The organism is Aliivibrio sp. S2TY2, assembly GCF_028765525.1.
In the GTDB taxonomy this organism is placed as follows: Bacteria; Pseudomonadota; Gammaproteobacteria; order Enterobacterales; family Vibrionaceae; genus Aliivibrio; species Aliivibrio finisterrensis_A.
In genome coordinates, this window is the sequence record NZ_JARACS010000002.1 from 1 (window position 1) to 230,686 (window position 230,686).

Genomic DNA, 230,686 nt, shown 5'->3' on the forward strand with positions numbered 1-230,686 from the left:
TGCATAACACGTTTGCTACGATACAGACTTACCTGAATTTTACTGCCTTAATCACTGAAACTAAAGGCAAACCGACAACGCCGAGTGTAGCAAATCGTGTTGATGCATTTGTTATGCGCCGCTTACCGCATTTGCTATTAACGAACTTGTAACGCCTAAAACAACAGCCCACAAAGATGACAAAATCAATGATGCTATTGGATATTGCTTAATGAGATCTGCAATCACATAAAAACGATTCTTTGTGATTTTTGTCAATTCACTCTTAACTGCTTCCAAGGTTTCAGATGAAATTTTCTCATTACGCATACGCTCACAACATTCTTCACAAACGATCGGTTTATGACATGAAGACGTAATATCATCTTTCACGCCATTCATATCATAAATACAACCACGAGTATCATCATGAGTAAAATTAGATAATTCATATGCCATTGGCATTTTTTTATTATTACGTAAATAAACCAATGAGTATGAATAAAACAATCGTTTTATTACATTTTCGAGTGGAATATTATCAAGCTTCAAGTAATTACTTATTTCATAAAATGTAAAAACAACTACATTATCTTGTAAGCGACGGCTGTAGTAATTCTCTTCAAGTGGTATTGACGTTAAGACTATCAAAATATCGCTATCATCACTTGATGGTATCTGAGTACTAAGAATTTCATCACTATAAGCCCATTCATAAAGATCTGATTCAACCCTTAAATTGTAGGAATGAATCTCAGGGACAATATCAAATACCTTAGATTTGATTTTTACCAATATATCTTTATCAAACTCTCTAGGTAAAGCCCCCAAAGAACACACTTTAATTTTAACTTTTTTCATCTTACCTTTTCCAACTGCGCATAACGCCTGCATAACACGTTTGCTACCATGCAGACCTAGCTGAATTTTAACGCCTTAATCACTGAAACTAAAGGCAAACTGATAACGCCGAGTGTAGCAAATCGTGTTGATGCATTTGTTATATGTTTAATCCTTCAATCCACTTAGTGAAGTTTTTACGTGTTTGGAACACGCAACTGTCAAAAGAATTAGCCTGAACCTCCGTGAAATCTGGCGGAAAACCTGTCTGATAAGGGGAAGATCCTCCCATTCTAAGAACCTCTTCCCACGTTCTGATACTACGAATTCCAGCTTGAAAACCACTTGTTGCTTGCACCAATTCTATTGGTTTTTGCTGAAGCCAAGTACTTAAACTTGGAAATGCACTAAACACAGATTTAGGAACCACAAGTAAATCCGGCTCCCCTTGCATAGGATGACCTGACTTAAGCCCCCACGCTCTTTCCAAAAAAGCTTCTATCGGGAACAAATCATCGCTGGTCGTAACTTCCGAGTAAAATAGACCACTGTAATGATCAGTAATCATATAATGGACAACATGTGTTTTTGTGTAACTTAATGGCTTATCAATAACAGCTTTAAACGGAGCAGATTGGCGTTTAAATTTACCTTCCTTCGTTACATAGAAATGCTTAGAGACTGTAACAACCAGTTGATGAACATGATTTGAATAGTCCGAACGATATCTTACTTGCACAATGACTCCTAATTTCGCTGATAAACATATAACGCCTGCATAACACGTTTGCTACCATGCAGATTAAGCCTAAATTTACCACTAAACACGGTAAACCCAAAGAAATCTAGAATGCCGAATGTAGCAAATCGTGTTGATGCATTTGTTATACGCAATAATCATAATTTCTTAATTAGTTCCCCAATTATTGGTCTATATTTATTAGATATTGATGCATATGTTCCCCATTCATTAAGCATTATAAATGGCTTCTTATCTTCACCCCATTCAACAGCACCATAGAACATAATGAATTTTCCAAGGCAAGTTTCGTTAAAACCTTTTCGCTCATCCCATTCTTTATTTGTATACAAATATAAACTCTTGCCATTATTACATTCAATTTTTGTTCTATTACTCAAGGCTTGTCTATGAAAAGATAACATCTTGCCATAAAATAATTTTGGGTTATTACTAATGTTTCTTTTAATTAATTTTGTATAATACAAAAGATCTTTTAATGGTAAAGTTACAGACATATTGGGGAATGTGAAACCAACATTTAACAACTTATCTATATTCCAACATATAAATTGCACAGTTTCGATATTGGAACCTTTTTGAACTTTGTTACCCATATAACGAGGTAAAGGAACCTCACTTATATCCCCTTCTGGGTCATGATTTACGCCATCATAAGTAATTTGTTTGTTGCTATCCATTAACTTTTCTGGCGGAACTTCAGCCCATGATTTTACTGTTTTAAATTGTAGATCTTCTTCAGTTTCACTAGTCAATTCATCATTAAGGTAATTTAAGCCTTATTTTTTGATTGTATGATAGGGACACGGTATATGTTTGAAACTTGGTAAGTGTTTGTAATGTGCTTTTTGATTTTTTTTATTTATATTTTTTTTGCTTGGTGATCTCGATAAAGGAGTAAAGCACTTAGGGCAATAAATAGATCCTTGCATAAACTGTTTATAATCTTCAGGAGTCACATCAGATGAGCCAACTTTTAATAAAATTTCATTCGTACCATACCTCCACTGACTATTAAAAATTGCATACGTAATACTTGATTTTCCGCCCATATTATCCTCATATATACAGACCAATTCTTTGATTAAATTACCACTTAAAAGTATAGCAAACTGTAGCCTAGATCAATTAATGATAACCTGAATATAAAATTGCGTATAACGCCTGCATAACACGTTTGCTATCATGCAGATTAAGCTTAAATTTACCACTTAACACGGTGAACTCAAAGAAATCTAGAATGCCGAATGTAGCAAATCGTGTTGATGCATTTGTTATGCATCTTCTTTCTTGGCAGTAGCTTTTGAACCAGCTACACCTATACCTGCACACGCAACAGCCACGCCAAGAATTTTATACCATGTTGGTTTTTCTGATAAAAATGTTGTCGCAAGCCCGCCAACAATTCCTGCGGCCATCCCAACTTTTACTTGCTCAGAAGTAAGCCCCAAGCCAGATACAAAATTAACGAAATGTTGGCAATTTCTATCCGTTACTGAATATTTCCAAACCCCTATTTGTTCCCTAGCATTTAAAATAATTTCTTCAACGGAAATGTTTGGGATTATATTTGCTTTATAAGTATTTCCACCTTGAGTAACTATTTCAACAGATTCCTCTTGAACAGTTTTTGTTCTCTCTGAAGCAGAGATAAGCATATAGTAACCATTTGAACATTTTTTATCTGAAACTAACGACCAATGCTGATATGGAAACGGGCCAAAATTGAAATCTGTGACTAAAAAGTCACCTGGAAGAATCGAGTTAAAATCCATTAATAAATTCCTTCTAATATTATGTATATTAGACATATGGAGACTAATTAACCAAATTTCAATAGCATAGATGCATAACGCCTGCATAACACGTTTGCTACGATACAGGCTTAGTTGAATTTTACCGCCTTAATCACTGAAACTAAAGGCAAACTGACAACGCCGAGTGTAGTAAATCGTGTTGATGCATTTGTTATGCGGTGGCCTTATTATTTCACTAATTTGGATACGTAAGGTACGTTTCTCAATTTGTCTTTCCATGGCAAACCATAACCCACAAGTAAGTCATCATTTTCCATTTCATAAGCAAAATATTGAGGTACAGGAATATTCACACGACTAGGCTTAACAAATAATGTAGCTATAGATAGTGAATTGGTTTTGTAATTATTTGAAAGATGCTCAATTAAACGTTTCATAGTACCACCTGACTCAATCGCATCGTCAATAACAATAACATCTTTACCTTCAATATTAATGTTCTGATGGTAGACAATGTCAGAATTATTATTGCTGTCACCTGGTGTGTGAGGGCACGAAATATAATCCATACAAATGTCAAAAGTTAGCTCTCGAACCAAATCTGCTGTAAATAACATTCCACCAGGAACAACGCTGACAATCACTGCATCTTGAAATTTATCATTCAATTTTTTGGCAACAATACGAACTCCATCTCGGATTTGTTGCTGACTTAAAACCAATTCACCAATATTCTTACTTTTCATTAGGTTTCCTTAATTTCGATTAACCGCATAACGCCGCAATAACACGTGCGAAAGACCGACTTACAAAACCAATTATACTCTAAACCGCGAATGCCGAGTGTAAATAGCATCGTGTTGATTGCTTTGTTATACGAGCCTTGCTTTCGCTCCGATAAACTTGGTAAAGAACTGATTTACCAAGATTTACTGTAAACTAAGTTTAATTAGACTGACTCAATTAAGCGAGCAAAATATCCAATCAACAGCAATAACTGTGAAACGAAACAATCCCTTTTTCTTACACCATTTGTACGAATTGCTTTCAACAAGTTTGGAACTGATAAACAAAATATCCTAACCACAATTGGGATTGAAAATGCTGAGAGGAAAACACTGATGCAAGTTAAAATGAGGCATAACCAAAGAACAATTGAAGCGTAAATTAGCCGCTGAAACGCCTGAATTTGGGGTAATAATAGTTCAATGCCGAACCTGATGAAACGAACACCAAAAGGCAACAAAGAAAAAGGAAAACCACCCTACTTTCACACCTAAAAAGCTAATGGTTCAATCGCTAAACTGAACCAAAAAACTGCATTCTCAGAGTTCGTATAACGCCGCAATAACACGTGCGAAAGACTGACTTACAAAACCAATTATACTCTAAACCGCGAATGCCGAGTGTAAATAGCATCGTGTTGATTGCTTTGTTATACGAGCCTTGCTTTCGCTCCGATAAACTTGGTAAAGAACTGATTTACCGAGATTTGCTGTAGATTGAGTTTAATTAGACTGGCTCAATTAAGCGAGCAAAATATCCAATCACCGCCAATAACTGTGAAATGAAACAATCCCTTTTTCTTACACTATTTGTACGACTTGGTTTCAGCAAGTTTTGAGCTAATAAACCAAATATCCTAACCACAATTGGGATTGAAATACTGAGAATAAAACACTGATGTAGACTAAAATGAGGCATAACCAAAGAACAATTGAAGCGTAAATTAGCTGCTGAAACGCCTGAATTTGGGGCAATAATAGTTCAATGCCGAACCTGATGAAACGAACACCAAAAGGCAGCAAAGAAAAAGGAAAACCACCCTACTTTCACACCTAAAAAGCTAATGGTTCAATCGCTGAACTGAACCAAAAAACTGCATTCTCGGAGTTCGTATAACGCCTGCATAACACGTTTGCTACCATGCAGATTAAGCCTAAATTTACCACTTAATACGGTAAACCAAAAGAAACCTAGAATGCCGAATGTAGCAAATCGTGTTGATGCATTTGTTAGGCGCACCTTAAGTTAGAGTTGAATGTTCAAGAAAATCATTAAGAGATATACCTAATCTTTTCAGTATAAATTTAACCTTTAGTGGTGATAGCATAAAGTCTTTTTTATGATGCCCAATAGTATAAATAGGACTATTTTTTAACTGTATTTTTATTTCACTACCCTTTCCATTAGAAAAGTTACAATTATAATTATTCTGCATGTACTTTTTGAAATTAGAATATTTTATCTTAGATAATAATCTAAGATTTTTTTTAATATCTTCATTGTTTACATCTAACTCAGATAACTCCTCAGATATACAGAAAAGATAATCTGGTTCAACATTTTTATAAGCTATATCATTTTTATCTTGAGAAAAATCTATATTAAAACTCATGAATATAGATAACAAATAATCATGACATTTTTTCAATAAAAAATCCGCTTGAATATTTGAAAATAAAAACTGATTAAAACCAAAACTCATAGTATGGGTGCACGGTTCAATTTTAATGTAATCAAAACAGCTATACTCAGTTAAGTTCAAATATTCTGGATAAATTGATAGTTGTGGGATTGATGTTGCTAAATCTATTTCCATAACAAAACCATCTAAATCAATTCTATGTTTATTATAGTTCCAACCCTTGAATAAATATTCTCTCATAACAAAAATATCATCAATCATATTTATTCTTTCATTGTCATCAAGAAAACTTGGTTTTTCAGATAAATAATCAAATACTTTACAACTACCATTAATAACTTGCTGTATATCAAAAACATCTATAATATCATAGACTTCAATAGCTTCTCTTTTACCTTTCTTATTTTCATCAAGTGACGACAATACAAACTTTATATAGGCATCTCTAAACATATTTCGTTGACAGGTGTCAGTATTATCATTAATAGCATTAATTAGCGGATATGTAATGGTCATATAGAAGTCACATATCGCTTGGTTAACATTAGTATTTCTAACCTTTTTCCTTGCTAATTTATCTAGTTTTGGTAATAACTTACTAAAAGAATCTAATAAATGATAATACTCAACAGTGTGATCTATTTCCCAAGAGCACAAACCAACTGTACTATACCCATCAGAAATCATATTATTGTGAAGTATTTTTGCTTTTTTTATAACTGTTTCTAATTGTAATGAAATATCTCCAAGATAATGACGTTGTTTTGTAGAAAACCTAAATTCTGGGTTTATTTCCTCTAAATAAATTCCTCGGTCTGGTAAAGTTATCCCACTTTTCTTCAATACTTCTTCATTTTTCTCGACAACTTTAGTTCTCAGATGTTCATTAATCACATCAATCATAAATCCTCCAATAATTTAATTACTATCAAAAACAATAAAGCGCCTAACGCCTGCATAACACGTTTGCTACGATACAGACCTAACTGAATTTTAACGCCTTAATCACTGAAACTAAAGGCAAACTGACAACGCCGAGTGTAGCAAATCGTGTTGATGCATTTGTTATACGGCTACCCAAAGCGTGAGGCTAACTTCTTGTAAACTGCATCTTTATCTCGTTTTCCAATAGCTAAAACATAGACAACAATTTCGTCATCAATAACCTCATAAGCTAAACGATAGCCTGCTGTGCGTAATTTAATTTTATAGACAGAATCATAACCACGTAACTTTGATGCCGGCACATGAGGATTTTCAAGACGCTCAATTAGCTTCTTTTTAAACTGGCTTTTGATCGGTGGAGCTAATTTACTCCACTCTTTTTGTGCTGCTGGTAGGAATTTTAATTTATAAGTCATCGATATTTACTTCCACAGCGTCTGATAAATCAAGTCTGCGGCTTTCAACAAGCTTAGAAAGCTCGTAATCATCTAACATATCCATTAGAAATTCGTAAGTTTCAGCAGGTACTAGGTAAGCCGCTGGTTTATTGTGATTTAAAATAGCTATAGCAGAGCCATCAGCTTCGTTCAAAAGAGCTGTAGGATTTTTCTTTAACTCTGAAATACTTGCTGAACAATCAGCTAGAACTTGTCTCATAACGCCACCAAAATAGTATTAAATTAAGTGCTAATTTTAGATCTTTTTAATGTGAACTGCTACTTTTTTCTTTTTGCCGTATAACGCCTGCATAACACGTTTGCTACGATACAGACTTAGCTAAATTTTACTGCCTTAATCACTGAAACTAAAGGCAAACCGACAACGCCGAGTGTAGCAAATCGTGTTGATGCAATTGTTAGGCACTTTTCGACCCTAGTACTCCCAAGAAACGTTATAATGCAAATTATTATCTAAGTGGTCACTATTGTAAAATGGCAGTTCATTTGGGTCATCAGAATTGTCAACGGAAAAATATCCACACTCGACTCCATATTTATTTTTGACCAATCGAGCTAGTTTCCGGGTCATTTCTTCTCTTTGTTCAAGACTACGAGAATCACTAAACTCAAAAAGATTCACCAGATATTTTCCAGACTCTGTGACTATAATGCGATGTTCTTCAATTAACGCTCTAACCAACAGTGAAGTGTTATCAAGCACCCATAACCAACAACCACCATACGTACCATCCTCAGGTGGAGAGCTTTCACTTTCAACTTGCATAACCAAAGTAGAAAACTCTTCAACTAATAAATGTAACTCATTTTTGTTATGAGAGAAGAATGGAGTCAAATCAATTAGTGAAGCGCTTATTGCATTTTGTGTATCTTCCGGATAAACAAACCTTTCACCATTTGGCAACTCATCGGAAATAAGAATAAAACCAAAAGTATTTTTAGCTATATCCCCCCTATCAACCAGAACTAAAATATCATGCGCAATCCTCTTTCCCTGTTCTTCATTACGAACAACTACACCAATATCACTTATGCGCTCTTGATAAAAATCCAAACCAGGTATATCCATTATCTCTTCGATTAATCCATACTCTTTAATTTCTTCTTCCACCATGCTGTAATCAGCACGGTATGGCCATCGCCACTCTCTCTCATGGCTCCAGTCAATTGGTACTCTCGCCGTTGGATTATAAGTAACATACCTATATTGTTCCCTTTCAGGTAATACATTGGAATCAATAATTCTTGCTCTTCCTCCTTGCCCAGAAGGGAGCCAATAATTTTTGTCATCTAATCCGTATATGACAGGGTTAGCTCCCGCAATAAACATATCATTTTTAGGGAAGATAAGGGCAAAGGGACTCATTGCCTCTCCTCGTTGGTGACGAGCTTCACCAGATTCAATAAATGCAGCTATTGGCATTTCGGTAAAACAAACAGCAGGATCTGGCCCATATATTGTCCTAGCGCCATTCCTATAAGACCACGTAGCCCATAATCGTCCAGACCTAATAGCGCACCGAAGCATGAATAGTGCAGAGTAATGCGTATCTTCCGTTACATTTCCCCATCCCATATGTTCGACATATGGGACTGAATTATCACTTTCAAAATCAATATCCCGAAAAAAGTGTATTAACCAATTAGATAAGTCAAACCGTATAGAATTAATTGTCATATTTTTATCTCCGAACTTGTGCCTAACGCCGCAATAACACGTGCGAACGACTGACTTTCCAAACCAATTATACTTCAAACCACAAACGCCGATTGTAACTAGCATCGTGTTGATTGCTTTGTTACACGATCTTTGTCAACGCTTCGCTTTAATTGGTAAAGAACTGATTTACCAATAATATTTAGAACCAATTCTAAATTACAAAAGCTAATTTAGCGAACAAAAGAACTGTTCAACCACAAAAACTGCGAAACGAAGCAATCCTTTTCTAGCACCATTTGTACGATTTGGCTTCAACAATTTTTTAGCTTATAAACCAAATATCCTAACCACAATTAGGATTGATAATGTTGCGAGGAAAACACGGATGCAAGATAAAATGAGGCATAACCAAAGAACAATTGAAGCGTAAAAATGTCTCTGAAACGCATGAACTTAGACCGACAATAGTTAATTGCCGAACCTGATGAAATAAAAACTAAAAGGCAACAAAGAAGAAGAGAAACCACCCGACTTTCACATCTAAAAATCGAATGGTTCTATCGCCGAACTGAGCCAAAAAACTGCTATCTTTAGTTCGTGTAACGCCTGCATAACACGTTTACTACTAAGCAATTATACTCAAAATTGATGCCTTAAAACGAGAAACACCCGACAACCTGAGATGCCGAGTGTAGTAAATCGTGTTGATGCAATTGTTATGTGCGCTCTCTCTTGGCAAATTCTTTTTCGTAAAAGATTTCTGCAACAATCCAAATAATGTGATTAATGACTAAACCAAAAACAAGGAAAGCTACCGCTGCAATACTAAAATCAATTGAAAACTCGCTCCAATTACGGATCTTATCAAACAGCATAAAACCTAAAAAAGAACCGAGCAATACCGCTCCAGCAGCTATTAACGTATGCTTAACCACATAATGTAAGCGACCTTTTCTTCGAGTGATTGCCCACCGATTATATTGTTTATTTATCCAACTATTCATATTCTCCAATCCTTAGTAAGAAATGACAATTTGAATTAACTACATTAATTATTGTACATAAATCAATAAGGTAATATGAGAACTGTATCTTAATTTCAAATATCGATAAGCACATAACGCCGCAATAACACGTGCGAAAGACCGACTAACAAAACCAATTATACTCTAAACCGCGAATGCCGAGTGTAAATAGCATCGTGTTGATTGCTTTGTTATACGAGCCTTTCTTTCGCTCCAATTAACTTGGTAAAGAACTGATTTACCAAGATTTGCTGTAAACTGAGTTTAATTAGACTGGCTCAATTAAGCGAGCAAAATATCCAACCAACGACAATAACTGTGAAACGAAACAATCCCTTTTTCTTACACCATTTGCACGACTTGGTTTCAGCAACTTCTGAGCTAATAAACCAAATATCCTAACCACAATTGGGATTGAAAATGCTGAGAGGAAAACACTGATGCTGGCTAAAATGAGGCATAACCAAAGAACAATTGAAGCGTAAATTAGTTTCTGAAACGCCTGAATTTGGGGCAATAATAGTTCAATGCCGAACCTGATGAAATGAAAGCTAAAAGACAACAAAGAAAAAGATAAACCATCCTACTTTCACACCTAAAAAACTAATGGTTCAATCGCTGAACTGAACCAAAAAACTGCATTCTCAGAGTTCGTATAACGCCTGCATAACACGTTTGCTACTATGCAATTATACTTAATATTGACGCCTTAAAACGAGAAACACCCGACAACCTGAGATGCCGAGTGTAGTAAATCGTGTTGATGCGATTGTTAGAGCGCTACTAATTCTGCGAGTTTAGCTGCAACATTATCTAATGCATCCTCAGCGGTATCTAAACCACTTCGAGAACCAAGTAATGGGCTTACATCACGGAGATCTTCATATGTGGTATCATGAACAATTGGTACCAATAGGTCGGTAGACAGAAGCGCTGAAAGCTCTTTATCTGCAACACCCTCTCCTTCAATACGTTTCAAAAACGATGGCGTTACCATAACGATACCAATTCTTGATTTTGCCAACCCTTTATCAATTTCCCGCATTAAATTCGAGCCAAGTAAGACATCTTTTTCACTAAACCAAACTGAAACACCTTTACCTTCAAGTAAATCATGAAGATCCTTAGCTACCCCTTTACGATCATCCCAAGCATGGCACAGGAAAACATCACGAAGATCTGGTTTAGAAGCTCGTCTCTCTACATTTTTTCGAACTGGTGTAAGAGTTCTTATTTCTGCTGAAGTGTAAACAACAGAAGATCCTGCGCTCGACCAACTTGGTCTAGGACTACTCGAACGTGAGCTACTTGAACTACTGCTACTTCCTCCATAAGAAGAGTATGAAGACGGATACGATGAATAAGAACTGTAACCACCGCGACTGCTGCACGCTGGGCAGTTAGCTCTAGCACTTGCAGAACGATGACCATTTACTGGTGCAGTGCATCTTGCCATATAATATTTCTCCGATTGTAAATTTAACCTTGCATATAGTAAGTGATTTAATGAAATATGGAACAAGAACAATATGATATTTCAAACGAAGTCACAAAGTAAATTATACCGATGAGCTCTAACGCCTGCATAACACGTTTGCTACGATACAGATCTAACTGAATTTTAACGCCTTAATCACCAAAACTAAAGGCAAACTGACAACGCCGAGTGTAGCAAATCGTGTTGATGCATTTGTTATGTGCGTACCTTTTCACACTTGATAAATATAAAATTTGGGTTATTTTTAAGGTAATTATATGTCGTTTCGGACAGTTCTTTTGCCCTTTCATCAACGCAGCCTTCGCTGATCCTTGAGATCATTAAACCTGACGAAGTAATTGCATCTGTAATTTCAGTTAATGAACGACGATAGAAGTTTACTTTAACTGGAACACCAATCGTATCCCACTCTTCTTCAACGCGCTCCCTATTAAAATAGTTACCTGACTGAGAGCACTCAAAATCGGCAAATGGATGATGAGTAGAAAAAACCATATAGCCACCAGTTTTCAACACCCGATGTACAGACTTAAATACTGTCGTTAAATCTTCAATATAATGCAGCACCAATGGACAAACTATAATGTCTGCACTGTCATTTTTCTCCAAAGGTAATCCGGCAGCTATGTCCTGAACATATGCTCGAACTTTTGAACCATATTTACCTTTAACCAAAGAAACCATTTCATCGGATAGATCTGTACAGGTTAATTGGTTTACTGATTGCTGTATAAACCACTCAGCGTAAGCCCCTGGGCCACACCCCATATCAATAACGTCTTTACCCTCAACATCATCCAGCAAAGCTATCGTTGAAGGGCGCTCAAATAAGGCATTGTATATATTATCTTTCACGACTTCCGCATACTTAATTGCATGTTTTGTATACATTTCTGACATATTACTCACCTAATAACTCACAGAATAAAATCTAAGCACATAACGCCTGCATAACACGTTTACTACTATGCAATTATACTTAATATTGACGCCTTAAAACGAGAAACACCCGACAACCTGAGATGCCGAGTGTAGTAAATCGTGTTGATGCATTTGTTAGGCGAATTATACCTGCACGGCATCAGGAACATCATAAATAGTGTCAGTAATTTCACTAATTAGTCGATGATCTAATAAAACTTGTAGAATGATTTTTACAGTCTTATCACAAGGTATTATTTTATGTTGCTCAAAATTCAAACCCCACTTTCTAATTGTATTTACCTTTTGGAGGTTGGGAATAAAATTAGGCTTCTTATAAATACCTTTTTCTTCTATTACAGCCATTCTTCGTAATTGAATAGAATTTTGTCCAACATAGGTAACTATCGGGTCTAAATCAGAAAATAAGCTGCTAAAACCGGGATTACTTTGTAAAGTATCAAAAGCTTTAACAAATTCTTCTTTGTATTTCATTGCTGACTCAAAGCCTTTTTTATTTGCAATAAAGGCCGTATCATTCATGACATAAAAGTCAAAGTTTTTCTCTATGGAGAATGAGTTATTCTCAACTCCTGTTAATTCACCGTTTTTAAAAATAGCATTAACAAATTTCTTTGGGTAGGAAGTTTTCCATGTGGTTGTTGATCGTTTAACCGCATACACTATTTTATCGTCTTTTATGAACTTAACTACATAACCTTTAGCACCTATTAAATCTTCAATACCTTTTATCGCATGCTCAGATTCTGGCTCATCAATAAATTGCTTTAATAAAGAAAAATCAGTTTTATTAAACTCAATAGTTAAACAACTATTCTCATTCGTTTGAGAAATATAAGTATAAGCTGAATGTTCTGTTATTCTCACAGTTTCTCTTTTAACAAAAGATAGCAATTCACCATTTAATGAGTCATCTGTTTGTACATACTTCGCCCTGAATTTTTTAGGACTTGTGCTGTCCTTAAAAATCCACAAATACGGTTTTGCATTTGAGAAATCAAATGCTTTAAGCTCTTTAAAATCAACTGTCATCATGCACTTGTCCAATATAGAATTCCTGAATTTTTTGAACATTATAACTACCAGGAGATAAATCACCCTTCATTAAAATTCTTATATCTCTTGGTTGCCCATTAAAATCAATACTTGCTTCGTATAGCTTCCACCCAAACATGAGTAAAAGTGGATTCATGATTATCTGTCCTGATTTATACGTTATAGCAAACATCCAAATTAAAAAAACTGAAAAACCTAATAGTTTTTCTGGAGAATCGTAACTTATACCCATGAATGAAACTACATATGGAAATACATAATTTATAATGTCATTTGGTATTCCTTTTGATGACTTAACCGTCACCGTAAAAGGGTACGAAATTTTATCTAATGATGCATTAGATAACCATACTGATAACAATGTTATAGTAATAAATGTGACAGAGAGCAATGCGTTATTGAACGGATTAAACTTACAATCTGTTGTTATATTTTCTAATGAACAGAATGATTGACCCCACCATGAAAATGGAATGTCTTGTATAGCCAATATCAACGCTAAAGGTAAATATGAGCCTATAAATATAGCAAAAGCAGAAACTAACCTAAATTGCATGTCCTTCCCCCCTTAATTCGCCTAACGCCTGCATAACACGTTTGCTACGATACAGACTTAACTGAATTTTACTGCCTTAATCACTAAAACTAAAGGCAAACTGACAACGCCGAGTGTAGCAAATCGTGTTGATGCATTTGTTATGTACGCACTTAAGTTAATAAATGAAAAGGCTTCATGCGGTTTAGATTAGCTAAAGTAAGTTCAATTTCTTCGACTAATGCTGAATGCTTCGACCATGACACTTTTAGCCCTTCCAGAATACGTATAGTTACCGACTTATATTCACGGTAATTCCTAAGCTCAAAAATTATTGCTTTTTGAGAATCCATACCAATACCATCAGAACCCGCCCTTACTAATTTATGAATCAGGTCATGATAATTTTCAAAACGTTGCTGTGCTTGCTCACTTCGCTTCACATTTACATAGCGAAATGATGAAAACGCAAATGCAAACAATGGGACAAGTAAACTCCCAAATGCAATTATTTCTGACGTAGTAAACCCGTTTGAGCCCAAAATACTATCCATTATCTAAAAATCCTTAATTTACGCCAAGTACATAACGCCTGCATAACACGTTTGCTACCATACAGAGCTAGCTGAATTTTACCGCCTTAATCACTGAAACTAAAGGCAAACTGACAACGCCGAGTGTAGCAAATCGTGTTGATGCATTTGTTACACGATCTTTGTCAACGCTTCACTTTAATTGGTAAAGAATTGATTTACCAAGATTTGCTGTAAACGGAGTTTAATTAGGCTGGCTCAATTAAGCGAGCAAAAAATCACTTCAACGGCAATAACTGTGAAACGAAACAATCCCTTTTTCTTACACCATTTGTACAAATTGGTTTCAGCAATTTCTGAGCTGATAAACCAAATATCCTCGCCACAATTGGGATTGATAATGCTGAGAAGAAAACACTAATGCAGGATAAAATGAGGCAAAACCACGAACAATTGAAGCGTGAATTAGTTTCTGAAACCCATGAACTTTTGACAATAATGTTCAATTGCCGAACCTGATGAAATGAAAGCTAAAAGGCAACAAAGAAAAAGGAAATCCACCCTACTTTCACGCCTAAAAAACTAACGGCTCAATCGCTGAACTGAGCCAAAAAACTGCGATCTTAGAGTTCGTGTAACGCCTGCATAACACGTTTGCTACTATGCAGACTTAGCTGAATTTTACTGTCTTAATCACTGAAACTAAAGGCAAACTGACAACGCCGAGTGTAGCAAATCGTGTTGATGCATTTGTTACACGATCTTTGTCAACGCTTCGATTTAATTGGTAAAGAATTGATTTACCAAGATTTACTGTAAACTGAGTTTAATTAGACTGGCTCAATTAAGCGAGCAAAATATCATTTCAACGGCAAAAACTGCGAGATGAAACAATCCCTTTTTCTTGCACCATTTGTACGATTTGGTTTCAGCCAGTTTTGAGCTAATAAACCAAATATACTCGCCACAATTGGGATTGAAAATGCTACGAGCAAAACACTGATGCAAACTGAAATGAGGCAAAACCATGAACAATTGAAGCGTGAATTGGTTTCTGAAATCCATGAACTTTTGGCAATAATGGTCAATTGCCGAACCTGATGAAATGAAAACTAAAAGGCAACAAAGAAAAAGGAAATCCACCCTACTTTCTCGCCTAAAAAACTAACGGCTCAATCGCTGAACTGAGCCAAAAAACTGCGATCTTAGAGTTCGTGTAACGCCTGCATAACACGTTTGCTACGATGCAGACCTAGCTGAATTTTAACGCCTTAATCACTGAAACTAAAGACAAACTGACAACGCCGAGTGTAGCAAATCGTGTTGATGCATTTGTTATAATTTTATATATCAGCCATAGTCAGCAATTGACTACAGTTACGAACCGTTAAAATATTTATGCTTAACGTTACGCTATAAATAATGCGGTAATTACCAAAAATGATTTCACGATAATTGGCTTTATTCAGCTCAGGGACAAGACGGCCCAACTCTGGAAATGAACCTAAATTCTCAGCTTTATCGAATACGTCGTTAACCCATTTTTCTGCCGCCGATGGATTATCTAATGCAATGTATTCAGCTGTCTGCCCTATTTTGTCTAAAGCAAGCGGTGACCAAATAACATTCATGAACGTAAGCGCCCTAAGATTTTAGAACGAGCATCATCATTTGATAAACCTAAACCACTAGCGATTTGTGCTTCAGCTTGTTGCACCTCTTCCAGTAACTCTATTTTTTCTTGCATTGCTTCATATTCAGCAACGTCTAAAACAACAGCGACACCTTTACCACGTTGAGTGATAACTAAAGGTCTGCGAGTTTCGTTAATTTGACGAATAAACGACGCTACGCCAGCTCTAAATTCTGAAAGTGGTTGAATATCTTGGTCTAATCTTAGTCGAGTCATAAATAGCACCTTAATTGTACTTAATTTTGTACCAATTATAGTGCAAGTATAAATATTCAGCAATACTAAGAAAAATTATAACGCCTGCATAACACGTTTGCTACCATACAGGCTTAGCTGAATTTTAACGCCTTAATCACTGAAATTAAAGACAAACTGACGACGCCGAGTGTAGCAAATCGTGTTGATGCATTTGTTACACGATCTTTGTCAACGCTTCTATTAACTTGGTAAAGAATTGATTTACCGAGATTTACTTAAAACTGAGTTTAATTAGACTGGCTCAATTTAGCGAGCAAAATATCATTTCAACGGCAATAACTGTGAAACGAAACAATCCCTTTTTCTTACGCCATTTGTACGATCTGGTTTCAGCAAGTTTGGAGTTGATAAACCAAATATCCTCGCCACAATTGGGATTGAAAATGCTGCGAGCAAAACACTGATACAAGATAAAATGAGGCAAGGCCATGAACAATTGAAGCCTGAATTGGTTTCTGAAATCCATGAACTTTTGGCAATAATGGTCAATTGCCGAACCTGATAAAACGAATATTAAAAGGCAACAAAGAAAAAGGAAATCCACCTTACTTTCACGACTAAAAAACGAATGGTTCAATCGCTGAACTGAGCCAAAAAACTGCGATCTTAGAGTTCGTGTAACGCCTGCATAACACGTTTGCTACGATACAGACTTATCGAATTTTAACGCCTTAATCACTGAAACTAAAGGCAAACTGACAATGCCGAGTGTAGCAAATCGTGTTGATGCATTTGTTATAACCGTTTTTCCATGCGTGACAAATCCCAACTCTCACCATCAAATGATAGGCTATTAGTTATCTGCTCAAATTCTACAAAACCCAATTTTTCGTAACATGAAATTGCTGATTTATTATGGCTGAAAACACCTAATGTAAGTAAATTAGCTTTGTAATTAACCTGAGCTTTTTCAATAAGTAGCTGTAGCATGGTTTGAGCTAGATTCTGGCCTCGATATTCAGGCGAAATAAATACACGGCAGATACGAAATTCATTAACTGAAACTTGATAAAGCTCCACAAAACCAACAGGATTATTCTCGGCAGTAAACAGAAATGGAAACACCTGCGACTGCTTACAATGAATTTCAATTTGGTCGTGAGTAAGTGGATATTTATAAGCTGGCCCGCCCCACAAATAACACAGTTTTTCACTATCTATCCAAGCAGTAAGCTGATCATAATCCTTATGTTCAAAAGTCTCTAATTCCATGATTTCCTCTTGAGGTTATAACGCCGCAATAACACGTGCGAACGACCGACTTTCAAAACCAATTACACTCCAAACCACAAACGCCGAGTGTAATTAGCATCGTGTTGATTGCTTTGTTACACGATCTTTGTCAACGCTTCGCTTTAATTGGTAACGAACTGATTTACCAATAATATTTAGAAACCAATTCTAAATTACAAAAGCTAATTTAGCGAACAAAAGAAACGTTCAACTACAAAAACTGCGAAACAAAGCAATCCTTTTTCTAGCACCATTTGTACGATTTGGTTTCAGCCAATTTGGAGCTGATAAACCAAATATCCTCGCCACAATTGGGATTGAAAATACTGAGAGCAAAGCACTGATGCAGAATAAAATGAGGCAAAACCATGAACAATTGAAGCGTGAATTAGCTTCTGAAATCCATGAACTTTTGACAATAATGGTCAATTGCCGAACCTGATGAAATGGAAACTAAAAGGAAACAAAGAAAAAGGAAATCCACCCTACTTTCACACCTAAAAAACTAATGGCTCAATCGCTGAACTGAGCCAAAAAACTGCGATCTTAGAGTTCGTGTAACGCCTGCATAACACGTTTACTACTATGCAATTATACTTAAAATTGACGCCTTAAAACGAGAAACACCCGACAACCTGAGATGCCGAGTGTAGTAAATCGTGTTGATGCATTTGTTAAATGACGAGACTCACCAATTTTTATCATATGGTTTAAGATTTGTTCGATCTAAATCAATTTTATCCTCCAACTCGCAAATCACTATGTCTAAATTCAAAATTTGAATACCAAAATTAGCATCCTCTTTATTCAAAGAAACGCACAGGGTTGTCGTATTATAATTTTCCTTAATTTCTAATTTATAATTATTCCTACGACAATAAGCATCCAATGATTCAAACGTTTTTTTTCTAATATTACCCCATTCAGGATCAACGCAAAAAAGCAATAAAAATAGTTTAGGAGGCATATCAAAATATTTATGTATCGGGTTTGAATACCGATATATTATTTGGTCTATCCCCTTCGAAAGAGAAGATTCGATATTATTACTTTTATTTTTATTTTTATTTAAAAGTTTACACTCAATAATTGACACAGTAACTCTGTTGATTTCTATTTCAATATCCGTAAAACCAGCACCATTAATTGCTTCTTGATTAACAGAAACAAAATTATTATCAAACTTTATTTCCAGCATAGTTTTCAATATTGCTGATAGATTTTCTTCCGAGAAAATTGACCCTTTACTTCTCCCTCTATATAAAAATCTATTTTTTTTAATGACATTAAGCGAGTCGTGAAGGTTGCTATTTATTTTATGATAATTAGAATAAAGTTCACTTAACGAACCTAAATTATCAGTCAAATATTCAGCTTCATCCACTAACGTTCTAAATTCATAGAATTCTTTTAAATCATGAATTAAACTTTGGTTGTTTGCTGTTATTGCTTTAATTTCATATTTAAATTTACTTTTATTACGTTCATACCTTCCATATGAAAATTTATCTTGAAAATATGAAATTCGCTCGATGATTTTTCTTGTCTTTTCTTTTAATCTAATAGAAAAAACATCATCCGTAGGATAGTTTTTAGTTAATAGATCTAAGATTTTGATATATGTTCTTCTATGATTATCTTTAATACACAGTTTGTGATAAATATCAAAATCATCATTATTAACAAATGAAATAACATTATGAACATTAGGAAGTGATATTAACTCATTAACATTATAACTATCTTTTTTATATAAAATGTAAGTAGATTTCCCTTTCAAATCCTGAGTAACATCACCGTCACCACAAACATATATATAGTTAACATACCTATCAACTAGAATCAAACCATAATCTCTAACTTGAGCATAAGGACTATATGCTGCAACTATATCATTAACTTTGAAATTCCAATTCACTGCTTTTGAGATAAAGTCACTTATAGCGTTATTCACATTGCTTTTATATAAACCTACATAAGGTATATTTAGCTTATACTTTAACTCCTTTACAAATTCATATAATTTTCTTATATGCTCTTTCATTTCTGTTGGAAAATCATCATAATCAAAATGCAACTTAGAGTGATATTTCAACAATTTTTCCAACTCTTTTTTTGCAAATCCATCTTGATCAAATGAATCGATACATTCATTTAATCTATCGATATATATATATATCGAATATACTCTTAATCCATTACAACCTTTCTTTTTATAGAGTCTAATATCTATTTCTTTTTCTAGGTCTTCATTTCTATTGAAAATATTCATTCATATAACTCTTAGTCATTTAACGCCTGCATAACACGTTTACTACCAAACAATTATACTTAATATTGACGCCTTAAAACGAGAAACACCCGGCAAACTGAGATTGCCGAGTGTAGTAAATCGTGTTGATGCGATTGTTAGGTTTTTATCTACGTTTGCGCTCTGTTCGTTTTGCAATTTCCGGTACGCTTTCTGCCGGACTAGCTACAGTTGAAATAGAAACTCCTTTCTCCTCCCCTAGAACTTCCCTGAAACAATGTGCTAAAGTTTTTCCAGTAGTTCTTGCCATTGCCATAGCTTCGTTTATTTTCTCACTTGAAATTCCACCTTCAGGTCCAGTAATTATAGATTGCATATGAACAGAACCTTCATCTGGATTTGATGTTGAGATAGCATTAGAGATAAATTTATCTGGGTCTTCCGCCATTCGATCCATATGCTCTTGCATTCCTTCACCACCGGGGCCAAAAGAATGTATAAAACCGGAGTCTTCGTCACTTTCAAGAGCAATTTTCAATTGATCATCTTTCGAAAAACGTATGTGAAAATCGTTAAAATTAATAAATTGATTACCACCAACCCTCATTTGAAAATGCCAATGAGGGAAATCGGTTTTACTACCTTCATGTCCCGCTAGATCGTTTTTAGAACAATCTAAAGTCCATTCAATATCTTTCCATTTTATGGTAACTTCAAAAACCTTTCGCTCACTACTTTCTTCTTTGAGATTATTTATATTTCTTGAACCCGCTTCAGCATTAGCAACCCAACGTAAATAGGATGAAATGTTATAAAAATCAAAATGTTCTGTGATTTTAGGGAAATCTTTCTTTTTGAATTTACATTCACGCAACAACCAATGCAGACATGGTTTAGAAGTGCTAATTGTTTTCAAGGGCTTCCCACATAAATAACAACTTTTTTTCTCATAATGTGTAAGAAATTGAGAATATTCTTTTTCATATTGCTCTTTCTGTTGTTCAAAGTGAGCCAGTGAATCTCCTTGAGATAGCCCTTTGGTTCGCTCTTTAAATAATTGAGCTACTCTTTCTATATCTTCTTTCATCTACATAATACCTTTAAAAAGACCTAACGCCGCAATAACACGTGCGAAAGACCGACTTACAAAACCAATTACACTTCAAACCGCGAATGCCGAATGTAAATAGCATCGTGTTGATTGCTTTGTTATACGAGCCTTGCTTTCGCTCCAATTAACTTGATAAAGAACTGATTTACCAAGATTTGCTGTAAAACGATTTTAATTAGACTAACTCAATTAAGCGAGCAAAATATCCAATCAACGACAATAACTGTGAAACGAAACAATCCCTTTTTCTTACACCATTTGTACGATTTGGTTTCAGCCAGTTTTGAGCTGATAAACCAAATATCCCAACAACAATTGGGATTGAAAATGCTGAGAGCAAAACACTGATGCAGACTAAAATGAGGCATAACCAAAGAACAATTGAAGCGTAAATTAGCCACTGAAACACCTGAATTTGGGGCAATAATAGTTCAATGCCGAACCTGATGAAACGAACAACAAAAGGCAACAAAGAAAAGGAAAACCACCCTACTTTCACACCTAAAAAACTAATGGTTCAATCGTTGAACTGAACCAAAAAACTGCATTCTCAGAGTTCGTATAACGCTTGCATAACACGTGCTGACGACCAACTTTCCAAACCAATTACACTTCAAACCAAAAATGCCGAATGTAATAAGCATCGTGTTGATGCGATTGTTGTGCGTGCTTGCTTTCGGCTTGGCCAACTTGGTAAAGAACTGCCCTGCCAAGATTTTCTAATCCCTGATTCTAATTTACCAATAGTAATTAAGCGAACAAAATGTTCTTAAATTGCGAGATAAAGTGAATGGAAAACAGATACATTTCTTACGCCATTTGAACGGCTTGGTTTCAGCAGATTTGGAACTGATAAACCAAATATCCTTTCCACAATTGGGATTGAAAATGCTGTGAGAAAAACACTGATGCAAACAAAAATGAGGCATGACCAAAGAACAATTGAAGCGTAAAATAGCTTCTGAAACGCCTGAACTTAGGGAAATAAAGGCTAATTTGCCGAACCTGATAATACGGAAATCAAAAGGCAACAAAGAAGAAATTCACGCTTACTAAGCCGAAACTACGAAAGCCGCGATCCTATTGATGAACCGTACAAAAAATTTCGGACTCAGTACGCACAACGCTGGCATAACACGTTTATTACTATGCAAACCAACCTGAATTAACCGCCTTAATCACAAAACTAAAGGCAAACCCAGAACGCCGAATGTAATAAATCGTGTTGATGCGATTGTTGTGCGTGCTTACTTTCGGCTTGGCCAACTTGGTAAAGAACTGCGCTGCCAAGATTTTTTGATGCCCTGATTTTAATTTACCAATGCCAATTAAGCGAACAAAATGTTCTTATAATTGCGAGATAAAGTAAATGGAAAACAGATATATTTCTACGCCATTTGAACTGCTTGGCTTCAGCAGATTTGGAACTGATAAACTAAATACACTCGCCACAACTGGAATTGAAAATGCTACGAGCAAAACACTGATGCAGACTAAAATGAGGCATAACCAAAGAACCATTGAAGCGTAAAATAGCTTCTGAAACGCCTGAACTTGGGGAAATAAGGGTTAATTTTCCGAGCCTGATGAAATGAAAGAAAAAAGGCAACAAAGAAGAAAGGAACGCTTACTAAGCCGAAACTACAAAAGCCGCGATCCTTTTGATGAACCGTGCAAAAAATTTCGGACTCAGTACGCACAACGCCTGCATAACACGTTTACTACTATGCAATTATACTTAATATTGACGCCTTAAAACGAGAAACACCCGGCAAACTGAGATTGCCGAGTGTAGTAAATCGTGTTGATGCATTTGTTATGTGAATTGCCTAATTTATCCCATGAGCCTTTTTAAAACGTCTTACTTTTGTTCTCATATTTTTCATTGGTGACGATGTATTAAATTGGATCATTCGTCCTAACGTCCATTGCTCATACCACAGGATTTCATATAAAGCATAATTATCAAGGCTATTAATTAGATCTAAAATTTCTTTAGTTGTCGATTTAAACTCAAGCTGTAAATCAACGAAATCCCAGTCTTTATAATGAGCCTGGAAGCTTTGAGCTAATTCACCTAGTTGATTCCATTTATAACCGGTTTCAGGGAAATCTACAGGCTTTCCATCTGATTTTAGCTGATACCATTTAAGAACAAGCTTACCCCAACCTATTAAATATGAAAGAGTATCGCAAACACTAACTTTTGTATTTTTTACGTTTCCTTCAATTTCCAAATCACGAGATAACTCCGATGGAATAGATTGATAATCAACTAATAATTTAGATGAAATAGAGCTAATCGCATCAACTAACTCATCTTTATTTTTTGGGACTGAGGACATTTTAGACTCCATTCACATAACGCCTGCATAACACGTTTACTACTATGTAATTATACTTAATATTGACGCCTTAAAACGATAAACACCCGGCAAACTGAGATTGCCGAGTGTAGTAAATCGTGTTGATGAAATTGTTAGCTGCGATTTAAATTTTTAACCTTGCTAATTGATGTTGGCTTGTAACTTTAATACCGTGATTTTCAAGTAAAGTGCAAGTTACGCCCTTTCCTGAGACCTTAACACCTTCAAACTTACCATTATAAACACTGGAGCTGCCACAAGATGGACTTGATTCAGTTAAAACTGCATATTCAACGTCATTATCTAGACACATTTTAAGAGTTAGTTCAGCACCGTTTAAAAAGGCCTTTGTTACATCGCTACCATCTTTGCCAAGAATTTTAGCTGACCCATCAAGGACGTCATTTCCTGTACCACCGCATATTTCTGCGGGAATGCGTGGTATTGGCAAGCCGCCAGCAACTTCAGGGCAAAAGGATATAATGTCATTTGATTCAATAAACTCATCAAACTCGCTCGTATTTACTTCAAGATTATTCCCGTCATAGCGGACTTTGCAGCCCAATAAACAAGAACTCACTAATACTTTTGCCATTTTAATTATCCATAAAATTAAAAACTAGACCAATTGCTTGCATTGTATACCATGAAATCGAGGGCTAATTAAAACATATATGAAAATCACATAAAACTAACACGACAAAGAAGCAGCTAACGCCGCAATAACACGTGCGAAAGACCGACTTACAAAACCAATTATACTCCAAACCGCGAATGCCGAGTGTAATAGCATCGTGTTGATTGCTTTGTTATACGAGCCTTGCTTTCGCTCCAATTAACTTGGTAAAGAACTGATTTACCAAGATTTGCTGTAAACTGAGTTTAATTAGACTAGCTCAATTAAGCGAGCAAAATATCCAACCAACGACAATAACTGTGAAACGAAACAATCCCTTTTTCTTACACCATTTGTACAAATTGGCTGCAGCTAGCTTGGAACTGATAAACCAAATATCATTACCACAATTGGGATTGAAAATACTGAGAGGAAAAGACTGATGCAGACTAAAATGAGGCATAACCAAAGAACAATTGAAGCGTGAATTGGTTTCTAAAACGCCTGAATTTGGGGCAATAATAGTTCAATGCCGAACCTGATAAAACGAACACCAAAAGGCAATAAAGAAAAAGATAAACCACCCTACTTTCACACCTAAAAAGCTAATGGTTCAATCGCTGAACTGAACCAAAAACTGCATTCTCAGAGTTCGTATAACGCCGCAATAACACGTGCGAACGACTGACTTACAAAACCAATTATACTCTAAACCGCGAATGCCGAGTGTAAATAGCATCGTGTTGATTGCTTTGTTAGCTGTATTAATAGTACCACTTTGATCTATTAGTAACTTGATTATCTATTAACTTGATAGCTGCTCTTATATCGACGGTTCTTGTCATTATAATGATAGCAATTGCACCAAGTATTAAAGCGACTAACAATAGGAAAAGCATCCAAACAATATTGAACGTAATAAAATGCACTTCAAACAATTCGTTTACTTTAAAGTAATCAAAAACGCCTAAAATTAAGGTCAATGACGACACTGACGTTATTATATACAACGCTAAACTTTTAATTTGATACGAATACCTTTCTACTTTTTGTTTTCTTTTTGACCGATACTTCTCTTTAAGATCAAACCTTCCTGAACTAATTTCGAGATATTTTTTGCCATCCTTGAACAACTCAATCGACTCTGATGGATTCAACTGAGTAAGAAGCACCTCTATTATATCAAATTTCACTTTAACCTTAAAAATTGAATAAAATAGATGTTCAACAACGAGGCGGTTAGCTATGTTAGCTGGACTCGCCATACATGAATGCAGTAACTCAATATTACGAATTTTAAAATATCGTCCGGAATAAAGCCGCTCACTGATATATTGTAATATCGGTAATATACTAACCAAAAATGCTATTAATGCGACATAGTCAAAATGCTGCTTGAAACTTTCGAACATGATTAACCTCCCTTAATACAGCTAACGCCTGCATAACACGTTTGCTACGATACAGACTAAACTGAATTTTACTGCCTTAATCACTGAAACTAAAGGCAAACCGACAACGCCGAATGTAGCAAATCGTGTTGATGCATTTGTTATGTGCGTTCTATTTTTAACCCCAAAAACAACTATACTCATCAGCAGCAACTGTTTCAGTAAAAGAAGACAATTCCTTTACTGATGGGACTGGTTCATAGCTATGCCATTTAAAATCAGATTTCATCCAGTAAATTTTCCACTCATTTTTAGATTTAACGTAAGTTGCTTTTGCAATTGAGCATTCAGTGATTTTGGTAGGATCATTCCAGACAGGTCTAAGTTCAAATATTTCGATACTTTGCCCGTCAATACGATAAGAGATATCAACCTGCGCTCTCAATTCGACAGGTGGACGATGAACTACTAAAAAATCCTCGATTACCTTTCCATATCTTTTTAATTCAAATTCTGAGAATGCCATTTTAACCTCAACAATAGTAATTTTGACTGAGTTTACTCTGTTAGCTAATTGATTTCCAAAACGATACTCAGTTTTGACCACAAAAGCACATAACGCCGCAATAACACGTGCGAACGCCTTACTTTCCAAACCAATTACTCTCCAAACCGCGAATGCCGAGTGTAATAAGCATCGTGTTGATTGCTTTGTTATACCGTTTCTAACAGCATACCCAGTACCTTGCTGATGGATCCGGAAAGACCTTACCCATTATGATATTTTCAAATTTACCACCGTTACTTTCTATTATTTTTCGTGAAGCTACATTGTCTTCGTCAGCAATTAATAGTACTCGATTGAGCCCAAGTTCTTTGGCTTTAGTTAAAGCCAATTTGAGAATCGATGTTCCATAACCATTTCGGCGAAATGATGGTGCAATATCATAACCAATATGACCCGCTTCCAGTGCTAGAAACTCATTATTTATATTGTGACGAATACGAACCACGCCCAAAATAGACTGATTAACATTAATTAGCCAAAAGTGGCTGCATGGGACATAACCTTCACGTAAGTTAATTCCGTTACTTTCATCAGTTAAACTTTGAATATACGAAGAAAAATCCTCTTTTCCCAATAAGTACGATTCAATATTACCAATGTCGTTGGCTGCATAATCCTCGAAGAAATCAAAGAATGCTGACTTCAATTCCAGTGATGGTACAACTAATTCCATGTCAATTTCTCCTTTTAACGGTATAACGCCTGCATAACACGTTTGCTACGATACAGACTTAGCTGAATTTTACTGCCTTAATCACTGAAACTAAAGACAAACTGACAACGCCGAGTGTAGCAAATCGTGTTGATGCATTTGTTATGTTTATATTTTGCTAGCTAATGCTTGCATAGCTTTATGTGCACTTTCGAGTTTCGCTGCTTTTTCTTTAGCTTCAATTCTTTCATCTAGAATAAGTTCTATACCCAATTTAACAATCGGGAAAGCATTTAAACACTCATCTTCACTAAGTTCATGGATACCTTTACTCAAAATACCATAAATATTTTTATTTTTAACCAAAAAATCCGGTAGTTCGTTTGCCAATATCTCAATCTTCTCTTGCATGCGAGATTGAACATATACTGTTTCATTCCAACCTACTGAACCCTTTAATTTTTGATGTGCATCTTCAATTAAAGCCTCAAAAATTCGGCGCAAATAAACAAAGAATCCAACACCAACGCCATGAGTAGCAAGGCCAACTGCTTTTGTAAATTCTTGGAAATACTGTTTTTCAAGCACTTTGCTATATTTCTTTACATCATAAAGATGCAACGAAGCTAAAGATGGTAACTGACCAATTTTCTGAATAGTTTTACCATTAGCAATGAACATAAAAACTAAACGATGTGTTTTAACTCGGCTACATTCAGCATAAATCTCAAACATTCCACGATTCACCCAAACATTCGGCTTATCAAGAACTCGTACATTAATACTTGAGTAACCACGAAAAATGCTGTGCTCGCCACATTCAGGGCAGAAACAGTCAAATGATTGATTAAACTGAAAAAGTTCTGCGCCTTTAGAAAGCTCATTATCGCTGTATTCACAAACCTCATATAAAGGTTTATTTACTATAAAATCCAGTGCTTCGACTGCCATATATTCCTCTTAAAAGTACCCAAGTTGGGCTATAAACATAACGCCTGCATAACACGTTTGCTACGATACAGACCTAGCTAAATTTTACTGCCTTAATCACTGAAACTAAAGACAAACTGACAACGCCGAGTGTAGCAAATCGTGTTGATGCATTTGTTATATGCTACAGACTTAGTTAGCTTGATTTAACTGCAATAAGTCCCATTTTGTACCGTATAAGTCTTTAAATACAACAACTGTACCGTATTCTTCAACACGTGGCTCTTCAGTAAATTCGACACCTTGAGCTTTCATAAACTTATAGTCACGCCAGAAATCATTAGTTTGAAGAAATAAGAAAACACGACCGCCAGCTTGATTGCCAACTGATTTTAATTGGTCATCATTACTTGCTTGAGCCAATAGTAAATTTGTACCCGTGGAATTAGGTGGAGATATTTGAACCCAACGCTTACCACCGCCTAAATCCGTATCTTCGATAAGCTCAAATTGAAGTTTCTTAGTATAAAATTCAATTGCATCATCATAATTTTCAACAACTAAGGCGATGTTACCAATTCTTTGCTCGACGGGCTTATTCATTTGTGGCTCACTACAGTTCAAAAATAGAATTCTACCCTATTTAGCTCATAAACTCATTTTTGCATATAACGCTTGCATAACACGTGCTGACGACCAACTTTCCAAACCAATTACACTTCAAACCAAAAACGCCGAATGTAATAAGCATCGTGTTGATGCGATTGTTGTGCGTGCTTACTTTCGGCTTGGCTAGCTTGATAACGAACTGCCCTGCCAAGATTTTCTAAGCCCTGATTCTAATTTACGGATAGTAATTAAGCGAACAAAATGTTCTTAAATTGCGAGATAAAGTGAATGGGAAATAGATACATTTTCAACGACATTTGAACGGCTTGGTTTCAACTAGTTTGGAACTGATAAACCAAATATCCTAACCACAATTGGGATTGGAAATGCTGCGAGCAAAACACTGATGCAAACTAAAATGAGGCATAACCAAAGAACAATTGAAGCGTAAAATAGCCGCTGAAACGCCTGAACTTATGGAAATAATGGCTAATTTGCCGAACTTAATGATACGAAAACCAAAAGGCAACAAAGAAGAAATTCACGCTTACTAAGCCGAAACTACGAAAGCCGCGATCCTTTTGATGAACCGTGCAAAAAATTTCGGACTCAGTACGCACAACATTTAATTATACCCATCACATTCGTAATCTCTACCGAATATATTCCACCACCACAATAACACTACATTCTACTTTAAAACCAACGGCCTAACAGCCAAAACACCATGAAAATCACAAAGAATATACGATAATGGTTCGTATATCCCACTTTTCAACCTTACTCCATGTAATTGATTAAAAGAACAATTCCAGCAAAACTCTATATGCCTTACAAATATGCGAACCCACATTGCAGGCCAAATTTCAGGAACTACAATTCAATCATCATCTATTCACCAATAAAGTTACAATCATGGACATCCCACTAGATCTTAAACCCGATTCACAACGATTTACCGATCAAATACGAATATTCATTCGTACACGATCAATGGCCTACAATACCGAAAAGCAATACATCTATTGGATAAGCTGTTTTATTCGACACAACAATTACGCATCAAAAGATGAGATTGATGCTTTTGATATTCCTGAATACCTTAATCATCTCGTTGTAAAACAAAATGTATCCCCCAATACACAAAAAACAGCATTAAATGCCCTGATATTTTTATGTCGTGAATTTTTACAGCAATCAGTCGATAACTTGGATTTCAAGCGTTCCAAAAAAGCAACCAAACTACCTACCGTTTTCACTCATAGTGAAGCAATAGCTGTTATAAATGAACTCAAACATCCAACCAAGCTTATTGCACAACTTATGTATGGCAGTGGTTTACGAATTAATGAAGCTCTACGCTTAAGGGTTGATGACATTGACTTAATACATAAAACACTCACAGTACGAAGTGGAAAAGGCAATAAAGACAGAACAACTGTACTACCAGAAAGCATAATTAAAGAGCTTAAAACACAGTTAGCCTTTGTAAAACAGCAACACCAAATGGATGCGATTAATGGAGATGATGAAGTCTACCTTCCTTTTGCTATCGCCGAAAAGTACCCTCATCGAGCTAAAAGTTATGGTTGGCAATATGTATTTCCATCTAAACAAATCAGCAAAGATCCCCGTACAGGTAAACGACGACGTCACCATATATTAGATAGAAGCGTACAAAAACAAGTGACAATAGCAATCAGAACAGTAGAAATAGACAAAAAAGCAAGTTGCCACACATTTAGACACAGCTTTGCTACAAGAATTTTAGAGCGCGGAGGAGACTTAAGAACAATACAAGAATTATTGGGTCATTCTGATATCAAAACGACCCAAATTTATACGCATGTCATTGGTTTGCACTTTTCAGGAACAAAGAGTCCACTCGATTTTGAGTAAATAGTTCCTAAAAGCTACATTTCATATTGGCGATGCTTTAGTGAGTAAAAAATAGCTTTTACTGCTTTCGCCAAAAAAATAACTGCGATAATAACCAAAACTTTACTGATAATAAAGTCAGGGGCTAAATATGAAATAATGGCAAAAAAAGTACCAATCAGTGCCGATAACATCCACTCTTTTTGCATGCTTACATTACCAATCTAGCCATTTCAATGCCTGAACCTTTCACTGCATCGACTTTTTCAGTAATAGAACCATCGACAGAAAGGATATCCGCTTCAATTTGCTCAGAAAGCCAAACCGATTTTGCATCCATAGTAACAAGCTCATCCCAATGGCGATTGATTGCATTGGCTAAACGTACTGTTGCAGCTAAAGGTGAATAAATATTATCGATTTTTGGTTCATATTGCTCAGAAATAGCAAACACCAACTCGTCAGAAAAAGACCAACTCTCAGCCAACTTTGAACCAAGAATAGCACTATCCGTACCAATGGTTGAGCGTTGTGCTGACACTTTAGAACTGCCCGTTTCCATTTTTTCAAAAATAGCCGGAACTTGATCTGCCATCACCGTATAAATCATTAAGTCGCCGATGTTATGCAGCATACCTGCAGTAAAGGCAGCATTAGGGTTTACATCACAACTTTGAGCAATGGCCTTACTTAATATAGCGACTTCAAATGTCTCTTGCCAAAACTCTTCTAAATCTATCACTTCAACATAAGGAAATGCGCTGACTAATGACGATGCAATAATTAATGTTTTTAATGGCTCAAGTCCAAGGCGAACAACCGCTTGGTCAACTGATGACACACTTTTACCACGAGAAAAATGTGCAGAGTTCGCTAAACGAATAACACGAGCACTAACCACTTGTTCCATTGAAATTGTACGAGCTAATTCTTGAAGCTCTACTTCAGGGTCATTCACAAGTTCCATCATCTCACGGATCACTTTAGGGATCTTTGGTAGCTCATGAGCATGACTTAAAATTTCATTTTGTTCCATTTTCTTCTCCACAACAGCCGCTACTTTTTCTTTTTCATCACAGCAACCGTAAAGCGGCTGGTGCAAACTAAGCGTTCTCGTTGATCTTTAATTTCAATTAGCCAAACTTGAGTGGTTGCACCTAAATGCACCGGTTTTGCTTTAGCGTAAACAGTGCCTTCTCGGACTGCTCGAATATGATTGGCATTAATATCCAACCCTACACAATATTTTGTTTCGTCGACACACCAGTTAGCAGCAATAGATGCAACAGACTCAGCTAACGCAACAGAAGCTCCCCCATGTAGCATTCCTAACGGTTGATGCACCACGGGATTTACAGGCATTGATGCTGTAATAGAATCTGCATCGTAATGGCAATATTCGATATTTAATGCTTCCATTAATGTATTACGAGATGTGGCGTTTAATATAGCCAAATCCATCGGACGCTTCCAAATACTCATAACTTAGCCTCTAGTGCATGTGCTTATTGTGTCTTGTGCCATTTTACACTCAACAATCCAGATCAAAAACACATTTTCACTTGTTGTCAGCTTTTAGTAGCTGATAAACTTCACAAAATTTTCTTCTTCTATCTACATAGGCTTGATATGTTAAATAAAAGCATGATAACGAACTTGATGTCACTACTCTTGTTAGTTATTGGTTACTGCATGCAACAAAATACATTGTACTATATTGGCTTATTTGCCTTCTCTGGTGCGCTTACTAACTGGCTTGCTATTCATATGTTGTTTGAGAAGGTTCCAGGATTATACGGCTCTGGTGTTATTCCTGCGCGATTCGAAGAATTTAAAGCCAGTATTAAACGTTTAATGATGGAGCAATTTTTCACTAAAACTAACGTAGATAAGTTTTTATCAAAAGAAATGGCATCGGCGACTAATATTAATCTAGAGCCTGTGATTGAAAAAATTGACTTATCGCTGGCGTTTGATTCTCTGGTCGAAGTCATTATGAACTCTCAATTTGGCGGCATGCTAGCAATGATGGGTGGCAGCGAAGCAATTCAACCGATGCGTGAACCTTTCATCGAGAAAATGAAGCTTTCAATTACAGAAATAAGTCAGCAAGATCAATTTAAGCAGGCTTTAAAAGAAGAACTAGAAAGCCCAGCCATGATGGATGACATCCAAATTACGATTGAAGAGATCATTGATCAAAGATTAAATGAACTGACACCAAAATTAGTGAAAGAAATGGTGCAGGATATGATTAAGAAGCACCTAGGTTGGCTTGTTGTTTGGGGCGGCATCTTTGGTGGCGTGATTGGTTTGCTCTCAACGCTTATCTAATCTTCCTTTCATCGAATACAAAAATGCCAGCACGAATGCTGGCATTTTATTAGGTATTGTATAAAAACAGAGTACTTCTGTTAATTAGTGAAGCGGAGCTTGTGTTTCGTTAAACTTGCCAAAATGCGCTTCTAACGCTTCAGGAGTTAGTTCTCCTGCTTCCTCAAGACGCTTTAGCTCTGCAACAATCGCTTTTTGCTCTTCGATTGAAGGCAATGCCACTTCAGGTTTATCCGATTCTTGCTGAATCATATCTTGCAGTTCTTTTTCAAAATCACTCATGATTATTTTCTCAATTCATATAAAACAATTGACGTTATTCTACAAGAAATCGCATAAAAAGGTAAACCTAAGCGAGCGCTTATACTTTAAATGCACCAACTAATTGATCTAATCGTTGTGAAAGTGCATTTAATTGCTGACTTGAATCGGCAAGTTCTTGAGCTGTTGCCGTGGTTAACTCATTAATACCATTAATCTCTTCGATATTTTGATTAATCGTATACACCACGGTTGATTGCTCTTCTGTTGCAGTGGCAACTTGCGTATTCATATCTGAAATATCGGTAATACTTAACGCAATTCCTGCTAGAACCTCCGTTGCAGTATCAGCTGATTGAACACCACGCGCTGTTACTGCATGGCTTGCTTCCATTGCTGTTACGGCATTTTGAGCTTCAGCTTGCAACTGATCAATCATCTTTTGAATTTCATCGGTAGATTCTGAAGTGCGGCTTGCTAGTTGACGGACTTCATCAGCAACCACGGCAAATCCACGTCCATGTTCACCAGCGCGTGCGGCTTCAATGGCTGCATTTAATGCCAATAAATTAGTTTGGTCAGAAATACCACGAATAACATCAAGAATAGAGCCAATGTCTTGTGTAGTTCCTGCAAGTTGTTCCACCACATGACTCACTTGAACCAAATCACCTTCAAGCTGGGTAATCGCATCACGAGATTCAATGACCGTTTGACGACCATCTTGGGTACTTGCTTCCGCTTTACTTGCTGACTGTGCAGCACTCGCGGCATTAGAAGCAATTTCGTTAATCGTGCTTCCCATTTGATTAATTGCTGTCACAACTTGCAAGGTTTGATCGCGCTGCATTTCACTATTATCACGAGTTGACGTTGCTTTTAGTGCAACATTTTCAGCCGTTGTGTGTAATACATGCCCGGTTTCAACCACATCTGTCACTGTTGAATGGATCTTTTCGACAAAACTATTGAACCCTTTTGATAGCTCTGCTATTTCATCATTGCCTTTTACTTCGATACGGTGGGTTAAATCGCCCTCACCTTCACCCAATTCACGGAAACGGTGTGCTAGCTCTTTAATCTTATTAGTAATTGAGCCTGCGCCCCAAATTGCCAACGTTATAAATACCGCAATGATGCCCACAATCCACATAAGAATGTCTTGAGTTGACGCATGAAGGCTTTCAAACACTTCATCAACGGGGACTTCTGCAACAATAAACCACTCCATTGATGGGATATAATGAGAGGCGATAAAGATCTCTTTTCCATTTTTGTTGATACGGCTTAAATTGAAGTTCTGTTTGGTAAGTAAAACTGAGGCTTCTTGAGAACCAACCACATCACTAATCGATTGTTTCCCCATAATGCTATTACTTTTATGGATCTTAATGTCACCATTACCATCCATTAAATAAACAAACCCGGTTTTTTCTATTGTGAACCCATTAAGCAGCGCTACCATGTCATCGAGTGATTTTGAAAAACCAGCCATAGAGACGCCATTCAATTGTTGAAAGTTAACAAAGAGTTTAACCTCACCATTCTGCTCTGTGAATACATTCAGCATTCGCTCTGGTCCACCTTGAGTGAAGCCAAAGAACCACCCATCTTGCTGTTGTGTAAGCTGGCGTAAAAAACCATCTTGGTTCCAATAATACGCATTATTACGGTTAGCGACCGAAGCGTCATTCAATTGATATTGTTGCTTTAATTGATTTAATTGCTTAATAAGAATGGTTTGGTTTTCAGGAGAAGTTGTTGGATCAGAAATGGCATCAATAATGAAACTGTTATTGGCCATTTGCTCTGCCGCAGAAGAGATCACCGCGACTTCTTTATCCACTTCACCACCAATTTGTTCAAGAATGGTTGGCAGTTCAAGAGTAGTTAAACGCTCATCTAGTGTATCGAACGCTTTTTTTTGAGCGACAATGCCCACAAGAGAAGTCGAAGCAATGATAGCGATAATAATACCGGCGACGAGTTTCTGTTTTATTGTTAGATTAATCATAATTTTTCCACAGCTAAAATAGACCTTTTATATAACGACTACCAACCACATTTCTTTAATAAATAGTTACAATTTAATTCATTCGCTAAATAGTTGAATAATCATAATTAAACCTCATATTATTAGGAACTAATGTGATTTTCATCGGTCACAAAGAAATAATTACTACGTAATCCAGAAAATGGGTGATATATGCCAGCGTTAAAAATTCAACAATTACAAACTTATCTTGAATCTCAAGTCATTGGTCAGCCTGCATTAGTGAAGCAGTTATTAATAGCCCTTCTTGCTGACGGCCATATTTTAGTTGAAGGTCCTCCTGGCCTTGCTAAGACGCGTGCCGTGAAAATTTTGGCCGATTCTATTGAAGGGGATTTCCACCGTATTCAATTTACACCAGATCTCTTGCCTTCAGATTTAACGGGGACGGATATTTATCGCCAAGAGACCGGAGAGTTTACCTTCCAACCGGGTCCTATCTTTAATTCATTGGTGTTAGCCGATGAGATCAACCGTGCCCCTGCTAAAGTGCAAGCGGCAATGTTAGAAGCAATGGCAGAGAAACAAATCACTGCAGGTCGAAACACATATCAATTACCAGAGCTTTTCTTGGTGATGGCGACACAAAACCCGATTGAACAAGAAGGGACATACCCTCTTCCAGAAGCGCAACTTGACCGTTTTTTAATGCATTTGGATGTTGATTATCCTGGTGCTGAAGACGAATTGGCTATTCTGCGTTTGAACCGTGGTGAAGCCCTAGGTGAACAAGCTGAGAAACCACAGCCTTTAGCGCAAAGTGAAATATTTAAAGCGCGTAAAGAAGTGCTGTCGATTTACATGGCGCCTGAGATCGAACAATACATTATTCGTATTACTATGGCGACGCGTAAGCCTGAACAATACTGCCAAGACTTAGCGAAACAGCTAGAAATGGGCGTGAGTCCTCGTGCGACGTTAGCGCTTGACCGCTGTGCTCGTGCACATGCATGGTTAGCCGGTCGTGATTTTGTTAGCCCTGAAGATGTGCAAGCGATGGCTTACCCTGTATTACGCCACCGTCTATTGTTAAGCTTCCAAGCACAAGCGGAAGGCACCACTGCAAATAAAGTGGTTGAACGATTATTACAAATGGTTGCGGCGTCTTAGTCGTAAAATAAAGTTATGAATAAGACTACTCTATCGCTGCCACCACACAGTAATGGCGTTACCTTGTCACTTAATGAATTGGTTCACTATAAGAATCATTCATTACAGTGGCTGCCGCCAGCGCAATCTGTCTGGTCAAAAATGAATGGCAGTCACCAAAGTCGACAAAAAGGCCGTGGTATGGATTTCTCAGAAGTACGTCAATATCAACCGGGCGATGATATTCGCTCGATTGATTGGCGTGTGACTGCGCGTACCGGTAAACCTCACACCAAACTCTACAGTGAAGAGCGTGAGCAACCAACCATGCTGTTTATTGATGTCAGTGACACCATGCGTTTTGGCTCTCAATTGCTGTTTAAATCAGTGCAAGCTGCGCATTTTGCCAGTTTATTAAGCTGGATAACGCTCGCAGCAAAAGATCGCGTTGGTGGGATCATCTTTGATGGATTATCGACCTTAGATTGCAAGCCCTCTTCTCGTCAGAAAAGTGTGCTGCAATTTATGCAATCCATCATTGAACAGCATAATACCAACAGTGACTCAGAGCCTCAGGATACCGCGCAACAAGCCAGTTCCTTTGCCAACGGGTTAAGTCAGTTACAGCGTTTATGTCCTAAAGGCAGTGAGATTGTGATCATCAGTGATTTTTATGCACTGACCGATGAATGTCAGGCTATCTTCAGTCAATTAAGCAAACACAACCGTTTACAGTTTGTGATGATTAGCGATCCGCTTGAGCAAGGCTCCACTCGCTTTAATGGCACAGAATATGTCTCTGATAACAAACGTTCTGCATGGTTAGATTTTTCGTCATCATCGACCAAAAAAGCATTAGAACAGCAGGCTAATCTTCACAAAGCGTATGTAGAAAACATGGCGATGCAATTAGGTATTCAGTTGCACTGTTTGTCATCAGGCTTGCCGTTATTATCGCAACTAACGTCGTCACAAGATCCATCACAACAAGATAAAGGAGCCATGTAATGTCTTTATCTTCAACCCAACAAGCACCAGCAAGTAATGTATTACCATTAGCGGATATTCATTTACCACAAGCACCATCGTGGGGGCTATCTCTCATGGGGTATGGGCTTATCGTCTGTGTGTTATTACTGGTTATTGCCATCGTTTGGTTTATACGTAGTCAACGTCAAAAAAGCGTATTAAAACGTATAGCATTACAGCAGTTATCACAATTAACACCACAGCAAACCAGTGACATTGCGCGTTTATTAAAACAAGCTGCGTTAAGTCACTTTCCTCGTGAGCGCATTGCCTCACTTCATGGGTTAGCGTGGTGGCATTTTGTTGAACAACAATTACCAGTAAAAAAACAGGCCAATGTTCATTTCTCATCTCGTGCAGAAATGTTAGAACTAGCTTTATACGGACAACAAGCATTATCAGAAACCAATCAACAACGTTTCTATGATGATGTGCGTTATTGGCTATCTCACGCTTTACCGGTAAAAAAAGTAGTAGTAACAACATCAACAAAAGGACATCAACATGCTTGAATTCGTTTGGTGGTGGGCATGGTTTTTATTACCTATTCCCTTCCTGTTTTACTTTTTTGTGCCTGAAAAAGATGTAGGTACCGCGATTCATCTCCCTCGACTTCCAGAGCAAGGAGAATATAAGCAACCCAATAAACGCATCAACATTGGCTTATTGTCTGTGGCTTGGCTGTTATTGATTGCGGCCTTAGCGCGTCCGGTATGGTATGGCGATCCGGTTGATATTCAGCCTGAGCACCGTGACATGATGTTGGTGGTCGATTTATCTGGCTCAATGGCTGAAGAAGACATGAAAACAGAGAGTGGTGATTTTGTGGATCGCTTAACGGCGGTTAAAAAAGTCGTGTCTGATTTTATTGATGAGCGTAAAGGCGACCGTCTTGGGTTAGTACTGTTTGGCGATCACGCTTATCTACAAACCCCACTTACCTTTGATAGAAAAACGGTAGAACAACAACTGGGCCGTACCGTTCTTGGTTTAGTGGGACAAATGACCGCCATGGGTGAAGGCTTAGGACTTGCAACTAAAACCTTTATCGAAAGTAATGCCCCGCAACGAACCATTATTTTATTAAGTGATGGTGGCAATACAGCCGGAGTACTCGAGCCATTAGAAGCAGCGCAATTAGCCAAAGACAACAATGCCAAGATTTATACGGTCGGTATTGGTGCGGGTGAAATGCAGGTTCGTGGTTTCTTTGGCAAACAAACCGTCAATACTGCGCGTGATTTGGATGAGAAAACACTGACTGAAATAGCAACAATGACGGGTGGACAATATTTCCGTGCACGTAATGCCGATGAGTTAGCGCAGATTTACCAAACCATCGACCAACTAGAGCCCATTACTCAAGCAACACAAACCTGGCGACCGCATGAAGAGTGGTTCCGCTATCCGTTAATGGGGTATCTGTTTTTCTTCTTTATTATTGTGGGAGTAAGAAAGCGTCATGGCTAATTTTACTTTTCTTTATCCACTGTGGTTTTTAGCTCTTATCCCTCTTGGGTTATTGGTGCTTATTCAACGTAAAAACAAAAACACCACAGGGTTGATTGCACCACACATTGCCAAACAATTGGGGATGACTCAAAAGACACAAGGCAATGGCTTTACGCTTGGACTGGTTTTAGCATGGTTATGTGTGACTACCGCCCTCGCCGGTCCAAGCTTTGGTTATAAAGACTCGCCAAGTTTTCAGCTCTCTGGGGCGCGAGTACTTGTAATGGATATGTCTCGCTCTGTGTATGCGACCGACGTAAAACCGAATCGCCTAACCCAAGAGAAATACAAAGCGAAAGACTTACTGCCTTATTGGAAAGAAGGCATGACAGGTTTAGTTGCTTATGGTGCGGACAGTTACTTAGTGAGCCCGTTAACTGAAGATAGCCAAACGCTCAATAACTTAATTACTAACCTATCGCCAGAGATCATGCCTTATAAAGGGAAAGGCAGTAACTTATTAGCAGCGGTTGATCAAAGTATTGAGATGATGACCAAATCAGGCCATCAACAAGGTGATATTGTTGTACTGACAGATGGAATATCAAATCAACAGCTTGATAAAGTGATGAGCCGCGTTAAAGGCACCAAATGGCGCATCAGTTTATTAGGTATAGGAACCAAAAATGGCGCACCAATTGAATTGCCTTCTGGTCAGTTACTCATCGATGCTTCAGGTAAAACGGTTGTCGCGACTTTGGATTCCGATCCACTAGTGACACTGGCACAAGCTACCAATGGCGTTGCTCAACTGATCCAATCGGATAATAGCGATATTGAAACCATTGCACGCTTAACTAAAACGCCAGTAGAGCAAGTAACACAAAACAGTGATACCCAGGTGAACAGTCGCGCTAATCATGGTTATTGGCTGCTTTTCCCATTGGTACTGTTCTCACTGCTTTGTTTTAGAAAAGGGATGTTCTTAGCGTTATTGTTGGTGCTATTGCCTGTCGATAAATCCATGGCAAGTACTGATATATCAAGCCGCTTACTTTCTGATGATTACAGCGCGTATCAACAATTTGAGCAAAAAGACTATCAAGCAGCAAGCGAGCAGTTCAAATCCAAACAATGGAAAGGAGCCGCTCAATATAAGGCTGGAGATTATAAAGGCGCGATTGAGAGCCTAACGGGTCTTGAAGATACTCAATCTCAATACAATCTTGCGAATGCCTTGGCGCAAAATGGGCAATTGGAAGAGGCAAAAGACAAGTATGAGTCTTTACTAAAAACCAATCCTGATATGAAAGATGCAAAAACTAACTTAGATATCGTCAATAAAGCGCTAGAGCAAAAACAGCAACAGCAGCAGCAAGACGATAAGAATCAACAATCGGATAAAAATAAAGACGACAAGCAAGATAAAAAACAGGACAAACAAAACCAAGAGAATAAAGACAGCAAAGATGGCTCTGAGCAATCTTCAGATTCAAAAGACTCACCATCTCAAGATCCACAGCAGGATCAGCAGAAAAATGAATCTCAATCTGATGATAAATCACAGTCTGATAAACAAGATAAGTCAGAGGATTCTTCTCAAGAGCAGCAACAAAAAGAGCAAGCTAAAAAGGAACAAGAGAAGAAAGACAAAGAGCAAGCTGCACAAGCTCGTGATGAGAAAGAGAAACAACCTAAATCAGACGAAGAAAAAGAGCGACAAGCTCAAATGCAATCACAACAAGCAAAAGCCGACAGTGACGCCATTAAAACCGATCCTCGTCTACAAAAATTAGAGCAATCTGGCGCAAAAGAAGATGAACTGCTGCGCGCTCTATTGTATCTCCAAGCTCAACAACAAGAAGCACCACAAGCTTCTGAAAATGAATGGTAATAAAAATGAGTATAAGACAAACCAGTCCCTACTCTACTGTAAAGAGTTCGACAATGAAGGCTTCTATGAAAAAGACAGCGCTAATCAAAAAAGTAATCTTATTTGCAGCGTTATGCGTTAGTGGCATCTCTGCAAGTTACGCTCAGGCCATTGCAACGGTGAGTAAAAACCAAATCACTGAAAACGAAGTGATTCAATTAATGGTGTCTGTCGATAAAAGCGCAGATCAAAGTAAATTTGACCCTAGCCAACTTGCACCTGATTTTCGCAGTGGCCAAGTCAGCTTTGGTAGCTCACGCTCACTAGTGAATGGCGACTATAGCGTACAAAGCCAGTGGACGGTTTCTATTGCCCCAACAAAAATGGGCACGTTAACCATTCCGAGCATGAATGTCGCTGGTGAGCAAACTAACCCAATAACGATTCGTGTGACTAAAGATGCTACCGCTCCAAAAAGCAGTGACGTTATTAAAGTAAGCGGCTCGCTAACTAAAGATGAATTGTATGAAGGTGAGACCGCTCAATTTGATGCCAAGATTGCTATCTTTGCGGATATCCGTCGTTTAAAAGATCCAAACATCATCACACCACAAGGAGCTGGTATTGAGTTCTCTCCTATTGGTAAAAGCAAACAATATCAAACCGTGATTGATGGCCTGCAAGCAACCGTGGTTGAACAAGCGTTTAGTGTCAGTGCAAATCAAGCTGGTCAATTAAGCTTTGATGGCTTAGCTTTTACGGGCGGATTAGTTCAAACCGATCGTTATGGTCGTAGCACCAAATTAATCCCACTAAACATTACCCCTAAACAGTATCAATTAACCGTATTAGCAAAACCCGCAGATTTCACAGGGACTTGGTTACCGACTACGGATTTAAAACTAGGGCAGCAATGGCTAGTTGATGGGAAGCCATTAACAAGTACCACAGTAGAAGCAGGTACTGCCATTACTCGTCAAATAACCCTAATGATGGCTGATGTACCGCCAGAGAAATTACCAAAGCTTGATATTGATTATCCTAAGTCAGTTCGTATGTACGATGAGAAACCTGTAATAGATAAAGATAGCCAAGGCAATAGTGTGATGACCATTAAGCAAGTAATCATCCCTCATACAGGTGGCACGGTTAAATTACCTGCAGTTTCGATTCAGTGGTGGAACAGCACTACACGAAAATCTGAGACAGCAACACTCGATTCACTGACGTTAACAGTAACACCAAGCACTCAAGTTAATGAGCAAAAGATCGATAACCAAACAAATGCTCAACCAGAAACCACAATAAAGCGTGAAGTTGATCATGGTTTTTGGCCATATACTACACTCGCTTTTGCTCTTTTATGGATATTAACGGCAATTGGTTGGGCAATAAGCCGAACAAAAGTAAAGGCAACAAACACAACTGCCAATCAAAAAACTATAGTGATAGGTAATGGCAGTAAAGCACTTATCTCTGCTTTAAAACAAAATAATACAATTCTTGCTCATCAGATCCTTTCAGACCACAATGAACAGTGGGCTAATCAAGGCATTAACGTTACTGTTATTAAAGAACTCATCACACAATTAAGCCAACAACAATATGCAAGAAATACGAGCAATAGCTCTACAAAACAAATAATTAGCGATATCGAAAAGAAATTATCATCGACAAGTCAGTCATCAAACCCAATATCTGAACTTGAAAGATTATAACGAATTTTAATTTCATTATTTTTAATTCATTTAAGGCGGAACAGCATTAAATTGTCCGCCTTTTTTTCACCTTCGATTCTGAAGCTTTATATACCCTTAATCTTTCTGCACCCCTTATCTGCTCTCACTTCTTTATTTATAGTGCAAATTAATCTATTACCAGAGGCTTTGCTTCTTTGCGCAAACGATCTCCCTCAAATATTCACATAAAAATCTATGTATTCTCACACTATCTTTCATTTGCCATTGACATCTGAGTCAGAAAACACAATTATCAACCTATCAAATGTTCACTACCATCGCATTTGCTCATAGAGATTACCGTGATGGCAGCGAGACGGACTTTCAAAGAAGATGCTAAATAGCATGTGATCAGTAAGGGCAAGTAGTATGACAACTAAATTAGAACAACTTCGTAAACTAACAACAGTAGTAGCAGATACAGGTGATATTGAAGCAATCGCAAAATACACGCCTGAAGATGCAACCACTAACCCTTCTCTAATTCTTAAAGCTGCTCAAATCGCAGAATACGCACCACTAATTGACGCATCAATCGCTTACGCAAAAGAGCAAAGCAACGACAAAGCACAACAAATACAAGATACGTGTGACATGCTTGCTGTTAGCATCGGTAAAGAAATCCTTAAAGTCGTACCTGGTCGTATCTCTACTGAAGTAGACGCTTGCCTTTCTTACGACACAGAAGGCAGTGTGGCAAAAGCACGCCAACTGATCAAAATGTACAACGATGCTGGCATCACTAACGATCGCATTCTTATTAAACTGGCTTCAACGTGGGAAGGCATCCGTGCTGCTGAGATCCTAGAAAAAGAAGGCATCAACTGTAACCTAACGCTTCTATTCTCTTTCGCTCAAGCACGCGCATGTGCTGAAGCTGGCGTGTTCTTAATCTCTCCTTTTGTTGGTCGCATCATGGACTGGTACAAAGCAAAAGAAGGTCGTGATTTTGAAGCATCTGAAGATCCAGGTGTTATCTCTGTTGCTGGTATCTACAACTACTACAAAGAACACGGCTACAATACAGTAGTAATGGGCGCAAGCTTCCGTAACATTGGTGAAATCCTTGAGCTTGCGGGTTGTGACCGTCTAACTATCAGCCCTGACTTACTTCAACAGCTTGAAGAAGCAACTGGCGAAGTGGTTGAGAAACTGATTGATACTAACGGCAATAAAGAGCGTCCAGCTGCAATGACTCACGCTGAGTTCTTATGGGATCACAACCAAGACCCAATGGCGGTTGAGAAACTGGCTGAAGGCATCCGTAACTTTGCGGTTGACCAAGGTAAGCTAGAAGACATGATCGCAGCTAAGCTATAATTTCTAGGTTTCAGATCGGTCGGCAAGCTCCCTTGCAGAATTCAGGGGAGTTTGTGTTTATACCAATGCAAGTAATTAGATGACCTATTTATTACGTAGGAAAATCACTTAAGAGTAAGGCGAAAATTCTTATAAGTAGTTATTCTACAATACTAATTTTTAACGCAACTATTAAGTAATTTAACCAGTAATAATGATCAGATAATTAATGTAATTGGTATTAGTTCAGAAGCCACCACAAATACCTCTGAACCCTTTAAGCGAAGCGATCTGAACCCTGCTCTATTCTTTTTAAATATTCGAGTTAATCATTATGAACCTACCTTCTTTAACAAATAAGCATCTAGCTAATGCAATTCGTGCTCTAAGCATGGACGGCGTACAACAAGCAAACTCTGGTCACCCTGGCGCACCAATGGGCATGGCTGACATCGCTGAAGTTCTTTGGCGTTCACATCTAAACCATAACCCTGCTAACCCTGAGTGGGCTGATCGCGACCGTTTTATTCTTTCTAACGGCCACGGCTCTATGTTGATTTATTCTCTGCTTCACCTAGCAGGTTATGAGTTACCAATTGAAGAGCTTAAAAACTTCCGTCAACTGCATTCTAAAACACCAGGTCACCCTGAGTACGGTTATGCACCGGGTATTGAAACAACAACAGGCCCTCTAGGTCAAGGCATTACCAATGCGGTTGGTATGGCAATGGCTGAAAAAGCATTAGCGGCTCAGTTCAATAAAGAAGGCCACGACATCGTTGACCACTACACTTATGCATTCATGGGTGATGGCTGTTTGATGGAAGGTATCTCTCACGAAGCATGTTCTCTAGCTGGTACCTTAGGTCTTGGTAAGCTGGTTGCTTTCTGGGATGACAACGGTATCTCTATTGATGGTGAAGTGGAAGGTTGGTTCTCTGATGACACACCTAAGCGTTTTGAAGCATACGGCTGGCACGTAATTCCTGCTGTCGATGGTCACGATGCTGACGCAATCAATGCAGCAATTATCGCAGCTAAAGCAGATCCTCGCCCTACTCTGATTTGTACTAAAACTATCATCGGTTTTGGTTCTCCAAACAAGCAAGGTACACACGACTGTCACGGTGCTCCACTAGGCGCTGAAGAAATTAAAGCAGCGAAAGCACAATTAGGTTGGGAGCACGGCGCATTTGAAATTCCGCAAGAAGTTTACGCAGAATGGGACGCGAAAGAAGCAGGCGCAGCTAAGGAAGCGTCGTGGAACGAGAAATTTGCAGCTTATGAAGCAGCATACCCAGAGCTTGCAGCCGAGTTTACTCGCCGCGTAAACGGTGATTTACCAAAAGAATGGGAAGAGAAAGCTTCTGCAATCATTGCTGATCTTCAAGCTAATCCTGCAAACATCGCATCACGTAAAGCATCTCAAAATGCACTTGAAGCGTTTGGTGCTATGTTACCTGAATTCATGGGTGGCTCTGCTGACCTTGCACCATCTAACCTAACTATGTGGTCTGGTTCTAAGTCGCTTGAAGCAACAGACTTCTCTGGTAATTACATTCACTACGGTGTTCGTGAATTCGGTATGACGGCTATCATGAACGGTATTGCTCTGCACGGTGGTTTCGTACCATACGGCGCAACATTCCTAATGTTCATGGAGTACGCTCGTAACGCTATGCGCATGGCTGCTCTGATGAAAGTGCAAAACATCCAAGTTTACACGCACGATTCTATTGGTCTTGGCGAAGATGGTCCAACTCACCAACCAGTTGAGCAAATTGCTTCTCTACGTCTAACACCAAACATGAGCACATGGCGTCCATGTGACCAAGTTGAATCTGCAGTGGCTTGGAAGCTAGCGATTGAACGTCGCGATGGCCCATCAGCACTTATCTTCTCTCGTCAAAACCTTGCACAACAAGATCGTGATGCAGAGCAAGTAGCTAACATCGCTAAAGGTGGCTACATTCTTAAAGATTGTGAAGGCCAACCTGAGTTAATCTTTATCGCTACAGGCTCTGAAGTTCAGCTTGCGGTTGAAGCAGCAGCTCAACTAACTGCTGAAGGCAAAGCAGTACGTGTTGTATCAATGCCTGCAACTGATGCATTTGATAAGCAAAATGAAGCTTACCGTGAATCAGTACTTCCATCAGCAGTAACAAAACGTGTTGCTATTGAAGCGGGTATTGCTGACTTCTGGTACAAGTACGTTGGTTTAAACGGCAAGATCATCGGCATGACAACGTTTGGTGAATCAGCACCTGCTGAACAATTATTTGAAATGTTTGGTTTCACTACTGAAAATGCAGTGAAAACAGCAAAAGAGTTGTTAGCTTAACCCAATAAAAAGGATTTAATCATATTAAAGGATTAAGCCCTTAAGAATAAAAGCCCCATTATCTTATATGGATAATGGGGCTTTTTATATGAACTCTTTTATTAATTATTTATCTTTTTAACCTTCATTAAATAGTGATATTCATCGAATATTTTTAACTATTTTTCACTGCTATCATTTATAGTTTCATACAATTCTTTTAATAGTCCAGAATCTATATTAACTAGCCCATTAGAAAGATAAATATAATTACCTTCTGTTACACTTAGTAATATATTTCTTCTTATCATTTCACTGTCTTTTGATTCTTTATTTTGAAAATGAAAGTGTTGTATTTTTTCGTAAACCATTTCAGATATTTGATCTATTTGCTCTTGTGTTAAGCAAACACGCGACATTCCAACTTCAGGCCTTGATTCTTTTGATAACACTTCTAATCTTAATTTTTCAGTGAACAGTTTATCAAGCTTAGAGCCTTCAAAAAAGGTGTAATATGGGGGCGTAAGAAAGGCTGGCTCCCCGTCAGAACGAAGCTCTACCAATCCCATAATCTCTAATGATCTTAAATATATATAAACACTTTGCTCTGTTAAACCATTTTCTTTCGCAACATCATCAACCGGACGTCCTTTAACATGAATTTCATAAAAAAAGTCGTAAATATATGGGTGATTAAAGAACACTTCATCTAAGACTTCGGTTCTCGTCCCTTCTTCTCGATTATGGATATCTCGAGCTATTTGAGATAACTCTTCAATATTAGTATTTAATACGGTTGCATATTCCATCAATTTATCAATACCAATAGAGTTACTATGAAAATGACGCTTTAATGTTGAAATCGGGACATTAACCTTTAATGACAGTTCATTATAAGTAAGATCATTTTCTTTTAACTTAACCCGTAATGCATTAAGTAATAAGCTTGCACAAAACCCCATAACTACTTCCTTGATGTTATTTAACTATTAAAATTAACGTTACTTTATATTGTTTAAAAATACCAGTTCAGTTTCAGTTTTTGACCTCTCTAAACTCAAAAATTAAACCATATACCTTATAAAACTATTAATTATTGCCGACCCACTCATTTAAAGGTTACAAATATGTTACACCGTCAAGTTTATGACGGGATTATTATAAAACGTCAGTTCTTGCTTATATAAGCACTTTTTATACACGGAAGTCATTTATGCAGACAAATAGTACAAGGATGTCAATGCTATCTCGCTTCATTGGTTGTACTCTTATACTAGCTCAGCCAGTATTTGCAGAAGAAACAGAAGACCCTATAGCAAAAGCATCAGAAGAAAAAACAACAGGCAACTCAACAAACGCATGGGGGGGATCTCTGTCTCTAGGTTATGACAGTAATTTCTTTCAAGCCTCGGATTACCGCTCAAGCAGAGCACTGTCATTTCACGGCTCGTTACATTTTCGCTTTTGGGAGAGCTACTCACTTTATGCAAACAGTGGCGGCTATCAAACCCTGCAAGGCGCAGAAGGTTTTTACTCAACAGATACTGTTGTAGGCTTATCAAAATCATCATTATTAACATTTGGAGAAAGCGGTAATGTATCTATTAGCGGCCAGCTCTCGATCCCAACCTCTCAATCTTCACAAGATAACTTTTTAAATACGGCTTTTCGAGTTCAAACGCCGATTTCATTCAAACTTGCTGATATCGGTATAACCGTAGCGCCAAGAATACGGAAAAATTTTCATCAATATACAACGTCACCCAATGGAAATGTCAATATTTCATGGGCTTTAGGTCTATTGCTTGCCGCAAATTATACCTATGGAGATGCTTTCTTCTCTGCATCTGCACTGGGTGGTACCTCAATTAATTATAACGGACGTTGGGCTGATGGCTACAGTTACGGGGGCAGCCTAACTACAGGTTATAACTTACGTGATGATTTATCTCTGTCTCTCACACTCGCCTCTTCTGGTGTATATACCGACGCCGCACAAGGAACACTAGGCAGCTTTGATATTTTTGATGAAGCCAAAGCAACCTACTCTTTAGGACTGACTTACTCCTTTTAAGGAAGAAAAAAAATAACAACAGGATGTGAACATTATGATATTTAGAAAACTTTCATTAGCCGCGGCCGTTACCGCAACTCTGACTGGTTGTGCACCAGAAGAGCAAGAATATGATGCATTAGAAAAAGATGTAACCGAAGTTCAGGTTCAAGATCTTCGTCTTGATGGACGCTGGTTTTATGCGCCAACTACGGGTGCTGCACCTCGCTTTGCCGTAACTCAATTTCCTTTCTTACAAGGTATGGGCCGTTATGTTGAACTTTGTTTTTCTGACGAAGGTTTAGAAGTTCGTGGGTACGACAATAACAACCCAGATCTTTTATTACCTAAAGATAAGAATGGCTACTGTTTGCCACAAGATCAAAATAACATTGGTTCAGATGACCAAGTTAACTTCCCTCACGTTATGACTATACCTGGTAGCTATGCAAAGTATCAATGTCGAGAAGACAGCTACGGTGATTGTACTAACACGGAAGAGAAAGATTCAGATCCAAACCTTGGCAACACCACCTTTAGAAACAATACCCACTTTACGCCAAGCCCCGAATCAACACTAGTTAGTGACTTAAACTGGGATGAGTTATATGGAACCAAAGACGGCTTAACACCTCAAGGTTCACCAGAAGTGATCTCATGGGAGTTTGATCCAAAGAAAGGGGTATTAAACTTCGAGCTTGAGCAAACATTTAAGATCAATTTTGACAAACTATCTCGCTATATGGATTGGTCAGCAATGGAAGAAGAGATGGCAAAAGGCTCATTCAAATCTCGCTTCTATTACTCATTGGTTCATGAAAGTCACTTAGCCTCTGAAGATTACACCCCTATTGTTTACCCTGGTGGAGATGATGATGACTTTGGTTTCTTTACAACAACGACATTAAAACTTGATCCTATTACGAATAAATACAACGATATAACCTATCTAAATCGCTTTAATCCCTCAAAAGGCAGCATCGACTATTATCTTTCTGACAATTTCTTTGAAGATAAAAACAAGATCTACCTTGATGCTACCATTGAAACTATCAATAAAATGAACTTAACACTGAATGTACTTGAGCCTAACAGTGGAAAGCCACATATTAAGATCGTTAATAAAACAGAAGGCATGGGTATTCATGCGGGAGATTTGCGTTATAACGTAATCAATCTTGTTGATGAGCCTCTTGATAATGGCTTATTAGGTTATGGTCCGTCGATTGCTAACCCAAGAACTGGTGAGATTATTAAAGCACATGTAAACCAATACTCGGGCGTAGCTCGTACTGGATCATCATACTACTGGAATAATTTAGTCCGTTTATACAATAGCAAACAGTTAGCGAATGTGAATTATTTTGTGCCTGAAGAAAAACCCGTCGTTCCTGATGAAACACCTGCAGAAGCAGCAGCCGTTGAAAATCAGCAAGTTCAACAAGCAATGAATAATCAAGTTGTTAGACAACTTGAAGCAGATCGAATTGTAGATGAAGATCCTTATGGTTCTCAGCTAGCTCAATACATTGAACCAATTCAGGACAATTATTCTCTTCCACCTATTCAACTTAGTCACCTTAATCCAGTTCATGATCACTCTAGTTTTGAAGACGTAGCTAAAGCGGACATGCAACGACTTCAACTTTGGTCAGAAAATAGCGTATACCCTATTGAAGCAATGTGGATTTCAGCTACACAAAAAACCATGCTTGAAAACCTGAATTTATCAGACGCTTATTTCACAGAAATTTATGATGGTGATCATCTACAAGCTAAAGTATTGAAAAAATGGAAGCAACTGCCTCCTGAGCTACAAAGAAAAGCGGCAGATATGCTTACTATCACCACTTACACTAATACCTTAGTGCATGAAATAGGGCATAACGTTGGGTTGCGTCATAACTTCAAAGGATCTAACGATTCGAATAACTATTTATCACCAGCTCAAGCTGAAGCATTAGGTATCAATGGTATTCCGGCATATAGCTCAACAATGGATTACGCACCAAGCATGTTTGATGAGATCCCTACGTGGGGACTTTATGATGTCGCTGCATTTAAATTTGCTTACGGCCGTAAAGTAGATGTAATCGACTTTTCACCATCACCGCAAGTAGATAAACCAGAAGATCTTATTGAGCAAGCACCTGAGTTCATCGCTCCTGATGATCGTGAATTAACAGAAGAAGAACAAGCACAATTAAGTGCATGGGAAAAGACTCAAGAAATCCTTGCTCAATACGAAACATGGGACAATTATTTAGCAATTCACAATGCACAAACATCACAATATAGAAGCTATCAAAACTTTGCCTCTAGTGGCGTTGCATCTCATTTAAATGTCAATAACCCTTATATAACATGTACAGAAGTTAAACAGCTTGGAGATATCAATAGTGATGGCTCTGATATGTCTAAGTATACTTGTGATTTGAGTAAATTTGATCAACTGGCATTACAAGAACATCAAGCGGATGCGGTTAAATATGGTGTCATGCATTATTTTAAGCAAGTTGAAGATCAAAATGCTAATAGCAAATTTGAACGTGTTGATTTTGACTTCTGTACCGATGGAAATGTAAGCCTAAATAGTGACTGTAACCGTTTTGACGAAGGTACCAACTTAGAAGAAATCGTTCTTTATAAATGGCAGCGTTACCTTGATAACTATGAAAATACGAATGCAGGGATCTTAAGTGACTCTGGATTAACAACTGGTAATTATATTCGCTACATTCAAAGTCGTTTTTCATTCATGAACGAAATTCGAGAAGTCATCGAAGATACTGAACTTCAAGATAACTTTTTTTCTAAATTAGGATATACAAGGCCAACAGATAAACCCCTTGATTTTTTTGGTTTCATTACTGAATCAGATTGTCGAATTGGTAAGAAAAACGACTTATGGTATTGTGAATACGGAAATGCAGCAAAACAAGCCGCAAGCTTCTTTTTAAGTGTATTAAAAACACCAGAGCATCAATGCATTATCGAAACAAAAGAAAGCACAGATCCTGAAGCCGCTATCATCGAGAGTCAACTTGTTTCCTTTGGTGATTATTTATCATTAAAATTAAGACGCTACATCCCTGAAGATTATGATATTTCTTCAGCCTCTTGTTTTGATGATGTCATTCAAGAAGCAATCGCAACAGTAAATAATGATCGCGACACAGGAAACTTCACGCAAGCAACACTGGAGACCAAAGGTGGCAAATTTTTGAACTCGGTAAGTAGCTTTTCTCCAGATAATAACTACTCTAACTCAGTATCAACATTAGGTATCTGGCCAGATAAAGCTTTATCTTCATACTTCTTAGCCCGTCGTTATACTTTACGCTACACTGATGAGCCAAGCTTTGCTGCACTAATGGATTGGCCAGGAGTTAAGCAAGAGTTTGATAATATAATGGAGCACTTGGTTGCAGGTACCCCACTTGCCTCACCAGTTGAAATGATTAATAGTAAGGGTGAAACGATCATTCCTGAGATACCAGTAAGTCTTCACTTTACTGATAAGTTGGAAGCTTTACCTCCTATGCCATGTGGCATTAACGAGTTTTTAAACATATCGTGTACTGCTCGTGCAGACATACCTACGATGCTGATCGCAATGGCAGCAAAAAATATTCAATCTTCCGATTACGATGTCCAGGAGCGTTCAATTAACCAATTTAACAGTTGGGTAAAAGAGACAGACAATTATTATCTACCAGATGAGAATATAACCTTCGTATTAAGCAATAAAAAATACGCTGCGACTGAAGAAAATACCCTTGCTTGGAAATACGCTCATCAATTAGACGCACTTTCACCAAGTGAGTTAACGACAACTTTTGCTGCATACACAAGAGCTGAGTTACAAACGGTTCTTAATTCATGGGATAAATTCCTAAATATGACACCAGTATACCAAACTGTTATTGCGTTCAAAAATCATGAGTTAATTCGTTCAATGTCAAACGAAGTAAAACCTGTTGTAGATCAATTGCATGCTTGGGGTTTCGAAACATTAACAAATGACGCGCTAAACTATGGTATTAATACCGTACTTGGTAAATTAATCGAGAATGGCGTTCTAACTCAGTTAGATAATGGGGATTTCAAAGAAGAAGCAACAGGCAAGGAATATCCTATTAATGACCTTATTAATATAACTGTTTACCTTCAACTTATTTACCATAGAGATCTTGATAATTTTGATTTAATTCAAACTGTTGCCCAAGATTATCAAGAGCAAATAGAGTCAGCGGTAGAACCTCGAGAAATAACTTTATGGGAGCAAGATCCTTTATTAATAAAAGCCTACTTAGATAATGATTTTCGCGTAATTGACAGTAATTATCAAAAAATCAAACAGACTCTAAATAGACTTCCTACCGTAGTGATACGCCACTAGGAACTTTTCACACAAACAAAAGCCAGCATAATCGCTGGCTTTCTTCATCTCAAATAATAGAAATATACCTAAAAGTTAATCCGCCATTGTTACTCTATTCCTGCCATTTTCTTTAGATAAATATAACGCTGAATCTGCAAGCTTATACGCTTCAGAAAATGAAATATCAGACTCAGCAACAGCACCTATAGATATGGTAACAGGCAGCTTTTTAATAAGCTCAGAATCGATAGCAACTCTTATTTGTTCCGCTTTCGCTTCTAATTGCTGATAACTGTACGACTTGAATGTAATCAGAAATTCTTCACCACCCCATCGTACTGCTACGTCTTTTCGTCGGATAGTATGTAAAATACGTTCCGCAACTTCTTGAATAACCTCATCGCCTTTTTTATGTCCGTAAGTATCATTAATACGCTTAAAGTGATCAATATCGATAATCAACAAAGCATGAGTTCTCATTCTTTTTAAACGTTTTTCATAAAAATCACGACGATAAAACCCTGTCATACGGTCACATTGCAATAAATGCTTACGTCGGATGTAATTCACCCGTAAAAAGAAAATACTCAGTGAAAATAACAACGATGGAAGTAACAACTTATACACCATATCACTAATTGAAAAGCCTAATGTAATGTTATCTTCCTGAGAGCAAGGCAAATATATGGATTTTTGATAGCTATTGTTACTCTGCCAATTGATTACTGTAGTGAACTCTTTATTAAACTCAGTCACTTTGTCATATAACAAATCCGCTTTAATATCGATAATAAGCAATGAATCTAGATGCTTTTTGTTGTAAATGGGATAATACATCGAACGAATCAGTGCATTCGTTGACTCTTCAAAATACTTCTCTGTTAACTTTAAATTACAGCCATAAAAGGATTGATAGGTTTTCTTTAGGTCTTCTTTTGCAACAATTCGCTCTATCGCTTGATCATTATCCAACCCTTTATAAAAAGAATCGTAACTTTTTCTCAAAGGGTCAAAATGAACATAAGTAGAAGGATTCTGAAAAACGGCAATAGTCCATAAGCTATCACCGATAAGTTTCTCTAATTCTGCGCGAAGCTTTTTAATACCAATAGAAAGAACTTTGACATTGGTATCGCTATTTACCACTATATCGACACCATTACGGTTATAGCGTCCCTTGTCAAGAGGTACTGAATCAACATTATTATAGTAAGAAGAAAAACGACGACTTACCGAATAAATATTTTTATAGTCATTAATGACTGAACGTTCAAGTCGAACTAAAGCTACCGTGTTATACATGAAATAACAAACAAAAAAGACACATAAAACCACCGCCCAGACTTTTATAAAAACAAGCGCTTCACTATTAATTTTATTGCTCTGTTTTTTGTTTTGCATATGATTTCACGTCAAATAAAAGGGCCAAATATATACTAAGAGGTCATCTTATCAATGATAGAAGTTTATAAAGTGAGATCTTATCTCAATTTAAAGAATTAAACCCAATATAAGCAACAATATAATTCAATAAGCAAATACATCCAGCCATCACAATGATTACATGAATGAGTTTCTATTAAAACAAGTAACACTTTAAATCATTGATAAATAATTAATTATTTATTAATCGTTATTTTTATGAGAGATAAGTTTACCTTCTGTTAAAGAAACGTGTTATGATTTAGGAGAATGAAGTTGAAAGGAGAAGGATTACCATGAAACCTGAATTTATATATAAAGTACCCGCTGAGCTAGGAACAAAAGGCCAAGCAACTGCAGAAAGAGAAGCAGAAACACTTTACTCTGAACTATTAGGTAAAGGTGCGCGAAACATGACCGAAATTAAGGTGGAGCTAAGAGACTCTAACGTTGTTTCAAGCTGGGTAATTGATGGTGAAAGATACTATAACAATTGATTTTTCTATACCTATTTAAAATAAAAAGGGCCACTTATTTGTGGCCCTTTTTATTTATAGATTATTCAGCAACCGTAGCTGATGCTAATATATTCAGTGCATTTGATACTTTATCAAGAGCAATATCACACCCTTCAATATCATGACGTTCTTTTAAATATTTAGGGTTATTATAAGATAACCACACTTTTTGATTTTCATCTTGAGTAACAAGTACTTTCTGTGGCAGATCAATGGCAACCTCTTGCTCACATTGCATCAAAAGAGTCCCTACTCTCGGATTGCCAAAAATAATAACTTCTGTTGGCCTTAAATCCATATTTACACTTTTTGCATTTTTCTGGTGATCTACTCTTAAAAATAAAGTAAAGCCCTTACTTTTTGCAATAGACTCAAATCTATCTGCTGTTTCTTTTACAGAATATGTACTTTCATATTTGATAAGACTTTCTTCTGCACTTACTGAAAAAGAAGTAATAAAAACAGCTACAACAAACAAAATATATTTAATCATTACTATTCCTTTAAATTTTTATTTTTCTATTTAATGATCTTCAGTGTTTTTAAAGCACTATTTTATAACACCACACACTAAACGAGCGCCCCCTCCGCCTAAAATATGCGGGTGATCAGAATGGTTATCTCCACCAGCATGAATCATTACAGATCTACCCGATAAATTAGCCAAAGTAATTCTAGGAGATAATACTGGTTGTTGTGCCTTACCATTCATATCAACATAAATTGGAGGCAAATCTCCTAAGTGATTATCGTTAGACCACGGAAAACCATGTTTTTCTGTTTTCATTGGATCATAATGACCGCCAGCAGCACCTCCTAAAATAGTTTTATCACCTTTAGTTAAAGTGTCGCATGAAGCATTTTCATGAATATGAAAACCATGTAAACCCTGTGGTAATCCTAATAAAGATGGAGTAAATACAACGCCATAATCATTTTGTACTGCTGATATATAACCTACTGTATTTCCAGACTCTAAATCTTTCATTTCAATAGATAGATCCGCTGAATTAGCTCCTGATGACACTGCCAATAGTGTAGTAAGTAACAGTTTATTAAACATGAAATTATCCTTAATTTATAAATTTCAGCCAATTTATAACACGGTAAAACAATTACAAATAACGATTATTTTATCACTTATCAATCGATTTTTTCGATTAACCTATTACCTATACTTTCGTCCCACCAAACTACAAAAGAGCTAATTTTAGCATCCTTTGGTATTCCATCTAGATTAACTCGCTTACTCTTCTCATCCCACCAATGACTAAAAAGATGTTGTTTATTAATACCAATAATTAATGATTCTTTACTATCTAGCGTAACAACAATTGCTTCGATATCAGGTGAAACGTTAATATCTGGATAATGTACTTGAATCTCACCATAGGAAGACCCTAATCCTATATGAGATATGCTTACTACTTACAATAAGAACCCTCTCAATCTTACTATCTAGATTGTTGTTAACCTTAGGTGTCATTGTCAAAATATGTTCACCTGAACAATCATATATTTCATAAAACATCCTTCTTAAAAAATACGCTTCATTTTACTCATTGATAATAATCTGTATCGCCACTTACCAATTTTAAACCAAAAAAAAGGTCGCTCAATGCGACCTTTAATTATTCGTTATTTCCGAAGTATCGAGCTATTACTCTTTACCGAAAACGTTGTTCTCTTGCTCTTGTACTCGGATGAAAGTAGTACGCTTAGTTAGCTCTTTAAGCTGCGCCGCGCCTACGTATGTACACGTTGAACGTACACCACCAAGGATGTCAGAAATCGTATTATGAACAGTACCACGGTATGGTAATAGTACGGTTTTTCCTTCAGCTGCACGGTACTTAGCAACACCACCTGAGTGCTTGTCCATAGCGCTTTGTGAAGACATTCCATAGAATTTCATGAACTGCTTACCGTCTTGCTCGATAACTTCACCGCCTGACTCTTCGTGACCAGCTAGCATACCGCCTAGCATTACGAAATCAGCACCGCCACCGAACGCTTTAGACACGTCACCAGCACATGAACAGCCGCCGTCACCAATGATACGACCACCAAGGCCGTGCGCTGCGTCAGCACATTCAATGATTGCAGAAAGTTGTGGGTAACCAACACCTGTTTTAACGCGTGTAGTACATACAGAACCTGGGCCAATACCTACTTTAACGATATCAGCACCAGCTAGGATTAGTTCTTCAACCATATCACCTGTAACAACATTACCAGCAGAAATCACTTTGTCTGGGAATTCAGCACGTACTTTCTCTACATATTGAACTAAATGCTCAGAGTAACCGTTTGCGATATCGATACAAATAAAGATTAAGTCATCTGTTAATGCCATGATATCTTTTGTCTTTTGGAAATCTGCTTCAGATGTACCCGTAGAAACCATTGAATTTTTAAGAACAGATGCATCGTTCTCTTTTACAAAACCAGCCCAATCTTCAACAGTGTAGTGTTTATGTATCGCCGTCATTACACCGTGCTCAGAAAGCGCTTTAGCCATAGCGAAACTACCAACAGAATCCATATTAGCTGCAATTACTGGTGTACCAGACCATTGACGTCCACTGTGTTTGAATGTAAACTCGCGGGTTAATTCGACTTGAGAGCGACTTTTCAGTGTTGAACGCTTAGGACGAAACAGTACATCTTTGAAGCCTAACTTTAATTCTTGTTCGATACGCATGATAAATTCCTCGTATTATCGATAGTGGCTCTACTATCTCTTGTTGCCTTTGGCAGAAGGCAGTTAACAATCCAAGATAGCAGGCACAAAAAAACCGGGGCGCTGGCAGGCGCTCCGGTTTTCAGTATTATAGGGCCGGAAACTTATTCTGCAAGCCTGATAATTCAATTTTTTTTATGATACTATTGATAAATCTGCAAACAAAAGCTAACAAACAGAACACTTCACGCAAAATGACAGAATAAACAAAATATAATTCTAACAATCCACACTTAAACAGCAGAATATATAAACCATCATTCTGATAAGATTTTAAGCTATTTTTATAAAGTAAACGTTTGCGGTAATCGATTAAAAATCACGAGTGATCTATATCTCATTTTTTTAATCGATTGATGAACGTTAATGAAAAAACTTGTGATATAATCTTGGAAAATTCACTTATTAACTGATCTTTAATTCATGAAGTTTCCTGGCCAACGTAAGTCTAAACACTATTTTCCTGTTCACACTCGCGATCCATTAGTGAATCAAATCAAACAAACGCCTAAACTTGAACGCACCCACCTTATTGGTGTTGGTCAAACCATCGTCGATATTGAAGCTAAAGTCGATGATGATTTCTTAGCGCGTCACCAGTTAAGTAAAGGTCATTCACTGGTTCTTGAAGAATCAAAAGCAGAAGCTTTATATAAAGAACTGTTTGAAAGAAACTTGATCAGTCATGAGTATCCTGGTGATACCATTGGTAATACCCTACATAACTACTCAGTGTTAGCAGACAGCAAATCTATCCTGCTTGGCGTTATGAGTGAAAACATCAAAATCGGCTCTTACGCTTATCGTTACTTATGTAATACAACAAGCCGTATGGACTTAGATCACCTACAACCAGTTCAAGGCCCTATCGGTCGTTGTTACACCTTGATTTCTGAAGATGGCGAACGCACATTTGCAATCAATGAAGGTGACATGAACCAACTGTGCCCTGCTCACGTTCCTGAGCATATCTTTGAAAAAGCCTCTGCTTTAGTGATTTCTTCTTATCTAGTTCGTGGTAAAGAAGGCGATCCTATGATGGATGCAGTTCAAAAAGCGATTGATTGTGCAAAATCTCATAACGTTCCTGTAGTTCTAACTCTAGGCACTAAGTACGTTATCGAAGGCAAAGCAGAATGGTGGCAAGCTTTCTTAAAAGAAAATGTAACGGTTGTTGCAATGAACGAAGAAGAAGCTGAAGCCCTTACTGGTGAGAAAGATCCCCTACTAGCAGCAGATAAAGCATTAGAGTGGGTTGACTTAGTACTTTGTACTGCGGGTCCTGTTGGTTTATACATGGCTGGCTTTACAGAAGAAAGCATTAAACGCGAAACGGACAAGCCACTTCTTCCAGGTAACATCCCTGAATTCAACCGTTTTGAATACAGCCGCCCAATGATGAAAGCACAATGTACCAAACCAATTAAAGTGTCTTCTCACATTGCCCCTTACATGGGTGGCCCAATGGAGATTAAAAACACTAATGGTGCAGGCGATGCAGCATTATCTGCTTTACTTCATGACATGGCTGCAAATTACTACCATAAAGAGAATGTGCCAAACTCAAGTAAGCACGATGCAGAATATTTAACTTACTCTTCTTTCTCTCAAATTTGTAAGTATTCAAACCGTGCAAGCTACGAAGTATTAACTCAACACTCACCACGTTTATCTAAATCAATGCCTGAACGTGAAGATTGTTTAGAAGAAGCATACTGGGAGCGTTAAGCTAAAACCTTATTGTTCCTTCATAAAAAAATCCGACGCCAAACGTCGGATTTTTTGTATCTGTAATACGACTTTTAACTGGCTATTTAAGTACGGTAAAGCACCTTCACTACATGCCAACCAAATTTAGTTTTTACTAGGTGCGGGACAAGAGTTTCACCACTAAAGCACACTTTATCAAACTGCGGTACCATTTGGCCTTTCTTAAATTCACCTAAATCACCGCCTTTTTTTCCAGAAGGGCAGCTCGAGTATTTCTTTGCTAATACGTGAAATTTAGCGCCTTTTTTAAGCTGCTGAATAATGTCTTCTGCTTGTTCTTTATGTTTAACAAGAATGTGTAGCGCAGCTGCAGTGCTAGCCATGAATACCTCAAAATGATTCTAGATAAATTAGTGTTAATTATATCGTTTATTCGCTATCAATTGATAGTCTCACCTTTAAAAACTGTCTCAAAAAAACTACAATTAGATTCATAAAAATAATCATTTTCAGAAGGCTATTACTTATGAAAAGCAAAGCGAATCAATCGCAAGGTATGCTGCTTTTTAAACTCACGCTAACTCAACGTTTTGCTATTGGTACGTTGAAAGTTCGTGAGATCGTACCTTTTCAAGCGTTGACTTCCATTCCCTACTCGCACCACCACGTATTAGGGACCGCAACCATTCGTGATATGGCAATTCCAATCATTGATATGTCTGCTGCAGTTGGCTTTAGAGCACTTCATCAAGACGAATTTAAAGATTGCTATATTATCATCACCGACTGTATGCGCACTGTCGTTGGCTTTGCAGTAAGAGCAATAGATAAAATTATTGAGTGTGACTGGAAAGCAATTGAATCCTCACCAAAAACGGCGGGGTCTAATGTATTTGTAACAGGCATAACTCGTGTTGAAGATAACATAGTACAGCTGCTTGATGTTGAGCTTCTATTATCAAAAATCTACCCAGAAGATACCTCAAATTTATACCCAATTTTATCTGATGTAGAAAGAGAAAAGCTAAAGCCATTAAATATCTTATTAGTTGATGACTCTTTTGTTGCTCGTAAACAACTGTCAACAGCATTAGATAGCATTAATATCCCTTACCAAGTCGCAATAAACGGATTAGATGCTTATGAAATGCTAAAGAAAGCTTCTGATGAAGGGAATCCATATAATATCGTGGTAAGCGATATTGAAATGCCGGGATTAGATGGCTATGAATTAGCATTTGAAATCCAAAATGACGCTAGATTAAAAGACGCTTATGTGATCCTTCATACTTCCCTATCAAGTGAGATCTGTGTTGAGCAAGCACATCAAGTTGGGGCTCATGAAGCGTTAACGAAATTTGAAGCTACGGAATTAGTTCAAGCCATGCTACGCGGTGCAAATCATAACAATCGACAAGTTGCCTAGTAATACCAATGCCAGTAGTGAACAAGAATTACAGATACAAAAAAACGCGTTACCTTAGCTAGGTTAACGCGTTTTTATTTTCTACTATAAGCAGTTTTTAAAACAAGCTAATCGAAAAACTTAAAAGTATAAACGTATTACAGATACAGCAACACAACCTGGACGGCGACATTTTTCGATTTCGACTTTCACTTCAGTTTCAATTTCTAAGCCACGCTTGATCGGCGTTACCGACATTAGCGTACTTCTTGCTCGAATTCGCTTACCCGCTTTTACAGGATATGGAAAACGTACCTTGTTTAAACCGTAGTTTACGGTCATTTTAGCCGTAGGGAACAGTAAATTATCACTACCTACGTTATCCGTTAGTTTTGACAACATAGACAAAGTTAAAAATCCATGTGCAATCGGTGTTTTAAATGGTGATTCTGCTGATGCTCTTTCTGGATCAGTATGGATCCATTGCATATCCTCAGTGACTGCACCAAAACTATTAATGCGTTCTTGATCCATCATTGACCAATCGCCAATATGGATTTCTTCGCCCAAACGAGCGGTTAACTCTTCAAATACAGCTTGAGTATCTAAGTTCATTTCAATTGGCTCAGGTTGAACAGCCGCGCTTTGCTGCTCATTAACAGCGCGCTTATGCTCTTTAACCCACGAAATAATGTGAATGTTGTTGGCTTTATTTAAAAATTCAATCCAGTAATCTTTAATGGTTGGTGACATCCAATCTTTTAATTCAAAGGGATGTTTCGCCAGATATTCACGCTTATGCTTTAGAAAATCGACAACCTTCATAGAGAAACCTTATTTGATATCTAATCGTAAAAACAATGTTTAAGTGCCATGTATATAATTGTGTTACAGGTCACGTTTTTTTGCAAACATTTTCCGAGCATACAAGCGTTCGCTGAGTTGCGATAAAGATTTGAAATTCATATAGATAGACCAATATGCACAGTGTACAATTAATTTCAAAAATCAGACCTATCTTCTACTTTATAAAGAGAAATCCGTACTTGCACTTTTTTCACAGACAAAAAAAAGAGCATAGCTATATACTCTTTTTGCTCTATTCATTCATTTCTATTAGCGTGATTAGGAGCCTCTAGCTCTAATAAACTAACCTCTATAGTAGCGTTGCGGTACAAACGGCATTTTCTCTACCGTCATTGCTAATTTTTTACCACGAACCTCTGCGAACACTTCTGTACCAATAATGGCTAGATCTGCTCTTACATACCCCATAGAAACTGGCTTTCCTGCTGTTGGACCTGCGGTACCTGAGGTCACAATGCCAATCTCATTATCAGCCGCATCAAATAACTTACAACCTTCACGTACTGGCGCTTTACTCTGTCCCACTAAACCAACACGTTTACGATTAACATCTTTCGTTTCAATCTGCTTTAAAATGATATCCGCACCAGGGAACCCACCTGCACGCTCGCCGTTTGAACGACGATTTTTGCTGATACCCCACAGCAAACTTGCTTCTACTGGCGTCGTTGTTGTATCTAAATCATGACCATATAAGCATAAGCCACATTCAAGACGCAGCGAATCTCGCGCTCCAAGTCCGATCCACTCCACTTCTTCAAAAGAAGTTAACGCAGTCGCAAGCATTTCGGCTTTATCATTTGGTACTGAGATTTCGTAGCCATCTTCACCTGTGTAACCAGAGCGACTGATGTAACACTCAATGCCATTAATCTCAATAACTGCTGTATCCATAAACAACATAGAAGCAACTGACGGTTGAAGTCGAGATAATACATCAGCCGCTTGTGGGCCTTGTAATGCCAATAAAGCACGATCGTCAATCACTTCAAGCTCAACACCTTCAGGAAGATTTGCTTGTAGATGCGCAATGTCTTGTTCTTTGCACGCGGCATTCACGACCACGAACAGATAATCGCCAAAATTAGCCACCATCAAGTCATCCATAATACCGCCCACATCATTAGTGAAAAATGCATAGCGTTGTTTTTGAGGAGGAAGATCAATAATATCAACAGGTACTAGTGCTTCTAGTGCAGCAGCAGCCCCTTCACCTTTTAAGCGAAGCTGCCCCATATGCGATACATCAAAAAGGCCAACGGCATCACGAGTATGAAGATGTTCTTTTTTTACGCCTAGGGGATACTGAACAGGCATTTCATATCCTGCAAAAGGGACCATTTTTGCGCCAGCAGCGACGTGCATATCAAAAAGTGCCGTTTTATTTAGTTGTTCTGACATTCTTCTTTCTCCATTTGCCTGATATTGGCTAAGTGTGTCGGTTATTCTTGGGATCTAGGTTTCTAATAAATAGTGGATTGTGATTCATCGATTGCAGGTTACTTAGCGGTAACCCAGAGGATATGAGCGTCTTTCTCACTGATGGATACCAATACGTGTCCCATACTGGCATCGTAATAAACACTGTCCCCTACCGCTAAATTGACTGGCTCGTAAAATTCACTGTAAAAACAAACCTCACCTTCTAGAACCAATAAAAATTCTTCTCCGTCATGGCGGACCCATTCGGCATAAGCATCAAAGTCTCTTGCACGAATACGACTTTTAAATGGCATCATCCTTTTATTGGATAATTGTGTTGCCAATAATTCATGCTCATAGGTCGCCGTTGGGTGAGGCTTACCTTGCTGCGAAAGCGTTATATCTCGACGCCCTACCGCCCCTTTTTGTTTCGGCGGCTCAAATATTTGAGGAATATCGATATCCAAGCCGCTCGCCAATTTTTGCAGGGCCTGAAATGTCGGTGAAATCTGTTCGTTTTCAATTTTTGATAACGTAGAGCGAGCAAGTCCAGTTCGTTTACTCGCCTCTTCTAATGTTAATCCAAGTTGAATTCGGATGTCTTTTAATCGCTTACCAAGATCAAGCGGTGCAATCGATTGCTCTTCGTTATTTTTCTCAACTTTAACGATTTTTGCTTCTGCCATAACATTCTGAGGATTACTCAAACGGCGCTCCTTGCTCATTAAGTATTCAATCTACCTTTGTAATACTCATCTTATCAGGAGAAAATTGCGAGATAAAAAGCAACAAGAATGCTGAAAAAGTGCGCTAGGTAGCAAAATGGGAAACAAAGTTTCTTATTGGAAACTTGACGGTTGAATGTTGCATTTCACACTTGTATGTTTACCAGATGTAATCTAATGGTCGTTATTAATACAGATAACACCTTGTTGAGTTCCACTTAATATAATTCGCTTAAGACAATTCACACTGGAGAAGTATCATGGAAAAAGATCTTAAATTTACAGCAAGCCACGAATGGGTTCGTGATAATGGTGATGGTACAGTAACCGTTGGTATCTCAAACCACGCTCAAGGACTACTTGGTGATGTTGTATTTGTTGACCTACCTGATGTAGATGACGAAGTAACGGCAGAAGAAAACTTCTCTTTAGTTGAATCAGTAAAAGCAGCGTCTGATATCTATGCACCTGTTTCTGGTGTGATTGTTGAAATCAATGAAGAGCTAGAAGACAGTCCAGAACTTGTTAATGAAGAACCGTATGAAGGTGGTTGGATTGCTAAAATTAAACTGTCTGATGAAGGTCAATTAGAAAGCCTAATTCCGGGCGATCAATACCTTGAAAGCATCGAAGAAGAATAAAAATAATTTAAAGGATTAAGATCATGAGTCAGCTTCTTCAACAATTAGGCACGGATAACGAGTTTATTCGCCGCCACAATGGTCCCGCTTCTTCACAGCATCAACATATGCTCAATACGGTTGGCGCTGAAACACTAGAAAAATTAATCGAAGAAACCGTACCAAGCTCAATTCGTTTACCTCAGCCAATGCAGTTACCTCACGGCCTTTCTGAAAATGCCATGCTTGCTGAGTTAAAACAGATCGCTCAACAAAACACGCTCAATACAAGTTACATCGGCCAAGGCTATTACAACACGCACACACCGAATGTGATTTTGCGTAATGTATTAGAAAACCCAGGTTGGTATACCGCGTATACACCTTACCAACCAGAGATATCTCAAGGTCGTTTAGAAGCGCTATTAAATTACCAACAAATGGTGATGGATTTAACCGGCCTTGATATTGCCAATGCCTCTTTACTTGATGAAGCAACGGCGGCTGCAGAAGCAATGACGCTATGTAAACGCGGTGGAAAGAGCAAGAGTAATACCTTCTTTGTGGCAGATGATGTTCACCCACAAACACTAGCGGTGATTAAAACTCGTGCCGAATTCATTGGTTTTGACGTTGTTGTTGATACTGACTCAAACTTAGATTCACATGATGTGTTTGGTGCCCTACTTCAATACCCTGGCACAACGGGTGAAGTAAAAGACTTATCAACACTGATTGAACAAGCTCAAGCGAAAAAAACCTTAGTTATTGTAGCTACTGACCTTCTTGCTTCTGTGCTTCTTAAACCAGTGGGTGAAATGGGTGCAGATATTGCGATTGGTAGTGCACAGCGCTTTGGCGTACCAATGGGATACGGCGGCCCACACGCAGCATTCATGGCTACGCGCGAAAAACTAAAACGCTCAATGCCGGGGCGTATCATTGGTGTATCAGTTGATTCAAAAGGCAACCAAGCACTGCGTATGGCAATGCAAACTCGTGAGCAACACATTCGTCGTGAGAAAGCGACATCAAACATTTGTACGGCTCAAGCGCTGCTTGCAAACATGGCTTCTTTCTACGCGGTTTACCACGGTCCTGAAGGTTTAAAAACCATTGCTCGTCGTGTACACCATTTCACGGCTATTGTTGCAAAAGCACTTCAATCAGCAGGGTTTGAGCTAGCGCATCAAAGCTTCTTTGATACGTTAACCGTTAAAACTGAGCAACAAACAGACATCCTTTACACTAAAGCATTAGCAGCAAGCATCAATTTACGTAAGTTTGATACTCAGCTTGGTATTAGCTTTGATGAAACCACCACGGTTTCTGATTTAGTTGCACTACTAACAGTATTTGGTGTTGATAATGCAGAGTGTGATACGCTTTCTAATGAAGTCGGTGCAGATGAGTTTGCTGCTATCCCTGAAGCGTGTCGTCGTACTTCTTCATTCTTAACCCACCCAGTGTTCAACACGCACCACAGCGAAACACAAATGTTGCGTTACTTGAAAAAACTGGAAAACAAAGATTTCTCATTAACTCACGGTATGATCCCGCTTGGATCTTGTACCATGAAGTTAAACGCTGTGGCTGAAATGCTTCCGGTAACATGGCCTGAATTTGGTGGTATTCACCCATTCGCACCATTAAACCAAGCCGCAGGCTACACAACGTTAGCAACATCATTAAAATCAATGCTGTGTGAAATTACAGGCTACGATGAATTTTCTCTACAGCCTAACTCTGGTGCTTCTGGTGAATACGCAGGTCTAATTGCCATTCAGCGTTATCATCAAAGCCGTGGTGAAGCTCATCGAAATGTTTGCTTAATCCCAAGCTCTGCACACGGAACTAACCCAGCAACGGCGTCAATGGTGTCAATGAAAGTGGTTGTGGTGAAATGTGATGACAACGGTAACATCGACATGATCGATTTAGCTGAAAAAATCGCTAAACACCAAGAAAACTTATCAAGTATCATGATCACCTATCCTTCTACACATGGTGTATACGAAGAGCAAGTACGCGAAGTATGCGATATGGTTCATGAAGCTGGCGGTCAAGTGTATCTTGATGGTGCCAACATGAATGCACAGGTTGGTTTAACAAGTCCGGGCTTTATTGGCTCTGATGTCTCTCATCTAAACTTGCACAAAACCTTCTGTATTCCACATGGTGGCGGTGGTCCGGGTATGGGGCCTATTGGTGTTAAATCTCACCTAGCACCTTTCCTACCGGGTCACTCTGAAAACGGCGTTCAAGGGTCAGATTACGCGGTTTCTGCAGCGGATCTAGGCAGTGCCTCTATTCTTCCTATCTCATGGGCATACATTGCTATGATGGGTGAAGTCGGCCTAACTGAAGCGACTAAAGTGGCGATATTAAATGCCAACTACGTAATGGAGCGTTTACGTCCGCACTACCCTGTTCTGTACCGTGGTACCAATGGCCGCATTGCTCATGAATGTATTATTGATATCCGTCCGCTTAAAGAAGCAACAGGTATTAGTGAAGAAGACATTGCAAAACGTTTGATGGACTTTGGTTTCCATGCGCCAACCATGTCATTCCCAGTGGCGGGCACGTTAATGATTGAGCCAACAGAATCTGAAGACTTAGCAGAGCTTGATCGCTTCTGTGAGGCAATGATTGCGATTCGTGAAGAGATGAATAAAGTTGAGCAAGGCGAATGGCCGCTAGACAATAACCCACTTGTTAATGCACCACACACACAAGTCGATTTGATGTCTGATAGCTGGGAGCATCCATATACTCGTGAAGTGGCGTGTTTTCCATCAAGTCAAGCAAAAGCCTCTAAATACTGGCCAACAGTTAACCGTGTAGACAATGTGTATGGTGATCGAAACTTGATTTGTTCTTGTCCAAGTATTGATAATTATGCAGAATAATATTCTGTAGTTATAAGAAAAACCAGTACAAACAAACGGCGGGCCACTTGGTTCGCCTTTTTTTATATCTAAAAAAGTTATTAATCAAATGGTTAGAATGAAAAATAGATTAAAATATTTATTAAAAAAATGACTAAGAGCACAAACAAAAGCTAGTAACCTGATAATCTCTGTGTAAGAATTTGCCGCTTTTAAAAAAGCACATATAATTAAAATTAAGCGTTTCTCTCTTTTATTGGCTACTGATGGCACAGCATGACTCACCGACTAAATTCGAGCTTGTAAAACCATCACCTATGGGAATAGTTTCATTTGAAAACAAACCTGAACTCAAAACTGTTTAGTTCCGCATTCTTAGCGTTTATCAGATCATCACATCAAAAATTTAAAGCTAGCCACTTAGCTTCTCATTCTTATATTTATGATCTTTCTGCTATTGCACTATTATTACTTCCCTTAACACTCTCTAATGCAATCGCCGTACTTTTGGGCCACACTTTTAATCAGCTCGACTATGCTGCCGCTTCAAATTTATTTTTTCATTTGTCTAACCTATTGATCAATATTTATCCACTCTCATTTTGTGTTATTGCAGGGTATTATTTATCTCATAAGACAACCTTTAGTAGCGCATCATTTATTATTTATTCCGTTACTCTTTTTTATCTACTCTCAATAGAAAGTGGTAGCTTATCGGCGTCTTTTAACTTTCCGAATAATCCATTACTGGCATTACTAAGCGCCTCGATTACCTATTTATATTGCTATCGTTTCAATTTACAGCAGCTTGAACCACAATCTCTCGATTTTTCATCCCGTTTATTCAAGCATGTTTTCCATTTCTTTCTCTTTACTAGTTCAGCCTTATTTTTGTCTAAAATAATGGCTAAATTAGTCACTTATTTTACTGCATTGATTGGCAGTATGAATGCCGATCCTTTAACTTTCTCTGGCGGGATCGTATATCAAACGATACTCGGACTACTGGGGGCAATTGGTATTAATGGTCATAATATGCTGTTTACGATTAAACAGACTATCTATGCCGATACACAACAAAACATGGCGGAATGGGCTGCAGGTGAAGCTTCCCTTAATATTATTAACCAGGGCTTTTACGATGCTTTTTTATCGATGGGAGGATCAGGTAATACGATAAGCTTACTATTATGTATCTTGCTATTTTCTAAAGAGAAAAACCATATCATGCTTGCCCTAACCGCCTTGCCTTTGGTTATGTTCAATATCAATGAAGTTCTTTTATTTGGCTTACCTATTATCTTTAATCCATTGCTAATTGTGCCATTCGTCGCTCTGCCTATAATCAGTTTTTTAATGACTTATTTAGCGATCTTCTCAGGTATCATCTCACCTGTCACCAATATCGTTGACTGGATGACACCTCCATTATTTAGTGGCTATATTGCTATGGGAGATAATATTGAAGGCACCCTACTACAGCTTGTCATTATTATTACTGGTATATTTGTTTACCGCCCATTCTACCTTGCGTTTGCCGGTAAATATGCGCTGCATAATAAATCTTCGATTACAAATGCCTCAGTAGAGAAATCAATATTTCAGCACTTATTAACCAATGTAAGAACGTCTGCAGCAAGCAGCTTAGTGCACTCATCTGCTCAAAAACGTTTATCTCAAATGCTTCATAAAGATGGCTTTGTAATGTACTACCAGTTATTACAACCGATTGTGAAAAAAGACGCCATTTCATTTGAAGCCTTATTACGCTATCAAGACAGTGCTGGAAATATCTGTCCTCCAACCTTTATTAGTGATTTTCAACTGCTAAAAATGATGCCTACACTAGACAAGTTAGTTATTGATAAAGTCTTGGCAGATATGCAAAAAATGCCCCTTTCTCAAAATCAACGTATTGCCATCAATATTTCTGTTGCTTCAATAGAAGAAGAGGGATTTGCAGAGCATTTGATCAGCAGATTAGAGTACTTTTCTATCCCGCCACAATGGTTAGAAGTTGAAATTACCGAAGAAGCTATTTTAAATAACAGTGATAATCTACTGAGTACCTTAGAAATTTTAAGATCGTACGGAATAAAGATTGCTATGGATGACTTTGGAACGGGTTACGCCTCGTTTCCTCATCTATTAAAATACCCATTTGATAAGATCAAATTAGATCGCTCTTTATTACTAGACGCAACTACGCCAAAAGGAAAGCAGCTTTATCAATTAATTACCAAGATGGGACATATTGCTGAGTGTGACGTTGTTGCTGAAGGCATTGAAACAGAAGAAGAGTTTAAGTTTGTTGCCGACTGTGGAGTTGATAAAATCCAGGGCTTCCTTATCTCAAGGCCTATGCCCCTATCTGATGTTCAGAAATTATTAAAACTACAAGACCGAATTCAGTCATAGAGCTGATAAAGGGGATAAGGACAGTCCCCTTTACCACATCACCAACACTGCCGCGATAGCAATTAAAAGCAACGCCAGCATATCTTTACGCTTAATCCCCTCTTTTAACCAAAAGAAAGAAATCAACATAGTAAAGAATACTTCCACTTGGCCTAGTGTTTTAACTAAAGGAACGGTTTGCAGTGACATAGCGCTAAACCAGCCAAGGGAGCCAATAAAGCTTGCTATGCTAGTCATTACCACCAATTTAGGTTTGGTAAACATCGTTATTAATGTCTTACGATCTTTAGCTAACATGTAACCCACAAGTAATATTGTTTGTAAACAAATCACCAGCAACAACACCCAAGCTGCGCGATGTGGAAACGGTAAGTCGATGGTAAGGCTCGCCTCACGTACCCAGAGTGACGTTAAAGCAAAAGAAGTACTGCACGCGAGTCCAATTAATGCGGTTTTTAGAGAAATACTTTTTATTCCATTTGGACAACTCAACATAAAGACCGCAATGGCTCCCACAGCCACGCCGGCCCAGCCTAATAGTGATAATGAGGTACCAAAGAAAAGAACACCTAAAAACGCAGCAACAGGCGCTTCACTTTTTGCAAGACCAGCACCAATCGCAAAGTTTTTCTGTTTAAACAACACCACCATTAGCCCCGTCGCGACTATTTGCATGATGGATGAACCAATAATGTAGAGATAAGAATGCGATGTAAACGTCGGAATAGAGACAGGATCATAATAATACAGAGCAAACAAATAGAGCACAGCTAACGGACCTGCCCACAAGAAACGTGACAAGGTAACGCCAGTCACGTTCATTTCTTTGCTTAATCGACTTTGAAACGCATTGCGCCATGATTGGCTAAATGCTGCCAATAACGTAAATAATATCCAGCTCACAATAATCCTTTATAAACCATCCTTGTGACTACATAGTACCTTAGCTTTCGTTAATGTTCTTATGTTTCAAGTATTGATTATTTATTGCTGCCTATTACCCACTCTCAAGCACATTAAACCCAACTTATTTTATCAATAATCTAGTATAACGCGTCAAATATTTAGTGTTGTTGCGATCGTTTCTGATACCTGAAATTATAAAAAAAGCCTGATACTAACCATTGAGTATCAGGCTTAAATCGTTACTGAATAACAGTATTTTATTATTCAGAATTCGTGGTTATTACATCACACACCTGCGGTCATGTGCATTCCATAAAACACGCCGCGTCCCATTAATTCTGATAACAAAATTAATACGAAGGCAATGCTCATTGGTCCCGCCGTTATCGCTTTATTACGAATAACAGGTGCAATCCATAATAGGAGGCCTAATGATAAAAGCACTAAACGTGTCGTTTGAATAGACGCATACTCAGGGACAACAGCCAATGCTGATGTTGCGCTTGTTTGCACTTCACCAAGATGTACAGACAGTAGCATTACGCTAATAACCACAGCAAATAAACCAATAAGCCCCATGACTGACAATGCTTTGTCTGTGCATGCTTTATTGTTATTCGATAGTGCAAGCAGTGTGTGCGCTAAAGCAAAACCACTCACGACCATTGTTAAAATAAAGGCCGCAGGAGTTAAGCTTGTGTACCACGTTGGCACGGTATCAATCATGTAAACCATGATCATTGAGTACATAAATACGACACCAATGATCATTGCGCCAATAAGTAAACCTTTACGCAGGGCTTGATTGCCTTTGTTTAATACAGACAGTAACCAAAATAATCCCCCCAATGCAAAGAATCCGCAGCCTGATGCTATTTCATTTGATAGCCATGAGCTACCCAGCATGTTAAGCGCGTTCATTGCTCGAAAAGGGCTGCCTAAGTGCATCACAGAGGCAAGAAAACCCAATCCCATGATAGCCCAAAGTCCAAACATGGCTTTATGAAGACGATCTTCAGCGTCCGAAGACAGTTGCTTTGTTAACAATAATGTTGCTAGCACTAAAAATGCACCAACAGAGGTTTGCGCTAAAACTGTAAATACAATTAGCGGCCATTCATGCCATGCCATATTACACTTCCTTTGGGTTTGCCAAGTAGCCTGTGGTATCTCCACAAGGACGAGCATGGCGGTTTGGTTTGATGATAATGTTAGGTTGAGTCAGTGATGCCTTTGGTAATGGGGCAACTTCAGAAACTTCACCATATTTTTCACGCAACTCGTCCATTGGACCAAATTCAAGAGCTCGTAATGGGCAAGAGTCAACACAGATTGGTTGTAGGCCTTCAGCCACTCGCTCATAACAGCCATCACACTTGGTCATGTGGCCTTTTTCTGCGTTGTATTGTGGTGCGCCGTAAGGACACGCCATACCACAATACTGACAGCCGATGCATTTTTCAGTATCAACAACAACAAAGCCATCTTCTTCACGCTTATGCATTGCCCCACTTGGGCACACTTTAGTACACGCAGGTTTTGTACAATGATTACACGCCATTGATACGTAATAAGAAAATACATCTTGGCGCCATGTGCCGTTATCTTCTACCCAGTTGCCACCGGCGTATTCATATACTCGACGAAAGTTAACACCAACATCTAAGTCTTTGTTGTCTTTACAAGAAAGCTGACAAGTTTTACAACCAGTACACTTGCTCGAGTCAATATAAAATCCGTATTGTTTCATGTTTTACCTTTATGCCTTCTTTACCGGTTGTACTTCAACTAAGTTAGTATGCTGAGGGTTACCCTTAGCCAGTGGACTTGGACGTTGTGAGGTTAATACGTTGATACAACCGCCTTTATCTACTTTATGTTTATCTGGTGCGTACCATGCACCTTCACCCAATGCGACAACACCTGGTAAAATACGCGGGGTCACTTTTGCTGGAATGTGCATTTCACCACGTTCGTTGAAAATACGGATTAAATCACCGTTTTTAATATCTCGAGATTGTGCATCAATTGGGTTAATCCACATTTCTTGACGAGCCGCTTCTTTAATAATATCTACGTTTCCATAAGTGGAATGACAGCGTGCTTTATAGTGGAACCCTGTTAGTTGAAGTGGGTATTGCTCACGTTTTTTCGAATCCCAACCATCAAATGTTGATACATAAATTGGTAATGGGTGAATCACTTCATCTTCTTGCAGTTCCCATGTCGCTGCTAAATGCGCTAAACGCTCAGAATAAATTTCAATTTTCCCTGATGGCGTTGTCAGCGGGTTCTTCTCTGGGTTTTCACGGAAATCTTTATATGCGACAAAGTGATCATTTGGATCACGACGCTTGTAGATACCCATTTTACGCATGGTTTCAAAATCTGGCAGCGTTGGATCTTGCTCACGAGTTAAGGCGTATAAGTGACGCAGCCAACCTTCTTGATCTCGACCTTCTGTAAACTGCTCACCAACGCCCATACGTGCTGAGATCTCAGAACAAATCTCATAAATACCTTTGGCTTCAAACTGTGGCTCAATCGCTTTATCTGCAAAAATAAAGTAAGGCATATTTGCAGCCTTAGTGTCCATACAGAAATCAGCCTGCTCTGAAGTTGTTAGATCTGGCAGTACGATATCGGCGTATTTCGCAGAAGACGTCATGTGGTTATCTATAACGACAATAAGCTCACATGCGCTGTCATCTTGCAGAACTTCATGTGTTTTATTGATGTCTGAGTGTTGGTTTATTAAACAGTTACCTGCGTAGTTCCAGATCATTTTGATTGGTGAACGCAGTTTTTCTACGCCTCGAACACCATCACGAAGATCCGTCATTTCTGTGCCGCGTACGATCGCATCTGTCCATAAAAACATTGGAATAGATGCCGCTATCGGGTTAGACAATGTTGGGAAGCGCACAAAGGGGATGTTGTAATCTGATTCACGAGCGCCTGTACCACCACCATTAATACCAACATTTCCGGTAAGTAACGCTAGCATTGCAATAGCACGTGATGCGATTTCGCCATTAGCCGTACGCTGCAAACCCCAGCCCTGGAATACAGCACAAGGTTTAGTTGAGCCAATTTCACGCGCGGCTTTAATGATAATGTCCGTTGGAATTCCTGTGATCTGAGCTGCCCACTCTGGTGTTTTTTCAATGCCATCAGGGCCATCACCAAGAATGTACGATTTGTAATCACTTTTTGCTGGCGCAGAGGCTGGCAGGGTTTTCTCATCGTAGCCTACACAGTAGGTATCAAGAAACGGCTGATCAACTAAGTCTTCTTTGATCATGACATGGGCCATTGCTGCTATAAATGCCGCATCAGTACCTGGACGAATTGGGATCCATTGATCTTCACGTCCTCCCGCTGTATCTGTGTAGCGAGGGTCAATCATGATCATTCTTGCATTAGAACGCGCTTTTGACTCCATTAAGTGATGGATCTGCCCACCACCTGACATACGAGTTTCTGCTGGGTTGTTACCAAATTGAACAATAAGCTTGGTATTTTCTAAATCTGAGAATGAGTTACCTGCACCCCAGCCACCATAGGTATAATTCAACCCTTCTTTGATTTGTGCGGTTGAGTAGTCGCCGTAGTGATTTAAATAACCACCACTTAAATTCATCATTCGGGCAATAAGAGAACCCGCTGGTGGCCACGATTTGGTTACTGTGCCACCTAATGTTCCCGTGCCATAGTTTAAGTAAATCGCTTCATTACCATGTTCTTTAATGATTCGCTTCATGTTATTGGCAATTTCGTCATAAGCTTCTTCCCACGAAATACGCTTAAATTTGCCTTCTCCACGAGCCCCAACACGCTTCATTGGGTATTTTAATCGGTCAGGATTGTACACTCGGCGACGCATTGAACGACCACGCAAACATGCACGCACTTGATGATTTCCGTATTCATCATCACCGGTGTTATCGGTTTCAACCCATTTTATTTCACCATCTACAACATGCATACGTAAAGGGCAACGGCTGCCACAGTTTACCGTACAAGCACTCCAGACAATTTTTTCATCTGTAGCTTGCTTTGTTGCTGCTGCAACAGGAGACGATTTAAAAGGTAATGTGATCGCGCTTGCTGTTGCTGCTAATCCGCCAACGGCACCAGATGATTTAATAAAATCACGCCTTGTTAGCCCTGTAGAAATCAAAGTTTTTAGTGTTTTTTTCATCAAAATAACTTCTATAAGATAGTAAAAAATAAGCACCTGCTTTTGTTGCACACCTTTTACCCCTTAAGTGATATACAAAACATTGCTTTTAATCAATTATTTAGTCATTTTTCAATATACTTTTCATTATTTAGTAAAAAACATGCGCTAACTGACACTTTTAAAGTTAAATGCACCATATAGAAAAGAAATTCATATAACTCTTTTTATTTATTTCTATTGGCTCATACTCTGTAATTGTGTTATTTATTGCGCCTTAAATTACAAACACAATGAAACAAAAAAATGCAAAATGAACCAACCGTTTTTCGACTACTTGGCGGGCTACTTTTTAACTCTCCGAGCTCAGAAATAGTACAGAAGACTTTAAATTCAACATCTACACTCGACAACACTGTTTTTAATAATTTGTTAGCTCTGATAAAGAGCAGTGATATTGATATGCTAGACGCTGATTTTTTTCAATTATTACAAGGCAGCGGTGATATGCCATCACCACCTTGGGGCTCTGCTTACTTGGATAAAGAAAATGCCTTATTTGGTACTTCGACTCTTGAGCTTCGTGAATTCATGCGCAGCAAAGCATTGGCTTGTGATACAGGTGTACGAGAGCCAGAAGACCACATTGGGTTAATGTTTATGCTTGTCTCTTTATTGTTAGAGCAAGAAGACATTAATGGTGCTAACCAATTATTGAGTGAACATTTAATGCCATTTGCCCCAACGATGCTAAATCTGATGCGAATTCACGCTGAAACGGATTTTTATCGCCAATTAGCTGAAATATCACTAGGGTGGCTAGAATGCTACTGCGAAGAACAATGTCTCACGGTACTAGAGCGTCGTAATTATTGGCAAGAGACAATATAAATGAAATTACATCGTGATGAATTAATAGAGGTTGATAACCGTCGTCGCGGTTTTTTTAAGGCGGTTTCTCGAGGGGTGACACAATCAATAGAAGAAACTGGATCTTCTAAAGTAAATGCTGGACGCCCTCTTGGTGCTGTTGAATCATCACTGTTTGAACGCATGTGCAACCTTTGCTCTGAATGTGTGACTATTTGCCCACAAGGTATTATTGCAATGACGGCGAATGGACCACAAATGGATTTAAGTCTAAATCATTGCACCTTCTGCCAAGCATGCATTGAAGCTTGTCCAACGCAGGCTCTTAATCTACTCAATAACAAAGATACAGGATGGAGACCTAAGTTTAGTCATAGTTGCAATGCTCGATTATTTGATAATTGCCAAGAATGCAAAGACGATTGCCCTAATAATGCCATCATGATAGAAACCAATCATCTGCCAACACTTAGCAACTCATGTAATGGGTGTGGTGAATGCGTTGCTAGTTGTTATATTGGTGCAATTTCTTTAATCGCAAATACTAATTGATTGTTGACAATTATAAGAAAGATAAACAAAAAATCAGAGCAAGCCACTGACCACCCCACTCAATTAAGCTTGCTTTATTTTTTCAACTCTTAATCAAAATACACTTACCACCTATTTTATAACTCCTCTCTCTATACTCCGTATACCGTTATTAATACCAATTGTAGTGAATAGCTGATCATCCTAACTGGTTAACATACTCGATAACCGACATCTGCTAATAATATACCGCAGTGCATAAACCTTTCACGTTTAGTAAAAATGCCTACGGATAGAATTTATTTATCTTATCAATCCTTATCTTTCATTTTTGAAATATAAGTTTACTTTTCAACACAAAAATATACACATTAGAGGTTTGACATTTAAGAAAAACCACTAATGGAAAGTCAAAATAACAACAAAAAACTGACTTTACGCGTCAAAAAATGGACACTTAGCATATTTTAAGCTCAATACCAATAGGCAAAATAGAAGCAAGATCACACTTTTGACATCTTAAGGTGTCCTTAAAATTTCTTCTGGTTAAAATGCAGGAAAATTCAGCCCAGCTATCAATTTGATATTGATATGTGAATTTTTTATGGGTCGATTGAAGGTTTTCATCTAATTATCGCGATTTGATAGTTAACCTTTATTTAACATAAGTAATAACACAATCTATCCATCGTACACTTTTAATAATTAATAAATTTATCTAGATTAAGATAAATAAAAAGAAGAAAAAGCAGTGAGAAAAATAAATAAAATAACAGCCGCTATTACTAGCGTTATGTTCAGTGGGTATCTATACGCCGCTGATGTAAATTTAACGTCTAACATTGTTACTTTTGTTCCAGGTGAAACAAAAGTTCAAAATGGAGATATGGTTTCTTTTAATGGCGACTGTTTTGTTGCTAAAAACAACCCTGGCGTGTGGGAATCTCCAACTGCAGATTCATGGTTCTGGGATGTCGCTGTATGCTCAGGCGAACCTGGTCCAGATCCTGACCCAACTCCAGATCCAGAACCGACACCAGATCCTGATCCAACTCCAGACCCTGATCCAACGCCAGATCCAGATTTAGGCGATGTTATTCCATTTATCCCTGGTAAAACTCAAGTTTCAAATGGCGATGTGGTTTCATACGAGAACCAATGTTTTATCGCTCAAAACAACCCAGGTGTTTGGGAAACGCCAAGCGCAAGTTCGTGGTTCTGGTCACTAACTGAATGTTCTGACGAACCAGGCGAGCCTGAGCCAGAACCAGAAGAAACAGAACTGTCTATTCTTGCACCAACAGCTGGTCAAGTTGTTCAAGCAAATGAGATGATTGCTATCAATGCACATGTTGATGGTAACCAAGCAGCTAAAGTTGAGTTTTGGGTAAACAACACAAAACTAGCTGAAAAAGCAGTTAACGAGAACAACACTCAGTACTCTCACGCTTGGACTCCAGTTGAAGCAGGCAATGCGGTAGTTAACGTATTTGTATTCGATAAAAATAACCAAAAAATCGAACAAAAATCAGTATCTGTTGTTGTAGAAGCTGAAGTAACTGAAGATTTCGTTGCACCTGTAGTTAAGTTTGTTACTCCAACAAACGGCTCGGCAATCAACGTAACTGAAAGCGTTGCTATTTCTGTTAATGCTACAGATGCAGATAACGACTTGACAACACTGGTTGTTACTGCAAACAACAAAGAAATCTGTTCGTTTGATGCTGCTAATACCAACACTTTTGCGTGTGATTTTCAGCCTACTCAAGCTGGTAACGTAACACTGAAAGCTATCGCTACTGATGCTCAAGATCTTTCATCTACAGCAAGTGTAAAAATCACTGTTGAAGAAGATGTGGTTGAGCCACCTGTAGAGCCGCCTGTAACTCCAGGTGACTTATGTAAAGACTTTAATGTTTACCCTGACTGGACACGTGGTGATCACGCGACTGGCGGTGACATCATGGTTAATAAAAACATCGCTTATTCTGCGATCTACTGGACTAAATCTGTTCCTGGTAGCGATGATTCATGGGCACTTCACCTAAATTGTGATGGTACAGAACCGGGTACAGCACCGCTTCTTTCTCTACCAAACCCAATGGATCCAGTTCGTCTAGAAGTCGCTGGTTGGCCAAACACATTAGTAGTTGCTAGCCCATCGTCTGCGGCACCAGCAATGCTAACTATTGACGCTAGCAACAGTGCTGATTTAGCTGATTTTGATAAGCTAACAAGTACGTTTGTATCTATCATTAATGAAGCTGCACAAGCTGGCTCTGCATCAATCATCATCAACACTGATGTTCTTGATCAAGCAACGCAAGATAAAGCATTATCTTCAAACAGCATTGCGGTTAAAGAAGCGCTAACTAAAGCGATGGATATCACTGGCAACAAGATTGACATCGACGATATCAACGTGCTTAGCAATGACTTGAAAGGCTGGGCTACTGCGCACCACCTAATCATCTCTACGCTAGCACCAGAAGCAAACTACGGTTGGTCTCTAAATATTGGTGATTTCGCGTTTGATACTCACTCTGGCAGACAATCTGTTTGGGATGAAGCATCTAACTACAGCGCTGATCTACTAGACAAACTAGAGTTGTTCAAAGCAGATGTTGCAACTAAAGCTGATTTCATTGCGTTCACTAAGTCAAGCTCAACAGCAGCTCTAACTAGCGACCAATGGCATAATGCTCTAGAGTACGTTAAGCAAGTTTCTGATTTTGTTAAAACACCTGTAATGCTAAACAATATCCCTACAGATCAAGCTTCTGCTTATTTCATGGGTGATAATGCAAGCAAACCACAAGTGCGTAAAGCTGCATTCAGCAACGTATTTGCTATCGTATTTGATAAAGATACAGCAAAACTAACTGCTGAAATCGAAGAATACAAAAAAGCTAAAATGCCACTGTACTATGTTGGTGAATCAACAGAAAATGGCCAATTAACTATCATTGATGCGTTAAACCGTGAATTGGCTGACGCTGAAGATACAATGAACAACACTGCATTCTTGTACGAAACGCCTCAATCACAATGGGTTCCGTCTACTGTTTATAAGTGGACTGACTTCATGACTGGTCTGAACGCGATGCATAATGTTGGTGTTGCTGGTAACAAGTTCTGGCTACTAGATGAAAACGTTGATGATGTAACTAACATCAAATACGCGAAAGTAGCGATTGCTGCGTTCTTAGCACAGAGTATGCAAGAAACGATTCGTTACAACGCATGTGATGAGAACAACTGGGCTGAAATTAGATACGGTGCAGCGACAGATTACCCAATGTCAGCGAGCTGTGGTCAACTTGGCCAAATGTATGCTGATTACGGTGTAAACCCTGAGTCTGGTTTGGATCACGCTTACTCTTGTCCTCGTGATAACAAAATGGAAGTAAGTGCACTAACTCACGCTAAATGGTACGGTGCTCCAGCTCCAGTATTTGCTGCTCCAAATGCAGTACTAGAAGAGCGTGGTCTGCTTGTTAACGGTAGCGTTGGTCGTTGGACTAACAGCGGTCACTGTAATGACGTACCTACTTCTGTAGATACATCTAAGCAAGTATGGGAACGTGATACATGTAAAACATACGTAGATCAAAAAGCAGGTAGCTTTATTTGGGATGGCAGCAGCCAAGCTGATGTTGAAGGTTGTGGTTGGTGGGGCCGTGGTGTAATTCAAACTACTGGTCGTCAAAACTTCGGTACACTTAACCACTACTTAGGTCGTTCACACGTTGACCCTGAGACAATTGGTAAAACAATTGATGGTGTTGTAGTTGAAGCGCCACCAGAGAACCCGTTATACGCTGAGTTAGATTTCTGTTCAAACCCAGGCTTAATCTGTAGCTCTGAAGAGAACAAAGAAATCAAGTGGATTGCAGGTCTATTCTACTGGGTTACTTCAGTACAAGCATACCCTGATGAGTCTGGTCAATACGGTAACTGGAACTACCACAACGAGCTTAAGAAGTATGTTGATAGCGGTATGAAAGGCACTGAGTTTATCGATGATGTATCTGGTATCGTAAACCGTGGTTGTCCTGATTTAGTGTGTTCTACTGGTGAAGTTCATAACGTTAAAGAACGTCGTGCTAACTTTAAACTGGTTCTAGAGCAACTAGGTCTAAACCCACAATAATTTGGTTACGTTATCTAGATAATTCGTTATCTAACATATCTAAATGAATAAAAACCCTACTTCTCGAAGTAGGGTTCTTTTTTATGCCGGTAATACTAATCCGTAATGAAGCTATTTGTTGATAATTTTCGATGCTATTTCACTGATTGATTTAGCTACCTTTTCACGGTAGTTTTTGCTATTTAATAGCAATACATCATCTTTATTTGTTATGTGCCCTATTTCCAGCAAAATGTAATTTATGTTGCCATTTCCTTTTTCAAAAACATTCACGTTTACACCATTAGACAAAAAAGAGTCTTTAATTGATTGAGAACTAATTAATTTAGGGTTTACAGTCACTGATGCGCCGTGAATATTTTCATCTCGGTTAGATCCTGTATGTATGATGAATACCAGTGCCTTGTTGTCTAAGTTACCTCTGTGATCTCGCTTGATAGTTTCGTCTTGTTCTCTTGTTAATTTTACCTTGTACCTACTCAGCCCCTCTATTTCTGATTTTAGCATGATAGAAAAGTTAAGTGTTTCATCTTTTTCTTGAATATTATTAATTCCTATTGCTCCAGAATCTTTTCCACCATGAGCAGGGTCGATAATTATATACTCAAGTTCATTGTTCAAATTGTTTGCAAACGCCAATGAAAACAATAAAAAAAATGGAACTAATAAAAATAATCTTTTCATTTTTAACCTATAAGTTGTAAATGTGAATTTCTCATATTACAGTGAAATGCTATAATTTAGTTTATAAACCCTCTTTCTTTTATAAAGAAAGAAAAGACCTAAAATTACAAGCTCGAAATACATAAAACTACCACCTTCTTTACTGTTTTGACTATTTCTATTGGGTATTTTATCTATATCTACAATTTCAATTTCAAAATCAGGCTCAATATCACCTAAATAACGAATAGAAACAACACCTTCACTCACACCACCAGTAAATATCAGATTTTTCTTTCCTTTTATATATTGAGAGCTAATGTAAACCTCATAACTCCCATCATTTTCAACTTCCAACTCATCTCCAACAATATAGCTTTTATATTTATTATAATCTGTTGTTACATAATAAGGATTATAAAAAGTAATTGATGAATACTTCACCTCAATAGGTATTTTACCCGTTAACTTTAACGCTTTTTTGTTATCACTTAACTGCATATAAAAACCATCATACTTATTATCTGTCGTAGGATATAAAGCTTGCACTAACTCTGGTTTTACATTTATCTCAACGCTACTGTTTTTATTTTCAGCCATTTGCCTAGTTAGCTCAAGAGAGCTCTCGACCAGGCTACTAAAGAAGGCATTGGCCTTTTTTACTCTATCAGAAAGCGAGGGAATAAAAGGTGATTCTGTATCGCCACTTAATTGCTTTATCGTGTATTGAGCAGGACTAATCTGTCTAATTTGACCATTAGAATAATATTCCCTTACAATTAACATATAATCACCCTCGCCAATTTTAATTCCGTTAGAATCGGCATCAGATCCAATTTTAATGGAAAATTTCTCATCCTGCTCAAAGTTAACTTGATCTAATGATAAGTTTTTCTCTCGTAATGCTTGATTAAAGCCATTATTTTGGGTGTAGACTTGAATTCCGATATAAAGAGCCTTACCTCGAGTTCCTTCAATAAGATAACTAGCATCGCTTTTAATCATCGTGGAACGATATCTTGTCCATGGGTTATCCCCTGCTGTTTTACGTGATAAAGTAATCCAATCCACAAATTCAGGGGTTCCTATTGAAGCTTTATCAATAAAGATTTCCACCGCAAGAGATAAGCTATCATAAAGAAAATCCCCACCTTGAACTCTTATTTCTTTGTCTAAATTTAAAAGATCATTAAAATTGTTTATTTCATTATTAAGTCTAACAATTTCATAACCAATATCATCGTAATTATCATTGGCAAATATAGAACTTGATATTAGAAGAGTATATATTAATATAAATTTACTATTCATAAACTTCCTTTTTATATAAATTAAATGACTACGCGTTAATTAATTGGTTATATATAAATATAACCACCCAAATACAAAGATAGTATATATCGACATGGAAAATTAACATAATAAACGTTCTTAATTAACTTTCTCGATATTAAATGCTAATTAATATATTTGAATCACTAAGTTGAAATGTATTAGTAATACAGATTTGATTTTTACAACTTAAGTACAAGGAGCATTATATGCAATATTTCGACCTTCTCCTAATGGTGAATCACTGAGTATGGCACATCTCAAATAATCCGAATTATCAACATCCAAATTTTTAGGGCAAGATATATGAATAATATTTTGTTTTTCATATACTGTAGATTTCAACTCCCCATCAGAAGATATTTCCAACCCACTATCTGTAAATATTAAATTATCTTTAATGGCTATAGGATATGTATTTGCAGGAGCTGCCCATTGAGTAATTATTTTTCCATTAGAGTCATATTCAATAAATATTTCCGTACCATATATATAATCGGGGCTATTTGGTGGTGGTAACATTGAAACATTCACACTTAATGTCCAACCACAAGCACCATCGTGATATCCTTTTTTATTCCAATAATCAATATCTTTTTTTATTGTTATTTGTGGTGCCTTATTTTCAGGAACCCATATATCTATATCAACATTAGAACTATGATAACAACCTGAAATAATAGAAATTAAACTCATTGTTAATATATTTCTTTTCATATGTTTCTCTCAATTATAAAAAGTAAAATAATATGATGCACTTCAAAATAACTTTAACAACGGTAAAATAAATTATGCTGATTAGATTTATGACCGGTCCGATTCTCTAACCTGAACTTTCAATATAAACACGTTCGACTGTTAAAATTGATGAATCATGGATACATTTCTTTGGATATTTTGAAAGTAAATATACTTATTATTAGCTAATTAAAGTGCGAGGCTTATCTTAGTTTCTGTTCAAATCTCTCACAGGAAGTTGAATCGACAAAGTCAAACCACCATTAGGTTTCACTTCAAAATCACGCACCACTTCAATTAAAAATCCACCATTATCTACTATGAGCTGCTGTTTTTCTGCAGCTAAAAACAGTGCCTCTATCACAGCTATGTATGCGGCTTCAGAATTGAGATAAACCTCTGCACAAAGGTATTTCCCTTCGGGGATACTAAAATCATAAAGTGTAGGATCTACCTGCCAATTTCCTATAACTGTATCAATCTGTTGCCAGCATTTATTAAGCTGTTTCACTGGAGTTACACCAAGAAAACACCTACTTTTATTGCCATAAATCTTAAGCACCGTACCCCAGTCAGGATCATCTACCAGTAGTTTCTTTACGCCTCTCTGAGGGTAATAATTCAACTCGACTGGCATAAACAACGCGAGTTCTGTCTCCAACGAATTTTCTCGTCCGGGATGAGCAACCTTAGCAATAAGTGCAGCAGTTTCATTTGGTTTTGATTCATAGCTCATTTTACGCACTTGCTTAGCTGTCACGCCAAGTTCGCGTTTTAGCGCTTTACCTAATGCTTGTGAGGACGAAAAACCGCAATTATGCGCAATATCCATTACACTGCATGGTGTATCGTTCAGTAACAAATTCAACGCAATTCTTAGACGCATACGAATCAAGTATTGACCCGGAGTTTCATTAAACAATTCACTAAACTGTCGATGAAAATGGTAACGCGAGATTGAACTCTGTTCTGCAACTTGCTGCCATGTACTCTGCACTGCAAGCTCTTTATGCATAACGTTTAACGCCTGCTTAAAGCGTTTTTGCAAATTAGGTGGTAACTGGTCAATTAGTGCTAGCTCAGGAACTAAATTAAATACGTTATACATTGGTTCAGACATAGCTTCCAAAGGATGAATGCAGCTATTATTATCTGTTAAGTAATCCACATCACTGATGTACATGCTTTTATCCATTCTCTAAGTAATTCACAAATTCCCGTAACATTATTAAACGAGCATATCTAGCCGAGACAAAAACACCACGCACATTATTCTCAGCGAGATTGGTAAGCCTTGATCCTATATAACCAGTATTACAAATTTTTTCGAAAAAAAAGTATCCCAAATTGCTGAACTCCTGAATTCCTTATCGAGAAAATGAGATTAAGAGTCATGAATCACCTATGCTATAAGGCTATTAACGATATCGCAAAGCGGATAGTGGCGCTGGTTTACTAAATCAAATAATCTACTTTTATCTCGAGAGAAACTTCAATCAATCACGGTATCATCATTAATCTGTATAACAAAACAGCTAGGTGAATCAAATTAGAGATTAGCGGCATGTTATACACATATTTAGAAGTAGAGATTTGAAAACAGTTAGAATTGAGAGCAAAAAGAGAAGACTAAAAAACCTAATGTGAGGTGCTGATGACTCTGCTAATTTTACTTAACATAAGTAATACCAATCATAGTAAATAACTAACCATCCTAGCTAATTAAAATTCTCGGCAACTGCGTTGGAATTTTTGATTGTGAATAACTACTTATCGAAAAATTCCGGCTCATTTTAGCACCATTTCAAATACTAAAAAGCACAGTTAACAGAATATTAGATACAAAAAAACACGCTATTAAGCGCTGCATTTTCAATAAATTGGAATTTTAAAACAGGAACAATCTCTTGAGGAAGATAAAAAGAGATTGGAGCGTACAGCGGGAATCGAACCCGCATCATCAGCTTGGAAGGCTGAGGTAATAGCCATTATACGATGTACGCACATCGTTGGAACGAGATAGATAATGCCACACTGAGCGCTGAGGTAAAGCACTTTTTTATACTTAACTAATTGATTGCATGATATTTAAGCACAATTTGCAAATTTTAAGCTTTACACGCTATATGGTGGTATAAATAGTAAGCACCGACAGCCTATTTTCTCACTAGGTAGTGTGAGCGATGCTTACTAAAACATTTCTCTCTAATCAGGAGCAGATAGACTTTCAGGATTATCCTCTATCCAACGCTTCAACCATTCTACCTGCTTTTTAGGATCTTCATTTTTTAACTCTTTCCATTTCGCTTGTGCTGATATATTTAACTTCTCTAATTCATGACCCTCTTGAGTCCAAGGTAAATCATTGCCATAAAAACGCTTACTTTTTGGGAGCCTAAGCGCTAGTGGAGAACCTGTAAAATATTTACTCTCTCTCTTATCAATTCCTTCTTGGTACACCCCGAAAAGACGTAATTCAGAAGAATAGATCTCACCACTCTTATCATCTAAGATCGGGCCAAACGGTCTTAATCCTTTTACCTTTTTGCCTGTTGGCGAGATATAGTCCAAATCAAACTTTATTACATACAGCTTTTTAGACCCTATCTGATTGAGAAAAAGTTCAGGAGCTTGCATAACCTCTTTAACAGCCATAGAAGAAAAGGCTAATAACTCACTCTTATATTTCCCATCTATATTTAATTCAGCTTCTTTCGTTTTAATATCACTGTAAGCAGGCTGCGAAGAGTGATAGCCATAATTGATCTTATAGCTAATATCCATTACATGATGAAGAGAGCTAAAGTAACTTGGCCCTTTTCCCTTTGAGTTCGCTTTTATAAGCACTGAGTCTTGCTCTTCAATACTTAACTTTAACTGCATTGTGATCTTATCAAGATTGAAACCAATACTCTTGTAATCTTCACGGTTATCTTTATCTGCTAATAAAGCCACATAAATCGATGCTGGTTGCTCTTTACTCCAATCAAACTGTTGAGAATTAATTAGCTTTTGTTTATCAAACCATTCAAATTTATTCCCTATGTTTAATGCAGCAAGCGATGTGATATTTCCTTCTATATAAGGCTTTTTACCTGCTCCTTTACTACTTTCATTGGCTTTAACAAAGCTCTCAACGAGTAAATCAGCCTCATTAATTACCGCACTTTGATTACCTAACCCATCAAAGAGATATAGCGGTTTAATTGATGTATCAACACTTCCATAGGTATTGTTATCATCAATGCCATAGTGAATATTGCTCATATCGTAAAGCACGCCACCAACGTCCAGTTTTTCTATCGACACTTTATGCTGATTCAGCTTAAAGAAATACGACAGAGCTTTGTATTTACCATCCTGTTTCCATGTATCAAAATTTTCATACCAATAACCAGAAAACAGAGGTTTAAGACCAGGGATTTCATACTCACCAAACCAATAGGTTGGTTCAAATTCAACAGCGGTTAACGTTTGTTTTTCATCTTTATCCGCTGCATAGTCATCACCTAATTGCTGTCTGTAGTATGACGTCAATTCTTTATCTGATGGCCCGCACACGGTTAAATCAGACACCTCTTTTGCTGATAATAAGACTTGATATTGAGGGCCATCAACATCAAGCCAGCCACGATCACAACCATAACTTAATGTTGCTTTAAAGAATTTCTTCGCATCTTCTGAAGCGTCTTTGGTTAATACAACTTGTAACTTAACACGAGTAAATGGCGTAATACGGTTTGTTTTATCTGGTTCTTTCCACTTTGAATAAGGCACCCATGATTTGTCATCATCTCGGTCTTTAAGTACCAATAAACGACTAAAACCAATATCGTCAGGTTTCACGTCTTGAGCTGTATTGTCAAACAACTTAGCAAAATCAACAAAACCATTCTCTTTATCATCCATATACAAACTGGTTTGCACAGGGAACCCGGTATTAAACGTACCTTGAATTTTAGCTCGTTTAACTAAATGTTTCGTTGCTTCATCCAACGTTGCTTTCTTATTCTTATTGGCATATTCCACAAAGAAAGAACGTGCTTGTGATGCGCCAGTTTTATCATCTCTTACTCGGTTCAGCCAATTCTGAGCCATGGTATTGTAAGACGACAAAGGGGCTTCCCAATTATCATTAAGAATATAAGTTTCTATGTAGTCTTGAACTCGATCACTTATGAGTTCTTTTTTATAATCACTATTTGAGCTACTCCCTAGCGATATTCTGGCAAGCAATTCAATTAAACCATTTAACGCCAAAGCTCGAAGTAAGAAGCGTTTTTGTAATTCTTCTGATGTTTTATTCGCCTTTAGAAACGCTTCTACCTCTTCTTTTTTTGTTAACTGCTGTTCAATTTTGACCTTAAATCCACGATACTGTTGCAATACTTCAATGTGAATTTTACCTAACTGGTTTAGCTCATTAACGTTCTTATATTTAGCTTTAAAATCCTTATAAGCCCCTTCTGTTAATATTGAATCTAAAAAGCTTAACCCACTGTCTGCAATAGTAGCACCCTCTTTAATTAACATAACCCCAGCCGCGACAGGGGCGATAGGGGTTAACATTGCCACCCCCATTAAAGAGTTAAATACTGCTGACACTTGCTCTTTTTGATTATTATCTAACCCAACATCAATCGCTTGTTTTGCTTGACGAACTTTCTCTAAGTCAATCATACCCGTTCGGCTAGGAGGTAAAGCTAATGAATACGTTGGAGGCAATAGGCTTATTTCAACACGTCTATCCTCAGCTAACGCTGAATCGTCCCCAGTTTCACTCATAGCAACTTTAGCGTTGCCTGCACTTATTGGTTGAGTGTTGCCATGTGACAAAGTAATAATACGCTCAGGTAATGTGTTATCTTCTTTTGCTTTATCTAAAATTGCCTGCTCAACTTGTTTCGCGCGATCCTCAGCAATCGTCTTATTCGCCTTATCACTGCCAATTCGCCCTGCGTGCCCATCGATTTGAATTCGATAATCTGGGTGTGTTTTTAGTAGTTCAGCAATTTTCTCACAAACTTTATCGATATCACTACGTAATGTCGTACCTGTATTTGGTAGCTCCGACGAATTAAATTTAAAGTTAATATGAATAATCGCACGAGAGCCTTGCGTAATAATACGCGCTATTTGCTCCTTACCGTCATTATTCAAAACCTTAGTGGCATCTGAAAGCTGCTTAGCCCAGTCCGCCTCGGCTTTTACCATCACAATTTTTTGCAAATAATCAGTGGTTGCACCATCAAAGTTTTCTTGTTCTTTAGTCGATTGTTTCTCTAATTCTCCTTGTTTATCTACTAGCTGATAAAAATCATACATACTGCCAATACTGTCTATAATAGGTAAGCCTTTAACCAATTTTGTATAAGCACTTCCTTCAAACCAACTTGCCGCGAGATTTCGAGAGCTAACAGATGCCCCGTGTTCTTGAAGATGCTCTCTCATATCAATAAAGAAATCACGCATAACAGGCCTATTGGCATAAACATTTCGAACCACACTTCGAGCAACCTGAGACGGTGCTAATTCTTGCAGTGTTTCTGCTGTTTCTACCGCTGTTGTAAACGCAACACGTGCCTCTTTGACCGATTGCAACCCAAATAAGAAACTCGCCCCTGCAGTAAGCGGCTCTGGTAAAACACCCTCAACGGTTAATTTACCCCAAATATTTTTTGCCACACTGGTTGCAATTTGTTGGCTAGATAAATCACCAAATACACCAATGCCTTTTGTCGCAAAACCTTGAGCGTAAGATTGCGCTGTCTTTTGCACTGCGGATGCAACACCAAGCGTGGCGACACCAGTGCCTTTTAACGCAACGGGGTTTCCTTGCTGTGTCATAAAATCAGAATAGCTAGGTAATGCCGTTGGGTATTGATAAATTAAACACTCTTCAAGAGAGATTAAATCACCGCATACCATCGCCAACTTACCAAAACCGCTTATCGGTTTAAAAGTGACTTTCTCATGCAATTCATAAGTATAGACATCTTGTATCCTTTCACTCTTTGGATGCTTAGCATTGGCTTTAAATTTTAATTGCCCTTGCTTTACTGAATCAGGAAAAATAGGTTCTATTCCTTCTTCTAATATTTCTTTTTGTTTATCTAAATAGTCTTTTACCCAGAAACGTGTTCGCAGTAAAAAATAACCATCATCAATTAATGTAGAATCAAAATTAAACACTACGCTCGGTAGTGTAGCTTTAGCTTCATCTGTTTTTTCTTGGTTAGGGTTAGGCTTAGTGATAAAACTCGTAGCCAAGACATCCTCGGCTTCACCTGAAGCATCTTGTTTTGATTTCACTTGAATAAGAGAGACCTCTGCCCCCACATACAAATCACTGCTGAACACCACCCCAACTGAGTGAAAAGCAGGGGTAATAATGCCTTGAATCTCAGTAACTTTGCTTTTTTTTATACTTTCATACCAATCATTGTAATCACTTTGTTCATCTGTCAGCGGTTTATCAGACTCTTTTTTATAAGGTTCAGCTAACTGACTAACTTTTATTTTACTGATGGCAAATTCAATTAATTTGGAATATTTTTCTTCCGTTTTTAATTTATTGGAATAAATATCTTTTAGTGAATTGTTTAATGCTTTAACACTGGTGTGTGTTTCAGCAAGCTGTCCAATCACATTTAATGGCGGAAACATTAATGAATATGGTTTATCTAAATTTAATTCATTAACCGTTAATGGCTGCTTATGACGTAAAAAAGTTTGTTTTTTTGTTATGGATTCAGGTGCTGTATTCTCATCAAAATAACCCAACTGACATAATAAACCGTCTTTATTCGTGCCCCATAATACTGGCTTTTCAGCATCATCAACCAAAACAGGCGTAAAAGGGATTGGGCGAACATTGCGCAAATCATCAGCCTCGGTTACATCAGATGATTGATGCCAAGTCGCTTCAATTCTCTCACCCTCTTCATCTAGATAACTTTTAAAGTAAGCCCCTAATAGATAGATTCCGTGATCATAGGTATTTAAAGCAGACATTATTTATCCTCCTTAAACCATAAACCATTGTTTGCTAATCCATTATAAAGGATCCCTTCTCCTGACATGGCACCATGTGAAAAAGCACGCCATGACCATACTTTATCCTCTACACGATCAACGATAGTAACGTAAGTCATTTTGCTTAATGCACTATAATGGGCGTCTTTACCTAAAATTTGAGCAGGAACAAAGCCATCAACCATTTGTTTCATTGTTTGCTCTTTGGTATCAAACATCCAGCCATAATCTTGATTTGATCCCCATGCAAACCTTCCTGTTGGACTAATAGACTTCACATTAAAAATTCTTTCTTTATCACTTAATGAGCGATCTGAACTCAAAACAAATAAACGCTCATTTGTCTTTAAGTTATAACCCACAACTGCGGCATCAGTCACTTTGATAATTTTATCTTCAGTTAACACTGCTTCAGTACGAATTTTATAATCAATCTCACTAATTTCACCAGTCTCTGAATCCCAACGCGAATAGCGATTACGATATCTCTCATGATACAAATAGCGACTGTCCTCAGACCAAAGCATATCAAGTGGAGAGGTAGTCTTCTGTACAACTGTCACTTTACCTGTTTTTAAATCATACACACTTTTATGACCACCAGAGCCAGCCCAAGCGACGTAACGATTATTTGGCGAACGAGTTAAATTCCGCACCGCCGTTAAATCTATGGTTGCATCAGTCACCAAGCGTAAATCTGTTCCGTCGGTTTTCATGCTCCAAATTTTAAGCCCGCTCTCATATTCATCTTTTGAGCTTGAGTTAGCCCACGCAAATTGAAAGCGCGGTAAATCGTATGAGCTAGCGTCATTAAGATCTTCTTTTGGCCACTCTTTGGCTTTTTCAACAAAGTAACGTGGAAAATCTTGGTACATTACTTTTAATTCTTTTTTTCGCCCAAAAGCCGCATGTTCACTGCTTTCCATAATGTAATAATTATGCACGCCGACATAGGTACGATCTGGATGCTGTTCAACCTTTAATTGAGCCGCTTCTGCTGCCACACTTTCAGGGTCATTACACCCCATTAAAGTGATGCTAAATAGTGCAAATAATAGTATTTTTTTCATTGTTCTAGCCTATTAATTCTGAAACTTTAATTTTTGTTAAATGTGAAATTATCTGTACGTTTTTAATTATTAAATCAATCACATTTAATGGCTGCTTATGACACAAAAAGGTTTGTTTTTTTGCTACGGCTTCAGGTACTGTATTCTCATCAAAATAACCTAGCTGACACAATAAACCGTCTTTATTCGTGCCCCATAATACAGGGCTTTCAGCATCATCAACCAAAACAGGTGTGAACGGAATTGGACGTATATTGTGTAAATCATCCTCAGTTACATCAGATGATTGATGCCAAGTCCTGAACTCTTTTGTTCGTCCGTTATCATGAAGGTCAAAATATGCTCCTAACAAATAAACACCATGATCATAAGTTGTCAAAGTAGACATTATTTGCTCTCCTTAAACCACAAACCATCATTAGCTAAACCATTATATAAAATTGCATCTCCTGATAACGCACCGTAATAGAATGCGCGCCATGACCACACACGGTTTCCAACGCGATCGACAATTCTAACTTTAGCAAAGCTATCTAATGCACTAAAATGAGCATCTTTCCCTAAAATTTGAGCTGGCGTATAATCGGTAGTCATTTGCTTAACTGTTCCTTTTTCTATATCAAAAAAGAAACCAAAAGAAGGGTTAGATCCCCATGCATAACGACCTTCAGGATCAATTGAGCTTACATCTAATGAGCGTTCATCCATTGACAGTGAACGATCAACACCAATCCAGTTGATCTCTTCATTGGAATTCGCATCTACAACCAAAACGCCGAAATCTAAAACAGTCATTCGCTTTCCATCAAAGTTAGCTGTTGTGGTTCTTATTTGAAAATCAATCTCACTAATTTCACCCGTTTCTGAATCCCAACGAGCATAACTGTTTATAGCGTCATCAAAATACAAATAGCGACTGTCTTCCGACCAAAACATATCAAGTGGCGAGGTATATTTATGCATATTTGAAACCTTACCCGTTTTTAAATCATACACCCCTTTCTGACCACCAGATCCAGCCCAAGCAACGTAACGGTTATTTGGCGAACGAGCTAAATTACGAATAGATGCAAAACCAATGGTTGCATCCGTCACTAAACGTAAATCTGTTCCGTCGGTTTTCATGCTCCAAATTTTAAGCCCACTCTCATACTCATCTTTTGAGCTTGAATTCGCCCATGCAAATTGAAAGCGCGGTAAATCGTATGAGCTGGCATCATTAAGATCTTCTTTTGGCCACTCTTTGGCTTTTTCAACAAAATAACGTGGAAAATCTTGATACATTACTTTTAAATCTTTTTTTGTCGTGAATTGAATGTCACCACTGCTTTCCATGGTGTAATAGTTACTCTCACCCACATAGGTACGATCTGGGTGTTGCTCTGCTCTTAATTGAGCCGCTTCTGCTGCCACACTTTCAGGGTCATTGCACCCCATTAAAGTGATGCTAAATAGTGCAAGTAATAGTATTTTTTTCATTGTTCTAGCCTATTAATTCTGAAATTTTAATTTTTGTTTTCAAAACGGATAATTCGTATTCTGTTGTCCCTAAATCAGCACTTGCGCCGCGAAGAATATCTACTTCTTCAACTTCTTTTGGCCAACCAGAAAAAGAGAGATTTAAGAAACCTTCATCGTCAGCTTTTGCTTGTCTGAAATAAACTTTCTGTGACCATTCTTGGTCTTCATTTCTTAACATCATGAAATCATCAGGTTGGTCTGTTGTGCTGCAAATTCGGTAACGTAATGTAATTTGATTTTTTGGTGGCATCACCGTCATTGCTGCAATGTTGCTATCACTTTGCTTATTGATTAATTCTGCTCCAAAAACTGAATTATCAACTATGGGCAACTTGTAAATACTATCGCCTTCAAATGTTTGCTGCTTGCTATAAACAGACATTTCATCAGTGGATACCGCGACATTAATATAATCAGCCTCTAGCGCGTTGATGTCATTTTCATTCAATGGTCTTTGGCTATAATAGACATAACAATCAGTTTGCTGTTGGCCTAATATTTTATAAGGCAACCAAATATGAGGCATGGGATGACTTATTCGTTTCGTATTATTTGAGCCCTCATCTTTTGTTGGGCTTTCGTGTGTCGCTAGACATATTTCATCGTGATCAAAATCTACAAATTTTAATGTGATCTCTTCTTCTCCTAAATCAAATACTCTTGCTTGTTCACATAGATCAAGTTCACCTGAAAAGACTTTTTTTCCTTTTTGATACAATTCAAATTTTTCAAAAGAGACATTAGATTCTGGCAGAAACTCCGATCCTGTAATATTTACATGGTAGGTTTTTGATTGGCTTGGATTATCACCTTGATAATAATATTCACAAAAATAACCATTTTTATTAATAGCGATTTCTCGCCATACTTTATTTTTCCAAATAACGTAAAAGAAACCAGTTTTATATAATGTGTGTTCGGTTTCTTGCCTCTTCATTGGCACCACAGGCACTAACACATTATCCCACTCTGCCATTACTGTTTCTTTCGATACAGGAAGTAATGATTCGCTCAGTAACAGATTTATCTCTTTGGCTGAATTCATGCTTGGTAACGTCAAATACAGTGCTCTATTCCTATCATCTAATGACGTAAATTCGACGAGACTCCTGTGTCCGTTTTTGCTGTCTTTTTTTGGCTTTATTGTCTTTTCATTGATGTCTTTTAATTTTGAAATCGAGATTGATGCGGCGTTATTAGGCCATTGGCCTGCAAATTCGATAACGATTTTATTATCATTCTTTTTTTCAGAAATAGGAGTGATAGATGACGTGTTTGAACTTGTACGAAGTAAGGTTGGCTTTACTTTTAACCGAGAGCGAGTCATTGAAGGGTTTGCTACTTTATCGATTCGTTTTTGTAGACCAGAGCCTTTCGATAAGTGTAGATCATCGATACTCCTATGCTGGTTCATTAATGACAATGCAACCCACTCACCCTGCTCAACCAACTGACGAATATAACTGACTGTGCGAAATACCCCTTGTGAACCTGAAATGACGGAATGGCGCTGTAAAATACTGGGTAAAGCGGCTTTTAGTTTTGCGGGATCAGAAAAACGATTAAGGTGAATAAGTAGCTCATTTGGTGTAAGAATATATGGCAATTCCTTTTGAGTTAATAATCGACCAGGAATCAATCTAAATTGACAGAGCATCCATATCCCCATATCTATAATAGAGTTAAACAGTAAAATAACCTGTTATATAAATATGAAGGAGATTGCCAGTCAAACCCTATCCATTATAAACCTTTGTTTCCTAGGTCGACTTCGCGTGTTTGTGTAAATATCCAATACCTTAATTACATTTGTCATCACGCATATGAATCACTGGAATTTAGTTATAAAAAAGCTGAATAACTTAATCTCATTCAACTTTTTCTATTTCAGGTATTTAGATAATAATGCTAACTATCAGCTGGAAAAACCACACCTGTTTGTTTACGGATTTCGGTGGTTACTTTTGATATAAGCAATGAACGCTCAACTGCTTCCATATCCATTTGATTTAATTCAACTTGCTCGGCAAATTTAGACGCTTCACAAAACATTGGATTGGCATTTTGTTCAAGGGTCAAATCTTCTGTTTCTCCACCACGGTTTACTTTCGTTACTTTTTGGCCAATAGAGATCATCTCAGTTAAGATCGCCCCATTCTCACCTTGGATCTCACTAGGTACATAAGAATCACTGATCTTAGAGTGCATAACAACAACATCAAAGCCATCATAACCACAAATGATACTGCCGTTACCATCAACACCTGAATCTAACAGGTGTGCTTGTGCTTGAATTGATGTTGGCTCACCAAATAACTCAACCATAGAGCCTACACAATAAAAACCAATGTCCATAATCGAGCCATTTGAAAACTCAGGATTAAAAGTATTTGGGTTTTCACCATTAAGGTATTTAGGGTAACGAGAAGAGTACTGACAATAAGTGATGTGCGCTTTTCGAATCGCTCCTAAACTTGGTAAGTGTGACTTAATCTGCTGAAAGTTAGGTAAATATGGCGACATAAAAGCTTCAAACAACACCACGTTATTTTCTTGTGCGGTTTGATAAGCAAATTGTGCTTCTTGGTAATTTGAAGCGATTGGCTTTTCACAGATGACGTGTTTGCCCTGCTTCATCATCTTAATAGATTGTGGCGCATGAAATGAATTAGGGCTTGCGATATACACCGCATCCACTTCATCACACGTCGCTAATTTATCTAAACAATCAAAGGTTAAATTGACGCTAAATTTATCTGCAAATGCTTTAGCTTGTTCAAGTGAGCGTGAATACACTGCAGATAGTTGGTATTTACCACTTTCTAGTGCAGCCGCTAAAAATCGCTCAGTAATCCAGTTGGTTCCAATAACAGCAAGTTTGATCATAATGGTCTCTCTATATTGGTTTTCTTATGATTATTTCGCTTGAAGTGCTTGAGCGTTAAACTGAATCTCAGCCCAACCGGTTACCATAAAATTACGAATATTTTGGTGGTCATTACTCGTTGGATTTTGTAGCACATCTTCACGATAATATTGACCAAAGCACGCTAACGTTTGCTCAACCGTTAATTGATTTAGTAGAGCAAACGCAAAGATCTTACAAGAGCCATTATTTTGATCAGCCAAATTAACGGTATTACCATTCGCAAATTCGGTTGGCGTAAAGTCATAGTGAGACTCAATCACGGCCATGGTTTCGGTAAATTCAATCAATTCAGGCTGTGTGCTTAATTTTTCAATAAATGCGTTTAACGTCATCATGACTTCCTTTTATCAACTTGTTTCTATCTGAATCCAATACAAAAAAACCTAGATAGACGTTCTACCTAGGTTTCAATTATTTCGCTAATACATCTTGCCACTGTGGGTTTTTATTCATGTAATGAACCACATAAGAGCAGACAGGCACGATCAATAAATTAGATGCTCTCATCTCATGTAAGAACGACTCCATCATCACTTTACCGTAGCCTTTTCCTTGTAGCTCATCAGGGATCCGAGTGCTTATTACATCAAGAATATTACCTTTCTTTTCGTAGTAAACTTTGGCAACGGCATCGCCTTCCAGAGCAATTAAGTAACATTTATTATCAGGATCATGAGTTATCATATTCATGCCTACATTTCCCTATTCTTTTAAAGTACATCTACTTTAATCAGTTCCACTTAAAAATGCGAGTTTCGTTTCCTTCTTGTGGCGCTTCTGGGATATTGAGTGACAATAAAAATGAGATAAATGCCATTGTTGCGCCTACGTAAAACACCGCTGCTGGTGACACAAGCCATATCACACCAAAGCTCACAGGGATAACCACAGCAGCGATATGGTTGATAGTAAAGGCCACACCAGCCGTTGATGCCATATCAGCAGGATCGGCTATTTTTTGGAAATAGGTTTTAATCGCTAATGCTAAAGCAAAAAACAGATGGTCGATAATGTACAGTGCTGCTGCCATTTCTGAGGTTTGTACCAATGCATAACCAACAAAAACAAAAATCAAACCAATGTATTCAAACATTAACGCTTTGCGCTCACCAACGACACCAATCCAACGTCCAATCTTTTTAGCAAATAACCAGTTAAATGCATAGTTTGCTAAAAATAATAATGTAATATCAGCAGCTGAATAACCAAACTTCTCAACCATTAAAAAGCCAGCAAACACCATAAAGATCTGACGACGAGCACCACTCATAAAGGTTAATGCGTAATACAACCAATAACGCTTACGTAGTACCAATTTCTTAGTTTGCTGTGTTTCGGTTTCAAAGTTTGGAAACGATAACCACATGAAAATCGTCACGATTAATGCAATTGAGCCTGCAATGAAGTAAATCCATTTAAACTCTAATTGCACTAATTCAAGCAATACCCATAACACGCCATAAGTACATAAAGAAGCAAGCGCACCGATAGAGATAAGTTTACCGAGCATCTCTGGGGCTTCTTCTTTGGTTAGCCATTGCAATGATAATGATTGCTTTAAGGTTTCAAAATAGTGGAAACCCACCGACATCAATAATGTTGTGCATAGTAAGCCATATACGCTTGGGAAGAACCCAGTAATCGCAACACCTACCGCTAACATCACCAAAGAGAGGATCATGAACTTCTGCTCACGAATAAAAAGAAGGACAAAAACAGCAGTAAAGGCTAGAAAACCAGGGATCTCGCGCACACTTTGCAATAGCCCAATATCTGCACCAGTAAAAGCCGCTTTTTCTATTACAAAGTTATTCAGCAGTGCATTCCACGTAGAGAAGGCAATAGGAACAACAATAGAAATTAAGATCAAAAAGGTTTTTGGATTTTTCCAATGAGCTAGGCTCGGCATGATAGTGACTCTTATTAATATTTAGATTTACACACTGTAACATATTTCGTTGAAACATCGTCTTAGCCCATGGCTATCTTTACTTTATTTACCTTTTAATAATGAGACTAAGTACTGAATACTTTCTGACACTTGTTCTGTTTTAGTATAAATCCCAACACTGCCTGATTTTTCTGATCCTTGTGGAAGCGTCACAATTCCCAACTCCGCCATTTTATCTTTAACTTGATCGGTATAAGGCATGATCGCATCACTGGTTTTTAGCATATCAAGACTGGCTTTTAAGGAGTTAAGTTCATATACAACTCCTGTTTTTTGCTGTTTAAGATTGAACGCTTCCATACCTTCATCATTCAAAATCTTCGTGTGTCTGATGTGGTCAGGAGTAACTTTTATTAAAGGGTAATTATCCAACTCATTTGATGTTAGATCATTTGATAACAATGGATGCCCTTCCCTTACAAACCACGCTTCTTGTTCGATAAATAAAGGCATAAACAATACACGATGTCTTGGATCGATATTTTCGATTTCATGGCCGATAAAAAGATCAATATCACCATTGAGTAATTGATTTAGCATAGAGAGACCATTACCAAACTCGATATACATTGAGTTATTTGGATGCTGCTCCACAAATTCTTTAATCACTTCAGAGGCAAAACACTCCCACCACGCCTCACCAATACCTAACTTTATCTTACCCTGACTTCTGGCTTTCATGTCGGTCAGTTGATGCATCATTTGACTGTGTTTTTCAAACAAATCTTGTACATAACGGTAATAGAGCCAGCCAGAGCTTGTCAGTTCAACTCCTTTGGATTTTCGATGAAACAAAATCACATCTAAGCTTTCTTCTAGTTTCTTAATTGCTGTCGTTAATGTCGGCTGACTAATAAACAGTTTTTCAGACGCGCCTTTAATGCTGCCTTGACGAGCCACTTCATAAAAATAGCGTGATGATTTATCCATAATAAACACTCAGTAATTATTCTGACTTCACAATACCCATGATATAAATTTTTTCTATATCAGAGTTCAAATTATCAATTATTCATCAGCGTTTTTTTTCGCTATATTGCGTTTAATTTCTTTTAGTTAGTGGAATAAAAAATATGGAAAAGCGTTGGTGGCATAACAGTGTTGTTTATCAAATTTACCCTCGTAGCTTCTGTGACTCAAATAATGATGGTATTGGTGATCTACAAGGTATTATTAGTAAACTGGATTACTTGCAAGGTCTTGGTATTGATGTCATTTGGCTTTCTCCTGTTTATCAATCTCCAATGGATGATAACGGTTACGATATCTCTGATTATCAAGCGATTGCGGCTGAATTTGGCACCATGGAAGACATGAAGCGTTTAATGCAACAAGCGAAAGATCGCGGCATTAAAGTGGTAATGGATTTAGTGGTTAACCACACATCAGATGAACACGCTTGGTTTGTTGAAGCAAAAAGCGATAAAAATAGTCAATACCGTGATTTTTATATCTGGCGTGATGCAGGTGAAAACGGCGAAGCGCCAAGTGACATTGGATCCATTTTTGGTGGTTCAGCATGGCAGTGGGATGAAGAGAATCAACAATACTATTTCCACTTATTCTCTAAACGCCAACCGGATTTAAACTGGGAGAACCCAGAAGTTCACCAAAAAGTATTTGATATGATGAACTGGTGGATTGACCAAGGTATTGGTGGCTTCCGTCTAGATGTTATCGATTTAATCGGCAAAGAAGTCGACAAGAAAATCACAGGTGATGGTGAGCGTCTGCACCCGCTTCTTCAAAAAATGAATCAAGCGACATTCGGTGATAAAGACTTGCTTACGGTGGGCGAAACATGGGGAGCAACACCTGAAAGCGCTCAACTTTATAGTGATCCAGCTCGTCATGAGCTATCAATGGTGTTCCAGTTTGAGCACATTACCCTACTTTGGGAAGATGGCGATAAATGGAAGCCTAAGCCACTTGATCTCGCCTTATTTAAGCAAGTGATGACCAAATGGCAAGTAGAGCTAAACAATAAGGGTTGGAACTCGCTATTTTGGAATAACCACGATTTACCTCGTGTTGTCTCTAAATACGGTTGTGATGGCCAATATCGTGTTGAGTCGGCAAAAATGCTGGCAACCACTCTACATATGATGAAAGGCACGCCTTATATTTTCCAAGGTGAAGAGATCGGTATGACGAACGTCGCATTCGATACGTTAGAAGAGTACAAAGATATTGAAACGTTGAACTTCTATCGAGTAAAAACCGAATCAGGCGTAAGTCATGAAAGTATGATGAAAGGGATCCATGCCAATAGCCGTGATAATGCTCGTACACCAATGCACTGGGATAACTCTGATAATGCAGGATTTACTCAAGGTACGCCTTGGATCAAACTGAACCCGAATTACCCTGAGATCAACGTTGCCGCAGCGCTAGAAGATAAAAATTCGATTTTCTATCACTATCAAAAACTGATCGCTCTGAGAAAGCAGAATCCAGTGATTGTCTATGGTGATTTTATTCCTCTGTTTGAAACGCACTCTGCCGTGTTTGCTTATGAGCGTAAAGATAACGAGCAACACTTCGTTGTGTTAAATAACTTTAGTGCAGAGCCACAAACATTAGCATTGCCTGAGCATATTGCGAACCGCTCTGTGGAGTGCTTGATCAGTAACCTTGAACCAACAACACAACTAGGCCCTGAGTTGATATTAGCACCTTATCAAAGCTTGGTTTTAGCGCTTTAAATCTGCGTTTTGAACTGCCTAGTAGCGCCCTAATACTTTCATTGGTATAGGGCGTTACTTTTTGCTTTATCACATCCCTTTAAACAAACTTTGAGCACTTCTGCTTACGGGTAATTTCACACCACCAATGTGAACACACAAATGCCCCAGTAAATCCTTTTTCACTTTTTCTATTTGAGCAACATTAACGATACTTGAACGGTGAATTTGCCAAAAATGATCAGGATTGATCTTTTGCTGTAACTCTTTTAGCGAACTGCGAATAAGGTACTCCGTTATATCGATATCATTTTGCTTGGCATAAACCGAAACGTATTTATCCTCCGCTTTAAAATACAAAACATCTGAAACAGAAATTAAATGTAGATCTTCACCTTTGTACGCTTTAATCCAGCTTAAATATTCTGGTTGTTGCTGTGCAGATAACTGTTGTATCTGAGCAAAAAGATCACTCAATACATCTTGATTTTGTTTAGGCTCTGAATGTTTATTTTGCTGAGTTAACCTTTGTTTTAGTTTTTCACAGGTAGCTTCAAGTCTGGTCTCAGAGATGGGTTTTAACACATAATCAATCGCATTATTTTCAAACGCTTTTACCGCAAATTCGTCGTAAGCGGTAATGAACACAATTAACGGCGCTACGGTACTTTTTTGTAATTTTGCTGCCAATGCCATGCCATCTAATTCTGGCATTTTTATATCTAAAAAGGCGATATCCGGTTGGTGTTGCTCTATTGCATCAAGCGCTTCTTTACCGTTAGCACATACCGCTATAATATCTATATCAAGCCAAAGATCAGATAACATTTTTTCTAAATGAAAGCGTAATAATGGCTCATCATCGGCAATAACGGCGGTAATGGATTGACTCATGAATACTCCCTATTTAATTGAAGCAATTTATCCGATGGAATTGTCAGCTCTGCATTTACACCACCGTCTTTATTTTCAGTGATACGAACGGAAGCACTGCCATCGAACAAGTCATGCAATCGCTGTTTGATGTTATTTAAGCTCATCCCATGCCCTTTACTTGGTGACACTGACTCCAATCCAATGCCATTATCAGAGATAACAACAATAAACTGATTATTCTCTTGCTTAAACTGAACCATAAGCTGTCCTCCCTGCGCACTCGGCTCTATACCGTGAGTAATGGCATTTTCAACTAGAGGCTGAATTAACAGAGGTGGCAGAGAGATAGGCTCAACTATCTGATTATCAATCTCATACGTTAAACGATCCCCTAAGCGGATCTGTTGAATCGATAAATAAGCATTTAATAGCTCAATTTCTTGCTCAACGGTAATTAATGGATTCCGGTTTGTTTTTAGCGATCCTCGGAGCAAATCCGTCAGCTTCTCTAGCATCAATTTTGCTTTATTGCTGTCTAACTCAATTAACGCGCTGATATTCGCTAATGTATTAAATAAAAAATGTGGCTCAATTTGACTTTGAAGCTGACTTAACTGGCTTAATACTAGCGCCTTTTCTTGCTCTAACTGCTTACGCTTAGAGAGTGCTAACGCTTGCTCTGCTAACATGGTTTTCTCAGTTGCATGAAAGTAATAGAAACAAATAGCAGTAAAGATTAACCCTAATAATACAATGGGCTGAAGTGCTTCTAAGGTAGCGAAATCGTCATATTTATTTAGCCATAATGACGCGTGAAACGTACCTAATGTAATAGAAAGCACCATAGCTAATACGGTGGAATAGGCTTTTTTTAAAGTGGGAAAGTTATTCTCTAAGACAAATGAGCATAAAACGGCACTGTAGCCATAACCCAAACTAATAATGATGTGCTCATAAAATGGTGATGGCCAAATATTGCTCGTCATCATGGCGATAACCACACAGAATACCGTTGTGATAAGTAAACTTTTTACTAACTGCAGTATCGTTTCTTTTCGCTCACTCATTAGAATCGTCCTTTTATATTCAGTAACAGCATATGCTTATCGGATAAATTTGCATACGCTGAGTCGCTTTTTCCTGTCAAAAAACGCGCGGCAAGTTCCATTTCTACACTTGAATCACCTGAATCATGAAGCAAATAATTTAGCCATTGCGTTGCTATCACTCCGTTATCTTCTGGTGAATACAAGACATCAAATGTTGGGGTAAACTGACTTAACCATGAGATGTCTTTACTCCACTGCCACGTTGTCCATGCGTTAGGATCCAAACTCCAATGAAACATCATGTTATGCTGAACCATATTGACATGATTAAAGCCTTGTTGATATGACGGTGTTGCTACAGTAAGCGCATTATTCCACTCGTTTTTACTCCATGCTCGACTGTCATACCAATACTCTACAACGATACTGCTTCCGATTTCATTTGCCCAAGTTAACCCTACTAGCGCTTGATAGGCATTTTCTTCTTTTTCTAACGTGACAGGATAACGTGTGATGCTTGGTTGCAGATAAGAAAGATACTTGGATTGATACACTGTCGATCCATGAAACTCCCACGCGGTATCTAGCACAGTAACAACACTTGCGCCCAATAGACCTTGTCGAACATCATCATAATAAGCAACCCATTGGTATTCTGTATCTCCCACTAACACATAGCGTCTTATGCCAATCCCTTGCTGTTCACTTTGCTCTTCTAACTCACTTCCTTTTTGTTGCGTCCATGATGAGTCGGTATAAATTAACGACCATTCACCTTGATCATCAAAATAAGAGACCGAAGCGACACCCGCCCCTTCCTCTACTTGTATACCAACAGGGTTTCGACGATAAGGCGTAAAAATATCCAGCGGGCGATAACCATAACCAACGCCCCAATCGACTCTTACTTTACCCAACTGTAAATCCAATGGAATATCGGCAATATCAATGCTGCTTTGCCAAAATAATTCACTAACAATCAACTCAGCTTCTGCACTTTTATCTTCTGATTGATTGCTAGATTGGGAATAAAGATCATTGCCTTTAAGAGCCACCACCGCATTCCAGTTCTGATAACCGATTTGAACATCCAATAGCCCATTAAACGACTCTTGGTGTTCATTGTCTGTCATTGGAGAAAAAACCGTCTCTCGCTGTTGAACCGTTTCGGCACTCAGCATCCAATCCCACTCGAAAGTCATCTCAGAAGCTTGAGCGCTTAAAGAAGCCACCCAAGCACTACAATATACTAGCCGTTCTAGCCAAGGTTTCATGATCACAAATCCAACTGTTTGGTGCGTGACAGATAAGCAGGGTTATAATATTTATCGGCAATCTCTGTTGGTGTAATTTCTTTATATTCAATCACCGTTTTTTGATTGGTTTGAATTTGATCATTTAACACCATTGAGATCACTTTGGTTTCGCCTTCTCTTATTCCTTTAATAAACCACGCTTCTTTAGCCATTTTTCCTGACCGCAAATACAAATCGGCTTTAATCGGAAAACCAGTTCCTTGCTCTAGCCATAAATCGATAGTGAAATAACTCGCGCCTTTTGTTGTCGCTTTTAGTTTAATCTTTTCAGTTTGAATCGCTTGACCATCGGTTAGTTCGAACGTTGTCGATTCGACCCACTCACCTTGATAATCTTCACTCCACGTTAACGTTGAAATGTCACCCACTGAGGCTTCACCGAGTAACTTTTGCATCGGTGTAATGCGGATTGGTCGGCGGCTTTTGGGCATGACTAGCCAATAGTTATCCCCTAACATCAGCATCTTTTGTCCGGCTTCCACTTGAGAATTAAACAACACCAAAGATTCTCGATCTTCTCGTGTGTATACCGTGTATTGGCGAGTTTTATCGAGCTCGTCATTTTTGTATAGCTTAACCTCAGAAACCACTTTTGCTGAACTTTCACCTAAGCGAAAATCATCGGCCTTTTTCACCAATTGTTTAACTTGGGCCCCAGTCAGGCTGCTCTTGTTATCCATATTTTGCGTTGTTGCGATTGCGGTCGATTGAAAGCTAACAAGCACAAACAGAATAAATAAGTGAGATAATTTAGACATAAATAAGCGCCTCCGTAATGGGTTTTTTCACGCCTTTTTTGGCCGATAAGTACGCTGCCAGTAAGCAAATACACACAACACCAACGCCTGCATAAGCCACTAATTCAAATGAGAAATAAATATTCAGTGGGTACCCATCCGTTCTTCCCGGTGGTGGTGGCATCTGCACATCAACCACCAACAGCAGTATTGTCGTTAAGGCTGTTATTACTGCACCAAGAACCACACCTATCACTGCAAGTAAGCCCGCTTCTCGTAAGAATGAGTGAATGATCTCGTTAGGATAACTGCCTAATGCGGATAACGTGCCGATCTCACGTGTTCTTTCTGTTACTGACATCGTCATGGTATTAAACAAAGCAACAAAGACGACTAGCCCCATCACAAAGCCCATCACACCAAAGATAAGATCATATAAATCTTTTACTTTGTTGTAGAAAAAAGCACGCTCTCGCCATGGAGTGATTTCAACGTCGTAATCAAGTGGCATTGTTTCTAACTCTTGAGCTAATCGTTGATGTAACTCTGCAGTTTTTTCAGTATCAAATAAAAAGACCGATAAGGTGCTTACTTTCTCTGATAACAGTAACTCTTGTGCAGAATCGATATGAATATAAAGCTGACGTTTATCTAACTCGGGAACCCCCGTTGAATAGGTGCCATGCACTTTAAAATCAAACGCATTAAGTGCCCCTTCGCTGGTGGTTGCCAGTAAAGTTACCCAATCACCCACACTGACGTTGAGGTTTCTCGCTAAATCGACCCCAAGCATGATTTCAGGCTCCATGACATCGTATCGACTTGAGGTAATGTCGGTTAACGTTTTTCCTGATCTCATGTCTAAAAATGGGCCCTTCATATCGAACTCGCGATCGTTCACCCCAGTTCCCATGAAAATCGTCGATTTTACGCCATTAGAAATTAGCCCTGTAAAATCAATGCGAGGTTGTACGCCTCTTACTTCATCGTATTTCATCATGGTGCGAATTAATTCTGATGTATCAGATAATCCATTACTTAATGGCATCTCTTCGTCGCTTTCAAAGTAACCCGATTGGCTTAATGTAAGATGGCCCGTATCTCTTGCTGTCGATTCTTTCAATGAGTCATAAGTATATAAACCAAACCCACCCGCACTGGTTAATGCAAATACGGCAATCGTAATAATTAAGATAGAAAGTGCGCTACGACGGCCGTTTCGCAATAAATTCAACCACGCTAAACGCAGAGAATAAGGTAATAGTGGAATTAACTTGCCCATGACACGGCCTCCTTGCTGATGGTTCCATCCAATAAGTTAATGCACGTATCGCAATGTTGCGCCATTCGATAATCATGCGTTGCAACAATAAAGGTGGTGCCAATTTCCTTCCCGAGCGCTTTCATGATATCAATCACGGTTTCTGCGGTTTGGCTATCTAAACTGGCTGTTGGCTCATCCGCAATAACCAAACTTGGTTTATGAACTAAGGCACGAGCAATGGCGACACGTTGCTGTTGTCCACCAGAAAGGTTATCAGGTCGGTGGTGAATAACATCGCCTAGCCCCACTTTTTCTAGCATCTCAGTGGCCAGGAGCGTTTGCTCTTTACTGCTGTATCCATTTAACACTAGTGGGTATGCTACGTTCTCTAATGCGGTCATCACGGGGACTAAATTAAAACGCTGAAACACAAAGCCCAGTTGGTGACGTCGTAACTTAGCGGCTTCAATAGGATCTTTAGGATAGAACTCACCGTCCATTTTTATTTCTCCCTGATAATCCATATCAAGTAAACCTAAGATATTTAATAAGGTACTTTTACCTGATCCGGACGGCCCGCATAACGCCACCATGCTGCCTTTTATGATAAAACCATCTACTTTTTTCAGAGCCTCCACACGCTGTGAGCCGAGCTGATAGGTTTTTTCTATTCCTTTAAAACTGATCATCATTATCTCCTAATTACTTGCGGTAATAAGTGATTGAGCGTTAAGGGTTTCTGGGTGAGTGTTATCTTGTTTTAGCATAACGGCGAGCCATTGATTGGCTTGTGCTGGGTCTTCTGCTCTAAGTGCCGCTTGTACTGCGTATCCGTATACCCAAGCCGTCGCTTCATAAGGCTGTTGTTGGAATGTTGGCTCTGAAAGTAGAGCTAAATAGAGATCATAACCACGCTCAAAGTGATTAAACATATCAGGAAGTTGTGAATAGGTTGCCGCCGCTAGCGCACGAGTGAGATAAGACTCTGGCAAACCTGAAACTATCGGCTGTTCTTTAATTGGTGCATTTTCTGTCGCGAGTAAATTTAACCCTTTCCCTATTTTCGCAAGTCCTTGCTCAACGTATTTCATTGCGGTCCATGGCATCATGGCATCTCGACCTTTTAGGGTTTCTGCACTTCCTAAATAGACAAGTGTCAGTGGTGTTGCTCCATCTGTTTGAATCAATTCCTCAAAACGATCATAAGCCGGCTCGACAAGATCTTCATTTCCAGCCGCCGCTTGGTTATATGTTGAAATGTCTTCATCCGTTAACGCTGCTTGAGTAGAAAACGTCATTACACTTATTAATAAACTTACCGTTGCTATTATTCGTTTCATCTGTCTGTCCTTAATTACATGATCCTGTTTGATGTTCACAGATTAACTAAGACAAAAACAAAAAAACGTTGAATGCGACGAACGGTAAATAGAGAGGATGAATGGTAATAATGAGTTTAAATACTTGTCATCGATACCTATTCTGGTTAAGTTTAATGCTTACTAATTAAACAAGGATGCGTGTAATGGAAATAGTGATTCGCCGAACAGAAGCAAAAGACATTGATGGGTTGTGTGAATTATACAGCCAACCTCAAGCTCAGGCGCAAACTCTCCAACTTCCTATTCCATCACGTGCACTCTGGGAAAAACGACTCTCAGCAATACCTGATAATGTTTACAGCTATGTCGCTCTTATTGATGGGAAAATTGTCGGTAATATTGGCTTTGAACAAGTAACACGCCCAAGAACCCAACATGTTGCGCACTTTGGTATGGGGGTTCACGATGCCTATCACGGTCGTGGTGTTGGAAGTAAATTATTAGAAACGGTGTTAGATCTTGCTGACAATTGGCTCAATGTGAGACGCATTGAAATTGATGCGTTTGTCGATAATCACGCCGCCCTAAGGTTATATAAAAAATTCGGGTTTGTTATTGAAGGAGAAGCGATTGATTCTGCGTTTAGAAATGGTGAATTCATTAACACCTATTATTTGGCTCGCATTAATCGTAACTAACCTCTCCTTTCTTTAATAGCAAAACTTAATTAAACGTGGCGGACTGTTTCTGAATATTAGAAGCAACCGCCATACTTAACGTAATTGACTGTCTTTACTTGCTCTGCGGTTATAAGCACTGAATGCTTTTTCACGTGCATCTTCTTTTGCCTGACACTCAACACACAACTCTACACCCGGTATTATGTTTCGTCGTGCTTCTGGAATTAATTCCCCACACTCCAAACAATAGTTCGTATCATTGTGCTCATGATGAAGATGCGAGCGAGCACGGTTAATTGCATCTATTACGGTGGCATCTATTTGTTCTTGGACGCCACCATCTCTTGTAAATCCATTAGCCATAATGGTCTCCAGTTAATGAAATAACGACTAGGAGAGCATTATCTATTATTAACGGTATTTTGATAATAGCGCTAAATGTGAATTACTATTACAGTTGTGTAATAAACAAATTAAGGGGATATTAAAAAAGCCGCAAAATTAACTTACGGCTTTCATTCATAGCTAGAGCATTAAATGTGTCGTTAAGCGATAGTTTTTACGTACTCTTCCCAATATTGAGTTGCAACCTTAATCGCCTCTGCTCTTGGGTAGTTTTCTGCTCGTTTATTTGCCCATAATACATTAGCGACATTAAAAACAACGGTGTTCGCCATTAGCTGTAATTGTTCTGATTTAGTACCTAATAAACAAGATTGAGGGACTGGTAAATCTTCAATTAATGCTTCTTCCCAATACAGCTCTTCACATCCCCCTTTTGATGCACACCATAGAGACTGGCTAACTTTAGGGTTAAATTCAGATTCTCCCCCCATGCCTTTAAAGCACAGTGCTAATTCAGAGCAGTCATCAGTTGCTTGTTGCAAGCGAGATTCCGCTTCACCATGCAGTTGTGGTAAGCCAGGGTGGAAGCTTCCACGTAATGAAATTGGCGCTGATGCCGGGTTTAACATACGCGCACAGGTATTCGCAGGTGTACGTAAACCATACTCATGTTGCCATAACAGCATGGTTTCTACTTGCGGTGCATAAACCGATAGAGGCAAATAAGCGATATTGCCTTCATCTAGTGCTTTTTGTGTCTCTGCAATACTTGTGCAACTTGGAATATTTAGCTTATCAATCACTTGAGATACGTGCTCTCGGGTACTACCCAACTGTAAGTGACCATGGATTAACACTCTAAAGCCTTTGTTCGCAAGAATTTGTGCTGCGTATAACTGCCACGAAGGACCTTGAACCTGACGCTTACCTGCAAAACACGCCCAATCAATATCAACATTAAGATCTTTTAATTCAGGAGTCTGAACATTACGAACAAATTCACGAATAGCCGTGGTAAAGCCACTTATCTCATCAACCGTTTCATTCTGAACTCGGATAAGCATCATCAACATCGCCATTTTATCATTGCTAATGTCACCAGAAAGATACTCTTTCATTACTTGATAAGCTTGTTCAAACGTCAATGGTTTGCGGCTGCGTTCACCACGCCCTACGGTTCTGATGCATTCTATAATTGAGCTCATGACTGTCCTTGTATTTTCTTTATAATTTTCAACTACACAGACGTTATCACATAAACAAAAAAAGCCAAGAAATTCATAATAATCTATAAACCTCTTGGCTATTTTCTCAATCATTCAATGTCTTAATGCACTTTCTCTTCTCGCTCGACACCTCGAAAGAAAATAGGAAACAACTTAATTAATCGATAACAGCTCCAAATTAAAATACTTGTGACAATAACAGCAACAACAATAGACGACACTCGATATAAAATAGAGAAGAATGCGTCTTTTTGTCCCGGAATTGCACCTGTAATAGGTATTGTTAATGCAGCCATCGCAGAGAACCCTATTCCTTTAATAGCAGGATTTTCACTGGCTAACCATTTACAAAAGTAACCTGATGCAATCGCAAAACTTAATATATATAAGATTGGATTATCATATAAATCATATAACACTAACTGGATAGCCATGGCTGCCGCACAACCAGCTAACGTTCCTACGATTCGGATACGAGCCATCATCAATGATCCTACTAACGTCATTGGCGAAAGCATAATTAGCATCGACGCTTGAGCGGATAATGAATCATTTAAATTTGCGATTTCGAAAATCAAAAACACAATCATGGCGACCATCCACCCTAAAGCAGTTTGCTCTAGCATGTCTCTTGGATCTTTACTTTGCCCTTCTACTTTTAGGATTGGTATGTGCGCTTCAATTGGATCAGGAAACAAATAAAAAGCCATGGCGCAAATTGGCACCATCATAATGGCAGCAACCCATACGCCAATAATAAAGTTCTCTAAATCAAAGGTCGGATATGAACCAAAATTCAACAAAATTGAACCAACCAATAATCCCGTATATCCGAATAAATAACTGGCTTTATAGTGCATAGCATGGCATTTAAAAAGCAGCATAATACCAACGGCAACCGTCATCAATAATGGGTATGGCTGTAAAAAACCAACGATCAATGACACTTGAATCCCTACCCAAAAAATACTGATTAACAGTTGTATAAACATTTGAGCATTCCAACGGTTCAAATTAGATAAAATGAACAATGGGAACAAGGCACCAAACATACCATTCGACCAGCCAAATACCGTACACATTGCAAAGCCTAGAACACAACCGAACCATATTCGTAATGCTTTCATATCAACATTCAACCTAATATATGTAGTGTAGGTAGCTGATCATGGTAATTAAACTATGGCCAATGTAATCAATCACACTGTTTCCTGAAGTGTAAATAATTACAGTTGCACGCGAACCAACAAATAATCTCGGAGACAATGGTTCATCGCTCGTTAAATTAACACGTACACGTTGTGCATCTCGCACCCAACGATTACTGACTTCAACACTACTTAATTGACCATTGGCTTTTTGTTGCGCAGAAGCGACACCATAATCACGACTCTCTACCAATAATGGGAACACCTCACCCGGCAGTGCATCATAAGCAACTTCTGCTCTCATTCCTTTAACCATTTCTGAAGTCGCTTTCTCACGGTAATCGGCAGAAACCCACAGTGAATCCGTCGGAATAAATGTCAATAATGGTTGATTCGCATTAGCAAATAAACCGACATGCAATTGCATATTTGTAATAATGCCTTCGCTTTGCGCTACCACTTGTGTGTTTTCTAAATTTAGTTCAGCTTGGTTTAATGCATTCTTTGCTGATAGCACAGCACTGCTTTGTCCATTACCGTTGCCCAATTTCACTTCTAATGCGTGTAATTTCTGCTTAGATGCCATAAAGTTTGCTGAAGCTTGGTCACGCTTAGTAAGCGCTGAATCTAAACCTGATGCGGAAACAGCACCTGATTTAGCTAAACGCTTAATACGATGATATTCACGGTTTGCATTATCCGCCGTAACTTTTGTTGTTTTAACATTCGAACGTGCCGCTTCGATATCCGCCACTAATGACGCTTCTTGCTCTCTTGCTTGAGCTAATCCAATTTCGGCTTTTTGAACGGCCAATTGATATTTTTCATCATCAATCTTAAACAGTAACTCGCCCTGCCTAACTAATTGATTATTAGTATGGTTAACTTCAACTACTCGACCAGACACTTCTGGTGATATTTGAACCACAAAGCCTTGCACCTTACTTTGGGTCGTTAACGGCGTTAATCTATCTGCCATCACTAAATAAGCCGTAACGATAAGAAATAATACGATTAGGATACGCATCCATTGTTTGAATTTTTGCTCTGCAGCTTGCATAGAAGTTCTCAATAAAATCAAAGTTGCTGTGATCTGGTTCTCATACCATTCTGGATAAGTGGTTGTTCAGATAATTGCGCAGGAAAAATCGATTAGAGCAAGGCATAAATTACAGTAACTAGTGGGTCTAATTACAAAATTTATAACGCAGATATAATCGATTTTAACAAGCAAGAATGATCAAATACTTATGTAGATTGGTATTATTATAGTGCGTGATTTTATTTCGAATAGATGGCAAAATAGTCCATATATGACCTATTAGCAGGACAATAGAGATGAGTAACCATCCAGATAGCTCCGTTTCCTTTGATGATATTTACCTATTTGTTCTTATTGTTAGGCATAAGGGCATTAGCTCTGCTGCACAATTTGCAGGATTACAGCGCTCAAAGGTTAGTCGTCGCCTACAAGAGTTAGAAAAAGCACTTGGTCATCAATTACTCATCAGAACGACAAGAGCGATTGAATTAACCCAGCAAGGGAAATGGCTATATGAGCAAGCCTCGAATCCAGTCAATACCCTAGTGGATGCGAGCCGATTAATGAGAGAGCACCATTTAACGCCAAAAGGTCGTTTAAAAGTTGCTATCCCTCCAGCCCTTGGAATGACGGAAATTTTCTCCCAATTAATTGAACAGTATATGAAAGAGTATACTGAGGTTAAACTAGAGATTGAGCATCATGTTCAATCGTTGGATCTTCGCCGTGAAAATATTGATCTACAAATTCTGCCTAGCTACATTGAGCCATTACATGATGATTATATTCAGCAACGCTTAATTCAAATTCCTTATAGCATGGTTGCTTCTTCTGAATATTTAGCGCTTAACGGATATCCTGATAATGTGGCTCAATTAAATGACTTTCATCTGCTTGCTAGTCGTTATAACAAAAGCTTGCTCCCTCAAGGGCTTGATTATCAATTATTTAGTGATGATCTAAATTTACTTCAAAGATTGGCTATTTCAAGTAAAGGCATTGCTCTTCTACCATCTATATTAATTGAAGATAAAATCGAAAATGGCCAACTCATTGAGGTCTTACCCAGAACTTCTTTTACAGATTTAACTATTACTTTGGTTTACCCCACCCCAAGTTATTTACCTGAGAAAACACGGGCGATGGTGACGCTATTTAGAGAAACGTTTTCATATCAATAAAATTAATGTCCAAAAAAAAGCCAACATCATGAAAGATATTGGCTTCTGTATCTTGTACTTAAATGCGTTTATAGCAATAGAAATTAACTTTCTAACACATCTAAATTAATGTATTTACCCATATTTTTACGCTTAACACTTGGCATGTATGGGATTTCACCTAATTTTGGTGCTGGCATTTTATCTTCTAACATAGCGATAATCTCAGCGTAATTTTCAGTACCTGGGTTGATTCGGTTTGCTACCCAGCCAATGATCTCTAAGCCATCATGTTGAATCGCTTCAGCCGTTAGCATTGCATGACTTAAACAGCCCAATTTAATGCCTACCACTAATACGACTGGCAATTTCTCTTGCTTAACCCAAGTAGACAAGCAATCATCTTTAGAAACAGGAACACGCCAACCACCTGCGCCTTCTACTAGCACCACATCAGATTTAGCTTTTAATGCAGCCAAACCTTGTGAAAGAACAGAATAGTCAATCACAACATTCTCTGCTTCTGCCGCAATGTGTGGCGATGCAGGCAATAACAATGCGTATGGGTTTACTTCTTCGTAGCTTAATTCAACATTAGCAGCAGAGCGTAAATGGATTGCATCAGAGTTTTGAACGCCTTCGCCTTTGTCTTCAGAGCCCGCAGCTACAGGTTTGTATGCGGCTGTATTTAGCCCTTTTATATTTAATGCATCTAAAATCGCTTTAGAAGAAACCGTTTTACCTACATCTGTGTCTGTACCTGCAACAAAAAATGCATCAATCATTACTTATAACTCCAAAGCCTACCTGATAAGTAGCAGGTAACTTATTCAATTCATTCTTAAAAATTTGATACGCTTCTTCCACAGCTAATAGTTTTTCTTTACTCAATAAACCTGAGTGGCGACCATTAGGTAAATGCGTTGCTCCAATTCCTTTTAAATCTTTCATTAAAGCAAGAGCGGAAGAATACGTCATCTCGACTGGCGTGCAGTCTAGTGTAAACTTGTTGCAATCAGATTGCGCTAACGCAAGTTTTACCATAGATTGAGTAATAAAATCGTTAACATGTTGATATGAATCAACCTTTGACCACGCATTTTTCAACTCAAACAGTGAGCCATCTAACAAAGTTGAAAATACAACCTTGCTTTTAGTATGAGTAACTCGATTCATTTCAGCCAGAGGAACGGATAAATCCTGACACCATTGCAACGCTAAACTTGAAATAACCGCGTCAAATTCACTATTAATAAACGGTAAATGCTCAGCATCCCCTTGAACGTAACAAATATTAAGTTCACCACAACGTTCTTTAGCTTTATCTAACATCGATTGAGACAGATCAAACGCCACAACCTTTGCACCACGCTTCAACAACTGTTCACTGCAATAGCCCGTTCCGCAGCCGACATCTAATATACGCTGCCCTGACAGATCTTGAGGTAAATAAGATAATAAGGTATCCGCCACCTGACGTTGAAATTCAGCAGAGCGATCATACGTATTCGCCGCCTTACTAAACGCGGCTTGAATGGCTTGTTTCTCTTGGCTTGGTGTCCAATGTGAGGTTTCTATGGCGACAGCTTGATTAACCATAACTCCATCATCCTAATTCTGTTATTGCTTGGGTAAGCTGTGTAATGTCTTGCTTCGAGTGATTAGCGCTTAACGTAATTCTTAACCGCGCAGTTCCTGTTGGCACGGTCGGCGGACGAATGGCAGTTGTCCACAATCCTTGATTTTTAAGTGCAGCAGAGAGTGTCATTGCCACCCCCGTTTCGCCAATAATAATCGGTTTTATCGGTGTGTCTGTTTTCACAGATCCTGAAAAACCAGTTAATTCTGATTCAAATTGTTGATTTAATTCTTTGAGCTTTTCACGTCGCCACTCTTGTTGCTGGATCATCAATAAGGCATGAGATAACGCATGAGCTTGAGCAGGAGGCATTGCCGTTGAATAGACATGATGACGAGCAAATTGCGCTAAGTAATCACCACATTCTTGATTACATAACACCGCAGCACCCGATAAACCAAACCCTTTACCAAACGTGACGACTAAAATGTCTGGCGTCACTTGATAAAAATCACAACATCCTCGGCCATTGTTACCTAACACGCCACATCCATGAGCATCATCTACCATTAACCAGGCATTATTTTCTTTGGTTACTTTAGCAATATCTGAAAGTGGCGATAAATCCCCATCCATACTAAAAACACCTTCGGTGACGACCAAAGAAGGTGAATTATCAGACGCAGTTAATAATTTAGTTAAGTGAGATATATCATTATGTTTAAAGCGTTTCATCGTCGCAGGTGACAATATACCCGCTTCCATTAACGAGGCATGATTAAGTTTATCTTGTAGTAAAGTGTCACCTTTTTCTAATAATGAAAAAAGCACCGCTTGATTAGCACTAAAACCTGAGTTAAACAGTAATGCGTAATCAAACCCTAACCATTCAGCCAGTTGAGATTCCAAGTCGACGTGAGGTTTTGAGTAACCCGTCACTAATGGTGAAGCGCCACTGCCACTGCCATATAAAGATAAACCTTGTTGCCATGCTTGAGTTAACTCTTTACTGCCAGCAAGACCAAGATAATCATTACCTGAAAAGTTAATGTAAGATTGACCATCCACCACTAATCGAGATTGATTACCTTGCTCTATTACCGTTCTATAACGATTCAGCCCCGCTTGCTTACGTTGAGTAAGTGCGGAGCTAATACGTTGATTAAACGCTCGCTTCATAGAATAGATCGTCTTTTTCAGGACGAGAAGCAACACGTTCAGCAACGCGATCTAATAATTCATGCTCTTGAACCACATCTGGTTTTTGCGCAACTTGTTGGCTATTCACACCCAGTTTCTTAAACAGTTGCATGTCGCTGTCTTCATCCGGGTTTGGCGTTGTCAGTAGTTTACACCCATAAAATACCGAGTTAGCACCGGCCATAAAGCATAAGGCTTGCATCTGCTCATTCATGCTTTCACGACCTGCAGACAAACGCACAGCCGATTCAGGCATCATGATACGAGCAACGGCGATCAAACGGATAAAATCAAATGGGTCAACGTCTTCAGCATCCTCTAATGGCGTGCCTTTTACTTTTACCAGCATATTGACAGGAACAGACTCAGGGTGCTGAGGAAGATTCGCTAATTCAACAAACAGACCCGCACGATCACTGTCACTTTCGCCCATACCGATAATGCCACCAGAACAGATCTTCATTCCGGCATCACGAACATGAGATAATGTATCTAGACGATCTTGGTACGTTCGTGTCGTAATAATACTGCCGTAAAACTCTGGTGAGGTGTCTAAATTGTGGTTGTAGTAATCGAGACCCGCTTGTGATAATTCACCCGCTTGCTCTGAGGTGATCATCCCTAACGTCATACACGTCTCAAGACCCATCTCTTTGACGCCTTTGATCATATCTAACAGATAAGGCATATCACGTTCTTTTGGATTTTTCCAAGCAGCACCCATACAGAAACGGGTTGAACCTGAGTTCTTCGCTTTTTTCGCAGCATCCAAAACGCTTTCTACTTCCATCAAGCGTTCACGATCAACGTCAGTGCGGTAATGAGCACTTTGAGGGCAATATTTACAATCTTCAGGACAAGCGCCCGTTTTAATTGATAGCAGTGTACTCACTTGTACATGGTTTGTTTGTTGATATTTACGATGTACTAATTGAGCATCAAAGATTAAGTCCATAAACGGCTTATCCATCAACGCCTGTACTTCTGCTACTGTCCAGTTATGTCTCACTTCCACGTGTAAATTCCTTTCGTTAACATGCTATAACCATTGCTATTGCTAAGATCCGACCACTTTTGATTGTGCTTTTTGGTCTCTATTTATACTTGGCTAGTCTACGGTTAAACGATACACTGTCAACCTTAATGGATAGATAAAGTTTACAACTGGTGAATAAATGAACAATAGCGTCGACTTGGATTTTGACCGTCAACACATTTGGCATCCCTACACATCTACAATTAATCCGCTTTCTTGCTACCCTGTCACTCACGCAAATGGAGTTAATCTCTATTTAGAAAATGGGGCGGAATTGGTTGATGGAATGTCTTCTTGGTGGTCTACCATTCACGGTTACTGTCATCCTCACCTTAACCAAGCGCTTAAAGATCAAACCGATAAAATGGCACACGTGATGTTTGGTGGTATTACTCATCAGCCTGCGGTCGATTTATGTAAAAAGTTAGTTGAACTGAGCCCTTCTCGATTAGAGCAAGTCTTTTTAGCCGATTCTGGCTCAGTAGCGGTCGAAGTAAGTTTAAAAATGGCTCTGCAATATTGGCACGCCAAAGGACAGCCACGCTCAAAATTCGTGACGGTTAGACATGGATACCATGGTGATACCTTTGCCGCGATGTCGGTAACTGATCCCGATAATTCTATGCACGGTTTATACAAAGGTTTTTTACCAGAGCATCTGTTTGTTGAATCACCAACCAGTAAATTTGGTGGTGAATGGAACCCTGAAGATATTCTTCCTTTAGAAAAAATGCTGGCAGAACGCCATGAAGAGATCGCCGCCATGATCCTTGAGCCTATTGTTCAGGGCGCTGGCGGAATGCGTTTATACCACCCTCAATATTTAAAAGAAGTGCGCCGTTTGTGTGATGAATATGGCTTACTTTTGATTCTAGATGAGATAGCAACCGGCTTTGGACGAACAGGAAAGTTATTTGCTTGTGAGCACGCAGGCATTGAACCCGACATCATGTGTATTGGTAAGGCACTTACTGGTGGCTACATGACGTTATCTGCAACACTCACCAGTAAAGTGGTTGCTGATACTGTATGTAGTGGAGATGCGGGCTGCTTTATGCATGGCCCAACCTTTATGGGAAACCCACTGGCTTGTGCTGTTGCGAATGCCAGTTTAGAACTGATCCAACAAAATCATTGGCAGACTCAAACTAAACAGATTGAAACCTGCTTTTCAGAATTACTGCCTCAACTTAAAAAGCACGATGTGGTTGCCGATGTTCGATGGCTTGGTGCAATAGGCGTTGTGGAATTAACCACGCCTGTTGAGATGGAAAAAATACAAGCGCACTTTGTCGAGCAAGGGGTTTGGATACGACCATTTGGTAAGTTGATTTATATGATGCCACCGTTTATTTCTCAACCTGAACACATTACTAAGTTGGTTAATGCCATTGATAGCGCATTAATCGACTTGTTTTAATCGTTAAAACGACATAAAAAAACCGATACCTTTGAATAAAGGTGTATCGGTTTTATTTACTTTTAACGTCAAGTTCGTCGTTATTTTACTTTCGGCTCATTGGTAAAATCATCTTCTACTAGCTTGTAGATAATGAAAATAGCCAGTTCTAATAATGCGGTCAGCACCAAGCTCATGATCACGTAGCGCTCACTGAAAATACCAATACCATGTAGCACGGTTGATTGAATAACAAATGCACCAACAATACCTAAAATCAACAATTGTAAAAACTTAATGAACTTCAGCATGTAAATTCCTTCTTTATTATCATTGCCTTATACCAATTCCATTAATTATCTGATCATTATTACTGGTTAAATCATTCAAAAGTTGCGTTAAAAATTATTATTGTAGAATGACTACTTATAAAAATTTTCGCCTTACTCTTAAATGATTTTCCTGCATAATAAATAGATCATCTAATTAGTTACATTGGTATTAAAAATTATCTTTGATAGAGTACACCAATTAAACGACTTCTCTATGCTAACTTTCAATTTAAACCGTTCTTTCTTATATTTATGCCACAAAAATAGAATTATTCTGGCACCCAATCGGGGTTTATCTTAGAAGTCAGAATATGGTCTTCCCATGCACCATTAATGTAGAGGTAATCTTTTGCTTCCCCTTCTTTAACAAAACCAAGCGCCGATAACACATTACCACTTTTCTTATTATGAGGAATATACGCGGCCATGATCCGATGAAGGTGTTGAATCGTGAACATCCAATCCACCGTATGCTTAAGTGCTCGCTGCATAATCCCATTCCCTTGATAATGCTCATCGAGAGAATAGCCCACATGACTGGCGTGGAATGGAAAACGAGTAATATTACTAAAACTCACTGAACCAATAATTTTCTTCTCCTGAGTATCAAGGATTACAAAATAAAACGCCAAATTATGCTTATGTAACTCAACCAATTGCAATAAACGTTGCTTCCAACCTTCCGCAGTAAAAAAAGAATTCGCACGCTTGGGCTCCCACGGCGCTAAATGGTGACGATTACGCATAAAGTAATTAGCAATCATCACAGAGTCACTGCTTTTAATTAGACGAACTTGGTAATGATCAAACTCAAAATGCACATCCATGTCGTTCCCCTATTTTTTCCCTATTCCATAATCTCGCAATTTATTCGCTATCGCAGTATGCGAAACGCCTAATCGCTTAGCTAACTTACGACTTGAAGGAAAATCACCGTATAATCCAGTTAGGATCATTGATTCATACGATTTCATTATCTCATCCAATGTTCCATCTACATTGATATCCATCATACTTGCTGTTTTCGCTTCAGATATTGGCAGCATAAAGTGAGAGGTCTCTAACTGGTTTCTATCCATTTGAGTTAACGCTTTTAGTGTCGAGCTTTTCAGCTGACGAACATTCCCCGGCCATGAATAACTGCGTAAGTACTCATACACATCTTCTGAAATAGAGGGTTTAACAATGCTTAACTCTTTACATAACTGAGCAACAAAAAATTCAAATAAGGTCGCAATGTCTGAAGGGCGCTCACGCAGTGGCGGAATTTCTAAAAATAATACGTTTAAACGGTAATAAAGATCCTCTCGGAATACGCCTTGTTCTACTAAGTCTAGTAGCTCTTTCTTACTTGCGCCAATGATCCCAACATCCACGTGGATCTCTTTTTCTTCACCCACTCGACGGAAATTCCCATCTTGAATAAAGCGTAACAGCTTGATTTGCAAGAGCGGGCTCATTTCACTGATCTCATCAAAGAAAACCGTACCGCCATCCGCTTGTTCAATGATCCCTTTTTTGCCTTCTGGCATATTGGGGAATGCACCTGGAGCGTAACCAAACAATTCGGTTTCAGCGACATCATCAGGCATGGCTGCACAGTTAACCACCATGAAGGCTTTTCCTGAACGAATAGACGCATTGTGGCAAGCACGAGCTAACATTTCCTTACCCGTACCCGTTTCACCCTGAATTAATAACGATTGGTCAATATCGGACAATTTTTTTGCCTGCGAAATTAACGTTTTATATTTCGTTGATGATCCAACAAAATGCTCAAAACCAAGGTTGGATGATTCTGGAATGAATGGACGAGTCAGTGTTGAATCCATAGCTGGCTTAATTATCACCACTGCGCTAGCTAAGATCGAGGTGTTATCATCATCAGTAATGTATACAGGCATGATTTCCATCACGTAGTTCATGCCTTCAATATCCATAGACTCTCGCTGACGAACACGGGATTCTTCTAACCAATACATCACATTAAAATTTGGTAATAATACATTCGCAGGTTCACCAATGAGTGCCTCTTTATCTCTATTAAATAAAGACGCGACAGCCTGATTCGCATTATCGATTTTCCCTTTAAGGTTAATCGCAAATACCGGATCAGGTAAGGTACTTAATACAGCGAGTAATTCCATATTACGACGTTCACTTGGTAAAAATGGAATTTTACGAACATCAATAACACCCTCTATTCTTCGAATTTTTGCCATTAATTGACTAAACTCATCAAAAGCGACTTCTGGAAAATTAAGATAGATTAACCCGGCTTTATTAATCTCAATATCTCGTAAATCAATATTCTGAGACGCGAGAATATCTAGTAATTCACGGGTTAGACCTAATCGATCTTTACATTGCACTTCAAGACGCACAAAAATTCCTCAAATAATAGGTGTCACTAAATGTTTACACCAGTTTGCGTGAGAGAAAAAAAAGAGTCAAGAAACAAGTGATCCAAATGTGCATTTCAACCGTTTAATTTAGAAAGGAACCTAATGGAGAAATAATAATGACGATTAATATTGGGATAAGTTCATGTGTTATTGGAGAAAAAGTCCGTTTCGATGGCGGTCATAAACATAATAAATTTGTCGAAAAAGTACTTTCTCCTTATTTTAATTACATTCCTATCTGCCCTGAAGTGGGGAGTGGGATGTCTGTGCCTAGACCGACAATACGCCTCATCAGTAATGAAGAACGCATCGCTTTGGTTGATTCTAAAGACTCTACATTAGACTATACAGACTCTATGCTTAACTTCGCGAAACAGACGGCGAACCATTTAAAAACAGCTGAATTATGTGGCTATATTGTTTGCGCTAACTCCCCTAGTTGCGGTATGGAGCGAGTTAAGGTTTACAGTAAAAACAATGCCACCAAAAATGGAGTCGGACTTTACACCGGTGTCTTGATGGAACAAATGCCGTGGTTACCCGTTGAGGAAGATGGCCGACTTAATGATCCTATTTTAAAAGAAAATTTCATTACTCGAGTTTTCTGCTTAAACGATCTTTATCAATCGATGGAAGGGGAACCAACAGCAGGAAAAATTGTAGCATTTCACTCTCGTTATAAGTACACCTTAATGTCTCATTCAACCGCTGGCTATAAAGAACTTGGACGACTTGTCGCTAAGATAGCAGAATATGATATTGATGAGTTTTTTACTCTTTATCGCACACAATTAATGCAAACCATGTCGATACGCGCAACAAGAAAAAATAACACTAATGTTCTTATGCACTTACAAGGTTATTTCAAAAAAGAGCTAGATTCTCCTCAAAAGCAAGCGCTTGCTCAATTAATTCAAGAATACAATCAAGGCATATTGCCTCTGCTGTCTCCTATTACACTAATTAAGCATTATCTTAGTTTGCACAATAACGACTATTTAAAACAACAATCGTTTCTAGACCCGTATCCTCAAGAACTGAGGTTACGCTATGGATTATAAACCAACCATGCAATGCGTTTGGTTTCGTACTGATTTAAGAGTGGCTGATAACCCGGCGTTATCTGCTGCTCTTGCAAATCAAGCCCCTACTGTCGCTATTTTTATAGCCAGTGAATCGCAATGGCAACGACATAATAAAGCTTCAATTCAAATTGATTTGATAAAGAGACGCTTGCTTGAGCTTGAAAAAGAGCTCCACGCATTACATATTCCTTTACTAGTATTATCTTGCTCTTGGTTCAAGGATGTTCCACCACAGCTGCACAGATTATGTAAAGATCTTGGTATATCACATTTATTTGCCAATAAAGAATATGAGGCTGACGAATTAAGCCGAGATGCTGATGTTGTAACACAACTCTCTGATGTTCAATGTGCTTTTTATGACGCCAAATGTGCGGTACAAGTTGGCAAAGTACTGAATAAAACTCATCAACCTTATAAAGTTTTTACGCCATTTAAAAAGGCGTGGAGAGAATACTTTTATCAACACTTTCCAACCATTGAAAAAGTGACCGCTTCAGTTGAATTATCGGCGACACAGTTAAGGTCACTTAAAGAGTACCATGACCATACATTTACTCGCTCTATAACGAATGAGAGCAAGGCGTGGTCTGTTTCAAATAAAACGATACTTAATGCCATGCGTCAATTTTGCCGTGAAAAATCACAACAATATAATGACCAACGAGATTACCCAGCCATAGAGGGAACAAGTCAACTCTCTCCTTATTTGGCTATTGGCGCAATTTCAGCAAAACAGTGCATTTTACGTTTGCATTTGGAAGCGAATAATCAATTAACCCAAGGACAAGAGATATGGCTTGATGAGTTAATTTGGCGTGAGTTCTATACTCACCTACTTCACTTTTATCCATTGTTGTCTAAAAACCACGCTTTTTTGAGTTTTGACAAATACATTCAATGGAATAATGACAGCGACAAATTTGAGCAGTGGTGTAAAGGCGAGACTGGATTTCCTATTGTGGATGCCGCAATGAAACAACTCAACAATACGGGTTGGATGCATAACCGGTTACGGATGATCACCGCCAGTTTTTTAGTTAAAGATTTACACATTAATTGGCGCTGGGGCGAGCGGTATTTTATGTCAAAACTTATTGATGGTGACTTTGCCTCGAATAATGGCGGTTGGCAGTGGTGTGCATCAGTAGGTTGTGATAGCACACCTTATTTTCGTATATTTAATCCCACAACACAAAGTGAACGATTTGATAATAAAGGGATTTTTATCAAGCACTGGCTACCAGAATTAACAACGCTAACCGGAAAACTATTGCATCACCCTAATAGCAAACCACTATTAAAACCAGATAATTACGTAGAGCCTATTATTGAGCATGGCATACAACGGTTAAAGACATTAGATATCTATAAACACGCCAAAGCTCAGGATGTTGCAAGTTAACCATAGCAAGTATTATGATGGTCTCATCTGTTATTAAGAGTTGTATTAATTGATGTCTAATTCACTGCCTTTTATTCTTGCTGGACCTATGGTTCGAAAAACGACTGCTCATGAGATTAACCTATGGTTATCTACCTCTAAACCATTACATGGTCGAACGAAGATCAGTACCAACAATGATGAGTACGAGTTTGAGGTCACGCAAGAACAAGGCATTCAATTAGGCCAATACGCTTGGGTTTATCTTCTACGCTGCCAAGCTGATTTCCCGATTAATCAACGTATCGAATATGATATCGACACTCAAGATGGCTTATTGTCACAGTTGGTTCCCGACGCATTATATGAAAATGAATCTTCTCTTACCTTATTCATAAAAGACAAGGCTGATTATGTCTTACATGGTTCTTGTCGTAACCCTCATTATGCCAGTAAAGACAGCTTGGTTATCGCAAACCAACAGCTAAAAACACAAGCTCTTGAAGAAAGAGCTGCTTTGTTGATGATGAGTGGCGATCAGATCTACGCCGATGATGTGGCTGGGCCTATGTTGCATGCCATTCAACAGATTATCCCTCAATTAGGATTATTTGAAGAAACGCTAGCTCACTCAGAGTTCAGTAAAGATGCTGAGTTATATGCCCACCCATATAATTTATACCGCAGAGATAAGATCTTGCCGCACTATGTCGAGAGGAAGAATTTTTTATCTCGCTGCAGTCTGTATCAAACTCGTCCTATTTTCAGCTCAACAAAGCATGAAAACCATTTAATGAGTATTGCTGAATTTTTTGTCATGTACTTGCTCGTATGGTCTCCGACTTTGTGGAAGCGTATTACTCTGCCAAACTCATTGCCTAACCTAGAACCAAAATGGCAAAAAATGTGGCAAGAAGAAAAACAACAGATCGATCTTTTTGTTGCAGGCTTAAACGATGCACAGCAACTGTTTGCGCACATGCCGACTTACATGGTTTTTGATGATCACGATATTACCGATGATTGGAATTTAACGATTGGCTGGGAAAACGCCGTGAATGGTGATCCTCTTGCCTCTCAAGTCATTGGCAATGGCTTAATCAGCTATTTTCTGTGCCAAGGCTGGGGAAATAACCCAGAGCAGTTTGATGAAGCGTTCCTAACATCATTCAGAGCGTTATTTGCCAATTACGACAACGCACAACATCATAAATTAATTTGGCAACTTACGCGATTTGAACAATGGCATTATTCCATTCATACCACGCCAAAAATGGTGGTGTTAGACACTCGAACTCGCCGCTGGCGCTCAGAATCCAACACAAATAAGCCCTCTGGTTTGATGGACTGGGAGGCTTTGCTCGATCTACAACATGAGCTAATTAATCAAGAATCGATCATTATTGTCTCGGCAACACCAATATTTGGGGTTAAGTTTATTGAGGCCCTACAAAAAACCATGACGATACTTGGAAAACCATTAATGGTTGATGCCGAAAATTGGATGACTCATCCAGGCTCTGCCAATACCCTGCTGAGTATTTTAACTCACCCCAAAACGCCACAAAATTTTGTGATCTTATCAGGTGATGTTCATTACTCATTTGCTTATGATATTAAGCTACGTCACAGCAAGTCTAGCCCAGATATTTACCAGATCACCTGCAGTGGCTTTAAAAATGAGTTTCCCAATAAGCTATTACGCGTATGTGATTTTATGGACAGAGTGCTTTATAGCCCGCATTCACCATTAAACTGGTTTACGAAGCGTAAGAATTTATTAGTCACTAAACGAGATCCATCAGTAAACAACCAAGATAAATTAATAAATCAAAGTTCAATTGGGGAGTTAAGGTTGGATGAAAAAGGCAAGCCAACACAGATATCTATTCTGACTGCAGAAGGAAAATCTATCTCGTTCTTGCCTAAGTAACCTCATTAAAATACGTAGATTACGCAGGAGGTTAGTGATTAATCGTTGAGGGTATTGTCTAGGTTACTCTCAACATCCATTGAAATATGGAAATACAGGCCTGCTTCAAATGCATCTAGCCATTCTAATTCCACTTCTTCACGATATTTTGTTTTTTCCAGATTGTTATTACTCATCGTTATTTCCTTATTTGAGTTTATTTCTAACTCTCCGTTAGATAAATCTTACATCAATCTAAATAAAACCAATTCCAGGAATCACATTGATGTAAGGCTTTGATTATACAGATATCGAATTACAATACTATGACAATAGTGCACAATTTCTTAAACCGTATTGACTGTATGTCGTTATTCTAACAATCGCACACTCATCACATAACTGGGAATGATTATTATTTAGATTGATAATATTAACTATTTAACCTAATCTATAGGTCTGTTAGTTAATGAATTTTTTATTATGAAATCCACCATTTTATTTTCTCTTACTGCTGTTTTTTTATTGTCAGGCTGCAGTCAACAAATTCAACCAGCATCGGCACCCTCTCAAGCGATCGCTAGTTTTTATGATTATCAATTGCTATCACCAACAGGCTCTTCGCTATCTCTTACCGCTTTACCTCAAGAAATCGTTGAGGCTGATGTGATTCTTATTGGTGAATGGCACACTCATGCTGGCATCCATCGCTTTCAAACTGATTTATTCAAAGAACTATCTACAACAAACTCAACATTAGCGCTATCTATGGAGCAGTTCAGTCGTGATAAACAGACGGTTGTAGATGAGTACTTAACAGGGGGAATTGGCGAACAAACGCTAATCTCTGATGCTAATGCATGGCCTAATTATGAAAGTGATTATCGTCCATTGATTGAAATTGCAAAAACTGAAGGCCGTGATGTAATCGCTGCAAATGCCCCAAAACCAATCGTAAAATGCATTGGCCAACAGGGTATTCGCTATTTAGATAAACTCGATATTGATGAAAAGCCATGGTTAGCTAAAAACATCGACCTTACTGAGTCCCCTTATAAGTCAAAATTTTTAGCTTCTATGCATCATGGTAATGAAGAACAAACTCAGAAGCAATTTGCAGCCCAAATGACGTGGGATGCAACCATGGCTGAAAGTATCGTTAATTACTTAGCTTTACACCCTAAAGCGCAAGTAATGCATATTGCAGGAAAATTTCATATTGAAAATGGTCTAGGTACTGCAGCACAAATCACCAAATTAAACCCAAAGCTTAATGTTGTTGTTATTACTCCAATTGAAAAAGTGACTAAGGAAGGCTCTGACTATCAATTAAAAGTATTAGCACCACCAAAACGTTTTGTAAAACAAGAAAATATGATGAAAGCATATAAAACGATTAAAAATCGTAACAATGACCTTGTTTGTAAATGATTAGCGAATAAGAAATAAAACCACTCACTTCGACGAGGGAATTAAAGTGAGTGGTTTTGGCTTAGTGTCATTTTTGATTTCAAGGTATTTACTAATTACTTTTATTTTCGGATAACAAGTACGACTTCACCGACTTGTACACCCCATTTATAAATAACAGTTTGGTTTATCACCACATTATCTGATATTTGATAAATCCAATCATCAAATTCAACGTTATATTCTGAATCGTCAACATTCAATACCATCGCATATTGCCAATTAAGTGCATTTCCTGCGCTTATACCACTGGCTTCTTCTGGGATATCATTAGCCGTTCCTGTGTAGCGGTTCTCTCCTATTTCTTGTATAACCCAAGTTCGATTTTGCTTTTCACCATCACTGAATAAGAATTGTTCATCTAAGGTCAGGGTTTTGTCATTCCAACTGGCTTGAAGATCAGCAGTAAATGTTCTTATTACTCTTCCATTAAAACCTTTTACTATCCCCTCTGCTTTTAAATCACCTTGAAAAAAAGAAGTCATCGAAAACACTGGCTTATTATCCGCATAATCATTGATGTCCTGCGAAGAACAGCCTAATAAAATAACGCTAACGATAAATACGAGAATTATTTTCATTATTTTTCTCCTATTAATTCAAGTCGCAATTCAGGGTAAGTGGTTTTTTCAGACACCCAAATATCAAGGAACAGTTGAGAAAAATCTTTACTTGCGATTTTTCCAATCGGTTTATCATTTAGAAAAAACTGATTATTCCCTATCTCATCAATGCTAAAAACCAATTTATCTTCAGGTTTTACATCTGGAAATACTTGCTCTAATTCAAGCAGCCACGAATCTAAATCAGGGTGTTTAATTGATTGCTCTTCCCATTGCTCTTTAGTCGCTTTAATTAAGTTTTCTTTAGTGATGTTACGATAATATTCAATCTCGAGCGCCTGTGGGTATTGACCATACTGAAATTTTCCTGAACTGGTAAAAAGTTGTGCCTCATACACTGAGATTAAAAACCATGACAGTTCTGATTTACCACTACTTTGCAAACCTTGTAACGGCGCGGCTACGACACTATTTATTGTTAACAGGCTTACTATTGTGAGTATATTTATCAATTGTTTCATAACTCTTTCCCTCATTATTTATTCTTGCTCTTAAGCGTCTTTGAATAATAATAAATACGGGTAAGTTGACTGCCCAGATCACTCCAATTGAAAATAAAGTGATTTGATATGAATATGAGAAATCTACAGCACCTAATCGATGACCTGCTAAATAGTTTAATGGCCCAGCAATCGCCCCAAGTAAGGCAATTAAACCAAGGTGAAAGCGTGATAACCACCCTAAACTATGATTAATAGCGAAACCAAAATGACACCATAATAAAATAAGCCAAACAGGAATAAGTGCATTATTTGGAAATTGATACACGCCAGTAAATGACAATAATACATCGCCAAAAACACCTAACAGCGAAATTAAAATGAGTAAATAAAAGTCTATTTTTCGTGTTGGTGATACTAAAAGATGAAGTAATATTGAAACTAATAAAAAAGGGATCGCTTGCTGTTGATAAAGGATCACAGAAAACCAAACCAATTGAAACCAAACTGCATTAATGAGGGGGAAATAACGTAACATTGAAGCCTCCTATAATACCAACCTAGATGCACTATCATTCAAAGTTTATCCAGATTGGTATAATATAAATAGCGGTTAACTAACACACTCCATGTTGTGGTTTAGCAGCGACAAGATGAACCGTACTGATTTTACGTTCTAGAAATCCCCCTTCGCAGTAACAAAGATAAAATTTCCACAATCGGATAAAGTCGTCGCCATAACCCATTTGTTTTAGCTCTGCTGCCGACTTATCAAATCGTTGATACCAGTGATTCAAGGTTTTAGCGTAATCTAGACCGATATCATTTAACGAGGTGATCACCATGTCGGTATTCTCTGCGACTTTATTCGCCATGACACTAACTGAAGGCAGGCAACCTCCAGGGAAAATATAGCGTTGAATGAAATCGACACTTTTACGATAACTATCATAACGTTGATCTGAAATAGTGATCGCTTGAATCAACATTTTACCTTCTGGTTTTAAATGACGACTACACACATCAAAGAAGGTACTTAAATATTCATGTCCAACCGCTTCGATCATTTCAATTGACACTAATTTATCGTATTGACCCTCTAAGGTTCGATAATCTTGTTTTAGTAATGTAATTGAATCTTCTAACCCTAAAGACTTTACTTTTTGCTCTGCGTATTCGTATTGGGCATCAGATATAGTGGTCGTCGTGACTTTTACACCATAATGCTGTGCAGCATAAATAGCTAATGCGCCCCAACCGGTACCAATTTCAAGTAATGTTTCCCCTTGTTTAAGCTCTAAACGCTCACAGATTGTCTTCAGTTTAAATAATTGCGCCTCTTCAAGGTTAGCATTCGCATTTGGGTAAATAGCGCTTGAATAGAGCATCTCTTTATCAAGAAACGTTTTGTACATTTCATTACCCAAATCATAATGGGCAAGTATATTTTTCTTTGAGCCTTGCTCAGTATTTTTATTTCGCTTGTGATTAAGTAAATCAAAGAACTGAATAATCTTACTAAATCGGTTCTCTACTCTATCCAATACACCTTGTTCACGGCCTAATACTTGAATTACTTTTGTTAAGTTAGGGCTAGTCCACCACCCTGAAACATACGCTTCACTTGCACCAATCCCACCACCAAACAATATTTTTCTGTATGCTTCCATATTATGAATTTCAACAACGGCAGCTAAGCTTGCTTCTTTATTGCCTAAAATAATTTGTCCTAATTCATCATTAATCGTTAGTGATGCTTGTGTCATTTTGGCTAAATAGTCAAGTAACACTTTACGCGTCATTTTATCTATCCAGCTCACTGGCTTGGTTTCATTTTTTTGAATCGCTGATACGTCTTGATTATTCAACATCGCTGTTCTCCTTAATTTTTTGGATAAGGCACGAATGGGATCCGTTTTAAAAATAATTTCAGTGCCTGCCAGTAAATTCCATATACTATCTTTACGGTCATCATCGGGATTGAGATCACTTGCTGTTGAATATTTTTTGCTGAAAGTGATTTTCGTGTCATTGCTATTGTTGCATCAAAGATCTTCTCTTGTTGCTCTAACCCTCTGTTTTCTAAATGAAGTGAAAGGTGCTTATTAGGATCTTTAATCATCCAATGATATTTCATATCAAGATTCAAAAAAGGAGAAACATGAAACGTTTTATCTATCACTTTATCTGATTTCATCTTGATCAAATAATAGTGAGTTTGATTCCATGGAGTATTACTCACCTCCGCTAACAAATACGTTAACTGGTCATTTCTATCGTAACAATAATACAAATTGATGGGGCTAAAATAGACACCAAAACAACGTACTTGGCCGACAAATAGTACCCGCGTATTTAATGCATCTCCACCTAGCTCAGCGACTTTGTTCCATACCGAATTCTTTAGTGGCTCCTCTTCTTCGCCTAAGTAATCGCGTCGATTAAAAGAGAGAGGTGAAAACTTGTTTTTTTTAAGCCAACCAATGGATTCAAACTCCTCTAACTCATCCAAATCGAGGGCGAGAAAAAACATCTCATAACTAAAGCTATGCGATCTAGTTTGAAAGCGTCTATGTCTCACCTCTCCATGATAAAGACAAGAATGCGTCATAAACTTAATCCAAATCGCTGACAAACATCTAATGCACTTCTAACTCCATCTTCATGAAATCCGTTATACCAATAGGCACCGGCAAAGTGCGTATGATTATGTCCACAAATTTCATTTCGACGCTGTTGTGATGAGATAGTATCTGCATTAAATACTGGGTGATCGTATTTATAAGATCCTAAAATCTTACTTTCATTGATTAGCGGGGAATTATTTAAGGTAACACAAAATGTCGTATCTTCGGTGTTAAGTCCTTGTAATATATTCATATTATAAGTAACGCTTGATGGTCTATTTTTATCTGTAACATCAAGGTGATAATTCCACGCTGCCCAAGCTCGCTTTTGCATAGGTAGCAAGGTTTCATCCGTATGTAACACCACTTCATTCTCTTGATAAGTAAGCTTAGATAGCACCTCTTTTTCTCGATTGGTGACATCCGTTAACATCGCTAAGGATTGATTGCTGTGACAAGCTAAGATTACTTCATCAAACTCATGGACCTCTGTATTTTTTATGGTTAATGATATGCCCTCGCTATGACGCGAAATCCCTGTTACTGGGCTATTGAGATGAATGTTATCTTTAAAACGCTCGATTAAAGGGGATATATACGAAGATGAACCATTAGGAATAACGTACCATTGTGGCCGATTGGCAATATCTAGTAGTCCATGATTATGGAAAAATCGAATAAAGAAGTGCAATGGAAATGCCTTCATATCTTGCAGGCTAGATGACCAAATTGCCGCCCCCATAGGTAAAATATAATGCTCAGCAAAATAGGTACTGTAACCATCATCGTAAAGCATGTCGCCTAATGTACTATCAGTATCAATATGCTCTCTTTCCCACAACTCTTTACACTGCTTGTTAAAACGTAATATTTCACTGATTAATGATAAAAATTTAGTATTAAAAATATTAGAGCGCTGTGCAAATAATGTGTTTAAGTTATGGCCATTATACTCAAGACCTGAAATCACGTTTTTAACACTGAAACTCATTTCACTCTCTTGGCCTTTAATTCCAAGTTGTGAGAGCAATTCAATAAAATTAGGGTAGGTTCGGTCATTAAAAACAATAAACCCGGTATCAATGTCCCACTCTTTTCCTTCTGCAATTACTCGCTTTGTCGCGGTGTGACCCCCAATATAATCATTGGCTTCAAATAAGGTAACATGATACTTACGACTGAGTACGTAGGCGCATACTAGCCCTGAAATGCCACTTCCTACTATTGCAATTTTCTTCATTATCGTTTCATCCTTAATGCGACCCACTGCCAAATACGATCAGGCAAACTGCCCATAACAATTAGAAAACTCGTAAATGGAAATGGAAAATGAATATGTTTTTTATTTTTGGTGATGCCACTAATGATGTGCGATGCCGCTTGGCTTACTTCAATCAACATTGGCATTGGAAAATCATTTTTATTGGTTAATGGGGTTTTCACAAATCCTGGAGCAATCACACTTATGGTTAAGCGCTCTGCTGGAATGTCTAATTGCAAAGACTTTGCAAGGTAATGGATCGCCGCTTTACTGGCTCCATAAGCTTCAGCTCGTTGAAATGGAACATAAGAAGCACTTGATCCCATTAACGCAAGATGAGCCCCATACTTCATCTTTGGTATCAATACCTGCAAACAATAACCTATTGAAATGACATTGGTTTGAATCACTCGCTCGAACAAAGCGCCATCAAAATGCTCTGCATTATCGATGTATTCGCAGGTGCCTGCATTCAAAATGGCAATATCCAGCGATTCAATATCATTAAGTGAAGTTAAAATTGATTGACTATCGGTTAAGTCAAAAGACACTTCCATCAATTGCAACGTCTGCTTTGCTTCCAATAAAGTTTCTGATTCTTCATAAGCACTGAAGTTTCGACCACAGGCATATACTTTATCTCCTTGTTTTAGATAAGCATGAACAAGAGATAACCCTATACCTGACGTTGCTCCTGTAATTAAAATTGTTTTCATGATTGCACCCTCTTTTTGATGAATTTCACCATTGGGCCAATAATTGGAAGGTGCTCATAAAGCATCTGTCCCATATCAATATAATCACGATGGTAGTGCACCTTGTCGGTGAATTTTATGAGCGTTGTTCCCTCAACCGTGATTTGCTCTCCTTTATTTATCTTAGGATGAATATAGCGCATCGTCCAAAAAAGAGAGGCTTCCCCTCCTGTTGGGGTTTCTTTTTCAACAACATGGTGAACATGGAAATGGCACTCTTTCAAATTACTGTATAAATGTTCAAAGTAACTTTCGAGATCGTTTAATCCATTGATTTCATGGACTGCATCAATAAATTGGATGTCTTGTGAATAAAGCTCAGCTAAATAATGAAGAGTCTGTTTATTTAGATCTCCATATAGTTTTATGAATCTTTCAACAAAAGGAGAATAGATCATCATGTGCGTCCTTGTGTTAGTGCAGTGAGCCATTATTTAATTCACGCTCACTGCCAATACCTTTATCAGTAATTAGTTACTTATAGATACGTAACCACTGATAAAATGGTTCACTTCCTGTGACCATTAATACAATAAGCCACCAATAGGATTAAATAATTTACTCAATCCTTTTGTAAAATGAAGCGGAGCATTTTGAACCGTATAACACAAGCAACCTTCAGTCGTTTTGGGGCTATGTTCATGTGAGGCGTCTAACCAAATGAAATCACCTTTTTGATAATGACCAGATTCGTCTTGAAAACTGCCATCAAGTAGTAAGGTCAACTCAAAACCTTTATGGGTATGATTTGGGATCTCTCCTCCTGCAGCGATATGCAATAGATTTGATCGTGTGTCTTGCTCTTCAATAAGACGAGCACGACTCACTGCACCTAATTGATTCCATTTCAAGTCATCATATCGATGCAATAAATACGGTACTTCAAATGTTTTATCAGCAATAGAGACATGATATGTCGGTGTAGACATAAGATAAGAGTCGTCCGTGTCTAATTGCATAATGCTTTCCAACATTGTTGTGTAATCAACCGTTGGTTCATTACTTTCTGTGCACATAGTCTGGCTGTTACTTTGCCATGTCATTTCTGCTAACTCTTGGCTGATAGCCTCAACCTTGTTTTTACATTCTGAGCACAACTCACAATGTAGAGACACCGCAACAGAAAGAGACTCTGGTAATTCGCCATTGGCATGAGAACGCAACAGCTCATCGCTTGGATGGTAAGTAATATTAGTCATTCTCATACTCCTGTCTTAATTTACTCAATGCTAGGCGTAGTCTGGATTTTATCGTCCCTATGGGCTGACCTAGGTGCTCTGAGAGTTCATGTTGAGTTAACCCTTGAATATACAGACCTTCAACAACCACTCTTTGTGCCTGTGGTAGCAAACCTACTAAACGATGTAACTGTTTTGACTCTAACCAATCGGTTTCTTTTGTTTCTACTTGCTTATCAAATAGTGGCCATAAATCACTACTGATTGTATCTTCCTTATTTGATTGCATTTTACGTAACATATCAAAGCTGTGATTTCGCATTACGGTAAAAATCCACCCTGATGCATTTCCTTTGGTCTGATTAAACAAAGCCGCTTTTCGCCACACTAACGTCATGGTTTCTTGAACCAAATCCATTGCCAAGGTTGGATCATTAAATTTTTTAATTCCGTAGGCGCGGATCTTGGGCGCAAACCAAGAAAATAACTGTGAAAATGCCACTTTATCTTGAGTTTCACCCACCAGATTTAACCAAGAATCTAGCTTGGCGACATCCTCTTCATTTTGTATCGGCTTATAACTAGAGTTCAATCGACTGCTCACTTCTATGTGCTGAGTTTGCATATCTACCTCCATAATAATTTAAGACTACTACGGAAGAGATTACTATTTGGATCACTCTGTAAACTATAGACCGTTTTTATTTGTTATATCTTGAATTAATACACAGAATTCAAAGCCCACTCTCAAATAAAAACAATGGTGACAATTAAATTCATTTTTATCAAAGAAACAAGATGTTAGCTTATGTGATTTAGTAGTAAATATAGCTAAAAAAACTGACACTTTTCATTGTTCATGCATCAACAATAACTTAATATGAAAATTAACATTAATATGAGTAAAAGCTAACGATAATGATTAAATGGATTTTGATTGCCCTGCTTTGCGCTTCAAACACCACTTACGCAAATACATTAGGTGATCCTGTTAAAGGTAAATTAAAAGCGCCAAGCTGTATTTTTTGTCATGGTGAAACAGGAAAGGCGATGAACTCAAGCTACCCTAATTTAGATATGCAAAATGAAATGTATTTATATAGCTCAATGAAATCGTATCAAAATGACGAAAGAAAGGGCCCCCTAGCACAAATGATGAAGGCCCAGTTGCAACGACTCAATGATCAAGATTTAAAAGACATTGCTGCGTTTTATGCCAGTGCATCTAATAACGAAAATAAGTAGTCTATTTCATCGACGGTGTTGTAATGCATAAATCCAATCCGAACAACACCCCCATACGCTTCTAGATTTAACTGCTTAACTAAACCAAGCGCATAAAAATGCCCATTCCATACACACACATTATGCAAACCTAATTCTTTAGCTACTGCTTCTGGTGTATGGTCTTGAAGTCGAATAGCGAACGTTGGTGTCCGATTAATGCAATTTTCAGGATCACTAATACCAAACAATGAAATCCAAGGCCTACTCTCTAATTTATTTAAAAAATAGTGCGTCAATGCTAATTCATGTTGCTCGTACTGAATAAAACTAGAGATAAGCCTTTCTCGTAAACTCGCCTCTTTTGCTCCCCATTGAGCCAAATACTCAATAGCTGCTGTAACGCCAGCCAGCCCTTCAAAGCTTTGTGTGCCCGTCTCAAATCGGCCTGGTCCTATATTTGTGGCGGGTTCAACTTTATATGGCGAAAGCGTTTGTAACCATTTGGTAGACACATAAGCAATACCGACATGGGGGCCAAAAAATTTATACGCTGAGCAGGCTAAAAAATCACAATCAAGATCTTGCACATCAATTAAATGATGAGGGGCGTAGTGAACCGCATCAACATACACCATCGCATCAACACCATGTGCAGCGTTAATCATCGACTTCACATCAACTAAAGAGCCTGTGGTATTAGAAGCGAATGTCGTGGCAACCAACTTGGTTTTATCAGACAGCAGCGAATAAAAATGATCTATATCTAACGTGCAATCAGTGGTATTAACTCGAACTTGGTGAACAATGACCCCTTTATCTTCTGCGGCTTGCTGCCAACTAGATACGTTCGAATAGTGATCCAATGCCGTAACGATGATCTCATCTCCCGCTTTCCATTCTCGGCTTATCGCTCGACTTAGCTGAAACGTCAACGAAGTCATATTCGCCCCAAAAACAATATTGCTACTGCTTGGTGCATTTACTAACGCAGCACAAGAAGAGCGAGCAGTATCCATCACATTATTCGTTATTTGGCTTGAAAAAAAATGCCCGCCTAGATTGGAGTTAGAATAACCAAGGTATTCTGTCATTGCTGCTAATACAGAATTAGGCACTTGAGAGCCTCCCGGGCCATCTAGAAATACAACCGGAAGCTCATTAATTGTTTGTGTTAAAGATGGAAATTGCGAACGGGCTTGCTCAGGCGTGAAAGTCATTAACATTATCCTTTGCGGTTAATACAAATACATCCATATGCCCTTCATGATCTTGTTTAATCAAGCGAATTGGCTTTCCGTTGTGCCACAGTTTTCTATCATCAACCATCGCGACTTCGCCATCTTCTAAGATTTTTCTAAAAAACGGTTCTTCGTTTGAGTCTTTGTATACAAGTAATTCTCCTCCTTCAATATTTGAACGATCAATACCGATCAACGCGATATGATCAAAACCATCTTGATGAACGCCTTCTGGAGCAATTTGGGTTTCTTCATAAATCGCGGCAATGCGCATTTGATGTATTTCAATCTCTTGCCCATTTGGTAAATGATTAAGATCCATAAAGACCTGACACATTTCAGCCATGCCTTCACTGTGCAAAATATCACTTTCAATGCCTTCAAACTCACGAATGACATCACCTTGGTAATGGTTAATCTCTTCACTTTGCACAAAGTTATGTTTATTTGTCTCTACCACTTTCTCGTTTACCATTCGAATAACGGAATAACGTCTTAAGCGAAAGTTACCATCAGCGTGTAACGTTTTAGGCAAACCAGAAAATGAAGGTGCGAGTTGATGAACCGCAGCATGACTTAATTGTGTCAGCTGCAATGTTGTACCGTGTGAATGTAACATGATGCCCCCTGCAGTAAGTTAACAAATGATTTACATCTTTATTATTTATGCAGAAATGCTGATAAATCAAACTATACAGTGCTTTACTTCACATTAAATTAAAAATTCAATATATAGTGTTGGTTATTTTTACTTTTGCAAAATTAAACATCAGATTACTTTTATCTAGATTAAGAAAACCAGAACTCTTCACTAAAGAACCTGTAGTAAATTGATTTTATTGATTATTATCAGATTGAACTTGCTTATTCCATAATAAAACAACGAGCATGATCACTGTGATCAGTAAATAAAAGAAACCTAAACTGTTTTGATCAGTCACCCAGTCCTTCACCAAATAACCACCAAGTAATCCTGCTAAGCACATTTGAACAGAGCCTGATAAGGCCGAGATTGTCCCTACTTTTTTAGTATGTGGAGCCAGTAATAAATTAATAGAGAGTGGGAATGAAATGCCCTGAGCTACTGCGAGTAATGTGAATCCAAAAACCAGTGAAAACAGTGAGGTTTCAAAAAATACCAATGATAAGCCTGATATTGTCATTATCCCGAGCGCTATTCCCATCAATTGAATAACACTACAACGTTTATTTAAGCTATTGAGAATAAAGCTACCGATCATGAGCCCTGCTGATGGGATAATCATCACTTCTCCATATTCAGCCGCAGTAAGTCCTAACCCATCTTGAAGCAAAAAGGGCAATAAAGAGACCGAAACCAAACTACTTAAATAGCTCACCCAGTTTAAACTCGCACTTGAGATCACTTGAGCATTACCAAATAAAGAACCATAGTCTCGTAATGTTTGAAGTATACTGAACTTCTCGGGCTTATACGGCAAGGTTTCTGGCAAGATAAAATAACCAATAGTTAAAATGCTCATTAAATAAATAAGCACAAAACCAAATACCCATTGCCAACTAAAGTGCCAAGCGATCCAGCCTCCAATTACCGGCGCAAGTATCGGTAATATAGACGCAGTTATCGAAATATAAGACATTGCCTTGGTTAAGTGATGTCCACTGTAACTGTCCCTTAACACGCTTCGACCAAGTACCGATGCACTGCCCGCTCCAAGGCCTTGAAGTAATCTACCAAACACTAACGCGGTAAAATTATCTGTCATAGCGAAACAGACAAATGTCCCTAACAAATAAATCCCCTGCCCTAAAATAAATATTGGTCGTCGTCCAAGTGCATCAGACAAAGGGCCATAAAACAGCTGTGAACCACCAAAGCCAACTAAAAAAATCGTGACGAGAAGTTGAGCATCAGAAGACGAAACCCCAAGATCTTGGCTTATTAGTGGAAGGGATGGCAAATAAATACTCACACCGACTTGCCCCGTCGCAATGATCATCATAGCAAGAAGTAATGGCGTTTTATTTAAGCGACCTGGTGATAGCATTTGTGTCTTATTTTTATTCATATCGCTAGTTTACATTCAATCAATATCATTGATAATAGCAACTAGAGGAATCACATTGCGTCCTAATAGGAATTAATCATGGATTGGATAGAGTGCGTTAGAAGTTACATAAAAGTAGTAGAGGAAGGCAGCTTTAATGCAGCCGCTTTTCAAATGAACACCTCAGGTTCTGCTATTAGTAAACGCATCAATTGGCTTGAAGATCGTGTCGGCGTACAGCTATTAACACGAACGACTCGATCTGTTCATCAAACTGAAGCGGGCATTCTATTTTATCAACGTGCCCGGCTACAATTGGACCAATGGCAGCATTTAGTTGATGAAACTCGCGCTATCAACCAGACACCAACAGGGTTATTAAAAATAGGAGCAACGCTTGCTGTCGGGTCCAAATTTATCATCAAATATTTGGATGAATTTTTAACAACTTACCCAAAAATTAAAGTTCAGTTGATCACAACCCTGCCAGGGCAAGTGCCTGAAAATAATGTCGATGTTTTTATCAGTCGTGAGCTAGAACAACTCAATACCTTTAGTTATAAATCTACGCCTCTTTTTGAACATCACTCTGGTTTTTTTGCTTCAAAAGAATATATCGCTAAGCATGGTTTACCAAATAATATCGATGAACTAAAACGTCATAATATGTTGATTTGGGGCGAACGACCGGTACGAGAGATAAAACTGGCGAATGGTAAACGGGTTACTTTACGAGGAAATTTTGCCACAACAAATCCAGAAGCTTTATTTCATGCCGCAAAGCGAGGAATGGGGATCTTATTAGCCAGTAAGCAAATGCTAATAGATGACATTGACTCGGGTAATCTAGTTTCGGTCTTGCCTGAGATGACAACTGATCACATATCGGTCAATGCGTACTACCCAACTTTAGATTATGAGCACACACGAACACAGCTTTTTATTCGCTATTTAAAAAATAAACTAAGTTGATTCATATAACACTATTAATAAAATTAACATTATGATGTAAACATTTACATTGCATTTCACTTTAATTTCCGTACTCTGTTTTTCTGTACTTTTTTATCTATTAATCAGAATGAATACGACTATTTTATGGGCTTTTGTCCCTACCTTTTTTTTCGTCTCTGTTACTCCAGGCATGTGCATGACATTAGCACTTAGTCTAGGAATGAGCATCGGTTATAAACGCACACTTTGGATGATGATGGGAGAGCTCGTTGGCGTAGCTATTGTTGCTGTTTCAGCAGTATTAGGTGTGGCAGCAGTAATGCTTAATTATCCATGGTTGTTTACTGCGTTTAAAGCGGTAGGTGCTAGTTATCTTGCTTATATCGGCGTTCAAATGTGGCGTTCAAAAGGAAAGCTTGCTATGACTGGAGAGGCTACGGAAGCGCCAAAAGGAAAAGATTGGGATTTAGTGGTTCAAGGTTTTGTTACGGCAATTGCTAACCCGAAAGGTTGGGCATTTATGGTTTCTCTACTGCCACCCTTTATTGACGGAAGTAATGCCATTGCACCGCAATTAATTGCACTTGTATCTATTATTTTAATCTGTGAGTTCTTATGTATGACACTTTATGCCGTTGGCGGTAAAGGTCTTAAACGCGTACTTGGTCATTCCAATAACGTGAAAATAATGAACCGAATTTCAGGTAGTTTGATGATTTGTGTCGCTGTTTGGTTATTTGTGGGTTAGTTTTTCATAACCTCAGCTAACATATCTAGTTCTTCATCAGTTAAGAGTTCACTACTAGACTCAATTTTCGCTGATGTTTTTTCCTTCAGCTTTTTATTTACTGCATGCTGAAGATTTCGTAATTGATAGACTGTTAGCTGATTCAACTCAACTTTTAATGTTTCTGTATTTATCATTATAAACCTCGACCTTTTTAACGCGTTCATCAACGCTATGAATGTTACTTCTCTTTTTCCTACACTTTGTCAGACAAATGTCAAAGCTAAAAGTTGCAAAAATCGGTTATACTGATCGCATTATAGTTTAAAGGAGAAAACTAATGCGCATTCAAGTAGATACTCATACCCATACCTACGCTAGTGGTCATGCTTATAGCACCATCAGTGAAAATGCATTTTCAGCTTCTCAGCTTGGTTTACCAATGTTTTGCACGACTGATCACGCCTCTTCTATGCCAGGTGCTCCTCATTACTGGTTTTTTAGTAATCAGAGAGTGTTACCTCGTTTTCTCCATGGTGTTGCCATAATAAGAGGCTGTGAAGTTAACATTTGTAATATTGAAGGTGATATAGACATCCCACCCTCTGTAGATCAAAACCTTGATTGGGTCATTGCGAGTTTTCATGAACCTGTTTTTCCTCCTATAAATAAGTTAGTACACACTCAGACATTAATCAAGATTATAGAATCAGGTCGAATTGATGCCTTAGGCCACTTGGGTAATCCAAATTTTGATTTTAATTTTGAAGAAGTCATACAATGTGCGGTGGATAACAACGTCGCTATAGAGATCAACAATACCTCGCTTAAAGGGGGAAGTCGTATCGGTAGTATTGATCGTTGTTATAACATTGCCCAAGTCGCGAAAGATCTAGGCGCTTATATCACTACGGGAAGTGATGCGCATTTTTGTGCGGATATTGGTAAGTTTGAAAAGGTAGAATTACTTATTGATACTGTTGACTTTCCCGTTGAGAAAATAATTACGCATACACCTAAACAGTTTCTTCAGTTCTTAGCACTACGTGGACGTGCAACTATTCCAGAGTTTGACAGATTCACTAAGTAATCTGAAGCTGAAAATTCACTTATAACAGACATAAAAAATGGAAGACTATCTCTAGTCTTCCATTTAATTTGTTATCCAGAATATTAGGTTTCTGAATTAGCCTTTTAGACCTTGTTTTGCTAGGTACTCTTCGTAAGTACCGTGGAAATCGTTCACGCCATCTTTTGTGATTTCGATGATGCGTGTTGCAATTGAAGATACAAACTGACGGTCATGAGATACAAACATTAATGTACCTTTGTAGTTCTCTAGCGCCAAGTTCAATGCTTCGATTGATTCCATGTCCATGTGGTTTGTTGGTTCATCCATTAATAGGATGTTTGGCTTTTGCATAATTAGCTTGCCAAATAACATACGACCTTGCTCACCACCAGAAATCACTTTTACTGATTTCTTAATATCACTTTGAGAGAAAAGCATGCGACCAAGAATACCGCGAACCACTTGCTCGTCATCGCCTTCTTGTTTCCACTGCCCCATCCAATCTAATAGATTTAGATCTTCAGCGAAATCATGGCCGTGGTCTTGTGCGTAAAAACCAATGTTGTTATTTTCAGACCACTTAACCATGCCTGACATTGGTTCCATCTCGCCCGCTAATGTATTTAGGAACGTTGATTTACCGATACCATTTTCACCGATGATTGCAATGCGCTCACCCACTTCAACCATTAGGTTTACACCATTGATTAAAATGTTTTCGCCGTAACCTTGTTTTAGACCTTCAACTTCTAATGCGTTACGGAAAAGTGGTTTTTCTTGGTCAAAACGAATGAAAGGAGATTGACGGCTTGATGCTTTAATCTCTGTTAGTTCAATTTTATCCAAACGTTTCTGACGAGACGTTGCTTGTTTTGCTTTTGATGCGTTTGCAGAGAAGCGGCTTACGAACGTTTGTAAGTCAGCAATTTGCGCTTTCTTCTTAGCGTTATCTGCTTGAAGTTGTTCACGAGCTTGCGTTGCTGCAGTCATGTATTCGTCGTAGTTACCAGGGAACAGACAAATATCGCCGTAATCTACATCAGCCATGTGTGTACATACTGCGTTTAAGAAATGACGGTCATGCGAGATGATGATCATTGTGCAGTTACGAGCCAGAAGAACGTCTTCTAACCATGCAATGGTGTGCATGTCCAAGTTGTTCGTTGGTTCATCCAGAAGCATGATATCTGGTTCTGCGAACAGAACTTGTGCTAAAAGAACACGAACTTTAAGACCTGGAGCAACTTCGCTCATTAGGCCAAAGTGTTGTGATTCAGGAAGACCTAGACCTAATAGGAGTTCACCCGCACGAGCTTCAGCTGAGTAGCCGTCCATCTCTGCGAATTCAGTTTCTAAATCGCCAACGCGCATGCCATCTTCATCAGACATTTCTGGTAAAGAATAAATACGGTCACGCTCTTCTTTGATTTTCCACAGTTCTTTATGACCCATGATAACAGTATCAATTACTGTGAATTCTTCAAATGCGAACTGGTCTTGACCTAATTTAGCCATACGCTCATTAGGATCAGTTGAAACTGTACCGGCAGACTGCTCTAATTCCCCACCTAAAATCTTCATAAAGGTAGATTTACCACAGCCATTAGCACCGATTAAACCGTAACGGTTACCGTTACCAAACTTAACAGAAATATTTTCAAATAGTGGCTTATCGCCAAATTGCATTGTGATGTTAGCAGTTGATAGCACAGTACATTCCAATTAGTTATTCAAATAGACATAAAAAAACTGGCCCATATGTCCAGCTTTTCAAATTTAGGGGGAGTATAGCAGCATTTGTGATTTCCATCACTTTTTATTCTGTTTCTGCTTAATAAACGCTAAAGGAGTCTGCCCTACTTGCTTTTTAAAGAAAGAAATAAAAGCACTGTCAGATGAAAAATCCAACTGAAATGCAACATCACTTACTTGCGTATTCTCACATAATAACTCGATTGATTTTAACACTCGCCATTGTTGCTTCCATTCCTGATATGACATTCCAGTTTCTTTTTTAAATAATCGAGTAATCGTTTTACTGCTTGCTCCTATCTTTTTAGACAATGTTTGCAGATCTGGAGCGAGAAAATCCGGTTTCTGTACCTGCTCACTAAATGTGATTAAACGTTTTTCTGTAGGCAAAGGTAAGCTAAACGGTTGTTGATGTGCTTCATAAAAAGATTCCCAAAAGAGTGCTGTTGTGTATAACGTTTCTGATTTGGGTTTATCCCATGGCCACATTGCCATCTTATTAATTAACGCTCTAAGTAATTCGTCCACCTCGATCATCACAATGTCTTCAGGGCATGGGAACTTATCACAATCAAAATACAACGATCGGTACGCTACAACATTTGTCATAAAAGCTCGGTGAGGTGTATTCGCTGGTATCCAAACAGCTTTTGTGGGTGGCAAAACACACATTGAATGAGATAAAGCAAAACTCATACAGCCTTCAGGTGCATACAGTAATTGCCCTTTCTGATGATAATGCATACCTGAATCATGACGACCAACATCAGCAGCAATACCAATCACATCTGCGAGCAATTTATCTGCATCAAATTTAGTTTCATCTGAAATAATAGCCATAATGTCCGAATCTTATTGTTTTTGGTTTTAATGTTATTAATAGAACAATCGTAATTAGAAATATACTGTTTGCCAAGTTAATTCACACGAGATACACAATGAACACAAAACCTTCACTCTGGCTTATGGTACTTCTTTTGATGTTTCCTCAAATCGTTGAAACCATTTACAGCCCAGCACTTGGTTCAATAGCATATTCATTTGCTGTAACTTATTCACAAGCTTCGCAAACCATTTCAATTTACTTTTCAGCTTTTGCTTTGGGTGTCGTGGTATGGGGAATATTAGCGGATAAATTAGGTCGCAGACCCACCATGCTACTCGGATTAGTCATATACAGCTTAGCCGCCTTATCTGCGGTGCTAACAGATAGTTTCATTTATCTGATGATCGCACGTGCTGTTAGTGCGTTTGGTATAGCAGTCGGCTCAGTGATCACACAAACCATGCTACGTGATGCATTTGATACCAAAGAGCTCAGTAAAGTATTCAGTTTGATGGGAATGGGGATTTCTATTAGTCCCGTTTTAGGGATGCTACTCGGTGGTCAACTTACTCAATTCGGTGGTTACCATTATGTATTTATCGCTTTATTTATTATGGCTCTAGTACTAGTTGCATATAATCTTGTAGCTTTATCTGAAACTCAGAAAACAAAGCAACCTCTAGAATTAAAACAACTCGGACTCAAAATGCTAAGAGATATCAATATCTGGCGCTCTGGTTGCCTTGTCGCTTTATTTAATATTGCTTTGTTTTCATATTACCAATTGGGAGCTTTTAAATTCGAGCAGTTAGGACTGTCCTCGCAAGAGTTTGGTTATAGCGGGATCGTGTTAGGTCTAGGTACATTTATAGGGAGTTATTTAAATAAGTATCTTATTTCTAAACAAGTTTCATTACTGCGTTTATTGCAACTATCAGCTCTTTTATTGACTTTAGGTGGAATACTAGTGACTTATTTAATCGATTCAATCTGGTTTTTACTGCCTATGATCTTAGTTGTTATGTCTTTTGGTATCGCCATTCCAAATATTCTTAGCGTGGCGTTAATTGACTATAAACAACAAACAGGCAGTGCTGGAGCTCTGTTTGGACTTATGTATTACTTAATGATAGGTGCAGGGCTTAGCTTGGCAGGTTCGATTCAACACCTTGGCATTGTTTTACTGATTTGTGGAGTTATCTCATCTCTGCTTGTGGCTTTTAAAAAATAATAACATGCTCGCTCTTACATTAAATGAGCGAGCATATCTAATTTAGTGAATAGATTTAATATCTTATTAACGACTCACACGATAACCAATTAATGAGGGAACTTCACAATCCATGGTTTCTATGTAGATATTTCGCTCTCTCCACATCACTTCCATATCGTATAAACAAAATGAATATTGTTTAGGGTCAATCACCCATTCATGTTTAATTTTTACTGAGACAGAAGTGAATAACTCATTGTCATTTCCCCACCATACTAGAACTAAATACTTGTAGTTCTCTCCATCATGATAAATTGCAAAAGCGGCTGTTTCTGGCCAGTTAATATCTAATTGAGACTTAACTGTAGCAAGTCGTTTATTAAACATTGAGATACTAATTGGTTTATTTATGGCTGATATTGTATAAATTTTAATTCCATCAATATCTATCCAATGCACATCACTTTCTATTGTTCTCGGTTGGTACATGACTCATCCCTAGCCAGTAAATAAAAGATATAAAACAGTTGTCATTATTATAGGTTATGGAAATAGAATAAGATGACCAATCTAGATTGTATGTAAATTAACCACTAAAACCTTTGCAATGCGATCAACTACTCTTTTATCTGAGCTTTTATTGCAACAAATACTCCTAATAAAAATACATAAAAAAGGCCTAAACCGAAGTCTAAGCCTTAATCATCTTAATTTTACTCGTACTCAGCAGAATACGTTTCTTTATACGTATGAGAATAAAGTTCAAATAAGTTGCCAAATGGGTCTTCTAAATACACCATTTGTGATGTGTTGTGATCATCTTCTGGGTGGTAACGCATAATATCCATTCGTACTTTACCGCCAAACTCTTCTGTACGGGCAATCACTCCGTGGAAGTCATCTGTTTGAAGGCAGAAATGGAAGATACCGATTCGAGAGAAATCAACTTCGTGACGTTCTTGACGCTCTTTCATTTCAAATAACTCAAAACCAATGCCGTCTTTTGTTAATAAGTGTGCAATATTGAAGCCTTTAAAGCCTTCACCAAATACAGCGATACACATTCTACCAATGGCAGTTTCACGCTCTTCTTCAACTTTTGTGTTACCCATTACCACTTCAAGACCAAGCGCTTTTGTGTAAAACTCAACCGCTTTGTCCATATCGCCAACCATGATGCCTACGTGATTCATTTTCATAATTTACCTCAAATTCAGTTTTATAATTCATTGTTCGTTTCGATGAGGTAATAATAGGTAAAATTAAGAATAACCTGAAATTATCAATTATTATTATTTTGATAATATTTTGTTATTCTTGTTTTTCACTTAGTTTCTGGAGGTAAATTATTTACTAAGGTAATATCAATAAAACTATATGGAAGTAGTGACTACGATTATGGATGATACCCTTTTAAGAAAACTCGATTTCAACTCAATCAAACTCCTTAGAATACTAGGAGAAGAGCGCAATACTAAACGTACAGCTGATAGAATGTTTTTGTCACAGCCCGCCATCAGCAAACAATTGAAAAAACTGCGCGATGACATCGGTGATGAACTATTTATTCGCCGACAATACGGCTTAGAACCAACCCCATATTGCTTAGAACTTTTAGATAAACTACCAGCAATTTTTGAACTACTAGAAGATGTTTTCTCTAGAAATCAATCCTTTAATCCAGAGCTATATACTGGAGATATTTGCATCGCTATTAATACTTCAATGTATAGACCTGTATCTCGTGAGTTGTATCAACATCTTAGAGCTTTAGCACCTAATGCCACATTAAAATCGTCAATTGGGGGCAAGATACAGAACATAACCTTACAATGGCACGGGTACACTTAGGGATTAATTATCTACCGCTCGATATTTCTAAACAAATCGTTCAAAAAAAAATAGCTCGATGTACTTTTAAGCTTGTAGGCCGAGATAATCACCCTATCCTTGCAACAGACAAAACGGCTCAAGATATAGGTAAATTCCCATTAGCATTGTTACAACTTCCTGATTTTAATAAAAAAGAAAATCTTATTGAAACTAAGTTACGCCAAGCGGGTATGATACCAAATGTCGCTCTACGTGCTGACCAAGTAAGTATTTGTCTGCATGTTGTCTCTCAATCCGATTCATTAATGCCTTGTATCGATATTTTTGATACTGATTTACCTATTGGTACAACATTTATCACTCCAAACCCAAAAGATACATTAAATAGTGACATTGGCACTTTTATTCCATCAAAACTATATCGCACCCCTTTAGTCGTATGGTTGTATCAAGAGGTAGCTCAGGTTTTTTCACGTTACAATTAACACTAAAACTGCGCCATCCTTGGCGTGCTTTTTAGAATTTAGTTTCCATAATTAAAGGATGCTTTCGGAACCATTAAACTCTCTAGAGGTGAACCTCGGTAAATCAAACTCTGAGCGGTATTGCCAGCTAATCCCTCTTGAGGCAAATAATAACGAACAACGAAGTAGTAATCTTCACCATCAACGACTGGCATCCAGTAAGTACTATTTTCTGGATCATGACTTGAGAAGGTTATCGTTATATTCCCTTCTGCATCTGGAGAGGTATTTCCGCCTGCCCATACTTGACGCTCAGAGCCGCCGATAGTTTCTGGATCAAGTGGCAAACGAGTCTCATCCGAATAGCGCGTTACAGACCAGAATTTTCCAACCGCTTGCTGATGAGGCATAGTTAACACAAAATCTTCTGAGCCATTCAGTTTTTTTCCTTCAGGCGTCATCGGAATCAATTCATAGTATGCATGCTCTGCAGGAAAACCAAGGTGTCCTAAATGTGTTAGCACCGAGCGCCTTCTTTCATCACTAAGATCATCGACATGACCTGGATGTTCAAACCCTGATAAGTTATTTACTACCAAGCCTGATGACGCTAAATGATGTACGTAGCGACGAACTTCTGCGAGCTTCTCTTGATCAAAATTATCATCTGCAATAATCGTTTGCATATTATCGTGAGTTTCTTTCCAGCCATCTGTAATCTGATCAGCAAAACGAACCACTGCCCTAACATCTTCACGTTGTGGAAGTTGAAGATCTGATGCTGGTGCGTAATTATTAACAACTAATTGCTTGCGCCATTCATCAGCAACCCCATTGTCACGATACTCAAAAGTTTGCACACGAATAAAAGCAAAAATCAGATCATCACTCACTTCAATGGTATCAATATATTTCCCTTTAGGAATTTCGTAATCAGCTCCTGAGCGAATAAGCAGATACGTTCCACCTTCGGCAGGTGTTACTTCGTGATAAACCGCAAAATGCTCTGCATCAAGTAAATGAAATGATGCGTATCGTTCGGAATCACGCGGAGGAACAGTGACTTCTATAGGACCTTTAGTCACATCAAGCATCGCTTTGGCATAAATATGATCAAGTGCAGGAGTAATAACATCCCATGTATGGTCAGCTAGACCGGGAAACTCGAATTTATTAAGACCATTCTTTTCCATAAAACCAACCATATTTTCCATATGATGGTATACACGTTGGCCAGTCAGTTCCGCATCAGTAGGGATACTTTCTTCAACCTGAGCGACCGAACTAAAAGAAATAAGGGCAATTAAGAGTGAGATAGCATTTTTTTTCATAATAATACCTAATTAAGATAAAGTGGTTACATTAAATTAAAGTTAGAACTGGTAGTTGTATTCAATTCTAAAGTCTGTCCCATCTAAGGCTTCACCAAAATTCCAAAATGCTCGGATATTGCTTTGATTATCTACTTGATAACTAGCCGCTATTTCATGTTGCCAGCCATACAGTTCATCCATTAACTCAACCCCTCCTAATCTTGTGGTATACATTGGGTTGTAGTTCAGCCAAATTTGATCGGTAACCTCCATTTTTGAGTACAAACCAAGCAACGCGAAACTTGATGGAATGGTATAGCCAATAGAACCATCATAACCGGCATCTGGTTTGATTAATTGTGAATGAACATCCGCAACATTAATCCCCATCCCAGCAAGAGGATATAGTTCTACAGGGCCAAACTGAGGTAATGCTTGAATCACAGAATAAGAGGCAGAGCCAATTTTATTATCAAAATTCCAGTTAAGATCTATTTGCGACCCTAAGCCATTTGTCGTATTAACATTAAAGTGACGGTAGCGCATAGAATTAAAACTATCATCTCCTTTCAGCCCTAAACTATCGGCAGCAAATCCTTTTGCCTCTAAAACCTGCATTGCCATTGTCGTATCATTATTAGTGTCATAGGCTTGACCCAATTTAAAATTGATACCTTTATTCGTCACTCCAAATCCAGCTTGAGAATAAACAGCCATAGGATCTGACATATCTTGAAAGTCATCGGCCAACACAGGATATATTGATAAAGAAACAATAGAAGTCAGTGCTACTGCTGTCAGTGAACGGTTTACATTTATTAGTTTCATAATTCATTTCTCTTATTAGTCACGCCCTCCTTTGCAATGGTTTCTCATTTATTGAGTTACCTTAAGTAGTTAATGCTCTAACATCAGAGAGAAATTATCGTTCCTATAATCTTTTCTTTCCGACAAAAAGAATGATAAAGACTTAACTATGAGTGCGGAAATGAACTATGAAGCATCTAATATTACCTTCAGGAATATCTGAGATTATCAGAATGCTTTTCTAATAAACTCTTTATCAAAGTCATTTGATAAATAAGACAAAAAAAAGCGAGCCATCATAGCTCGCTTTTCAATATTCTTTATTTTAGAAGAAATTACAGTAATTCAACAGACTGTTTAGCTATCACAAATTCTTCGTTGGTTGGGGTAGGTGAAGTATTGCACCTTAAATACTCCTAATTTATGATGCTATACATTTCAGTGTTCAGACATCTAGGTTCAATAAATCATTCTGCAATTTCATCTTGCTGATAAACAGGATGTTTATATTGGTCATTTAATCTTTTTATTTTGACTATTTCCATTTCTGGGAAAAGTAATTTTAAATGGGATAACAATTCCGCTTTTTGTTCGAGGGTCTGAGTATATATATCGCCTATATACCCATACGCACCTTTTTCAGGGATCGCTAATGACACCACACCATCATTAATTATGTGAAAAACAACACTGCGTTCATCAATAAATATATGGCTCTTATCTACGGTTGGCTGGAAATTTGTCATCCCAAATGATATGAGCGCAAAAGCCCCTGCCCCAACAAAAGCCAATGGGCCAAACATAAAGGCAACGATAATACAGACCACAATGCCAACCCAAGCAAAGCCTCGTGCGATTTTATAAGCCACCTCTGGGATCACGTCTTGTTCAGTGTAATGAATACCCATTGGAGTTAAGTGGTAGCAATAGTCTTTATCGGGTGCAAATAAATATCTCGATACAAAAATCATAGCTAAGCTAACAGAAGAAAATAACCAAAAAGCGGGTTCAGTCATTGAATCCTCCTCTACAATTAACAAAAAAGAAGGAAATAATGCCCCTGTTAAAATTGCGCATAACCATCTTACTTTCTTATAAAGCTTTTGCCCTGCGCCTGTGTACCTCCAACGATATATAACCTCTGATTGATACAATTGCTCTTTTAATTGCACGATACTTTCAGATGAGTTCATTTATTTACCTCTTACTTCGATCATACGAGTTGCAAATTCTTTCAACGAAGGAGATATAACAAGCTCACCTTGGCTATTACCTGAAGCAATATAGCCCAACATATCATGCTCTGATGCTTGCCAGTTAAAAGGCAGGCTAATGAAGACCGTAGTACTATCTTTGGTTGTACCACCTAAATTTAATAGGCACATTAATTTCGATTGTTTCATTCTAATCTTGAATGAAAATAGGATGCTTAAACATATCATTTAACTTAGCTAACTCTACGTACTCTATATTTTTTTGGCTATTTTGAATCGCTGTTATAATTTGTTTCTTTTGCTCTAAAGAAGGTACGTAAAAGTCTCGACGACAACAATAATCAGGAGCCGTATAACTGTCTACTCTGAACATAGTATCGTTAACTAGATTAAATAAAATTGGCCTATCAGAAAAAAAAACTTCATGCTCTTGTATAGTTGACTGGAAATTTGTCATCCCAAATGACATGAGCGCAAAAGCCCCTGCCCCAACAAAAGCCAAAGGACCAAATATAAAGGCAATGATAATACAAACCACAATGCCAATCCAAGCAAAGCCTCGCGCAACTTTATAAGCCATCTCTGGGATCATGTCTTGTTCAGTGTAATGAATACCCATTGATGTTAGGTGATAACAACGATGTTTATCTGGAGCAAATAAATATCTCCCTATAAACACCAGTGTCGTTGATAAAATAAAGAGCCCAAAAAAAACAGGTGAGTCTACTGTCATGTCAGTAACCGACCAAAGAAACAATAATGGTATTCCTCCTGAAAATATTGACAAAATCCAGTATGCTAAATTAGTGTATTTTTGACCCGCGCCCTGATACTCCCAAAAATAAATTGTATTCGCTTTGTAAAGTTGATCTCTTAGCCGTTTTTTTTGTTCATCTGCATTCATTTAGTTCACATCCACATTAATTGTTCTAATAGAAGATTCTTTAAATGCAGGTGATATAACAAGCTCACCTTGGCTATTACCTGAAGCAATATAGCCTAACTTTTCATGCTCTGATGCTTGCCAGTTAAAAGGCAGGCTAATGAAGACCGTAATACTATCTTTGGTTGTACCAGCTAAATCTAAACGATAGACTGGGTTTCCCGTTTCATCTTTACTCCAAAAACCATTTTGTTCGTTTACGACTACCGTAGGTTTTGGTGAAGATGTCACATAGCTGTACTTATTTTGCATTGGCCTGCGCGTAACTTGTAAACCAATAGACTTACCTTTTGTGTGCATAGGCAAAGATATCTCTAATTGCCATTGTTGCCCCGCAGCAGAACCGTATATTGCTTTAGAAGGAAGGCTAGAAATTACCTTATTTAGCCTGACCTGAGGCTTATGAATAATCTGCTCTAATCGGGTCAACTCATCAACGGCTTCCCAATGTTTTGCATCTTTCCCCCATGTGGAATGTAATAGCCATTTTTCTAATTCGGAGCGCTTAAAGACATTGATAATTATAATCGAGATAAAAAAGAGAATTGAACTAACCATAAATGTGGTCAGCATCCAAGACGCGATAATAGCACCGATACTAGTAGAGAATATCCCAAATCGACTAAAGACGTTTGCTCCAAACTGGAAGAAATATACAAACGTTTGAGAAAAAGTCGATATCCCTTTCAGTCCATATCCAAACCGTTCCATCGGTGAATGACTCGTATCTTTAAATTTATCATGGCTCTCCCACGTCTCTAATCCTGTCGCTATTAAGCCAAACAAAGATACTGCTGTAGTAGTTTTGGTAAAGGCTGCTAAACTTTGTCTAAGTTCGTATGAATGAGTACTACTTCGCAATGCTATTTTCAGTGATTCTGAAAGCAAAGATTGGTTAGTCGCCATCTTGCCCCAGGCTACATCTCTCCACATTGCTGTGACAGCCGATACTGCATAACTCGTCGCATAGGTTGCTTCTCTAACAGCAGGGTCGGTCCATAAATCACTCTCTGGATGTTGCGCTGCTTTATGGTGGATATTTTTAAGCACTGCAGCCGTATTCCAAAGGTTAAGGATGGCGACAACCCTCCCATCTTACCCATTTTATTCCACGATGCTTGAGTAATATCTTTACCTTGCTGCCAACTGCGCTCTATTGCTTCATTGAGCATTTGCTTGGCGGCATTATTGACGGCTTCATATTTAAGCATCACCATCACTGGAATTTCGCTACTCAATAGCTTTTGCATTCTTTGCTGAGCGCTGCGCATGCTTTGTATTTGATGGTTTTTTGGTGTCGGTTGCCCTGATGGTGGCTGACTAATTTGACGAATGATCATCCCTTCTGCATTCATCTTTCGCTGCCACGCGGCAAAGTGTGCAGGATAATCTGGGTTATGTATCACTATTGCCTCGGGGTTAACCAACGCCTCTAATATGACCAACCTTAAATTACTGATCATATCTTGAGGCGTTGTTGCAGTGTTCATTTGATGTGGAAACAGTAAATACGCTATCCCTCTCCAACCCTCTTTAGCTTGGCCTGTCACTGCATTTTGCAGAGCAATAAAACTTAACTGCACAGGCTCAGCTAATAATTTAAACCATTTATTATCTTGAATTCGAATATCATCAGTAAAGCCGCCCCAACTCGCTATCGCTCCCGATAATGCCCCCATATCACCTGAACTATTGGTTGAAATAAGGTGATTACTCAACTCTTCCACATGATCATTAAGTGCTTGTAAGTTGTCGTTTGAAAAACCCAATGACGCTAATGCAAACAGTGTTTTTGGCGAATCGAGGGAAAGTGCGGTTTCTAGGGTTGCATACTCCTTCTCGGTATTCACCGCTTGTTTTATTACCTGTAAATATTGGCTGATTACACTTAATAAATAAGTAAGGTGGTCTTCATCTTGATTATCAATACCAATGACTAATGGATCCGTTCCAAGCTGCTCAAACGCCTCCATAAAATCTTGATAGAGCATGGCAATACGCTTATCTTGATCTTTAAGTTGGGTGTAGTGTTGAGTAAGAAACTCATCTAACTCACTCCAATTGACCTCATCACTGAAGAGTGTATTCTTTTCCCATGCGGTTTTTTGCTCATCACTGGACGTAAAATGGTATTTCTCTTTTAGTTCAGAGTATTTCTCTAACGCTTCTTCTTGAAGTGGGGTAAATGGGACATTGCCAATGCTTGGGTTTGAATCAAAAGCGGCAGACTCTTTATCTGCCAGAGACTGAATGGCTAGATATTCGGTTAACTGGCGTTCAAATTCCAATACCTTCATTGGATCATCGTTAATTTGCTCAGGTAACTCCTCATGCTTTAACCTTACTCGACCAAGATTACGGGTAATCTCAGCCATTTGCAGTTTATGGATATTATCTTCATCTTTGTGTATTGCGCTGCGTAGTGTGATTTCTTCTGCAAGTGGTAAGAATAAATCGGATACATCCGCTAACGGATCATCTAGCGCAATAAACATCCCACAATCTTGAGCTGGTAAATCGACTCGATAATCTACATCCCAACACCCTGGCTTATCTGCTACATGTTTAAAACTGTCAGTTTGAGCTTCAGTTGAAGTTAATGGTGTGCAAGTCGAGTCAAACATCCCTGTTGGAGCACCATTTACGCCAATATCTGCTGCATAGTGACCAAGCTTAGAAGAAAGTCCAGTGTGAGGGTGAGCCAAGGCCGAGTTAAATTGTTTTAGATTAACCTTACGCATCCATAATGAGCGATTAGTTTCATGGGAGCGCATATGCTCACACAATCGCCATGTCCAACGTTGATGGGCAAATGCCATATAGATCGTATTCTTCGCTGGGTACACTAAGCAACTCTTCGTTTCACCTTTGCTACCTCGTTCATTAGCGGGTTGATTTGCACATAGCGGGCTTTGTTGGCAGTACTCATTCAATACTCTTCCTTATGTGTATTTAGCATTTACTTTGACTGGCTGATTGCTTACGAAAAACCAACAAGTAAGGTTTCTTGTAAAATCGAGATGAGAAAACTCTATATAGGTGAAAAATAAGACACAATAAAAACCCCTTTCTTAGTGCTTAAAAATTAAATCGACCCGAGAGAGTTCACACTTTGAATGAAAGAGATTGTAGGAAGATAAGTGATTTTTTATTTATAAGGTTCGGGAGAACTTATCAACAATAAAATCAATAGGATGTGAATTTTTGTATTAATTATCCGCAAGTGTTTCTTTTGTATGTATATGCAATTACAAACCCCAGAAACAAAAAAGCGAGCCATTATAGCTCGCTTTTCAATATTCTTTATTTTAGAAGAAATTACAGCAATTCAACAGACTGTTGAGCTATCACAAATTCTTCGTTAGTTGGGATAACCATAGCAACAGCGTTCAGCATTTCTGATTTAGCGATAATGCCATCAGCGCCAAAACGTGCTCCTTCGTTACCAGCAACATCTTCAACAAACCCTAGAATTTTAAGGTTGTTTAAGATTTCACGACGGATTGGTAATGAATTCTCACCGATACCACCAGTGAAGATGATGCCATCTAAAGAATCTAATGCAGCTAGGTAAGAAGCCACGTACTTAGCAACACGGTATGTAAACACTTGGAATGCTAATGTCGCACCTTCGTGTCCCTCTTCCATCGCTTCAAGGATACCGCGAGCATCACTTGTTAAGCCGGACACACCTAGGAAACCAGACTCTTTGTTTAGAGAGTTAAATACTTGCTCTTGTGACCAACCTTTCTTAAGTAGGTACTCAATGATGCCTGGATCTAAGTCACCACAACGTGTACCCATCATTAAGCCAGAAAGCGGTGTAAAGCCCATTGACGTATCAACACTGTTACCGTCTTTAATTGCACAAACTGATGCGCCATTACCTAGGTGAACAGAGATAAAGCTCGATTCTTCGATTGGCTTGTTAATCATTTTCGCAGCTTCACGGCTTACGAAATAGTGGCTTGTACCGTGGAAACCGTAGCGACGAACACCAAAATCAGTATATAACTCTTTAGCAATAGCACCTGTGTATGCACGCTTTGGCATAGTTTGGTGGAACGCTGTGTCAAATACCGCAAATTGAGGAAGAGAAGGGAAGGCTTCAACAGCAGCACGAATACCAATAGCACCTGCTGGGTTATGTAATGGAGCAAGATCTGATAGGCTCTCAATCTCTTGAGTTACTTCTTCAGAAATGCGAACTGTTTGTGTGAATTTTTCACCACCGTGAACGATACGATGACCAATTGCAACAATACCATCAGTAAAGCCTAACTCTTCAGTCAGCCCTACTAATTTGCCAATTGCAATTTTATGGTGGTTCTCTTCGCCTTCAATGGCGATTTCAGTTTTCTGTCCTTGATACTTCCAGCTCATACGAGCATCTTCCAGACCAAAACACTCACCAAGGCCACTTAATACTGCATCACCAGAAGCAGAATCGATAACAGCAAACTTTAGTGAAGAGCTGCCTGAATTGATAACTAATACGTATTCGTTGTTCATCATTATTCTCTTTATTATACATCTGTAGGTTGCACATAGATCTGTGCCTTTTGTTACCCTTCTATTATTCAACTTTTTTTTAATTATTCAACTTTTGTTTTTGTTTATTCATATTTTATTTATCAATTCCTTATTCTAGATCAACATTAGCAAATATAGGCTGTTATCTGCCCTCAATCTCAATAATGAAAAGTGTTAAGCAGATCCTGTTATAACGAAAATTTAACATAAAATCATTGATTTAGGCTCTGATAAAAAGAAGAATGACATACCGTTCAAATTTTGACTAATTTAGTATGAATATATTAATCTGCGATGATTCTGCCATCGCACGTAAAATGCTCTCAAACCATATAGAACTTACCTCTGAGATTACGCTTCACTACGCTGAAGATGGTTCTCAAGGTTTAGCTATATTAAAAGATCATTCGATTGATGTACTCTTTCTTGATTTGACCATGCCAGTATTGGATGGGTTTGAGGTTCTTGAGCAGTTCCCGAACAACGCAAAATCAACTCAAATAATTGTTATTTCAGGAGATATCCAGGAAAAAGCAAAGCAGCGCTGTTATGAACTTGGTGCAAATGAATTTATCGAAAAGCCCTTTAAACCTGAAGAAATAGCAAAATTGCTTCATCGTTATAATATTCCTACAAGCTCTAAAATCGCAATACATAACCATAATCGTAGCCTTACTTTTTCAGAGGTTATTGCTAATATTAGAGAAATTAGCAATGTGGCTTTAGGTACCAGTGCCGCTCTTATCTCAGAACAATTTGATCGCTTTATCGATATGCCACTACCAAATGTTGCCTCTTTGCATCATTCAGAATTGCAAATGACATTACAAGATATTGTTAATAACTCTGAATACCGAGCTATTTCCCAACGCTTTGTAGGTAATGGCATTAATGGTGAGGCTCTCGTCTGTTTGCACGGTAACGAATTATCCGAATTGTTAAGCGTTGATAATGGAGAAGAACAAATAACAACCCATGAAGCTATTTTAGATATCTCTAACCTTCTAGTTTCCTCTTTTCTTTCTTCATTCAATAAACAGTTAGATATCAACATTTCATTACGTCAGCCTATTGTATTAGAAACAGAGCAATTAAAAGTCGCATTAAAACACACTCCCTCTTTTCTTAAAGAGTATGAGAGCGACATTTTCACTATCGAATTTGTCTACTCTGCAGAAACTATCGATTTAAAGTGCGATGTGATTTTTTTAATGGATAACGACTCTTTAACTGCCATTAAGTCTATTTTGGAGAGTGTATTATGATAACCTCAGATATGAGTGACTTTCATTGGGCAATGCAAGTTATTGATGATCTCGATGCTGGCTTAATTGTGTTAGACAAACATTTTCAAGTATGTGCGTGGAATGGCTTCATGCAATCTTACAGTGGCATCACCTCAGATAAGATCCTTGGCAAAGTTATTTTTGATGTTGTTCCTGAATTACCGGAAACGTGGTTACGCAAGAAAGTTGACGCTTCTTTTACCTTAAACTCTCGTGGGTTTTCATGCTGGGAGGATAGGCCTTATTTATTTAAGTTTAAGAACTTTACTCCGATCTCTAATGGCTTGACTGAAATGCGTCAAAACATTACTTTTTCACCGCTTACCTCTTTAAATGGTCAAGTTTCTCACATTAGTTTGGTCATTAATGACGTTACTGATATCGCAAAAAATAAGCTCCATTTACAAGAGTCAAATCAACAACTATCGAATCTAAGTAAAACGGATGGTTTAACGAAACTGTTTAATCGTTCTTATTGGGAGTCCTGCCTAAAAAGAGAATTTGAGCAAGCCACAATATCGGGAACGACGGCTTCTGTTGTCATTTTTGATATAGACCATTTTAAAAAAGTAAATGATACTTATGGCCATACAACTGGTGATATTGTAATTCGCAATGCTGCTGACTTGTTACGTAAAACCTCAAGAAATACAGATATTTGTGGTCGTTACGGTGGAGAGGAATTTACTGTTATCCTCCCTGGAACCAACGCAGAGCAAGCCCTATATTTTTCAGAACGATTACGAAAACGCATAGAAAAAGCACGAGTTGAATGCGATAACGTCGTAATAAACTACAACATAAGCGTAGGTATCTGTGAGCTATCTTCAGATAATGATGATTATTTAACTTGGTTAGAAATGGCAGATAAAGCACTCTATTATTCAAAAGAACATGGGCGAAATCAATCAACTATCTACCACCCTGCCATTAAGTAATTCATAGACAGAAAAAAGCCTGAGTGATAATACTCAGGCTCTGATTACAAGAAGTAATGTTGCATCCTGCAACACTTACCCAGCTATGCGTAATGCCAATACTGCGTTGAACACTTTACCGATCGGCGACCAAACCATCATAAAGCTCTTTACGCAAATGAACCCTGCCCAAAATGTGTCGGGTCCGTATAATTATCGTTATCCTTTTACACCACCGGCTGTCAAACCACCCACAAGGAATTTCTGAGCAAGTAAGAAAACCAATGTAATAGGTAATGCTGATAATACGGCAGCGGCCGCAAAATCACCCCATAAGTAGTTCTGAGGGTATAAATATTGTTGCATACCAACTGCTAATGTGTACGAGTTTACATCAGAAAGTAGTAAAGATGCTACCGGAACCTCAGTAATTACCCCAATAAAAGACAAAATGAACACAACTGCAAGAATTGGCACCGATAATGGTAACAATACTAAACGGAATGCCTGCCATGGTGTTGCGCCATCTAATGCTGCCGCTTCTTCTAATGAATTATCAATGGTTTCAAAATAGCCTTTAATCGTCCAAACGTGTAAGGCTATCCCTCCTAAATAAGCGAATATCAAACCACCATGTGTATTCAAGCCTAAGAATGGAATGTATTGGCCTAACTTATCAAACAGAGCATACAGTGCCACAAGCGCTAAAACTGCTGGGAACATTTGGAAAATCATCATGCCTTTAAGGATGGTTTCTTTACCTTTAAAACGCAATCTTGCAAACGCATAAGCACTTGTTGTCGATAATGCAACAATCAGTATAGAGCTGATGGCTGCTATTTTTACAGAATTCCACAACCAAGTAAGAACAGGGAATGGAGGTTGTGTCGTTGAGCCATCTGCGTGCTCTACTGCAATCCCCAGAGCCAATTTCCAGTGCTCTAATGATGGGTTTTCAGGAATAATGCTACCTGTAGCAAAGTTACCTTCACGGAATGAAATCGTAATAACCATTAGCAGTGGGAATATGATCATTGCTAAAAATACCCACATTGCTACATGAGTTGCCCAAACGCGGTACTTTAAGTTTTTTCCTTGAACCATTGCCATATCAATGAATCCTTATTTATTGGATATGCAAGTAGCTAAATACAATTTTCATTATAAATAGCTACTTAACTATTATTAGTTTAGTTATTTGATAATTTGGTAAAACGTAGGTTCAGTAACGCTAAGCCACCAACCAATAAGAAAATAAGTGTTGCAATTGCACTTGCTAAACCGAAGTCTTGGCCACCACTGCCCTCAAACGCGATGCGATACGTATAACTTACTAGTAAGTCTGTATAACCGGCAGGTTCAGTCGTTCCAATCATGTTTGGCCCACCTTTAGTTAATAACGCAATCATTACAAAGTTATTAAAGTTAAAGGCAAATGCAGCAATCAACAACGGGGTTAATGGTTTAACCATCATTGGTACTGTGATTTTGAAAAAATTCTGAATTGGCCCAGCACCATCAATCGCTGATGCTTCGTATAAATCTTCAGGAATCGATTTTAATAAGCCCATACATAAGATCATCATGTAAGGGAAGCCTAACCAAGTGTTTACAATTAATACCATTGTTTTGGCGGTGAACGGGTCTGAGAACCAATTAGGCTGAATCCCAAACATACTCTCTAATAACATATTGATCTCACCGAAGCTTTGGTTAAAGAGACCACGGAAAATCAAAATAGAGATAAACGCAGGAACCGCATAAGGAAGAATAAGCAATAAACGATAAACTGCACGGCCTTTTAACTCTTCCCATTGCACTACCGCAGCAAGAACCAAACCAATGGCTAGAGTGAACACCACTGTGCAAGTTGCAAAAATAACCGTCCAAATAAAGATGCTAATAAATGGTTCTTTAATACCGTCATCTTTCCAGATACGCTCAAAGTTCGCCGCGCCAACATTAACAACAAAACCAGGAGATACAGGGTCACCAACAAAAACATCCTTATCATTTACTTCTTGATAAAACCCTGTTTCATGGTTTGCTTTGAAGTAGGTTTCTGTTTTTTTGTTGTATAACGTTTCACCATCATCTTGTAATACAAACAGTGGTCCAACCGCAGCAAACTTACGTAACCCACTCATCTTAATTTCTTCACCAGATGGCATAGACAAGGTAATTAAATTTAAGCTTGGGCGCTTAGCAATGATCTCTTTGATCTTAGCTTTTTTTCCTTTCACTGTTTCTACAGGCTTCAGATCTAAATGACGATCAACCGCCTCTGAAATCTGAAAAGTCTCTGTCGCTAACAGTTGACCTGAATCTTTAATCGTTAACGCGTAGCCATCACCTTGATTCATTAATTGAAACTTATAGCTCTTACCACTTTGATACGTCTTTGATAGATGAACTGCTTGAGCACGCTCTAAGGTAACTTGGTTCGTTGCACTGTAATTGGTAAATGCCAACCCTACGGTATAAACCAATGGGAAAATAATGAATAAAATCATGCCCGCAATACCAGGGAAGGTATATCGATGTGCATACGTTTTTTTACTACCAAACACATAAACAGCTAACGATGTTAATACAAGCGTTAACATTGCAAATGCAGTTTCACCACGAGAATACATAAGTACGCAAACATAACCATTTATCGCTGCAATAGCGGATAAAAGTCCCCATTTTGCCAATGATTTATAATTTGAATGCGAAGCGACTGCTGTTGTCATAAGCTCCAAGACCTTTTAAAAAATACCAACCTAGTAAGTCAATTAATAGCGATAACAAACTTACTACGATGGGTATATAGAGGGTAATTTGATAATAATATTTAAAGAGGAAGAAATGGAAACCCCAGCTCTCCCTCTTAATATTTCGACTTACTTGGTCATGCGTTGTTCTGCTGCTGCTAATGCATCATTGATCATTTGACGACCATCAACCACATTACCAAGAGCTTCTTCCATGCTGTACCAGAACGTCGTGAACTGTGGAATATTTGGCATAATTTCACCATTCATTGCATTGTCCATTGTCGCTGCGATACGAGAATCATTACCTAATTGTGCTTGGTATGAATTTAAGGCTACTGCGCCTAGTGGCTTATCATCATTCAGACTTTTTAAACCTTCATCTGTCAATAAGTAGCTTTCAAAAAATTCAACAGCAAGATCTTTGTTTGGAGAAACAGCACTAATACCACCAACCCAAACTCCAACAAATGGTTTAGATGCTTGACCGTGGAATTTAGGCAAGGTTGTTACGCCATAATCGATGCCAGCTTTTTCAATGTTTGCCCAGCCCCAAGGACCGTTAATCATCATTGCAACATTGCCTTTTACAAATTCAGATTCGGCAACTGAGTAATCCATATCTGCAGAAATGGTTTTATCTTTTACCATTTTTTCGATAAAGCCCATCGCATCTTGAACCCCTTTTTGGTTCACACCTGCGTTCTTAACATCATAACCATCAGCCGTTTTCTTAAAGGCATATCCACCATCTGCAGCAAGTAGAGGCCATGTAAAGTAAGCACCACCACGTAAAGGCCACATGATTGCTTTTTGGTTTTTAGCCATTAGTTCTTTATCTAATGCTGGAATATCTTCCCAATTTTTTGGTGGCGTTTTGATGATTGCTTTATTATAAATTAATGAAACCGACTCTATCGCGATTGGGTATGCAATTGTTTTTCCTTTATACTCTACCGCGTCCCAAGCAAAATCTACGATTTCAGATTTCAGCTCTTCAGATGGTTTGATTTCTGCTAACAGTCCAGCCTCAGCAAAACCACCAAAGCGGTCATGTGCATAGAAAATCATATCTGGGCCATCACCTGCCGCAGCGACTTGAGCAAACTTCTCTTCTGCTTTATCAGGAAAAGCAACCGTTACCTTAATACCGGTATCTTCTTCAAATCGTTTACCTACTTCAGCCATACCTTCATAAGACTTATCACCAGTCACCCAAATAGTAAGTTGACCTTCTTCGATTGCAGCAGAAGCGTTAATTGAACCAAGAGCTGCCATTGTGCATAGTGCGACAGTACTGAGGACTTTTTTCATTGTGAATCCTTCCTTTATAATTAATGAATCATCCGTAGGGTTAGGTAAAAGTAGGTGATGATTCAATTTTCAGAATGTATTTTCATAAATTCTCACTTTGAATTCATCATCCTACTCTCTACGCCTTTTTCTTTATGACGTAAAAGCGTGATCTAAAACTTAATTGATATTGCGCCACATCACAGAATGCCATTCAAATGCGATTCATCTCACATTGAAATTTAAAAAAACTTTGAACTCCATCGATATTTATTAAAAATGTGACGTACGTACTCCTCCCCCCTACTCCCCCAAAAAAAAGAGGAAGGAGGAGGATGACGTTTTCGCTCTTTTGCTTAAGAATGACACCATAAAGCAAATAGCTAATATCAACTTAATGCATCGTTGATATAAAATAATTTAAAATTAGACGAGGATAGACACAATGACGAGTGTCACTTTACGCAACGTTTGCAAATCCTATGGCGACGTTAAAATCTCAAAAAATGTAGATTTAGAAATCAACTCTGGTGAATTTGTTGTTTTTGTTGGTCCATCAGGCTGTGGTAAATCCACCTTATTACGCTGTATTGCGGGTTTAGAAGACATTACTTCTGGTGACTTATACATGGGTGATAAGCGAATGAATGATGTCGAACCTTCTAAACGTGGGGTTGGGATGGTATTCCAATCTTACGCGCTTTATCCACATTTGAACTTATTTGATAACATGTCGTTTGGTCTCAAATTAGCAAAGGCCGACAAAGCCGAAATCAAAAAGCGCGTCGATCACGCGGCTGATATCCTGCAACTTGGTCACTTACTAGAGCGTCAACCAAAAGCACTTTCTGGCGGTCAACGTCAACGTGTGGCTATTGGCCGTACTTTGGTATCTCAACCAAACGTTTTTCTTCTTGATGAGCCCTTATCAAACCTAGACGCCGCATTACGTGTTCAAATGCGTATCGAAATTGCCAAACTGCATAAGAAACTTGGCTGTACCATGATCTACGTAACTCATGACCAAGTAGAAGCAATGACAATGGCAGAGAAAATCGTGGTACTTGATGGCGGATACGTTTCTCAAGTTGGTGCGCCACTAGAGCTATATCATTACCCAAAAAATCGTTTTGTTGCTGGCTTTATTGGCTCTCCAAAAATGAACTTTATTAGCGTCTTTATTGAAGATGTAGAAAAGAATCAAGTTAAAGTTCAGTTTAAAAATGGCTCAACACTATGGATCCCGGTTGATGGCACAAATGTTACTCGCGGTGAAAGAATGTCATTAGGCGTTCGCCCTGAACATTTAGTGTCCGAAGAAAATGGTGATGCTGTTATTAAAGGAAATGTTTTAGTTGTTGAAAAATTGGGATATGAAACACAAATTTATTTAACAATTGAAGATGCCGATGCCGATATGATATACCGTGTACCGGATACAGCACTCGTTGAGGCTGGTGATACATTCTCTGTAGGTATTCCCGCTCATCGCTGCCACTTATTTCATAATGATGGAAAAGCGTGCCAAAGGCTCTATAAAGAAGCTGGCGCTCAATAAATATTACATTAATCGTAATGATCTCATTTTTAAAAGCCCAACCATCAATTGGGCTTTTGTTGTTTATTCGAGGAATATTGTGAACATACAGCATGCCTTTCCGTACCCACTCGGTGCGACGCTTACAAAAAATGGGTGTAACTTTTCTGTGCACCATGCTTCACCATACCCTATTTCTCTGATTATTTTTGATGATAATGGAAATCATACAGAGCACCCATTTACGGAAGAATATGGAACCATTAAGTACACATTAATTGATGATGTGACTGAACATACTGTTTATGGATTCAAAATCATTCAAGACAATGAGGCCCTTTTATTACTCGACCCTTATGCTAAAGCATTAAAAAACAGTCCTCACTATCAAGTTCCCTATACTGCTAAACAAAGTTGGACATTAGCTCAATGTGTTGTTGTTAATAACGATTTCGATTGGCAAGAAAGTCAGAGGCCTATGATACCTCGCTCTGAAACCATTTTATTAGAGACGCATGTAAAAGGGTTTACCTTGCTAAATTCTGACGTTGAAGAGTCTGTTAGAGGTACATACCTTGGCTTAGCTGATCCTGCAAACATTAAGCATCTAAAACAACAAGGGATCACTACGGTACAGCTACTTCCTGTTGCCGCCTGTATGCATGAACCACATCTTCTCAAGATGAATATGGTGAACTACTGGGGCTACAACCCAATAGCCTTTATGGCCCCAGATCCTAGATACGCGAAATCAGACGCGGTCAATGAGCTAAAAACCGCCATTAGGGAGCTACATAAAAACAATATCGAAGTAATTTTAGATGTCGTTTATAACCATACTGCTGAAGGTGGAAATGGCGGTACAACGTTTAACTTAAAAGGGTTAGACCAAGATTATTATTTACATCACCATGGTAATTATACTAATTATACTGGTTGTGGTAACACGTTAGATATTACTCATCAACCAAGTCTCAACTTGGTCATGGATACTTTAAGATATTGGGTTGAGCATTACCATGTTGATGGATTTCGTTTTGACTTAGCTGCAACACTAGGTCGAGAATATGACCAATTTAACCCTAACAATGCTTTTTTTAAAGCGGTTGCTCAGGATCCTACCCTTCAAAAAGTAAAGTTGATTGCCGAACCTTGGGATATTGGCCCAAATGGCTATCAAGTCGGAGAGTTTCCTGATGGTTGGAATGAATGTAGCGATAAATTTCGTGACACGACTAAGAGCTTTTGGCGCGGCGAGCAAAATTATCTAAAATCCATTGCTACTCGTATTATGGGTTCTCGTGATCTTGTCAGTGCTTCTCGATGGCCGCACAAATTACCGGTAAATTATGTAAGTTATCATGACGGGTTTACGCTTCAAGACCTCGTAAGCTATAAAGAACGTCATAATCATGCTAATGGTGAAGATAACCGAGATGGTCATGGAGATAACCGTTCAGATAATTATGGCGTTGAGGGAGAGACGACGAACCCAAGGATTATTGCGTTACGTGAGAAACAAAAGCGCAATATGATAACAACATTATTATTTAGTTTTGGTATTCCTCACCTTCTTGCTGCCGATGCTTGCTCGCACACTCAAAAAGGCAATAATAATGCGTATTGCCAAGACAGTGATATTAGCTGGGTAAATTGGAAGCTTGATAAGCATGCTGATGAATTTAAAGTTTGGCTTGCCGATATAATCCAAGCACGACAAACTCATATGGTACCCATGATTAACGCCTTTAGTGGCAGTAAACGAACAAAGCAAAAAGTAAATTGGTATACACCTGAAGGAAATAACATGACACATGGTGATTGGCACCGCGCCGAAGCACTGTGTCTTCACCTCAACATTTATGATGGTGAAAAAGAGTTATTAATAATGATAAATCAGTCCAATGTACCGACTCGTTTTGAGTTGCCTAAATCTCAGCATTATAATCGCTGGGCTTTGGTCTGTAATACCCAATACTCCACAATCGAATCAAAACATGTGATCTTTGATTACAGCCTTTCAGCACTATCTATCGCTATATTTAATGCAGAATAAAAAAAGGAGGCTAATCAGCCTCCTTTTTAATTCATCGACTAAGCTAATCATCAAGCTTAGCTTCCGATTTTACACGTCCCTTGTGATATGTTCTATACGCTAAAACCATCAGCGTAATTACTAACTTGGATGTCATCCAGATCATATACGAACAATATACCTTAAATTGATGTGTAAAAAGACAAAGTGTCTTGTTCTAGTCGCCCCAATGTCATGGAACTGTCAAAACCTTACCAAAATAAAACATTATTGTCACAATATAAATACAATACGTCGTACTCTATATAATTTGAGCTAAACGATCTTGAACGACTCCAACAATCAAGTCTGGTTGGAATTTAGAGATAAATCGGTCACAACCTACTTTTGCTACCATCGCATCATTAAAACTTCCGCTTAGTGATGTATTTAAAGTAATAAATAAATCATTCATTCTAGGATCGGTACGGATTTCATGAGTTAAACGATAGCCGTCCATTTCTGGCATCTCAGCATCGGTGATCATCAATAATATTTCATCATTAATGTTCTTGCCTTCATCACACCATTGTTTTAGTAAGTTAAGTGCTTGTCTTCCATCACTTTTTTCTATCACTTCTAAACCAAGTTGCTCTAGTGTGTTTCGCACCTGTGTACGAGCTGTGCTTGAATCATCAACAATCAGCACTCTACGCCCATGCATATGATTTACTAACTCTTGATCTAATACACCTTCTGAAATAGAAATATCATATTCAATAATTTCGGCCAGTACTTTTTCAACATCGATAATCTCTACAATGCGACTATTCTCAGGCTCAACTTCAACTTGAGTGATTGCTGTAAGATAGTTATGACGCCCAACCGTTTTCGGTGGCGGCTGTATGTCTGCCCATGTTGTATTAATAATATTTTGCACTTGACCAACTAAGAACCCTTGAGTCGTTCGGTTGTACTCGGTAATAATCAAGTTCATTTCTTCATCGTTACCCATCGCTTTCATACCAATAGCACCACGCAAGTCAATCACTGGTACTGATTCACCACGTAAACTCGCAACACCTGAAATATGATAATGAGATCCTGGAAGCTTAGTTAACTTTGGTACTTTCAGAATTTCTTTAACTTTAAATACATTGATAGCAAAAATTTGAGTTGTATTAAGCTTAAAAAGCAACAATTCCAACCGATTTTCACCTACAAGTTGAGTACGTTGGTCAACACTATTTAACATTCCACTCATATATATCGCTCATTTTATTATTTTCGTTGATAATATAGTCAACTATTGGTTTGATAACTCATTAATTCTCTATATTATCGGCATTTTTCGAGAAGTCTTTAACAAGATAGTGCAAAAAAATAGACAATAATGTTACCATTCTTCGCATAAGCATCAGATAAGATGCATGTAGTACTCATTTAAAGGAATTTTATATGTCGCAAGCCCAGCCCCTACTCGTTCGTATGATGAATACAAACATCATAATTCAAATACTTATTGGTATTATTGCAGGTGTTGCACTTGCTACCTTATCCCCAGATATCGCCACTTCTGCGGGATTGTTTGGTCAGCTATTTGTTAGCGCACTTAAAGCAATTGCTCCTATCCTTGTTTTCATTTTGGTTGCCTCTTCTATCGCTAACCAAAAACGAGGACAAGATTCAAACATGAAACCTGTCATCGTTTTATATTTAGTGGGTACTTTTTGTGCTTCATTAACCGCTGTGGTTATGAGCTTCCTTTTTCCAACAACCCTTACTTTAGTTACAGATGCTGCAACTAACAGCGCACCTGAAGGGATTGCTGAAGTCCTTCATACTTTACTGTTTAAAATCATTGATAACCCAATCAATGCGTTAATAACAGGTAATTTCATTGGTATTTTAGGCTGGGCTGTCGCGTTAGGTTTAGGCCTACACTCTGCCTCTGATGCTACCAAAAAAGTCTTTATTGATCTATCTAACTGTATTTCAGACATTGTAACGGTTGTTATTCGTTTCGCTCCGATTGGTATCTTTGGTTTAGTATCAAGCACATTTGCTGAAACAGGCTTTGATGCACTAGCGAGTTATTCTCACCTGTTAGCTGTACTGCTTGGTTCAATGGCTTTCATTGCCCTTGTTGTGAATCCACTTATCGTATTTATCCGTACGAAACGTAACCCATACCCACTTGTTTTCTTATGCTTACGTGAAAGTGGTGTAACGGCATTCTTCACACGAAGCTCTGCAGCAAATATTCCGGTAAACATGGCGCTGTGCGAACGTCTAAACCTACACAAAGATACTTACTCAGTATCAATCCCACTAGGTGCAACGATTAACATGGCAGGCGCTGCAATCACAATTACCGTATTAACGCTTGCAGCGGTAAATACAGCAGGTGTTGAAGTTGATTTGGCTACTGCATTACTACTTAGCCTAGTTGCTGCGGTTTCTGCATGTGGTGCTTCAGGGGTTGCTGGCGGTTCATTACTGCTTATCCCATTAGCATGTAGCCTATTTGGTATTTCAAATGATATTGCAATGCAAGTCGTTGCTATCGGCTTTATCATTGGTGTAGTTCAAGATTCAGCTGAAACGGCGCTAAACAGCTCAACAGATGTTATCTTTACTACAGCAGCGTGCCGTAAAGCAGATAACCCATACAAGCCACTAGTACAAACATCAAACTCTTAATACTAAATTAAAAATTAGTGATTAAGACTAAAATGGCCGCTAAGTTAGCGGCCATTTTTATTTGATATACCAATTCCATTAATAATCTTTATGTTGGTATAAATAAACTGAATAAGAAAATGCTAACAACGCACATAATGTCGCAGGAATAGCTAGCGTATTTATCCCAAGAAAAGGATAGAAATAACCACCAATCACGCCACCAAACACAAAGCCCAATGCGATAAATAAATACAATGCTAAACGACGACGATGAATCGGCTCTCCCTTTAACTTCATACCTAGCATAATCCCAAGATCAGTAAGCACTCCCGTTACATGAGTGGTACGAACTACTGCGCCACTATAAGTGGTAACCAAGCCATTTTGTAATCCACAAGCCGCAGAAGCAAAGTAATGCCCCCACTGACTTCCTTCACCTAAAACAATCATTGCAGTAAACAACAAAATACTTTCAATACAGAGTGCGAAATTATATCGGCGCCCTAATTTTAATGCGGTACAACCGACAATTAAGCTACTTAGTGAAGAGCCTAAGATAAAGCTAAAGATGATAAAGAATAAGTGCCATGTTGTTTCGTTGAACCCAAGCAGTTGAGTTCCAAGCAACGTTGCAGTACCAGAGAGATGAGAGATAGATTGGTGCTGAAAACCCAGTAAGCCTACTGAGTTAGTGATCCCAGCTAAAAGTGCTAGAAAGAAGGTGCCGTATTCGACCCATTTAGGAAGTTTTGAAATCACGATGCGATACCTAGCCAGTAAAGAGCGTTATTCTATACCCAAGTAACGTCAAGATACAGTTTCAGTAAAATTTATCTGATCCTATACGCTTATCGACCTTAAATAAAAAGGAAAGACGTAATGCCTTTCCTCTAAATATTGTCAATTAGCTGTTTTATTCAAATTACGACAAATACATCTTAAGGTACTTATCTGCCGCTTCATCCCAACTAAAATTTTGCGTCATTGCATGTAACTGCACGCGCTTAACCTCATTAAGATCTTGGCTATACAGTAATAAAGAACGCATTAGTACCAACAGTAATTCTATTGGGTCTGGTTTTTTAAAACTAAAGCCTGTCGCATTTTCAGAGTCAGTATCATAATCAATAACACTGTCTTTAAGACCACCAACTTCTCGTACAATCGGTAATGTGCCATAAGCCATGCTATAAATTTGATTTAAGCCACAAGGTTCAAATTCTGATGGCATTAAAAAGAAGTCTGAAGCCGCTTCTACCCAGTGTGCCAACTTATTACTGTAAGCTTCAACAAAAGCAAATTTATCGCTATGAATCGCAGAGATCTCCGCCAGTTGATTCGCCAAAAAGGGATCACCTGTACCCACAATAACGACTTGAACATCATTTTTTAAGAACTGTTCTAAGATTGGTAATAGATAATGAATGCCTTTTTGGTTAGTCAAACGACAAACCATGCCATAGACAGCAACGTCTTTTTGAGGAAGATTCACTTCTGCTTGCAAAGCCGCTTTACACGCTTTTTTGCCTCGAACCATGCTGATACGATTTGCTTTAAACTGTTTAGGTATAAAACTATCTACTTCAGGGCTCCACTCACTGTAATCACAGCCATTCAGAATACCAAACAGATCAGCTTCTCTTGACTGAAATTCATTAGCCATACCATGAGAACCAAGCTCTGTCAGCAGCTCTTTGGCATACGTAGGGCTTACTGCATTAATTTTATCTGCACATAACACTCCTGCTTTAAGTAAGCTGACATGGCTATGACTGACAGCCGCTTCTGGCACATAATGTGATTTAAACTCAGAAAGGCATTCAATCTCATCATAATGGAAGATACCTTTAAACACCGCATTATGAACAGAAAGCACACTTCGGGTGTGTGCAAAAAACGCATCATTGCTGTAACGTTTTTTCAGTAAGTATGGGACTAAGCCTGTATGCCAATCATTAGCATGAATGATTTCTGGCTTAATGTTCAATTTTGGCAGCATATCCAAACAAGCCGCACTAAAAAAAGCGAAACGCTCACCATTATCAGCATACGCTTGATTATTTTCTGCGTACATTTCTGCACGATCAAAATATTCTGCACACTCGATAGCAAATACAGGTACACCGTCCACATCTAACGCTCGAACTTGATATGCGGTGTGTGGCCAATGCTCTAATTTTGTACTTAATAAGATATCGGCATCATCTCGACCAGGAATAGTGATATAAGCAGGCATTGCAATGCTGACATTATGACCTAACTTTTTAAGCGATTTAGGCAGAGCCTTGGCAACATCTGCCAAGCCTCCACTTTTGATCAATCCTTCGACCTCAGATGCTACAAATAAAATTGAAAGCGTCTTAGTAACCAATTCTCTCTCCTTTAGGGATAACTACGATACCCTCATCTGAAACATGATATTTTTTCTTATCTTCTTGAAGATTAACACCAATTTCAGTTCCAGGGGCAATATCTACACCTTTATCAATGATAACTCGGCGTAAAACACAACCTTTACCGATTTTTACATCACCTAAAAGAATACTTTCGCTAATATCACACGCTGAAGCAATATTACTACGGAAACCTAGAACTGACTTCTCGATACGAGAGCCACGAATATAACTACCGCCACACACTAAGCTGTCAATAATTTGCACTCGTCCATTATCTGAATCACTAAATGTGGCTGGTGGAAGTGGCGGGTAATAGGTATGTAGCGGCCATTTACGGTTATAAAGAGAAAATGGAGCGTCCTTTTTAAGAAGATCCATGTGTGCTTCCCAATACGATTCAATCGTACCTACATCACGCCAATATACCTCTTCTTTTTCACCTGTAATTTGGTTAGTGCTGAAATCATAAACATAGACATTTCCTTCAGGGAACATCTTAGGAATGATATCTTTACCAAAGTCGTGCGACGAATCTGCAAGATCTGCATCATATTTTAGCTCTTTACATAAACTTTCAGATTCAAAAATGTAATTTCCCATAGAGACAAGAGCAATGCCCGGTTGACCTGGAATACATTTGGGATTGGCTGGTTTCTCTTCAAAACCAATCATTTTCCCATGTTCATCTACCTCAATAACACCAAAGCCAGTGGCGTCTTTCGCAGGCATACGAAGTGCAGAAACAGTCAGTGCTGCTTGCTTTTTCTTATGGAAATCGAGCATTTGTCGAATATCCATTTTATAGATGTGGTCAGAACCAAAAATACATACATGCTCCGGCTCTGATGCTTCAATAAAGCTAATATTTTGATAAATAGCATCGGCTGTTCCTTCATACCAACGCTTTCCTGTACGCATTTGAGCTGGAATGGGGTCAATAAAGCGATCGGTAATTCCATTTACATTCCAACCTTTTTTCATATGTTGAAATAGAGACTGTGACTTAAATTGGGTTAAAACATAAATTCGCATTAAATCTGCATTTACAAAATTGTTTAATGCAAAATCAATTAATCGGTAGCTACCACCAAACGGCACCGCAGGTTTTGTGCGAGACTCAGTTAACGGGCGTAGGCGTGAGCCTTCACCACCAGCCAAAATCATTCCTAATACACCAGCCATTTTCTCTCCTTGAGATTATCGTTAATATAGCCACTATGAATTAATAGCGACTTTAAACATTATTTGGGATTAACTTAACATATTTTTTTTACAAATCTGAGAAACATGTAACTTATATTTATTTGCAATATAAATTCATACGATAGTGTGGTTTAGTTCAATATTCCCAGACCAGCCAACACAAATAGTTAACATTGTATTTACCAATCCTATATATAGTTATTCATGCCATAAAATAGTAATTGAAAGTGATGACTTACAGTGCAATTATTTGAACTATAGTTACTTAGTAGGGATCATGGTATGGCACTCAGTTTGTTTCAACAGCTTCAACTTATTTGGGATTATCATCTTTTAAATCAAGAGATAAAAAAAAGCGATGCTATCTTTGTGTTATGTAGCTATGATTTACGTGTTGCTGAACATGCTGCTCTGCTCTATCTTGATGGGTATGCCCCTTTGCTTATCTTCTCAGGGGCGCAAGGACGTGCGACAGAAGGCTTGTTCCACTTAAGTGAGGCTGAAACTTTTGCAAATGTAGCTAAAGATATGGGGGTTCCCTCTTTTGCTATTCTTGTGGAAACAAAAGCGACTAATACGGGTGAAAATATTTTCTTTACTCAAGATTTGCTTAAAGAAAAAAATATCAAGGTTGAGTCTCTGCTGTTAGTTCAGAAGCCTTATATGGAAAGAAGACTACTTGCTACTTTCTTAAAAAACTGGAACGATATAGAATTCTGTATCACCTCCCCTAATATTAGTTTTATCAATTACCCGACTGACGACGTAACGTTTGATCATGTCGCTAGTATTATTTTAGGTGAGTTACATCGACTAAAAATCTATCCAACCTTGGGTTATCAAGAAGCGCAGGATATTCCCTATGATGTTTGGGAAGCGTTTGAAAATCTTACTCAACTTGGCTTTGACGAATATTTATTACCCGAATAAAATAAATACATAAAAATAGCCCTGAATCACAAACATAATTCAGGGCTATATATTATTTTACTATTTTTGGACAACTTACTTTAAACGATAGAATACCGTTGAAAGAGGAGGCAAGGTGATTAAGATAGATTGAGGTAATCCCTGAGACTCGATAGATTCCGTTTTCACGTTACTAACCACATCGTAATTACTGCCTCCATAGAAGTGTGCATCACTATTAAGTAGTAACTCATATTCACCAGAAATAGGCATACCTAAACGGAAGTTTTCTCTTGGTGTTGGTGTAAAATTACTCACCACCAAAATACGCTCACCGTTATCGCCTAAACGTTCGTGAGCTAATACGCTCATTTCTGCTTCATCTTGCAAACGCCATTCAAAACCACACGGGCTACAGTCATTTTGATACAGTGCTGGTTGTGACGTGTACATTTTATTCAAATCACGAACTAAAGCTTGCATACCAGAGTGACGATCAAACTCGGTTAAGAACCACTGTAGTTGACTATCGTGATCCCACTCTGCACTTTGGGCAATCTCTGCACCCATAAAGTTTAACTTCTTACCAGGCTGGCCATACATATAACCCATGTACGCTCGCATATTTGCAGTTTTTTGCCATTCATCTCCCGGCATTTTATCTAGAATAGCGCCCTTTCCATATACTACTTCGTCATGAGAAAGTGATAATACGTAATTTTCACTAAAAGCATAAACCATAGGGAAAGTAATGGTGTCGTGATGATAACGACGATGGATTGGATCTTCTTGAATATAGCTTAAACTGTCATGCATCCAGCCCATATTCCATTTAAAACCAAAACCTAAACCACCATCAAAGGTTGGTGCTGATACGCCAGGAAACGCCGTTGATTCTTCAGCAATAGTCATTGCATTTGGATAATGAGAGTAAACTTCTTCGTTCATCCATTTCAATAACGCAATAGCACCATGGTTGTGATTTCCGCCATCCCAGTTAGGGATCCACTCACCCTCTTCACGAGAATAATCAAGGTAAAGCATCGAGGCTACCGCATCAACACGCAAGCCATCAATATGGAAATGCTCAAACCAATGCAAAGCATTTGAAACTAAAAACTCACGTACGTGTTGTTGGTCATAATTATAAATGAAACTTTGCCAATCATTGTGCCAACCACGACGTGGATCTGGATCATTAAACAATGATGTACCATCAAAATTTGCTAAGCCATGCGAGTCAGATGGGAAGTGTGCAGGAACCCAATCCAATACCACTCCAAGGCCAGCTTGGTGACACTGATCAACAAAATATTTAAAATCGTCAGGCGTACCAAATCGGCTAGTTGGTGAGAATAAGCCTATCGGCTGATAACCCCAAGAACCATAAAATGGATGCTCAGATACAGGCATTAATTCAAGATGAGTATATCCCATATCAACCATGTATGGAATTAGCTGCTCAGCCAACTCACGATAAGTCAGAAACTCTCCTTGCTCATTTCGCTTCCACGATCCCGCATGAAGCTCATAAAATGAGAGTGCTTCTTTCTGTTTTTGTGTTACCGGACGTGTTTGCCATGCAGAGTCTTGCCACTGATAATTTGTTTGGTCATAAACCACGGAAGCAAAAGAGGGGTATTGTTCATTATGAGCGCCAAATGGGTCCATTTTATGAGGCAGTGCTTCTCCTTGAGGCCCTTTAAGCTCAAACTTATATTTTACCCCTGTTGTATGTTCAGGGATAAACAAAGCCCAAAGCCCATTATCAATACGCTGCATTGGATGACGACGGCCATCCCATTGATTGAAATCACCAATCACACTGGCTGCTGATGCATTTGGAGCAAAAACAACATAACGCACACCCTGTACTGATTCACCACAACGTTCAACTGTCATGATGTGTGCACCTAGATGGTTATACATCTCTTTTGGCGTATGCGCTTGAGCATCACTTGGGGCAATATCATGATATTGATAAGGATCGTCAATGACTTGCTCTATGCCATCCCAATTAACGACTAACTGATAATGTTGATCAGTTAAATCGAGAGGCTCATTGAGAATAAACATCCCCTCTTGAGAAGGTTCAGTGTGTAATACGTGATTTTTTTGATTTGAAGAAAGGCGTGCACTAACGGAAGTGGCTCCTGGAAGCCAAACACGCAATGCAATGTCAGTAGATTGATATTGTGGACCTAAAAAAGAAAATGGATCTGAAAATGCAGCTCTTTCAAGCTGCATATAAATGTCCTTTTCTTTACGTTCAACAAGTAAGTTCAACGTAAATACTCCTATTATGTTCGGCTAGCTTGAGCACGAATGTCAGTTAAACGCTTAGTTAACTCATTCACTTCTTGACGATTAAAGATCTCATCCAAAGTAATAGATAACTTACGACGCCAGTTTGGATATTCATCAACAGTCCCCGGTATGTTAACTGGTTTATCCATTTCTAGCCAATCTTCAAGCTGTAAACTGAGAAGCGTGCTCGATCCGGCTGCCAAATGACACTGAAGCGCATCACTCAGATGTCTATCCATAGGAACATAAGCCGCATCACGACCAACGCCTTCAGGTAAGAAACCATGGAAATCAACACTGTTTAAGATCTCTTGCTTAGACTCCGCTCGAGTTTCGAATAACGCTTGTAACTGCTCCGCATCTGGGTATAAGCCAATTTCTTCACCCATTTTTAAATCATCGCAATGCCAGAAGCCGCGCAAAGTTGGCATATCATGCGTACACAACGCAGACATTGATTGCTCTTGGTAATGTGTTGGAGAGTAATAGCCACCATCTTCAGCGGTTTCAAAGAAAAACACTTTATAAGAGTGAATGCCAGCATCAGCCAGTAAATCAACGATTTCATCAGGAACGGTACCTAAATCTTCGCCAATCACAGAGCACTCATAACGATGGCTTTCCAAGGCTAAAATAGACAACATGTCTTCTACTGGGTAGTACATGTATGCGCCTTTAGTTGCATTTTCCCCTTTAGGGATCCACCACAGACGTAATAGCCCTAATACATGGTCAATACGCAATGCACCACAAGCTTTCATGTTGGCACGCAGTAATTCGATGTACGCTTCATAAGCTGTCGCTTGCAATGCATGGGGATTTAATGGTGGTAAACCCCAGTTTTGACCTAGTGGACCTAAGATATCTGGCGGAGCACCAATGCTTACATCTAGGCATAAATTGCCATGATCTGCCCACGTTTCAGAACCAGAATCAGCAACCCCAACAGCCAAATCACGATACAGACCTACGTCCATGCCTTTTTTCTCGGCAAACTGCTGAACATCATTAATTTGCGTAAAAGCAATCCATTGTAAGTACATGTACAAATCAACTTGGTCGCGATTGTCTTTAATGAATTGCTGTACCTGCTTATTATCAAAGTGTTGAAGCTCACTAGGGAATACTGGCCATCCCCAAATGCTTTGATCTTGGGTATAAAGTGAATTATGCAGCGCATCAAATGCCGCTTGATGAAGCAGACTTTCGCCACCTTCTTCGACAAACGCAAGGAACGCATCAGAGCGAGCACTACCCTTATCTAAATGACGCGTTTTAAACTCAGCAAACAACAAAGGAAGTACGCTCATTTTTAGCGCAGATACTTCAGTATAATTTACCCAATGAGACTGACGAGCTTCATTCAAACGTTGTTGAAATTCAGCACTGCCAACCAATTCTTGTGCGTTATTACACAGTGCAAACTCAGGCACTGAACAAACATCAATATAAAGAATATTTAACCAACGACGAGAAGATGGGCTATACGGGCTCGCTCCTTCAGGGTTAGCAGGGAATAGAGAGTGAATAGGGTTTAAACCAACAAAGTCACCACCACGTACCGCAATATCACCGACTAATTGCTTAAGATCACCAAAATCACCGATACCCCAGTTATGCGCGGTTCTTAACGTGTAAAGCTGAACACTTGGGCCCCACATTTTTTTGCCTTGAGTGATCGCTTCTTGTTTAAAACACGCTTGAGGTGTCACGATCAATGTCATTACATAAGGTGCTTTACGACGTTTGCGAATGATTTCTAATGTATGGTAACCCCATGCTAACGTAGGTAAAGAGAATAATAATACACCACCATTTTCACGGTCATCCTCAATGATTTGAGATTGCAAATAACCTTCAAGTGTCTCACCCTCTTCTGTGGTTACTTTCCAGTTAAATTCACTAATGCGAGCACTTTTTCCTAGGTGCATTTCTATTTGTAATGGCTCATTATCGCGAATCACTTTAACTGGCGCTAATACGTCTTTCTTCAACATTTTCTCAGAAGAGCTAAGTAATGTTTTATCATTCTTCGTATCATAACCTAAAGAAGCCAGTAGACACGTTAAGGTATCGTCACTGACTTTTGCTTCATCGCCCCAAGCGCTTACATAACTATTTGCTAGCCCAGCCTGCTTTGCGACCTGATGTAGTACATTATTATTATCTTTCATCGCTTATCTCCAAGGGCAGCATAACACTGCCCTCATTATTTATTTCATAATCAATTAACGGTTTACTGCTTCTAGTTTCCAGATGTTATTTACATAATCTCGGATACTACGGTCAGAACTGAATTTGCCTACAAGAGCAGTGTTTAAAATAGCCATTTTCGCCCACTGTTTTTGATCACGATATGCCGCATCAATGTCATTTTGAGCACGAACATAATCTGCAAAGTCAGCCAGTACTAGGTACGGGTCACCGCCATAAAGTAGGTTGTCACGCGTTGCTGATAGCAATCCAACTTTGCCAGGAGTAAACTCATCACCAGCAAGAAGATCTAATGACGCTTGCAGTAATGAATCTGCCTCATAATATTTATATGGGTTGTAACCAGAGGCTTTTAGCGCTTCAACTTCATCAACATCAAGACCAAAGATAAAGATGTTTTCGTCGCCAACTTCTTCACGGATCTCAACGTTTGCACCATCCATTGTACCGACAGTCAACGCACCGTTTAGCGCCATTTTCATGTTACCCGTACCTGATGCCTCTTTACCTGCGGTAGAAATTTGCTCAGAAACGTCAGCTGCTGGAATGATGATTTCAGCCATACTCACTCGGTAATCAGGAATGAAGACCACTTTCAGTAAATCAGACACACGAGGGTCGTTATTTACTTTCTCAGCTACTTTATTGATAGCAAAGATGATTTCTTTTGCTAAGTGATAGCCCGGCGCTGCTTTTGCAGCAAAGAAGAACACACGTGGGTGCATATCAAAACCCGGTTCATTCAAAATACGGTGATATAAAGAAAGAATATTCAACAGATCTAAATGCTGACGTTTATATTCATGCAGACGTTTAATTTGCACATCAAAGATCGCATCAGTATTTAGTTCAATACCCATGTTCTCTTGAACCCAATCCGCAAGACGTTGCTTGTTTTGCTTTTTAACCGCCATAAAGTCTTTTTGGAACTTCGCGTCATCGGAAAATTTGGCAATATCACGTAACTGGTCTAAATCTGCTGGCCACTCATTACCAATTTTAGATGAAATAAGCTCAGAAAGACCTGGGTTACAGAACTTCAACCAACGGCGAGGTGTCACACCATTAGTCACATTGGTTAATTTGCCCGGAAAATATTCATTAAACTCAGGGAATAAATCACGCTTAACTAACTCAGAATGAAGTGCCGCTACACCATTTACGGCATAAGAAGAAACAACACATAAGTTCGCCATACGCACCATACGGTGAGTACCTTCTTGGATGATTGATAGCTTACGTAATTTATCTACATCACCCGGCCATTTCAGTTTTACGCCCTCTAAGAACAGGTAGTTAATCTGATAAATGATTTCCATGTGACGAGGAAGCAAGCGAGAAATTAGCGATTCGCTCCACGTTTCTAATGCTTCTGGAAGTAACGTATGGTTAGTGTAAGCAAATGTCTTAGAGCAAATAGCCCATGCCGCATCCCATGTTAAGCCACGCTCATCTACTAGAATGCGCATTAATTCAGGAATACCAATCGTTGGGTGAGTGTCGTTTAGTTGGATCGTTTCGTATTTTGGAAGATCTTCAATCTTATGACCTGCCGCATCATGGCGACGTAAAATATCTGCAATCGAACATGCACAATGGAAGTACTGCTGCATTAAACGCAGTGTTTTACCTTTCTCATGGTTATCATTCGGATACAAGACTTTCGTTACGTTACCCGCATCAATTAGAGCATGTTGCGCTTCAAAATAATCGCCATTGTTAAAGCTAGCTAAGCTAAACGGTGCTTTTGCACGACATTCCCACAAACGCAGTGGATAAACCGTATCACTTTGGTAACCCACAATAGGTAAATCCCAAGGCATACCTTCTACTGACATACTAGGAACCCAACGGCGCTTCTCTTCACCATTTTCAGTATAAGTTTCAACATGACCATAGAAGCCAACATTTTGTGCGAAATCTGGACGCGCTACTTCCCAAGGGTAGCCTTCTACACCACACCATGCATCAGGTGCTTCTTGTTGGCGTCCATCTTCAAAAGACTGACGGAACAGGCCGTATTCATAGTGTAGACCGTAGCCAATCGCTGGGAACTCTTGTGCCGCTAACGAATCCATAAAACACGCAGCTAGACGACCAAGGCCACCATTACCTAATGCAGGATCACGCTCTTCTTCTAATAAATTCGTTAAGTTATGCCCTAACTCACCCATTGCAGCCGTAATTTCTTCGTAAAGCCCCATACTAATAAGGTTGTTGCCTGTTAGGCGGCCAATTAAAAACTCTAGAGATAAATAGTTTACGCTGCGTGCGTTTTTAATTTTCTCATCATTTTCAGTGCCTACAAGGTCAAATGTAGTTAGCTCAGCCAAAGCTTTACCCATCGCTAAATACCATACTTTTGATGATGCTGTTTTTTCATCCGCACCAAACGTAGTAACTAAATGCTGTTTTACAGAAGCTTGAAATGTTGCTTTATCAAAATCTTTAATGTTGTTCGTTTTCATCTTATGTCTCTCACGAAGGTTCATAAATCAACTGTGATTAATCCTGCCTTTTTCATCCAGTGGTCGCATCATCCTCTTAGGGGGAGGAGAATAAATGAAAGTAAGGCGTAGTAAAAAACAGCCAATTTAAGTGTGATAAGCAGCAAGTTTTGTAGGCTTACCTGCTTTTTGGTGTGATGAAAAACACACATTCTCCACATAAAACACAAAACGATAACAAGATCACAATTTTAAACATTGCCAAAATTAATCTTTAATGTGTAATTAAAGATCTTGATTTATAAAACAAACACAAACTAAATAAAAACATAGATCACATTTATGGGGCGTAGATAAGACATTTCGTAACATTATTAAGGATAATTGCCTCAGTATTTTTAAGAAGAACAATAATTATGTTAATACCATCAAAATTGCATTTCCCAAGACGTTTGCATAACGCCATCATAAGACAACGTGTTCTCGATATCCTCGCTGATGCGATGCATTATAGACTCGTTTTATTTCGCTCTCCCGCAGGCTACGGGAAAACAACCATGGCAGCACAATGGTTATCCGACAAAGAAGCAACAGGTTGGTACAGTTTAGATGAGGCGGATAATGATGAATTTAAATTTGCCAAATACTTCATTCAAGCCATCAGCAATGCGACTCAATTAGAGCTCCCCCATTCCAAAGCGTTGACTGAAAAACGTCAATTTGCTTCGCTATCGAGTTTATTCTCTCAAGTATTCACTGAGCTTATTCCCTTTCAAGATGAAGCCTACTTCGTTCTCGACGACTATCATTTAATCACCAATGAAGCGATTCATCTTGGGTTAAAGTTCTTCCTTAAACATTTACCTGATAATCTCACTTTGGTTATTACTAGCCGTTCTCAGCCACCACTAAATACCGCTAATTTACGAGTTAGAGATCTGCTTATTGAGATTGATAACCAAAGCTTGGCTTTTGATCAATCTGAGACTTCTCTTTTCTTTAATCAACGTCTTAATAGTGATATTGACCAAGAATCAATTACCAATGTTCGTAAACACGTTGAAGGGTGGCCATCTGCCTTGCAATTGATTGCACTCCACAGCATTCAACACAATCAGCCGTTAAGTAACTCGGCGCAGGTCATGGCTCAGCTTAATCATACTCATTTATGGGATTATCTTGCTGAAGAAGTGTTTGACCATTTAGATAAAGAAACTCAAGCATTCTTAATGCGTTGTGCCGTCTTTGAACGTTTCAGCACCCAACTGCTGCCAGAAGTCACCAGCCGTAATGACTCGCAATTGCTTATTGAAAACTTAAATCGCTTTGGGCTTTTTATTAACAGTGATGGTGATAATGGTGATTGGTATAAATTCCATAACCTCTTTGCCGAGTTTTTAACTCATCAACGACAAAGTCATCTCTCTCATGAAGAAACCGATTTACAACAAAAAGCAGCCCAAGCTTGGTTAAAACAAGAGAACATTTATCAAGCCCTTCGTCATGCAAAAATCGCTAAAGATGACCAATTAATTGCTAATATCCTCACGCAATATGGCTGGCATTTGTTTAATAATGGCGAGCTTGTGTTACTTGAATCAACCATTAAACAACTTGACCCAGAAGTCTTGTTTGCATCACCCAGACTTGTGATCATTCGTGCATGGTTAGCACAAAGTCAGCACAACTATTTACAAGTGGACGATCTTCTTTCTGAAGGCCAAAAAGAAATGTCTGCACGCAACATTACGTTAGACAGACACATGCAAGGCGAAATCGATGCTTTACGCGCACAAGTAGCCATCAATAAAAATGACCCTGAATCCGCTCTCGCCTTTGCTGAAAAAGCACTTGAAGAGCTTGAGACCAATAAATACCGCAGCCGAATTGTTGCAACATCGGTGATTGGAGAATACCACCACGTTTCTGGTAACCTTGCACAAGCGCTGGCTTTAATGCAGCAAACTGAAAAAATGGCCATGACTTATGGTATTTATCACCAAGCACTCTGGGCGATTCTACAACAGAGTGAAATCTTAATGGCTCAAGGCTTTATGCAGGCAGCCTTTGATTTACAAGATAATGGTTTCAAACTGATTAAAGACCAAGATTTAGGCCAGTTACCTTTGCATGAGTTTTTACTTCGTTCGCGCGCTCAGATTTATTGGTTCTGGTTCCGTTTTGACGAGGCAGAGCAATGCACCTGGAAAGGCTTAGACGTTCTTTCACCCTTTGATGAGACCAAACACCTACGTGGTTACTCAATGCTTGCTCGTTTAGCGGTAGCTCGTGGTGAACTAGACAAAGCCGAGCGCTATCTTGAGAAGTGCCAACAGCTATTAAGCCAAGCTGATTACCATATCGATTGGAAAGCGAACGCGTCTTCTGCTCAGCTTTTCTATTGGCAAGCAAAAGGCAATATCGATGCTATCAGTTACTGGCTAACTCACACAGAAAAGCCAGAGACCCGTTGTAACCACTTTACTCAACTGCAATGGCGTAACATAGCAAGAGCCCAGTACCACTTAGGTGAGATAGATGCTGCGATTATCACATTGCAAGAGTCTCAGGCCATTGCACAACAACATAAATTGATTACCGATATTAACCGTAATGCCGTAATGGAATCCGTTTTACTTTATGAAAATAAGCAAATTAATGAGTCAATCGAAGCGATGCATCTTGCGATAAAGCAATCCAATCAAACAGGTATTATTGGTAGCTTTTTAATGGCGGGTAAAGACATTTTAAAACCCTTAGCCAAATTGCTACAAAAAGGAAATATCACCGAACTTGAAAAGCATCGAATTGAGCAATTACAAAAAGCATTATCTAATAATGAACGCTCTCGCTCTGCACATTTTGATGAAACCTTTATTGAAAAAGTGATTAATAATCCAGAGGTTCCCGAGTTGATCAGAACAAGCCCTCTTACTCATCGTGAATGGCAAGTGCTTGGATTAATTTATTCTGGTTTCAGTAATGAGCAAATTGCCGCAGAGTTTGATGTTGCCCCTACTACAATAAAAACCCATATTCGAAATTTATACCAAAAGTTAAATTTAGCGAATAGAAAGGCAGCAATTGCTATGGCTGATGAGCTAGTTAGTATGATGAAGTAATCACATACTAGCTATTATCTCGTTAGTAATATTGGGATAATTAATTTTACGACATTTTTTATACAAAAACTTATGTATAATCACGTACCTTCGTGCATTATGCATAAGTTTTTTTTCATTTATATAGAGCTAAAATGAACTATTTAACGACATTCTTTAAAGGTATGGCAATGGGCGCAGCTGATGTTGTTCCTGGAGTATCTGGTGGTACGATTGCCTTTATTACTGGTATTTATTACACGCTTTTAGAAAGCATCCGTCGTATTAATCCTTCTATTTTAGGGTTATGGAAACGTGAAGGCTTTAAAGCGGCATTTGCACACATTAATGGTTTTTTCCTCATTTCTCTTTTTGGTGGTATTTTAACGAGCATTTTAACACTCGCAAAATTCATCACATGGATGCTGCATACGCACCCGATTCCTCTGTGGTCATTCTTCTTTGGCTTGATCATCATCTCCATTATTCATATCGCTAAGCAAATTGAGAAATGGTCATTAGATCGTTTTGTTATGTTATTGGCAGGAGCCGCGTTTGCTTATAGCATTACGGTACTAAACCCAATGACAATGACACCATCAACCTTTACTTATATTCTTGCTGGTTCAATTGCCATTTGTGCCATGATTTTACCTGGCATTTCAGGCAGCTTTATTCTTCTGCTTATTGGTATGTACAGCCCTGTTCTTGGTGCCGTAAAGTCTCTTGATTTGGTCACTATGGGACTATTTGCTTCAGGTTGTGTCATTGGCCTATTAAGCTTTTCTCATGTTTTATCTTTCTTACTAAGAAAATTCCGTGATATTACCTTAATCTTTTTAACGGGGTTAATGGTAGGTACGCTAGGTAAAATTTGGCCTTGGAAAGAAGTGATTGAATGGCGCGTGAACTCAAAAGGTGAACAAACCCCTTTAATTGAACACAACCTATCTCCATTTGACTATGAGCAAGTAACACAGCAACCTGCGCTTATTGGCTTTGCTGTTGTTGGTGTGATTCTAGGTATCGGTTTGGTGGTTGGTTTAGAAATGTACGCAAAGAAAAACGACAAGTAATACGTATTTTTTAAACAAGCTATAGAAACAAAAATGGCGGTGAAAGCAAGGTTATACACCTTATCTTCACCGCCATTTTTATGGTAAAAAATCAATCTCACTTAATACCATAAGATTGAATAAAAATAGACGTTACCGTATCGACCTTACTTTTCACCGCATCACCTGTCGGTTCAGTGTCCAAATTCATGACCTGCGGCCAAAAGAACAGCCCTTGAAATAAACTCACGTACACATCTGTCATTAATTTTGAATCGACATTCTTTAATCGCCCAGCCTCAATTGCCGCATTGAACCACTGCGTTATTGCGCGAATACTATAGATATTTTTTATTAAGTTTTTTGCCATTTCTGGTTGACGTAAAAACTCCATCACTATGGTGCGAGCAAGGGAAATACCATAGGTTTGATAAAGTATTTCTATCTCTTTATAAGCAATATCATTCAATTGCTCTTCGGTACTTTTCTCTTCATCAAATTGATAAGAAACGTTTTCGTTTACTGAGTCATTAATAATGGTTAATACCGATTCAAATAACACTTCTTTACTTTCAAAATGACGATAGAGGGTACGTTTAGACACTTCAGCCGAGGCGGTAATTCTATCCATATTGGCAGCAAGAAAACCGTGTTCAATAAATTCTTCTTTTGCCGCATTGATAATATCAAGGTGCTTTTGCTGTGATCGTGTCAGTTTTTTCATAGTCCCTCCATCACTAAATTTAGACCATTCTACCCATTCAAAATAAATATGTACACTCAAGAGTTTACTTTTAAGAAATTTAACCATAAAATAAACTCACGAGTTTACTTTGGTAATTAAAAAATGATTTGCTCGACTATTTTATGTTCAACCAACCACTCTTTTCATGAGGAATGAGTCAATGAGCTCACGTATTTCGACTGTTATGTTAATGAAGAAAACCGTACTGGCTGTCAGCCTTGCGATTGGCACACTAATGATCTCTGGGTGTGACTCAAACGATGCAAAATTAGAAACAACAAAAGTCGACACGATTCGCCCTGCACTTATTGAAGTGATTAGCCCAAGTATAAATGCACAACTACGCTTTAACGGTGTTGTACGCTCAGCCGAACGTGCTGATTTAGCTTTTAGAATGAATGGACGTGTTATTAACGTGCTTGTTGAAGAGGGCCAACAGGTAACAAAAGGACAATTACTGGCGCAATTAGATCCTCGTGATGCGAAAACGGCATTAGAGTCAGCGCGTGTTGAATATAAAAATAGCCAAGCAGAATACAACCGTGGCAAAGCGATTTATGAAAAAAGCCAAGCCATTGCTAAGAGTGATTTAGATACGTTAAGCACTCGCTATAACCTAGCTAAAAATCGACTAGAAGAAGCAAAACGTCAATTAGAGTACACCCAATTGACCGCTCCTTTTGATGGTATTGTTGGTCGTAAGATGATCGATAATCATGTGCAAATACAAGCAAATAGCCCAGTATTGACCATTCATGATCTTGATAACTTAGAGGTACTTATCAATATTCCAGACAGTGTCATGTTAGGCGAATTAAAAGGCTCTGAAGCGATTGCTCAAATCAGTGCTGTTCCTAATGTGCGCTTTCCTCTTGTATTAAGTACGTATGGCACCCAAGCAGACCCAATAACGCAAACCTACCCTGTGGTACTAAAGTTTAAAGAGTTAAGCGGCTTTAATGTATTACCAGGCATGACAGTAAAAGTGACTCCTGTGTATCCAAAAGACTCAGCAGAAGGAAACACACTCATTACCGTGCCTTTAACTGCTATCGTACCAGATAACAAAGGCGGTCAATTTGTGTGGGTGGTTGATGCTCAAAATCAAGTACAGCAACGCACGGTTAATACCGGTGAATTACTGGCAAACCGAGTGGTTATTACTCAAGGCTTGCAAATGAATGAACGCATTATCATTGCCGGTGTTACTAGCATTAAAACCGACATGATCGTAAAACCCTATTCTGAACAATCAGCAATGAGTGACGGGGAATAGAAATGGACATTGCACGTTATACCATTACTAAACGTACCTCAGTGTGGGTGCTTATCACTCTGATCTTATTTGGTGGTTACTTAAGCTATTTAAAACTAGGTCGTTTTGAAGATCCTGAATTTGTCATTCGCCAAGCGGTAATCAACACTCCTTATTCTGGCGCAACCGCTCAGGAAGTATCTGACGAAGTAACCGACATTATTGAAGGTGCCGTTCAATCACTTCAAGAAGTAAAAGAAGTGAAATCTGTCTCTAAACAAGGCATGTCTGAAGTGACGGTTGAAATCAAACTTGAATTTGCTCAAAGCCAAGCCGCTTTACAACAAGTGTGGGATAAACTGCGTCGCAAAATTGGGGATGCACAACGCCAATTACCACCAGGAGCAAGCGCATCGATTGTTAATGATGACTTTTCTGATGTGTACTCGCTGTTTTTTGCCGTAACAGGCGAAGGCTTTAGTGACAAACAACTGCAAGATTATGTCGATGACTTACGACGTGAACTTGTTCTTGTCCCTGGCGTTGCAAAAACAGCAACACTAGGCGAGCGCCAAGAAACCATTTTCGTTGAAATGTCGAGCGAACGCATGGCGCAATTTGGCGTGTCTGCAGAAAAAGTGTATCAGGTACTACAAAAGCAAAACATCGTAACGGTTGCCGGAAGCATTGAAACGGATGCAATGCGTATTCCTGTGATCCCAAACTCAGGGATTAACTCAATTGATGACTTAAATAACCTGCAAGTAAGCCTTGGGAATAACCATACTGTCCTTCGTTTAGGTGACATTGCAACGGTTACTCGTGGCTACCAAGAGCCGACGTCTATGCTAGTTCGTTACAATGGTGAGCGCGCCGTAGGTTTTGGTATTTCAAACGTATCAGGCGGTAACGTGGTTGATATGGGCGATGCCGTAAAAGCGCGTATTGCAGAGCTAGAAGGTCAACGTCCATTAGGGATAGAGCTAAATGTCATTTCTATGCAATCGGATTCGGTTCGTGCGTCGGTAACTAACTTTATTGATAACCTCATTGCCGCTGTTGTGATTGTATTTGTCGTCTTATTACTGTTTATGGGATTACGCTCAGGCATCATCATTGGCTTTGTTTTGCTACTGACGGTTGCAGGTACATTATGCATCATGTTAATCCAAGACATCGCAATGCAAAGGATCTCTTTGGGTGCATTGATCATTGCATTAGGCATGCTAGTAGATAATGCGATTGTGGTAACAGATGGTATTTTAGTACGCTTACAAACCACTCCAAATGACAGCCGTGATGAGATCGTTTCAGATGTCGTTAATGCAACTAAATGGCCTCTTCTGGGCGGTACGGTTGTAGGTATTTGTGCCTTTAGTGCTATTGGTCTTTCTCCATCAGACATGGGCGAATACGCAGGATCTCTATTTTGGGTGATTTTATACTCAATGCTATTAAGTTGGGTATTTGCGATTACAATCACGCCAATGCTATGCCACGATTTTCTAACCGTGAAAGCAATAGATAACCAAGCACCACCAAGCCGTATTAGTCAACAATACCGTCAATTATTAACGTGGGTATTAGCGCATCGTGGTATCAGCCTAGGTCTTTTATTGGTTGTTTTATTTACTTCTATTTATGGTGTTCGTTATATTCCACCGGGCTTTATGCCAGAGTCTCAACGTGCTCAGTTTGTGGTTGATGTTTATTTACCGCAAGGGTCAGACATTAAGCGTACAGAGCAAACTATTGCGGCCATAGAGCAAGATGTAAAACAAAAAGAAGGCATCACTAATATCACTAGTTTTGTGGGCGGTGGCGGTTTACGTTTCATGCTAACCTACTCACCAGAAGCGCGTAACCCAAGCTATGGTCAGCTACTGATTGATATTGATGACTATCAAAACATTGCTCCACTGTTGGTTGAACTTCAAACTGAGTTGGATGCAAAATACACCAATGCGTCGATTAAAGTATGGAAATTCATGCTAGGCCGCGGCGGCGGTAAGAAAATTGAAGCCGGATTTAAAGGCCCAGACAGCCATGTGTTGCGTCAATTAGCAGAGCAAGCAAAAGCGATCATGCTTAATGACCCACAATTGATTGCAGTACAAGACGATTGGCGTCAACAAGTGCCAGTGCTACGCCCTCAATTTTCAGAAGAAAAAGCACAACAATTTGGATTAACCACACAAGAGATAAATAAAGCCATCGCTCAAACATTATCAGGGCGAAACGTTGGCGTTTATCGTGAAGGTAATGACTTAATTCCAATTATGGCTCGATCACCAGAAACAGAGCGTAATCATCAACGTGCGATAGAAAATACAGAGGTATTTAGCCCAACGACCGGCAGTTTTATCTCAGTAAGCCAGCTTATTGAATCATCAAACTTAGTTTGGGAAGATGCCATTCTGCGCCGTATTGATCGAATGCCGACCATTTTAGTACAAGCTGACCCAGCGCCGGGCGTACTGACTGCGGATGCCTTTAAACAGGTAAGAGAGAAAATTGAAGCTATCGAACTTCCATCTGGATATCAGTTAATTTGGTATGGGGAATATAAAGCCTCTAAAGACGCGAATGAAGGCTTGGTAATATCAGCACCTTATGGGTTTGCAGCGATGATTTTATCTGTGATCTTCATGTTCAACGCATTACGTCAGCCATTGGTTATTTGGTTAACGGCACCTTTAGCCATTATCGGTGTATCGGTTGGGTTAATCGTATTCCAAACGCCATTTGAGTTTATGGCAATACTGGGCTTTTTAAGTCTTATCGGCATGATGGTGAAAAATGCGATAGTACTAGTAGACCAAGCGGATGTGGAAGTAGCAAATGGTAAGCACCCTTACAATGCGATTATTGATGCGTCATTAAGCCGTGCAAGACCAGTATTACTCGGAGCACTAACAACCATACTTGGTGTTGCTCCCTTGCTTATCGATCCGTTCTTTAAAAGCATGGCGGTAACTATTATGTTTGGTTTGTTGTTCGCAACCATACTGACATTAGTGGTTATCCCACTCTTTTATGCAATGTTCTTTAGAATCAAGGTAAACCACTAGTTGAAAATCACTAAATAACTGGCATAAAAAAGGAGCGTTCAATACGCTCCTTTTCTTTATCTAACGTCTATCTAAAATTTACATAAGCAGTTAGCGCATCAAATTAATGATGGTTTGGCTCACGTAGATAGATGATCCAGTACCCCATACCAACGAAGATACCACCACCAATGATGTTACCAATCGTCACAGGGATAAGGTTATTAATAACAAAATTACTTAATGTTAAGTCTGCAAAATCTAATGCAGAATAACCACTTGCCGCCCAAAATTCAGGAGATGCAAATGTTTTAATACCGACAGCCATTGGAATTTGGAACATGTTTGCAATACAGTGTTCAAAACCAGCAGAAACAAACATTGCTACAGGAAGAATAATAACTAAAATTTTATCCGTTAATGTACGACCTGAAAATGTCATCCACACACCCACACACACTAACACATTACACATTAGCCCTAGCGCAACCGCCTGCCAAAAACCATGATGCATTTTATGCTGAGCAATTTTCATCGTATTAATACCAACTGCACCGCCATCATTCATGTATTGCTTAGCAACTAACATGATACCAACAAGCAACATAGCACCAATAAAGTTACCAACATAAACAACCGCCCAGTTAGCACACAAGCTTTTCCAGCTAATTTTACCACTTGCACGGGCAACCAGTGTTAATACTGAACTCGTAAACAGCTCACCACCAGTGACGACAACCAAAATAAGACCAAGGCTAAAGGCAAGACCACCAATAAAGTGAGACATACCCCATGGCATTGACTCTGCGCCAGTAGTAACTGTGGTATAAAAAATGAAGGCAATACCGATGTGAATACCAGCAGTGATCGCTAATAAAAATGATTTGAATGGGTCTTTAGTTGCTTTTGCTACGCCAACTTCAGCAGCGCGTTCAGCCATTTGTGGCGGTAATAAAGAGTCGAACTGGTTCATATTAGTAACATTTTGATACAAGTGAATAGGAAGGTCGGATAATCCTCCTATTTTGTACGGAATACAAGCGATTTTCAGGTCTGCAAGCATTAAAATTGAGAAAATTTACAACTATTTTAAAAAAACACAAAATGAGACATAGTTCACACTCAATAAGTAAATATAAGATTTAGATTTTAATATCTATCTTATCTTTATGACGACGATCTTGTTTAAATCGTCTCTCATACAAAACAGGCTTAGAGGGATAATTTCGACGTTCCTTTTTCTTACGTAACTCTTCTTGATACGTTCCATCAACATCCACCGTATCAATAATATTTTCTTCTACATCAGGTAATGATTTCTTATTCATTACTTTTCCTTACTGTCTTTGTTATAACAAGGGCAACTCACTAAGTGATCATTCACTACCCCAGTCGCTTGTAAAAAAGCATAGCAAATAGTTGACCCGACAAACTTAAAGCCGCGTTTCTTTAAATCTTTACTTAATTTATCTGATAACTCAGTTGTTGCTGGTACCTCAGACATGCTTTTCCAATGATTCTGAATAGGCGTTTGGTCGACATAACCCCATAGGTAATTAGAAAAACTGCCGAACTCTTTTTGTATATTAATAAAAGCGTGAGCATTAGTAATTGTAGATTTAATTTTAAGTCGGTTACGTATAATTCTCACATCCAGCATTAACGCATCTACTTTTTCTTGATCGTATTGACTGATTTTTTCAATATCAAATTGATCAAATAGAAGCCTATATCCTTCTCGCTTCTTTAAAATCGTCGACCAACTTAATCCCGCTTGAGCCCCTTCTAAAGTTAAATACTCAAATAATTCATCATCAGAATAAACCGGAACGCCCCATTCATTATCATGATAATCTCTATCTAAATCAGAAACCTCTGCCCATTCACAACGCTTTTTATCCATTGTTATAACCTCTTTTCTTAGACAACTTAACTGAGTTCACACTACCGCAACTAGTATCCTATTCTGTATTGTCATTATGCTACCATTTGCGCACTTTTTTCTGAGTGGCTGTCTGTATGAAAATTCTTTCAACTGTATTCAAAACATTCTGTATTACTGCCTTATTACTTATCGGCTTCTTTTTCTCTGACATGACTCATTTTGTCAAAAATCAGCTCAAGCCAAGCATTGCGATTGAAGATACTTGCCAGCTATCGACTCAACCCTGCATACAAAATGGCGTTGATATTCAGTTACAAAAAGACACTCTTACGCCTTTAGAGCCTAGCTCTATTACCGTTAAATGGCCAAATACGAACTCAGAAAAACTCCTTCTTTCTCTTCAAGGGGTCGATATGGAAATGGGTAATCCTATTTTTCAGCTAACCAAAACCAACGACAACACGTTTGAAGGCGAGATCCTATTACCTATTTGTACTCAAAATACCATGGTGTGGACAGGAATCCTCACTGATGGAAATACAGAAGTCACTATTTCATTAAAGGCTCAACAATGAAAAAACTCTTACTCATTATCGCGATCGTATTCGCAGGATTTGCGTTAAAACAGATCTACTTAGCAAATCTCACTGATGATGTCTCTCTTTATGGCGAAAACAATAATGCCGTTGATCTGTTTGATCTGAGCGATCCACGTATTCGTATTGTCTACTTTGGCTTTACACGCTGTCCTGATGTTTGTCCTACGTCATTAGCTATGCTATCAGGCGCATTCAACCAGATAGACGACACCACATTATCTCAATTTCGCCCTATTTTTATCACGCTTGACCCACAAAGAGACTCACCAGAGCACTCTGCTGAGTACGCACATTACTTTCATAAAAAGATAGAAGGCAGCTCTGGCTCACTACAAGCGATCAATATGTTAACTGAGCGTTACGGCGTCACCTTCCATAAAACCGAACTCAAAGACTCTGCATTAGAGTATACGATTGATCACTCCTCTTATTTTTACTTTCTAACACCAGATGGAACATTAATTACCAAAGTGCCTCATACCATGACACCTGAACCAATAGTGAAAGCGATGTTGTCTCTTTCGCAATAAAAATAACTCGTGTCCCTAAGGGACCATTACTTCTTAAAGGAATATCCGATGAAAAAAACCATCTTTGCTCTAAGTGCTCTTTTACTTAGCTCTACCGCTTTTGCTCAAAGTGAATTAACCATTGAAAATCCATACGCACGCGCAACGCCACCCAATGCGGTTAATAGTGCTATTTTCATGACCATAAAAAATGACGGCGATAAAGATCGAACACTGGTATCAGCCACGACCTCAGCCGCAAATAAAGTTGAACTGCATACCGTGATAAAGACGGACGGCATGATGAAAATGCGTGAAGTAGAATCTATCACCATTGCAAAAAACTCAGACACCGTTTTAAAGCCAGGCGGCTTACATATCATGCTTTTTGAACTAACTGGTCCATTAAAAGAAGAAGAGTTTATTGACGTAAACCTTAACTTTGCAAATGGCGATAAAGAAGTATTTAAAGCACCAGTAAAAAAAGTAATGGCTGGAATGAAGCACAAAATGTAATCATGTCTTTCTAATAAATCAAAGTGTCCGATTAGAGATATATATAATTAATTGTACCTGTCAAACTGCATCCCATTATCCTCTGATGAGATGCAGTTCACATGTATTATCTTTTACCGCTATTCACCGTACTTATTTGGGGCGGCAATTCTATTATTAATAAAATGGCAGCTTCTGCTATTGAGCCAAGTGCAATGAGTTTTTATCGTTGGGCTTTTGCCATGCTGATTTTGACTCCATTTTGTTTGCCTTCTGTCATCAAATCTCGACATGTGATCCGTCCTTATTTAAGTAAATTGGCTTTTTTAGCTCTACTTGGCATGGTATTAAACCAATCTCTAGGATATTACGCTGGCCTAACAACAACGGCTTCCAACATGTCTCTTATTACCTCGCTAGTGCCTTTGATTAGTATTTTCTTAAGCTTACCTCTACTAGGTAAACGTATTTCTAAATTAAGTATTGTGGGTGCGGTGATCTCGCTAGCTGGCTTAACATTCATGCTTGGGCATGGCGATGTGACTTTCTTCTTACATCAACCAATTACTGAAGGTGATGGCTTAATGGTTATCGCAGCTCTTTGCTATGCGGCCTACTGTGTTTTATTAAAACGTTGGAAAATGCCCATCACCAACTGGCAGCTAATTTACATGCAAGGCTTATTTGCTGTTGCTATGTTGACCCCACTGTGGCTAACGAGTGAAACATTACTTCCTACTGAAGGCTCTATCCCACTCATCATGTATGCCTCTATTGCTGCGTCTATTCTAGCGCCTTGGATGTGGGTAAAAGCGATTGATGTCATTGGTGCAGAATCAAGTGCGATGTTCATGAATCTGCTGCCTGTAGTGGCGGTATCTCTAGCCGCGATTCTGCTGGGTGAGAAGATTGAGAGCTACCATTTAATGGGTGGTTTAATGGTAATTTCTGGTGTTATCTTGGCTCAAATTAAAACCAAAAAAGCCAAACCAGAAGCAAACTTACTTATCAAAGCGTAATTATTGTTAGTAGCAGCATGATATAAGAAAGCCGACTGTCTATGAGTCGGCTTTTTTGTGGATATTCGTTAATTGTTACTGAAGAATTAACTCACCATCTCATGATGCTTAGTCAGCTGCTTATACAGGATATCTTTTAACTCCATACGCTGATGCTTAAGTGTATTCATGCTCTCATCATCAATTGGGCTACCAGAAATCTCTAACTGTCGAATGTCGTAATCCAATTGATGGTATTGTTGGAGATCGGCTTTAAATTTAGGATCATCATGATTAAGCTGAACAATATCCAATTTAAGCTCTGGAAAATCTAAGATAAAAGCGTGGTTTTCATTTAGCATTGGCACTTCCTTTTCTATCAGATTGTTTACCAGTATAGGAGCAATCCATCAAAAGAAATGTGGGCCATCACACAAAGTTAATCACGAATCTTCTGCATGGTATTAACCCTCAGCAAGTTGATCTTCATGCTTTGCTACTTTATGCCCATCCTCAGTACAGCCTTCTTTCCAGTAGCTGCTGATGTAAAGATCGTCTTTATCCACTTCTTTTTCGTTACGGAAATACGTACGAAGCGCTCTCATGTTGTTAAACTCACACGCGCACCAAACCGAAACTCGATCCACTTTCCACTCTTGTGCTCGAACCGTATCTGTTAAATCTTGCGCATCAGATTTAATAACCCATACAAGCTCAAGGCCTTGTGGTTTAGTTAACGTCTGTTTATCTGATTGATGGCTAATTTCAATCACAGCGTAGCCTACCGCTGTTGCAGGTAGAGCCTCAAGTTTTGCAGACAAAGCAGGTAACGCTGTCATATCTGCCACTAAAAAGAACCAATCCGCATTATGATTAAGCCCTTTGATACTGCCTGGTCCTGCTATTGAAATCGTATCACCATTTACCGCATTCTGAGACCAAGCAGAAGCAAAGCCGCCTGTTTCAGCACTCATCACTCTATTCGCATGATGATGGCGAACAAAATCCACGTCTAGCTCATTCTGCTCTTTTCTCAAATTACGCACAGTATAAGTACGCATCATAGGACGAGTGCCTTCAGCGATACCAGAGAGGTCGGTTCCACCATTTTCATTAAACAGAAGCTTAATGTAACCACCTTCTGTTTCCATAGTAAAATCAGACAAATCATCCGCTTTAAAGGTAATGCGTTGCATATTGGCAGTAAGCTGTAGATTATTAACCACGGTCAATACACGTGGAGAGGGTTTCTTATTCATAACTTAATCCTTTATTGTCCGTAATACATACAAATACGTTGGCCATTAACTTCATGGATATCAAATTCAGTTTCGTATATTTCGGATAATACGTCTTTTCTGATCACTTCAGCAACGGTACCATTAGCCACCACTTTGCCTTTTTTGAGTGCCACAATATTGTCTGAATAACATGATGCGAAGTTAATATCATGGATCACTATCACTACCGCTTTTCCTAATTCATGAGCCAGCGTTTTAATGTTTTTCATGATTTGCAATGAATGCTTAATATCTAGGTTATTTAACGGTTCATCTAAAAAAACATAATCCGTATCTTGTGCAACCACCATGGCAATGAATGCCAATTGACGCTGGCCACCACTTAATTGATCTAAGTACTTATTCTGAATAGGTGCAAGATCTAAATAATTAATCGCCTTATCCATCACTTCATTATCGTGTTTTGTTAGCTTACCTTGGCTATAAGGAAACCGACCAAAGGCAACAAGCTCACGCACCGTAAAGCGCATGTTTAAATTGTTCGATTGTCTAAGAACGGCTAGCTTTTTCGCTAAGGCTTTTGTGTCCCAATCCACCACTTCTTGGTTTTCAATAAGCACACTGCCACTGTCTTTGGCCAATAAGCGGCTTGCCATAGATAGCACGGTACTTTTACCTGCGCCATTAGGTCCAATGATCGACGTCACTTCACCTTTAATAAAAGAAGCAGAAGCTTGGTCGACAACTTTTTGCTGACCAAATGATTTTGAAAGTTGAGATAATGAAATCATACGTTTCTCTATTGAATTTTTTGTCTAACTAACAGCGATAAGAAGTACAAACCACCGATAAAATTAATCACTACGCTTAATGTCGTTTCAAACTTAAAGATGTTCTCAATGGCCCATTGCCCTGAAAGCAACATCGACATCGCCATTAAACTGCTTCCCAGTAACAAAGTTCGGTGACGATAGGTATTGAAAAACTCTTTTGCTAAGTTTGCGACCAATAAACCAAAGAACATCACAGGGCCAACTAACGCAGTGGATACCGAAATTAAGATAGCCACTAAAATAAGTACCTGCTTGGTTATTTTGCCTACATCAACGCCTAAACTGGTCGCGTTATCGTTATCAAGCCAGAACACATCAAGCACGTTAGACATTCGAAATAATACAGCACTAATTAGTAATAATGGGATAACACAGAAATAAACTAAGTCTTTGTTAATATTATTAAAGCTAGCAAACATACTTGATTGAATCGAAGCAAAATCATTTGGATCAACCAACATCATAAAAAATGACGACACATTAGAGAACAGCTGTCCAAAAATCACACCAAGCAATAATAAGGTAATGACATTACTGTTGTTTTTCTTAAAGTAAAAACTAAATAACAATAAAGAAAAACCGACCATTATCACAACCGACATAGCAAAATTAACAAATGGGTTTAATAAGAAAATACTAAAGCTGCCAAAAATAACCACAACCAATACTTGAGTCAGTAAATACAAGGCATCAAACCCCATAATGCTTGGTGTTAAAATACGGTTATGCGTAATGGTTTGAAATACCAAAGACGACTGTGCAATCGCAATACTGGCTAAAATCATCGCTAATACTTTAGGCACTCGACGAGACAAAAAATACTCATAATTGGAAGCATCAAGCCCAATACCAATAAACAAAAAGGTGAATAAAACGGTTATAAAAGCCAATGCCGTTAGTTTAATTGAATCAGACATTTTGTTTACCTTTAACGATAAAGAAAATAAACACCATTCCACCAAGAATACTAATGATCATAGAGATTGGGATTTCATAAGGGAAAATGATCACACGTCCTACAACGTCACATACAAGGATTAATATCGCGCCAACAATCGCCGTTAAAGGGATGTTTCTGCGTAGGTTATCACCATAAAACTGAGCAACTAAGTTTGGTACGATTAAACCAAGGAAAGGTAATTGACCAACAATCATCACTACCGTTGCTGACATAACAGAAACCAGAATAATACCGAGAAATAGAATTTGCTTGTACTTCAAACCAATATTGGTCGCAAAATCTGTTCCCATACCAACGGCAGATAAACGCGTCGCGTACCAATAGCTGATCACTGAAATTGGCACCGCAATGTATAACAGCTCATAGTTACCTTGAAGAATGTTGGCGAAATTCGCAACCGTCCATGCAGAAAGGTTCTGAACTGCATCGTATTTATAAGCGACAAAGGTTGCAGCAGAAGAGACAACGTTACCAAAAATGATGCCGATTAAGGGTACATAGATAGCATTTTTAAATTGAATACGATGAATGAATTGAATAAAAAGAAGTGTACCGCCAATCGCCATTGCGAAAATCAACAACAAGTTATCGCCATGCCCAAAGATCACCAAGCTTAATACGTAACCCAACATTGCACACTCAATGGTGCCAGAGGTTGATGGGGCTGCAAATCGGTTTTGACTTATCTGCTGCATGATTAACCCAGCAATACTCAAACCTGCTCCAGATAGAAGAATAGCCAATAAACGTGGGAGACGACTTACAACAAGGAGTTCTAGAGCTTCTGTATCTCCTCGGAAAATAGCTGATAACGACAAGTCAGCCACACCGATAAATACCGAAGCAAAGCTCAGCACAATAAGAACAAGCAATAACTTTTTCAAAGCTAACCTCAGCCTGCACAAAGCGTGCTATCTCAAAGAAATAGCACGCTTTACAGTGGAATTAAAAATAAATAATGATCAAACTTAAAGATGAATAGATTGCTTCACATCAGCAATCATTTGGTCTGTTGCTGTAACACCTGCAATTGCTAGATACCATGCATTGATATCAAGATACGTTAAGCTGTCATTTTTATAGGCATCAGTTGCTTTCACTAATGGGTTAGCAAACTCTTCACGTGTGCGGCTTTTATCTTTGTTGATCAATTTATCTTTATCAACGATAAGAAGATTTGATGGGTTTACGTCACGGATAAATTCATACGAAACTAAATCACCATGGCGAGATTCTTTAATGCCTGTTACTGCTTCTTTAAAACCAAAATCTTTATAGATAGCAGAAAAACGAGATTGCGCACCGAAGGTCGTAATATTACCGCCGGCACTCATTACCGTTAACGCTGCAACATTATTCGTTTTGTTGTGTTCAGCAATCGCTTTAAACTCTGAGTCTACACTCGCTATTTTTGCTTCAACTTTATCTTGAATTTCAAATACATTACCTAGCATACGCCATTGTTGCTGTGTACTCCCCCAATAGCTTTCTGAATCTGCAGTAAATACGATTGTTGGTGCGATTTCAGATAACTCTTTATAGGCTTTAACAGCACGAGAGCCAATAATGATCACATCTGGCTTTTGCATATAAATCGTTTCAAAATCTGGTTCACTTAAGCTACCAGAAGAAGCAAACTCTTTTGCTTTGTACTTTAATAAATATGGAGGCATTGTGGTTGCTTGAGTAACCGCTACTGGCTTGATACCAAAATAGTCAATGGCATCTAAAGTTCCTGTTCCAATCACAACAACACGTTGAGGTTTTGTTTCAAGCGTTGTTTTACCTAGTTGGTGAGAAACGGTAATAGTTTCAGCATAACTTGATGCAGAAACCACTAAACCAAATAACATTGTAGCGATACTTTTTTTCATATTCTTTACACTCAAGTGATAATTGTTCGTATTTGAGAATCACTATAATGAAAACGATTCGCATTCACCAGAATAAAAAAGTAAAGATTGTAAAGACGTACTTAATGTAAGGTTTATTAAGATCAAAAAAGTATGTTTAGAGGATAGAAATGATACCAATGTTACTAATTAAATGATCTATATATAAGTAGTTATTCTACAATAATAATTTTTAACGCAACTATTGAGTGATTTAACCAGTAATAATGATCAGATAATTAATGGAATTGGTATGGTTAACTTTGGCTTATAACAGACAATAAAAAAGGTCATTATAGGGGGAACAATAATGACCTTAAAAATACATAGCTTGTTTACTTTAGTGTAAGCGTCTCTTCGTTACTTCACATGAAAGAGTCTCATGATCAAATAAGAAGCGAAATGCGTGAGAATTAAAATATTTCCCATCACTCCATAGAACTTCACCAAAGATCTTGCAAAGATCCATGTCTGATGCTGAACCTTTCTTATCGATAAGTCCAATAACAGATAAAACTTGGCTCTCTATATCCTTGGGACAATTTTTAATTGACCATTTATGAGTCATACTCACTCTTTCCATAATAACTAGCCTAATGTGTTTTTATTTTATTTGTGAATCAAGTCACGAAGAGCAGTTTAACCTAACATTAACTTAAAGCCAAGCATTTTGTGACTTGAGTCTCATAAAGTCACGAAAGTGACTAACAATAGAACTATTAACAAGTAAATCTTATTAATAAAACAGCTGTAATTTTACAAAAAACACACATAAAAAAGCGAACTATCAATAAGCTCGCTTTTGACTACTACTTTATGGGTACCTGTAACCTTGTGAATACTAAGGATATTTTTCCTCTAAGAAGGCCATAATATCTGATGATTCATACATCCAAGTCGTTTCGCCATCTTTATCAATACGTAGGCATGGCACTTTTACTCGCCCACCACCGGCTAATAATTCTGCTCTATGAACTTCATTATTTTTTGCATCACGCAGCTCAATTTTTAGTGATTGACGCTTAATTGTACGACGAACTTTGACGCAAAATGGGCAAGCTTCAAATTGATACAATGAATAATTTGCGGTTTCTGTATCTATTTCTGCTTGTTTTTTAGCATCACGTTTAACGCCTGATGGCGAAAAAACACAATCTAAACCCAAAATAACTTTTCCAAGCACGAAACGAATTAATTTCATCTTTACTCTCCTAGTAATACGATCTAATTGATTATAATTCTTATTTCTTTTTGAAGTGCGTGGATTGTAACAGTTTCATTTCATTGAACATACAAAAAAGCCCCAAAAAGAAAAGAGACTTTATGGGGCTTTCATCTACATTGTTTTAAAAAGAACGTTTATTCAAACTCAACCAAGTTACGCTCAAATTGCTCATGTTGCTTAACAACGCCTTCTTCTGGCTTTCCAGTCAACTTACTTACGCCAACAATTGCTGCTGTTGCAAGTATGATCCCAGGTACAATCTCATAGACATCGAACCAACCGCCCGTTAGCTGCTTCCAGATAACAATTGTGATACCACCAACGACGATACCTGCTAGCGCACCATTGCGATTCATGCCTTTCCAATAAAGGCTTAATACGATTGCAGGACCAAATGCAGCACCAAAACCTGCCCACGCATAAGATACTAAACCAAGTACTGAACTATCAGGGTTCATCGCTAATAGTAACGCAACTACGGATAAAGCGATCACGGCAAAACGACCTACGTTTACAATCTCTTTGCTTGTCGCGTCTTTTTTAATCAGTTGTTTATATAAATCTTCAGACAATGCTGACGAAGAAACAAGAAGCTGTGAATCTGCAGTACTCATAATTGCCGCTAAAATTGCGGCTAATAAGATACCAGCAATAACAGGATGGAAAATTGCATTTACTAAGAGCATAAATACTTTCTCGCCATCAATCGCTTCACCACCCATTGAGCCTGTTACATAAAGTAATCCAACCAAGCCAACCAGCACAGCGCCGAACATAGATAATGCCGTCCATACCACGGCAATACGGCGCGCGGTGGTTAGGTCTTTATTCGTTCGTGATGCTTGGAAACGAGCAAGAATGTGTGGCTGACCAAAATAACCAAGACCCCAAGCAACTAATGAGATGATAGCAATTGCACTTAGCGGTTTGCCATCCATACCTGTCCATAGCGTCATAAGTTCTGGATTAATTGCCACTAAATCAGCATTCAACTGACCAAAACCACCTTGCATCGCGGCAATGGGTACGATCATCAATGCAGCAGACATTAAAAGCCCTTGAACTAAATCGGTCCATGCTACTGCTAGAAATCCACCAAATAAGGTATATGAGACGACACATAATGTTCCAATCACAACAGCTACTTTGTAATCTAAACCAAATACAGTCTCAAATAACTTACCACCAGCAACTAAACCTGAGCTCGTATAGAAAAGGAAGAACAACAAAATAAACAGAGCTGAAATAGTTTGGATCAGTTTCGATTTATCATTAAAACGGCGTGATAAAAATTCTGGAAGAGTTAATGAGTCATCAGTAGTTATGCTGTAAGTTCGTAAACGTTTCGCACAAATGAGCCAGTTCAACCACGTACCTACTAATAAACCACCGGCAAGCCATAACGACTCTAAACCTGCCGCGTAAGCATAGCCAGGAAGACCAAGTAATAACCAACCACTCATGTCAGAAGCCCCTGCAGATAACGCTGCAGGCCATGGCCCTAATGTTCGGCCTCCTAAAAAGTAATCAGATGAACTGTTCGTTCGTTTGTATGCATAAACCCCAATCGCGAGCATCATTATCAGGTAAGCGATAAACGTCCCTGTAATGGCAAAATTATTTTCAATCATTATATTTCCTTTATATTATTGGCAGTAAACTTAACGTCGTTATTGCTGTATATGAGCATCAAGGCTCTATTATTATGGTGCAATAACGACGATGATTTCTGATACCTGCTGGACAAGGTTTTATCCAAACTTAGTATCAATAGTAATTATCAGTGATTACCACCCCCAAGCTCTAGCAAGGTGGCATTACCACCTACTGCTGTCACATTGATTGTTCGTGTTCGCTCTGTAATAAAACGTAGAACAAAATGAGGATCGGTAATATTTGATAGACGCTCTTGATCCGTTTCTGCGATCAATTGCGCTAATAATCCCTCTCGTTTTGCAAGTTGTTGGTTGAGCGCTATCGATTTTTGCTCATTACCAACAAAGCAGACGCCAGCTAAACGAACATCATTAATGTCTGTTATTGCAAACTCTGCCTGTTGAGCTGCTAATCTTGGAACCTTAGCTTGATGCAACCCTTCAAGAATAACTGAAGTTAGTTTCGTATCCTGACTCGAAAGGGCGACAATAATAGCGTTTCCAGCCACTAATGCCGCAGTTATTTGCCCAACCAAGGCCACAACCGATGAATTTTCATCCGATGTGATGTAAAAAACACCTCTCGCTGCCGTGTAAAGCTCGTTACTCTCCCCTGTTGGCCCCGGCATTAACTCCGTTTCAGAAATTAACTGCATTGCTCGTTGACATTGGAAACGTACCATTTTTGCTGCCAGAACACCAAAATCAGGATGCTCCGCTAAATACTCTGACCAACGTGATAATTTTTCCATTCGTGTTGAGAATGAATCCGCTTGCCACTCCAGTTGACCTTGAGAAAGTGCTGAGTCAATAATATGAGTAATTGTTGTCATGAGGTTCTCCTTTCTCATTTAGATCCAATAGTAGAGGAAATCTGTTGTGCTTGAGTGTATCGGAATAAATAACGAGGCCCACCCGCTTTTGGTCCTGTACCCGATAGCCCTTGACCACCAAACGGCTGAACGCCAACGACCGCACCAACTTGATCACGATTGACATAGCAGTTACCCACCTTGATGTTTTTCTCAATTCGCGTGTATGTCACTTCATTACGACTATGAATCCCCATGGTTAAACCAAACCCTGTTGAGTTGATGTCAGAAACCACCTTATCAATCTCATTGGCTTTAAAACGCACAATATGAAGAATAGGACCAAATTGCTCGTTTTCTAATTGGCTAATGGAGTCAATTTCGAACGCACTTGGTGGAACAAAGTCCCCTTTTTCAGACCAATCTGGTAACTCAGCTTGAGCAACCAATTTGCCCTCTAACGTCATCTTTTCAATATGCGCGAGCAACTTCTCTTTGGCTTTTAAATCGATAACAGGACCAACATCCGTGCAATGCAGTTCAGGTAAACCAACGTTTAGTTCAGCCATTGCCCCTTTGATTAAATTGATAATTCTGTCTGCGATGTCTTGCTGAACAAACAACACACGCAGTGCAGAACAACGTTGACCTGCAGAAGCAAACGCAGAGCGCATGACATCACGCACCACTTGTTCTGGTAAAGCGGTGCTGTCCACTATCATGGCATTTTGACCGCCAGTTTCAGCAATAAAAGGCACGGGAGCTACGCCAACACCTTTAACAGTTCGATTCGCTAATGTGCGATTTATTAACTGTGCTGTTTCTGTCGATCCCGTAAAGGCAATACCGGCCACACGATGATCTGACGTTAATGGCGCACCGACTGTTCTACCATCACCCGGCAATAAGTGAACCGCTTGTGGCGCAATGCCAGTCTCTAATAGCATCTCCATCGCTCGAACAGCAATTAACGACGTTTGCTCTGCCGGTTTTGCAATCACGGTGTTACCTGCAACAAGTGCAGCCGTAACTTGACCTAGGAAAATCGCCAATGGGAAATTCCAAGGACTAATACATACAAAGACGCCACGACCTTGACGCGCAATTTGGTGCGAGACATCGTCAAAGCCAACAATAGTTTCAGGGGTGGTGAAATTCAGTTTGGCTTGAACGGCGTAATAACGGCAAAAATCCACTGCTTCACGCACTTCATCAATACTGTCATGGATGGTTTTCCCTGCTTCCTTATGGCATAACGCCACTAACTCTGGCATGTTTGCTTCAAGCTTATCCGCTAATGCTTCAAGGTAATCTGCTCGTTCTGCTACTGGTGTTTGTTGCCAAATAGGAAAGTAGTCATGTGCAATGTCTAACGCGCTAGAGACTTGCTCTTGCGAGCTCCAAACCAAAGAGCCAACATCATTTCCGCGATCATAAGGTGAGCTAATCACATGAAGTGCAGAACCATGTTTCTTGATCATGCTTTCGTAATCACACGTATTATTTACAATCGGTCCACCCTGCCAGTAAGTCGTCATCTGTGTTTGAATTAAGGTTTCAAATGGATGAGCTTCACTCTCTACATCTAAATTAATACTGTATGAATTTTTACGATCTGAGAAAATTTGAGGTGGCAATGGGATCAATTGATTCTCTAGAGAAGGGCAAGCTAATAGCGCATCAACAGGATGTTCAGTCAGGTTGTCGATTGGGCAATTGGCATCAACTAAACGGTGAACAAACGAGCTGTTTGCACCATTTTCAAGTAAGCGACGCACTAAATAAGGCAGTAGATCTTTATGGCTTCCCACTGGAGCGTAAATGCGAACATTGCGGTTAAACATCGCCATTGCATGATCGTATAACGCATCTCCCATACCATGAAGTCGTTGAAATTCAAATTCATCATGGGTTGCCATTGATGATATCGCGGCAACAGTATGTGCGTTATGGCTAGCAAATTGCGGAAAGATGTTGCCCTTTACATGATCACTTAATAAGTAGCGCGCGCAGGCTAAATAAGAAACATCCGTCGCTTCTTTACGTGTAAACACAGGGTAACGTGCAAAACCAAATTGTTGAGATATTTTAAGTTCAGTATCCCAATAAGCACCTTTCACTAAACGAAGTGGGATCATATCACCCTGCTCTTTTGCGAGTGCCGTTAACCAAACGAGAACTGGCAACGCACGCTTAGAGTACGCTTGCACTACAATGCCAAATTTACCCCAGCCTTTGACAATGTCGCTGCGATATAACTTTTCAAATAACACTAAAGAAAGCTCTAAGCGATCCATCTCTTCTGCATCAATAGTGATACCAACATCCAATTCACGCGCACGCTCAAGCAATTTAAGAACGGTGTCGCACATCTCCCCCATTACGCGAACTTTATTCGCCACTTCATAGCGAGGATGCAATGCGGATAGCTTAATAGATACAGTAGGATCTGGTGAGCCAGCAATACTAGCGGCACGGCCTACACTTTCTATCGCCATGATGTAATCTTTAAAATACTTATGAGCATCTGATTGGGTTAATGCTGCTTCACCAAGCATATCAAAGGAGTAGGTATAGCCCTTCTCGCGCATCGCCTTACCTTTTTTCTGCGCTTCTTCAATGGTCCTACCTAATACAAATTGGTGCCCCATGATTTTCATCGCTTGATTCATGGCTTGACGGATCACAGGCTCTGAGAATTTATTAACTAAACGGCTAATGGCATTAGAAGGTGAACCATCTGCTTTAACGTCCATACTGACCACTTTACCTGTCAGTAATAAACCCCACGTTGAGGCATTTACAAACGTCGAATCTGAATTTTTAAGATGTGACTTCCAATCGGCAACACTCAATTTATCACGAATAAGTGCATCTGCCGTTTCTGCATCAGGAATACGCATTAAGGCTTCAGCAAGACACATCAATAATATGCCTTCTTTAGTATCCAAGCTGTACTCTAATAGCAGCGCATCAATCATTTGCACTGCTTGCTTATCATCACGAACACGCTGAATCAGTTGAGCCGCCTGATCTGTCATCATAATAGCTTCACGATCGCTTGGCTGAGCTAGTGGGATAAGCTCTTTTAACCATTTAGCTTCATCAACCATATAAAGAGGAGAAATGGCCGACCATAACGTAGGTAAAGAGTGATTAATAATGGATGAAGACAATACATCTTTCGCATGAAACATACCTGTTTCCTCTAATTATCTGACATGATTAACTAAACGATTATGCTTCTAATTATTTTTGATTATTAAAGCAAGTTGCGAAAGAGTCTATTTCCTATTAACGAAAAATACTTGTCAAAAACTCCGATTTAATTGCTAAATCGTCCATCTAGTTACAAAATGAGAACAAAGGCGGTAATTTTAAGTTACGAATTAAGTGAGATTGATGCACAGAATTAAGAAGAGTTACCCCTTTAGAGGTGGCTATATTGTACTGAAATGCAATTGACGATATTTACTTGGGGTCCCTCCTGTATACTTCATGAATGCATGACTAAAAGCACTTTGATTAGCAAAACCGGTTTGTTGAGCAATTTCACCTACTGTAAATTGACTTGTTTCAAGCAATGTTTTTGCATATTGAATGCGTTTTTCTACAATATATTTATGCGGTGTAACTCGAAACTCTTGCTTAAAAATGGCGTAAAATTGACTCTCCCCAAGAAAAACCGTGCTTGATAGCTGCGCGACTGTGATCTTACTTCCAATGTGTTGCGTTATAAAATTGTCGATCACCTCTTGATTTAAACGTTTAATCGTTTTTTCTTCATTTTCATCAATTAAATGACGGTGAAGCAAAGAAATTATCGTGTCGCTACATGCTTTATTTAAAAGATGATCATCAATATTAGCTTGAATTTCACACACTAATAATTGTATTAGGTTCTGGATTTGTGCATCTAATTGATAATACCCATGACTAACAAAGAGTTCATTTACTCTATTTGCCAATTCGTCATTCCCAAAAAACTGAGGGAAATTAAGTACTAAGACTTCTGCCTGATATAAACTTGAAAAAGCATGCTGAAAGTTAGCAGGAATGACACCGACTTTTCCCGCATAAATCATGCTGCTTTTATCATTAATTTCAAATTCCGCTTGCCCTTTTAAGCCAATCACTAACTGGTGATATTCATGCGAATGCAGATCTCTTTCTTCAGGCAGCATGATAATCTGTGTAGGGAAAATCCAATCCATTTGCATGATAAATCCATTAATAACTAATATTGCTTATGAACAAGAGTGTAACCAAGATCATAAAAACAATCTATTGATAATAGCTATTCGAAAGCATGATCATGAATCAAGATAATACAGTCAATGTCATTTCAATTTTATCACTCCAAAATAGCGCACTAAGAGTATCAAAAAAACCTTTATTAACAATAGATTAATTAATCGTTAAATAATAGAGAATCAACTTTCTTATTTTTAAACTTGATCATTCTTCCAATAGTTCGAAACGATGATCAAGTAAAGACTATCTTCGGCGCATTCAACCGCAAAAGGTTGGTATAAAAATTGCTTTGTTTTATATGGCGTCAAAACTATGAATAACAGATACTTATCTGCATAAATCATTTGCACCAACCTTAAAGAAGCCATTGAACAGATAATTGGCGATAATGAGTATAGATTGGTATTATTAAAGTGAAGTATGTAGATCAGTATCAATATACGATTAGCCCTCACTAAATGACGAAGAACAAACGCAATATCATGTTCTTCAATCAGCGGTGCGGAGATGGGTTAATTTTTATGAATTTATTACTAAAAAAATTATTTATGTCTATTATTAAAAGCAGAAAAATTATGAACCGTAAAGGACTACCCGCTCTAGCACTACTGTTATCGCCGGCGCTTTTTACCTCTGTTGCGCTTGCTAATACCGACACTCAATCAATAACGCCTACTGTTGATTCTGTTGCTTCTATTGATATTAAACTGACTCACAAACGTGATGAAGTTAAGCAACTTGAAAACACTGTGGTTAATGATCAAAGTCGTCTTCGTGAATTGCGTAATCAAAGTGATGCTTTAGATAAAAAAGCAACACAATTGGATTCTAAACGCAAGCTTGCTCAACGTAATTTAGATGAGCAATACAATCGAATGATTGATGATCCTGATCTAGATATCACTCCTTTCCAAAAGCAATACCAAGACTCTTGGAAAGAAGTAAAAGAAAACCAAGTCGCTAAATTATCCATTCAACAGGATATCCAAGAACAAACTCGAGTATTAAAAGCAAGCAGCACTAAAAAACAACGTGCATTAGACGAACTTGAAATTCTTGGTGAATCTCGTCAAGAAGCTCGCGTACTTCGCCTACAAGAAGAATTAGCAGCACAAGATACTTTAGATGTTGTTCATACTGTTACTTGTAAGATGTCTATGACATTAAGCGCATGTTCAAGCCAAGGTAAAACGCTAAGCATGCAAAAAGCGGTTAACAACTTCCAGCAGCAGTTGATCAACGGTTTTACTGAAGCAGAAACAGTGAAACAACATGTAGATAATGTATCGTTAAATATTCATGTATTAGACAGTGCGATTATTGACAGTGGCTTTAATGGTAGCAACCGCTACACAACTAAATTACAAGCTTCATTACGTGCACGTCCAAACACAACAGCAGCATGTCAATTATTGGGCCTAGAAAACCGTTACTGTATTGAAGATGGCACATCGCAATCATCAAACGATAAAATCAAAAAAGAGAAGAAATGGGTTGGTATTACCATTCGCTCTAACCGCCATGAAGATAACGTAACCGTTAATGGCGTAAACTACGGCAGCACTCCTGTTGATGTTATGCTTCCAGCTGGTCAACACCAAGTTACTGTTGAGAAGTCAGGTTTTGAACCATACAGTCGTCAAATGTCACTATCTAAAGACATGACGGTATGGGCTGAATTGAAACTTCAGGAAAATCGTCCAAAGCCAGGCAAGAAGTTTGCTGACCGTCTAAGCAATAATCAATTAGCACCACAAATGGTTGTAATTGGTTCTGGTAATTACCATATTGGTAAAGATGCAGAAAAAGACGTAACTATTTCAACAGCCTACTCTATTGCTGCTACCCCTGTAACCGTTAATCAATTTGATGCGTTTGTTGCTAGCTCAGGCTACATTACTGAAGCAGAAAAAGGTGCTGGTTGTAATGCTATCAATGGTGGTGAAACAAAACGTCACCAAAACCAAAACTGGCGCAAACCTGGATTTGAACAATCTAAAAACGCACCAGCAGTATGTATTTCTAAGAAAGATGCAGAAACCTACGCAAACTGGTTAACAAAACAAACTGGCTTTACTTACGTACTGCCTTCTGAAACACAGTGGGAAGTCGCTGCACGAGCTGGCAGTAAAGAAGCGTACTGGTGGGGTTCTGACATTGGCTCAGGCAACGCAAACACAGGTTGGGGTGGTTCATCTTGGGCAAACAAATCAACTTCTCCGGTAGGTAGCTTTGGCGCAAACCCTTACGGTATCTATGATACTGCAGGTAATGTTTGGGAATGGACAAACACTAAATCAGGTGTTGTTCGTGGCGGCGCATGGAGCTTTGCACCAACAAAAGCAAAAGCGTATGAATCTCTAGAGCTAAATCCATCAACAAGCGCTAACTACACTGGTTTCCGTGTTGTACGAACTCTGTAATTAATGAATATACGTTAACTAAATTCATAAATAACAAAAACCGCTGACATCAGCGGTTTTTTTATGTTCAAATAACGTTAATCAACCGCTTTAGGCAAAATGCATGCAAGAATCCTTAGACATCAGTTGGGCATTGATGGGGCTATTTAGTCTCACTCTCATTATTCCCTTTACCATTAATCGCATTTACCAATTGGATCTTGCTAAAGAGATCGGTATTAGTGTGTTTCGTATGGTGGCACAACTGGTTTTTATTGGTCTTTATCTTGAATTTGTTTTCCAGCTGAATAATCCACTACTGAATACACTTTGGATTATTTTAATGATAGGCATAGGCTCTAGCTCTATCATCTCTAAAGCTAAACTTCCTAAAAAACGATTACTGTTTCCTGTTGCAGCGGGGTTATTGGTTGGGCTCTCACCTTTAGTTATTTTACTTAGCTCGGTGATTATTCAACCAACACCTCTATACAGTGCTCAATATGTGATCCCTTTAGCCGGCATGCTACTAGGCAATAGTTTGAGTGGAAACATCGTTGCATTGCAAAACTTATTCACCGCATTTAAAGAGCGAGAGAGTGAATACCATGCGGCCATCGCTCTTGGTGCCTCGCCTCGTTATGCCACGCTCCCTTTTGTTCGCTCTGCGATACAAAAAGCCTTTGCTCCTATCATGGCATCAATGGCCACGACTGGATTAGTTACCCTTCCAGGCATGATGACAGGTCAAATTTTAGGCGGGGTAAACCCAATGGTTGCCATTAAATACCAATTACTTATTTTAATCGCCATTTTTGTTATGCTGACAATATCAGTTACCATCACATTACAACTGACCCTCAAACATAATATCTCTAAAGAAGGGAAAGTATTGGTACGTTTTCTAGATCAATGATCGAATAAAAATCAAATAAAGGAGCCTTCTTACATGGAATACTCAACACTTGGCAGCAGCAATCTTTCTGTTTCTCGTATCTGCTTAGGCAGCATGACATGGGGAAAACAAAACAATCAAGAAGACGCCAATCAGCAAATTGACTACGCACTTAGCCAAGGTATTAATTTCATTGATACGGCTGAGATGTATGCCGTGCCACCCTCGCCTGATACCTACGGAAAAACTGAAACCATTATTGGTAATTGGTTAGCTGCAAATCCTGAACGACGTAAAGAGATTATCTTAGCCTCTAAAATCGCAGGTCCGGGATTACCTTGGGTTCGTGAAGGTTCGCCAATTACAGGTGAAGCCGTTATTGCTGCAGTAGATGCATCACTTGCTCGTTTACAAACTGATTATATTGATCTTTACCAGTTGCATTGGCCGAACCGTACTTCTCCACATTTTGGTAAGCATTTTCCTAACCAGTTTAAATTCAGTGATTTTGATGCAAAGAAAGAAGAAGCAGATATGCTTGAAATCTTGCAAGCATTAGATACTTGTATTAAAGCAGGTAAGATCCGTCATATCGGGTTATCAGACGACACGCCTTGGGGTATTAACACTTACCTTAAACTAAGTGCTAAATACAATTTACCAAAAATGGTATCAATTCAAAATGAATTCAGCTTATTACACGCTAAAGATTGGCCATATTTAATTGAGAATTGTGTTCATGAAGATATTGCATACTTACCTTGGTCACCGCTAGCGGGCGGTATGTTAAGTGGTAAATATTTAGATGGGAAAATGCCAGAGGGCAGCCGTTGGACCTTCTCACAACGTAATGGTATTTTCCGAGATACACCTGCTGCAAATGAAGCCGTACGCGCCTACATGCAAGTGGCAGAAAAACACGGTTATACACCTTGTCAGCTTGCATTAGCGTGGTGTGACCAAGTAGATGGCGTTACATCAACCATTATTGGTGCTACTTCTCTAGAGCAATTAAAAGAAGACATTGACGCTTTTTCAAAACCATTAAGTGACGAAGCAATTTCAGAGATTAATCTAGTCTTTAAAAAGTACCCAATGCCGTTCTAAAAAATAGACTACATAACAAATAAAAATGGCGACCAGATTTATTTGGTCGCCATTTTTCTATCTCACTGAATCAATCCCAGTAGCTATTGAGGTTACTTAGCTTCAAGTGTTAGCAATACGCTACTCGTATCTTGCTCAATATCAAATCGGCTATCGAGTAAAAACACACGAGATGCATCGACTTTAACGATATCAACCAAATACGCTTTTACTGCTTGAGCACGTTTTTGAGCTAATTGCCCTAACTGCGCTTGTGATACCTCTTGTTTATTTAATACCAAGTTATATAACGCAATATGCCAACGTTTCGCTAACTCTTCATCGGTTAACTCTACGCCTTTTTTATCTTCCTCGTCTTCTATTCTGTCTTCTACTACATTTGCCTTTTCATTAAACTCTTGCTTATACAGTTGTTGTAAAGCTTCCGATAACTTACCTGATGTAGGCATTGTACTCGCAGTCAAGTTTGTCGGTAACTCGGTGATCATTACCTGAGCAGAATCTGCTAGAAGTTGATTAAATTGCGTTAGGGCTAACGCTTTACTGTCTTCTGGTGCATTAACAGCCCCATCAACCGTTAATTTTAGTTTCGGACGAGTTTCTAAGGCTGCACCTAACGTTTTTAATTTCTCTTGCTCTTCACTTGTTAACGTATTCGCACCAAAATCAAACGCAATCACATTCAATTCTTCATCTGAGTCTGCAAGGCCTGCAATAAACGAGAATGGCGCAGTTACTGCTTTAGTTATAATGTTTGAAATAGTGCTCCAAATCACCGCACCAAGGCTAAACTCAGGATCATTTACATCTCCAGTTACTTCAACCCCTAAATCAATCACTCCATCGTTATCTTGCAATAAAGCGATCGCTAACTCTAACGGTAGTGACGTTGCTAAATCACTGTCACTGGCTTTACCTAGCTGTAGTTGATCGATAATTACGTGATTCTCACCCTTTAATTGGTTGTTTTCTAATTTATAGTTAAGCGCTAACGTTAATTGGCCTTTATCAATGTAATGGCCTGCGTACGTACCTGAGTAAGGGTTAACCGTGGTTAGCTCTACACTTTGGAATATGACATCGAGATCCAAATAAGGCTGCTTAAGTAATGGATTTATTTCACCTTTTACTTTTACCGGTGCGTACTTTTCAATATTACCGCTGATATCAACCGTTGCTTTTGTGCCTGGAATACTCGATACATGGCCGATATTGCCTTTTAATTGCTCAATGCCTGAAGAGAAATTCGGCGTAAGGGAATTATCTGCAAAGAATGCTGAACCATTATTGAACGCAATTTTTCTAACTCTTAAATCAAACGGTTTTGTATCCTTTTTCTTGGCTATTGTTTTCGATTTTTTAGCTTTCGGCTGTGCCACCATTAAGTCGCCAATATTGGTGGTACGATCTTCATTGATCACCACTCGCGCATAAGGCTGGCTTAAACTTAACGTATCGACTGCTAATTTATTTTTTTGTAAATCAAAATCAAACTGATTGACCGCTAATGAACGCCATTTTACGAACGGTTTTCTTAACTTATTATCACGAATTGAAAGATGATTTACTTGAACCCCACCGCTAACCTCAACATTACCTTTTGCATTGGTGTTTAACTTAGCTTGCGTACTCACTTCCCCTTTGGTTAAGGTTGCATTTACGGCCGTAGCTAAATAAGGTTGGAATTGTTCTAACTTCAATGACTTAACATCAATATCAGCCAATACGGCTTGTTGTTTGGCATCAGCTTGACCTTTAACACTGATATCACCTTTCCCATTTACCGACGTAAAGAAATCAAAATCTATTGGCTTAGATAGATCACTTACAATCTGACTTGTCGTTAAGTTAATTGGAGATATCTGCCATTGATTGGCTTTTTTGGTAATGACTTTCTCTTCGACGTTTAACTGGTAGTCTTTAATTTCTACGCCACCCAGTGTCACTAACCATGAAGGCGCATCAGCATTAGGTTTAGTCTCTTTTTCTACAGGTTCTTCTTTCTTTTCTTTTGACTCTTCTGTAATAAATTTAGGGGTAAATAAGGTAACAAGATCGGCCCCTTTATCGTCTATTTTTGTCGACACATTTAAACCATGAGAAGTAACAGAAACAATCTTAACGGTTCGTTTCTCTACATTCGTCGCTATGCCATTCACAGAAAAATCAGGCAAAGAAACAATCGATTTATCTTCTGCATTAAAATTTAGATTATGGATGGAGAATAGGCCATTGTCGCTAGTGATGCTCATCGTATCGTCGCTTTCGATATCACCGATGGTTTGAGCCAGATGATAGTTCGATGAAAAATTCACATTACCCGAAGTTAATTTGGCAATAATGTCTTTTTCAATGAATCCCCATAAGCGTGGTAATTGAACCTGCTGAACATTAATATCACCAACCACTTCTAGTGGTTTTAATTGCACTTGGCCTTTCAGTTCTATCTTGCCAGAATCTGCATCGGTAATTTGCACATGGTAGTTATTCTTTTGCTCTGGATCCGTTAATAGGCTTTGAGTAGAAAACACACCTAACGTGAAATTGATATCAGGATACGCTAATTCTGTTGCTGTAACACCATCAACGAAGCGTACATTACCTTGTACTAGAGTGGTTTGTTTAATCAGTACAGGGAATAGTGCCTTATGGCGATCACTAGGCTCTTGTATCTTGGGTTCAGGCTTTTCTTCTGAAGCCAAATTACGATTTACGGCATCTAAAATATCACTGAAATTAAATACCAGCTGCTCTGTATTATTTAAGCGCTTAATATCAATATAAGGTTTATCTAGTGCTATATATTCAATTGAGATTGCTGCATTGAAAATGGATTCCCAAAAATTAACCTGAACACGAGCATCTTCAAAGCTAATAAAAGGCGTCGATTCTTCTAAAATAGCAAATTGATGAACATCTAACTGAAGAGTAAAGGGGTTGATAGTGATATCTGTTAATGTCACCGGTCTTTCAATCAATTTAGACACTTGCTCAGGGATCTGCTGTTTAGCAATATAAGGGATTAACAAACCAAGCAGTGCCGCATAACAGAAATAACTGGTTATTGCATAAGTACTCCAGCGAATACGTCGAGGAAAAGCACGAAACGTTGCAATTGCTGTTTTAAATTTGTTCGACATTATGACTCTATACTCCTACGTCTATATCGACAAGGATCAGATACTCATCTGGATATTCTTTAACACTAAAACTTATCCAGATACGCATCTTTCCCTGATTAACTAAAAAGCCATCAATGGCATAATGACAAGAATAATTACTTATTCCCATGATACCTAAGTAAAGCACCAAAATTTTATCCCTAGTGTTTGTTGATGTCTACCAATCTCCTTGTATCGATCATTAAAATTCGACAAAAGTAACTTTGAAGGGAGATCACTATTTGTAAATGAGGCGATATTTACTCTAAATCCCTAAATAAATACTGCTATAGTCCTGTTATGCATTTATTATCAACACATAAAATAATTCACACAGTTCATGGTTAGGTACTCTAAAAAATGAAAGTCATCTCTATAATAAGTGCAGTTGCTATGACTGTTTTCTCCTCCCCACTTTGGGCTAACGTAACTCCACTTAGTTCATCTCAATGCCAAGCCATGATCGGCAAAGGCGTTATGTCGACTAAAGCACCCGTTCAATGTGACCGTTTACGTAACGTCACCTTTAAGCATTACACGTTTGATGGGAAAACAGCGACAGGTAAACTTGTTGTCTTAGATGCAGTGGCACCTCACGTTGAACGTATTTTTGATGAGTTGTATCAGCAAGGCTTTCCAATTGCTCAAGCAAAGCCTATTGAGTATTACGCGGGCAATGATGTTAAATCTATGGATGCTAATAACACCTCAGCATTTAACTATCGACCGATTGCAGGAAAATCATCCCTCTCTTTACACGCTTATGGCGTTGCTATTGATATTAACCCGTTACAAAATCCATTTGTTGAATTTACCTCTTGGGGAACCGCAACATTCAAACCATTAAAAGGCCACGAATATTCAAACCGAATGTTACAACGCTTAGGGAAGGAAGACAGAAAGGGGTTTGCAGAAGAAGTGATTAATCTTTTTGCTAAAAACGGATTCATTTATTGGGGCGGCTATTGGGATACACCCATTGATTTTCAACATTTTCAAACCAGCCGAGATATGGCATATTTGATGACAGCAATGCCAACCAAAGATGCATCGAAATTTTTTACGAACTACGTTGATTGGGTTCAATCTTGCCAGAATAATTACGGTTCTAAGCAGATGAATAAATTCAAAGATTACACCTCATATTTGCAAACAGAATTAAAAACAACTACCTCGTTAAACCGTCTGTATAAAGCTAACCCTAGTTCGGTTATGCAAGCAATAAACAAGAAAGCGCAAGTGTCACTATCTCGTTGCTTTAAATAACCTGAACCTGAAAGGCATAAACCCGTTGAACTCTCATTCAACGGGTTTATTTTTACTCAGCTTATAACGCTTATTTGTTTAAACGATTCGCAGTCCAAACATACAGAAGCTCTAAAGCTATCGTCGCGCCAGCCAATGCCGTGATATCACTTTGGTCATACGCAGGTGATACTTCTACCACATCCATACCAACCATGTTGATACCTTGCAAACCACGGATGATTTTTAAGATCTTATCTGAATTCAAACCACCACATACTGGTGTACCTGTACCCGGCGCAAAGGCAGGATCAAGACAATCAATATCAAACGTTAGGTAGACTGGTTTGTCACCAACAATGCCTTTTACTTGTTCGATAATGGCATCAACACTCATGTCATTGGCTTGCATTGCGTTAATCACATTAAAGCCGTGATCTTCTTTTTCATACTCAGTACGAATACCAATCTGAACAGAGTGCTCTGGTGAGATCAGGCCTTCGTTTGGTGCATGATAGAACATGGTACCGTGATCATAACGACTACCATGGCTATAAGTATCCGTGTGAGCATCAAAATGAATTAATGCCATTTCACCGTATTTTTTACCATAAGCACGTAGCAAAGGCAGAGTAATAAAGTGATCACCACCTAAACCTAATAGCGTTTTACCACTATTTAGAATCGCATCAGCCGCAGCTTCAAGACGTACCGTTAAATCTTCTGCATCGCCTGTATCAAAAACAAGGTCACCTGAATCAATAACTTTTGTATGATCAAATACATTGAAATCCCATGGGAATTTTTTACCTTCCCACGCTAGATTTACCGATGCACGACGAATCGCATCTGGACCTAAACGCGCACCAGGGCGACCTGATGTTGCCATATCTAATGGCGCACCTAATACGACGATGTCAGCATCGTTATCAATTGGGTTTTGTACCAATGGGCGACGCATAAATGTCATTGCATTTGAGTACAATGAATAGTCTTTTTTGGTGAATAAATCGTTCATTAAAAATCTTCCAAATAGGTGTAACCCATTAAGCCTTGCTCTAACTCTTCAAGCACGCTTTGTTGTTCTTCTTCTGCAACTTTCGCTGTTACCATGTCTTTGTAGTTTTGACGGATCAAATCCACATCGATATGCACATAACGCATCATATCTTCAACGGTATCGCCTTCATTGATGTAATCAATATTCGCTTCACCATTTTCATCAACATTCACAACAACGCTGTGGGTATCACCAAATAGGTTATGCATATCACCCAAGATCTCTTGGTATGCCCCCACTAAGAAGAAGCCCATCAAATAAGGTTCATCAGGGTTCCAAGCCGGTACTGGCAGTGTGGTTTCAATACCTTGACCATCAACATATTGGTCAATAGTACCGTCTGAGTCACACGTAATATCCAGTACCACTGCGCGATGTTCATCCGCATTATCAAGACCACTTAATGGCATTACAGGGAAAACCTGATCAATACCCCATGCATCTGGTAATGATTGGAACAGAGAGAAGTTCACAAAGAATTTATCCGCTAAACGCTCACTCAATTCATCTAGAATTGGACGATGGTAACGGTTCTTAGTGCTCATTTTTACGCTTAATTCATAGTTAATGCGTAATGATATTTGCTCTGCCCATGCACGGTGTTGCAGGTTAATCATGCCTGTCGCAAACTGATTATGCGCTTCTGCTACGTCACATTGAGTATCGTTATAAATCTCAATTAATGCGCGATCATCGCCGCCATTTTCTAACTGCTCTAAGTTACGCCACATATTGTGTAATAACAAAGGATCATCACCGCAAGGCGCTTCTATTGCTTCTGGCGTGTAGCTTTCTGTACCAATAACGTTAGTAATTAACACCGCGTGATGCGCCGTTAACGAACGTCCAGATTCAGAAATAATAACTGGCATTGGTTGTGAGTAAAGCTGACAAATATCACCAATAGTCATCACGATATTACGCGCGTATTCCGCCAAGCCGTAGTTCATCGAGTTAGATGATTGACTGCGAGTACCATCGTAATCCACCGCCAAACCACCACCCACATCGAGGTATTTTAGTTTTGCGCCAATATCACGTAATTCACAGTAAAAACGAGCCGCTTCACTCACCCCATTACGAACATCACGAATGTTTGCCATTTGTGAACCAAGGTGGAAATGCACAAGCTCTAAAATATCTAGTTGGTCTTCTGCTTTTAGACGATTAATTACCGTCAATACTTGAGAGGCAGACAAACCAAATTTAGATTTTTCACCACCACTTGCTTGCCATTTTCCTGCACCTTGAGAAGCAAGACGAATACGCAAACCAAGGCGTGGTTTAACACCTAATGCTTTTGCTTCAGATAGAACTAAATCTAATTCTGATAATTTTTCTAGAACGATAAAAACACTGTGACCAAGTTTCTCACCAATCAGCGCTAAGCGTACGTACTCACGGTCTTTATAACCGTTACATACAATAACTGAACTCGCTTTTTGAGCTAGCGCTAGTACGGCCAATAGCTCAGGCTTACTGCCCGCCTCTAGACCTAATTGCTTTTGCTCTAATTGCGCCTGACTTGCAAGAATTTCATCAACCACTTCTTTTTGTTGGTTTACTTTAATTGGGTAAACAAGAAGATAATGGTTTTCATATTGGTATTCATCAATCGCTTGGTTAAATGCATTACAAATATTATGTACGCGCTGATGAACGATTTGAGGAAAACGAACCAAAGCAGGCAATCCGATATTTCGCTGCTCTAATTGATTCACAATATGACTTAATGGGACTTGATGATCAGATTCACTACGTGGTGAAACATACACTTCACCATTATCATCAATACCGTAAAAACCTTGGCTCCAGTGCTTTACATTATACTCAGCACGGATACGATCCAAATTAACCGAATGTTCCAAATCTCGACCTCACATAAATAGGGCCATCAAAAGAAAATACTTCGTTGGAATATCGAAGCATAACCTAGGGCGTGTTATCCCTAACAATCCTTGTAATCTAACAAGTTGTCGACGGCATTAACTAACATTATCTAAACGTAGTCCAATAATGAATATTTATCGTAAGAATCGAAAATATTTGTCGTTATCTTAGTTCAAAATTGAGAGGTAAAACTGTAACGCTTTTTGTCATTATCCTTGTTTATCTGATACGAAACAGTAGAATCTCATTCAACATTTGCTGTAATTAATATGTTCTTATGCCAAAACTGAATCTGCATCGCCGCGACTACGTATCAATCTTAGGGGGCGATATCTCTGCAGATAAATTAGAGCAATCGCTCAACCCTCACTTTGAAAGACCAATAAATAAAATTACCCCTAGCCCTTATCTAACAGAAAAAAACCTAACTCGCCGTTGGGATAAGCTAGCCAAACCTGAGCTGCAATCAGAATTACTCGACCCGCACACCCAGGCCCAAAGCCATGTGTACGAGAAAAATATCGAGCATTTTATTGGTACGGTTAAACTGCCAGTTGGTCTTGCAGGCCCATTACGTGTGAATGGCTTATTTGCCAATGATGATTACTTAGTGCCTCTTGCAACCACAGAAGCGGCTTTAGTGGCCTCTTATAATCGCGGGGCACAACTGCTAACGGCAAGTGGTGGTGCAAGTGCCATGCTATTAAATGAAGGGGTAACTCGCACCCCTGCGTTTGCTTTTTTTGGTTTAGCTGAAGCTGGACAATTTGTGGCATGGGCGGTGACTCAATACGACACGTTCAAACAACTGGCAGAATCCACCACATCACATGGGAAACTCAGCGACATTAATATCAGTATCGAAGGCAATCATGTTTATCTGGTCTTTGAGTTTTTAACTGGTGATGCTTCTGGACAAAACATGGTAACCATTGCGACCAATGCCGTGTTTAGCTACATCATGGAAAACTCCCCTATCACGCCTGAAAATGCCTATTTAGATGGCAATTTATCAGGAGATAAAAAAGCAAGCAGCCAAACATTGCGCAGTGTTCGCGGCAAAAAAGTCACCGCTGAAGCGCATATTCCTGCTGAGTTAGTGAAAAAATACCTACACACCACCCCTGAGAAAATGATGCAATTTACTCAAATGAGTACAGTTGGTGCGACGCTCAGCGGAACTATAGGTATTAATGCTCATTATGCCAATGCCCTTGCTGCTCTTTATATTGCGTGTGGTCAAGATGCGGCGTGTGTAGCTGAATCTGCTATTGGTATGACACGTATTGAAGTCGATAGAAATGGGGACTTATACGCAAGTGTTACCTTACCAAACTTAATGCTGGGTACGGTTGGCGGCGGTACTGGATTACCAAGCCAAAAAGCCTGTTTAGAATTGATGGGATTGCACGGTGCAGGAAAATCACAAGCACTGGCTGAAGTATGTGCTGCTTTATGTTTAGCAGGAGAGCTATCTATAGTAGGTGCGTTTTGTGCAGGGCATTTTTCACGAGCGCACCATAAGTTAGCGCGCTAGTTAATAGACAAGGATACCTCTTAGGTCCCAAGAATATCCATTAACTAACGCGACAATTAATTATTGCTCAACAAAGATAAGTTCATTTGTTTTAAAACCTAGTGATTGAGCCGTTGATACAAAGCGCTCAATCACTTCTTGGTCAACTTCTTTTGTTCGAGATAGTAGCCATAAGTAATCTAGGTCTGGCCCTGATACAAACGCATATTGGTAATTTTCTTTATCTAATTCAAACACTACGTATGAACCGTAGAAAGGGCCAAAGAACGAGACTTTAAGATACCCTTGATCTTCTGCCCCAATGAATTTCGCTTTTCCTTCTGCTTCATTCCATTCTTGATCTTCTTTTGAATAGCCTCGGTTAATGACCTTAACGCTTCCATCTTCATTAATGCTGTACTCGGCGCTGACTTTACTCAACCCTTCTTCAAAAGAATGATTTAATCGCGCCACTTCATACCATTTACCTAAATAACGATTTAACTCAAACCCTGATACAGGTTCAACGCCCTTTGGCATCCCTAAGCAACCACTTAGCATTAATAATACTGTTGCTATAAAACCTATTTTTGTTATACGTTTTTTCATCATCGTTAGCTCCATTAACTTTATTTTTTTAATATTACGGCAGATTAGCGTAAAAAGATCACTTAGTTAATCAGTACATACATAAAAAAGCGAGCTAACTTCACTCAATGAAATTAACTCGCCTTCTTTAACATTGTGTTGCTCTACATTATATAACTACAAAGCTTGTAGATAAGATTTTGCAGCCGTTAGTCTTACCGTCGCTCCACCGATAATATCCATAAACCCTAAAATTGAATGTGGCTTCTCGGCACTTATCCATGCAGAGCCTGTCGCTCCAATTGGTAGCATATCCATCGTTTCTTGGTCTATTTCAAGAATCACCGTTCGCCCGACTGGTGCCGAACCACGTTGAATATGACGAGATACAAGCTGCTCTTGAGGTAATAAGCTACCTTGCGCTTCGCCAGTCGCATTGACTACACTGTGTACTTTTGCTCTAAAGATTTCCCCCGGATACGCCGTTACAAAAAACTCACTAAATTGCCCCGGCTGAATATTTTTATACGATTGATCTGGAATACGCATTTCAACAAACTTCTTACTGGTATCCCATAAGTGAAGTGAACCGATCCGAGAACCGTCAGCAATAAATACGTGTGTCACCATGCCATCAAAAGGCGCGGTGATCGTTAAACGATCCAATTCAAAATTTAAATTCGTAAGTTGTGCTTTTAAGCCTAAATCTTTGGCTTCTAACACATGAATTTCAGCGATTAACATTTCAACCAAGTCTTGTGATTCTTCCGTATCACGCACTGATACATGTTCTTTCATTCCTAGGTTTCGCTGATGATTACGCTCTGCTTGCTGTAAAGCGACCTTCTTTGCTTCAATGCTTTTTTCTACTTCTAATTGAGCAGACTCAACCTCGATTATCGCAGAAGTAATTTTGTCATCTTTAAGTAGATAAAGTACATCGCCTTTCTTAACATGCTGGTTATGATCAATGTAGATCTCATCAATATGCTGACCAACGGATGGAGACAGCACAGCGTGAGGGGCCTTAACTGTCGTAGAGTTGGTTAAATCCGCTGGCGAATAGAATCGATGTCCAAAAAATAGTGCTAGTGCTAAAATTACACCCACAAAAGTGGTGACAAAGTAATTCCCCGCGGTTCGCTTTAATACGTTGAATTTAAACAATAACCACACGATTAAAATATACGGCAACATTATCTCTTTCATGATTGTGCCCCTTTAAACCATGCTTGAACTTTATCCCAATCGGTGACAATAGCCAGAACTGCCAGCACCCATAATGGTTTCCACACTAGACCTAAAATACACATCCAAAAAATCAATTTAGCCTGCGCTAAGCCTTTTTCTTTCGCCAAATGCTTTGGAATAGAATGAATATGCCAAATCTTAGCCGCTACCCATGAAATAATGGCAACCGTAACTAAAACAATAAACCACATAAATATAATGGAATCGAGAAGTGCATAAACACTAGGGAGGTTTTCAAACTCTAAACTGGTAGGATGTATCTGCATTGGAACACCTATTGTCGTTATTCTATTTATCCTTAGATTTTAAAGCCCTCTTATTCCTTAAAATGGCACATCTAAATTCGATGTAATGAAGGTAACTAATATGGAGGACTCTACCAATGGCATACACGTATTGCTGATATAACAGATTTGATATTTCTAATGAATGACGTTAGTTTATAATTAATCGATAGCTATCAATAAGGGCATAAAATGGATTTAGCCAAATTTGATCTTAATCTACTTAAAACTCTCTTAGTGCTACTGCAAGAAAAAAACACCAATAAAGCAGCTGAGCGACTTAATACTAGCCAACCCGCAGTAAGCCGTACTCTAGCCAAGATCCGAGAAGAATTTGATGATCCTCTATTTATCCGACAATCACGCGGATTAAAACTCACACCAAAAGCTGAAGAGTTGGCGATCAGTCTACCTAAGATCTTCGAAGCGCTTGAAGGTACTCTACAAAACGACAGCTTCTCGCCAAAACAACTAACAGGACAAATCAAGATCGCAATGAATGGGTTTGTGATTGAAACTCATGGGTATCAGATCTGCCAAGCAATTAAAAAAGATGCGCCTAATGTCAGTATTGAACTACATAGTTTTACTCAAACCACTGCGGATGATTTAATTAACGGCGAGCTTGATTTTGCTCTTAACTATTATCCTATTGATGTATCCAAAGAGTTACGACAAGTACCGGTCGGTTTATTTACTTATGCTGGGGTCTGTAATATTAACCACCCAATGGCAAATCAGACTATCGACCTTCAAGAAGTCTTTAACTACCCACTGGCAGGATTAATCGTCCCTGAATTTAACTTTAAAACCATGTTAGCGCCTCAATATTCAAATAAAGACATCAGCCATCAACCTGAATTTCGTTGTCAGCAAGTTAATCCGATTTTAAAGGCTCTTGAAGAATCAGATATGCTTTTCATCGCTCCACAGAGCTTAATGGAAGTGCTTGATCCAGCAAAATACGCTCTTGTTAAAGTTAAAGATAAATTAAAACGCCATGAGATGAAGATAGGCCTCATCTACAATACTAAGCACATGAATTCAGAGAAATTTAATTGGATAGAACGATTAGTGGATAATATTTTACCACCGAAGATGACTAGGCATTAATTAAACTCATAGGTATAAGAGAAGCCTACTTTTTCATTATGACCAAAATCATCTTCGCTAATTACCCCATAGAAATTAAAAGATTGGTGTTCATTTATCTTATAGCTAAGGCCACCACCTCCCCAATAACTGCTGTAATTATCAGACCCTAAAGCCCCTCCACCAAAAGCGAGAATACTCCATGTATCTGTAAGTGGTTTTAATGCAAACGCTCCTAAATAACCACTATGACTTGAGTTAGACATCAAGATATAATCACCCGATTGTATTTCATTATGTTGTTCAACAGCGAATTCTCCATCGTTGTAAGCATAGCCTGCCATTGGAAAAATCTGCCACCCCATAGGCTCTATACCAAAATAGGATAATGGTATAAAGGTTCCAATGCTGTAGTTGTTTTTATAGGCACCATGGTCATACTCTGTACGACTAAAATTGACATTAACAATACCAACCGGAAATAACCATGAACCACCAAGACGCCAATCATCGCCATCAGCAGAAGTTCTCATGCTTAACATTCGCACAGGGTCTAACCCAATAGAACCAGAAATAGTTAAATCATCGTTATACCCAAAACCAAGTTTAGTGACAATTTTAGTCGGGTCATCTTGATGTTTTTCTTTAGCAAGAGCAAAAGGTGAAGTAATAAGAAATAGGGTTAAAATTGGAAATACACCTTGGTAAATTGATGTAGATTTTAAATTCATGAATTACTCAATACTTATTCTGAAAAGACAAAAATCCAACAAATTAATGAATCTATTGGATGATATGAGATCGCATTTTTTCAATGAAACAAAAGATACGTGATGACAATTCATGAACCAATGACCCATCCGTTATATCTATTATAACTAAATAGGTATATTAGATTTTCAAACTGAAACACCGTACAATCGGCGGCAAAATACAAACAACATAGGTAGATTAGTTTGCATACATTAGCGCAGTTACAATCCGGTGAATTACAAGGTATTACTCGATTACAATTAAGTGAAGGGTTAACAGAGTTTCCACTTGAGATCTTATCTCTTGCTGATTCATTAGAAATCTTAGATTTATCGAATAATCAAATAACTACGCTACCGATTGAGATCGCTCAATTACCTAAATTGAAGATTTTCTTTGCATCAAACAATCCATTTACTGTATTCCCTGATGTTCTGGCTCAGTGTCAAAATCTTGAAATGATTGGATTCAAATCGTGTCAAATTCAGCATGTTCCTGAAGATGCCTTCCCACCAAAATTACGCTGGTTGATCTTAACCGATAACCAAGTAGAAGCATTACCTAACTCATTGGGTGATTGCCACTTAATGCAAAAACTGGCATTAGCAGGCAACAAACTGACTGAACTGCCAAACAACTTGTCTCAACTGCATAACTTGGAATTACTGCGTATTTCAGCAAACCAGTTAATTGAGTGCCCAGAGCAACTGCTTAATTTACCAAAACTGGCATGGTTTGCGTTTGCGGGTAATCCATTCTGTAAATCCGATGTGAAAGTGAAGTCTGTTCCTAATATCGCCTCATCAGACTACACATTAGAAGATGTATTAGGCCAAGGTGCATCAGGTGTCATTTCTAAAGCTCGTTGGAATCAAGAACAAACGGATTTCCCACAAGAAATTGCAGTTAAAGTATTTAAAGGCGAAGTCACCAGTGATGGTTACCCTGAAGATGAATTGCAAGCGTGTTTAAAAGTCGGCAATCACCCAAGTTTGGTGCAATCATTAGCACAGGTGAATGAAGACAATCATCTAGCATTGATCATGAACTTGATCCCTTCACATTATAAAAACTTAGGTTTACCGCCAAGTTTAGAAAGCTGCACTCGTGATACTTTCCCTGAAGGGTTTACCTTATCATTAGATCACATCAATAAAATGACCGCTGAAATGCGTAATGTGTTTGACCACCTACATGATAACCAAGTGTGTCATGGTGATTTGTATGCGCATAACACCTTATTTGATGCAGACGCGAATATTATCTTTGGTGACTTTGGTGCCGCGAGTATGTACCACATGCTAAGTGACTCTCAGCAGCTAAAAATTAGAACTATTGAAGAGCGTGCACTGAATCACTTTGTTGATGATTTAATGAGTGTTCGTATTAAATAAATTAATAACCCGCCTTCCTATCAAGGCGGGTTATTAACAGCCTTGATAGGTTTAATTAATTAACCAATAATTCTCTTTTTGGTTATTGTGCGCCAAAGTGTAAATAAGAGGTTCCCGATCTTTTTCCATGATCCAGATGATGGTAATTAACTCTTCACAATGATTCGCAACACGAAGGTCAAATTTACCAACACCTTGCTCTAAACGACCTTTAAGTAAACACATATCAAAATCTACTTTAGATACATCACCTTGTGCTTGGCTATTATCACAAATAGAAATAAATGCACGCTTAGTGGAGCGCTCTGAAATATCAACATCAATATCAACGCTATATACCGAACTAAGGCTATTCTCAGCACTAATTTTTAAATCTAAAACCGATAATTGAGGGCTCACAGGTGACCCTGTACCAGAACCTGGATCATTTGAGCCACCAGAGCTATCACTATTACAAGCAGCAAGCAGACTAAAGCTAGCAACAAAAAGTAATAGATTCATTTTATTCACGATACTATTCATAAGATCTCTCCTTAATCTATATAAGTTTTTCCCGCACTAGGGGTTACATACCAATCTGCAGCTGTTTGTCCTGTTGCATCCTGAGAAAAATCTGCAAATTGAGGATACGCTTCAAGAATGCTGACTGACTCATTTGGATGCTCCCAATTAAGCGGAATTTCAATTGCCCATGGAAGACCGTTATCTGTCTGGAAGTAAGTACTATTCGCAGTATTGGTCGCATCATCACTTCTGCCAATATAGCCATAATCAAACTTAGAGGTCGGTTTTTTGTTTTTCAGGTGTACTTCTAAATTACGTCCCGGATGGCCACCACTCACTTGTAAGCCATTCTCCCCGTAATAATAACCTGGAGTCGCAAAAATAAATGGATCGTAAGGTAAGGCAGGCATTTGCCCTTGAGAAATAGGTGATTCAAACGGGACGGTAAGTGACCAGTTAGGACGATATTGAGTCCCACAACCTGGTTCAGTTCGGAACATATTACAACCATCAGCCTCACCGGACTCGGTAAGTGACCAAAGATCTTCATGAATAATCAAAACAGCATCTAAAGTGCCACTCTCTAACACTGTTGTATTTTGTAATTCTCCATCAATGAATAATTTAACTGAATCAGCCTTTATTTTATCTGGACTGATATTAGGCAAACGAATAGCAAAACCAGAGTGATAAGTACCGCCAAGAGCTGCAACTTGCCCTTCAATTTTAAGTTGAATCACTTGGTTATTATGACTAAATTCAGTGTACTTGACGTTCATAAGGACGTCATTCATATCGTAGTCACCGACTTTAGGAAATTGATCTTCATAAGCGAAAGTGGTGTAGTCAGACCCTACAGGGTAAAGCTCAACGGATACACCTTGGTCTGTAACAGTAACTTGATAATCTTCAACTTCACCTGCACTTACCCCACCATTTGGACCAACATCATAAGTATGGCTTAAACGAAAACGAGCCCAAGTATCTCCTGATAGAGCCCAGCTTGGTACTTCAAAATAGAGTTGATTCTGGCCATCATCTACCCATTCACTGTTAAGGATCATTTCATCATCATTAAACACCCCGTCTTGGTCCCAATCAATCCAAGCACTAAGTACCCCTTCTCCCTCTGCACCTTCAACATCGGCATAAATGAAGCTTGTTTCCTTAATTTCAAGTGGTACAGGAAATGAAATACCATCATCATCATTACTTGAATCTGATGTGTCATCTGAAAGCGGATACACATAAGCTTCACTTTCTCCATCAACAATCAGACCTAGTTTTAAATCAGAAATACCATGACGAGCACCAAATGAATCATATAACGTGCCGTAAGTATCGGGAGCATCACCGTAATCGCTATTATCATTTTGTCCCACCGCAGCAAATGCACAGCGGGCACCATCATTTGAATTACTCGATGGTCCATAAGCAAAAAAGGCTGAAGTTGAATTTACATCATCAATATTAATAAGATAGATATACCCATTCCCATTATTACTGAGATAAAGATTACCATCGACATCAAAATATTGAGCACCAAAAGCTAAACTATGACCAACATTATCACTGCTGATAACTTTGTTTAATTGAGTACTTAACCCTGTATTTGGATCAATTTTATAAAGATATCCAGAATTATCAACACTGTAGATAAGTCCATCATCTGGATGAAAAGCCATATCAAGTATACGAATATTACCAATAGTGCCAGAGTTGGCAACTTTAGTCATAATCAAGTCATCCAAGCCAATTCTAAAAAGTCCTTGATTAACTCTGTAGCCATACCAAGCATTTTCAATGGTCGATACATCACCAACATAAATTGAAGTAGGCCCAACATTTAGGTTAGAGACCGATAATGGCGTTGATACGAAATCGGAACCAATTTTAGTTAAGGTTTTCGCTCCATAATCCCACCCATAAATATAATCATCATGAACACTATAGCCAATAGCATTAATCTTTCCGCTTCCAACTTCCCAAGATAAAGTGCTATAGCTACCTACATCCAAATTAATGCCATAAGCTACTGGAGTTCCAGAAGGGTTTTGTATCATAAATGCTTGTCCTGGACAGGAAGCAAATGGAATTGCAGCTTCCACTTGTCCACTGACTCCAACAGTAAGACTTAATGTAGCGATACAAGAAAGTAATCTGCTTTTTTTCATAATATTCCCTCATTTATACCTAGCGTATAATGAAGAAAAGCACAACCTATACCAAACTTTTAAATCATTGATATTAATGGAATTTAAATATAATTGAGATAAATAGAATCAAAATAAGAATTCTGTATTATCTTTTTGAGACGCAAACTGATAACAGTATATTGATTATTTAATGAGTGTGCTTCACTCAAAAGCGTAATTAAGCGAAAGCGCATTTTAAATTGAATTAAATAATTTGCGCTTCTCGTTAATTGAGTATAGTTTCTTTAAATACCTTATAAGCAATTGATATTACTTTAAGCTATGACGATCCCCTGATTAGGCGATAAGTAAACAATCAATGTCAGGAGATTTAAAGATGAAACAGCTATTCTTAGGATTCTTATGTGTCGCACTATTACAAGGTTGTGGCTCAGACAAAGGAGATGAAGCATTAGGAACCTTAGAGCGAGACCGGGTCACTTTCTCCGCGACTTCAAATGAAATTATCCGAGCTTTACCTATCAAAGAAGGCAGTGAAGTCAAAGTCGGTGACGTATTGGTCCAATTGGACACAAAAAATCAAAACGCCATCCTTGCCCATGCCATTGCAAACGCCGCGAAAGCCCAAGCCTATTTATTACGCTTAACCAATGGTGAGCGCCCTGAAGATATTGCATCAGCCAAAGCCAAAGTAGACCAAGCAAAAGCACAGCTTATTGATGCTGAAAAAAATTACCGTCGAATGGTTGAGCTAGTAAAGAAAAAACTCACCAGCCAATCCAATAAAGATACTGCTCTCGCCTCCCGAGATTCTGCGCGCGCTACATTAAACTCAGCTAATGAAGAATTCTCAAAATTAACCGCAGGAGCAAGACCTGAAGATATAGACCAAGCAAAAGCTGAACTTGATGCGATGGATGCTGAAGTGGTATTGCAGCAACAGAAACTGGATGAATTAACCATCGTCGCCACTCGTGACGGCATTTTAGATAATCTTCCGTATAACCTTGGCGAGCGTGTTCCTGTAAATGGTTTTGTTGCTGTTATTCAAGCCAATCGTATTCCTTACGCTCGTGTTTACGTTCCTGCCTCTTATCGTGTTGGATTCCTCCCAGGGAAAACATTTTCAGTGACTGTGGATGGTGTTAGCTCTCCATTTAAAGGAACCGTTCGTTGGGTTTCCTCTGAACCGTCATTTACGCCATATTACGCCTTAACAGAAGAAGACCGATCTCATTTAATGTACTTAGCAGAAGTAGATTTACCTGAATCTGCGGCCTCTTTACCTTCTGGCGTACCTGCCCAAGTCCTCTTAGAAAAGGACAACGCAGATGATTGAGTTTGCTATTCAAGCCACTGATGTTGTGAAAAAATTTGGGGATTTTACCGCTATTGATGGCATTAACTTATCCGTACCTAAAGGCTGTATTTATGGCTTTTTAGGTCCTAACGGTTGTGGTAAATCTACTACCATTCGTACCTTAACCGGCCTATTAAGCCCTACCTCTGGTCAGGTGGATGTACTTGGTTTAAGTATCCCTAAAGAATCAGAAGCTCTGCGTTTAAAAATTGGCTATATGACGCAAAAATTCTCTTTGTATGATGATTTAAGTGTAGAAGAAAACCTCGAATTCATTGGCCAAATTTTTGGTATGGAAAAACAAACGTTACTCCAACGCATAACGGAGCAACTCTCCACCTATGGACTTGACCAATTACGAAACCAACGGGTATCAGGCATGAGTGGAGGTCAAAAACAGCGATTATCATTGGCTGCTGCAACCATGCATAACCCTGAACTATTGTTTTTAGATGAACCAACCTCTGCGGTTGATCCTGAGAATCGTCGAGATTTTTGGGAACAACTATTTGATTTATCAGATAAAGGAACCACCATCCTTATCACAACCCATTACATGGATGAAGCTGAACGTTGTCATCGATTGGCAATAATGGAATCAGGTATTATCCGTGCCGATGGAGAGCCAGAGACATTAATGGCTAACATGGGGGTTAATATCGTTGAAGTGAAAACAAATAATTTACGCGCATTAAAAAACACATTAATTCAACGTAATGAAATCAGATCTGCAGCCCAAATAGGTATTCGATTACGAGTACTTATTCATCAAGATATTAATGACCCCATTTCATGGTTAAGATCTGAATTCCCTGAATTAAAAGATTCCGAAATGAATATCGCGCGTCCAAGTTTAGAAGATGTCTTTGTTACCGTCACAGGGAAGGGTCGTCAATGAAGTCACTCAATCGAATGAAAGCCATCATGGTCAAAGAAATTCGTCAATTATCACGAGATAAGTTGACCTTTGGTATGGTTATTATGATCCCTTTAATACAATTGTTATTATTTGGATACGCTATTAATACTGATATTAGAGATATACCCATTGCGGTTGTTGACCAAAGTGAGAGTACTTTTGGCCGACTCATTACTGAGTCAGTGAAAGTCACGCAAGTCGTCAGTGTTAAACAACATTATCCAACAGTAAAAGAAGCCGAAAAAGCAATTCAGCAAGGCGTTGTGCGTGCTGCTCTGATATTACCCAAAGACATTACACAACGTATGGTACAAGGCAGAGAGCTAGGACAATGGATTGTGGATGGCTCAGACACTATGATAAGTGCAGCCATTCTTGGATTGCAAAGCATGCCATTAAGCGATTTGGATTTTGATATTCGCAATAATGCCCATGCTAAAACATTTGAGGTGACGCTATTTTATAACCCTAGCCGACAATCCGCAGTTAATATTGTACCGGGACTATTAGGCGTTATCTTAACCATGACAATGATACTCTTCACCAGCTCAGCCATTGTACGAGAACGTGAAAGAGGAAACTTAGAGTTACTTATTACCACCCCTATTCACTCTTTTGAACTAATGGTTGCTAAAATCATCCCTTATATCTTTGTCGGTTTAATTCAAGTATTTATTATTCTTGGGTTAGGGTATTTCATTTTTGACGTTCCGATTAATGGCTCATTAAGCCAAATTTTGCTCGGGACTTTACTATTTATCTCTGCCAGTCTTACTCTAGGGTTAGTTATTTCAACCATCGCTAAAACACAGCTTCAAGCGATGCAAATGACGATATTCATTCTGTTGCCTTCCATTTTATTATCAGGTTTTATGTTCCCCTATGAAGGAATGCCCGTCGTTGCTCAGTGGATTGCAGAAGTTTTACCTGCGACTCACTTCATGAGATTAATTCGCGGTATTGTTTTACGCGGCGCTGATTTACTTGATTTGTGGCGAGATACGGTTTGGATGATCATTTTCACCCTCATTGGTTTATTTGTTGCCTCAAAACGATTTAAAAAATCATTAGATTAAGTAGATAAATTCAATAAGAACGATAAGCCCTAAAACGATAGAGAGCCCTTTCCAAAACAAAAGCGGCTCTCTTTCCATTAAGGGTTGGGCCCGTTTATTTTTAAGTAACTGAGGATTTGGTATGGTTAAATCTGCCATAAACTCACTCATGTGTTGATAACGCTTTGAAGGAAGAATATGACACGCTTTCTTTATCGCTTCATCAATCCAAATTGGAAGATCTGCATGTTGTAATAACAACGAGTAGTATTCGTTCTGTTGTGGGTGCTTTGTCAATAACCCTTGCTGCGTTATCTGCTTGTAGGGCAAACAATGAGTGCGTTCTTTATCTGATAAAATCTCATAACAAATAACACCTATGGAATAAATATCAGACTGATGAGTTGCTTTACCACCTCTTATATATTCAGGAGCGGTATAATTCAACTCGCCAAGTGGATAGACATCATCAAGCACTTGTAATGCTTCTTCCAGCCCATCCGCTGTTGCTGCACCAAAATCAATCACCACGACGCTATTGTCTGGAGTGATCATAATATTCTCAGGTTTTAAATCTCTGTGCACAATCTGTAATCGTTGTAGCACCCTTACCGATTTTATAATGCCATCAATAATAAAACGCATTTGGCTTAGCTCTGGCGTCGGATTATCTCGCATCCATTGTCTTAGCGTAATGCCTTCAATATACTCACACACATGATAGATAAAACGACTATCACTCTCGCGTGGCAGTATTTTCATCACTCTCTTGCTGTTTACCGTCTCTCCTATCCACTGCTCTCTGAGATATGAATACAGATAGAGCTTATCTTCGCTAAATTGCAGTGATGGCGCTTTAATAATGCAACGTTCAGCGTTCTTTTCATTGGTCGCTAAATACACATGACTACGAACTCCCGAATAGATAATCTCTTCAATTCGATAGTGATCAATCTTCTGGCTTACTTTCAATACTGGTGGAATATGGCACAGATCTAATAAGTGTAATAGCTCTTGTGGGGTTTTATTGGGTAGTTGAAGTACGTCAACCAATAAGCAACTTACGTTATCTTGTGAGCCATTATCCACTGCTTGCTGGCAAAGATGCATCGCCATCGATTCTAATGACAATTGCCTCATTCCCTCTTGCGACAATTCAAAACTCAGATCCTCATTAGACAATACATCATGAACTCCATCCGTGGTCAGCAGTAATACATCACCTTCTTGTAAATCTACTGAGTGATAATCAACATCTAATTTACTGTCCATTCCCAATGCTCGGGTAAGGTAAGCTTCTTTCCCTACACCTTGTCGTTGATGATCGTGTGTTAACTGCTGTAATTTATTTTCTCGATAACGATAG

The 230,686-nt window shown here is 38.6% G+C and carries 201 protein-coding genes and 1 tRNA gene (1 of these 202 cut by a window edge); 60 read left to right on the forward strand and 142 right to left on the reverse strand.

Features of this window, described 5'->3' with window-relative positions; genetic code table 11:
- Positions 1–111: 111 nt before the first annotated feature.
- The 28 genes from PVK63_RS03870 to PVK63_RS04005 form a co-directional block, all read right to left on the reverse strand.
- The gene (locus PVK63_RS03870) at positions 112–840 is read right to left on the reverse strand and encodes a hypothetical protein (RefSeq protein WP_130088421.1); all 729 of its coding nucleotides are present in this window, start codon (positions 838–840) and stop codon (positions 112–114) included.
- A gap of 139 nt (positions 841–979) precedes the next feature.
- Positions 980–1,558 carry a hypothetical protein gene (locus PVK63_RS03875; protein WP_130088422.1) on the reverse strand — a complete coding sequence of 193 codons (579 nt, stop codon included), beginning with the start codon at positions 1,556–1,558 and terminating at the stop codon, positions 980–982.
- 158 nt (positions 1,559–1,716) lie between these two features.
- Positions 1,717–2,334 (reverse strand): hypothetical protein, encoded by a 618-nt coding sequence (locus PVK63_RS03880; protein WP_274439859.1) that lies wholly within the window; start codon positions 2,332–2,334, stop codon positions 1,717–1,719.
- 24 nt (positions 2,335–2,358) lie between these two features.
- A complete protein-coding gene (locus PVK63_RS03885) occupies positions 2,359–2,631 on the reverse strand; it encodes a hypothetical protein (protein WP_274439860.1) in 273 nt (90 codons plus the stop codon).
- A 222-nt stretch (positions 2,632–2,853) separates the two neighbouring features.
- Positions 2,854–3,354 carry a lecithin retinol acyltransferase family protein gene (locus PVK63_RS03890; protein WP_165371256.1) on the reverse strand — a complete coding sequence of 167 codons (501 nt, stop codon included), beginning with the start codon at positions 3,352–3,354 and terminating at the stop codon, positions 2,854–2,856.
- A 209-nt stretch (positions 3,355–3,563) separates the two neighbouring features.
- Complete coding sequence (locus PVK63_RS03895; RefSeq protein ID WP_130088446.1) at positions 3,564–4,082, reverse strand: phosphoribosyltransferase; 519 nt, start codon at positions 4,080–4,082, stop codon at positions 3,564–3,566.
- 1,280 nt (positions 4,083–5,362) lie between these two features.
- The gene (locus PVK63_RS03900; RefSeq protein ID WP_130088322.1) at positions 5,363–6,667 is read right to left on the reverse strand and encodes a hypothetical protein; all 1,305 of its coding nucleotides are present in this window, start codon (positions 6,665–6,667) and stop codon (positions 5,363–5,365) included.
- Between the two features lie 170 nt (positions 6,668–6,837).
- The gene (locus PVK63_RS03905) at positions 6,838–7,125 is read right to left on the reverse strand and encodes a type II toxin-antitoxin system RelE family toxin (RefSeq protein ID WP_017020028.1); all 288 of its coding nucleotides are present in this window, start codon (positions 7,123–7,125) and stop codon (positions 6,838–6,840) included.
- Positions 7,115–7,366, reverse strand: a complete 252-nt coding sequence (locus tag PVK63_RS03910) for a type II toxin-antitoxin system Phd/YefM family antitoxin (protein ID WP_017020027.1) — start codon at positions 7,364–7,366, stop codon at positions 7,115–7,117. Before PVK63_RS03910 ends, PVK63_RS03905 begins: the two co-directional genes overlap by 11 nt.
- Positions 7,367–7,582: 216 nt before the next feature.
- Positions 7,583–8,845 carry a DUF4427 domain-containing protein gene (locus PVK63_RS03915; protein WP_165371252.1) on the reverse strand — a complete coding sequence of 421 codons (1,263 nt, stop codon included), beginning with the start codon at positions 8,843–8,845 and terminating at the stop codon, positions 7,583–7,585.
- Positions 8,846–9,543: 698 nt separating this feature from the next.
- Positions 9,544–9,831 (reverse strand): hypothetical protein, encoded by a 288-nt coding sequence (locus PVK63_RS03920; RefSeq protein WP_130088320.1) that lies wholly within the window; start codon positions 9,829–9,831, stop codon positions 9,544–9,546.
- Between the two features lie 793 nt (positions 9,832–10,624).
- Positions 10,625–11,308 carry a toll/interleukin-1 receptor domain-containing protein gene (locus PVK63_RS03925; protein ID WP_130088319.1) on the reverse strand — a complete coding sequence of 228 codons (684 nt, stop codon included), beginning with the start codon at positions 11,306–11,308 and terminating at the stop codon, positions 10,625–10,627.
- 237 nt (positions 11,309–11,545) lie between these two features.
- Positions 11,546–12,250 carry a class I SAM-dependent methyltransferase gene (locus PVK63_RS03930; protein WP_130088318.1) on the reverse strand — a complete coding sequence of 235 codons (705 nt, stop codon included), beginning with the start codon at positions 12,248–12,250 and terminating at the stop codon, positions 11,546–11,548.
- Positions 12,251–12,415: 165 nt separating this feature from the next.
- Positions 12,416–13,327 carry a DUF4868 domain-containing protein gene (locus PVK63_RS03935; RefSeq protein ID WP_207215699.1) on the reverse strand — a complete coding sequence of 304 codons (912 nt, stop codon included), beginning with the start codon at positions 13,325–13,327 and terminating at the stop codon, positions 12,416–12,418.
- A complete protein-coding gene (locus tag PVK63_RS03940) occupies positions 13,314–13,904 on the reverse strand; it encodes a hypothetical protein (RefSeq protein ID WP_130088317.1) in 591 nt (196 codons plus the stop codon). The genes PVK63_RS03935 and PVK63_RS03940 overlap by 14 nt, the downstream gene beginning before the upstream one ends.
- Before the next feature lie 152 nt (positions 13,905–14,056).
- Positions 14,057–14,437: a hypothetical protein gene (locus PVK63_RS03945; protein ID WP_130088316.1), complete on the reverse strand. Its 381-nt coding sequence runs from the start codon at positions 14,435–14,437 to the stop codon at positions 14,057–14,059.
- Positions 14,438–15,759: 1,322 nt separating this feature from the next.
- Entirely contained in the window at positions 15,760–16,047 is a 288-nt protein-coding gene (locus PVK63_RS03950) for a type II toxin-antitoxin system RelE/ParE family toxin (protein WP_060994190.1), read from the reverse strand.
- On the reverse strand, positions 16,044–16,325 hold the full coding sequence (locus PVK63_RS03955; RefSeq protein WP_063650544.1) for a type II toxin-antitoxin system Phd/YefM family antitoxin: 282 nt from the start codon (positions 16,323–16,325) through the stop codon (positions 16,044–16,046). Before PVK63_RS03955 ends, PVK63_RS03950 begins: the two co-directional genes overlap by 4 nt.
- 777 nt (positions 16,326–17,102) lie before the next feature.
- Positions 17,103–17,579, reverse strand: a complete 477-nt coding sequence (locus PVK63_RS03960) for a GNAT family N-acetyltransferase (RefSeq protein ID WP_130088315.1) — start codon at positions 17,577–17,579, stop codon at positions 17,103–17,105.
- A 709-nt stretch (positions 17,580–18,288) separates the two neighbouring features.
- Complete coding sequence (locus PVK63_RS03965) at positions 18,289–19,872, reverse strand: hypothetical protein (protein ID WP_130088314.1); 1,584 nt, start codon at positions 19,870–19,872, stop codon at positions 18,289–18,291.
- Positions 19,873–20,017: 145 nt separating this feature from the next.
- Positions 20,018–20,938, reverse strand: coding sequence for a hypothetical protein (locus PVK63_RS03970; protein WP_274439862.1), 921 nt, complete (start codon positions 20,936–20,938; stop codon positions 20,018–20,020).
- Positions 20,939–22,791: 1,853 nt separating this feature from the next.
- Positions 22,792–23,307 carry a ClbS/DfsB family four-helix bundle protein gene (locus PVK63_RS03975; RefSeq protein WP_155660267.1) on the reverse strand — a complete coding sequence of 172 codons (516 nt, stop codon included), beginning with the start codon at positions 23,305–23,307 and terminating at the stop codon, positions 22,792–22,794.
- A 145-nt stretch (positions 23,308–23,452) separates the two neighbouring features.
- Positions 23,453–23,923, reverse strand: coding sequence for a DUF523 domain-containing protein (locus PVK63_RS03980; protein WP_274439863.1), 471 nt, complete (start codon positions 23,921–23,923; stop codon positions 23,453–23,455).
- Positions 23,924–24,708: 785 nt separating this feature from the next.
- Entirely contained in the window at positions 24,709–25,356 is a 648-nt protein-coding gene (locus PVK63_RS03985; protein ID WP_274439864.1) for a hypothetical protein, read from the reverse strand.
- A 157-nt stretch (positions 25,357–25,513) separates the two neighbouring features.
- On the reverse strand, positions 25,514–25,990 hold the full coding sequence (locus PVK63_RS03990) for a DUF3024 domain-containing protein (protein ID WP_274439865.1): 477 nt from the start codon (positions 25,988–25,990) through the stop codon (positions 25,514–25,516).
- 70 nt (positions 25,991–26,060) lie between these two features.
- Positions 26,061–26,576 carry a GNAT family N-acetyltransferase gene (locus tag PVK63_RS03995; RefSeq protein ID WP_274439866.1) on the reverse strand — a complete coding sequence of 172 codons (516 nt, stop codon included), beginning with the start codon at positions 26,574–26,576 and terminating at the stop codon, positions 26,061–26,063.
- Between the two features lie 147 nt (positions 26,577–26,723).
- On the reverse strand, positions 26,724–27,506 hold the full coding sequence (locus PVK63_RS04000) for a hypothetical protein (protein WP_274439868.1): 783 nt from the start codon (positions 27,504–27,506) through the stop codon (positions 26,724–26,726).
- A 171-nt stretch (positions 27,507–27,677) separates the two neighbouring features.
- Positions 27,678–28,088, reverse strand: a complete 411-nt coding sequence (locus tag PVK63_RS04005; protein ID WP_274439869.1) for a VOC family protein — start codon at positions 28,086–28,088, stop codon at positions 27,678–27,680.
- 921 nt (positions 28,089–29,009) lie between these two features.
- Between PVK63_RS04005 and PVK63_RS04010 the strand changes: the two genes are divergently transcribed.
- Entirely contained in the window at positions 29,010–29,993 is a 984-nt protein-coding gene (locus tag PVK63_RS04010; protein WP_130086393.1) for an integron integrase, read from the forward strand.
- 14 nt (positions 29,994–30,007) lie between these two features.
- Here PVK63_RS04010 and PVK63_RS04015 read toward each other — a convergent pair whose 3' ends face one another.
- The 3 genes from PVK63_RS04015 to PVK63_RS04025 are packed head-to-tail and all read right to left on the reverse strand — an operon-like array spanning position 30,008 to position 31,454.
- Positions 30,008–30,181, reverse strand: a complete 174-nt coding sequence (locus PVK63_RS04015; protein ID WP_130048801.1) for a hypothetical protein — start codon at positions 30,179–30,181, stop codon at positions 30,008–30,010.
- 2 nt (positions 30,182–30,183) lie between these two features.
- Entirely contained in the window at positions 30,184–31,008 is an 825-nt protein-coding gene (locus PVK63_RS04020) for an HDOD domain-containing protein (RefSeq protein ID WP_130086392.1), read from the reverse strand.
- Between the two features lie 20 nt (positions 31,009–31,028).
- Positions 31,029–31,454: a hotdog fold thioesterase gene (locus PVK63_RS04025; protein ID WP_130086391.1), complete on the reverse strand. Its 426-nt coding sequence runs from the start codon at positions 31,452–31,454 to the stop codon at positions 31,029–31,031.
- A 147-nt stretch (positions 31,455–31,601) separates the two neighbouring features.
- On the opposite strand from PVK63_RS04025, the gene PVK63_RS04030 reads away from it, so the two are divergent.
- Entirely contained in the window at positions 31,602–32,306 is a 705-nt protein-coding gene (locus PVK63_RS04030) for a DUF445 family protein (RefSeq protein WP_130086390.1), read from the forward strand.
- 84 nt (positions 32,307–32,390) lie between these two features.
- Here PVK63_RS04030 and PVK63_RS04035 read toward each other — a convergent pair whose 3' ends face one another.
- Both PVK63_RS04035 and PVK63_RS04040 read right to left on the reverse strand, forming a co-directional pair.
- Positions 32,391–32,588 (reverse strand): restriction endonuclease subunit S, encoded by a 198-nt coding sequence (locus tag PVK63_RS04035; protein ID WP_130043760.1) that lies wholly within the window; start codon positions 32,586–32,588, stop codon positions 32,391–32,393.
- A 79-nt stretch (positions 32,589–32,667) separates the two neighbouring features.
- Complete coding sequence (locus PVK63_RS04040; RefSeq protein WP_130086389.1) at positions 32,668–34,581, reverse strand: methyl-accepting chemotaxis protein; 1,914 nt, start codon at positions 34,579–34,581, stop codon at positions 32,668–32,670.
- A 192-nt stretch (positions 34,582–34,773) separates the two neighbouring features.
- On the opposite strand from PVK63_RS04040, the gene PVK63_RS04045 reads away from it, so the two are divergent.
- The 8 genes from PVK63_RS04045 to tkt all read left to right on the forward strand — a co-directional run bounded on the left by PVK63_RS04045 (position 34,774) and on the right by tkt (position 45,442).
- Positions 34,774–35,730, forward strand: a complete 957-nt coding sequence (locus PVK63_RS04045; RefSeq protein WP_065593597.1) for an AAA family ATPase — start codon at positions 34,774–34,776, stop codon at positions 35,728–35,730.
- 15 nt (positions 35,731–35,745) lie between these two features.
- On the forward strand, positions 35,746–36,717 hold the full coding sequence (locus PVK63_RS04050; RefSeq protein ID WP_130086388.1) for a DUF58 domain-containing protein: 972 nt from the start codon (positions 35,746–35,748) through the stop codon (positions 36,715–36,717).
- Positions 36,717–37,250, forward strand: coding sequence for a DUF4381 domain-containing protein (locus PVK63_RS04055; RefSeq protein ID WP_130086387.1), 534 nt, complete (start codon positions 36,717–36,719; stop codon positions 37,248–37,250). Before PVK63_RS04050 ends, PVK63_RS04055 begins: the two co-directional genes overlap by 1 nt.
- On the forward strand, positions 37,243–38,208 hold the full coding sequence (locus tag PVK63_RS04060; protein ID WP_130086386.1) for a vWA domain-containing protein: 966 nt from the start codon (positions 37,243–37,245) through the stop codon (positions 38,206–38,208). The genes PVK63_RS04055 and PVK63_RS04060 overlap by 8 nt, the downstream gene beginning before the upstream one ends.
- The gene (locus PVK63_RS04065; RefSeq protein ID WP_130086385.1) at positions 38,201–40,084 is read left to right on the forward strand and encodes a vWA domain-containing protein; all 1,884 of its coding nucleotides are present in this window, start codon (positions 38,201–38,203) and stop codon (positions 40,082–40,084) included. The genes PVK63_RS04060 and PVK63_RS04065 overlap by 8 nt, the downstream gene beginning before the upstream one ends.
- A 65-nt stretch (positions 40,085–40,149) precedes the next feature.
- Positions 40,150–41,781, forward strand: coding sequence for a BatD family protein (locus tag PVK63_RS04070; RefSeq protein ID WP_242511042.1), 1,632 nt, complete (start codon positions 40,150–40,152; stop codon positions 41,779–41,781).
- Between the two features lie 390 nt (positions 41,782–42,171).
- Positions 42,172–43,122: a transaldolase gene (gene tal / locus PVK63_RS04075; RefSeq protein ID WP_130086383.1), complete on the forward strand. Its 951-nt coding sequence runs from the start codon at positions 42,172–42,174 to the stop codon at positions 43,120–43,122.
- 313 nt (positions 43,123–43,435) lie between these two features.
- A complete protein-coding gene (gene tkt, locus PVK63_RS04080; protein WP_130086382.1) occupies positions 43,436–45,442 on the forward strand; it encodes a transketolase in 2,007 nt (668 codons plus the stop codon).
- A 158-nt stretch (positions 45,443–45,600) separates the two neighbouring features.
- Here tkt and PVK63_RS04085 read toward each other — a convergent pair whose 3' ends face one another.
- A complete protein-coding gene (locus PVK63_RS04085) occupies positions 45,601–46,383 on the reverse strand; it encodes a transcriptional regulator (RefSeq protein WP_130048815.1) in 783 nt (260 codons plus the stop codon).
- Between the two features lie 251 nt (positions 46,384–46,634).
- Between PVK63_RS04085 and PVK63_RS04090 the strand changes: the two genes are divergently transcribed.
- Entirely contained in the window at positions 46,635–47,495 is an 861-nt protein-coding gene (locus tag PVK63_RS04090; RefSeq protein WP_130086381.1) for a hypothetical protein, read from the forward strand.
- A 34-nt stretch (positions 47,496–47,529) separates the two neighbouring features.
- Positions 47,530–51,876, forward strand: a complete 4,347-nt coding sequence (locus PVK63_RS04095) for a MoxR-like ATPase (protein ID WP_242511041.1) — start codon at positions 47,530–47,532, stop codon at positions 51,874–51,876.
- A 75-nt stretch (positions 51,877–51,951) separates the two neighbouring features.
- Here the strand turns inward: PVK63_RS04095 and PVK63_RS04100 are convergent, their stop codons facing one another.
- Positions 51,952–53,160, reverse strand: a complete 1,209-nt coding sequence (locus PVK63_RS04100) for a GGDEF domain-containing protein (protein ID WP_274439872.1) — start codon at positions 53,158–53,160, stop codon at positions 51,952–51,954.
- Between the two features lie 416 nt (positions 53,161–53,576).
- Here PVK63_RS04100 and PVK63_RS04105 point away from each other — a divergent pair, with 416 nt between their 5' ends.
- Positions 53,577–53,777, forward strand: coding sequence for a hypothetical protein (locus PVK63_RS04105; RefSeq protein ID WP_130048819.1), 201 nt, complete (start codon positions 53,577–53,579; stop codon positions 53,775–53,777).
- A 61-nt stretch (positions 53,778–53,838) separates the two neighbouring features.
- On the opposite strand, the gene PVK63_RS04110 is transcribed toward PVK63_RS04105, so the two are convergent.
- The 3 genes from PVK63_RS04110 to PVK63_RS04120 form a co-directional block, all read right to left on the reverse strand.
- Complete coding sequence (locus PVK63_RS04110) at positions 53,839–54,291, reverse strand: DUF302 domain-containing protein (RefSeq protein WP_443111678.1); 453 nt, start codon at positions 54,289–54,291, stop codon at positions 53,839–53,841.
- Positions 54,292–54,348: 57 nt separating this feature from the next.
- On the reverse strand, positions 54,349–54,861 hold the full coding sequence (locus PVK63_RS04115) for a superoxide dismutase family protein (protein ID WP_130086378.1): 513 nt from the start codon (positions 54,859–54,861) through the stop codon (positions 54,349–54,351).
- A gap of 597 nt (positions 54,862–55,458) precedes the next feature.
- Entirely contained in the window at positions 55,459–56,502 is a 1,044-nt protein-coding gene (locus tag PVK63_RS04120) for a GMP reductase (RefSeq protein WP_130086377.1), read from the reverse strand.
- Positions 56,503–56,964: 462 nt separating this feature from the next.
- Here PVK63_RS04120 and PVK63_RS04125 point away from each other — a divergent pair, with 462 nt between their 5' ends.
- Positions 56,965–58,269 (forward strand): inosine/guanosine kinase, encoded by a 1,305-nt coding sequence (locus tag PVK63_RS04125; RefSeq protein WP_130048821.1) that lies wholly within the window; start codon positions 56,965–56,967, stop codon positions 58,267–58,269.
- An 86-nt stretch (positions 58,270–58,355) separates the two neighbouring features.
- On the opposite strand, the gene PVK63_RS04130 is transcribed toward PVK63_RS04125, so the two are convergent.
- A complete protein-coding gene (locus PVK63_RS04130) occupies positions 58,356–58,634 on the reverse strand; it encodes a peptidylprolyl isomerase (protein WP_045103769.1) in 279 nt (92 codons plus the stop codon).
- A 143-nt stretch (positions 58,635–58,777) separates the two neighbouring features.
- Between PVK63_RS04130 and PVK63_RS04135 the strand changes: the two genes are divergently transcribed.
- On the forward strand, positions 58,778–59,677 hold the full coding sequence (locus PVK63_RS04135; protein ID WP_130048822.1) for a chemotaxis protein: 900 nt from the start codon (positions 58,778–58,780) through the stop codon (positions 59,675–59,677).
- Positions 59,678–59,797: 120 nt separating this feature from the next.
- Here the strand turns inward: PVK63_RS04135 and PVK63_RS04140 are convergent, their stop codons facing one another.
- The 3 genes from PVK63_RS04140 to PVK63_RS04150 form a co-directional block, all read right to left on the reverse strand.
- Positions 59,798–60,481 carry a MaoC family dehydratase gene (locus PVK63_RS04140; RefSeq protein WP_130043743.1) on the reverse strand — a complete coding sequence of 228 codons (684 nt, stop codon included), beginning with the start codon at positions 60,479–60,481 and terminating at the stop codon, positions 59,798–59,800.
- Between the two features lie 324 nt (positions 60,482–60,805).
- Entirely contained in the window at positions 60,806–61,924 is a 1,119-nt protein-coding gene (gene gcvT, locus PVK63_RS04145) for a glycine cleavage system aminomethyltransferase GcvT (protein ID WP_130086376.1), read from the reverse strand.
- Between the two features lie 98 nt (positions 61,925–62,022).
- Positions 62,023–62,631, reverse strand: a complete 609-nt coding sequence (locus PVK63_RS04150) for a helix-turn-helix domain-containing protein (protein WP_165371162.1) — start codon at positions 62,629–62,631, stop codon at positions 62,023–62,025.
- A gap of 299 nt (positions 62,632–62,930) precedes the next feature.
- Here PVK63_RS04150 and gcvH point away from each other — a divergent pair, with 299 nt between their 5' ends.
- The 3 genes from gcvH to PVK63_RS04165 all read left to right on the forward strand — a co-directional run bounded on the left by gcvH (position 62,931) and on the right by PVK63_RS04165 (position 68,599).
- Positions 62,931–63,311 carry a glycine cleavage system protein GcvH gene (gene gcvH / locus PVK63_RS04155; protein WP_130043741.1) on the forward strand — a complete coding sequence of 127 codons (381 nt, stop codon included), beginning with the start codon at positions 62,931–62,933 and terminating at the stop codon, positions 63,309–63,311.
- Positions 63,312–63,334: 23 nt separating this feature from the next.
- Positions 63,335–66,202 (forward strand): aminomethyl-transferring glycine dehydrogenase, encoded by a 2,868-nt coding sequence (gene gcvP / locus PVK63_RS04160; RefSeq protein ID WP_130086374.1) that lies wholly within the window; start codon positions 63,335–63,337, stop codon positions 66,200–66,202.
- A gap of 312 nt (positions 66,203–66,514) precedes the next feature.
- Entirely contained in the window at positions 66,515–68,599 is a 2,085-nt protein-coding gene (locus PVK63_RS04165; protein ID WP_423734702.1) for an EAL domain-containing protein, read from the forward strand.
- A gap of 30 nt (positions 68,600–68,629) precedes the next feature.
- On the opposite strand, the gene PVK63_RS04170 is transcribed toward PVK63_RS04165, so the two are convergent.
- The 4 genes from PVK63_RS04170 to PVK63_RS04185 form a co-directional block, all read right to left on the reverse strand.
- Positions 68,630–69,502 (reverse strand): DMT family transporter, encoded by an 873-nt coding sequence (locus PVK63_RS04170; protein WP_130086373.1) that lies wholly within the window; start codon positions 69,500–69,502, stop codon positions 68,630–68,632.
- A 288-nt stretch (positions 69,503–69,790) separates the two neighbouring features.
- Entirely contained in the window at positions 69,791–70,636 is an 846-nt protein-coding gene (locus tag PVK63_RS04175) for a DmsC/YnfH family molybdoenzyme membrane anchor subunit (protein ID WP_130086372.1), read from the reverse strand.
- A gap of 1 nt (position 70,637) precedes the next feature.
- Positions 70,638–71,255, reverse strand: a complete 618-nt coding sequence (locus tag PVK63_RS04180; protein ID WP_130043729.1) for a DMSO/selenate family reductase complex B subunit — start codon at positions 71,253–71,255, stop codon at positions 70,638–70,640.
- Between the two features lie 9 nt (positions 71,256–71,264).
- Positions 71,265–73,709 (reverse strand): DmsA/YnfE/YnfF family dimethyl sulfoxide reductase, encoded by a 2,445-nt coding sequence (locus PVK63_RS04185; RefSeq protein ID WP_130086371.1) that lies wholly within the window; start codon positions 73,707–73,709, stop codon positions 71,265–71,267.
- Between the two features lie 285 nt (positions 73,710–73,994).
- Between PVK63_RS04185 and PVK63_RS04190 the strand changes: the two genes are divergently transcribed.
- From PVK63_RS04190 to PVK63_RS04200, 3 genes are all read left to right on the forward strand, one after another.
- Positions 73,995–74,579 carry a TorD/DmsD family molecular chaperone gene (locus PVK63_RS04190; protein ID WP_130086370.1) on the forward strand — a complete coding sequence of 195 codons (585 nt, stop codon included), beginning with the start codon at positions 73,995–73,997 and terminating at the stop codon, positions 74,577–74,579.
- The gene (locus PVK63_RS04195) at positions 74,580–75,110 is read left to right on the forward strand and encodes a 4Fe-4S binding protein (protein ID WP_130086369.1); all 531 of its coding nucleotides are present in this window, start codon (positions 74,580–74,582) and stop codon (positions 75,108–75,110) included.
- A gap of 730 nt (positions 75,111–75,840) precedes the next feature.
- Complete coding sequence (locus PVK63_RS04200) at positions 75,841–79,242, forward strand: Ig-like domain-containing protein (RefSeq protein WP_165371158.1); 3,402 nt, start codon at positions 75,841–75,843, stop codon at positions 79,240–79,242.
- A 111-nt stretch (positions 79,243–79,353) separates the two neighbouring features.
- Here PVK63_RS04200 and PVK63_RS04205 read toward each other — a convergent pair whose 3' ends face one another.
- From PVK63_RS04205 to PVK63_RS04275, 15 genes are all read right to left on the reverse strand, one after another.
- Positions 79,354–79,926, reverse strand: a complete 573-nt coding sequence (locus tag PVK63_RS04205; protein ID WP_130086368.1) for an N-acetylmuramoyl-L-alanine amidase family protein — start codon at positions 79,924–79,926, stop codon at positions 79,354–79,356.
- A 36-nt stretch (positions 79,927–79,962) separates the two neighbouring features.
- On the reverse strand, positions 79,963–81,216 hold the full coding sequence (locus tag PVK63_RS04210; protein WP_130086367.1) for a DUF1214 domain-containing protein: 1,254 nt from the start codon (positions 81,214–81,216) through the stop codon (positions 79,963–79,965).
- Between the two features lie 210 nt (positions 81,217–81,426).
- Positions 81,427–81,954 (reverse strand): hypothetical protein, encoded by a 528-nt coding sequence (locus PVK63_RS04215; protein ID WP_130086366.1) that lies wholly within the window; start codon positions 81,952–81,954, stop codon positions 81,427–81,429.
- A 229-nt stretch (positions 81,955–82,183) separates the two neighbouring features.
- Positions 82,184–83,158 carry a helix-turn-helix domain-containing protein gene (locus PVK63_RS04220; protein WP_242511039.1) on the reverse strand — a complete coding sequence of 325 codons (975 nt, stop codon included), beginning with the start codon at positions 83,156–83,158 and terminating at the stop codon, positions 82,184–82,186.
- A 745-nt stretch (positions 83,159–83,903) separates the two neighbouring features.
- Positions 83,904–83,978: transfer RNA gene (locus PVK63_RS04225), tRNA-Gly, on the reverse strand.
- Positions 83,979–84,180: 202 nt separating this feature from the next.
- Complete coding sequence (locus PVK63_RS04230) at positions 84,181–88,989, reverse strand: OmpA family protein (RefSeq protein WP_130086365.1); 4,809 nt, start codon at positions 88,987–88,989, stop codon at positions 84,181–84,183.
- Complete coding sequence (locus PVK63_RS04235; RefSeq protein ID WP_130086364.1) at positions 88,989–90,080, reverse strand: TolB family protein; 1,092 nt, start codon at positions 90,078–90,080, stop codon at positions 88,989–88,991. The genes PVK63_RS04230 and PVK63_RS04235 overlap by 1 nt, the downstream gene beginning before the upstream one ends.
- A gap of 4 nt (positions 90,081–90,084) precedes the next feature.
- Positions 90,085–90,468 (reverse strand): hypothetical protein, encoded by a 384-nt coding sequence (locus tag PVK63_RS04240; protein WP_130086363.1) that lies wholly within the window; start codon positions 90,466–90,468, stop codon positions 90,085–90,087.
- Positions 90,468–91,559: a WD40 repeat domain-containing protein gene (locus tag PVK63_RS04245; protein WP_130086362.1), complete on the reverse strand. Its 1,092-nt coding sequence runs from the start codon at positions 91,557–91,559 to the stop codon at positions 90,468–90,470. The genes PVK63_RS04240 and PVK63_RS04245 overlap by 1 nt, the downstream gene beginning before the upstream one ends.
- A 4-nt stretch (positions 91,560–91,563) precedes the next feature.
- On the reverse strand, positions 91,564–93,258 hold the full coding sequence (locus PVK63_RS04250; RefSeq protein ID WP_130086361.1) for a hypothetical protein: 1,695 nt from the start codon (positions 93,256–93,258) through the stop codon (positions 91,564–91,566).
- 251 nt (positions 93,259–93,509) lie between these two features.
- Positions 93,510–94,487 (reverse strand): Gfo/Idh/MocA family protein, encoded by a 978-nt coding sequence (locus PVK63_RS04255; RefSeq protein WP_130086360.1) that lies wholly within the window; start codon positions 94,485–94,487, stop codon positions 93,510–93,512.
- 30 nt (positions 94,488–94,517) lie between these two features.
- Positions 94,518–94,865 (reverse strand): HopJ type III effector protein, encoded by a 348-nt coding sequence (locus PVK63_RS04260; protein ID WP_130086359.1) that lies wholly within the window; start codon positions 94,863–94,865, stop codon positions 94,518–94,520.
- Between the two features lie 76 nt (positions 94,866–94,941).
- A complete protein-coding gene (locus PVK63_RS04265) occupies positions 94,942–95,220 on the reverse strand; it encodes a GNAT family N-acetyltransferase (RefSeq protein ID WP_054776097.1) in 279 nt (92 codons plus the stop codon).
- 40 nt (positions 95,221–95,260) lie between these two features.
- A complete protein-coding gene (locus PVK63_RS04270; RefSeq protein ID WP_130048879.1) occupies positions 95,261–96,439 on the reverse strand; it encodes an MFS transporter in 1,179 nt (392 codons plus the stop codon).
- A gap of 84 nt (positions 96,440–96,523) precedes the next feature.
- The gene (locus PVK63_RS04275) at positions 96,524–97,411 is read right to left on the reverse strand and encodes a LysR family transcriptional regulator (RefSeq protein WP_130086358.1); all 888 of its coding nucleotides are present in this window, start codon (positions 97,409–97,411) and stop codon (positions 96,524–96,526) included.
- Positions 97,412–97,554: 143 nt separating this feature from the next.
- On the opposite strand from PVK63_RS04275, the gene PVK63_RS04280 reads away from it, so the two are divergent.
- A complete protein-coding gene (locus PVK63_RS04280) occupies positions 97,555–99,186 on the forward strand; it encodes a glycoside hydrolase family 13 protein (protein ID WP_274439878.1) in 1,632 nt (543 codons plus the stop codon).
- Between the two features lie 69 nt (positions 99,187–99,255).
- Here the strand turns inward: PVK63_RS04280 and PVK63_RS04285 are convergent, their stop codons facing one another.
- The 7 genes from PVK63_RS04285 to PVK63_RS04315 are packed head-to-tail and all read right to left on the reverse strand — an operon-like array spanning position 99,256 to position 105,747.
- Positions 99,256–100,059 carry a LytR/AlgR family response regulator transcription factor gene (locus PVK63_RS04285; RefSeq protein WP_130086356.1) on the reverse strand — a complete coding sequence of 268 codons (804 nt, stop codon included), beginning with the start codon at positions 100,057–100,059 and terminating at the stop codon, positions 99,256–99,258.
- Entirely contained in the window at positions 100,056–101,108 is a 1,053-nt protein-coding gene (locus tag PVK63_RS04290) for a sensor histidine kinase (RefSeq protein ID WP_130086355.1), read from the reverse strand. Before PVK63_RS04290 ends, PVK63_RS04285 begins: the two co-directional genes overlap by 4 nt.
- Positions 101,108–102,364 (reverse strand): hypothetical protein, encoded by a 1,257-nt coding sequence (locus tag PVK63_RS04295; protein ID WP_130086354.1) that lies wholly within the window; start codon positions 102,362–102,364, stop codon positions 101,108–101,110. The genes PVK63_RS04290 and PVK63_RS04295 overlap by 1 nt, the downstream gene beginning before the upstream one ends.
- Positions 102,365–102,366: 2 nt before the next feature.
- Positions 102,367–103,164: an outer membrane lipoprotein-sorting protein gene (locus tag PVK63_RS04300; RefSeq protein ID WP_130086353.1), complete on the reverse strand. Its 798-nt coding sequence runs from the start codon at positions 103,162–103,164 to the stop codon at positions 102,367–102,369.
- Positions 103,157–104,425, reverse strand: coding sequence for an ABC transporter permease (locus PVK63_RS04305; protein ID WP_130086352.1), 1,269 nt, complete (start codon positions 104,423–104,425; stop codon positions 103,157–103,159). The genes PVK63_RS04300 and PVK63_RS04305 overlap by 8 nt, the downstream gene beginning before the upstream one ends.
- Positions 104,413–105,096, reverse strand: a complete 684-nt coding sequence (locus PVK63_RS04310; protein WP_005423097.1) for an ABC transporter ATP-binding protein — start codon at positions 105,094–105,096, stop codon at positions 104,413–104,415. The genes PVK63_RS04305 and PVK63_RS04310 overlap by 13 nt, the downstream gene beginning before the upstream one ends.
- Before the next feature lie 9 nt (positions 105,097–105,105).
- The gene (locus PVK63_RS04315) at positions 105,106–105,747 is read right to left on the reverse strand and encodes a hypothetical protein (protein ID WP_130086351.1); all 642 of its coding nucleotides are present in this window, start codon (positions 105,745–105,747) and stop codon (positions 105,106–105,108) included.
- A 185-nt stretch (positions 105,748–105,932) separates the two neighbouring features.
- On the opposite strand from PVK63_RS04315, the gene PVK63_RS04320 reads away from it, so the two are divergent.
- Entirely contained in the window at positions 105,933–106,427 is a 495-nt protein-coding gene (locus PVK63_RS04320; RefSeq protein ID WP_130086350.1) for a GNAT family N-acetyltransferase, read from the forward strand.
- 75 nt (positions 106,428–106,502) lie between these two features.
- Here PVK63_RS04320 and PVK63_RS04325 read toward each other — a convergent pair whose 3' ends face one another.
- From PVK63_RS04325 to PVK63_RS04340, 4 genes are all read right to left on the reverse strand, one after another.
- Positions 106,503–106,772 carry a DksA/TraR family C4-type zinc finger protein gene (locus PVK63_RS04325; protein WP_005423103.1) on the reverse strand — a complete coding sequence of 90 codons (270 nt, stop codon included), beginning with the start codon at positions 106,770–106,772 and terminating at the stop codon, positions 106,503–106,505.
- Between the two features lie 182 nt (positions 106,773–106,954).
- Complete coding sequence (locus tag PVK63_RS04330; protein WP_130086349.1) at positions 106,955–107,959, reverse strand: glycosyl transferase family protein; 1,005 nt, start codon at positions 107,957–107,959, stop codon at positions 106,955–106,957.
- A 122-nt stretch (positions 107,960–108,081) separates the two neighbouring features.
- The gene (locus PVK63_RS04335) at positions 108,082–109,107 is read right to left on the reverse strand and encodes a DUF2955 domain-containing protein (protein ID WP_130086348.1); all 1,026 of its coding nucleotides are present in this window, start codon (positions 109,105–109,107) and stop codon (positions 108,082–108,084) included.
- A gap of 13 nt (positions 109,108–109,120) precedes the next feature.
- Positions 109,121–110,188, reverse strand: coding sequence for an HlyD family secretion protein (locus PVK63_RS04340; RefSeq protein WP_130086347.1), 1,068 nt, complete (start codon positions 110,186–110,188; stop codon positions 109,121–109,123).
- A gap of 278 nt (positions 110,189–110,466) precedes the next feature.
- Here PVK63_RS04340 and PVK63_RS04345 point away from each other — a divergent pair, with 278 nt between their 5' ends.
- Positions 110,467–111,351: a LysR family transcriptional regulator gene (locus tag PVK63_RS04345; RefSeq protein WP_130086346.1), complete on the forward strand. Its 885-nt coding sequence runs from the start codon at positions 110,467–110,469 to the stop codon at positions 111,349–111,351.
- Positions 111,352–111,434: 83 nt separating this feature from the next.
- Here PVK63_RS04345 and bioD read toward each other — a convergent pair whose 3' ends face one another.
- From bioD to bioB, 4 genes are read right to left on the reverse strand one after another with little or no spacing between them, the layout of a single operon-like run.
- Positions 111,435–112,115, reverse strand: a complete 681-nt coding sequence (gene bioD / locus PVK63_RS04350) for a dethiobiotin synthase (protein WP_130048866.1) — start codon at positions 112,113–112,115, stop codon at positions 111,435–111,437.
- Entirely contained in the window at positions 112,108–112,929 is an 822-nt protein-coding gene (gene bioC / locus PVK63_RS04355) for a malonyl-ACP O-methyltransferase BioC (protein WP_130086345.1), read from the reverse strand. The genes bioD and bioC overlap by 8 nt, the downstream gene beginning before the upstream one ends.
- Positions 112,930–112,936: 7 nt before the next feature.
- On the reverse strand, positions 112,937–114,088 hold the full coding sequence (gene bioF / locus PVK63_RS04360) for an 8-amino-7-oxononanoate synthase (protein WP_130086344.1): 1,152 nt from the start codon (positions 114,086–114,088) through the stop codon (positions 112,937–112,939).
- Complete coding sequence (gene bioB / locus PVK63_RS04365) at positions 114,072–115,124, reverse strand: biotin synthase BioB (protein ID WP_130048863.1); 1,053 nt, start codon at positions 115,122–115,124, stop codon at positions 114,072–114,074. Before bioB ends, bioF begins: the two co-directional genes overlap by 17 nt.
- A gap of 160 nt (positions 115,125–115,284) precedes the next feature.
- Here bioB and bioA point away from each other — a divergent pair, with 160 nt between their 5' ends.
- Complete coding sequence (gene bioA / locus PVK63_RS04370; protein ID WP_130086343.1) at positions 115,285–116,565, forward strand: adenosylmethionine--8-amino-7-oxononanoate transaminase; 1,281 nt, start codon at positions 115,285–115,287, stop codon at positions 116,563–116,565.
- Positions 116,566–116,645: 80 nt separating this feature from the next.
- On the opposite strand, the gene PVK63_RS04375 is transcribed toward bioA, so the two are convergent.
- The 3 genes from PVK63_RS04375 to tyrR form a co-directional block, all read right to left on the reverse strand.
- The gene (locus PVK63_RS04375) at positions 116,646–116,855 is read right to left on the reverse strand and encodes a hypothetical protein (protein WP_130043693.1); all 210 of its coding nucleotides are present in this window, start codon (positions 116,853–116,855) and stop codon (positions 116,646–116,648) included.
- A 290-nt stretch (positions 116,856–117,145) separates the two neighbouring features.
- On the reverse strand, positions 117,146–117,703 hold the full coding sequence (gene rimJ / locus PVK63_RS04380; RefSeq protein ID WP_130086342.1) for a ribosomal protein S5-alanine N-acetyltransferase: 558 nt from the start codon (positions 117,701–117,703) through the stop codon (positions 117,146–117,148).
- Between the two features lie 9 nt (positions 117,704–117,712).
- Complete coding sequence (gene tyrR / locus PVK63_RS04385) at positions 117,713–119,260, reverse strand: transcriptional regulator TyrR (RefSeq protein ID WP_130086341.1); 1,548 nt, start codon at positions 119,258–119,260, stop codon at positions 117,713–117,715.
- Positions 119,261–119,397: 137 nt separating this feature from the next.
- Here tyrR and PVK63_RS04390 point away from each other — a divergent pair, with 137 nt between their 5' ends.
- From PVK63_RS04390 to PVK63_RS04400, 3 genes are read left to right on the forward strand one after another with little or no spacing between them, the layout of a single operon-like run.
- A complete protein-coding gene (locus PVK63_RS04390) occupies positions 119,398–120,342 on the forward strand; it encodes a YbgA family protein (RefSeq protein ID WP_130086340.1) in 945 nt (314 codons plus the stop codon).
- Entirely contained in the window at positions 120,332–121,771 is a 1,440-nt protein-coding gene (phrB, locus tag PVK63_RS04395; RefSeq protein ID WP_130086339.1) for a deoxyribodipyrimidine photo-lyase, read from the forward strand. The genes PVK63_RS04390 and phrB overlap by 11 nt, the downstream gene beginning before the upstream one ends.
- A 52-nt stretch (positions 121,772–121,823) precedes the next feature.
- Complete coding sequence (locus tag PVK63_RS04400; protein ID WP_130086338.1) at positions 121,824–123,683, forward strand: alkaline phosphatase D family protein; 1,860 nt, start codon at positions 121,824–121,826, stop codon at positions 123,681–123,683.
- Between the two features lie 38 nt (positions 123,684–123,721).
- On the opposite strand, the gene PVK63_RS04405 is transcribed toward PVK63_RS04400, so the two are convergent.
- Positions 123,722–123,859, reverse strand: a complete 138-nt coding sequence (locus tag PVK63_RS04405; RefSeq protein ID WP_130043687.1) for a hypothetical protein — start codon at positions 123,857–123,859, stop codon at positions 123,722–123,724.
- A 286-nt stretch (positions 123,860–124,145) separates the two neighbouring features.
- Between PVK63_RS04405 and PVK63_RS04410 the strand changes: the two genes are divergently transcribed.
- Positions 124,146–125,093, forward strand: a complete 948-nt coding sequence (locus PVK63_RS04410; RefSeq protein WP_130086337.1) for a ChaN family lipoprotein — start codon at positions 124,146–124,148, stop codon at positions 125,091–125,093.
- Positions 125,094–125,194: 101 nt separating this feature from the next.
- Here PVK63_RS04410 and PVK63_RS04415 read toward each other — a convergent pair whose 3' ends face one another.
- The 10 genes from PVK63_RS04415 to PVK63_RS04460 all read right to left on the reverse strand — a co-directional run bounded on the left by PVK63_RS04415 (position 125,195) and on the right by PVK63_RS04460 (position 132,641).
- Positions 125,195–125,713: a DUF3833 domain-containing protein gene (locus PVK63_RS04415; RefSeq protein ID WP_130048855.1), complete on the reverse strand. Its 519-nt coding sequence runs from the start codon at positions 125,711–125,713 to the stop codon at positions 125,195–125,197.
- Positions 125,713–126,216 (reverse strand): chalcone isomerase family protein, encoded by a 504-nt coding sequence (locus PVK63_RS04420; protein ID WP_130048854.1) that lies wholly within the window; start codon positions 126,214–126,216, stop codon positions 125,713–125,715. Before PVK63_RS04420 ends, PVK63_RS04415 begins: the two co-directional genes overlap by 1 nt.
- Entirely contained in the window at positions 126,164–126,733 is a 570-nt protein-coding gene (locus PVK63_RS04425; RefSeq protein ID WP_130086336.1) for a DUF2878 domain-containing protein, read from the reverse strand. The genes PVK63_RS04420 and PVK63_RS04425 overlap by 53 nt, the downstream gene beginning before the upstream one ends.
- A gap of 79 nt (positions 126,734–126,812) precedes the next feature.
- Complete coding sequence (locus tag PVK63_RS04430; RefSeq protein ID WP_130086335.1) at positions 126,813–128,066, reverse strand: SAM-dependent methyltransferase; 1,254 nt, start codon at positions 128,064–128,066, stop codon at positions 126,813–126,815.
- Between the two features lie 11 nt (positions 128,067–128,077).
- The gene (locus PVK63_RS04435; RefSeq protein ID WP_130086334.1) at positions 128,078–128,806 is read right to left on the reverse strand and encodes a DUF1365 domain-containing protein; all 729 of its coding nucleotides are present in this window, start codon (positions 128,804–128,806) and stop codon (positions 128,078–128,080) included.
- Positions 128,803–130,062, reverse strand: a complete 1,260-nt coding sequence (locus PVK63_RS04440) for an NAD(P)/FAD-dependent oxidoreductase (protein ID WP_130086333.1) — start codon at positions 130,060–130,062, stop codon at positions 128,803–128,805. Before PVK63_RS04440 ends, PVK63_RS04435 begins: the two co-directional genes overlap by 4 nt.
- A complete protein-coding gene (locus PVK63_RS04445; RefSeq protein WP_130086332.1) occupies positions 130,062–130,799 on the reverse strand; it encodes an SDR family NAD(P)-dependent oxidoreductase in 738 nt (245 codons plus the stop codon). The genes PVK63_RS04440 and PVK63_RS04445 overlap by 1 nt, the downstream gene beginning before the upstream one ends.
- Positions 130,796–131,239 carry a nuclear transport factor 2 family protein gene (locus PVK63_RS04450; protein ID WP_242504808.1) on the reverse strand — a complete coding sequence of 148 codons (444 nt, stop codon included), beginning with the start codon at positions 131,237–131,239 and terminating at the stop codon, positions 130,796–130,798. Before PVK63_RS04450 ends, PVK63_RS04445 begins: the two co-directional genes overlap by 4 nt.
- Positions 131,240–131,362: 123 nt before the next feature.
- Positions 131,363–132,037 (reverse strand): ChrR family anti-sigma-E factor, encoded by a 675-nt coding sequence (locus tag PVK63_RS04455; RefSeq protein ID WP_130086331.1) that lies wholly within the window; start codon positions 132,035–132,037, stop codon positions 131,363–131,365.
- Entirely contained in the window at positions 132,030–132,641 is a 612-nt protein-coding gene (locus PVK63_RS04460) for a sigma-70 family RNA polymerase sigma factor (protein ID WP_130048847.1), read from the reverse strand. The genes PVK63_RS04455 and PVK63_RS04460 overlap by 8 nt, the downstream gene beginning before the upstream one ends.
- Before the next feature lie 293 nt (positions 132,642–132,934).
- On the opposite strand from PVK63_RS04460, the gene PVK63_RS04465 reads away from it, so the two are divergent.
- Positions 132,935–133,261, forward strand: coding sequence for a c-type cytochrome (locus PVK63_RS04465; RefSeq protein WP_130043676.1), 327 nt, complete (start codon positions 132,935–132,937; stop codon positions 133,259–133,261).
- Here PVK63_RS04465 and PVK63_RS04470 read toward each other — a convergent pair.
- The 3 genes from PVK63_RS04470 to PVK63_RS04480 all read right to left on the reverse strand — a co-directional run bounded on the left by PVK63_RS04470 (position 133,228) and on the right by PVK63_RS04480 (position 136,529).
- A complete protein-coding gene (locus PVK63_RS04470) occupies positions 133,228–134,460 on the reverse strand; it encodes a cysteine desulfurase-like protein (protein ID WP_274439882.1) in 1,233 nt (410 codons plus the stop codon). The genes PVK63_RS04465 and PVK63_RS04470 overlap by 34 nt on opposite strands.
- Positions 134,444–135,100 (reverse strand): 2OG-Fe dioxygenase family protein, encoded by a 657-nt coding sequence (locus PVK63_RS04475; protein ID WP_130086329.1) that lies wholly within the window; start codon positions 135,098–135,100, stop codon positions 134,444–134,446. Before PVK63_RS04475 ends, PVK63_RS04470 begins: the two co-directional genes overlap by 17 nt.
- A 217-nt stretch (positions 135,101–135,317) precedes the next feature.
- Positions 135,318–136,529, reverse strand: a complete 1,212-nt coding sequence (locus tag PVK63_RS04480) for a multidrug effflux MFS transporter (protein WP_274439883.1) — start codon at positions 136,527–136,529, stop codon at positions 135,318–135,320.
- A 78-nt stretch (positions 136,530–136,607) separates the two neighbouring features.
- On the opposite strand from PVK63_RS04480, the gene PVK63_RS04485 reads away from it, so the two are divergent.
- Complete coding sequence (locus tag PVK63_RS04485) at positions 136,608–137,480, forward strand: LysR family transcriptional regulator (protein WP_130086327.1); 873 nt, start codon at positions 136,608–136,610, stop codon at positions 137,478–137,480.
- 109 nt (positions 137,481–137,589) lie between these two features.
- Positions 137,590–138,210, forward strand: coding sequence for a LysE family translocator (locus PVK63_RS04490; protein WP_130043671.1), 621 nt, complete (start codon positions 137,590–137,592; stop codon positions 138,208–138,210).
- On the opposite strand, the gene PVK63_RS04495 is transcribed toward PVK63_RS04490, so the two are convergent.
- On the reverse strand, positions 138,207–138,386 hold the full coding sequence (locus PVK63_RS04495; protein ID WP_130086326.1) for a hypothetical protein: 180 nt from the start codon (positions 138,384–138,386) through the stop codon (positions 138,207–138,209). The two genes, PVK63_RS04490 and PVK63_RS04495, sit on opposite strands and share 4 nt — an antisense overlap.
- Before the next feature lie 143 nt (positions 138,387–138,529).
- Between PVK63_RS04495 and PVK63_RS04500 the strand changes: the two genes are divergently transcribed.
- Positions 138,530–139,279, forward strand: coding sequence for a phosphatase (locus tag PVK63_RS04500; protein ID WP_130086325.1), 750 nt, complete (start codon positions 138,530–138,532; stop codon positions 139,277–139,279).
- A gap of 96 nt (positions 139,280–139,375) precedes the next feature.
- Here PVK63_RS04500 and PVK63_RS04505 read toward each other — a convergent pair whose 3' ends face one another.
- A complete protein-coding gene (locus PVK63_RS04505; RefSeq protein ID WP_130048839.1) occupies positions 139,376–140,971 on the reverse strand; it encodes an ABC-F family ATPase in 1,596 nt (531 codons plus the stop codon).
- A gap of 99 nt (positions 140,972–141,070) precedes the next feature.
- Entirely contained in the window at positions 141,071–141,853 is a 783-nt protein-coding gene (locus PVK63_RS04510; RefSeq protein ID WP_130086324.1) for an AraC family transcriptional regulator, read from the reverse strand.
- A gap of 98 nt (positions 141,854–141,951) precedes the next feature.
- Here PVK63_RS04510 and PVK63_RS04515 point away from each other — a divergent pair, with 98 nt between their 5' ends.
- Positions 141,952–143,070 carry a multidrug effflux MFS transporter gene (locus PVK63_RS04515; protein ID WP_165371157.1) on the forward strand — a complete coding sequence of 373 codons (1,119 nt, stop codon included), beginning with the start codon at positions 141,952–141,954 and terminating at the stop codon, positions 143,068–143,070.
- Positions 143,071–143,136: 66 nt separating this feature from the next.
- Here the strand turns inward: PVK63_RS04515 and PVK63_RS04520 are convergent, their stop codons facing one another.
- Positions 143,137–143,541 carry a hypothetical protein gene (locus PVK63_RS04520; RefSeq protein ID WP_130086323.1) on the reverse strand — a complete coding sequence of 135 codons (405 nt, stop codon included), beginning with the start codon at positions 143,539–143,541 and terminating at the stop codon, positions 143,137–143,139.
- A gap of 224 nt (positions 143,542–143,765) precedes the next feature.
- The gene (locus PVK63_RS04525; RefSeq protein WP_130086322.1) at positions 143,766–144,251 is read right to left on the reverse strand and encodes a VOC family protein; all 486 of its coding nucleotides are present in this window, start codon (positions 144,249–144,251) and stop codon (positions 143,766–143,768) included.
- A gap of 199 nt (positions 144,252–144,450) precedes the next feature.
- On the opposite strand from PVK63_RS04525, the gene PVK63_RS04530 reads away from it, so the two are divergent.
- Positions 144,451–144,903: a LysR family transcriptional regulator gene (locus PVK63_RS04530; RefSeq protein ID WP_274439885.1), complete on the forward strand. Its 453-nt coding sequence runs from the start codon at positions 144,451–144,453 to the stop codon at positions 144,901–144,903.
- Positions 144,885–145,370, forward strand: a complete 486-nt coding sequence (locus PVK63_RS04535) for a LysR substrate-binding domain-containing protein (protein WP_274439887.1) — start codon at positions 144,885–144,887, stop codon at positions 145,368–145,370. The genes PVK63_RS04530 and PVK63_RS04535 overlap by 19 nt, the downstream gene beginning before the upstream one ends.
- A 38-nt stretch (positions 145,371–145,408) precedes the next feature.
- Here the strand turns inward: PVK63_RS04535 and PVK63_RS04540 are convergent, their stop codons facing one another.
- From PVK63_RS04540 to PVK63_RS04575, 8 genes are all read right to left on the reverse strand, one after another.
- Positions 145,409–146,680, reverse strand: a complete 1,272-nt coding sequence (locus tag PVK63_RS04540) for a DUF1254 domain-containing protein (RefSeq protein WP_130086320.1) — start codon at positions 146,678–146,680, stop codon at positions 145,409–145,411.
- Positions 146,681–146,722: 42 nt separating this feature from the next.
- Positions 146,723–147,490 (reverse strand): hypothetical protein, encoded by a 768-nt coding sequence (locus PVK63_RS04545; RefSeq protein ID WP_130086319.1) that lies wholly within the window; start codon positions 147,488–147,490, stop codon positions 146,723–146,725.
- A gap of 446 nt (positions 147,491–147,936) precedes the next feature.
- The gene (locus tag PVK63_RS04550) at positions 147,937–148,662 is read right to left on the reverse strand and encodes a hypothetical protein (protein ID WP_274439888.1); all 726 of its coding nucleotides are present in this window, start codon (positions 148,660–148,662) and stop codon (positions 147,937–147,939) included.
- Positions 148,663–148,872, reverse strand: a complete 210-nt coding sequence (locus tag PVK63_RS04555; RefSeq protein ID WP_274439889.1) for a hypothetical protein — start codon at positions 148,870–148,872, stop codon at positions 148,663–148,665.
- Position 148,873: 1 nt separating this feature from the next.
- Positions 148,874–149,587, reverse strand: coding sequence for a hypothetical protein (locus PVK63_RS04560; protein ID WP_274439890.1), 714 nt, complete (start codon positions 149,585–149,587; stop codon positions 148,874–148,876).
- Entirely contained in the window at positions 149,588–150,532 is a 945-nt protein-coding gene (locus PVK63_RS04565; protein ID WP_274439891.1) for a hypothetical protein, read from the reverse strand.
- An 11-nt stretch (positions 150,533–150,543) separates the two neighbouring features.
- The gene (locus tag PVK63_RS04570) at positions 150,544–152,559 is read right to left on the reverse strand and encodes a toxin VasX (RefSeq protein WP_274439892.1); all 2,016 of its coding nucleotides are present in this window, start codon (positions 152,557–152,559) and stop codon (positions 150,544–150,546) included.
- A 385-nt stretch (positions 152,560–152,944) separates the two neighbouring features.
- On the reverse strand, positions 152,945–154,138 hold the full coding sequence (locus PVK63_RS04575) for an acetate/propionate family kinase (protein WP_165366815.1): 1,194 nt from the start codon (positions 154,136–154,138) through the stop codon (positions 152,945–152,947).
- Positions 154,139–154,434: 296 nt separating this feature from the next.
- Here PVK63_RS04575 and PVK63_RS04580 point away from each other — a divergent pair, with 296 nt between their 5' ends.
- Both PVK63_RS04580 and PVK63_RS04585 read left to right on the forward strand, forming a co-directional pair.
- Positions 154,435–155,424: a response regulator gene (locus tag PVK63_RS04580; protein WP_130086317.1), complete on the forward strand. Its 990-nt coding sequence runs from the start codon at positions 154,435–154,437 to the stop codon at positions 155,422–155,424.
- Positions 155,421–156,383: a sensor domain-containing diguanylate cyclase gene (locus PVK63_RS04585; RefSeq protein ID WP_130086316.1), complete on the forward strand. Its 963-nt coding sequence runs from the start codon at positions 155,421–155,423 to the stop codon at positions 156,381–156,383. The genes PVK63_RS04580 and PVK63_RS04585 overlap by 4 nt, the downstream gene beginning before the upstream one ends.
- Before the next feature lie 198 nt (positions 156,384–156,581).
- On the opposite strand, the gene malG is transcribed toward PVK63_RS04585, so the two are convergent.
- The 3 genes from malG to malE form a co-directional block, all read right to left on the reverse strand.
- Positions 156,582–157,472 carry a maltose ABC transporter permease MalG gene (malG, locus tag PVK63_RS04590; protein ID WP_130043664.1) on the reverse strand — a complete coding sequence of 297 codons (891 nt, stop codon included), beginning with the start codon at positions 157,470–157,472 and terminating at the stop codon, positions 156,582–156,584.
- 80 nt (positions 157,473–157,552) lie between these two features.
- Entirely contained in the window at positions 157,553–159,097 is a 1,545-nt protein-coding gene (gene malF, locus PVK63_RS04595; RefSeq protein ID WP_274439893.1) for a maltose ABC transporter permease MalF, read from the reverse strand.
- Positions 159,098–159,247: 150 nt separating this feature from the next.
- Positions 159,248–160,432, reverse strand: coding sequence for a maltose/maltodextrin ABC transporter substrate-binding protein MalE (gene malE, locus PVK63_RS04600; RefSeq protein WP_130043663.1), 1,185 nt, complete (start codon positions 160,430–160,432; stop codon positions 159,248–159,250).
- Positions 160,433–160,856: 424 nt separating this feature from the next.
- Between malE and malK the strand changes: the two genes are divergently transcribed.
- Positions 160,857–161,969 carry a maltose/maltodextrin ABC transporter ATP-binding protein MalK gene (gene malK, locus PVK63_RS04605; RefSeq protein ID WP_130043662.1) on the forward strand — a complete coding sequence of 371 codons (1,113 nt, stop codon included), beginning with the start codon at positions 160,857–160,859 and terminating at the stop codon, positions 161,967–161,969.
- 79 nt (positions 161,970–162,048) lie between these two features.
- A complete protein-coding gene (glgX, locus tag PVK63_RS04610; RefSeq protein WP_274439894.1) occupies positions 162,049–164,004 on the forward strand; it encodes a glycogen debranching protein GlgX in 1,956 nt (651 codons plus the stop codon).
- Positions 164,005–164,284: 280 nt separating this feature from the next.
- On the opposite strand, the gene PVK63_RS04615 is transcribed toward glgX, so the two are convergent.
- Positions 164,285–165,226 (reverse strand): chemotaxis protein CheV, encoded by a 942-nt coding sequence (locus tag PVK63_RS04615; RefSeq protein WP_130048350.1) that lies wholly within the window; start codon positions 165,224–165,226, stop codon positions 164,285–164,287.
- A gap of 194 nt (positions 165,227–165,420) precedes the next feature.
- Here PVK63_RS04615 and sstT point away from each other — a divergent pair, with 194 nt between their 5' ends.
- Positions 165,421–166,665 (forward strand): serine/threonine transporter SstT, encoded by a 1,245-nt coding sequence (sstT, locus tag PVK63_RS04620; RefSeq protein WP_274439895.1) that lies wholly within the window; start codon positions 165,421–165,423, stop codon positions 166,663–166,665.
- Between the two features lie 78 nt (positions 166,666–166,743).
- On the opposite strand, the gene PVK63_RS04625 is transcribed toward sstT, so the two are convergent.
- The 3 genes from PVK63_RS04625 to glgC form a co-directional block, all read right to left on the reverse strand.
- Positions 166,744–167,406: a YoaK family protein gene (locus PVK63_RS04625; RefSeq protein ID WP_130043658.1), complete on the reverse strand. Its 663-nt coding sequence runs from the start codon at positions 167,404–167,406 to the stop codon at positions 166,744–166,746.
- Between the two features lie 163 nt (positions 167,407–167,569).
- A complete protein-coding gene (gene glgA / locus PVK63_RS04630; protein ID WP_274439896.1) occupies positions 167,570–169,018 on the reverse strand; it encodes a glycogen synthase GlgA in 1,449 nt (482 codons plus the stop codon).
- Positions 169,008–170,225, reverse strand: a complete 1,218-nt coding sequence (gene glgC / locus PVK63_RS04635; protein ID WP_130043656.1) for a glucose-1-phosphate adenylyltransferase — start codon at positions 170,223–170,225, stop codon at positions 169,008–169,010. The genes glgA and glgC overlap by 11 nt, the downstream gene beginning before the upstream one ends.
- 303 nt (positions 170,226–170,528) lie before the next feature.
- Between glgC and PVK63_RS04640 the strand changes: the two genes are divergently transcribed.
- Positions 170,529–171,176, forward strand: a complete 648-nt coding sequence (locus PVK63_RS04640; RefSeq protein ID WP_274439897.1) for a YdcF family protein — start codon at positions 170,529–170,531, stop codon at positions 171,174–171,176.
- Positions 171,177–171,251: 75 nt separating this feature from the next.
- On the opposite strand, the gene glgB is transcribed toward PVK63_RS04640, so the two are convergent.
- From glgB to PVK63_RS04655, 3 genes are read right to left on the reverse strand one after another with little or no spacing between them, the layout of a single operon-like run.
- Positions 171,252–173,402, reverse strand: a complete 2,151-nt coding sequence (gene glgB / locus PVK63_RS04645; protein ID WP_274439898.1) for a 1,4-alpha-glucan branching protein GlgB — start codon at positions 173,400–173,402, stop codon at positions 171,252–171,254.
- A 53-nt stretch (positions 173,403–173,455) separates the two neighbouring features.
- Positions 173,456–175,636: a 4-alpha-glucanotransferase gene (gene malQ / locus PVK63_RS04650; RefSeq protein ID WP_274439899.1), complete on the reverse strand. Its 2,181-nt coding sequence runs from the start codon at positions 175,634–175,636 to the stop codon at positions 173,456–173,458.
- A gap of 54 nt (positions 175,637–175,690) precedes the next feature.
- The gene (locus PVK63_RS04655; protein WP_274439900.1) at positions 175,691–178,144 is read right to left on the reverse strand and encodes a glycogen/starch/alpha-glucan phosphorylase; all 2,454 of its coding nucleotides are present in this window, start codon (positions 178,142–178,144) and stop codon (positions 175,691–175,693) included.
- Between the two features lie 395 nt (positions 178,145–178,539).
- Between PVK63_RS04655 and malT the strand changes: the two genes are divergently transcribed.
- Positions 178,540–181,245, forward strand: a complete 2,706-nt coding sequence (gene malT, locus PVK63_RS04660; protein ID WP_274439901.1) for an HTH-type transcriptional regulator MalT — start codon at positions 178,540–178,542, stop codon at positions 181,243–181,245.
- Positions 181,246–181,379: 134 nt separating this feature from the next.
- Entirely contained in the window at positions 181,380–182,300 is a 921-nt protein-coding gene (locus tag PVK63_RS04665; protein WP_274439902.1) for a DUF368 domain-containing protein, read from the forward strand.
- A 97-nt stretch (positions 182,301–182,397) separates the two neighbouring features.
- Here PVK63_RS04665 and PVK63_RS04670 read toward each other — a convergent pair whose 3' ends face one another.
- Positions 182,398–183,003, reverse strand: a complete 606-nt coding sequence (locus tag PVK63_RS04670; RefSeq protein ID WP_130086310.1) for a TetR/AcrR family transcriptional regulator — start codon at positions 183,001–183,003, stop codon at positions 182,398–182,400.
- Positions 183,004–183,184: 181 nt separating this feature from the next.
- Here PVK63_RS04670 and PVK63_RS04675 point away from each other — a divergent pair, with 181 nt between their 5' ends.
- Both PVK63_RS04675 and PVK63_RS04680 read left to right on the forward strand, forming a co-directional pair.
- A complete protein-coding gene (locus PVK63_RS04675) occupies positions 183,185–184,300 on the forward strand; it encodes an efflux RND transporter periplasmic adaptor subunit (protein ID WP_274439903.1) in 1,116 nt (371 codons plus the stop codon).
- A 2-nt stretch (positions 184,301–184,302) separates the two neighbouring features.
- Entirely contained in the window at positions 184,303–187,350 is a 3,048-nt protein-coding gene (locus PVK63_RS04680; RefSeq protein ID WP_274439904.1) for an efflux RND transporter permease subunit, read from the forward strand.
- 103 nt (positions 187,351–187,453) lie between these two features.
- Here PVK63_RS04680 and focA read toward each other — a convergent pair whose 3' ends face one another.
- The 3 genes from focA to PVK63_RS04695 all read right to left on the reverse strand — a co-directional run bounded on the left by focA (position 187,454) and on the right by PVK63_RS04695 (position 189,232).
- A complete protein-coding gene (gene focA, locus PVK63_RS04685) occupies positions 187,454–188,302 on the reverse strand; it encodes a formate transporter FocA (protein WP_130043646.1) in 849 nt (282 codons plus the stop codon).
- A 169-nt stretch (positions 188,303–188,471) separates the two neighbouring features.
- The gene (locus PVK63_RS04690; protein WP_130048363.1) at positions 188,472–188,657 is read right to left on the reverse strand and encodes a hypothetical protein; all 186 of its coding nucleotides are present in this window, start codon (positions 188,655–188,657) and stop codon (positions 188,472–188,474) included.
- A complete protein-coding gene (locus PVK63_RS04695) occupies positions 188,657–189,232 on the reverse strand; it encodes a DNA-3-methyladenine glycosylase I (RefSeq protein ID WP_130048364.1) in 576 nt (191 codons plus the stop codon). Before PVK63_RS04695 ends, PVK63_RS04690 begins: the two co-directional genes overlap by 1 nt.
- Positions 189,233–189,348: 116 nt before the next feature.
- On the opposite strand from PVK63_RS04695, the gene PVK63_RS04700 reads away from it, so the two are divergent.
- The 4 genes from PVK63_RS04700 to PVK63_RS04715 all read left to right on the forward strand — a co-directional run bounded on the left by PVK63_RS04700 (position 189,349) and on the right by PVK63_RS04715 (position 191,836).
- On the forward strand, positions 189,349–189,789 hold the full coding sequence (locus tag PVK63_RS04700; RefSeq protein ID WP_130086307.1) for a hypothetical protein: 441 nt from the start codon (positions 189,349–189,351) through the stop codon (positions 189,787–189,789).
- Positions 189,786–190,343, forward strand: coding sequence for an SCO family protein (locus tag PVK63_RS04705; protein WP_130086306.1), 558 nt, complete (start codon positions 189,786–189,788; stop codon positions 190,341–190,343). Before PVK63_RS04700 ends, PVK63_RS04705 begins: the two co-directional genes overlap by 4 nt.
- A gap of 48 nt (positions 190,344–190,391) precedes the next feature.
- The gene (locus PVK63_RS04710) at positions 190,392–190,838 is read left to right on the forward strand and encodes a copper chaperone PCu(A)C (protein WP_130086305.1); all 447 of its coding nucleotides are present in this window, start codon (positions 190,392–190,394) and stop codon (positions 190,836–190,838) included.
- A gap of 101 nt (positions 190,839–190,939) precedes the next feature.
- Positions 190,940–191,836, forward strand: coding sequence for a DMT family transporter (locus PVK63_RS04715; RefSeq protein WP_130048368.1), 897 nt, complete (start codon positions 190,940–190,942; stop codon positions 191,834–191,836).
- A gap of 86 nt (positions 191,837–191,922) precedes the next feature.
- On the opposite strand, the gene PVK63_RS04720 is transcribed toward PVK63_RS04715, so the two are convergent.
- The 12 genes from PVK63_RS04720 to PVK63_RS04775 all read right to left on the reverse strand — a co-directional run bounded on the left by PVK63_RS04720 (position 191,923) and on the right by PVK63_RS04775 (position 204,654).
- Positions 191,923–192,177, reverse strand: a complete 255-nt coding sequence (locus PVK63_RS04720) for a YdcH family protein (protein WP_130048369.1) — start codon at positions 192,175–192,177, stop codon at positions 191,923–191,925.
- Positions 192,178–192,279: 102 nt separating this feature from the next.
- Positions 192,280–193,074: a siderophore-interacting protein gene (locus PVK63_RS04725; RefSeq protein WP_274439908.1), complete on the reverse strand. Its 795-nt coding sequence runs from the start codon at positions 193,072–193,074 to the stop codon at positions 192,280–192,282.
- Positions 193,075–193,085: 11 nt separating this feature from the next.
- Complete coding sequence (gene vctC / locus PVK63_RS04730; protein WP_045104150.1) at positions 193,086–193,847, reverse strand: iron chelate ABC transporter ATP-binding protein VctC; 762 nt, start codon at positions 193,845–193,847, stop codon at positions 193,086–193,088.
- Between the two features lie 8 nt (positions 193,848–193,855).
- Positions 193,856–194,806, reverse strand: coding sequence for an iron chelate uptake ABC transporter family permease subunit (locus PVK63_RS04735; RefSeq protein ID WP_274439909.1), 951 nt, complete (start codon positions 194,804–194,806; stop codon positions 193,856–193,858).
- The gene (gene vctD, locus PVK63_RS04740) at positions 194,799–195,734 is read right to left on the reverse strand and encodes an iron chelate uptake ABC transporter permease subunit VctD (protein WP_274439910.1); all 936 of its coding nucleotides are present in this window, start codon (positions 195,732–195,734) and stop codon (positions 194,799–194,801) included. Before vctD ends, PVK63_RS04735 begins: the two co-directional genes overlap by 8 nt.
- A gap of 84 nt (positions 195,735–195,818) precedes the next feature.
- The gene (locus PVK63_RS04745) at positions 195,819–196,724 is read right to left on the reverse strand and encodes a siderophore ABC transporter substrate-binding protein (protein WP_274439911.1); all 906 of its coding nucleotides are present in this window, start codon (positions 196,722–196,724) and stop codon (positions 195,819–195,821) included.
- Positions 196,725–197,082: 358 nt separating this feature from the next.
- The gene (locus tag PVK63_RS04750; RefSeq protein WP_165367184.1) at positions 197,083–197,310 is read right to left on the reverse strand and encodes a hypothetical protein; all 228 of its coding nucleotides are present in this window, start codon (positions 197,308–197,310) and stop codon (positions 197,083–197,085) included.
- A 273-nt stretch (positions 197,311–197,583) separates the two neighbouring features.
- A complete protein-coding gene (locus tag PVK63_RS04755) occupies positions 197,584–197,943 on the reverse strand; it encodes a glutaredoxin family protein (RefSeq protein ID WP_130086297.1) in 360 nt (119 codons plus the stop codon).
- Between the two features lie 158 nt (positions 197,944–198,101).
- Positions 198,102–199,598, reverse strand: a complete 1,497-nt coding sequence (gene putP / locus PVK63_RS04760; protein ID WP_130086296.1) for a sodium/proline symporter PutP — start codon at positions 199,596–199,598, stop codon at positions 198,102–198,104.
- A gap of 149 nt (positions 199,599–199,747) precedes the next feature.
- The gene (locus PVK63_RS04765) at positions 199,748–200,455 is read right to left on the reverse strand and encodes an aldehyde dehydrogenase family protein (protein WP_274439912.1); all 708 of its coding nucleotides are present in this window, start codon (positions 200,453–200,455) and stop codon (positions 199,748–199,750) included.
- A gap of 14 nt (positions 200,456–200,469) precedes the next feature.
- Positions 200,470–203,631 (reverse strand): bifunctional proline dehydrogenase/L-glutamate gamma-semialdehyde dehydrogenase PutA, encoded by a 3,162-nt coding sequence (gene putA, locus PVK63_RS04770; RefSeq protein WP_274439913.1) that lies wholly within the window; start codon positions 203,629–203,631, stop codon positions 200,470–200,472.
- Between the two features lie 243 nt (positions 203,632–203,874).
- Positions 203,875–204,654 carry a helix-turn-helix transcriptional regulator gene (locus tag PVK63_RS04775; protein WP_274439914.1) on the reverse strand — a complete coding sequence of 260 codons (780 nt, stop codon included), beginning with the start codon at positions 204,652–204,654 and terminating at the stop codon, positions 203,875–203,877.
- A 609-nt stretch (positions 204,655–205,263) separates the two neighbouring features.
- Between PVK63_RS04775 and PVK63_RS04780 the strand changes: the two genes are divergently transcribed.
- The 3 genes from PVK63_RS04780 (at position 205,264) to PVK63_RS04790 (ending at position 209,092) form a co-directional block, all read left to right on the forward strand.
- Positions 205,264–207,111 carry an SUMF1/EgtB/PvdO family nonheme iron enzyme gene (locus PVK63_RS04780; RefSeq protein ID WP_274449242.1) on the forward strand — a complete coding sequence of 616 codons (1,848 nt, stop codon included), beginning with the start codon at positions 205,264–205,266 and terminating at the stop codon, positions 207,109–207,111.
- Positions 207,112–207,214: 103 nt separating this feature from the next.
- Positions 207,215–208,006, forward strand: coding sequence for an ABC transporter permease (locus PVK63_RS04785; protein ID WP_274439916.1), 792 nt, complete (start codon positions 207,215–207,217; stop codon positions 208,004–208,006).
- A 33-nt stretch (positions 208,007–208,039) separates the two neighbouring features.
- Positions 208,040–209,092, forward strand: a complete 1,053-nt coding sequence (locus PVK63_RS04790; RefSeq protein WP_274439917.1) for an aldo/keto reductase — start codon at positions 208,040–208,042, stop codon at positions 209,090–209,092.
- A 92-nt stretch (positions 209,093–209,184) separates the two neighbouring features.
- Here the strand turns inward: PVK63_RS04790 and PVK63_RS04795 are convergent, their stop codons facing one another.
- Positions 209,185–212,232, reverse strand: a complete 3,048-nt coding sequence (locus PVK63_RS04795) for a DUF748 domain-containing protein (RefSeq protein WP_274439918.1) — start codon at positions 212,230–212,232, stop codon at positions 209,185–209,187.
- A gap of 381 nt (positions 212,233–212,613) precedes the next feature.
- Here PVK63_RS04795 and PVK63_RS04800 point away from each other — a divergent pair, with 381 nt between their 5' ends.
- Positions 212,614–213,519, forward strand: a complete 906-nt coding sequence (locus tag PVK63_RS04800) for a M15 family metallopeptidase (protein WP_274439919.1) — start codon at positions 212,614–212,616, stop codon at positions 213,517–213,519.
- Positions 213,520–213,589: 70 nt separating this feature from the next.
- Here PVK63_RS04800 and speB read toward each other — a convergent pair whose 3' ends face one another.
- Both speB and speA read right to left on the reverse strand, forming a co-directional pair.
- Positions 213,590–214,516 (reverse strand): agmatinase, encoded by a 927-nt coding sequence (speB, locus tag PVK63_RS04805; RefSeq protein WP_130043625.1) that lies wholly within the window; start codon positions 214,514–214,516, stop codon positions 213,590–213,592.
- Positions 214,516–216,408 (reverse strand): arginine decarboxylase, encoded by a 1,893-nt coding sequence (gene speA / locus PVK63_RS04810; protein WP_423734703.1) that lies wholly within the window; start codon positions 216,406–216,408, stop codon positions 214,516–214,518. Before speA ends, speB begins: the two co-directional genes overlap by 1 nt.
- Positions 216,409–216,725: 317 nt before the next feature.
- Here speA and PVK63_RS04815 point away from each other — a divergent pair, with 317 nt between their 5' ends.
- Positions 216,726–217,985: a hydroxymethylglutaryl-CoA reductase gene (locus PVK63_RS04815; RefSeq protein ID WP_130086285.1), complete on the forward strand. Its 1,260-nt coding sequence runs from the start codon at positions 216,726–216,728 to the stop codon at positions 217,983–217,985.
- Positions 217,986–218,045: 60 nt separating this feature from the next.
- Here the strand turns inward: PVK63_RS04815 and PVK63_RS04820 are convergent, their stop codons facing one another.
- The 3 genes from PVK63_RS04820 to PVK63_RS04830 form a co-directional block, all read right to left on the reverse strand.
- Positions 218,046–218,573 carry a lipocalin family protein gene (locus PVK63_RS04820; RefSeq protein WP_130086402.1) on the reverse strand — a complete coding sequence of 176 codons (528 nt, stop codon included), beginning with the start codon at positions 218,571–218,573 and terminating at the stop codon, positions 218,046–218,048.
- A gap of 156 nt (positions 218,574–218,729) precedes the next feature.
- Entirely contained in the window at positions 218,730–219,761 is a 1,032-nt protein-coding gene (locus tag PVK63_RS04825) for an HlyD family secretion protein (protein WP_130043622.1), read from the reverse strand.
- Positions 219,758–220,069 (reverse strand): Mg2+ and Co2+ transporter, encoded by a 312-nt coding sequence (locus tag PVK63_RS04830; RefSeq protein WP_069594506.1) that lies wholly within the window; start codon positions 220,067–220,069, stop codon positions 219,758–219,760. Before PVK63_RS04830 ends, PVK63_RS04825 begins: the two co-directional genes overlap by 4 nt.
- A 210-nt stretch (positions 220,070–220,279) precedes the next feature.
- Between PVK63_RS04830 and PVK63_RS04835 the strand changes: the two genes are divergently transcribed.
- Positions 220,280–221,200 (forward strand): LysR family transcriptional regulator, encoded by a 921-nt coding sequence (locus PVK63_RS04835; protein WP_130086284.1) that lies wholly within the window; start codon positions 220,280–220,282, stop codon positions 221,198–221,200.
- Here the strand turns inward: PVK63_RS04835 and PVK63_RS04840 are convergent.
- The gene (locus PVK63_RS04840; protein WP_242511038.1) at positions 221,197–221,910 is read right to left on the reverse strand and encodes a hypothetical protein; all 714 of its coding nucleotides are present in this window, start codon (positions 221,908–221,910) and stop codon (positions 221,197–221,199) included. The two genes, PVK63_RS04835 and PVK63_RS04840, sit on opposite strands and share 4 nt — an antisense overlap.
- A gap of 225 nt (positions 221,911–222,135) precedes the next feature.
- On the opposite strand from PVK63_RS04840, the gene PVK63_RS04845 reads away from it, so the two are divergent.
- Positions 222,136–223,326 carry a leucine-rich repeat-containing protein kinase family protein gene (locus PVK63_RS04845; RefSeq protein WP_130086283.1) on the forward strand — a complete coding sequence of 397 codons (1,191 nt, stop codon included), beginning with the start codon at positions 222,136–222,138 and terminating at the stop codon, positions 223,324–223,326.
- Positions 223,327–223,377: 51 nt separating this feature from the next.
- On the opposite strand, the gene PVK63_RS04850 is transcribed toward PVK63_RS04845, so the two are convergent.
- Both PVK63_RS04850 and PVK63_RS04855 read right to left on the reverse strand, forming a co-directional pair.
- A complete protein-coding gene (locus PVK63_RS04850) occupies positions 223,378–223,848 on the reverse strand; it encodes a hypothetical protein (RefSeq protein WP_130086282.1) in 471 nt (156 codons plus the stop codon).
- Positions 223,849–223,859: 11 nt separating this feature from the next.
- Positions 223,860–226,004: an LruC domain-containing protein gene (locus PVK63_RS04855; RefSeq protein WP_130086281.1), complete on the reverse strand. Its 2,145-nt coding sequence runs from the start codon at positions 226,002–226,004 to the stop codon at positions 223,860–223,862.
- Positions 226,005–226,362: 358 nt separating this feature from the next.
- Here PVK63_RS04855 and PVK63_RS04860 point away from each other — a divergent pair, with 358 nt between their 5' ends.
- From PVK63_RS04860 to PVK63_RS04870, 3 genes are read left to right on the forward strand one after another with little or no spacing between them, the layout of a single operon-like run.
- Complete coding sequence (locus PVK63_RS04860; protein WP_130086280.1) at positions 226,363–227,325, forward strand: HlyD family secretion protein; 963 nt, start codon at positions 226,363–226,365, stop codon at positions 227,323–227,325.
- Complete coding sequence (locus tag PVK63_RS04865; RefSeq protein ID WP_130086279.1) at positions 227,318–228,244, forward strand: ABC transporter ATP-binding protein; 927 nt, start codon at positions 227,318–227,320, stop codon at positions 228,242–228,244. The genes PVK63_RS04860 and PVK63_RS04865 overlap by 8 nt, the downstream gene beginning before the upstream one ends.
- Complete coding sequence (locus tag PVK63_RS04870) at positions 228,241–229,341, forward strand: ABC transporter permease (RefSeq protein WP_130086278.1); 1,101 nt, start codon at positions 228,241–228,243, stop codon at positions 229,339–229,341. Before PVK63_RS04865 ends, PVK63_RS04870 begins: the two co-directional genes overlap by 4 nt.
- On the opposite strand, the gene PVK63_RS04875 is transcribed toward PVK63_RS04870, so the two are convergent.
- Positions 229,333–230,686, reverse strand: the 3' portion of a protein-coding gene (locus tag PVK63_RS04875) for a bifunctional protein-serine/threonine kinase/phosphatase (RefSeq protein WP_130086277.1). Its footprint extends 410 nt past the window's final position; the window shows 1,354 of its 1,764 coding nt (coding positions 411–1,764); its start codon lies beyond the right edge, outside the window; it ends in the stop codon at positions 229,333–229,335. The two genes, PVK63_RS04870 and PVK63_RS04875, sit on opposite strands and share 9 nt — an antisense overlap.

Coding starts and splice junctions, on each gene's coding strand:
- PVK63_RS04835 (WP_130086284.1), top strand. CDS start 220,280: ATGGATTTAGCCAAATTTGATCTTAATCTACTTAAAACTCTCTTAGTG.
- PVK63_RS04795 (WP_274439918.1), bottom strand. CDS start 212,232: ATGTCGAACAAATTTAAAACAGCAATTGCAACGTTTCGTGCTTTTCCT.
- PVK63_RS03995 (WP_274439866.1), bottom strand. CDS start 26,576: ATGGAATTAGTTGTACCATCACTGGAATTGAAGTCAGCATTCTTTGAT.
- PVK63_RS04495 (WP_130086326.1), bottom strand. CDS start 138,386: ATGATAAATACAGAAACATTAAAAGTTGAGTTGAATCAGCTAACAGTC.
- PVK63_RS04550 (WP_274439888.1), bottom strand. CDS start 148,662: ATGAACTCATCTGAAAGTATCGTGCAATTAAAAGAGCAATTGTATCAA.
- PVK63_RS04825 (WP_130043622.1), bottom strand. CDS start 219,761: ATGAAAGAGATAATGTTGCCGTATATTTTAATCGTGTGGTTATTGTTT.
- PVK63_RS04580 (WP_130086317.1), top strand. CDS start 154,435: ATGAATATATTAATCTGCGATGATTCTGCCATCGCACGTAAAATGCTC.
- PVK63_RS04180 (WP_130043729.1), bottom strand. CDS start 71,255: ATGAAACAATACGGATTTTATATTGACTCGAGCAAGTGTACTGGTTGT.
- PVK63_RS04020 (WP_130086392.1), bottom strand. CDS start 31,008: ATGGAACAAAATGAAATTTTAAGTCATGCTCATGAGCTACCAAAGATC.
- PVK63_RS04245 (WP_130086362.1), bottom strand. CDS start 91,559: ATGAAAAAAATACTATTACTTGCACTATTTAGCATCACTTTAATGGGG.
- PVK63_RS03900 (WP_130088322.1), bottom strand. CDS start 6,667: ATGATTGATGTGATTAATGAACATCTGAGAACTAAAGTTGTCGAGAAA.
- PVK63_RS03975 (WP_155660267.1), bottom strand. CDS start 23,307: ATGTCCTCAGTCCCAAAAAATAAAGATGAGTTAGTTGATGCGATTAGC.
- PVK63_RS04460 (WP_130048847.1), bottom strand. CDS start 132,641: ATGCAAACTCAGCACATAGAAGTGAGCAGTCGATTGAACTCTAGTTAT.
- PVK63_RS04220 (WP_242511039.1), bottom strand. CDS start 83,158: ATGTACATCAGTGATGTGGATTACTTAACAGATAATAATAGCTGCATT.
- PVK63_RS04005 (WP_274439869.1), bottom strand. CDS start 28,088: ATGAATAAGCCCGTCGAGCAAAGAATTGGTAACATCGCCTTAGTTGTT.
- PVK63_RS03895 (WP_130088446.1), bottom strand. CDS start 4,082: ATGAAAAGTAAGAATATTGGTGAATTGGTTTTAAGTCAGCAACAAATC.
- PVK63_RS04125 (WP_130048821.1), top strand. CDS start 56,965: ATGAAGTTTCCTGGCCAACGTAAGTCTAAACACTATTTTCCTGTTCAC.
- PVK63_RS04090 (WP_130086381.1), top strand. CDS start 46,635: ATGCAGACAAATAGTACAAGGATGTCAATGCTATCTCGCTTCATTGGT.
- PVK63_RS04520 (WP_130086323.1), bottom strand. CDS start 143,541: ATGTACCAACCGAGAACAATAGAAAGTGATGTGCATTGGATAGATATT.
- PVK63_RS04575 (WP_165366815.1), bottom strand. CDS start 154,138: ATGAACAACGAATACGTATTAGTTATCAATTCAGGCAGCTCTTCACTA.
- PVK63_RS04305 (WP_130086352.1), bottom strand. CDS start 104,425: ATGGGCAAGTTAATTCCACTATTACCTTATTCTCTGCGTTTAGCGTGG.
- PVK63_RS03915 (WP_165371252.1), bottom strand. CDS start 8,845: ATGACAATTAATTCTATACGGTTTGACTTATCTAATTGGTTAATACAC.
- PVK63_RS03870 (WP_130088421.1), bottom strand. CDS start 840: ATGAAAAAAGTTAAAATTAAAGTGTGTTCTTTGGGGGCTTTACCTAGA.
- PVK63_RS04640 (WP_274439897.1), top strand. CDS start 170,529: ATGGCACTCAGTTTGTTTCAACAGCTTCAACTTATTTGGGATTATCAT.
- PVK63_RS04815 (WP_130086285.1), top strand. CDS start 216,726: ATGCCAAAACTGAATCTGCATCGCCGCGACTACGTATCAATCTTAGGG.
- PVK63_RS04105 (WP_130048819.1), top strand. CDS start 53,577: ATGAAACCTGAATTTATATATAAAGTACCCGCTGAGCTAGGAACAAAA.
- PVK63_RS04465 (WP_130043676.1), top strand. CDS start 132,935: ATGATTAAATGGATTTTGATTGCCCTGCTTTGCGCTTCAAACACCACT.
- PVK63_RS04780 (WP_274449242.1), top strand. CDS start 205,264: ATGAACCGTAAAGGACTACCCGCTCTAGCACTACTGTTATCGCCGGCG.
- PVK63_RS04855 (WP_130086281.1), bottom strand. CDS start 226,004: ATGAAAAAAAGCAGATTACTTTCTTGTATCGCTACATTAAGTCTTACT.
- PVK63_RS04310 (WP_005423097.1), bottom strand. CDS start 105,096: ATGATCAGTTTTAAAGGAATAGAAAAAACCTATCAGCTCGGCTCACAG.
- bioF (WP_130086344.1), bottom strand. CDS start 114,088: ATGAAGCGAGCGTTTAATCAACGTATTAGCTCCGCACTTACTCAACGT.
- PVK63_RS04210 (WP_130086367.1), bottom strand. CDS start 81,216: ATGAATAGTAAATTTATATTAATATATACTCTTCTAATATCAAGTTCT.
- focA (WP_130043646.1), bottom strand. CDS start 188,302: ATGAACCAGTTCGACTCTTTATTACCGCCACAAATGGCTGAACGCGCT.
- PVK63_RS04275 (WP_130086358.1), bottom strand. CDS start 97,411: ATGGATAAATCATCACGCTATTTTTATGAAGTGGCTCGTCAAGGCAGC.
- PVK63_RS03935 (WP_207215699.1), bottom strand. CDS start 13,327: ATGATGACAGTTGATTTTAAAGAGCTTAAAGCATTTGATTTCTCAAAT.
- PVK63_RS04345 (WP_130086346.1), top strand. CDS start 110,467: ATGAGTAACCATCCAGATAGCTCCGTTTCCTTTGATGATATTTACCTA.
- PVK63_RS04860 (WP_130086280.1), top strand. CDS start 226,363: ATGAAACAGCTATTCTTAGGATTCTTATGTGTCGCACTATTACAAGGT.
- malK (WP_130043662.1), top strand. CDS start 160,857: ATGACGAGTGTCACTTTACGCAACGTTTGCAAATCCTATGGCGACGTT.
- PVK63_RS04185 (WP_130086371.1), bottom strand. CDS start 73,709: ATGAAAAAAACACTAAAAACTTTGATTTCTACAGGGCTAACAAGGCGT.
- PVK63_RS04140 (WP_130043743.1), bottom strand. CDS start 60,481: ATGAAGGTTGTCGATTTTCTAAAGCATAAGCGTGAATATCTGGCGAAA.
- PVK63_RS04720 (WP_130048369.1), bottom strand. CDS start 192,177: ATGCTAAATGAAAACCACGCTTTTATCTTAGATTTTCCAGAGCTTAAA.
- PVK63_RS04190 (WP_130086370.1), top strand. CDS start 73,995: ATGCAAAATGAACCAACCGTTTTTCGACTACTTGGCGGGCTACTTTTT.
- gcvT (WP_130086376.1), bottom strand. CDS start 61,924: ATGTCAGAACAACTAAATAAAACGGCACTTTTTGATATGCACGTCGCT.
- PVK63_RS04375 (WP_130043693.1), bottom strand. CDS start 116,855: ATGCTGAAGTTCATTAAGTTTTTACAATTGTTGATTTTAGGTATTGTT.
- PVK63_RS04735 (WP_274439909.1), bottom strand. CDS start 194,806: ATGTCTGATTCAATTAAACTAACGGCATTGGCTTTTATAACCGTTTTA.
- PVK63_RS03925 (WP_130088319.1), bottom strand. CDS start 11,308: ATGGCAAGATGCACTGCACCAGTAAATGGTCATCGTTCTGCAAGTGCT.
- PVK63_RS04065 (WP_130086385.1), top strand. CDS start 38,201: ATGGCTAATTTTACTTTTCTTTATCCACTGTGGTTTTTAGCTCTTATC.
- PVK63_RS04830 (WP_069594506.1), bottom strand. CDS start 220,069: ATGCAGATACATCCTACCAGTTTAGAGTTTGAAAACCTCCCTAGTGTT.
- PVK63_RS04545 (WP_130086319.1), bottom strand. CDS start 147,490: ATGAAACTAATAAATGTAAACCGTTCACTGACAGCAGTAGCACTGACT.
- PVK63_RS04705 (WP_130086306.1), top strand. CDS start 189,786: ATGAAAAAACTCTTACTCATTATCGCGATCGTATTCGCAGGATTTGCG.
- PVK63_RS04775 (WP_274439914.1), bottom strand. CDS start 204,654: ATGCAAATGGATTGGATTTTCCCTACACAGATTATCATGCTGCCTGAA.
- PVK63_RS04015 (WP_130048801.1), bottom strand. CDS start 30,181: ATGCAAAAAGAGTGGATGTTATCGGCACTGATTGGTACTTTTTTTGCC.
- PVK63_RS04255 (WP_130086360.1), bottom strand. CDS start 94,487: ATGATCAAACTTGCTGTTATTGGAACCAACTGGATTACTGAGCGATTT.
- PVK63_RS04085 (WP_130048815.1), bottom strand. CDS start 46,383: ATGGGGTTTTGTGCAAGCTTATTACTTAATGCATTACGGGTTAAGTTA.
- PVK63_RS04870 (WP_130086278.1), top strand. CDS start 228,241: ATGAAGTCACTCAATCGAATGAAAGCCATCATGGTCAAAGAAATTCGT.
- phrB (WP_130086339.1), top strand. CDS start 120,332: ATGGATTATAAACCAACCATGCAATGCGTTTGGTTTCGTACTGATTTA.
- PVK63_RS04280 (WP_274439878.1), top strand. CDS start 97,555: ATGGAAAAGCGTTGGTGGCATAACAGTGTTGTTTATCAAATTTACCCT.
- rimJ (WP_130086342.1), bottom strand. CDS start 117,703: ATGGATGTGCATTTTGAGTTTGATCATTACCAAGTTCGTCTAATTAAA.
- PVK63_RS04565 (WP_274439891.1), bottom strand. CDS start 150,532: ATGGCGACTAACCAATCTTTGCTTTCAGAATCACTGAAAATAGCATTG.
- PVK63_RS04030 (WP_130086390.1), top strand. CDS start 31,602: ATGTTAAATAAAAGCATGATAACGAACTTGATGTCACTACTCTTGTTA.
- glgB (WP_274439898.1), bottom strand. CDS start 173,402: ATGCAGCTTGAAAGAGCTGCATTTTCAGATCCATTTTCTTTTTTAGGT.
- PVK63_RS03930 (WP_130088318.1), bottom strand. CDS start 12,250: ATGTCAGAAATGTATACAAAACATGCAATTAAGTATGCGGAAGTCGTG.
- malE (WP_130043663.1), bottom strand. CDS start 160,432: ATGAAAAAAGTCCTCAGTACTGTCGCACTATGCACAATGGCAGCTCTT.
- PVK63_RS03955 (WP_063650544.1), bottom strand. CDS start 16,325: ATGACTCGACTAAGATTAGACCAAGATATTCAACCACTTTCAGAATTT.
- PVK63_RS04785 (WP_274439916.1), top strand. CDS start 207,215: ATGCAAGAATCCTTAGACATCAGTTGGGCATTGATGGGGCTATTTAGT.
- PVK63_RS04665 (WP_274439902.1), top strand. CDS start 181,380: ATGAACTATTTAACGACATTCTTTAAAGGTATGGCAATGGGCGCAGCT.
- PVK63_RS04540 (WP_130086320.1), bottom strand. CDS start 146,680: ATGAAAAAAAATGCTATCTCACTCTTAATTGCCCTTATTTCTTTTAGT.
- PVK63_RS03960 (WP_130088315.1), bottom strand. CDS start 17,579: ATGGAATTAGAGACTTTTGAACATAAGGATTATGATCAGCTTACTGCT.
- gcvP (WP_130086374.1), top strand. CDS start 63,335: ATGAGTCAGCTTCTTCAACAATTAGGCACGGATAACGAGTTTATTCGC.
- PVK63_RS04320 (WP_130086350.1), top strand. CDS start 105,933: ATGGAAATAGTGATTCGCCGAACAGAAGCAAAAGACATTGATGGGTTG.
- PVK63_RS04470 (WP_274439882.1), bottom strand. CDS start 134,460: ATGACTTTCACGCCTGAGCAAGCCCGTTCGCAATTTCCATCTTTAACA.
- PVK63_RS04675 (WP_274439903.1), top strand. CDS start 183,185: ATGAGCTCACGTATTTCGACTGTTATGTTAATGAAGAAAACCGTACTG.
- PVK63_RS03920 (WP_130088320.1), bottom strand. CDS start 9,831: ATGAATAGTTGGATAAATAAACAATATAATCGGTGGGCAATCACTCGA.
- vctC (WP_045104150.1), bottom strand. CDS start 193,847: ATGATTTCATTATCTCAACTTTCAAAATCATTTGGTCAGCAAAAAGTT.
- PVK63_RS04120 (WP_130086377.1), bottom strand. CDS start 56,502: ATGCGTATCGAACAAGAATTAAAGTTAGGCTTCAAAGATGTACTGTTT.
- PVK63_RS04110 (WP_443111678.1), bottom strand. CDS start 54,291: ATGATTAAATATATTTTGTTTGTTGTAGCTGTTTTTATTACTTCTTTT.
- PVK63_RS04330 (WP_130086349.1), bottom strand. CDS start 107,959: ATGAGCTCAATTATAGAATGCATCAGAACCGTAGGGCGTGGTGAACGC.
- PVK63_RS04025 (WP_130086391.1), bottom strand. CDS start 31,454: ATGAGTATTTGGAAGCGTCCGATGGATTTGGCTATATTAAACGCCACA.
- PVK63_RS04725 (WP_274439908.1), bottom strand. CDS start 193,074: ATGAATAAGAAACCCTCTCCACGTGTATTGACCGTGGTTAATAATCTA.
- PVK63_RS04175 (WP_130086372.1), bottom strand. CDS start 70,636: ATGGCATGGCATGAATGGCCGCTAATTGTATTTACAGTTTTAGCGCAA.
- PVK63_RS04790 (WP_274439917.1), top strand. CDS start 208,040: ATGGAATACTCAACACTTGGCAGCAGCAATCTTTCTGTTTCTCGTATC.
- PVK63_RS03970 (WP_274439862.1), bottom strand. CDS start 20,938: ATGAAAGAAGATATAGAAAGAGTAGCTCAATTATTTAAAGAGCGAACC.
- PVK63_RS04535 (WP_274439887.1), top strand. CDS start 144,885: ATGGCACGGGTACACTTAGGGATTAATTATCTACCGCTCGATATTTCT.
- PVK63_RS04235 (WP_130086364.1), bottom strand. CDS start 90,080: ATGAAAAAAATACTATTATTTGCACTATTTAGCATCACTTTAATGGGG.
- PVK63_RS04060 (WP_130086386.1), top strand. CDS start 37,243: ATGCTTGAATTCGTTTGGTGGTGGGCATGGTTTTTATTACCTATTCCC.
- PVK63_RS04510 (WP_130086324.1), bottom strand. CDS start 141,853: ATGGCTATTATTTCAGATGAAACTAAATTTGATGCAGATAAATTGCTC.
- PVK63_RS04800 (WP_274439919.1), top strand. CDS start 212,614: ATGAAAGTCATCTCTATAATAAGTGCAGTTGCTATGACTGTTTTCTCC.
- speB (WP_130043625.1), bottom strand. CDS start 214,516: ATGAACGATTTATTCACCAAAAAAGACTATTCATTGTACTCAAATGCA.
- PVK63_RS04515 (WP_165371157.1), top strand. CDS start 141,952: ATGAACACAAAACCTTCACTCTGGCTTATGGTACTTCTTTTGATGTTT.
- PVK63_RS04680 (WP_274439904.1), top strand. CDS start 184,303: ATGGACATTGCACGTTATACCATTACTAAACGTACCTCAGTGTGGGTG.
- PVK63_RS03885 (WP_274439860.1), bottom strand. CDS start 2,631: ATGGGCGGAAAATCAAGTATTACGTATGCAATTTTTAATAGTCAGTGG.
- PVK63_RS04455 (WP_130086331.1), bottom strand. CDS start 132,037: ATGACTAATATTACTTACCATCCAAGCGATGAGCTGTTGCGTTCTCAT.
- PVK63_RS04655 (WP_274439900.1), bottom strand. CDS start 178,144: ATGAAAACGAACAACATTAAAGATTTTGATAAAGCAACATTTCAAGCT.
- PVK63_RS04265 (WP_054776097.1), bottom strand. CDS start 95,220: ATGAATATGATAACTCATGATCCTGATAATAAATGTTACTTAATTGCT.
- PVK63_RS03910 (WP_017020027.1), bottom strand. CDS start 7,366: ATGAGACAAGTTCTAGCTGATTGTTCAGCAAGTATTTCAGAGTTAAAG.
- PVK63_RS04700 (WP_130086307.1), top strand. CDS start 189,349: ATGAAAATTCTTTCAACTGTATTCAAAACATTCTGTATTACTGCCTTA.
- PVK63_RS04820 (WP_130086402.1), bottom strand. CDS start 218,573: ATGAAAAAACGTATAACAAAAATAGGTTTTATAGCAACAGTATTATTA.
- PVK63_RS04750 (WP_165367184.1), bottom strand. CDS start 197,310: ATGACTCATAAATGGTCAATTAAAAATTGTCCCAAGGATATAGAGAGC.
- PVK63_RS04715 (WP_130048368.1), top strand. CDS start 190,940: ATGTATTATCTTTTACCGCTATTCACCGTACTTATTTGGGGCGGCAAT.
- PVK63_RS04390 (WP_130086340.1), top strand. CDS start 119,398: ATGACGATTAATATTGGGATAAGTTCATGTGTTATTGGAGAAAAAGTC.
- PVK63_RS03940 (WP_130088317.1), bottom strand. CDS start 13,904: ATGCAATTTAGGTTAGTTTCTGCTTTTGCTATATTTATAGGCTCATAT.
- PVK63_RS04695 (WP_130048364.1), bottom strand. CDS start 189,232: ATGGATAAAAAGCGTTGTGAATGGGCAGAGGTTTCTGATTTAGATAGA.
- PVK63_RS04100 (WP_274439872.1), bottom strand. CDS start 53,160: ATGTATAACACGGTAGCTTTAGTTCGACTTGAACGTTCAGTCATTAAT.
- PVK63_RS04425 (WP_130086336.1), bottom strand. CDS start 126,733: ATGTTACGTTATTTCCCCCTCATTAATGCAGTTTGGTTTCAATTGGTT.
- bioA (WP_130086343.1), top strand. CDS start 115,285: ATGAACAATAGCGTCGACTTGGATTTTGACCGTCAACACATTTGGCAT.
- PVK63_RS04035 (WP_130043760.1), bottom strand. CDS start 32,588: ATGAGTGATTTTGAAAAAGAACTGCAAGATATGATTCAGCAAGAATCG.
- PVK63_RS04260 (WP_130086359.1), bottom strand. CDS start 94,865: ATGATGACGTTAAACGCATTTATTGAAAAATTAAGCACACAGCCTGAA.
- PVK63_RS04070 (WP_242511042.1), top strand. CDS start 40,150: ATGAAAAAGACAGCGCTAATCAAAAAAGTAATCTTATTTGCAGCGTTA.
- PVK63_RS04315 (WP_130086351.1), bottom strand. CDS start 105,747: ATGAAACGAATAATAGCAACGGTAAGTTTATTAATAAGTGTAATGACG.
- PVK63_RS04000 (WP_274439868.1), bottom strand. CDS start 27,506: ATGGCAGTCGAAGCACTGGATTTTATAGTAAATAAACCTTTATATGAG.
- malF (WP_274439893.1), bottom strand. CDS start 159,097: ATGACAACAGCAGTCGCTTCGCATTCAAATTATAAATCATTGGCAAAA.
- PVK63_RS04490 (WP_130043671.1), top strand. CDS start 137,590: ATGAATACGACTATTTTATGGGCTTTTGTCCCTACCTTTTTTTTCGTC.
- PVK63_RS04050 (WP_130086388.1), top strand. CDS start 35,746: ATGAATAAGACTACTCTATCGCTGCCACCACACAGTAATGGCGTTACC.
- PVK63_RS04230 (WP_130086365.1), bottom strand. CDS start 88,989: ATGTCTGCTTTAAATACCTATGATCACGGAATCTATCTATTAGGGGCT.
- PVK63_RS04405 (WP_130043687.1), bottom strand. CDS start 123,859: ATGAGTAATAACAATCTGGAAAAAACAAAATATCGTGAAGAAGTGGAA.
- PVK63_RS04755 (WP_130086297.1), bottom strand. CDS start 197,943: ATGAAATTAATTCGTTTCGTGCTTGGAAAAGTTATTTTGGGTTTAGAT.
- gcvH (WP_130043741.1), top strand. CDS start 62,931: ATGGAAAAAGATCTTAAATTTACAGCAAGCCACGAATGGGTTCGTGAT.
- PVK63_RS04670 (WP_130086310.1), bottom strand. CDS start 183,003: ATGAAAAAACTGACACGATCACAGCAAAAGCACCTTGATATTATCAAT.
- PVK63_RS04410 (WP_130086337.1), top strand. CDS start 124,146: ATGAAATCCACCATTTTATTTTCTCTTACTGCTGTTTTTTTATTGTCA.
- PVK63_RS04055 (WP_130086387.1), top strand. CDS start 36,717: ATGTCTTTATCTTCAACCCAACAAGCACCAGCAAGTAATGTATTACCA.
- PVK63_RS04300 (WP_130086353.1), bottom strand. CDS start 103,164: ATGTCTAAATTATCTCACTTATTTATTCTGTTTGTGCTTGTTAGCTTT.
- PVK63_RS04040 (WP_130086389.1), bottom strand. CDS start 34,581: ATGATTAATCTAACAATAAAACAGAAACTCGTCGCCGGTATTATTATC.
- malQ (WP_274439899.1), bottom strand. CDS start 175,636: ATGAAAGATAATAATAATGTACTACATCAGGTCGCAAAGCAGGCTGGG.
- PVK63_RS04010 (WP_130086393.1), top strand. CDS start 29,010: ATGGACATCCCACTAGATCTTAAACCCGATTCACAACGATTTACCGAT.
- PVK63_RS04215 (WP_130086366.1), bottom strand. CDS start 81,954: ATGAAAAGAAATATATTAACAATGAGTTTAATTTCTATTATTTCAGGT.
- PVK63_RS03980 (WP_274439863.1), bottom strand. CDS start 23,923: ATGGCAAAAGTATTAGTGAGTTCTTGTTTATTGGGCTGCAAAGTCCGC.
- PVK63_RS04430 (WP_130086335.1), bottom strand. CDS start 128,066: ATGTTGAATAATCAAGACGTATCAGCGATTCAAAAAAATGAAACCAAG.
- PVK63_RS04440 (WP_130086333.1), bottom strand. CDS start 130,062: ATGAAGAAAATTGCAATAGTAGGAAGTGGCATTTCAGGGCTAGTATGC.
- PVK63_RS04850 (WP_130086282.1), bottom strand. CDS start 223,848: ATGAATAGTATCGTGAATAAAATGAATCTATTACTTTTTGTTGCTAGC.
- PVK63_RS04480 (WP_274439883.1), bottom strand. CDS start 136,529: ATGAATAAAAATAAGACACAAATGCTATCACCAGGTCGCTTAAATAAA.
- PVK63_RS04045 (WP_065593597.1), top strand. CDS start 34,774: ATGCCAGCGTTAAAAATTCAACAATTACAAACTTATCTTGAATCTCAA.
- PVK63_RS03945 (WP_130088316.1), bottom strand. CDS start 14,437: ATGGATAGTATTTTGGGCTCAAACGGGTTTACTACGTCAGAAATAATT.
- PVK63_RS04530 (WP_274439885.1), top strand. CDS start 144,451: ATGGATGATACCCTTTTAAGAAAACTCGATTTCAACTCAATCAAACTC.
- PVK63_RS04435 (WP_130086334.1), bottom strand. CDS start 128,806: ATGACGCATTCTTGTCTTTATCATGGAGAGGTGAGACATAGACGCTTT.
- PVK63_RS04840 (WP_242511038.1), bottom strand. CDS start 221,910: ATGAATTTAAAATCTACATCAATTTACCAAGGTGTATTTCCAATTTTA.
- PVK63_RS04205 (WP_130086368.1), bottom strand. CDS start 79,926: ATGAAAAGATTATTTTTATTAGTTCCATTTTTTTTATTGTTTTCATTG.
- PVK63_RS04475 (WP_130086329.1), bottom strand. CDS start 135,100: ATGTTACATTCACACGGTACAACATTGCAGCTGACACAATTAAGTCAT.
- PVK63_RS04765 (WP_274439912.1), bottom strand. CDS start 200,455: ATGACAACAATTACTCATATTATTGACTCAGCACTTTCTCAAGGTCAA.
- PVK63_RS04585 (WP_130086316.1), top strand. CDS start 155,421: ATGATAACCTCAGATATGAGTGACTTTCATTGGGCAATGCAAGTTATT.
- tkt (WP_130086382.1), top strand. CDS start 43,436: ATGAACCTACCTTCTTTAACAAATAAGCATCTAGCTAATGCAATTCGT.
- malT (WP_274439901.1), top strand. CDS start 178,540: ATGTTAATACCATCAAAATTGCATTTCCCAAGACGTTTGCATAACGCC.
- bioD (WP_130048866.1), bottom strand. CDS start 112,115: ATGATTGATGCATTTTTTGTTGCAGGTACAGACACAGATGTAGGTAAA.
- PVK63_RS04095 (WP_242511041.1), top strand. CDS start 47,530: ATGATATTTAGAAAACTTTCATTAGCCGCGGCCGTTACCGCAACTCTG.
- PVK63_RS04285 (WP_130086356.1), bottom strand. CDS start 100,059: ATGAGTCAATCCATTACCGCCGTTATTGCCGATGATGAGCCATTATTA.
- PVK63_RS04615 (WP_130048350.1), bottom strand. CDS start 165,226: ATGAGTGGAATGTTAAATAGTGTTGACCAACGTACTCAACTTGTAGGT.
- PVK63_RS04865 (WP_130086279.1), top strand. CDS start 227,318: ATGATTGAGTTTGCTATTCAAGCCACTGATGTTGTGAAAAAATTTGGG.
- PVK63_RS04150 (WP_165371162.1), bottom strand. CDS start 62,631: ATGGCAGAAGCAAAAATCGTTAAAGTTGAGAAAAATAACGAAGAGCAA.
- PVK63_RS04250 (WP_130086361.1), bottom strand. CDS start 93,258: ATGCTCTGTCAATTTAGATTGATTCCTGGTCGATTATTAACTCAAAAG.
- PVK63_RS04445 (WP_130086332.1), bottom strand. CDS start 130,799: ATGAAAACAATTTTAATTACAGGAGCAACGTCAGGTATAGGGTTATCT.
- PVK63_RS04450 (WP_242504808.1), bottom strand. CDS start 131,239: ATGATGATCTATTCTCCTTTTGTTGAAAGATTCATAAAACTATATGGA.
- PVK63_RS04270 (WP_130048879.1), bottom strand. CDS start 96,439: ATGCCGAGCCTAGCTCATTGGAAAAATCCAAAAACCTTTTTGATCTTA.
- PVK63_RS03985 (WP_274439864.1), bottom strand. CDS start 25,356: ATGTTCGAAAGTTTCAAGCAGCATTTTGACTATGTCGCATTAATAGCA.
- PVK63_RS03905 (WP_017020028.1), bottom strand. CDS start 7,125: ATGACTTATAAATTAAAATTCCTACCAGCAGCACAAAAAGAGTGGAGT.
- PVK63_RS03965 (WP_130088314.1), bottom strand. CDS start 19,872: ATGAATATTTTCAATAGAAATGAAGACCTAGAAAAAGAAATAGATATT.
- PVK63_RS03950 (WP_060994190.1), bottom strand. CDS start 16,047: ATGAATGTTATTTGGTCACCGCTTGCTTTAGACAAAATAGGGCAGACA.
- PVK63_RS04135 (WP_130048822.1), top strand. CDS start 58,778: ATGAAAAGCAAAGCGAATCAATCGCAAGGTATGCTGCTTTTTAAACTC.
- PVK63_RS04195 (WP_130086369.1), top strand. CDS start 74,580: ATGAAATTACATCGTGATGAATTAATAGAGGTTGATAACCGTCGTCGC.
- PVK63_RS04690 (WP_130048363.1), bottom strand. CDS start 188,657: ATGAATAAGAAATCATTACCTGATGTAGAAGAAAATATTATTGATACG.
- tal (WP_130086383.1), top strand. CDS start 42,172: ATGACAACTAAATTAGAACAACTTCGTAAACTAACAACAGTAGTAGCA.
- PVK63_RS04240 (WP_130086363.1), bottom strand. CDS start 90,468: ATGTCTACTTTGACAACTTATGATCATGGTGTTTATTTGTTAGGAGCA.
- PVK63_RS04115 (WP_130086378.1), bottom strand. CDS start 54,861: ATGTTTAATAAACTGTTACTTACTACACTATTGGCAGTGTCATCAGGA.
- PVK63_RS04400 (WP_130086338.1), top strand. CDS start 121,824: ATGTCTAATTCACTGCCTTTTATTCTTGCTGGACCTATGGTTCGAAAA.
- PVK63_RS04295 (WP_130086354.1), bottom strand. CDS start 102,364: ATGAAACCTTGGCTAGAACGGCTAGTATATTGTAGTGCTTGGGTGGCT.
- PVK63_RS04290 (WP_130086355.1), bottom strand. CDS start 101,108: ATGAGTGAGCGAAAAGAAACGATACTGCAGTTAGTAAAAAGTTTACTT.
- PVK63_RS04560 (WP_274439890.1), bottom strand. CDS start 149,587: ATGAATGCAGATGAACAAAAAAAACGGCTAAGAGATCAACTTTACAAA.
- PVK63_RS04500 (WP_130086325.1), top strand. CDS start 138,530: ATGCGCATTCAAGTAGATACTCATACCCATACCTACGCTAGTGGTCAT.
- putA (WP_274439913.1), bottom strand. CDS start 203,631: ATGTTTCATGCGAAAGATGTATTGTCTTCATCCATTATTAATCACTCT.
- PVK63_RS04340 (WP_130086347.1), bottom strand. CDS start 110,188: ATGCAAGCTGCAGAGCAAAAATTCAAACAATGGATGCGTATCCTAATC.
- PVK63_RS04415 (WP_130048855.1), bottom strand. CDS start 125,713: ATGAAAATAATTCTCGTATTTATCGTTAGCGTTATTTTATTAGGCTGT.
- malG (WP_130043664.1), bottom strand. CDS start 157,472: ATGGCAATGGTTCAAGGAAAAAACTTAAAGTACCGCGTTTGGGCAACT.
- PVK63_RS04420 (WP_130048854.1), bottom strand. CDS start 126,216: ATGAAACAATTGATAAATATACTCACAATAGTAAGCCTGTTAACAATA.
- PVK63_RS04555 (WP_274439889.1), bottom strand. CDS start 148,872: ATGAAACAATCGAAATTAATGTGCCTATTAAATTTAGGTGGTACAACC.
- glgC (WP_130043656.1), bottom strand. CDS start 170,225: ATGGCTGGTGTATTAGGAATGATTTTGGCTGGTGGTGAAGGCTCACGC.
- PVK63_RS04325 (WP_005423103.1), bottom strand. CDS start 106,772: ATGGCTAATGGATTTACAAGAGATGGTGGCGTCCAAGAACAAATAGAT.
- PVK63_RS04745 (WP_274439911.1), bottom strand. CDS start 196,724: ATGAAAAAAAGTATCGCTACAATGTTATTTGGTTTAGTGGTTTCTGCA.
- PVK63_RS04525 (WP_130086322.1), bottom strand. CDS start 144,251: ATGAAAATGAATCACGTAGGCATCATGGTTGGCGATATGGACAAAGCG.
- PVK63_RS03890 (WP_165371256.1), bottom strand. CDS start 3,354: ATGGATTTTAACTCGATTCTTCCAGGTGACTTTTTAGTCACAGATTTC.
- putP (WP_130086296.1), bottom strand. CDS start 199,598: ATGATTGAAAATAATTTTGCCATTACAGGGACGTTTATCGCTTACCTG.
- bioC (WP_130086345.1), bottom strand. CDS start 112,929: ATGGTTAATCAAGCTGTCGCCATAGAAACCTCACATTGGACACCAAGC.
- PVK63_RS04130 (WP_045103769.1), bottom strand. CDS start 58,634: ATGGCTAGCACTGCAGCTGCGCTACACATTCTTGTTAAACATAAAGAA.
- PVK63_RS04335 (WP_130086348.1), bottom strand. CDS start 109,107: ATGAAAGCATTACGAATATGGTTCGGTTGTGTTCTAGGCTTTGCAATG.
- PVK63_RS04485 (WP_130086327.1), top strand. CDS start 136,608: ATGGATTGGATAGAGTGCGTTAGAAGTTACATAAAAGTAGTAGAGGAA.
- sstT (WP_274439895.1), top strand. CDS start 165,421: ATGTCGCAAGCCCAGCCCCTACTCGTTCGTATGATGAATACAAACATC.
- PVK63_RS04710 (WP_130086305.1), top strand. CDS start 190,392: ATGAAAAAAACCATCTTTGCTCTAAGTGCTCTTTTACTTAGCTCTACC.